Annotated in this window: 210 protein-coding genes, 8 tRNA genes, 1 pseudogene and 1 other annotated feature (2 of these 220 running past the window's edge); of the genes and pseudogenes, 116 read left to right on the top strand and 103 right to left on the bottom strand. The window is 56.6% G+C overall.

What is annotated here, in order from left to right:
• From tolQ to sdhC, 14 genes are all read right to left on the bottom strand, one after another.
• A protein-coding gene (gene tolQ / locus IEX01_RS02415) for a Tol-Pal system protein TolQ (RefSeq protein ID WP_024552435.1) crosses the window boundary here: on the bottom strand, positions 1 to 93 show its beginning. Its footprint begins 600 nt before the window's first position; the window shows 93 of its 693 coding nt (coding positions 1–93); it begins with the start codon at positions 91 to 93; the stop codon falls past the left edge of the window.
• Positions 90 to 494 carry a tol-pal system-associated acyl-CoA thioesterase gene (ybgC, locus tag IEX01_RS02410; protein ID WP_024557131.1) on the bottom strand — a complete coding sequence of 135 codons (405 nt, stop codon included), beginning with the start codon at positions 492 to 494 and terminating at the stop codon, positions 90 to 92. The genes tolQ and ybgC overlap by 4 nt, the downstream gene beginning before the upstream one ends.
• Before the next feature lie 135 nt (positions 495 to 629).
• Positions 630 to 920 carry a cyd operon protein YbgE gene (gene ybgE, locus IEX01_RS02405; RefSeq protein ID WP_073859844.1) on the bottom strand — a complete coding sequence of 97 codons (291 nt, stop codon included), beginning with the start codon at positions 918 to 920 and terminating at the stop codon, positions 630 to 632.
• A gap of 2 nt (positions 921 to 922) precedes the next feature.
• Complete coding sequence (cydX, locus tag IEX01_RS02400; RefSeq protein ID WP_055725542.1) at positions 923 to 1036, bottom strand: cytochrome bd-I oxidase subunit CydX; 114 nt, start codon at positions 1034 to 1036, stop codon at positions 923 to 925.
• 14 nt (positions 1037 to 1050) lie between these two features.
• Complete coding sequence (gene cydB, locus IEX01_RS02395) at positions 1051 to 2190, bottom strand: cytochrome d ubiquinol oxidase subunit II (protein WP_024560335.1); 1140 nt, start codon at positions 2188 to 2190, stop codon at positions 1051 to 1053.
• 15 nt (positions 2191 to 2205) lie between these two features.
• Entirely contained in the window at positions 2206 to 3804 is a 1599-nt protein-coding gene (cydA, locus tag IEX01_RS02390) for a cytochrome ubiquinol oxidase subunit I (protein WP_024557134.1), read from the bottom strand.
• Positions 3805 to 4858: 1054 nt separating this feature from the next.
• Entirely contained in the window at positions 4859 to 5728 is an 870-nt protein-coding gene (gene sucD, locus IEX01_RS02385; protein WP_024552427.1) for a succinate--CoA ligase subunit alpha, read from the bottom strand.
• Positions 5728 to 6894 carry an ADP-forming succinate--CoA ligase subunit beta gene (sucC, locus tag IEX01_RS02380; RefSeq protein WP_024557135.1) on the bottom strand — a complete coding sequence of 389 codons (1167 nt, stop codon included), beginning with the start codon at positions 6892 to 6894 and terminating at the stop codon, positions 5728 to 5730. The genes sucD and sucC overlap by 1 nt, the downstream gene beginning before the upstream one ends.
• 102 nt (positions 6895 to 6996) lie before the next feature.
• Entirely contained in the window at positions 6997 to 8226 is a 1230-nt protein-coding gene (odhB, locus tag IEX01_RS02375) for a 2-oxoglutarate dehydrogenase complex dihydrolipoyllysine-residue succinyltransferase (RefSeq protein ID WP_024557136.1), read from the bottom strand.
• Positions 8227 to 8240: 14 nt separating this feature from the next.
• The gene (gene sucA, locus IEX01_RS02370; RefSeq protein ID WP_024557137.1) at positions 8241 to 11048 is read right to left on the bottom strand and encodes a 2-oxoglutarate dehydrogenase E1 component; all 2808 of its coding nucleotides are present in this window, start codon (positions 11046 to 11048) and stop codon (positions 8241 to 8243) included.
• Between the two features lie 344 nt (positions 11049 to 11392).
• On the bottom strand, positions 11393 to 12109 hold the full coding sequence (locus IEX01_RS02365) for a succinate dehydrogenase iron-sulfur subunit (RefSeq protein WP_024557138.1): 717 nt from the start codon (positions 12107 to 12109) through the stop codon (positions 11393 to 11395).
• Positions 12110 to 12125: 16 nt separating this feature from the next.
• Positions 12126 to 13892, bottom strand: a complete 1767-nt coding sequence (gene sdhA / locus IEX01_RS02360) for a succinate dehydrogenase flavoprotein subunit (RefSeq protein ID WP_024557139.1) — start codon at positions 13890 to 13892, stop codon at positions 12126 to 12128.
• Complete coding sequence (sdhD, locus tag IEX01_RS02355) at positions 13892 to 14239, bottom strand: succinate dehydrogenase membrane anchor subunit (RefSeq protein ID WP_024557140.1); 348 nt, start codon at positions 14237 to 14239, stop codon at positions 13892 to 13894. The genes sdhA and sdhD overlap by 1 nt, the downstream gene beginning before the upstream one ends.
• Positions 14233 to 14637 carry a succinate dehydrogenase cytochrome b556 subunit gene (gene sdhC, locus IEX01_RS02350; RefSeq protein ID WP_024557141.1) on the bottom strand — a complete coding sequence of 135 codons (405 nt, stop codon included), beginning with the start codon at positions 14635 to 14637 and terminating at the stop codon, positions 14233 to 14235. Before sdhC ends, sdhD begins: the two co-directional genes overlap by 7 nt.
• Before the next feature lie 639 nt (positions 14638 to 15276).
• Between sdhC and gltA the strand changes: the two genes are divergently transcribed.
• Entirely contained in the window at positions 15277 to 16563 is a 1287-nt protein-coding gene (gene gltA, locus IEX01_RS02345) for a citrate synthase (protein ID WP_024557142.1), read from the top strand.
• Between the two features lie 65 nt (positions 16564 to 16628).
• Here gltA and nei read toward each other — a convergent pair whose 3' ends face one another.
• The 4 genes from nei to IEX01_RS02325 all read right to left on the bottom strand — a co-directional run bounded on the left by nei (position 16629) and on the right by IEX01_RS02325 (position 20322).
• Positions 16629 to 17420 (bottom strand): endonuclease VIII, encoded by a 792-nt coding sequence (gene nei, locus IEX01_RS02340; protein ID WP_024557143.1) that lies wholly within the window; start codon positions 17418 to 17420, stop codon positions 16629 to 16631.
• 171 nt (positions 17421 to 17591) lie between these two features.
• Positions 17592 to 18587 carry a DUF2891 domain-containing protein gene (locus tag IEX01_RS02335; RefSeq protein WP_188723210.1) on the bottom strand — a complete coding sequence of 332 codons (996 nt, stop codon included), beginning with the start codon at positions 18585 to 18587 and terminating at the stop codon, positions 17592 to 17594.
• Positions 18588 to 18616: 29 nt separating this feature from the next.
• Entirely contained in the window at positions 18617 to 19603 is a 987-nt protein-coding gene (locus tag IEX01_RS02330; RefSeq protein ID WP_024557145.1) for a DUF979 domain-containing protein, read from the bottom strand.
• Entirely contained in the window at positions 19600 to 20322 is a 723-nt protein-coding gene (locus IEX01_RS02325; RefSeq protein WP_024557146.1) for a DUF969 domain-containing protein, read from the bottom strand. Before IEX01_RS02325 ends, IEX01_RS02330 begins: the two co-directional genes overlap by 4 nt.
• Before the next feature lie 268 nt (positions 20323 to 20590).
• Between IEX01_RS02325 and IEX01_RS02320 the strand changes: the two genes are divergently transcribed.
• On the top strand, positions 20591 to 21139 hold the full coding sequence (locus IEX01_RS02320) for a winged helix DNA-binding protein (protein WP_188723209.1): 549 nt from the start codon (positions 20591 to 20593) through the stop codon (positions 21137 to 21139).
• Positions 21140 to 21182: 43 nt separating this feature from the next.
• Here the strand turns inward: IEX01_RS02320 and pxpA are convergent, their stop codons facing one another.
• The 7 genes from pxpA to IEX01_RS02285 form a co-directional block, all read right to left on the bottom strand.
• A complete protein-coding gene (gene pxpA, locus IEX01_RS02315) occupies positions 21183 to 21920 on the bottom strand; it encodes a 5-oxoprolinase subunit PxpA (RefSeq protein ID WP_308423933.1) in 738 nt (245 codons plus the stop codon).
• Positions 21910 to 22842, bottom strand: a complete 933-nt coding sequence (gene pxpC, locus IEX01_RS02310; protein ID WP_188723207.1) for a 5-oxoprolinase subunit PxpC — start codon at positions 22840 to 22842, stop codon at positions 21910 to 21912. The genes pxpA and pxpC overlap by 11 nt, the downstream gene beginning before the upstream one ends.
• The gene (pxpB, locus tag IEX01_RS02305; protein WP_188723206.1) at positions 22836 to 23492 is read right to left on the bottom strand and encodes a 5-oxoprolinase subunit PxpB; all 657 of its coding nucleotides are present in this window, start codon (positions 23490 to 23492) and stop codon (positions 22836 to 22838) included. Before pxpB ends, pxpC begins: the two co-directional genes overlap by 7 nt.
• A gap of 12 nt (positions 23493 to 23504) precedes the next feature.
• Positions 23505 to 24248, bottom strand: coding sequence for a type 2 GTP cyclohydrolase I (locus IEX01_RS02300; protein WP_024557151.1), 744 nt, complete (start codon positions 24246 to 24248; stop codon positions 23505 to 23507).
• 10 nt (positions 24249 to 24258) lie between these two features.
• A complete protein-coding gene (phrB, locus tag IEX01_RS02295; RefSeq protein WP_188723205.1) occupies positions 24259 to 25683 on the bottom strand; it encodes a deoxyribodipyrimidine photo-lyase in 1425 nt (474 codons plus the stop codon).
• A gap of 12 nt (positions 25684 to 25695) precedes the next feature.
• A complete protein-coding gene (locus IEX01_RS02290; RefSeq protein ID WP_188723204.1) occupies positions 25696 to 26652 on the bottom strand; it encodes a YbgA family protein in 957 nt (318 codons plus the stop codon).
• 348 nt (positions 26653 to 27000) lie between these two features.
• Entirely contained in the window at positions 27001 to 27207 is a 207-nt protein-coding gene (locus IEX01_RS02285; RefSeq protein WP_024552040.1) for a YbfA family protein, read from the bottom strand.
• Positions 27208 to 27517: 310 nt separating this feature from the next.
• Here IEX01_RS02285 and kdpF point away from each other — a divergent pair, with 310 nt between their 5' ends.
• The 6 genes from kdpF to kdpE are packed head-to-tail and all read left to right on the top strand — an operon-like array spanning position 27518 to position 35310.
• Positions 27518 to 27607: a K(+)-transporting ATPase subunit F gene (gene kdpF / locus IEX01_RS02280; protein ID WP_071788469.1), complete on the top strand. Its 90-nt coding sequence runs from the start codon at positions 27518 to 27520 to the stop codon at positions 27605 to 27607.
• Complete coding sequence (gene kdpA / locus IEX01_RS02275) at positions 27607 to 29289, top strand: potassium-transporting ATPase subunit KdpA (protein ID WP_024560878.1); 1683 nt, start codon at positions 27607 to 27609, stop codon at positions 29287 to 29289. Before kdpF ends, kdpA begins: the two co-directional genes overlap by 1 nt.
• 20 nt (positions 29290 to 29309) lie before the next feature.
• Positions 29310 to 31358 carry a potassium-transporting ATPase subunit KdpB gene (gene kdpB, locus IEX01_RS02270; RefSeq protein WP_188723203.1) on the top strand — a complete coding sequence of 683 codons (2049 nt, stop codon included), beginning with the start codon at positions 29310 to 29312 and terminating at the stop codon, positions 31356 to 31358.
• Positions 31359 to 31368: 10 nt separating this feature from the next.
• The gene (gene kdpC, locus IEX01_RS02265; RefSeq protein WP_048887183.1) at positions 31369 to 31941 is read left to right on the top strand and encodes a potassium-transporting ATPase subunit KdpC; all 573 of its coding nucleotides are present in this window, start codon (positions 31369 to 31371) and stop codon (positions 31939 to 31941) included.
• Positions 31942 to 31951: 10 nt separating this feature from the next.
• Positions 31952 to 34636, top strand: a complete 2685-nt coding sequence (kdpD, locus tag IEX01_RS02260; protein ID WP_188723202.1) for a two-component system sensor histidine kinase KdpD — start codon at positions 31952 to 31954, stop codon at positions 34634 to 34636.
• Positions 34633 to 35310, top strand: coding sequence for a two-component system response regulator KdpE (kdpE, locus tag IEX01_RS02255; RefSeq protein WP_024559694.1), 678 nt, complete (start codon positions 34633 to 34635; stop codon positions 35308 to 35310). The genes kdpD and kdpE overlap by 4 nt, the downstream gene beginning before the upstream one ends.
• A 51-nt stretch (positions 35311 to 35361) precedes the next feature.
• Here kdpE and pgm read toward each other — a convergent pair whose 3' ends face one another.
• Together pgm and seqA are read right to left on the bottom strand one after the other, a co-directional pair.
• On the bottom strand, positions 35362 to 37002 hold the full coding sequence (gene pgm, locus IEX01_RS02250) for a phosphoglucomutase (alpha-D-glucose-1,6-bisphosphate-dependent) (protein WP_188723201.1): 1641 nt from the start codon (positions 37000 to 37002) through the stop codon (positions 35362 to 35364).
• Positions 37003 to 37026: 24 nt separating this feature from the next.
• Entirely contained in the window at positions 37027 to 37569 is a 543-nt protein-coding gene (seqA, locus tag IEX01_RS02245; protein ID WP_188723200.1) for a replication initiation negative regulator SeqA, read from the bottom strand.
• A gap of 184 nt (positions 37570 to 37753) precedes the next feature.
• Between seqA and ybfF the strand changes: the two genes are divergently transcribed.
• The 5 genes from ybfF to IEX01_RS02220 all read left to right on the top strand — a co-directional run bounded on the left by ybfF (position 37754) and on the right by IEX01_RS02220 (position 41311).
• Positions 37754 to 38521, top strand: a complete 768-nt coding sequence (ybfF, locus tag IEX01_RS02240; protein WP_188723199.1) for an esterase — start codon at positions 37754 to 37756, stop codon at positions 38519 to 38521.
• A 129-nt stretch (positions 38522 to 38650) separates the two neighbouring features.
• Complete coding sequence (gene ybfE / locus IEX01_RS02235) at positions 38651 to 38932, top strand: LexA regulated protein (RefSeq protein WP_024557162.1); 282 nt, start codon at positions 38651 to 38653, stop codon at positions 38930 to 38932.
• Positions 38933 to 39087: 155 nt separating this feature from the next.
• On the top strand, positions 39088 to 39618 hold the full coding sequence (gene fldA / locus IEX01_RS02230; protein WP_024557163.1) for a flavodoxin FldA: 531 nt from the start codon (positions 39088 to 39090) through the stop codon (positions 39616 to 39618).
• A gap of 299 nt (positions 39619 to 39917) precedes the next feature.
• Positions 39918 to 40364, top strand: coding sequence for a ferric iron uptake transcriptional regulator (gene fur, locus IEX01_RS02225; protein WP_024557164.1), 447 nt, complete (start codon positions 39918 to 39920; stop codon positions 40362 to 40364).
• A 335-nt stretch (positions 40365 to 40699) separates the two neighbouring features.
• Positions 40700 to 41311, top strand: a complete 612-nt coding sequence (locus IEX01_RS02220; protein ID WP_024557165.1) for a helix-turn-helix domain-containing protein — start codon at positions 40700 to 40702, stop codon at positions 41309 to 41311.
• 55 nt (positions 41312 to 41366) lie between these two features.
• Here the strand turns inward: IEX01_RS02220 and IEX01_RS02215 are convergent, their stop codons facing one another.
• The 4 genes from IEX01_RS02215 to nagE all read right to left on the bottom strand — a co-directional run bounded on the left by IEX01_RS02215 (position 41367) and on the right by nagE (position 49728).
• The gene (locus IEX01_RS02215) at positions 41367 to 44015 is read right to left on the bottom strand and encodes a beta-N-acetylhexosaminidase (protein WP_188723198.1); all 2649 of its coding nucleotides are present in this window, start codon (positions 44013 to 44015) and stop codon (positions 41367 to 41369) included.
• A 49-nt stretch (positions 44016 to 44064) separates the two neighbouring features.
• On the bottom strand, positions 44065 to 45462 hold the full coding sequence (gene chiP, locus IEX01_RS02210; protein WP_188723197.1) for a chitoporin ChiP: 1398 nt from the start codon (positions 45460 to 45462) through the stop codon (positions 44065 to 44067).
• Between the two features lie 385 nt (positions 45463 to 45847).
• Entirely contained in the window at positions 45848 to 47515 is a 1668-nt protein-coding gene (gene glnS / locus IEX01_RS02205; RefSeq protein ID WP_024557168.1) for a glutamine--tRNA ligase, read from the bottom strand.
• A 176-nt stretch (positions 47516 to 47691) separates the two neighbouring features.
• A complete protein-coding gene (gene nagE, locus IEX01_RS02200) occupies positions 47692 to 49728 on the bottom strand; it encodes an N-acetylglucosamine-specific PTS transporter subunit IIBC (protein ID WP_073859838.1) in 2037 nt (678 codons plus the stop codon).
• A gap of 326 nt (positions 49729 to 50054) precedes the next feature.
• On the opposite strand from nagE, the gene nagB reads away from it, so the two are divergent.
• The 12 genes from nagB (at position 50055) to IEX01_RS02140 (ending at position 56969) form a co-directional block, all read left to right on the top strand.
• Complete coding sequence (nagB, locus tag IEX01_RS02195) at positions 50055 to 50855, top strand: glucosamine-6-phosphate deaminase (protein ID WP_024557170.1); 801 nt, start codon at positions 50055 to 50057, stop codon at positions 50853 to 50855.
• Between the two features lie 23 nt (positions 50856 to 50878).
• Positions 50879 to 52027 (top strand): N-acetylglucosamine-6-phosphate deacetylase, encoded by a 1149-nt coding sequence (gene nagA, locus IEX01_RS02190; RefSeq protein WP_024557171.1) that lies wholly within the window; start codon positions 50879 to 50881, stop codon positions 52025 to 52027.
• 8 nt (positions 52028 to 52035) lie between these two features.
• Positions 52036 to 53256 carry a DNA-binding transcriptional regulator NagC gene (gene nagC / locus IEX01_RS02185; protein WP_024559700.1) on the top strand — a complete coding sequence of 407 codons (1221 nt, stop codon included), beginning with the start codon at positions 52036 to 52038 and terminating at the stop codon, positions 53254 to 53256.
• A gap of 62 nt (positions 53257 to 53318) precedes the next feature.
• Entirely contained in the window at positions 53319 to 54071 is a 753-nt protein-coding gene (locus IEX01_RS02180; RefSeq protein ID WP_024557173.1) for an HAD-IIA family hydrolase, read from the top strand.
• A gap of 307 nt (positions 54072 to 54378) precedes the next feature.
• Positions 54379 to 56043 (top strand): asparagine synthase B, encoded by a 1665-nt coding sequence (gene asnB / locus IEX01_RS02175; RefSeq protein ID WP_188723196.1) that lies wholly within the window; start codon positions 54379 to 54381, stop codon positions 56041 to 56043.
• Between the two features lie 246 nt (positions 56044 to 56289).
• Positions 56290 to 56366, top strand: a tRNA-Met gene (locus tag IEX01_RS02170).
• Positions 56367 to 56374: 8 nt separating this feature from the next.
• Positions 56375 to 56459 (top strand) — tRNA-Leu (locus IEX01_RS02165).
• Positions 56460 to 56481: 22 nt separating this feature from the next.
• Positions 56482 to 56556: transfer RNA gene (locus IEX01_RS02160), tRNA-Gln, on the top strand.
• A 38-nt stretch (positions 56557 to 56594) separates the two neighbouring features.
• A tRNA-Gln gene (locus IEX01_RS02155) sits at positions 56595 to 56669 on the top strand.
• A 31-nt stretch (positions 56670 to 56700) separates the two neighbouring features.
• Positions 56701 to 56777: transfer RNA gene (locus tag IEX01_RS02150), tRNA-Met, on the top strand.
• A gap of 6 nt (positions 56778 to 56783) precedes the next feature.
• Positions 56784 to 56858: transfer RNA gene (locus tag IEX01_RS02145), tRNA-Gln, on the top strand.
• Between the two features lie 36 nt (positions 56859 to 56894).
• Positions 56895 to 56969, top strand: a tRNA-Gln gene (locus IEX01_RS02140).
• Positions 56970 to 57145: 176 nt separating this feature from the next.
• On the opposite strand, the gene ubiF is transcribed toward IEX01_RS02140, so the two are convergent.
• Entirely contained in the window at positions 57146 to 58324 is a 1179-nt protein-coding gene (ubiF, locus tag IEX01_RS02135; RefSeq protein WP_188723195.1) for a 3-demethoxyubiquinol 3-hydroxylase, read from the bottom strand.
• A 145-nt stretch (positions 58325 to 58469) separates the two neighbouring features.
• Between ubiF and miaB the strand changes: the two genes are divergently transcribed.
• From miaB to IEX01_RS02090, 9 genes are all read left to right on the top strand, one after another.
• Complete coding sequence (miaB, locus tag IEX01_RS02130; protein WP_024559138.1) at positions 58470 to 59894, top strand: tRNA (N6-isopentenyl adenosine(37)-C2)-methylthiotransferase MiaB; 1425 nt, start codon at positions 58470 to 58472, stop codon at positions 59892 to 59894.
• Between the two features lie 207 nt (positions 59895 to 60101).
• Entirely contained in the window at positions 60102 to 61163 is a 1062-nt protein-coding gene (locus tag IEX01_RS02125) for a PhoH family protein (protein ID WP_024559137.1), read from the top strand.
• Positions 61160 to 61627: an rRNA maturation RNase YbeY gene (gene ybeY, locus IEX01_RS02120; protein WP_188723194.1), complete on the top strand. Its 468-nt coding sequence runs from the start codon at positions 61160 to 61162 to the stop codon at positions 61625 to 61627. The genes IEX01_RS02125 and ybeY overlap by 4 nt, the downstream gene beginning before the upstream one ends.
• Before the next feature lie 102 nt (positions 61628 to 61729).
• Positions 61730 to 62608: a CNNM family magnesium/cobalt transport protein CorC gene (gene corC / locus IEX01_RS02115; RefSeq protein WP_024559135.1), complete on the top strand. Its 879-nt coding sequence runs from the start codon at positions 61730 to 61732 to the stop codon at positions 62606 to 62608.
• A 4-nt stretch (positions 62609 to 62612) separates the two neighbouring features.
• On the top strand, positions 62613 to 64154 hold the full coding sequence (gene lnt / locus IEX01_RS02110; RefSeq protein ID WP_024559702.1) for an apolipoprotein N-acyltransferase: 1542 nt from the start codon (positions 62613 to 62615) through the stop codon (positions 64152 to 64154).
• Positions 64155 to 64504: 350 nt separating this feature from the next.
• Positions 64505 to 65410, top strand: a complete 906-nt coding sequence (locus IEX01_RS02105) for an amino acid ABC transporter substrate-binding protein (protein ID WP_188723193.1) — start codon at positions 64505 to 64507, stop codon at positions 65408 to 65410.
• A 160-nt stretch (positions 65411 to 65570) separates the two neighbouring features.
• Positions 65571 to 66311, top strand: coding sequence for an amino acid ABC transporter permease (locus tag IEX01_RS02100; RefSeq protein WP_024559132.1), 741 nt, complete (start codon positions 65571 to 65573; stop codon positions 66309 to 66311).
• Positions 66311 to 66985, top strand: a complete 675-nt coding sequence (gene gltK, locus IEX01_RS02095; protein ID WP_188723192.1) for a glutamate/aspartate ABC transporter permease GltK — start codon at positions 66311 to 66313, stop codon at positions 66983 to 66985. The genes IEX01_RS02100 and gltK overlap by 1 nt, the downstream gene beginning before the upstream one ends.
• Positions 66985 to 67710: an amino acid ABC transporter ATP-binding protein gene (locus IEX01_RS02090; protein ID WP_024559130.1), complete on the top strand. Its 726-nt coding sequence runs from the start codon at positions 66985 to 66987 to the stop codon at positions 67708 to 67710. The genes gltK and IEX01_RS02090 overlap by 1 nt, the downstream gene beginning before the upstream one ends.
• Before the next feature lie 39 nt (positions 67711 to 67749).
• Here the strand turns inward: IEX01_RS02090 and IEX01_RS02085 are convergent, their stop codons facing one another.
• Positions 67750 to 68235, bottom strand: coding sequence for a zinc ribbon-containing protein (locus IEX01_RS02085; RefSeq protein ID WP_024559129.1), 486 nt, complete (start codon positions 68233 to 68235; stop codon positions 67750 to 67752).
• 227 nt (positions 68236 to 68462) lie between these two features.
• Here IEX01_RS02085 and leuS point away from each other — a divergent pair, with 227 nt between their 5' ends.
• From leuS to lipA, 15 genes are all read left to right on the top strand, one after another.
• Positions 68463 to 71045 carry a leucine--tRNA ligase gene (gene leuS / locus IEX01_RS02080; protein ID WP_152526311.1) on the top strand — a complete coding sequence of 861 codons (2583 nt, stop codon included), beginning with the start codon at positions 68463 to 68465 and terminating at the stop codon, positions 71043 to 71045.
• Between the two features lie 14 nt (positions 71046 to 71059).
• Complete coding sequence (gene lptE, locus IEX01_RS02075) at positions 71060 to 71653, top strand: LPS assembly lipoprotein LptE (RefSeq protein ID WP_024559127.1); 594 nt, start codon at positions 71060 to 71062, stop codon at positions 71651 to 71653.
• Complete coding sequence (gene holA / locus IEX01_RS02070) at positions 71653 to 72684, top strand: DNA polymerase III subunit delta (protein WP_024559126.1); 1032 nt, start codon at positions 71653 to 71655, stop codon at positions 72682 to 72684. The genes lptE and holA overlap by 1 nt, the downstream gene beginning before the upstream one ends.
• A complete protein-coding gene (gene nadD, locus IEX01_RS02065; RefSeq protein ID WP_188723191.1) occupies positions 72677 to 73330 on the top strand; it encodes a nicotinate-nucleotide adenylyltransferase in 654 nt (217 codons plus the stop codon). Before holA ends, nadD begins: the two co-directional genes overlap by 8 nt.
• A gap of 87 nt (positions 73331 to 73417) precedes the next feature.
• The gene (locus IEX01_RS02060) at positions 73418 to 74041 is read left to right on the top strand and encodes an adenosylcobalamin/alpha-ribazole phosphatase (RefSeq protein WP_188723190.1); all 624 of its coding nucleotides are present in this window, start codon (positions 73418 to 73420) and stop codon (positions 74039 to 74041) included.
• 277 nt (positions 74042 to 74318) lie between these two features.
• Positions 74319 to 74636, top strand: a complete 318-nt coding sequence (gene rsfS / locus IEX01_RS02055) for a ribosome silencing factor (RefSeq protein ID WP_024559123.1) — start codon at positions 74319 to 74321, stop codon at positions 74634 to 74636.
• A 3-nt stretch (positions 74637 to 74639) separates the two neighbouring features.
• Entirely contained in the window at positions 74640 to 75110 is a 471-nt protein-coding gene (gene rlmH / locus IEX01_RS02050; protein ID WP_024559122.1) for a 23S rRNA (pseudouridine(1915)-N(3))-methyltransferase RlmH, read from the top strand.
• A 25-nt stretch (positions 75111 to 75135) separates the two neighbouring features.
• A complete protein-coding gene (gene mrdA, locus IEX01_RS02045; protein ID WP_024559121.1) occupies positions 75136 to 77034 on the top strand; it encodes a peptidoglycan DD-transpeptidase MrdA in 1899 nt (632 codons plus the stop codon).
• Positions 77035 to 77039: 5 nt separating this feature from the next.
• The gene (gene mrdB / locus IEX01_RS02040) at positions 77040 to 78152 is read left to right on the top strand and encodes a peptidoglycan glycosyltransferase MrdB (RefSeq protein WP_048887193.1); all 1113 of its coding nucleotides are present in this window, start codon (positions 77040 to 77042) and stop codon (positions 78150 to 78152) included.
• A 10-nt stretch (positions 78153 to 78162) separates the two neighbouring features.
• Positions 78163 to 79374: an endolytic peptidoglycan transglycosylase RlpA gene (gene rlpA, locus IEX01_RS02035; protein WP_048887194.1), complete on the top strand. Its 1212-nt coding sequence runs from the start codon at positions 78163 to 78165 to the stop codon at positions 79372 to 79374.
• Between the two features lie 145 nt (positions 79375 to 79519).
• Positions 79520 to 80731, top strand: coding sequence for a D-alanyl-D-alanine carboxypeptidase DacA (gene dacA, locus IEX01_RS02030; protein ID WP_024559118.1), 1212 nt, complete (start codon positions 79520 to 79522; stop codon positions 80729 to 80731).
• A gap of 105 nt (positions 80732 to 80836) precedes the next feature.
• Complete coding sequence (ybeD, locus tag IEX01_RS02025) at positions 80837 to 81100, top strand: DUF493 family protein YbeD (RefSeq protein ID WP_007710678.1); 264 nt, start codon at positions 80837 to 80839, stop codon at positions 81098 to 81100.
• 87 nt (positions 81101 to 81187) lie between these two features.
• Positions 81188 to 81829 carry a lipoyl(octanoyl) transferase LipB gene (lipB, locus tag IEX01_RS02020; protein WP_024559117.1) on the top strand — a complete coding sequence of 214 codons (642 nt, stop codon included), beginning with the start codon at positions 81188 to 81190 and terminating at the stop codon, positions 81827 to 81829.
• Positions 81830 to 82146: 317 nt separating this feature from the next.
• Positions 82147 to 83112: a YbeF family transcriptional regulator gene (locus IEX01_RS02015; protein ID WP_024559116.1), complete on the top strand. Its 966-nt coding sequence runs from the start codon at positions 82147 to 82149 to the stop codon at positions 83110 to 83112.
• A 225-nt stretch (positions 83113 to 83337) separates the two neighbouring features.
• Positions 83338 to 84303 carry a lipoyl synthase gene (lipA, locus tag IEX01_RS02010; RefSeq protein WP_024560381.1) on the top strand — a complete coding sequence of 322 codons (966 nt, stop codon included), beginning with the start codon at positions 83338 to 83340 and terminating at the stop codon, positions 84301 to 84303.
• Between the two features lie 94 nt (positions 84304 to 84397).
• On the opposite strand, the gene tatE is transcribed toward lipA, so the two are convergent.
• Both tatE and IEX01_RS02000 read right to left on the bottom strand, forming a co-directional pair.
• Positions 84398 to 84601: a twin-arginine translocase subunit TatE gene (gene tatE / locus IEX01_RS02005; RefSeq protein ID WP_024551844.1), complete on the bottom strand. Its 204-nt coding sequence runs from the start codon at positions 84599 to 84601 to the stop codon at positions 84398 to 84400.
• 127 nt (positions 84602 to 84728) lie between these two features.
• A complete protein-coding gene (locus IEX01_RS02000) occupies positions 84729 to 85517 on the bottom strand; it encodes a deaminated glutathione amidase (protein WP_188723189.1) in 789 nt (262 codons plus the stop codon).
• 104 nt (positions 85518 to 85621) lie between these two features.
• On the opposite strand from IEX01_RS02000, the gene crcB reads away from it, so the two are divergent.
• Positions 85622 to 86005: a fluoride efflux transporter CrcB gene (gene crcB, locus IEX01_RS01995; RefSeq protein WP_024559113.1), complete on the top strand. Its 384-nt coding sequence runs from the start codon at positions 85622 to 85624 to the stop codon at positions 86003 to 86005.
• A gap of 221 nt (positions 86006 to 86226) precedes the next feature.
• On the opposite strand, the gene cspE is transcribed toward crcB, so the two are convergent.
• The 7 genes from cspE to IEX01_RS01960 form a co-directional block, all read right to left on the bottom strand.
• Positions 86227 to 86436, bottom strand: a complete 210-nt coding sequence (gene cspE, locus IEX01_RS01990; RefSeq protein WP_002439184.1) for a transcription antiterminator/RNA stability regulator CspE — start codon at positions 86434 to 86436, stop codon at positions 86227 to 86229.
• Between the two features lie 187 nt (positions 86437 to 86623).
• The gene (pagP, locus tag IEX01_RS01985) at positions 86624 to 87184 is read right to left on the bottom strand and encodes a lipid IV(A) palmitoyltransferase PagP (protein ID WP_051390626.1); all 561 of its coding nucleotides are present in this window, start codon (positions 87182 to 87184) and stop codon (positions 86624 to 86626) included.
• Positions 87185 to 87344: 160 nt separating this feature from the next.
• Positions 87345 to 90464 (bottom strand): efflux RND transporter permease subunit, encoded by a 3120-nt coding sequence (locus tag IEX01_RS01980; RefSeq protein ID WP_188723188.1) that lies wholly within the window; start codon positions 90462 to 90464, stop codon positions 87345 to 87347.
• The gene (locus IEX01_RS01975) at positions 90461 to 91885 is read right to left on the bottom strand and encodes an efflux RND transporter periplasmic adaptor subunit (RefSeq protein ID WP_188723187.1); all 1425 of its coding nucleotides are present in this window, start codon (positions 91883 to 91885) and stop codon (positions 90461 to 90463) included. The genes IEX01_RS01980 and IEX01_RS01975 overlap by 4 nt, the downstream gene beginning before the upstream one ends.
• Positions 91882 to 93138 (bottom strand): TolC family protein, encoded by a 1257-nt coding sequence (locus IEX01_RS01970; RefSeq protein WP_024555456.1) that lies wholly within the window; start codon positions 93136 to 93138, stop codon positions 91882 to 91884. Before IEX01_RS01970 ends, IEX01_RS01975 begins: the two co-directional genes overlap by 4 nt.
• 12 nt (positions 93139 to 93150) lie before the next feature.
• The gene (locus IEX01_RS01965; RefSeq protein WP_188723186.1) at positions 93151 to 93477 is read right to left on the bottom strand and encodes a copper-binding protein; all 327 of its coding nucleotides are present in this window, start codon (positions 93475 to 93477) and stop codon (positions 93151 to 93153) included.
• Between the two features lie 64 nt (positions 93478 to 93541).
• Positions 93542 to 93949 carry a hypothetical protein gene (locus IEX01_RS01960; RefSeq protein ID WP_024561433.1) on the bottom strand — a complete coding sequence of 136 codons (408 nt, stop codon included), beginning with the start codon at positions 93947 to 93949 and terminating at the stop codon, positions 93542 to 93544.
• A 379-nt stretch (positions 93950 to 94328) separates the two neighbouring features.
• Between IEX01_RS01960 and dcuC the strand changes: the two genes are divergently transcribed.
• Positions 94329 to 95705 (top strand): anaerobic C4-dicarboxylate transporter DcuC, encoded by a 1377-nt coding sequence (dcuC, locus tag IEX01_RS01955; protein WP_024555459.1) that lies wholly within the window; start codon positions 94329 to 94331, stop codon positions 95703 to 95705.
• Positions 95706 to 95829: 124 nt separating this feature from the next.
• Positions 95830 to 96627, top strand: coding sequence for a ribonuclease I (gene rna, locus IEX01_RS01950; RefSeq protein WP_373289676.1), 798 nt, complete (start codon positions 95830 to 95832; stop codon positions 96625 to 96627).
• 82 nt (positions 96628 to 96709) lie between these two features.
• Here rna and IEX01_RS01945 read toward each other — a convergent pair whose 3' ends face one another.
• The 7 genes from IEX01_RS01945 to IEX01_RS01915 form a co-directional block, all read right to left on the bottom strand.
• Entirely contained in the window at positions 96710 to 96994 is a 285-nt protein-coding gene (locus IEX01_RS01945; RefSeq protein WP_024555461.1) for a hypothetical protein, read from the bottom strand.
• A 392-nt stretch (positions 96995 to 97386) separates the two neighbouring features.
• Positions 97387 to 99060 carry a glycoside hydrolase family 13 protein gene (locus IEX01_RS01940; RefSeq protein ID WP_024555462.1) on the bottom strand — a complete coding sequence of 558 codons (1674 nt, stop codon included), beginning with the start codon at positions 99058 to 99060 and terminating at the stop codon, positions 97387 to 97389.
• The gene (locus IEX01_RS01935; RefSeq protein ID WP_188723185.1) at positions 99060 to 100718 is read right to left on the bottom strand and encodes a glycoside hydrolase family 13 protein; all 1659 of its coding nucleotides are present in this window, start codon (positions 100716 to 100718) and stop codon (positions 99060 to 99062) included. Before IEX01_RS01935 ends, IEX01_RS01940 begins: the two co-directional genes overlap by 1 nt.
• 14 nt (positions 100719 to 100732) lie before the next feature.
• Positions 100733 to 101848, bottom strand: coding sequence for an ABC transporter ATP-binding protein (locus tag IEX01_RS01930; protein WP_024555464.1), 1116 nt, complete (start codon positions 101846 to 101848; stop codon positions 100733 to 100735).
• Between the two features lie 3 nt (positions 101849 to 101851).
• Positions 101852 to 102697 (bottom strand): carbohydrate ABC transporter permease, encoded by an 846-nt coding sequence (locus tag IEX01_RS01925; protein WP_024561429.1) that lies wholly within the window; start codon positions 102695 to 102697, stop codon positions 101852 to 101854.
• Positions 102697 to 103650, bottom strand: coding sequence for a carbohydrate ABC transporter permease (locus tag IEX01_RS01920; RefSeq protein WP_024561428.1), 954 nt, complete (start codon positions 103648 to 103650; stop codon positions 102697 to 102699). The genes IEX01_RS01925 and IEX01_RS01920 overlap by 1 nt, the downstream gene beginning before the upstream one ends.
• Positions 103651 to 103815: 165 nt before the next feature.
• The gene (locus IEX01_RS01915) at positions 103816 to 105081 is read right to left on the bottom strand and encodes an ABC transporter substrate-binding protein (RefSeq protein WP_188723184.1); all 1266 of its coding nucleotides are present in this window, start codon (positions 105079 to 105081) and stop codon (positions 103816 to 103818) included.
• Between the two features lie 446 nt (positions 105082 to 105527).
• Here IEX01_RS01915 and IEX01_RS01910 point away from each other — a divergent pair, with 446 nt between their 5' ends.
• Positions 105528 to 106904, top strand: coding sequence for a GntP family permease (locus IEX01_RS01910; protein ID WP_024561426.1), 1377 nt, complete (start codon positions 105528 to 105530; stop codon positions 106902 to 106904).
• A 145-nt stretch (positions 106905 to 107049) separates the two neighbouring features.
• Positions 107050 to 107460 carry a nucleoside diphosphate kinase regulator gene (rnk, locus tag IEX01_RS01905; RefSeq protein WP_024555469.1) on the top strand — a complete coding sequence of 137 codons (411 nt, stop codon included), beginning with the start codon at positions 107050 to 107052 and terminating at the stop codon, positions 107458 to 107460.
• A 138-nt stretch (positions 107461 to 107598) separates the two neighbouring features.
• Here rnk and IEX01_RS01900 read toward each other — a convergent pair whose 3' ends face one another.
• The 3 genes from IEX01_RS01900 to ahpC all read right to left on the bottom strand — a co-directional run bounded on the left by IEX01_RS01900 (position 107599) and on the right by ahpC (position 111570).
• Positions 107599 to 108849, bottom strand: a complete 1251-nt coding sequence (locus IEX01_RS01900) for a zinc-dependent alcohol dehydrogenase (RefSeq protein ID WP_024555470.1) — start codon at positions 108847 to 108849, stop codon at positions 107599 to 107601.
• A 340-nt stretch (positions 108850 to 109189) separates the two neighbouring features.
• Positions 109190 to 110755: an alkyl hydroperoxide reductase subunit F gene (gene ahpF / locus IEX01_RS01895; RefSeq protein ID WP_024555471.1), complete on the bottom strand. Its 1566-nt coding sequence runs from the start codon at positions 110753 to 110755 to the stop codon at positions 109190 to 109192.
• A 251-nt stretch (positions 110756 to 111006) separates the two neighbouring features.
• The gene (gene ahpC, locus IEX01_RS01890) at positions 111007 to 111570 is read right to left on the bottom strand and encodes an alkyl hydroperoxide reductase subunit C (protein ID WP_024555472.1); all 564 of its coding nucleotides are present in this window, start codon (positions 111568 to 111570) and stop codon (positions 111007 to 111009) included.
• Between the two features lie 388 nt (positions 111571 to 111958).
• Between ahpC and dsbG the strand changes: the two genes are divergently transcribed.
• Both dsbG and citR read left to right on the top strand, forming a co-directional pair.
• Positions 111959 to 112702: a thiol:disulfide interchange protein DsbG gene (dsbG, locus tag IEX01_RS01885; RefSeq protein WP_188723720.1), complete on the top strand. Its 744-nt coding sequence runs from the start codon at positions 111959 to 111961 to the stop codon at positions 112700 to 112702.
• Positions 112703 to 112827: 125 nt separating this feature from the next.
• Positions 112828 to 113745, top strand: a complete 918-nt coding sequence (gene citR / locus IEX01_RS01880) for a DNA-binding transcriptional repressor CitR (RefSeq protein ID WP_188723183.1) — start codon at positions 112828 to 112830, stop codon at positions 113743 to 113745.
• Between the two features lie 24 nt (positions 113746 to 113769).
• On the opposite strand, the gene IEX01_RS01875 is transcribed toward citR, so the two are convergent.
• Positions 113770 to 114930 carry a pyridoxal phosphate-dependent aminotransferase gene (locus tag IEX01_RS01875; RefSeq protein WP_024555475.1) on the bottom strand — a complete coding sequence of 387 codons (1161 nt, stop codon included), beginning with the start codon at positions 114928 to 114930 and terminating at the stop codon, positions 113770 to 113772.
• A 140-nt stretch (positions 114931 to 115070) separates the two neighbouring features.
• Here IEX01_RS01875 and IEX01_RS01870 point away from each other — a divergent pair, with 140 nt between their 5' ends.
• The 3 genes from IEX01_RS01870 to IEX01_RS01860 are packed head-to-tail and all read left to right on the top strand — an operon-like array spanning position 115071 to position 116910.
• Positions 115071 to 115685, top strand: a complete 615-nt coding sequence (locus IEX01_RS01870) for a methylthioribulose 1-phosphate dehydratase (protein WP_024560898.1) — start codon at positions 115071 to 115073, stop codon at positions 115683 to 115685.
• Positions 115682 to 116371, top strand: coding sequence for an acireductone synthase (gene mtnC / locus IEX01_RS01865; RefSeq protein ID WP_188723182.1), 690 nt, complete (start codon positions 115682 to 115684; stop codon positions 116369 to 116371). Before IEX01_RS01870 ends, mtnC begins: the two co-directional genes overlap by 4 nt.
• On the top strand, positions 116368 to 116910 hold the full coding sequence (locus tag IEX01_RS01860; protein ID WP_024555478.1) for a 1,2-dihydroxy-3-keto-5-methylthiopentene dioxygenase: 543 nt from the start codon (positions 116368 to 116370) through the stop codon (positions 116908 to 116910). The genes mtnC and IEX01_RS01860 overlap by 4 nt, the downstream gene beginning before the upstream one ends.
• A 584-nt stretch (positions 116911 to 117494) precedes the next feature.
• Here IEX01_RS01860 and IEX01_RS01855 read toward each other — a convergent pair.
• From IEX01_RS01855 to fes, 3 genes are read right to left on the bottom strand one after another with little or no spacing between them, the layout of a single operon-like run.
• Positions 117495 to 121412, bottom strand: a complete 3918-nt coding sequence (locus IEX01_RS01855) for an enterobactin synthase subunit F (RefSeq protein WP_188723181.1) — start codon at positions 121410 to 121412, stop codon at positions 117495 to 117497.
• Positions 121413 to 121415: 3 nt separating this feature from the next.
• Positions 121416 to 121631 (bottom strand): MbtH family protein, encoded by a 216-nt coding sequence (locus tag IEX01_RS01850; protein WP_024555480.1) that lies wholly within the window; start codon positions 121629 to 121631, stop codon positions 121416 to 121418.
• Positions 121632 to 121645: 14 nt separating this feature from the next.
• Complete coding sequence (fes, locus tag IEX01_RS01845; protein WP_188723180.1) at positions 121646 to 122875, bottom strand: enterochelin esterase; 1230 nt, start codon at positions 122873 to 122875, stop codon at positions 121646 to 121648.
• 272 nt (positions 122876 to 123147) lie between these two features.
• Here fes and IEX01_RS01840 point away from each other — a divergent pair, with 272 nt between their 5' ends.
• From IEX01_RS01840 to grxB, 10 genes are all read left to right on the top strand, one after another.
• The gene (locus tag IEX01_RS01840) at positions 123148 to 125400 is read left to right on the top strand and encodes a TonB-dependent siderophore receptor (protein ID WP_188723179.1); all 2253 of its coding nucleotides are present in this window, start codon (positions 123148 to 123150) and stop codon (positions 125398 to 125400) included.
• Between the two features lie 99 nt (positions 125401 to 125499).
• Positions 125500 to 126165 carry an enterobactin synthase subunit EntD gene (gene entD, locus IEX01_RS01835; protein ID WP_188723178.1) on the top strand — a complete coding sequence of 222 codons (666 nt, stop codon included), beginning with the start codon at positions 125500 to 125502 and terminating at the stop codon, positions 126163 to 126165.
• A 327-nt stretch (positions 126166 to 126492) separates the two neighbouring features.
• Positions 126493 to 127353: an ATP-binding protein gene (locus IEX01_RS01830; protein WP_229701801.1), complete on the top strand. Its 861-nt coding sequence runs from the start codon at positions 126493 to 126495 to the stop codon at positions 127351 to 127353.
• Between the two features lie 21 nt (positions 127354 to 127374).
• Positions 127375 to 128652 (top strand): hypothetical protein, encoded by a 1278-nt coding sequence (locus IEX01_RS01825; protein ID WP_125454189.1) that lies wholly within the window; start codon positions 127375 to 127377, stop codon positions 128650 to 128652.
• The gene (locus IEX01_RS01820) at positions 128649 to 130412 is read left to right on the top strand and encodes a methyl-accepting chemotaxis protein (RefSeq protein ID WP_188723176.1); all 1764 of its coding nucleotides are present in this window, start codon (positions 128649 to 128651) and stop codon (positions 130410 to 130412) included. Before IEX01_RS01825 ends, IEX01_RS01820 begins: the two co-directional genes overlap by 4 nt.
• Positions 130409 to 131053, top strand: coding sequence for an OmpA/MotB family protein (locus tag IEX01_RS01815; protein WP_024555486.1), 645 nt, complete (start codon positions 130409 to 130411; stop codon positions 131051 to 131053). The genes IEX01_RS01820 and IEX01_RS01815 overlap by 4 nt, the downstream gene beginning before the upstream one ends.
• A gap of 170 nt (positions 131054 to 131223) precedes the next feature.
• Positions 131224 to 131352, top strand: a complete 129-nt coding sequence (locus tag IEX01_RS21680; RefSeq protein ID WP_268237237.1) for a hypothetical protein — start codon at positions 131224 to 131226, stop codon at positions 131350 to 131352.
• A gap of 321 nt (positions 131353 to 131673) precedes the next feature.
• Positions 131674 to 132579 carry an acetamidase/formamidase family protein gene (locus IEX01_RS01810; protein ID WP_188723175.1) on the top strand — a complete coding sequence of 302 codons (906 nt, stop codon included), beginning with the start codon at positions 131674 to 131676 and terminating at the stop codon, positions 132577 to 132579.
• A 3-nt stretch (positions 132580 to 132582) separates the two neighbouring features.
• Positions 132583 to 133926, top strand: coding sequence for an APC family permease (locus IEX01_RS01805; RefSeq protein WP_188723174.1), 1344 nt, complete (start codon positions 132583 to 132585; stop codon positions 133924 to 133926).
• 115 nt (positions 133927 to 134041) lie between these two features.
• Positions 134042 to 134680 (top strand): glutaredoxin 2, encoded by a 639-nt coding sequence (gene grxB / locus IEX01_RS01800; protein WP_024555489.1) that lies wholly within the window; start codon positions 134042 to 134044, stop codon positions 134678 to 134680.
• On the opposite strand, the gene IEX01_RS01795 is transcribed toward grxB, so the two are convergent.
• Entirely contained in the window at positions 134681 to 135355 is a 675-nt protein-coding gene (locus IEX01_RS01795) for a C40 family peptidase (RefSeq protein WP_188723173.1), read from the bottom strand.
• Between the two features lie 412 nt (positions 135356 to 135767).
• Here IEX01_RS01795 and IEX01_RS01790 point away from each other — a divergent pair, with 412 nt between their 5' ends.
• From IEX01_RS01790 to IEX01_RS01770, 5 genes are read left to right on the top strand one after another with little or no spacing between them, the layout of a single operon-like run.
• Positions 135768 to 137009, top strand: a complete 1242-nt coding sequence (locus IEX01_RS01790) for an MFS transporter (RefSeq protein ID WP_048887336.1) — start codon at positions 135768 to 135770, stop codon at positions 137007 to 137009.
• Positions 137010 to 137030: 21 nt separating this feature from the next.
• The gene (locus IEX01_RS01785; RefSeq protein WP_024560886.1) at positions 137031 to 138194 is read left to right on the top strand and encodes a mandelate racemase/muconate lactonizing enzyme family protein; all 1164 of its coding nucleotides are present in this window, start codon (positions 137031 to 137033) and stop codon (positions 138192 to 138194) included.
• Entirely contained in the window at positions 138188 to 139084 is an 897-nt protein-coding gene (locus IEX01_RS01780; RefSeq protein ID WP_024555493.1) for a dihydrodipicolinate synthase family protein, read from the top strand. The genes IEX01_RS01785 and IEX01_RS01780 overlap by 7 nt, the downstream gene beginning before the upstream one ends.
• The gene (locus IEX01_RS01775) at positions 139081 to 139977 is read left to right on the top strand and encodes a 2-dehydro-3-deoxygalactonokinase (protein WP_024555494.1); all 897 of its coding nucleotides are present in this window, start codon (positions 139081 to 139083) and stop codon (positions 139975 to 139977) included. Before IEX01_RS01780 ends, IEX01_RS01775 begins: the two co-directional genes overlap by 4 nt.
• A complete protein-coding gene (locus IEX01_RS01770) occupies positions 139967 to 140554 on the top strand; it encodes a beta/alpha barrel domain-containing protein (protein ID WP_024560885.1) in 588 nt (195 codons plus the stop codon). The genes IEX01_RS01775 and IEX01_RS01770 overlap by 11 nt, the downstream gene beginning before the upstream one ends.
• Here the strand turns inward: IEX01_RS01770 and IEX01_RS01765 are convergent.
• Positions 140551 to 141228: a helix-turn-helix domain-containing protein gene (locus IEX01_RS01765; protein WP_024555496.1), complete on the bottom strand. Its 678-nt coding sequence runs from the start codon at positions 141226 to 141228 to the stop codon at positions 140551 to 140553. The genes IEX01_RS01770 and IEX01_RS01765 overlap by 4 nt on opposite strands.
• Positions 141229 to 141239: 11 nt before the next feature.
• Entirely contained in the window at positions 141240 to 141944 is a 705-nt protein-coding gene (locus IEX01_RS01760) for a GNAT family N-acetyltransferase (RefSeq protein WP_024555497.1), read from the bottom strand.
• Between the two features lie 338 nt (positions 141945 to 142282).
• On the opposite strand from IEX01_RS01760, the gene IEX01_RS01755 reads away from it, so the two are divergent.
• Positions 142283 to 143404, top strand: coding sequence for a YbdK family carboxylate-amine ligase (locus tag IEX01_RS01755; RefSeq protein ID WP_048887213.1), 1122 nt, complete (start codon positions 142283 to 142285; stop codon positions 143402 to 143404).
• A 54-nt stretch (positions 143405 to 143458) separates the two neighbouring features.
• Here IEX01_RS01755 and IEX01_RS01750 read toward each other — a convergent pair whose 3' ends face one another.
• From IEX01_RS01750 to IEX01_RS01740, 3 genes are all read right to left on the bottom strand, one after another.
• The gene (locus tag IEX01_RS01750) at positions 143459 to 143710 is read right to left on the bottom strand and encodes a DUF1158 family protein (protein ID WP_188723172.1); all 252 of its coding nucleotides are present in this window, start codon (positions 143708 to 143710) and stop codon (positions 143459 to 143461) included.
• A 61-nt stretch (positions 143711 to 143771) separates the two neighbouring features.
• Positions 143772 to 144104, bottom strand: coding sequence for a RamA family antibiotic efflux transcriptional regulator (locus IEX01_RS01745; RefSeq protein ID WP_024555500.1), 333 nt, complete (start codon positions 144102 to 144104; stop codon positions 143772 to 143774).
• 30 nt (positions 144105 to 144134) lie between these two features.
• Positions 144135 to 145268 (bottom strand): MBL fold metallo-hydrolase, encoded by a 1134-nt coding sequence (locus tag IEX01_RS01740; protein ID WP_028019848.1) that lies wholly within the window; start codon positions 145266 to 145268, stop codon positions 144135 to 144137.
• A 233-nt stretch (positions 145269 to 145501) separates the two neighbouring features.
• Here IEX01_RS01740 and IEX01_RS01735 point away from each other — a divergent pair, with 233 nt between their 5' ends.
• Positions 145502 to 146074 (top strand): TetR/AcrR family transcriptional regulator, encoded by a 573-nt coding sequence (locus IEX01_RS01735; RefSeq protein WP_024559489.1) that lies wholly within the window; start codon positions 145502 to 145504, stop codon positions 146072 to 146074.
• A gap of 215 nt (positions 146075 to 146289) precedes the next feature.
• Complete coding sequence (locus IEX01_RS01730) at positions 146290 to 146652, top strand: hypothetical protein (protein WP_024559488.1); 363 nt, start codon at positions 146290 to 146292, stop codon at positions 146650 to 146652.
• 105 nt (positions 146653 to 146757) lie between these two features.
• Here IEX01_RS01730 and IEX01_RS01725 read toward each other — a convergent pair whose 3' ends face one another.
• A complete protein-coding gene (locus tag IEX01_RS01725) occupies positions 146758 to 146994 on the bottom strand; it encodes a DUF2171 domain-containing protein (protein WP_024559487.1) in 237 nt (78 codons plus the stop codon).
• A 281-nt stretch (positions 146995 to 147275) separates the two neighbouring features.
• On the opposite strand from IEX01_RS01725, the gene IEX01_RS01720 reads away from it, so the two are divergent.
• Positions 147276 to 148340 carry an AI-2E family transporter gene (locus IEX01_RS01720; RefSeq protein WP_029697070.1) on the top strand — a complete coding sequence of 355 codons (1065 nt, stop codon included), beginning with the start codon at positions 147276 to 147278 and terminating at the stop codon, positions 148338 to 148340.
• Between the two features lie 231 nt (positions 148341 to 148571).
• Here the strand turns inward: IEX01_RS01720 and IEX01_RS01715 are convergent, their stop codons facing one another.
• Both IEX01_RS01715 and IEX01_RS01710 read right to left on the bottom strand, forming a co-directional pair.
• Positions 148572 to 148952 (bottom strand): HumD family translesion DNA polymerase, encoded by a 381-nt coding sequence (locus IEX01_RS01715; protein WP_188723171.1) that lies wholly within the window; start codon positions 148950 to 148952, stop codon positions 148572 to 148574.
• Entirely contained in the window at positions 148953 to 149192 is a 240-nt protein-coding gene (locus tag IEX01_RS01710) for a DNA polymerase V (protein WP_188723170.1), read from the bottom strand. It abuts the gene before it with no gap.
• 526 nt (positions 149193 to 149718) lie between these two features.
• Here IEX01_RS01710 and IEX01_RS01705 point away from each other — a divergent pair.
• Genes IEX01_RS01705 through IEX01_RS01695 form a run of 3 tightly spaced genes read left to right on the top strand, consistent with a single transcriptional unit; the run spans position 149719 to position 152455 of the window.
• A complete protein-coding gene (locus IEX01_RS01705; RefSeq protein WP_188723169.1) occupies positions 149719 to 150081 on the top strand; it encodes a GtrA family protein in 363 nt (120 codons plus the stop codon).
• Positions 150078 to 150998 carry a glycosyltransferase family 2 protein gene (locus IEX01_RS01700; RefSeq protein ID WP_188723168.1) on the top strand — a complete coding sequence of 307 codons (921 nt, stop codon included), beginning with the start codon at positions 150078 to 150080 and terminating at the stop codon, positions 150996 to 150998. Before IEX01_RS01705 ends, IEX01_RS01700 begins: the two co-directional genes overlap by 4 nt.
• The gene (locus tag IEX01_RS01695) at positions 150995 to 152455 is read left to right on the top strand and encodes a glucosyltransferase domain-containing protein (protein WP_188723167.1); all 1461 of its coding nucleotides are present in this window, start codon (positions 150995 to 150997) and stop codon (positions 152453 to 152455) included. The genes IEX01_RS01700 and IEX01_RS01695 overlap by 4 nt, the downstream gene beginning before the upstream one ends.
• Before the next feature lie 302 nt (positions 152456 to 152757).
• Here IEX01_RS01695 and IEX01_RS01690 read toward each other — a convergent pair whose 3' ends face one another.
• The 8 genes from IEX01_RS01690 to IEX01_RS01655 all read right to left on the bottom strand — a co-directional run bounded on the left by IEX01_RS01690 (position 152758) and on the right by IEX01_RS01655 (position 158713).
• On the bottom strand, positions 152758 to 153171 hold the full coding sequence (locus IEX01_RS01690) for a tail fiber assembly protein (RefSeq protein ID WP_188723166.1): 414 nt from the start codon (positions 153169 to 153171) through the stop codon (positions 152758 to 152760).
• Positions 153172 to 153173: 2 nt separating this feature from the next.
• Positions 153174 to 153929: a gp53-like domain-containing protein gene (locus IEX01_RS01685; protein ID WP_188723165.1), complete on the bottom strand. Its 756-nt coding sequence runs from the start codon at positions 153927 to 153929 to the stop codon at positions 153174 to 153176.
• Positions 153930 to 154255: 326 nt separating this feature from the next.
• Positions 154256 to 154960 (bottom strand): hypothetical protein, encoded by a 705-nt coding sequence (locus IEX01_RS01680; RefSeq protein ID WP_188723164.1) that lies wholly within the window; start codon positions 154958 to 154960, stop codon positions 154256 to 154258.
• A gap of 1 nt (position 154961) precedes the next feature.
• Positions 154962 to 156380 carry a ubiquitin-activating E1 FCCH domain-containing protein gene (locus IEX01_RS01675; protein WP_188723163.1) on the bottom strand — a complete coding sequence of 473 codons (1419 nt, stop codon included), beginning with the start codon at positions 156378 to 156380 and terminating at the stop codon, positions 154962 to 154964.
• Positions 156377 to 156709: a hypothetical protein gene (locus IEX01_RS01670; protein ID WP_188723162.1), complete on the bottom strand. Its 333-nt coding sequence runs from the start codon at positions 156707 to 156709 to the stop codon at positions 156377 to 156379. Before IEX01_RS01670 ends, IEX01_RS01675 begins: the two co-directional genes overlap by 4 nt.
• Positions 156706 to 157422 (bottom strand): hypothetical protein, encoded by a 717-nt coding sequence (locus tag IEX01_RS01665; protein WP_188723161.1) that lies wholly within the window; start codon positions 157420 to 157422, stop codon positions 156706 to 156708. The genes IEX01_RS01670 and IEX01_RS01665 overlap by 4 nt, the downstream gene beginning before the upstream one ends.
• Positions 157419 to 158438, bottom strand: a complete 1020-nt coding sequence (locus IEX01_RS01660) for a hypothetical protein (protein WP_188723160.1) — start codon at positions 158436 to 158438, stop codon at positions 157419 to 157421. The genes IEX01_RS01665 and IEX01_RS01660 overlap by 4 nt, the downstream gene beginning before the upstream one ends.
• Positions 158438 to 158713 carry a phage baseplate plug family protein gene (locus IEX01_RS01655; protein ID WP_188723159.1) on the bottom strand — a complete coding sequence of 92 codons (276 nt, stop codon included), beginning with the start codon at positions 158711 to 158713 and terminating at the stop codon, positions 158438 to 158440. Before IEX01_RS01655 ends, IEX01_RS01660 begins: the two co-directional genes overlap by 1 nt.
• Before the next feature lie 117 nt (positions 158714 to 158830).
• Between IEX01_RS01655 and IEX01_RS01650 the strand changes: the two genes are divergently transcribed.
• The 5 genes and pseudogenes from IEX01_RS01650 to IEX01_RS01630 form a co-directional block, all read left to right on the top strand.
• Positions 158831 to 159859, top strand: a complete 1029-nt coding sequence (locus IEX01_RS01650) for a hypothetical protein (protein WP_229701799.1) — start codon at positions 158831 to 158833, stop codon at positions 159857 to 159859.
• A gap of 3 nt (positions 159860 to 159862) precedes the next feature.
• Positions 159863 to 160300 (top strand): hypothetical protein, encoded by a 438-nt coding sequence (locus tag IEX01_RS01645; protein WP_023327272.1) that lies wholly within the window; start codon positions 159863 to 159865, stop codon positions 160298 to 160300.
• 2 nt (positions 160301 to 160302) lie between these two features.
• Positions 160303 to 160887, top strand: a complete 585-nt coding sequence (locus IEX01_RS01640) for a hypothetical protein (RefSeq protein ID WP_188723158.1) — start codon at positions 160303 to 160305, stop codon at positions 160885 to 160887.
• Between the two features lie 123 nt (positions 160888 to 161010).
• On the top strand, positions 161011 to 161397 hold the full coding sequence (locus IEX01_RS01635; protein ID WP_229701798.1) for a hypothetical protein: 387 nt from the start codon (positions 161011 to 161013) through the stop codon (positions 161395 to 161397).
• A pseudogene (locus IEX01_RS01630) lies at positions 161372 to 161701 on the top strand (site-specific integrase); the annotation flags it as partial. The gene IEX01_RS01635 and the pseudogene IEX01_RS01630, both read left to right, overlap by 26 nt.
• Positions 161702 to 161716: 15 nt before the next feature.
• Here the strand turns inward: IEX01_RS01630 and IEX01_RS01625 are convergent.
• Positions 161717 to 161793: transfer RNA gene (locus tag IEX01_RS01625), tRNA-Arg, on the bottom strand.
• A gap of 208 nt (positions 161794 to 162001) precedes the next feature.
• On the opposite strand from IEX01_RS01625, the gene folD reads away from it, so the two are divergent.
• Positions 162002 to 162868 (top strand): bifunctional methylenetetrahydrofolate dehydrogenase/methenyltetrahydrofolate cyclohydrolase FolD, encoded by an 867-nt coding sequence (gene folD / locus IEX01_RS01620; protein ID WP_188723157.1) that lies wholly within the window; start codon positions 162002 to 162004, stop codon positions 162866 to 162868.
• Position 162869: 1 nt separating this feature from the next.
• Entirely contained in the window at positions 162870 to 163082 is a 213-nt protein-coding gene (gene ybcJ / locus IEX01_RS01615) for a ribosome-associated protein YbcJ (protein WP_188723156.1), read from the top strand.
• Between the two features lie 83 nt (positions 163083 to 163165).
• Here ybcJ and budC read toward each other — a convergent pair whose 3' ends face one another.
• The 3 genes from budC to IEX01_RS01600 all read right to left on the bottom strand — a co-directional run bounded on the left by budC (position 163166) and on the right by IEX01_RS01600 (position 167734).
• On the bottom strand, positions 163166 to 163930 hold the full coding sequence (budC, locus tag IEX01_RS01610) for a meso-2,3-butanediol dehydrogenase (RefSeq protein WP_048887215.1): 765 nt from the start codon (positions 163928 to 163930) through the stop codon (positions 163166 to 163168).
• Between the two features lie 224 nt (positions 163931 to 164154).
• A complete protein-coding gene (locus IEX01_RS01605) occupies positions 164155 to 167010 on the bottom strand; it encodes an FKBP-type peptidyl-prolyl cis-trans isomerase (protein WP_188723155.1) in 2856 nt (951 codons plus the stop codon).
• A gap of 169 nt (positions 167011 to 167179) precedes the next feature.
• Positions 167180 to 167734: a YuaE family lipoprotein gene (locus IEX01_RS01600; protein ID WP_125454190.1), complete on the bottom strand. Its 555-nt coding sequence runs from the start codon at positions 167732 to 167734 to the stop codon at positions 167180 to 167182.
• 416 nt (positions 167735 to 168150) lie between these two features.
• Here IEX01_RS01600 and IEX01_RS01595 point away from each other — a divergent pair, with 416 nt between their 5' ends.
• Both IEX01_RS01595 and malI read left to right on the top strand, forming a co-directional pair.
• Positions 168151 to 169650: a PTS transporter subunit EIIC gene (locus tag IEX01_RS01595; protein ID WP_024557353.1), complete on the top strand. Its 1500-nt coding sequence runs from the start codon at positions 168151 to 168153 to the stop codon at positions 169648 to 169650.
• Positions 169651 to 169735: 85 nt separating this feature from the next.
• Positions 169736 to 170752 (top strand): Mal regulon transcriptional regulator MalI, encoded by a 1017-nt coding sequence (gene malI, locus IEX01_RS01590; RefSeq protein ID WP_024557354.1) that lies wholly within the window; start codon positions 169736 to 169738, stop codon positions 170750 to 170752.
• Between the two features lie 142 nt (positions 170753 to 170894).
• Here the strand turns inward: malI and cysS are convergent, their stop codons facing one another.
• Positions 170895 to 172280 (bottom strand): cysteine--tRNA ligase, encoded by a 1386-nt coding sequence (cysS, locus tag IEX01_RS01585; protein ID WP_024560827.1) that lies wholly within the window; start codon positions 172278 to 172280, stop codon positions 170895 to 170897.
• Between the two features lie 176 nt (positions 172281 to 172456).
• Here cysS and ppiB point away from each other — a divergent pair, with 176 nt between their 5' ends.
• From ppiB to purK, 4 genes are all read left to right on the top strand, one after another.
• The gene (gene ppiB, locus IEX01_RS01580) at positions 172457 to 172951 is read left to right on the top strand and encodes a peptidylprolyl isomerase B (protein ID WP_024557356.1); all 495 of its coding nucleotides are present in this window, start codon (positions 172457 to 172459) and stop codon (positions 172949 to 172951) included.
• A 2-nt stretch (positions 172952 to 172953) separates the two neighbouring features.
• On the top strand, positions 172954 to 173676 hold the full coding sequence (gene lpxH / locus IEX01_RS01575; protein WP_188723154.1) for a UDP-2,3-diacylglucosamine diphosphatase: 723 nt from the start codon (positions 172954 to 172956) through the stop codon (positions 173674 to 173676).
• A 133-nt stretch (positions 173677 to 173809) separates the two neighbouring features.
• Positions 173810 to 174319: a 5-(carboxyamino)imidazole ribonucleotide mutase gene (purE, locus tag IEX01_RS01570; RefSeq protein WP_024557358.1), complete on the top strand. Its 510-nt coding sequence runs from the start codon at positions 173810 to 173812 to the stop codon at positions 174317 to 174319.
• On the top strand, positions 174316 to 175383 hold the full coding sequence (gene purK / locus IEX01_RS01565) for a 5-(carboxyamino)imidazole ribonucleotide synthase (RefSeq protein ID WP_188723153.1): 1068 nt from the start codon (positions 174316 to 174318) through the stop codon (positions 175381 to 175383). The genes purE and purK overlap by 4 nt, the downstream gene beginning before the upstream one ends.
• An 81-nt stretch (positions 175384 to 175464) precedes the next feature.
• Here purK and IEX01_RS01560 read toward each other — a convergent pair whose 3' ends face one another.
• Positions 175465 to 176610 carry a trans-sulfuration enzyme family protein gene (locus IEX01_RS01560; RefSeq protein WP_024557360.1) on the bottom strand — a complete coding sequence of 382 codons (1146 nt, stop codon included), beginning with the start codon at positions 176608 to 176610 and terminating at the stop codon, positions 175465 to 175467.
• Positions 176611 to 176621: 11 nt separating this feature from the next.
• A complete protein-coding gene (locus tag IEX01_RS01555) occupies positions 176622 to 177992 on the bottom strand; it encodes a pyridoxal-phosphate dependent enzyme (protein ID WP_188723152.1) in 1371 nt (456 codons plus the stop codon).
• A gap of 353 nt (positions 177993 to 178345) precedes the next feature.
• Here IEX01_RS01555 and mnmH point away from each other — a divergent pair, with 353 nt between their 5' ends.
• The gene (mnmH, locus tag IEX01_RS01550) at positions 178346 to 179470 is read left to right on the top strand and encodes a tRNA 2-selenouridine(34) synthase MnmH (protein WP_024557362.1); all 1125 of its coding nucleotides are present in this window, start codon (positions 178346 to 178348) and stop codon (positions 179468 to 179470) included.
• Between the two features lie 30 nt (positions 179471 to 179500).
• Here the strand turns inward: mnmH and IEX01_RS01545 are convergent, their stop codons facing one another.
• The 6 genes from IEX01_RS01545 to ybbA form a co-directional block, all read right to left on the bottom strand.
• Positions 179501 to 180160, bottom strand: coding sequence for a methionine ABC transporter permease (locus tag IEX01_RS01545; protein ID WP_024557363.1), 660 nt, complete (start codon positions 180158 to 180160; stop codon positions 179501 to 179503).
• Positions 180153 to 181169, bottom strand: coding sequence for a virulence-associated ABC transporter ATP-binding protein SfbB (gene sfbB / locus IEX01_RS01540; RefSeq protein ID WP_188723151.1), 1017 nt, complete (start codon positions 181167 to 181169; stop codon positions 180153 to 180155). The genes IEX01_RS01545 and sfbB overlap by 8 nt, the downstream gene beginning before the upstream one ends.
• A gap of 63 nt (positions 181170 to 181232) precedes the next feature.
• Complete coding sequence (locus IEX01_RS01535; RefSeq protein WP_024560593.1) at positions 181233 to 182069, bottom strand: MetQ/NlpA family ABC transporter substrate-binding protein; 837 nt, start codon at positions 182067 to 182069, stop codon at positions 181233 to 181235.
• Positions 182070 to 182365: 296 nt separating this feature from the next.
• A complete protein-coding gene (locus IEX01_RS01530; protein ID WP_188723150.1) occupies positions 182366 to 183511 on the bottom strand; it encodes a porin in 1146 nt (381 codons plus the stop codon).
• A gap of 175 nt (positions 183512 to 183686) precedes the next feature.
• Positions 183687 to 186101 carry a putative ABC transporter permease subunit YbbP gene (gene ybbP / locus IEX01_RS01525; protein WP_024557367.1) on the bottom strand — a complete coding sequence of 805 codons (2415 nt, stop codon included), beginning with the start codon at positions 186099 to 186101 and terminating at the stop codon, positions 183687 to 183689.
• A complete protein-coding gene (gene ybbA, locus IEX01_RS01520) occupies positions 186098 to 186784 on the bottom strand; it encodes a putative ABC transporter ATP-binding protein YbbA (RefSeq protein ID WP_024560596.1) in 687 nt (228 codons plus the stop codon). Before ybbA ends, ybbP begins: the two co-directional genes overlap by 4 nt.
• On the opposite strand from ybbA, the gene tesA reads away from it, so the two are divergent.
• From tesA to IEX01_RS01495, 5 genes are all read left to right on the top strand, one after another.
• On the top strand, positions 186755 to 187381 hold the full coding sequence (gene tesA / locus IEX01_RS01515; protein ID WP_029592134.1) for a multifunctional acyl-CoA thioesterase I/protease I/lysophospholipase L1: 627 nt from the start codon (positions 186755 to 186757) through the stop codon (positions 187379 to 187381). The genes ybbA and tesA overlap by 30 nt on opposite strands.
• A gap of 28 nt (positions 187382 to 187409) precedes the next feature.
• On the top strand, positions 187410 to 188180 hold the full coding sequence (locus tag IEX01_RS01510) for an SDR family oxidoreductase (protein WP_024560597.1): 771 nt from the start codon (positions 187410 to 187412) through the stop codon (positions 188178 to 188180).
• Between the two features lie 58 nt (positions 188181 to 188238).
• Positions 188239 to 189093, top strand: a complete 855-nt coding sequence (locus tag IEX01_RS01505; RefSeq protein ID WP_024557370.1) for a co-chaperone YbbN — start codon at positions 188239 to 188241, stop codon at positions 189091 to 189093.
• Between the two features lie 97 nt (positions 189094 to 189190).
• Complete coding sequence (locus IEX01_RS01500) at positions 189191 to 190108, top strand: SPFH domain-containing protein (RefSeq protein WP_024557371.1); 918 nt, start codon at positions 189191 to 189193, stop codon at positions 190106 to 190108.
• The gene (locus IEX01_RS01495; RefSeq protein ID WP_048887226.1) at positions 190105 to 190572 is read left to right on the top strand and encodes an NfeD family protein; all 468 of its coding nucleotides are present in this window, start codon (positions 190105 to 190107) and stop codon (positions 190570 to 190572) included. The genes IEX01_RS01500 and IEX01_RS01495 overlap by 4 nt, the downstream gene beginning before the upstream one ends.
• A gap of 72 nt (positions 190573 to 190644) precedes the next feature.
• Here IEX01_RS01495 and IEX01_RS01490 read toward each other — a convergent pair whose 3' ends face one another.
• Positions 190645 to 191136 carry a M15 family metallopeptidase gene (locus tag IEX01_RS01490; RefSeq protein WP_024560599.1) on the bottom strand — a complete coding sequence of 164 codons (492 nt, stop codon included), beginning with the start codon at positions 191134 to 191136 and terminating at the stop codon, positions 190645 to 190647.
• Between the two features lie 376 nt (positions 191137 to 191512).
• Entirely contained in the window at positions 191513 to 191920 is a 408-nt protein-coding gene (gene cueR, locus IEX01_RS01485) for a Cu(I)-responsive transcriptional regulator (protein ID WP_024557374.1), read from the bottom strand.
• A gap of 104 nt (positions 191921 to 192024) precedes the next feature.
• Between cueR and copA the strand changes: the two genes are divergently transcribed.
• The 3 genes from copA (at position 192025) to ybaK (ending at position 196140) form a co-directional block, all read left to right on the top strand.
• Positions 192025 to 194529, top strand: a complete 2505-nt coding sequence (gene copA / locus IEX01_RS01480; RefSeq protein WP_188723149.1) for a copper-exporting P-type ATPase CopA — start codon at positions 192025 to 192027, stop codon at positions 194527 to 194529.
• Positions 194530 to 194782: 253 nt separating this feature from the next.
• Complete coding sequence (locus IEX01_RS01475) at positions 194783 to 195580, top strand: TraB/GumN family protein (RefSeq protein ID WP_188723148.1); 798 nt, start codon at positions 194783 to 194785, stop codon at positions 195578 to 195580.
• An 80-nt stretch (positions 195581 to 195660) separates the two neighbouring features.
• Positions 195661 to 196140, top strand: a complete 480-nt coding sequence (gene ybaK / locus IEX01_RS01470; protein WP_024557377.1) for a Cys-tRNA(Pro)/Cys-tRNA(Cys) deacylase YbaK — start codon at positions 195661 to 195663, stop codon at positions 196138 to 196140.
• Here the strand turns inward: ybaK and ushA are convergent, their stop codons facing one another.
• Positions 196141 to 197790: a bifunctional UDP-sugar hydrolase/5'-nucleotidase UshA gene (gene ushA / locus IEX01_RS01465; protein WP_188723147.1), complete on the bottom strand. Its 1650-nt coding sequence runs from the start codon at positions 197788 to 197790 to the stop codon at positions 196141 to 196143.
• Between the two features lie 552 nt (positions 197791 to 198342).
• On the opposite strand from ushA, the gene ybaL reads away from it, so the two are divergent.
• On the top strand, positions 198343 to 200031 hold the full coding sequence (gene ybaL, locus IEX01_RS01460) for a YbaL family putative K(+) efflux transporter (protein WP_024560604.1): 1689 nt from the start codon (positions 198343 to 198345) through the stop codon (positions 200029 to 200031).
• Positions 200032 to 200139: 108 nt separating this feature from the next.
• Here ybaL and IEX01_RS01455 read toward each other — a convergent pair whose 3' ends face one another.
• The 9 genes from IEX01_RS01455 to IEX01_RS01415 form a co-directional block, all read right to left on the bottom strand.
• Complete coding sequence (locus IEX01_RS01455) at positions 200140 to 201444, bottom strand: inosine/guanosine kinase (RefSeq protein WP_024557380.1); 1305 nt, start codon at positions 201442 to 201444, stop codon at positions 200140 to 200142.
• Positions 201445 to 201507: 63 nt separating this feature from the next.
• Complete coding sequence (gene hemH / locus IEX01_RS01450) at positions 201508 to 202470, bottom strand: ferrochelatase (RefSeq protein WP_024557381.1); 963 nt, start codon at positions 202468 to 202470, stop codon at positions 201508 to 201510.
• A 127-nt stretch (positions 202471 to 202597) separates the two neighbouring features.
• Positions 202598 to 203242, bottom strand: coding sequence for an adenylate kinase (gene adk / locus IEX01_RS01445; RefSeq protein WP_024557382.1), 645 nt, complete (start codon positions 203240 to 203242; stop codon positions 202598 to 202600).
• A 251-nt stretch (positions 203243 to 203493) separates the two neighbouring features.
• Complete coding sequence (gene htpG / locus IEX01_RS01440; protein ID WP_024557383.1) at positions 203494 to 205368, bottom strand: molecular chaperone HtpG; 1875 nt, start codon at positions 205366 to 205368, stop codon at positions 203494 to 203496.
• A gap of 108 nt (positions 205369 to 205476) precedes the next feature.
• Positions 205477 to 206082 (bottom strand): recombination mediator RecR, encoded by a 606-nt coding sequence (gene recR, locus IEX01_RS01435; RefSeq protein ID WP_024557384.1) that lies wholly within the window; start codon positions 206080 to 206082, stop codon positions 205477 to 205479.
• The gene (locus IEX01_RS01430; protein ID WP_002892173.1) at positions 206082 to 206414 is read right to left on the bottom strand and encodes a YbaB/EbfC family nucleoid-associated protein; all 333 of its coding nucleotides are present in this window, start codon (positions 206412 to 206414) and stop codon (positions 206082 to 206084) included. The genes recR and IEX01_RS01430 overlap by 1 nt, the downstream gene beginning before the upstream one ends.
• An 80-nt stretch (positions 206415 to 206494) precedes the next feature.
• The gene (gene dnaX / locus IEX01_RS01425; protein ID WP_024557385.1) at positions 206495 to 208411 is read right to left on the bottom strand and encodes a DNA polymerase III subunit gamma/tau; all 1917 of its coding nucleotides are present in this window, start codon (positions 208409 to 208411) and stop codon (positions 206495 to 206497) included.
• Positions 207092 to 207156 (bottom strand) — a sequence feature (DnaX frameshifting element). (Overlaps the previous gene by 65 nt.)
• 182 nt (positions 208412 to 208593) lie before the next feature.
• Positions 208594 to 209145: an adenine phosphoribosyltransferase gene (gene apt, locus IEX01_RS01420; protein ID WP_024557386.1), complete on the bottom strand. Its 552-nt coding sequence runs from the start codon at positions 209143 to 209145 to the stop codon at positions 208594 to 208596.
• 148 nt (positions 209146 to 209293) lie between these two features.
• Positions 209294 to 209671 (bottom strand): DUF454 family protein, encoded by a 378-nt coding sequence (locus IEX01_RS01415; protein WP_024557387.1) that lies wholly within the window; start codon positions 209669 to 209671, stop codon positions 209294 to 209296.
• A gap of 66 nt (positions 209672 to 209737) precedes the next feature.
• Between IEX01_RS01415 and priC the strand changes: the two genes are divergently transcribed.
• Positions 209738 to 210265: a primosomal replication protein PriC gene (gene priC / locus IEX01_RS01410; RefSeq protein WP_024557388.1), complete on the top strand. Its 528-nt coding sequence runs from the start codon at positions 209738 to 209740 to the stop codon at positions 210263 to 210265.
• A 33-nt stretch (positions 210266 to 210298) separates the two neighbouring features.
• On the top strand, positions 210299 to 210457 hold the full coding sequence (rsmS, locus tag IEX01_RS01405) for a pleiotropic regulatory protein RsmS (protein WP_071788473.1): 159 nt from the start codon (positions 210299 to 210301) through the stop codon (positions 210455 to 210457).
• A gap of 34 nt (positions 210458 to 210491) precedes the next feature.
• Here the strand turns inward: rsmS and mscK are convergent, their stop codons facing one another.
• Both mscK and acrR read right to left on the bottom strand, forming a co-directional pair.
• Complete coding sequence (gene mscK / locus IEX01_RS01400; RefSeq protein ID WP_188723719.1) at positions 210492 to 213851, bottom strand: mechanosensitive channel MscK; 3360 nt, start codon at positions 213849 to 213851, stop codon at positions 210492 to 210494.
• A 124-nt stretch (positions 213852 to 213975) separates the two neighbouring features.
• A complete protein-coding gene (gene acrR / locus IEX01_RS01395) occupies positions 213976 to 214611 on the bottom strand; it encodes a multidrug efflux transporter transcriptional repressor AcrR (protein ID WP_024557390.1) in 636 nt (211 codons plus the stop codon).
• Positions 214612 to 214755: 144 nt separating this feature from the next.
• Between acrR and acrA the strand changes: the two genes are divergently transcribed.
• The 6 genes from acrA to IEX01_RS01365 all read left to right on the top strand — a co-directional run bounded on the left by acrA (position 214756) and on the right by IEX01_RS01365 (position 221686).
• Complete coding sequence (gene acrA / locus IEX01_RS01390) at positions 214756 to 216003, top strand: multidrug efflux RND transporter periplasmic adaptor subunit AcrA (RefSeq protein WP_188723146.1); 1248 nt, start codon at positions 214756 to 214758, stop codon at positions 216001 to 216003.
• A gap of 22 nt (positions 216004 to 216025) precedes the next feature.
• Positions 216026 to 219175 carry a multidrug efflux RND transporter permease subunit AcrB gene (gene acrB, locus IEX01_RS01385; RefSeq protein ID WP_024557392.1) on the top strand — a complete coding sequence of 1050 codons (3150 nt, stop codon included), beginning with the start codon at positions 216026 to 216028 and terminating at the stop codon, positions 219173 to 219175.
• Positions 219176 to 219614: 439 nt separating this feature from the next.
• Positions 219615 to 219989, top strand: coding sequence for an Hha toxicity modulator TomB (gene tomB, locus IEX01_RS01380; protein WP_024557393.1), 375 nt, complete (start codon positions 219615 to 219617; stop codon positions 219987 to 219989).
• A gap of 28 nt (positions 219990 to 220017) precedes the next feature.
• Positions 220018 to 220236: a hemolysin expression-modulating protein Hha gene (gene hha / locus IEX01_RS01375; RefSeq protein ID WP_024557394.1), complete on the top strand. Its 219-nt coding sequence runs from the start codon at positions 220018 to 220020 to the stop codon at positions 220234 to 220236.
• Positions 220237 to 220508: 272 nt separating this feature from the next.
• A complete protein-coding gene (gene maa / locus IEX01_RS01370) occupies positions 220509 to 221060 on the top strand; it encodes a maltose O-acetyltransferase (RefSeq protein ID WP_188723145.1) in 552 nt (183 codons plus the stop codon).
• Between the two features lie 122 nt (positions 221061 to 221182).
• Positions 221183 to 221686 carry a YlaC family protein gene (locus tag IEX01_RS01365; RefSeq protein WP_024557396.1) on the top strand — a complete coding sequence of 168 codons (504 nt, stop codon included), beginning with the start codon at positions 221183 to 221185 and terminating at the stop codon, positions 221684 to 221686.
• A 33-nt stretch (positions 221687 to 221719) separates the two neighbouring features.
• Here the strand turns inward: IEX01_RS01365 and ykgO are convergent, their stop codons facing one another.
• From ykgO to IEX01_RS01350, 3 genes are all read right to left on the bottom strand, one after another.
• Positions 221720 to 221860, bottom strand: coding sequence for a type B 50S ribosomal protein L36 (ykgO, locus tag IEX01_RS01360; protein ID WP_188723144.1), 141 nt, complete (start codon positions 221858 to 221860; stop codon positions 221720 to 221722).
• Positions 221861 to 221863: 3 nt separating this feature from the next.
• Positions 221864 to 222124, bottom strand: a complete 261-nt coding sequence (locus tag IEX01_RS01355) for a type B 50S ribosomal protein L31 (RefSeq protein ID WP_188723143.1) — start codon at positions 222122 to 222124, stop codon at positions 221864 to 221866.
• A gap of 125 nt (positions 222125 to 222249) precedes the next feature.
• On the bottom strand, positions 222250 to 224154 hold the full coding sequence (locus tag IEX01_RS01350; RefSeq protein ID WP_188723142.1) for a methyl-accepting chemotaxis protein: 1905 nt from the start codon (positions 224152 to 224154) through the stop codon (positions 222250 to 222252).
• Between the two features lie 379 nt (positions 224155 to 224533).
• Between IEX01_RS01350 and IEX01_RS01345 the strand changes: the two genes are divergently transcribed.
• The 4 genes in view from IEX01_RS01345 to IEX01_RS01330 are tightly spaced (at most 22 nt apart) and all read left to right on the top strand, a layout consistent with a single transcriptional unit that may run on beyond the window.
• The gene (locus IEX01_RS01345) at positions 224534 to 225571 is read left to right on the top strand and encodes an isopenicillin N synthase family dioxygenase (protein ID WP_024561493.1); all 1038 of its coding nucleotides are present in this window, start codon (positions 224534 to 224536) and stop codon (positions 225569 to 225571) included.
• A gap of 22 nt (positions 225572 to 225593) precedes the next feature.
• Complete coding sequence (locus tag IEX01_RS01340) at positions 225594 to 226400, top strand: MetQ/NlpA family ABC transporter substrate-binding protein (RefSeq protein ID WP_024557401.1); 807 nt, start codon at positions 225594 to 225596, stop codon at positions 226398 to 226400.
• Complete coding sequence (locus tag IEX01_RS01335; RefSeq protein ID WP_188723141.1) at positions 226397 to 227188, top strand: methionine ABC transporter ATP-binding protein; 792 nt, start codon at positions 226397 to 226399, stop codon at positions 227186 to 227188. The genes IEX01_RS01340 and IEX01_RS01335 overlap by 4 nt, the downstream gene beginning before the upstream one ends.
• Positions 227173 to 227252 carry the 5' portion of a methionine ABC transporter permease gene (locus IEX01_RS01330; RefSeq protein ID WP_188723140.1) on the top strand. 592 nt of this gene lie beyond the right edge of the window, so 80 of the gene's 672 nt are visible here — the first part of the coding sequence; its start codon is at positions 227173 to 227175; the stop codon falls past the right edge of the window. Before IEX01_RS01335 ends, IEX01_RS01330 begins: the two co-directional genes overlap by 16 nt.

The following is a 227252-nucleotide window of genomic DNA, read 5'->3' as shown; positions in this document are numbered from 1 at the left end:
GGAAGCGATGGAAAAACCAATTAAAATCAACATGATAAGTTTGACCAGAAGGCTTGCCTTCAGGAACAAATCAAGGATATTCATGTCAGTCACTGCTTGAACTCCGCGACAATAGACTTGGGAAGCGCACGAGGCTTCATTAAGAGTGGATCAACGCAGACAATTTGAACCTCCGCTTCGTTGAGGAGGGTATTATCGGCATTGACTATCCGCTGCGTGAAGATCAGTGAAGTCCCACGCATCGATGTAATTTCAGTCTGGATTTCGAGTAAATCGTCGAGTCGGGCAGGCGCAAAATACTCAAGCGTCATCTTGCGTACGACGAAGGCCACGCGCTCAGCCAGCAGCTCTTGCTGACTAAAGTGGTGATGGCGCAGCATCTCTGTGCGTGCTCTTTCATAAAAAGCGACATAACTGGCGTGATAAACCACACCACCGGCATCGGTATCTTCGTAATAGACCCGGACCGGCCATCGAAACAGCGTTGTGCTCACTCTACATCCCGGTAATGCAATTAAACGCTGCTTACTATACGCAAGAGGGTGTAGGTTTGGAATGGGTTGAAGTAAACGGAGAGTAAATATTTATGGGCCTTCAGCGGCCCATAAATAGCAGTGGCGAGTTGTTGCTCAAAAGAAGAAAAAGAGCAGCCCGGCGAGCAGCACAAGGTCAGCGATGAGCGGGAAAAACAAGGCTTGCCAGTAGGTTGCGCGCAGCCTGAATCCCGTGCCGTGAATCACCCCTGCGCAAACCGCCCAGATAAGCAGCAAGCCATGCCAAATCTCAAGCTCGCTGGTCTTCGCCGCAAAGCGGGTCGGGTCCCAGAATACGCAGCCGGCAAGCGTTAGCGCCATGATTAAGGAAAGAGCCCGCAAGGGGCTCTTATCCATAACTGCATAAAGCTTCGTGATGAAGTTAATCATCAGTGCTCTTCTTTACCCGCTTTGACCGCTTCAACATGCTCAAGCGCAAGCGCAGTAATCACCCCAAAAGCACAGGCAAGAAGCGTGCCTAAAATCCATGCGAAGTACCACATAATCAGCTCCTTACTTAGTACAGAGAGTGGGTATTGCTTTCAATATGCTCTTTGGTGATGCGACCGAACATTTTCCAGTAACACCACGTGGAGTAGAGCAGAATAATCGGTACGAACACGGCGGCCACGTAGGTCATCACAGTCAGCGTCAGCTGGCTTGAGGTGGCGTCCCACATCGTCAGGCTGGCATTCATCATAATGCTGGACGGCATGATGAACGGGAACATCGCAATGCCTGCAGTGAGGATAACGCACGCCAGCGTCAGTGAAGAGAAGACAAACGCCCAGGCCCCTTTCTCCAGACGCGAAGCCAGAATCGTCAGTACCGGCAGCACCACACCCAGCGCAGGCAGCGCCCACAAAACCGGCGTGTTATTGAAGTTCGCAAGCCACGCGCCCGCCTCGCGGGTCACTTCTTTGGTCAGCGGGTTAGACGCCGCATGAACGTCAATAGTGGACGTGACGACATAGCCATCGATACCAAACACAACCCAAACACCCGCCAGCACGAAGCACACCATCATTACCAGCGCAGATAGTTGCGCAGTATTGCGCGAACGAAGGTGCAGTTCGCCAACGGTGCGCATCTGCAGGTAAGTCGCGCCCTGAGTAACGATCATCGCCACGCTGACAATACCCGCCAGCAGACCAAACGGGTTCAGCAACTGAAAGAAATTGCCGGTGTAGGTCAGGCGCAAATACTCATCTACCGTAAACGGCACGCCCTGCAGCAGGTTGCCGAACGCCACGCCGATAACCAGCGGCGGCACGAAGCTGCCTGCGAAGATGCCCCAGTCCCACATATTGCGCCAGCGGGTGTCTTCAATCTTCGAGCGGTAGTCAAAACCAACCGGGCGGAAGAAGAGCGACGCCAGCACCAGGATCATCGCCACATAAAAGCCGGAGAACGCGGCGGCATAGACCATCGGCCAGGCGGCGAACAGCGCGCCCCCCGCCGTGATGAGCCATACCTGGTTGCCGTCCCAGTGCGGCGCAATGGTATTAATCATCACGCGACGTTCGGTATCGGTCCGTCCCAGCACGCGGGTCAGCATGCCGACCCCCATATCAAAACCATCGGTGACCGCAAAACCGATCAGCAGAATGCCGACCAGCAGCCACCAGATAAAGCGCAATACTTGGTAATCGATCATTTTCCCTCTCCTCGCTTAGCGTGCCGGCTGAGAAGCCACGGTGGACTCTTCATATTCCCGAGAACCCGCGTTGGGCTGCTCGTGATGGTAGCGACCGGTTTTCAGGCTGCTCGGTCCCAGGCGGGCAAATTTGAACATCAGGAAGAGTTCAGCCACCAGGAAGAGCGTGTAGAGCCCGCAAATCAGCACCATTGAGAAGATGATGTCACCCGCAGTCAGCGTTGAGTTCGCCACCGCCGTTGGCAATACCTCGCCGATAGCCCACGGTTGACGGCCATACTCTGCGACAAACCAGCCTGCTTCCACTGCGATCCACGGCAGAGGAATGCCGTAAAACGCCGCGCGCAGCAGCCATTTTTTCTCACCGATACGGTTACGAATGACGCTCCAGAAAGCGGCGCCGATGATAAGCAGCATCAGCACGCCGCAGGCGACCATGATGCGGAAGGAGAAGTAAAGCGGCGCCACAGCCGGAATAGAATCCTGGGTTGCCTGCTTAATCTGCTCTTCGGTCGCGTCAGACACGTTCGGGGTGTAGCGCTTAAGCAGCAGACCATAGCCCAAATCTTTCTTCACGCTGTTGAATTGATCGCGAACTGCCTGATCGGTAGAACCGCCGCGAAGTTGCTCCAGCAACTGATAGGCTTTCATGCCGTTACGGATGCGCGCCTCGTGCTGCACCATCAGATCTTTCAGGCCGATAACCGGCGTATCAACGGAGCGGGTCGCGATAATGCCAAGCGCGTAAGGAATTTGAATCGCGAAGTGGTTTTCCTGCCCTTCTTGATCCGGAATACCAAACAGCGTGAACGCCGCTGGCGCCGGCTGGGTTTCCCATTCCGCTTCGATCGCCGCAAGTTTGGTTTTCTGCACGTCGCCCATCTCGTAACCGGATTCGTCGCCCAGCACGATAACGGAAAGCACCGCCGCCATGCCGAAGCTCGCCGCTATCGCGAAAGAGCGTTTAGCAAAGGCGAAGTCGCGGCCTTTCAGCATGTACCACGCGCTGATACCGAGAATAAACATCGCGCCGGTGCAATACCCTGCTGCGACGGTGTGAACGAATTTTACTTGCGCTACCGGGTTCAGCACCAGCTCGGAGAAGCTCACCATCTCCATGCGCATGGTTTCAAAGTTGAAATCGGAAGCAACCGGGTTCTGCATCCAGCCGTTCGCTACCAGAATCCAGAGCGCGGAGAGGTTAGAACCCAGCGCCACCAGCCAGGTCACCGCCATATGCTGCACTTTGCTCAGACGATCCCAGCCAAAAAAGAACAAGCCGACAAAGGTGGATTCAAGGAAAAACGCCATTAACCCTTCAATGGCCAGCGGCGCGCCAAAAATATCGCCCACGTAATGGGAATAATAAGACCAGTTAGTCCCGAACTGGAACTCCATGGTCAAGCCGGTCGCCACGCCCAGCGCAAAGTTGATTGCAAACAACTTGCCCCAGAACTTGGTCATATCTTTATAAATTTGTTTACCAGAGAGGACGTAAACCGTTTCCATAATCGCCAGCAGAAACGCCATACCGAGCGTCAGCGGCACAAACAGAAAGTGGTACATCGCGGTCAAGGCAAACTGTAAGCGCGACAGTTCGACTATATCTAACATCTTGACTCCTTGCTCTTCGCATGAAGACTTTGAATGCGGCTCCCGTTACCGGTTTCCACAACGCATGCCCCAATAGAAATACATTTGCTTCCGGTACGCCAAAGCCGCATCACGGAGGTGATGTAAGAAAACTGTGGCGTTAGGTTACAAATACGTTAAATAAAACAAATTGATTCGACAAATATATTACGCCGCAAAAACCTTACAATAAACAGGTTTTATTAAGCTTATTTGCGTTTCTCGAAGTTGATCAATTTATACCGAATTTCCTATAAAAGCGCCATATTGATTTACCGCAATTAATATAAATTTCACTCATTTCCTTCTGTTCAAAAAATTGATTTAAATCAATTTTCAAAATTAATGTTAATTTTCAAGCCAGTTGGGTTACATCGGTAAAATTGATGTTAATTAAATGTGCATTTCAGTGAAATGGTAAGTTAGCTAATTTAACCTTGTCATGACTTTTCGTTATTTATTAGCGTGCGGCTTTTCTTTAATTAAAAGTTGAGACAATGTTAACCTGGTCACATATTTTCGCCTTCTTTTTATCGCGCCGTGATATAGCAAGTTTATTTCATTAATGCAGCATTTAATTAACAATTAAACGGCGGTGATGATTTGCGTTAATCTCTTTTTTCCTGATAAGCGGCGCTTTTATTTTTTCTACAACCCTTATTTTTTGCCCGTTAAAATTCAACAGCCTGCCTTTTTCGCGCGCTGCTCACCAAAGTTTTACTTAAAACAGCCCTTTTTTTGCCAAAAAGGAACGTTAACGAAACTCATGAATAACGCGGCATACGCCAGCGACTGGCGCGGTACGGCCACAGTAAAACGGCAAAGAACACTCTTCGCCCCTCCCCTGCGTGATCATCAAATCAGGTTATGGAAAAACGCGGCGGCGTAGAGTAAACGCTATTGCGCGCCTGTCGTGGCAGTTCTGCCTGTCACAGCGCGCCCTGGAGTCAGGGCATAAAAAAGGCCACCCGGAGGTGGCCAACCATGTCGAAAGATGGAATCGGACTTTTTGTTTTCTCTGTAACGAGGAAACGGTTTATTTCAGGATAGTGCTCAGCGCGTCGCCGATGTCGGCCAGGCTGCGAACGGTTTTCACGCCAGCCGCTTCCAGAGCAGCGAATTTCTCGTCCGCTGTGCCTTTACCGCCTGCGATGATGGCGCCCGCATGGCCCATACGCTTGCCTTTCGGCGCGGTAACGCCTGCGATGTAGCCCACAACCGGCTTCGTGACGTGATCTTTAATGTACGCCGCCGCTTCTTCTTCCGCGCTGCCGCCGATCTCGCCGATCATCACGATAGCTTCTGTCTGCGGATCCTCCTGGAACAGCTTCAGGATATCGATGAAGTTGGAACCCGGGATCGGGTCGCCGCCGATGCCCACGCAGGTGGACTGGCCGAAGCCGTAATCGGTAGTCTGCTTAACCGCTTCATAGGTCAATGTACCAGAGCGGGAAACAATACCTACTTTACCAGGCTTATGAATGTGGCCCGGCATGATGCCTATCTTGCATTCGCCTGGGGTAATGACGCCCGGGCAGTTCGGACCAATCATGCGCACGCCAGCTTCATCAAGCTTCACTTTCACGGTGAGCATATCCAGCGTCGGGATACCTTCGGTGATGGTGATAATCAGCTTAATGCCTGCATCGATAGCTTCCAGAATGGAGTCTTTACAGAACGGCGCCGGAACGTAGATAACGGAGGCGGTAGCGCCTGTCGCTTCGACGGCTTCACGCACGGTATTGAAAACCGGCAGACCCAGGTGGGTGGTGCCGCCTTTGCCCGGCGTTACGCCGCCGACCATCTGGGTGCCGTACGCAATCGCCTGCTCGGAGTGGAAAGTCCCCTGGCTGCCGGTAAAGCCCTGGCAGATGACTTTGGTGTTTTTATCGATTAAAACAGACATTATTTCCCCTCCACCGCAGCAACGACCTGCTGCGCAGCATCCGTCAGGCTTGTCGCCGCAATAATATTCAGGCCGCTTTCAGCAAGTTTCTGCGCGCCAAGTTCAGCGTTGTTGCCTTCAAGACGCACCACCACCGGCACGTTTACGCCTACTTCTTCCACCGCACCGATGATGCCGTCGGCAATCAGGTCGCAGCGTACGATACCGCCGAAAATGTTTACCAGAACGGCTTTCACCTTGTCGTCAGACAGGATGATTTTAAACGCTTCGGTCACGCGCTCTTTGGTCGCGCCGCCGCCCACGTCAAGGAAGTTCGCCGGCTGGCCGCCATGCAGCTTAACGATGTCCATGGTGCCCATCGCAAGGCCCGCGCCGTTCACCATGCAACCGATGTTGCCATCCAGCGCCACATAGTTCAGCTCCCACTGCGCAGCGTGCGCTTCGCGGGCGTCTTCCTGGCTGTGGTCGCGCATTTCACGCAGATCCGGCTGGCGGAACAGCGCGTTGCCGTCCGCGCCCAGTTTGCCGTCGAGGCAAATCAGGTCGCCCTGTTTGGTGATAACCAGCGGGTTAATTTCTACCAGTGCCAGGTCACGCTCAAGGAACAACGTCGCCAGGCCCATGAAGATTTTAGTGAACTGCTGAACCTGCTTGCCTTCCAGGCCCAGTTTGAACGCCAGCTCGCGGCCCTGGTACGGCATAGGGCCAGTCAGCGGATCAAGCGCCATTTTGTGGATCAGGTGCGGGGTTTCCTCCGCCACTTTTTCAATTTCCACGCCGCCTTCGGTAGAGGCCATAAAGACCACGCGACGCGTGCCGCGGTCGACAACCGCGCCAAGATAAAGCTCTTTATCGATATCGGTTGCGCCTTCTACCAGAATCTGGTTGACCGGCTGGCCGTTAGCGTCTGTCTGGTAGGTCACCAGACGTTTGCCCAGCCACTGCTCAGCGAAAGCGCGGATCTCTTCCTTGCTCTTAACCACTTTCACGCCGCCCGCTTTACCGCGACCGCCTGCGTGAACCTGACATTTAACTACCCACGGACCTGCACCGATTTTAGACGCGGCTTCTTCTGCTTCACGCGGGGTAGTACAGGCATAACCCACCGGCGCCGGTAAGCCATACCGGGCAAACAGTTGTTTCGCCTGATATTCGTGTAAGTTCATGTGTTCTATCCATTAAGACTTAAGAGCCGTTACGCTCGGGTACTGACGCCGCCCCTTCCGGAGCGGCCACAGGGTAAAAGTCGGGAGCGCACTCCCGCGTTGCTACACGTCCAGCAGCAGACGAGTCGGATCTTCCAGCAGCTCTTTGATAGCCACCAGGAAGCCTACCGATTCGCGGCCGTCGATCAGACGATGATCGTAGGAGAGCGCCAGATACATCATAGGCAGGATCTCGACCTTGCCATCTACCGCCATCGGGCGATCTTTAATGGCATGCATGCCGAGGATCGCGCTCTGCGGCGGGTTGATGATAGGCGTGGACATCAGCGAGCCGAAAACGCCGCCGTTGGTGATGGTGAAGTTGCCGCCAGTGAGATCCTCAACGGTCAGCTTGCCGTCACGGCCTTTCACCGCCAGGTCTTTGATGCGTTTTTCAATATCAGCCATGCCCAGCAGATCAACGTCGCGCAGTACCGGCGTTACCAGGCCGCGTGGCGTGGAAACCGCCATGCTGACGTCGAAGTAGTTGTGATAAACCACATCTTCGCCGTCGATAGAGGCGTTAACTTCCGGGTAGCGCTTGAGCGCTTCCACGACCGCCTTAACGTAGAAGGACATAAAGCCCAGGCGGATGCCGTGACGCTTCTCGAAGGCTTCGCCGTACTGCTTGCGCAGATCCATAATCGGCTTCATGTTCACTTCGTTGAAGGTGGTTAGCATGGCGGTGGAGTTTTTCGCCTCCAGCAGACGCTCCGCCACACGCTTGCGCAGGCGGGTCATCGGCACGCGTTTTTCAGAGCGGTTGCCAAGCGCCGGCTGCGCTGCGGCAGGCTGCTGCTCAGGCGCTTTGGCGCTTTGCGCCGGCGCGGATTTCGCTTTCGCCAGATGTTTTTCCACATCTTCACGGGTCAGGCGGCCGCCTACGCCGGTGCCTTTGATGGCGCTGGCGTCAAGGTCATGTTCGCTCAGCAGACGGCGAATAGCCGGGCTCAGCGCGTCATTATTTTGTTCTTCCAGAGAAGCTTGTTGACGCTGCGCAGGCGTCGATTCTTTGGCGTCAGCTTTGGCGCTGCTCTCTTTGCCTGCGCTGTTGCCCTCACGCAGGCGGCCGAGGATCTGGCGAGAGGTCACGGTGGTGCCCTCTTCTTCCAGCACAGCATCCAGAATGCCGTCAGCCGACGCCGGTACTTCCAGTACCACTTTGTCAGTTTCGATTTCTACCAGCACTTCATCGCGTGTGACTGCATCGCCCGGTTTTTTATGCCAGGTGGCGACGGTTGCGTCAGCAACGGATTCAGGCAGGTCGGGAACAAGAATATCTACGCTACTCATTATTTATCCTTTTATTAATCGACGTTCAGCGCGTCATTAACCAGATCTTGTTGCTGTTTCTGGTGAACGGACATATACCCTACCGCCGGAGAGGCGGAGGCCGGGCGGCCTGCATAACGCAGCGCGGACCCAAACGGAATCACTTCACGGAAGTGGTGTTGGCTACAGTACCATGCGCCCTGGTTAAGCGGCTCTTCCTGACACCAGACGAAGTCATGTACGTGAGCGAACGGCTTAAGCGCCTCCTGCACCGCCTGGTGCGGGAACGGATAAAGCTGCTCGATACGGACAATGGCCACATCTTTTTGATCGTTTTTGCGGCGCTGTTCCAGCAGGTCGTAGTAAACCTTACCGGAGCAGAGCACCACACGTTTCACTTCTTTCGGATCCAGCTCATCGATTTCGCCGATAGCCGGCATGAACGTGCCGTTCGCCAGCTCATCAAGGCTTGAAATCGCCAGCGGATGACGCAGCAGGGATTTCGGCGACATTACCACCAGCGGACGACGCATACCGCGCAGCGCCTGACGACGCAGCATGTGGTAAACCTGCGCTGGCGTGGAAGGTACGCAAACCTGCATATTCTGCTCAGCGCACAATTGCAGATAACGTTCCAGGCGTGCGGAGGAGTGCTCCGGCCCCTGGCCTTCATAGCCGTGCGGCAGCAGCATCACCAGGCCGCACATACGGCCCCATTTCTGCTCGCCGGAGCTGATGAACTGGTCAATTACCACCTGCGCGCCGTTGGCGAAGTCGCCAAACTGCGCTTCCCAGATGGTCAGCGTGCGCGGCTCAGCGGTGGCGTAACCATATTCAAACGCCAGCACCGCTTCCTCGGAAAGCACGGAGTCCCAGACTTTGAACTGGCCCTGACCGTTATGCACGTGCTGCAGCGGCGTATAAGTGGAGCCGTTGGTCTGATTGTGTACTACCGCGTGACGGTGGAAGAAGGTGCCGCGACCAGAGTCTTCGCCCGACAGACGCACCGGGATCCCTTCGTCAACAAGCGTAGCGTAAGCCAGCGTTTCCGCCCCGCCCCAATCGAACGGTTTCTCGCCGTTCGCCATCAGCTGACGGTCGGCATAAATTTTTGCCACGCGCGACTGCATTTCGATGCTTTCCGGCACGGTGCTAATGCGCTTAGCCAGCTCCTGTAGCCGCTTCATCTCTACCTTGTTCGGGTAGCTTTCGTCCCACTCATGGTTGAGGTATGGCGACCAGGTAAAGGAGTGCATGTTCATCGGTCGCCACTCTTTCACCACGCATTCGCCGGCATCCAGCGCGTCGCGGTAGAGGTTGACCATTTCGGTTGCGTCTTCCAGCGTCGCCACTTTTTCCTGCTCCAGCTGGTCAGCATAGAGTTTGCGCGGGGTCGGATGCTTTTTGATTTTCTGGTACATCAGCGGCTGGGTTGCGCTCGGCTCATCGGCTTCGTTGTGGCCGTGACGGCGATAGCACACCAGGTCGATGAAAACATCGCGTTTAAAGTTGTTACGGAATTCCAGCGCCAGACGGGTAACAAACGCCACCGCTTCCGGGTCGTCCGCGTTCACGTGGAAAATCGGCGCCTGTACCATCTTGCCGATGTCGGTGCAGTACGGCGTAGAACGCGCATCCAGCGGGTTGGAGGTGGTGAAGCCCACCTGGTTGTTGATAACGATGCGAACGGTGCCGCCCACTTCGTAACCACGCGCTTTCGACATGTTCAGGGTTTCCTGAACCACGCCCTGGCCGGTAACCGCCGCGTCGCCATGGATAGTTATCGGCAGCACTTTGTTGCTGCTCGGTTCGTCCAGACGATCCAGACGCGCGCGCACGGAGCCCATCACTACCGGGCTTACAATTTCGAGGTGCGACGGGTTGAACGCCAGCGCCAGGTGCACCAGGCCGCCTTCGGTTTCGATGTCGGACGAGAAGCCCATGTGGTATTTCACGTCGCCGGTGCCGAGGTGCTCTTTGTGTTTGCCTGCAAACTCGTCGAAGAGATCCTGCGGTTTTTTGCCCAGCACGTTAATAAGCACGTTCAGACGACCGCGGTGCGCCATGCCCAGCACCACTTCACGGGTGCCGCTTTTGCCGGCGTGGCGAATCATCTCTTTGAGCATCGGGATTAACGCATCGCCGCCTTCAAGCGAGAAACGTTTCGCTCCCGGGAACTTGGCGCCCAGGTAACGCTCCAGCCCTTCCGCCGCGGTCAGTTCGCCGAGGAAGCGCTTTTTCTCTTCCACGCTAAAGCTTGCGTGGCCCACCACCGATTCAATGCGCTGCTGGATCCAACGCTTCTCTTCCGTGGAGGTAATGTGCATGTATTCCGCGCCGATGGAGCCGCAGTAGGTCTGCTTGAGCGCTTCGATAAGCTCGCCGAGCTGCATCGCTTCTTTGCCGCCAGCGAAGGAGCCTACGTTAAAGGTTTCCTGGAAATCGGCCTCGGTCAGGTTATGGAATGCCGGGTCGAGATCGGCTACGCGATCCTGTTTCCACAAACCCAGCGGATCCAGATTAGCCTGCTGATGGCCGCGGAAACGGTAGGCGTTAATCAGCTGCAGGACTTTAACCTGCTTAACATCAGCGTCAGGGTCGGTAATCGAGGAAGTGTAACGTGAGGCATCCTTCGCCAGGCGACGAAAATAATCACGCGTTTTGGAATGGAATTGATCCGGTCTGGCTCCGGTGCCAGGCAACTGCTGGAACATGGAGCGCCAGTGGGCGTCCACTGAATCAGGATCGGTTAGGAAGTCTTCATAGAGCTGTTCTATCCAACTCTGGTTCGAGCCAGAGAGATAAGAAGAGTCCAGCCAGGCTTGCATTGCGCCGTTCTGCATCGTGATCCCTTAAGCATCAGTATGCTTATTTCGCCGTGGATAACTACAACGTACGCGGTAAGACGCACGTCCCAGGGTTCACTTGCGAGCTCTTCTTGGTGGGGCCCGCGAAGGAACCTTTAAAAACTGCCATTAATCTTCGGCCTTCAGGCTGCGGCTGCGTTGGCTGCCTGAGCTTACCCCGGTCACATAGTCCACTATGCTCCCGGGGATGCGCTCAGTTGCCGCCTTGCCTCGCGCTGAACGCATCGATTACTGGTGCTACTACAATTAGCGGTTTTTAAAGGTTTCCTGCTTACTCTTTATACTGCCGGGAGCCTACGCTCCCGGCATGTTTCGGTCAGTTACGCACCGCGCTGCAGCAGCATCGATTTGATGTGCCCAATGGCGCGCGTCGGGTTTAAGCCCTTCGGACATACGCTGACGCAGTTCATGATGCTGTGGCAGCGGAATACGCTGAAAGCATCGCTCAGGCCATCGAGGCGATCGTTGGTTTCCGTATCGCGGCTGTCGATAAGGAAACGGTACGCCGCCAGCAGCCCTGCCGGCCCGATGAACTTGTCCGGGTTCCACCAGAACGACGGGCACGAGGTCGAACAGCAGGCGCAAAGAATACACTCATACAGACCGTCGAGTTTTTCACGCTGCTCCGGCGTCTGAAGATGCTCACGCGCCGGCGGATTATGCCCATTATTCAACAGGTAAGGCTTAATCTTCTCATATTGGGCATAGAATTGCCCCATGTCCACCACGAGGTCACGAATAACCGGCAAACCGGGCAGCGGACGGATAACAATTTTCTGCTTGCCGTTGCCGAGGGCGGAGATCGGCGTGATGCACGCCAGACCGTTTTTACCGTTCATGTTCAGGCCGTCGGAACCGCAGACCCCTTCACGGCAGGAGCGGCGAAACGCCAGCGTAGGGTCCTTCTCCTTCAGCAGCATGAGTGCATCCAGCAGCATCATGTCGCGCCCTTCTTCCTGCTCCAGGACGTAATCCTGCATGTGCGGCGCGTCGTCGACATCGGGGTTATAGCGATAGATAGAAAATTCGAGTTTCATCACCGTCTCTCCGCAATTAATAAGTACGCACTTTCGGCGGGAACGCCGGACGCAATTTCGGCTCCATGTTCACCTCGCGGCGGGTCATGGATTCGCTTTGCGGAAGGTACAACGAGTGGCACAGCCAGTTTTCGTCATCGCGATCCGGATAATCGAAGCGGCTATGGGCGCCACGGCTTTCGGTACGGAAGTTCGCAGAAACGGCGGTGGCGTAAGCGGTTTCCATCAGGTTGTCGAGCTCCAGGCACTCTACGCGCTGGGTGTTGAACTCGCTGGAGGTGTCGTCCAGACGAGCGTTTTTCAGGCGCTCGCGGATCGTTTTCAGCTGCTCAAGCCCTTTCGCCATGGCATCGCCTTCGCGGAACACCGAGAAGTTATGCTGCATGCACTCCTGCAGCGCTTTGCGAATTTCCACCGGATCTTCACCGTTGCGGTTGTTGTTCCAGCGGTTGAGACGTTCAAGAGACATTTCCACATCAGAGTCGCTCGCGTCGCGAAGCGGCCCCTGCTCGGCGATGGACTCCTGCAGATGCAGGCCCGCCGCACGGCCAAACACCACCAGGTCGAGCAGCGAGTTGCCGCCGAGGCGGTTGGCGCCGTGCACGGATACGCAGGCGATTTCGCCTACCGCGAACAGGCCAGGAATTACCACATCTTCGCCCTGCGCGTTCACGGTCAGCGCCTGGCCGGTCACTTTGGTCGGAATGCCGCCCATCATATAGTGGCAGGTCGGGATAACCGGAATCGGCTCTTTTACCGGGTCAACGTGGGCGAAGGTGCGGGAAAGCTCCAGAATGCCCGGCAGACGGGACTCCAGCACCTCTTTACCCAGGTGGTCGAGCTTCAGCTTGGCGTGCGGGCCCCACGGACCGTCGCAGCCGCGGCCTTCGCGGATTTCGATCATGATGGAGCGCGCCACTACGTCGCGGCCCGCCAGGTCTTTGGCGTTCGGGGCATAACGCTCCATGAAGCGCTCGCCATGTTTGTTCAGCAGATAGCCGCCTTCGCCGCGGCAGCCTTCCGTCACCAGTACGCCAGCGCCCGCGATGCCTGTCGGGTGGAACTGCCACATTTCCATATCCTGCACCGGTACGCCCGCGCGCAGCGCCATGCCGACGCCGTCGCCGGTATTGATGTGGGCGTTGGTGGTGGACTGGTAAATACGGCCTGCGCCGCCGGTCGCCAGCACGGTGGCGCGGGCTTTGAAGTAAACCACTTCACCGGTTTCGATGCACAGTGCGGTACAGCCAACCACCGCGCCATCCTGGTTTTTCACCAGATCCAGCGCATACCATTCGGAGAAAATCGTGGTGTGGTTTTTCAGGTTCTGCTGATACAGCGTATGCAGCAGAGCGTGGCCGGTACGGTCCGCGGCGGCTGCGGTGCGCGCCGCCTGTTCGCCGCCGAAGTTTTTCGACTGGCCGCCGAACGGACGCTGATAGATGCGGCCATCGTCCAGACGGGAGAACGGCAGCCCCATGTGCTCAAGCTCCAGAATCGCTTCCGGGCCAGTTTTGCACATATATTCGATAGCATCCTGGTCGCCGATGTAGTCGGAACCTTTTACCGTGTCGTACATGTGCCATTCCCAGTTATCTTCATGGGAGTTGCCAAGCGCAACGGTAATGCCGCCCTGGGCGGAAACGGTGTGCGAACGAGTAGGAAACACTTTAGAGAGCAGCGCACAGGTCTGGCCGCTCTGGGAAATTTGCAGCGCCGCGCGCATGCCTGCGCCGCCTGCGCCAATCACTACAGCATCAAATTCTCTGACTGGTAAATTCATTACACACCCCACACCACAACGAATCCATAAATAACGTAAACCGCAAGCGCAACCACGATCGCCAGTTGCAGGAATAGACGAAGCGCGAGCGATTTAACGTAGTCCGTTAACACCTGCCACATGCCAATCCATGTGTGGACCAGAATCGAGATAAGCGTGAGCAGGGTAAAAACTTTGGTGAAGGTGGAGGCGAAGAAACCGCGCCAGATCTCATAGGTCAGCTCGCCGTTCATGGCGAAAAAGCCGATCATATAGATGATGTAGAGCGTAATAACGATAGCAGTAGCGCGAACGAGGATGAAGTCATGTACGCCATTGCGTCCCAATGCGGAGGCGTTGCTTACCATACGAGGACTCCTGCGAGAATTGAAAGCACGACAGTAATAACAAAAGCAACACGCGCGGAGCGTTGGCCCGCGGCGAAAGTCTCTTCCAGGTAGTTAAAGTCCATCAGCATGTGGCGAATGCCTACGACCACGTGGTAAGCCAGCGCAGTGAGGATGCCCCAGAGAATGAACTTAACGAAGAAGCTGTCCATGATGGAGGACGCGGCCAGAAAACCTTCTTGGGAGGAGAGCGAAAGCCCGAGCAACCAGAGCAGAATGCCGACAGCGACAAACGTGATCACGCCGGAAACGCGGTGGAGGATAGAAGCAATCGCGGTGACAGGAAACCGGATCGTTGTGAGATCCAGGTTAACAGGTCTTTGTTTTTTCACCTTTTTTATCATGAATAGCGCCCACATGCTTTTCTTATTGTTTCCTTCCTCCGGTCTGCAGGCGGGTCAGACAGCGTCACTTTTCTATAACTCTGCGTCATGCAAAAACAACTGCTTCCAGTGTTAAACGAAGGGTTACTACGCTGGGTGGCTCGCGGCGGCAGGGTGTTCCGGAGACCTGGCGGCAGTATAGGATGTTCACAATATCATTACAATTAACATACAAATACTTTGGCCGCTTTTGGTCGGAACAGTGACCAGGATCACGATAACAACATAATTTTAATTTTTAATCATCTGATTTGACAAATGTTAAACAAAATTGTTACAAACATCACCAGAAAAGGCATATAATTCGCAAAAGTTATGGCATTACACTTTCTGCTGAGAATAAGTTATGTAACAGTGTAGTGCTATTGACCGAAGTTATTTAGCCCGGTATTAGTGATACACAGATTTAAAGAATCCCGACTGCTAACACGCTGATTTGCGGTAGTTTCACCGGGTTCTGAATAGTTGCCTGCAAGCCGCCCATCGCTCTGTACCCTGGTTTCCTCCTCACACAGAGCTGCGCGCCCTACAACAAACTGGCAATATTCTCCCTGAAAGTGAATGTAAAAAAGTTGTTAGGAGTCTTAAGCAAATAAGGCGCTAAGGAGACCGTAAATGGCTGACAAAAAGGCAAACATCACTTATAACGGTGACGCTGCTATTGAACTGGACGTGCTACAAGGCACGCTCGGTCAGGATGTAATTGATATCCGTAGTCTTGGTTCTAAAGGTGTTTTTACTTTCGACCCGGGTTTTACCTCCACCGCATCCTGCGAATCAAAAATCACCTTTATCGACGGTGACGAAGGTATCCTGCTCCATCGCGGTTTTCCCATCGACCAACTGGCCACCGAATCTAACTATCTCGAAGTTTGCTATATCCTGCTCTACGGCGAAAAACCGACCCAGGAGCAGTATGACGAATTTAAAGTGACAGTAACCCGCCATACCATGATTCATGAGCAGATTACGCGTCTGTTCCATGGCTTCCGTCGCGACTCTCACCCGATGGCGGTGATGTGCGGCGTGACTGGCGCGCTGGCGGCGTTCTACCACGACTCGCTGGATGTGAATAACCCACGTCACCGTGAAATCGCGGCGTTCCGTCTGCTCTCCAAGATGCCGACAATGGCGGCGATGTGTTACAAATATTCTATCGGCCAGCCGTTCGTTTATCCCCGCAACGACCTCTCCTATGCAGGCAACTTCCTGAATATGATGTTCTCCACGCCGTGCGAGCCTTACGAGGTGAACCCGGTGCTGGAACGCGCAATGGATCGTATCCTTATCCTGCATGCTGACCACGAGCAGAACGCGTCTACCTCCACCGTCCGTACCGCAGGCTCTTCCGGCGCTAACCCGTTCGCCTGCATCGCGGCCGGCATCGCCTCCCTGTGGGGACCGGCGCACGGCGGCGCCAACGAAGCGGCGCTCAAAATGCTGGAAGAGATCAGTTCCGTGGAGCACATTCCGGAATTCGTGCGTCGCGCGAAAGACAAAAACGACTCTTTCCGCCTGATGGGCTTTGGTCATCGCGTTTACAAGAACTACGACCCGCGCGCCACCGTCATGCGCGAAACCTGCCATGAAGTGCTGAAAGAGCTGGGCACCAAAGACGACCTGCTGGAAGTGGCGATGGAGCTGGAAAACATCGCCCTGAACGACCCGTACTTCATTGAGAAGAAACTCTACCCGAACGTAGACTTCTACTCCGGCATCATCCTGAAAGCGATGGGCATTCCGTCTTCTATGTTCACCGTGATTTTCGCCATGGCGCGTACCGTAGGCTGGATAGCTCACTGGAACGAAATGCACAGCGAAGGCATGAAAATTGCGCGTCCGCGTCAGCTCTATACCGGCTACACGCAGCGTGATTTCAAATCAGACCTGGAGAAGCACTGATCGCCTGCGGTTAATGCTTATCAAGAAAAACGCGCCTTCGGGCGCGTTTTTTTATGGCCATCATATTAATGCTGGCACGCCGGGCACCAGTAAAAAGGCCGGGAGGAGAGCGTGGTTTTTTCAATGATCCCCCCGCAGCGCCGACACTTTTTCCCTGCCCGATGGAACACCTCGAAGCGAAACAGCGCGCCGTGGTGTTTGTTTTCATCCGCCTGCCCTCGCGTCTGGTAAGAGAGGCGTGGAATGGCGAGACAGGCCTGCGCGAGCGCATCCAGCTGCGCTTCGCTCAGCGCCGCCGCCTTATGACGCGGCGCAAGCTGCGCCTGCCAGAGGATCTCCACCCGTAGATAGTTGCCAAGCCCCGCCAGAAACGCCTGGTCGAGCAGTAAGCCGCTGAACTGGCGACGGCGAAAGCGCGGGCTTAACAGCCGGGCCTTAACCTCTTCCACCGTTAAAGACATATCCAGCACATCTGGCCCCACCCGCTGCAAAAACGCGTGCGCCGCCACGCCTTCGGCATCCAGCATTTCTATCTCCGAGGCGCTGTAAAGCAGCACGGCGGCCTCTTTGGTTTCCAGCCGCACACGCAGGCTGCGCGTGGTCTGCGGCGTTTCACCGGCCTTCACTACCCGCCAGACGCCATACAGCTGGTTATGGCTATAAAGCGTTAACCCATTAGAGAAGTGCGTCAGCAGCGCTTTACCCCGCGTTTCCAGACGCTCCACCCGTTCGCCGACCAGCGAGGTTTCGAACGTTTTCAGCGCGGGAAAGGCAAACCAGACGTGCGTTAACGGCTTGCCTGCTACCGCCTCTTCAAGCTTATCCGCCGCGCGGCGGATTTCCGGTCCTTCCGGCATGCTTCATCCTTTTCGTTTCAGGCTGACGCCGCATAGCGCCGCCCCTCGTTTTACGTTTTATGCTCCTGCATAACCTTAGCCGTAAAACGCCGCGCATGCTTAACGGCCGATGCCGCTTCAGTGTTTATCCCACCAACAAAAACCGCCGTTCGCAGACGGCGGTTCAGGGCGTTACTCCAGCGCCAGCAGCGCGAAGCTTGCGAGCCAGTGTCCGCCGCTGTAGTGGCTTCCCACCACGTGTTCAACGCTCGCCGAAAGATGGCGCGCCACCGCCTCTTTCAACGCGGTCTGCGCCGTATGGTTTTCCGGCAACGCCTTCGCAATGTGCTTCATGCACCAGGCGCGGCTGAGGTTTAGTCCGTCAAGGTGAGCGATTTTCGGATCGGTGCGATCGCTCACCTGCGCCGGGTTCATCAAAGCCGAAACCGAGGCCACCTGCGGCAGGAAAGCATCAAACCACGCCGGGAAATTATCCGCCACCTTGCTCATTAGCAGCGCTTCGGTCAACGCGCCGGAAATATACTCATCGCCGCCCGGCTCGTAGTGCGCCGGATAGTGCTTATCGTGCAGATAATAACGATTAGCCGCGTCCAGTATGGCGCTTTCCAGCGCGTTGTCTTCCAGCGCTCGCGCATAATCCAGCCCCAGCGCCAGCGCAAAAGCGGTGTTGTAATGCGTCCCCACGCGAATCGGGTATGTTAGCTTGCTGAGGTAATCCATAAGCCTCGCGCGAATATCCTGCGTGAGCGGCTCCAGCGTCTGATGCCAGCGTTCGGCCTGCGGCAGCGAAGCGCGCTTCAGCTCCTGGGCCAGCGCCAGCAGCCAGCCATAGCCATAGGGACGCTCAAACGAGGCGCGGAACGGCGCGGTAAAATAGGCCAGCTCCTGCGCCACGTTCTCGTCGGTAACGTGCTCATCAAACAGGGCAATAATCTCCTCGCGGCACGACAGCTGCGGGTAAAGGCGCAAACAGCGCAGCAGCAGCCAGTAACCATGCACCGCCGAGTGCCAGTCAAAGCAGCCATAAAAAATGGGATGCAGTTCGCGGGGCGGCAATACGTCACCATCATCATTGAGCAAATGCATAATGTGGTTCGGGTATTCCTGACGCAAATAGGTTAAAGGCATCCGGGCGAAGGCGTCAGCCTGATGTTGCGTTAATTCCATAACAGCTCCTTAGGTACACCGCGCCGCGCTTAGCGAAACACGAGGAAATACATTAACAACACATTCACCGCCAACAGCGGCAGCGCGGTGGGGATCTGAACTTTAATCACTTGATATTTATCCTTCAGCTCCAGCAGTGCCGCAGGGACGATATTAAAATTCGCCGCCATCGGCGTCATCAACGTGCCGCAATAGCCGGCATACATGCCAATCGCCAGCAGCGGAGCCGGGTCGCCATGGTGGTGATGAATCAAAAACGGCAGGGCGATGCCGGCGCTTAATACCGGGAAAGCGGCGAAGGCGTTGCCCATGATCATGGTGAAGAGCGCCATGCCGATGCAGTAAATCACCACCAGCATGAAGCGGTTTTCCGGGTCGACGAACAGGCTCACCACTTTTTGCACCGAGTCGCCCGTGTTCGCCGCCACAAACACGCCGCCAAGCATAGCGAGCATCTGCGGCAGAATAATCGCCCAACCGATCGTATCCACCAGCCGGCGGGACTGGCGAATCGCATGCAGCGGCGTGCCGCGCGTCAGCCACCAGCCGGTCAGGATGGCCGCTATACATGCCACGCTAAGCGCAGCGAGCGTCAGCTGTTTCTGGTCGAGCAGGAAAACGCCGCCGACCGCAACGCCTTTCAGAAACAGCGTACCCAGCACCGTCACGACAGGGATCATCAGCGCCGGCAAAAAGAGCCAGTTCTTCAGACGCTCAGACGAAGCGACGCGCTCAGGCTCGGTGGACATTTTGTAATGCCCCTTCCCGACCAGCCCAAAACCCGCCAGCAGGGCGATGACGATAACGCCGCCGCCGATAATCCGGTACGCCAGCGATTTACCAAGCTCCTGCACCATCAGGTCGCCAAACAGAAAAATCCCGCCGAACAGAAACCAGAACAGCGCGGTGGTAAAACGTTTCGGGTTGCCGCGATCGCGCAGCGTCATCACCACCAGCAGCATAACGATAAAGCCGATGAGGTAATAAACGCGGTTGATGGTTATCAGCGTACTCATTGCGCTACCTCCTGCTTGCCCTGCTCCGCTTTCCAGGCCATCACGTCGCGACGGATGCTGGCATCCAGACGCAACAGACGAATCATATGGATAATCAGCGCCGAGATAGCGGTAGGGATCGCCCACAGGCCGATGTGCAGCGGCTCAATGCCCGCAATGCCGTTCTCTTTCAGGAAGGCGTCAATCAGCAGCACCGCGCCGAACGCGATAAAAATGTCTTCGCCGAAGAACACGGCGATATTGTCGCAGGCGGCGGCGTGGGCTTTGATTTTATCGCGGATATGCTGCGGCAATTCGCCATATTCGTTAAGCGCCGCCCCTTCCGCCATCGGCGCCAGCAGCGGACGCACGGTTTGCGCGTGTCCGCCGAGCGACATCAAGCCCAGCGCCGCCGTCCCTTCGCGCGCCACAAAATAGAGCATTAAAATACGCGCCGAGGTTGCGCTGGCGATTTTCGCCACCCAGGCCTGAGCGCGCTCTTTGAGTCCGTAATACTCCAGCAGGCCAATGACCGGCAGGATCAGAATGAAAGTCGCCAGCGAGCGGCTGTTAACAAACTTCTCGCCAAACGTTTCCAGCAACATGCCGAAATCCATGCCGACCAGCAACCCCGTCGCCAGACCTGCGACCACCACGACCAACAGCGGGTTGAAGCGCAGCGCAAAACCTATAACCACTATCGGTATCCCGATGAGCGGCAACAGTGTGGAACTGTCCATAAAACGTGACCCTATCTAAAGTGAGCGTTGCACGCCGAAGGCTATTTTTTTAATACTCCCCATCAGGGCGAAGCGTGTGGCATTGCGGCGAACGGTTGTTGTGTATGTACGACAGGTCCTGTGAATGCGCGAAACCTGCGCAGACCCTGAGTCAAAAAGCTATATCCGAACGCCCATAATATGTAAACAATTTATCAATAAAATGTTTTTATTTTATCCGTTCGGTTTTATATTTTTTGCTAATAGTCACATTTATGTAAGGGAAGTTATGACCCGGAAAAATGCTTCTGTATCAACGAATAACGACGACATCAGCGATGGTCGCATCGTCTCTTCCCGCCACCTGGTTTCGGAGCGCTGCGCGGAATTATCGGAGCTGGAATATGCGCTGATCATGACCAGCAACGCGTTTAACAAATGGATGGTGCGCTGTATGACCGCTGCGGGCGAACCCGATATGGGTGCGTTTGACGTCTCGCTCCTGCATCACGTTAACCACCGCAACCGCAAGAAAAAGCTCGCGGATATCTGTTTTGTGCTGAACGTAGAGGACACGCATGTCGTGACTTATGCGCTGAAAAAACTGGTTAAGGCAGGTTATGTGACCAGCGAAAAGGTGGGTAAAGAGCTCTATTTCTCAACTACCGAGGAGGGAAAAGCGTTGTGTATGCGATACCGGGATGTGCGCGAAGCCTGCCTTATCGCTATCCAGGTGGAAAGCGGCATACCGGGCTCTTCTATTGGCGATACGGCCCAGCTGCTGCGCACCATCTCTTCGCTTTATGATACCGCCGCGCGGGCTGCGGCTTCGCTTTGAGCGCATGCCCGCCGCAAGCGACGGGCTATATTGACCGGGCCCTTTAACCCGCGTTGATCGCAATCTGGCGCTGTTCGAAAGCCTCGCGCAGCCGACGCGCAAACGCCAGCGCGTGCGCGCCGTCGCCGTGCAGGCAGACCGTCTGAGCGTTGACTTTCGCAAAGCCGCCTTCCCGGCTCCGTACCCGGCCGTTCAGCACCATATCAAGCGTACGCGCTACCGCCTCGTCGTCATCCTCAATCAGCGCGCCCGGCTCGCTGCGGGGCACCAGCGAACCATCCGCCAGATATCCCCGGTCTGCGAACACCTCCTCCCGGGTCGCCAGGCCATAATGCGCACCGGCGCGAATAAGCTCGCTGCCCGCAAGGCCCACCAGGATTAAATTCGCATCCAGCGCTTTCACCGCGCGGGCGATGGCATCGGCCAGCAGCGGCTCCCTTGCCGCCTGGTTGTAGAGCATGCCATGGGGCTTCACATGCTTCATCACGCCCCCTTCGGCACGGGCGATGGCGGCTAAGGCGCCCGCCTGGTACAGCGTCTGGGCGTAAACCGTTTCCGGCGGCAGCTGCATCGCCGTGCGGCCGAAATTTTCGCGATCGGGAAAGGAAGGATGCGCGCCGATAGCGACATGGTGCGCCAGCGCCAGCCGCACGCTTTCCCGCATCGTCTGCGCATCGCCCGCGTGAAAACCGCAGGCGATATTCGCCGAGGAGATAAGCGGCATCAGCGCACCGTCGTCGCCGCAGCCTTCGCCGAGATCCGCGTTCAGGTCAATCTTCATCATTCAGTCGCCAGGCCAGTTGATCGAAATAACGCTGTTGATCTTCACGCGCCGCCAGCGCCTCCTCCAGCGTGCACTGCACGAAGTGAATCGGCTCGCCCAGGCGCAACTGCGCGAGCTTATAGAGATCCGCTTCAATTACGCACGCGATGCGCGGATAGCCGCCGGTGGTCTGAGCGTCGTTCATCAGTACGATAGGTTGACCGTTGTGCGGCACCTGCACCACGCCCGGCATCAGGCCATGAGAAGCCAGCTCGCGGTCGGTAGTGCGCGCCAGCGGCTGGCCGTTCAGCCGGTAACCCATGCGGTTGCTTTGCGGGCTGAGTTGCCATGGCGCGCGCCAGAACGCTTCCTGCGAAGCGTGTGAAAACTCGTGATACTCCGGCCCCGGCAGCGCACGGATACGGTTACCCCAGAACAGCGGCTTCACACCGCGCGATTCACGAAAATGACGCGCGGAAGGCAGCTGCGCCAGTTCGTCGCCGTCGCGAAGCGGACGTCCGTGAAAACCGCCGAAGCCCGCCTTGAGATCGGTGCTGTAGGAGTTCATCACTTTCGGCACATCCAGGCCGCCCGCCACCGCAAGGTAGCTGCGCATGCGATGCTGTGGGGATTTCAGCGTCAGCGTCTGGCCAGCTTTCGCCGCGATGCGCCAGCTTGTCCATACCGCATGCCCATCCAGCTGCGCCTCACAGCCCGCGCCGGTTAAAGCAAACCAGCAATCTTCTGTAAACTGCACGCGAAATTGGCCGAGCGTTATCTCCAGCGCTGCGGCGTCCGGGTCATTGCCCACCAGCAGGTTGGCGATGCGTAGCGCGGGCGTATCCATGGCGCCGCTGCGGCTTACGCCGAACTGCCGCCAGCCGAAGCGCCCGCTGTCCTGTACCGTCGTATGCATTCCGGCGCGAAGTATGATTAACATACGCCCTCCTTTTGCGGTACGAAGCGCACGGTATCGCCGGGCATCAACAGCCCTGGCGGCTCATGGGTGGGGTCAAACAGCGCCTGCGGCGTGCGCCCGATTATCTGCCACCCGCCGGGCGTGGGCAGCGGATAGACGCCAGTCTGGTTGCCGCCGATGCCGACCGAGCCAGCCGGCACGCTCAGGCGCGGCTCCGCACGCCTGGGCGTAGCGAGCGCGGCAGGCAAGCCGCCAAGGTAAGGAAAACCAGGCTGGAAGCCGACAAAATAGACGATATACTCCCCGGCGGCGTGCTGTTCCACGACCTGCTTCTCGCTTAGCCCCGTGTGGCGCGCCACGTCGGCCAGATCCGGCCCCATGTCGCCGCCGTAAATCACCGGCAGGGTTACCTGCCGTGAAGGTGGGTCCATCGCTTCGCTCTCTTCCCACCAGCGTTGCAGGCGCTCAATGGCGTCCAGCGCCAGCGCTTTTGGCTCCCGCAGCACGACGGTGATGTTATTCATGCCCGGAATGGTTTCCACGACCGAAGGGACATCGGCCAGACGCTGCGTGAGCCACCAGATACGACGCTGGCTTTCCAGCGTGACGGGCGGCTCAAGCTCCAGCACTACCGCGCTTTCACCCAACAGATAACAACGTGCTCTTTGCACTTAAGCTCCCCTTTATGCCGGGTTCGGGATATCGATGAACGTCACATCGAGATCGGTTTCTTCCTGCAGCCACTCGCTCAACGCGCGAATGCCGCCGCGTTCAGTGGCATGGTGGCCTGCCGCATAGAAATGCAGCCCCTGTTCACGGGCGGAGTGAATAGTCTGTTCAGAGACCTCGCCCGTAATAAAAGCGTCCACGCCGAAACGCGCCGCCGCATCGATAAAGCTCTGACCGCCGCCAGTGCACCACGCCACGCGTTTGACCTCTGCCGGGCCGGTATCGCCGCACCAGAGCGGACGACGCCCGAGCCGCGCCTCAAGCCAGGAGGCGAATTCCAGCCCGGGCACCGCCATAGAAAGCTCGCCCCACAGCACCAGCGGCTCGATTTCGCCTTTCACTTCAATACCCAGCAGACGCGCCAGCTGCACGTTATTCCCAAGTTCCGGATGCGCGTCCAGGGGCAGGTGCCAGCCGTAAAGGTTGATGTCATTAGCCAGCAGCGTTTTTAAGCGGTTGCGCTTCATGCCGCGAATGACCGGTGACTCGCCTTTCCAGAAATAGCCATGATGAACAATGACGGCGTCCGCCTGCTGGCGCACCGCCTCATCCAGCAGCGCCTGGCTTGCGGTCACGCCGGTGATGATTTTGCGGATCTCGTCGCGTCCTTCAACCTGCAGGCCGTTTGGCGCGTAGTCGCTGAAGCCTGCGCTGTTGAGCTTCTGATTGATTAGCGTTTCCAGTTCGGTATTTTTCATCATCGTTCTCTTAATGCGTTTTCCGTGCAGCCTCGTAGGCCGCGAGCGTGGCGGCGCGAGCCGCTTTGTGATCGACAATCGGGCGCGGGTAATCAAGCCGCGCGCCCCGTTTTTCCGCCCATGTCCAGGGTTGATGCACCGCTTTGTCGGGGATATGGCGTAATTCCGGCAGCCAGCGGCGAATAAACTCGCCCTGCGCATCGAACTTCTCGCCCTGGGTTGTGGGGTTGAAAATGCGAAAATAAGGCGCGGCGTCCGTACCGGTTGAGGCGGCCCACTGCCAGCCGCCGTTGTTCGCGGCATAATCGCCATCAACAAGTTGCGTCATAAAATAACGCTCGCCCCGCCGCCAGTCGATAAGCAGATCTTTCACCAGAAAGCTGGCGGTTATCATCCGAAGCCGGTTGTGCATCCAGCCCGTTTCATTCATCTGGCGCATGGCGGCATCGACAATCGGGTATCCCGTTTTGCCTTCGCACCAGGCCTGAAAGTGGTCGTCGTTTTGCTGCCAGCGCACCTTGTCCGTCCAGCCGATAAAGGGCTTGTGGCGGCTGAGCGTCGGCCAGGCGGTCAGCAGATGGCGATAGAAATCACGCCAGATAAGCTCGTTGAGCCACACCGCGCCGGGACCGCCTTCCAGCGCGCCGGGCTGTTCGGCCACCAGCCGGTGCAGGCACTGACGCGGCGAGAGCACGCCCAGCGCCAGCCAGGCGGATAACCGACTGGTGCCATCGCGGTCCGGGAAATCGCGCTCGTCGGGATAGCGCGCCACCTTCTGCTGGCAGAAGTGGCGCAGCCGCGCCAGCGCCGCCTGCTCACCTGCCGGAAACAGCGTCTCATCAACCGCGCATTGCGGATAATCAAATGGCTTTAGCGGCGAGACAGGAGTGAGCGCCCCGCCTTCCCGCGCTTTCGGCGCGTGCGCGCACTCCGGCAGGCCTTCCTGCAGGCGACGGATAAACGCCCGGCTGAAAGGGGTGAAGACTTTGTACATCTCGCCGTTGCCAGTCGTGACGCTGCCTGGCGGCAACAGCACGCTGTCATCAAACCCCTGACAGACTACGTTGCCCTCCAGACATCGCTCCACTTCCCGATCGCGGCGATGCTCGTTCAGCTCATACTGGTAGTTATAGAAAAGCGCGTCGACCTGATGCTTCGCGCAAAACTGTTTTATTTCCTCTACAGACTCAGCAAAGGTGGCGACTTCCCGCACGTGCAGCGGAATGCCCCGCTCCGCCAGGGCCGTCTGCAGCGCCTGGAGGTTTTGCCAGAGAAAAGCGGCCTGACGAGGCGCCATCGCGTGGTCTTGCCACTGCTGCGGCGTGGCGATGAACAGGCCGAGCACGGCGGCGTTTTTATCGCGGCAGGCGGCGGCCAGCGCCAGATTGTCGTGGATGCGCAGATCCGCGCGAAACCAGACCAGATGGGTGGTCATAACACTCCTGTTTTAATGGCCGTAACGCAGACGCAACGCTTCCGGATAGGGTTCGAAATAGCGCTGCTGGTCAAGATAGGCATCCGGGTATTCTGCCATATAATGTTTCAGCAATGTTACCGGCGCGAGCAGGGGCTGCGTCCCCTGGCGGTAGCGGTCGATAAGCTCGGCAAGTTCCTGGCGCTGCCGCGCGTTGAGGTGCGGGCGGAAATAGCCCTGCACATGCATCAACACATTGGTGTGGTTGCGGCGGGTCGCCTGATGCGACAGCAAATCCATCAGCCGCTGGCGATACTCAACGAAATACGCCTCCAGGTTTTCCCACTTATCTATCGCGGCGACAAAACGCCCCAGTTCGCGGTATTGCGCCTGCGAATGCGCCAGCAGCAGCAATTTATAGCGACTGTGGAACGCGATAAGTTCGCCGCGGGTCAGCCCGTTTTTATGGAGTTCGTTAAGTTCAAACAGGGTATAGATGCGTTCGACAAAATTTTCCCGAATGAGCGGATCGTGCAGACGCCCATCTTCCTCCACCGGCAGCCAGGGGAATTTACGCATCAGGGCTTCGGTATAAATGCCGCGCCCTGCCTTACGGTTATTTTTTCCCTCTTCGTCATACACGCGTACCCGCTCCATGCCGCAACTGGGGGATTTGGCGCAGACGATATAACCGCAAAGATGTTCAAAACGGGAAATGCGCTCCTCTGCGAAATCCTGCATCGCGGCGGTTAAATCGCCCTCCCGCTTATCGCTAAAGCGTAGCGCGACGCCGCCTGCCGGCTGCTTAACCAGCCGCAGCGCAGGACGAGGCACCGGCAGGCCGATAGCCATTTCCGGGCAGACAGGCTCAAAGCGCACCCACGGCGCCAGTTCATCGACGGCAAAAGTAAGCCGCTTATGCCCACCATCAAATCTTACGTTGTCCCCTAACAAACAGGCGCTGATGCCAACAGGGATTTTTTCACTCATAACCGCTCCTTACGCGCTACATCTTCCAATTGTAGCCAGGCCAAAAAGAAAAAGGCCGCCCGAGGGGGCAGCCTTAACGCTACTTGACCTGCGTGATGACGGAAAGCAAAAATGTATTGCCAGAAACAATAATATTTCCCTCTTCCATCGTCATCACGCCATCAACAACGAGACGTCAAAAGATTTTGCTTCATTGCGCGGTCCCCGCTGTTAACCGTTTCGCCTTCTTACCGACAGTGAAAACGCAGCGAATAGCGGCATGCTAAGCCTGTGTTGTAAAAGACCGCCAGCCCTTCGGCAATAAAAAAACCGCCTTTACGGCGGTTTTTTCGGCTGATATTGACTGGCTTAGTAAAAGTCGCAGGCAGCCTGTTCAGATTGCGCCATCCAGACGGGTTTATCGCTGGTTTTCGCCCAGACGCGGTGCAGATAGCTGTAAAAACGAGCGCGATCTTTCCAGAACAGCATGACCGGCAACGCGAGCACGCCCGCAACAATCACCAGAGCGCGACGCAGGAGGATCCGATGCGCTGGAAATTCTTTATATAAAGACATAGGTTTCTCCCCTTTAAGTGACCCGGCAAAAAAGCGCCGAAAAGTGATAAGTGGTTAGCTGGTTAAAATAGTATCGTTTTGTTTGTAATTTTACTACTCCTCCGACCACTATTTCTGGCGTATAAGCCCGATATTTACACTTCTTCCGTAAATAAGTTACAAAACGGTTAAATAAATACTAAACCTTAGTTAAATAATGGTTTTTGCTTTTTTTATATTTTTTTTACACCCCGCCGCGTTTTTTTTGCGAAATCTTTGCGCGCGAATTTCTAAGCTCACGTCATCCTGAATACCCCACTGGAGGTGGATTGTGAGTGCAGGCGTGATAGCTGGCGTGGTGCTGGTTTTCCTGTTGCTGGGCTACCTGGTGTATGCCCTTGTTAAAGCGGAGGCGTTCTGATGGCGGCTCCCGCTTTTTTACTTATCGCGAGTTTCCTGCTGGTGCTTCTGCTGCTGGCGAAACCGCTCGGCAGCGTGCTTGCGCGGTTCGTTGAAGACGGACCGCTGCCTGTCGTCGGCAAAGTGGAGAAATGGCTGTGGTCCTTTACCGGCGTGGGCAACGAAGAGATGGACTGGAAGCGCTACCTGTTCGCTATCCTTCTGTTTAACGCTCTTGGACTGGCGGTGCTTTTTGCGATTCTGATGCTGCAAGGTTCGCTGCCGTTAAACCCGCAGCAGTTGCCAGGCTTAAGCTGGCATCTGGCGCTCAACACCGCCGTCAGTTTTGTGGCTAACACGAACTGGCAGTCTTATGCGGGCGAAAGCACGGTTAGCTATTTCAGCCAGATGGTCGGGCTGACGGTGCAAAATTTCCTCTCAGCCGCTACCGGCATCGCCGTGGTGTTTGCCCTTATTCGCGCCTTTGCCCGTCATTCTGTGACGACGCTTGGCAACGCGTGGAAAGACCTTACTCGCGTCACGCTCTGGGTATTGCTGCCGATATCGCTGATTATCGCCCTGGTCTTTATCCAGCAAGGCGTCATTCAGAATTTTGCTGACTATCAGCCTTATACCTCGCTGGAAGGGGCGAAACAGCTGCTGCCGATGGGGCCTGTCGCTTCGCAGGAGGCTATCAAGATGCTCGGCACCAACGGCGGCGGTTTCTTCAACGCCAACTCTTCGCACCCTTTTGAAAACCCGACCGCGCTGACCAATTTCGTGCAGATGCTGGCGATTTTCCTTATCCCCGCCGCCTTGTGTTTCACCTTTGGCGAAGCGACCGGCGACGCTCGTCAGGGGCGCGCCATTCTCTGGTCGATGAGCATTATCTTCGTAGTCTGCGTCGCGGTGGTGATGTGGGCCGAAACCCAGGGCAACAGCCACTTCCTCACGCTCGGCGCGGATAGCGCCATCAACATGGAAGGCAAAGAGAGCCGCTTCGGCATTCTGGCGAGCAGCCTCTTTTCCGTGGTCACCACCGCGGCGTCCTGCGGCGCGGTCAATGCGATGCACGACTCCTTCACCGCGCCTGGCGGCATGATCCCGCTGTGGCTGATGCAGATTGGCGAAGTGGTTTTCGGCGGCGTAGGCTCCGGGCTTTACGGCATGCTGCTGTTCGTGCTGCTGGCGGTGTTTATCGCCGGGCTGATGATTGGCCGCACGCCGGAATACCTTGGCAAAAAAATCGACGTGCGCGAAATGAAAATGACCGCGCTGGCTATCCTGGTTACGCCTGCGCTGGTGCTGCTCGGCACCGCGCTCGCCATGATGACCGACGCCGGGCGTGCGGGCATCTATAACCCCGGTATTCACGGCTTTAGCGAAGTGCTCTACGCCGTCTCCTCCGGCGCCAACAATAACGGCAGCGCCTTTGCGGGCCTGAGCGCCAACACGCCGTTCTGGAACCTGCTGCTGGCGGTTTGCATGCTGCTGGGTCGTTTTCTGGTCATCATTCCGGTGATGGCGATAGCGGGCTCGCTGGTCGCGAAAAAAGCGCAGCCGGCGGGCGTCGGCACGTTGCCCACGCACGGCGCGCTCTTTATCGGCCTGTTGATCGGCACGGTTCTGCTGGTTGGCGCCCTGACCTTTATCCCCGCCCTCGCCTTAGGCCCGGTAGCGGAACACCTTTCTCTTGTGAAATGACCATTGCGGAGTCGCTATACATGAGTCGCAAGCAACTGGCGCTGTTTGAAGCATCCCTGCTTCGTCAGGCGCTGATGGATTCGTTCAAGAAATTGAGCCCACGCGTGCAGTGGCGTAACCCGGTGATGTTCATTGTCTGGCTGGGCAGTCTGCTGACCAGCGTGCTCGCTGTCGCCATGGCCACAGGCAGCCTGCCCGGAGAGGCGCTGTTTACCGGCGCCATCAGCCTGTGGCTGTGGTTTACCGTGCTGTTCGCTAACTTCGCCGAAGCGCTGGCGGAAGGCCGCAGTAAAGCGCAGGCCAATAGCCTGAAGGGTGTAAAGAAAACGGCCTTCGCCCGGAAGCTGCGCGCGCCGCAGCATGATGCGCAGGTCGATCACGTGCCCGCCACGGATCTGCGTAAGGGAGATATCGTGCTGGTGGAGGCTGGCGACATTATCCCCTGCGACGGCGAAGTGCTCGAAGGCGGCGCGTCGGTGGATGAAAGCGCCATTACCGGTGAATCCGCGCCGGTGATTCGCGAGTCGGGCGGCGATTTCGCCTCGGTGACCGGCGGTACGCGCATACTTTCCGACTGGCTGGTTATCCAGTGCAGCGTCAACCCGGGCGAAACCTTCCTCGACCGGATGATAGCGATGGTGGAAAACGCAAAGCGCCGCAAAACGCCGAACGAAATCGCGCTGACCATTCTGCTGGTGGCGCTGACGATAGTCTTTCTGCTGGCGACCGCGACGCTTTGGCCATTCTCGCTGTACGGCGGCACGGCCGTCAGCGTGACAGTGCTGGTGGCGCTGTTGGTGTGCCTTATTCCCACGACTATCGGCGGGCTGCTGTCGGCTATCGGCGTCGCCGGGATGAGCCGTATGCTCGGGGCGAATGTTATCGCCACCAGCGGACGCGCAGTGGAAGCGGCGGGCGACGTGGATGTGCTGCTGCTTGATAAAACCGGCACCATTACGCTTGGCAACCGTCAGGCTTCGGCTTTCCTCCCTGCGCCTGGCGTAAATGAACAACAACTGGCCGATGCCGCGCAGCTCGCATCGCTTGCTGACGAAACGCCGGAGGGCCGCAGCATTGTGGTGCTGGCGAAGCAGCGCTTTAATCTGCGCGAACGCGACGTGCAAAACCTGCACGCCACCTTTGTGCCCTTCACCGCCCAGACGCGCATGAGCGGCATTAACGTCGGCGACAGGATGATTCGCAAAGGGTCAGTTGACGCCATTCGCCGTCACGTCGAGGCCAACGGCGGCCACTTTCCGTCGCAGGTGGATACGCTGGTAGAAGAGATTGCCCGCCAGGGCAGCACACCGCTGGTGGTGGCCGAAGGGGCGAACGTGCTCGGGGTGATTGCGCTTAAAGATATCGTAAAAGGCGGCATTAAAGAGCGTTTCGCACAGCTGCGCAAAATGGGCATCAAAACGGTGATGATCACTGGCGATAACCGCCTCACCGCCGCCGCTATCGCCGCCGAGGCGGGCGTGGATGATTTTCTCTCGGAAGCGACGCCGGAAGCGAAGCTCGCGCTTATCCGTCAGTATCAGGCGGAAGGTAGGCTGGTGGCGATGACCGGCGACGGCACCAATGACGCCCCCGCGCTGGCGCAGGCGGATGTGGCGGTGGCGATGAACTCCGGCACCCAGGCGGCGAAGGAGGCGGGCAACATGGTGGACCTCGATTCCAACCCCACCAAACTTATTGAGGTGGTGCATATCGGCAAGCAGATGCTGATGACGCGCGGCTCGCTCACCACGTTCAGCATCGCCAACGACGTAGCGAAATATTTCGCCATTATTCCGGCGGCGTTTGCCGCCACGTATCCGCAGCTTAACGCGCTGAACGTGATGCATCTGCACTCCCCCGCCTCGGCAATCCTGAGCGCGGTCATTTTCAACGCGCTGATCATTATTTTTCTTATCCCGCTGGCGCTGAAGGGCGTGAGCTACAAACCGCTGAGCGCTGCCGCCATGCTGCGCCGCAACCTGTGGATATACGGGCTGGGCGGGTTGGTCGTGCCCTTTATCGGCATCAAGGCCATCGATCTGCTGCTCACCCTTTTTGGTTTAGTCTGAGGAAATAGTTATGACGATGTTACGTCCCGCCATTATGCTGCTGCTGTTGCTGACGCTGATTACCGGCGGCCTCTATCCGCTCGTGACTACCGCCCTCGGGCAGTGGTGGTTTAACGCGCAGGCGAAGGGCTCGCTCATCGAGCAAGCGGGAGAAATCCGCGGCTCGCGGCTTATCGGTCAGGCGTTTAGCGAAGCGAAATATTTCCAGGGCCGCCCCTCTGCCACTGCCGAAGCGCCGTATAATCCCATGGCGTCCGGCGGCAGCAACCTCGCGGGCAGCAATCCGGAACTCGATAAACAGGTGCAGGAGCGAGTGGCGGCATTACGCGCCGCTAACCCGCAGGCGACGCCTACGGTGCCGGTAGAGCTGGTGACCGCCTCCGCAAGCGGCCTGGATTATGGTATTTCGCCGCAGGCCGCCGCCTGGCAGATCCCGCGCGTCGCCCGCGCCCGCCAGCTTTCCGTTGAACAATTAGCGCAACTGGTGGCGCAAAATACGCAAACGCCAATGCCGGGTTTTATCGGCCAGCCGGTAGTGAATGTGGTGCAGCTCAACCTCGCGCTGGATGCGCTGCAAAAATAAAGGAAGGGATATGACCGAAGAACCGACGCGTCCGGACCCGGATCGCCTGTTAAGCCAGGCGAGCGACAGAACGCGGGGCAAACTCAAAATCTTCTTCGGCGCCTGCGCGGGCGTAGGCAAAACCTACGCCATGCTCCAGGAAGCCCAGCGCCTGCGCCAGCAGGGGCTGGACATCCTGGTGGGCGTAGTGGAAACCCATGGCCGCCAGGAAACGGCGGCCCTCCTTGAGGGGCTGGCTATCCAGCCCCTCAAGCGTATCCAGCACCGCAGCCGCACCGTGCAGGAGTTTGATCTCGACGCCGCGCTGGCGCGCCGCCCGGCGTTGATCCTGATGGACGAACTGGCGCACAGCAACGCGCCGGGCTCCCGTCACCCCAAGCGCTGGCAGGATGTGGATGAGTTGCTCAACGCCGGTATCGACGTTTTCACCACCGTTAATGTGCAGCATCTGGAAAGCCTGAACGACGTGGTGGGCGGAGTAACGGGCATTCAGGTGCGCGAAACGGTGCCCGATCCTTTCTTTGACGCCGCCGACGAAGTGGTGCTGGTGGACCTTCCTCCCGATGACCTGCGCCAGCGTCTGCATGAAGGCAAAGTTTACATTGCAGGCCAGGCGGAGCGCGCCATTGAGCACTTCTTTCGCAAAGGCAATCTGATCGCGCTGCGCGAACTGGCGCTGCGGCGCACCGCCGATCGGGTGGACGAGCAGATGCGCGTCTGGCGCGATAACCAGGGGCTGGAAAAGGTCTGGCATACGCGCGACGCTATTTTGCTTTGCATCGGCCACGGCAGCGGCAATGAGAAGCTGGTGCGCACCGCCGCACGCCTTGCCGCTAAGCTCGGCAGCGCCTGGCACGCCGTCTATGTGGAAACGCCGCGGCTGCATCGCCTGCCGGAAAAATCCCGTCGCGCCATCTTAAGCGCGCTGCGCCTTGCCCAGGAGCTGGGCGCGGAAACCGCCACGCTCGCGGAAGCGGAGGAAGAGAAAGCGCTGCTGCGCTACGCGCGGGAACATAACCTTGGCAAAATTATCATCGGCAGGCGCAATCGCCGCCGCTGGTGGAACCGCGAAACCTTCGCCGAACGGCTGGCGCGCCATGCGCCGGACCTCGACTTGCTTATCGTCGCGCTTGATGACAAGCCTCTCGCCAGCGCGCCTAAGGCCCCGGACGCGCGCCCCTTTACAGAAAAGTGGCGCATACAAATTCGCGGCTGCCTCGTCGCACTGCTGCTTTGCGCCTTAATCACGCTGGTGGCGAATCAGTGGCTTTTGGCCTTTGACGCCGCCAACCTGGTGATGGTCTATCTGCTGGGCGTGGTCATGGTCGCCCTCTTTTACGGGCGCTGGCCGTCCGTACTGGCGACGGTGATTAACGTCATCAGCTTCGATCTCTTTTTCATCGCCCCGCGCGGCACGCTGGCGGTCTCCGATGTGCAGTATCTGCTCACCTTTGCGGTGATGCTCACCGTCGGGCTGGTTATCGGCAACCTGACCGCGGGCGTACGCTACCAGGCGCGAATAGCGCGTTATCGGGAGCAGCGCACGCGCCATCTTTATGAAATGTCGAAAGCGCTGGCGGTGGGCCGTTCGGCGCAGGATATCGCCGTGACCAGCGAGCGCTTTATCGACTCCACGTTTCATGCCCGCAGCCTGATGCTGCTGCCCGATGAGCACGGTAAATTGCTGCCACCTGTCGATACCGCCAGCATCAGCGCATGGGATGAGGCCATCGCCCGCTGGAGTTTCGATAATGGTCAGCCAGCGGGCGCCGGCACCGACACGCTGCCCGGCGTGCCGTATCAGATCCTGCCGCTGCGCACCGCGCACAAAACCCACGGCCTGCTGATTGTCGAACCTTCAAGCCTGCGCCAGTTGATGATCCCCGAGCAGCAGCGTTTGCTGGAGACCTTCACCCTGCTTATCGCCAGCGCGCTTGAGCGGCTGTGGCTGACTAAAAGCGAGGAGCAGGCGCGTATGGCGAGCGAGCATGAGCAACTGCGTAACTCGCTGCTGGCGGCCCTTTCTCATGATTTACGCACGCCGCTTACCGTACTTTTCGGCCAGGCGGAGATCCTGACGCTCGACCTCGCCTCCGAAGGCTCAAAACATGCCCTGCAGGCCAGCGCTATTCGCCAGCATGTGCTGAACACCACGCGGCTGGTGAATAACTTGCTGGATATGGCGCGCATTCAGTCCGGCGGCTTTAATCTGCGCAAAGAGTGGTTGACGCTTGAGGAAGTGGTCGGCAGCGCGCTGAAAATGCTGGAGCCAGGCCTTGGCGGGCGGCATATTGAACTCGCGCTGCCGGACCCGCTGATGTTGATTTACGTCGACGGCGCCTTGCTTGAGCGCGTGCTGATTAATTTGCTGGAAAACGCCGTGAAGTATGCGGGCTCGGCGGCGCGCATCGGCGTACGGGCCAGCCGTCGGGACGAGCAACTGGAGCTGGAAGTCTGGGACAGCGGGCCGGGGATCCCACCGGGTCAGGAAGCGGCGATTTTCGCGAAATTTGCGCGCGGCAACAAAGAATCCGCCATTCCCGGCGTCGGGCTCGGTCTCGCTATTTGTCAGGCTATAGTTGAGGTGCACGGCGGCATCATTTACGCTAAAAACCGCCCTGAAGGCGGCGCAAGCTTCCACATCGTGCTGCCCCAGCAGCGCCCCCCTGAGCTGGATATTCACGAGGACATGTGATTAGCGTACTGATTGTCGAAGATGAGAAAGAGATCCGCCGCTTTCTGCGCGCCGCGCTGGAAAGCGAAGGCTTGCGCGTTCATGAAGCGGAAACGTTGCAGCGCGGGCTGATTGAGGCCGCGACCCGCAAACCGGATCTGGTCATACTCGATCTTGGCTTGCCCGACGGCGACGGGCTGGATTTTATCCGCGATTTTCGCCAGTGGAGCCAGCGCCCGGTGATAGTACTGTCAGCACGCAGCGAAGAGGAAGATAAAATCGCCGCGCTGGATGCCGGGGCGGATGATTATCTGAGCAAACCCTTCGGCATCGGCGAGCTGCAGGCGCGCCTGCGCGTGGCGCTGCGTCGTCATGGCAGCTCAACCCCGGACGATCCGGCTTATCACTTTTCCGATATTCATGTCGATCTCGCTACACGGCGCATTCTGCGCGGCGAAGAAGAAATTCACCTGACGCCCATCGAGTTTCGCCTGCTGGCGGTGCTGCTGAATAATCACGGCAAGGTGCTGACGCAGCGGCAGCTTTTAAGCCAGGTCTGGGGGCCGAACGCCGTGGAGCATAGCCACTATTTGCGCATCTATATGGGCCACCTGCGCCAGAAACTGGAAAGCGATCCGGCGCGTCCGCGCCATCTGCTGACAGAAACGGGGATTGGCTACCGCTTTATGCTGTAACGCCGACATAAAAAAGGGAGCGACAAGCGCTCCCTTTTTATATTCAACCCATCAGGCGTTTTTCAACACTTCGCTGACGATCTCCACCGCTTCTTTCTCAATCTGCTTACGGTGTTCCGCGCCGAGGAAGCTTTCACAATAGATTTTGTACGCGTCTTCCGTGCCTGACGGACGCGCGGCGAACCAGCCGTTGTCAGTCATCACTTTCAGCCCACCAATGGAAGCGCCGTTGCCTGGCGCGGCGGTCAGGCGCGCCGTGATGGGGTCGCCCGCCAGCTGGCTTGCGCTGACCATTTCCGGCGACAGCTTAGAAAGCGCCGCTTTTTGCGCGGACGTGGCGGAAGCCTGCAGACGGTTATAGCTCGGCGCGCCGAAGCGTTCAGCCAGCTCATCATAATGCTGCTGCGGGTTTTTGCCGGTGACGGCGGTGATTTCCGCCGCCAGCAGACACATGATGATGCCGTCTTTATCGGTGGACCACGGCGTGCCGTCAAAACGCAGGAAAGAGGCGCCCGCGCTCTCTTCGCCGCCGAAGCCAAAGCTGCCGTCGTAAAGGCCATCAACGAACCATTTGAAGCCTACCGGCACTTCCACCAGCTTACGGCCGAGATCGTTCACCACGCGGTCAATCATCGCGGATGAGACCAGCGTTTTACCGACAGCCACCTCGTTGCCCCACTGCGGACGATGCTGGAACAGATAGTTAATGGCGACCGCCAGATAGTGGTTCGGGTTCATCAGCCCCGCCGGGGTGACAATACCGTGACGGTCGTAATCCGGGTCGTTGGCAAAGGCCAGATCGAACTTATCACGCAGCGCCAGCAGCCCCGCCATCGCAGACTCAGAGGAGCAGTCCATACGGATAACGCCATCTTTATCAAGGTGCATGAAGCGGAAAGTTTGATCGACCTGATCGTTAACAATGGTCAGATCCAGCTTGTAGTGCTCCGCAATACGCTTCCAGTATTCGATACCGGAGCCGCCAAGCGGGTCAACGCCGAGCTTCAGGCCCGCTTTCTGGATAGCCGCCATATCGACGATATCCGCCAATCCTTCGACAAACGGCTGCACCAGGTCTTTTTCCTGAATGCGACCGCTGGCCCAGGCTTCGTCAAGCGGCAGGCGTTTAACCTCTCTCAGGCCGTTCGCCAACAGCGCGTTTGCGCGATCTTCCACCACTTTGGTTACGTTAGTATCCGCCGGGCCGCCGTTCGGCGGATTGTATTTGATGCCGCCATCTTCCGGCGGATTGTGAGAGGGGGTAATGACAATGCCGTCCGCCTGAGCGCCGCCATTTTTGTTGTGAACCAGGATAGCGTTGGAAACCGCAGGCGTTGGGGTGTAACCATTGTTTTCCTGCACGATGATATCGACGCCGTTCGCGGACAGGACTTCCAGCACAGAGATAAAAGCGGGCTCAGAGAGCGCATGGGTATCTTTACCCACATAGCACGGGCCGGTAATGCCGTTTTTAGCGCGCTCTTCGGCAATGGCCTGGGCGATAGCCAGAATGTGCGGCTCGTTAAAGCTGTGACGTCCCGCGCTGCCGCGATGGCCGGAGGTACCGAACTTCACCGCGTGCTCAACGTTGCCGACTTCCGGCTTCAATACGTAGTACTGCGCGGTAAGCTGCGCGACGTTAATCAAATCACTTTGTTGCGCGGGTTGACCCGCACGGTTATGCATTGCCATGGCCTGATCCTTCTGACGCTTGTGTTAGATGGTGCCGCAAACCTTTTCAATTAATTCCGCCGGGAACTGCATGGTCTGCATGATATGTTCGATCATGCTGCATTTGCGGCCCGTATTCGTATTAGTAATAACCCAGTATGGCGTGCCCGGAACATGTTTGGGCTTGGTCTGGTTGCCGCTTTGCAGCAGCGTTTGCTCGTCACCGGCGAAATAGACGCGGGTGCGGCCATGCAGCGACTCGGTGGCTTCGGCAAACGCTTTTGCATCCAGTGAATAGAGTGTAGACAGCACCAGCATGAAACGATTGACCGCTCGCTTCTGTTCTGCGTATTCGTCCGATAAAAGCAGCTCTCGCATAGCGCGAACGCGGTCTTTGGCAGGGTTCGCCGGCTTTTCGGCAACGGCTGCGCTGACAGGCGCGCTCTCTTTCGCCTGAGCGGAAGCGGCTTGCGAGCCGGCGGCAACTTTAAGCATGCGCCGTAAAATGTCGGACGCGCTTTCGCCAATGTGCTGAGTGTGGCTGGCAATGTAGCGATACAGCTCGTCATCAACTTCAATCGTTTTCATCTTAATCCAGTGCAATATCTTTTCTGAATACAAGTCGTTGGGATTATAGAAGTAAAACCCAACAGCGGATAGCGTCACACCTGGAGGGGCGGCAAAAGTCGGAATTAACTGGCTTCTTGCAGCCGGACGGCAGAATGGTCAACATGATACCCTAACCTTTCAGATGCAAAAAAAGAACTTTGCCATGAAATTGAATACCCGAATGCAATCTGCGCAACAACCGAATAACAATTCGCCTGTCGTTTTGATTCACGGCCTGTTTGGCAGTCTGGATAACCTCGGCGTGCTGGCTCGCGATCTGGCGAAAGATCGCGATGTGCTGCAGGTCGATATGCGCAACCACGGTCTTTCGCCGCGTAGCAATGAGATGACGTATCCTGCAATGGCGCAGGATATCGTGGAAACGCTGGATGCCCACCAGCTTGATAACGTGGTGCTTATTGGGCACTCCATGGGCGGCAAAGCGGCAATGGCGGTGACCGCGCTGATACCGGAGCGCATCGTTAAACTGGTGACGATTGATATAGCGCCTGTCGACTATCAGGTACGACGTCACGATGAAATCTTCGCCGCCATTCGCGCGGTAAGCGAAGCGGGCGCCGCGACGCGCCAGCAGGCGGCCGCCATTATGCGCGAGCACCTCTCTGAAGAAGGCGTCGTTCAGTTTCTGCTGAAATCCTTCGCCGACGGTGAATGGCGTTTCAATGTGCCGACGCTCTGGGAGCAGTATGAGCACATTGTTGGCTGGCAGGAGGTGCCCGCCTGGCATGGTCCTTCGCTGTTTATCGCTGGCGGCGCTTCGCCTTACGTACAGGAAAATCACCGCGAGGCCTTGCTTAAGCAGTTCCCTGCGGCGCGAGCGCATGTCATTGCCGGCGCCGGGCACTGGGTGCATGCCGAAAAGCCCGAAGCCGTATTGCGCGCCATTCGTCGCTTCCTGGAAACTGATTAAAAACAAGGCGACTGGCGCTAACATGCCGCTAACGCGTTGGCGCGCCTCGTTCCCTGATGTATGATGGCGCGCTGAATGACACCCGGGCATCCGCTCCGGCAGCCTGTTTCCCCTGTCAGTAGTCAAATCATGGCCAAAGAACAAACGGACCGTACGACATTAGATCTGTTCGCGGACGAGCGTCGCCCGGGTCGCCCGAAAACCAATCCGCTGTCGCGTGACGAACAGTTGCGCATCAACAAACGGAACCAGCTCAAGCGCGACAAAGTTCGCGGGCTTAAACGTGTAGAGTTAAAACTTAACGCGGAAGCGGTTGACGCCCTGACGCAGCTGGCGCAGGCGCGCAACATGAGTCGCAGCGAATTGATTGAAGAAATTTTGTTGGCGCAGCTCAAGGCGCTGAATAGCTAAGGCCTTAAAACCCTTTTTCTTGTATGGAAATGTGTCAGAGTGTGCACCCCACCGTGATAGCTGTTTCCGCCCTCTTCTCTGTTCTGCTATTATTGCCCTATCTGTGGGCATTTCGCCACTACCATATCATTAGGATTCAAGAGGTTATTTTTCTCATGGCAATCGTAGGCATTTTTTTCGGCAGCGACACCGGCAACACCGAAAATATCGCAAAAGTTATTCAGAAACAGCTCGGGAAAGACGTTGCTGAAGTGCACGATATTGCCAAGAGCAGCAAAGAAGATCTGGAAGGTTTCGATATCCTGCTGCTTGGCATCCCGACCTGGTACTACGGCGAAGCGCAGTGCGACTGGGATGATTTCTTCCCGACCCTTGAAGAGATTGACTTCAATGGCAAGCTGGTCGCGCTCTTCGGCTGCGGCGATCAGGAAGACTACGCGGAATACTTCTGCGACGCGCTCGGCACCATTCGCGACATTATTGAACCGCGCGGCGCCACTATTGTGGGTCACTGGCCGACGGAAGGTTATCACTTTGAAGCCTCTAAAGGTCTTGCCGATGACGATCACTTCGTTGGCCTTGCCATTGATGAAGATCGTCAGCCGGAACTGACCGCTGAACGCGTCGAAAAATGGGTTAAGCAAGTTTCTGAAGAGCTGCATCTGCAGGAAATCATTAACGCCTAATCGTGAAACGGCGATAAATGTATTTTTTATCGCCGTTTTAGCTTCATTGATAGATAAAAGCGATAAAAATGATTGCTACAAATTTTTAACTTTCATCCGCATATCTGTACAATACCCTTCTGGATTATCGGGTAACGAGACGGCAAGCGCCGCGCTCGCCACGTTTTGAAAAGCACTATTGCTGGACGCTTGCGGTTTTCATTTGGTCCTGTCAGTTCTATAATGAGTCGCATTCATCTTCAGCGCATCCGATCTTAAGCTCTCCGGAGCACACCGTTTAGCAACAGGACAGATTCCGCATGACTGACAATAACACCGCATTAAAGAAGGCTGGCCTGAAAGTCACGCTTCCTCGACTGAAAATCCTTGAAGTGTTGCAGGAGCCAGTAAACCATCATGTCAGTGCGGAAGACTTATACAAGCGCCTCATTGACATGGGCGAAGAGATTGGTCTCGCGACCGTTTACCGTGTGCTGAATCAGTTTGACGACGCGGGTATCGTTACGCGTCATAACTTTGAAGGCGGCAAATCCGTTTTCGAACTGACTCAACAGCATCATCATGACCACCTGATCTGCCTCGACTGCGGCAAAGTTATCGAGTTTAGCGACGACTCTATCGAAGCGCGTCAGCGTGAAATCGCTTCTCGCCATGGCATTCGTTTGACTAACCATAGCCTCTATCTCTATGGCCACTGTGCCGATGGCGACTGCCGCGAAAACGAGCACGCGCACGACACAAAGTAAGCGAAAATAGCGTTCCGTTTTTGCTTTTTGTTAATAAGCCGACATAGTATGTCGGCTTTTTTTACACCTTTATCAGGCAGGCGCGACGCTAATAATCCATTTTTTTGATGCTTGCTATTTTAATATACTGGTCAAGAACTTATTTTATCTTATCTTTTTCTTACTTTTTATTTTCAGAAAAAGTAAATTATTTTACCATTCAATCAGTTACCCCCCTCAAGCGCCCCATTCAGGCTTACAACGTCATTGGCCTGTCTTGCAGTAAAAAAATCAACTCTATTAGAATAGCCCCTCGTTATTTATTCCAATAATATACTTATACAAAGGTCGCCGTTATGGTAATACCTCAGAAACCCCTTGCCGAAATTTATCGCCTGTCCGATATCTTTAATGGTTATGGCAACTGGTATCGCGCAGAAAAAAATACGTCTATTCCAACGCGTGAAGGCTTTGTTTGCATTATTCGCGGCGGCCTTTTTTCCGTATTGCGTAAAAGTGACAGATTACTGATTGAAAAATGTAGCGCCCCGTCTATTCTGGGCGTTGCGCGTAATCTTAATAATAAAAATTATTTCAGAATTCAGGCCGATGCTGAGTGCCACTATCAGCTCATTCCTTTTGATAAATTTCTGAGTGAAATAGAGAATCATCAGTGCCAACCACAGTTATATAAGGTACTGGCCTGGAACATCGACTTACTCTGCCATCGCGAAGAATTATTGCTTGGGCATAATAGCTACCTCATGATTAAAGGTAATCTGGTCACGCTTGCCGCCATGGATGAATTTATGCGAAATAAGATTAACGTTGCCGATTATATCGTTAAGCGAACCAATCTTTCTCGCAGCATGGTGATGAAAACGTTGTCGCAGTTGCGGCATGATAATTATGTAGAAATAAGTAAAGGAAAATTAACCGCGCTGCGTACGCTGCCAGAAAGCCTGTAAGCTTTTGCTGAAAGATAAAAAAAGCCCGCCATCAGGCGGGCTTTTTTTTACGGGACTATTTAACGCTATCGACACGGCTGTAGCGTTGACCATCCGGGCTTACCGCGCGAATCAGTACTTCGCCCTCAACCTGTGGTCGCGCCTTATTGTCATAGCGTAGCCAGTTTTTACCGTTATCCGTAGAGTATTCTGCCGCCAGCCCCGGCAGGCTGGTGTTTATTTCCAGTATGCCTTTTTCCACTCTGGCGCCCGGCACCGGCAAACGATACTGGATGCCCGCTTTGTCCAGTTTCGCCAGCTCCCGGTGGCCTATAAGGCTTGCAAAGCGAGCCCAGTCTGAGGCGAGGGCTTTTTTATCCACCCACTGCGTTTCCTGGCCCTTATACTCGCGACCCGCCTGATAATCCTGCTCCCAGGCGGCGCGATGCCATGCGCGCTCAGCGACAACAATAAGCCTTGGGTAGATCATGTACTCCATCTGCTTATCGGTACGAACGACTTCGCTCCAGAGCTGAGCGGAAAGGCCCAGCGCACCCGGCCAGGGCTTGTCAGATTTCGCACTGAAGGTATTGCCATCGCGATCGACGGAAGTTTCCGCATTCTGCGGCAGGTTGTCTGGCGCAAAGCTGAAGATTTTACGCTCGTCGCTGAACCGTGTTCCCCAGTAATAGCCGCTCTCCGCCGGGTTGACTTCATAGGGGAAATCCAGATAGAGATAGTCAGGGTTGGAGACGATAACCCTGAAACCTTTATTCGCCCAGTCGTTTGCCGTATCAAAGCCGCCCCAGAACAGCGTGTCCCAGAAGTTAACATTAACCTGACGGGTGCTGAACGCGCTGGCGTCTTTCGCATCTTTCAGCCCATCCTGCCAGGCCTGCATGACGCTGATGCCGTGCGCATTTACCAGCTTGCTGATCTCAATGCCAAAGTAGCTGGAAAGGTGTTCAACGTCCGCGACCTCGCCCCGTTCAAGCAGCTTTTTACACGCAGGTGATTTTTCCCACGGCTTATTTTGTTTACTCAGATCGATAATCCCCTTCCCCTCTTCCGGATGGGACTTGTCGGTATACCCTGTTCCCAGGTAGATATTCTTCGCCTCGTCGCCGCCAGCGTGCCAGACGGTTAAAGGTTGCCCCGCCTCTTTATGCATCAACTGAACCTCAGAGATGACTTTGTCGACGAAGTTGCGTGACGAAGCGAGACAAGGATTCAGATAACCGGTTCGATCGTAATACTGTACGCCTGTCGTGTTTGACGTGTCGGCGGGATCCAGCAGGCGGTAATGGTTTGCTTCCTGCGCTTTTCCCGCTTCCATTAAGCGGGCATAGCGCGCTTCCATTGATACCACCGCCGCCCTCGCATGCGCGGGCATATCAATTTCAGGGATAACCTCGATGTGCCGCGCAGCAGCGTATTTCACAATCTCAATATAATCAGCGCGCGTGAAGTAGCCGCTGCCGTTGTTATTACTCTCGGGCCCCGAACCCAACTGCGGCAGAAGACAGCGTTTTTCAGTGAGGTCATGGCAGCGTTTCGCCCCTGTTTCGGTCAGTTCCGGCAGCCCGGGGATTTCCAGGCGCCAGCCTTCATCATCGCTCAGGTGGAAATGAAACTTGTTGAGTTTATAAGCGGCCATTTGATCCAGCAGACGCAACACTGCCGCTTTTGAATGGAAATTGCGTCCGACGTCCAGATGAATAGCGCGCCAGCTAAAGCGAGGCGCATCGCTCGCCTCAAGCGTAGCGATTTGCGGCTTACCTTGCGCCGGGAGCAGTGAGAGCAGGGATTGTAGACCGTAGAAGACGCCAGCGGCGTCGTATCCCGTCACTATTGTCTCCTGCGGCTTGATTTGTAAACGGTAAGCGCCGGATACCGCCTCCGGTTTCTGAAAGTCGTCTGGCGCAACGAGAGTGTTAACCGGATAGCCCTGACCGGTTTTCACGCCGAGCTGCGCGAAACGCGAAGCCACCGCCTCGCGGGAAGCTGGCGCAAGCGAAGCCAGGTCGAGCACGACCCCGCGGCTTAAGTCCACATTTTCGGCATGCACCGTAACCGTTTTAGGGGTAGGAACAATCTCTCCTCGCAGCGCCGCAGCATCCGGTAAAGCGACATCGCTGTTTTTGTTATAGCGCGCCTCTGCGGTCATCAACACATTTTTATCATCCGGCGTACGCCTCCACTGTTCACCGAGCGGACTGACAAACCGGGCCAGATCTTCTGTGTCGGTGTTGGCGATAATAACGGGACGACTGTCGTCAGAGGTGACATACCAGCGAGGGAGCACGTCGGTAATAAAAAGCTGCCAGTACTCATTAATAATCGGGATAGTGACGGCCTGGTTTGCCGGAAAGCCCGTGAACTTATCGGTGGGTTCAAGCTTATGCAGGTCACCCATGACGTGGGTGACCTTAAACTGTTCATTCTCCACTTTCAGGATTTGCCGGATGCTGTGAAACCAGATAGTCCAGTTTCTGTCGGTTAGCGCATCGCCATGGTTCGTTAAGGTGATAACGGCTTTACTGCAGGCGGCCCAGTCGGCGCCGAGCGCCGCGCAGTCCACGCCGTGTTGCTGTGCGTGGTTATCCTGCACGGCATAATTGAGCGTAAACTGACTCAGTTTATTCGCCAGTTCCTGGTCTGCCCAGGCGCTGCTCATTAGTCCGGCCAGAGCGAGCGCTAAAACACTACGCTGTAATCTCTTCATTTTGTTCCCTCAGAGCGAGATAGCATTAATGAGTATGAAGCGGGAAGCATCAGAACAGGGTGAACGGCGCAATGAACATCAATTTCACGTCGCGTTCGTCCTGAAAAATATTGCCGTAGCCACCGCCGTAACTGGGAATAGCGGAGTGGTTGTCATACTGCGTGAAATGCAGCTTAAACGTGGCGCCTTTAGCGCGCCCTTCTACGAAGGTATAAATTGCATCGAGGCTGTAAGCCGATTCCTTGAGACGATAATCAGGATCGTAATAACCATCGCGGGTCGGCGCGGAGCTGGGCTTAGCATCCCAGGCGTACACGTAAGACGCGCCAAAAGACCATCCCGCCAGCTTCAGGTGGGTAAGGTCATAGATAGCGCCGACGAAAAGCGCCTTTTCACCGTTAGCGTTAAAGTCAGAACGGTTATCCCACCAGATATCCAGCCGACCGTTTGATGAGGCGTAGGTTGGCGTCATGCGTTGCAGAAAATAGCCCTGTTGCCCGTCGGCCTTCACCCAGGTGCCTTCCAGACGTAGATCAACCGGCCCCACCCTGTAGCCAAAGGTCAACGCCTGCAGCCATGCCGTGGCGTCATAAATATCGTTGCCTGAGCCGTCGCTTACTTTGTCGCGGGCGCCGTAGAATTGATAACTGGCGGCGAGCGGGCTTCCCGCAATATCAAATTTATAGCTGGCTTTAGCAAAGTATTGGTCAACGTAACCTTGCGCCTGGCCGAAGGCCGCTTCGAGAATAAAGTTATTTTTGAAGTCATACTTCGCGCCTAAAGAATGGAGATAGTCGACGCGGGTCGCTTTATCGTTCTGGTAAAATTTATCCATTTCAAGATGCCACGGGGCTTTATAAGCGTTGCTCCACATATATGAGAAGCTGAGCAGGCCCGCCTCGCCGTAGTCCGCGCTGGCCCCTGCCTCCGCGCCCTGGTAAGTGCCAGGCATAAAGCTCCAGTGCGGCGCCAGAAGCGTTTGGCCGGTGGGCTGGATATATCCGGCGCGCGCCCATAAAGGACCATATTTAAATTTCGCGGCGGCTTTATAAAGGCTTACTCCGCTTTTATCACCGGACCAGTCTTCATCGTAAGCTTTATTACTGGATGAGAAGGCGATTTCATTTGGATGCGCGCTGTCGCCATTTTCCGCCATTTCAATTGCCGTAAAGAGCGCGAGATCGACGCCGAACAGATCTGCCGCATACCCTGACGAAAAATCAAGATTACCGTTCCAGGTTGCATGAGAAAGGTTAGTTTTGTATTTATCCTCTGCGACATCTTTGCGGTCTCGCTCTCGCTGCCAGTAATAGAGGCCGCCCGTCAGCGTTGAATCATCAATAAAGCCAGTGGAATAAACAGCAGGTGTAAAACTCAAAGTAGATAAAGCGCTTACGCTCGCCAGTAATAATAGCCGCGTCCTGCGCCTTTTTAAAAAAAGAGGCATATCAAATTCCTTCTCAATAATAACTTTATAAAAAGCTTTCATGCAAAATAAATGCATACTTATGATTTTTTTAACGCTATTGAATAGTATTTTTCACGACATTAATTATCAATATCTTGTTTGCACAGCATTGTCAAAATATGACATCAAGCACAAATAAACGCTCTCGTTCTTTTTATTAAAATAAACGCCTTATGCAACAACTTATTTTATTAACGCTTTGTATCGCCACAATTTATATTGATGGTTACTATGAATTTATTTCGATTAATTTATAAGGATTATAATCAGGAAAACTTTCCTCTTCTTTTTTAATAAAAAGTCGAATCAGCGCTGCGGAAATGAAAAACGCCGCATTGCGCGGCGTTTTATTTTGCAGTTCGACTTATTCGCCGATTTTAGCCCAGGTATCGCGAAGCCCTACCGTGCGGTTAAAGACCAGCTTATCGGCTGACGTGTGGCGGCTGTCGAGGCAGAAGTAACCTTCGCGCTCAAACTGGTATGCCTTACCCACTTCAGCCTCTTTCAGACTCGGTTCCGCAAAACCCTGCTTGATAACCAGTGAATCCGGGTTGATGGTCGAGAGAAAATCGTCCGCTCCGCCCGGGTTCGCCACGCTAAATAGGCGGTCGTAAAGACGGATTTCTACCGGCAGCGCGTGCTGTGCGCTAACCCAGTGGATAACGCCTTTCACTTTGCGGCCATCCGCCGGATCTTTACTTAGCGTATCGGCATCGTAAGAGCAGTAGATGGTGGTGATGTTGCCTTCCGCGTCTTTTTCAACACGCTCAGCTTTAATGACGTAGGCGTTGCGCAGGCGTACTTCTTTACCGAGCACCAGGCGCTTGTACTGCTTGTTGGCCTCTTCACGGAAATCGGCGCGATCGATCCAGATTTCGCCAGAGAACGGCACGTCGCGGCTGCCCATTTCCGGTTTGTTCGGATGGTTCGGCATGGCGACCTGTTCAGTCTGGCCCTGCGGGTAGTTCTCAATCACCAGCTTAACGGGATCGATAACGGCCATCGCGCGCGGCGCGTTTTCGTTAAGATCTTCACGGATACAGGCTTCCAGCGCCGCCATCTCGACGGTGTTATCCTGCTTGGTTACGCCGATACGTTTGCAGAACTCGCGAATAGCAGCAGCGGTATAGCCGCGACGGCGCAGGCCAGAAATGGTCGGCATGCGCGGATCGTCCCAGCCTTCCACAATCTTGTCGGTCACCAGCAGATTAAGCTTACGCTTGGACATCACCGCGTATTCAAGGTTAAGACGCGAAAACTCGTACTGGCGCGGGTGCACAGGAATAGTGATGTTATCCAGTACCCAGTCATAGAGACGGCGGTTATCCTGGAATTCCAGCGTACACAGCGAATGGGTAATGCCTTCCAGCGCATCGGAAATGCAGTGGGTAAAGTCGTACATCGGATAGATGCACCACTTGTTGCCGGTTTGATGGTGTTCAGCGAATTTAATGCGGTACAGCACCGGGTCGCGCATGACAATGAACGGCGAAGCCATATCGATTTTCGCACGCAGGCAAGCGGTGCCTTCGGCGAATTCGCCGTTGCGCATTTTCTCAAACAGCGCCAGGTTCTCTTCCACGCTGCGATCGCGGTACGGGCTGTTTTTGCCCGGCTGCGTCAGCGTGCCGCGGTACTCGCGGATCTGCTCCGGCGAAAGCTCATCAACGTAAGCAAGGCCTTTATTAATCAGTTCGATCGCATAGTGGTGCAGCTGATCAAAGTAATCAGAGGAATAGCGCACATCGCCCGACCAGTGAAAGCCCAGCCACTGCACGTCGTTTTTGATGGACTCGACGTATTCGATGTCTTCTTTAACCGGGTTGGTATCGTCGAAACGCAGATTGCACTGCCCCTGGTAATCCTGGGCGATGCCGAAGTTCAGGCAGATAGATTTTGCGTGTCCGATATGCAGATAGCCGTTCGGCTCCGGCGGAAAACGGGTGCAGATGGTAGTGTGCTTACCACTGGCCAAATCTTCATCGATGATCTGGCGGATAAAGTTAGTCGGGCGGGCTTCAGCCTCACTCATCGTAGATTCCTCAAAGCGTAAACATCAGTTAACGCAGCATGATCTTATAAGCAGGGTCGGGAAACAACCTTTAGTTGAAGAAAATAGGCGCCTCCCTGCGGTAGCGTAGATTTTTACAACAAAAAAAGCGGCGAGGAATTTCCCCGCCGCTTGAGGCACCCTAAAACCCAACAGCGTTACTTGCCTTTAATCTCATAAAGCGGCGTCTCGCCTGCAACAACCTGCCCCTGAGCTTTAATGACCAGACCGCCGAAGTCGTCGATATTGCTGCATACGACCGGGCTAATCATTGAACGGGCATGGGTATTGAGGAAATCGAGATCCATTTCCAGCACCGGCTGGCCGGCGGCCACTTCAGCGCCCTCTTCCACCAGACGTTTAAAGCCCTGGCCGTTCAGCGCTACGGTGTCGATGCCCATATGAACAACAATCTCCGCGCCTTTTTCTGTTTCCAGGCAAAACGCGTGGTTGGTATTGAAAATCTTCACGATGGTGCCGGCAGCCGGGGAAACAACGGTTTTCTCCGTCGGCTTCACCGCCACGCCATCCCCTACCGCTTTGCTGGCGAACGCTTCATCCGGCACCTGTTCCAGCGCAACAACCTCGCCAGTCACCGGAGAGAGCAGTTCAGCAACCGTGGCGGCGGTAGCGGCCTGCGGAACAACCTGCGGTTTAACCCCTGCAGCAGGCGCTACAGACGCGCTGGCTGCAGCCGGGGCGGAGGCTGGCACGGCGCCGACCGTTTTCATCGCGTTCGCGATTTTTTCTGCCATAAAGCCCACGATAATCTGCACGCTGGTTTTATTCAGGCGAATCACGCCCGTTGCGCCAAGGCGTTTCGCCAGCACTTCGTTAACCTGAGCGGAGTCTTTTACGGTCAAACGTAAACGCGTAATGCAGGCGTCAATGCCAGTGAGGTTATCAGAGCCGCCGATAGCCGCGACATACTGACGCGCAAGACCGGTGACATCCTGGTCTTTATTGCCGCTGACGTTAACATCTTCGCCGTCTTCTTCGCTTCCGGCTACAGCCAGTTCACGGCCCGGCGTCATCAGATTGAATTTGGTGATGGTAAAGCGGAACACCAGGTAATAAATAACGAAGAACACCAGACCCTGCGGGATCAGCATGTACCAGTGCGTGGCCAGCGGGTTACGTGAAGAAAGCACCATATCCACAAGCCCGGCGCTAAAGCCGAAGCCAGCAATCCAGTGCATGGTCGCCGCGATGAACACGGAGATACCGGTCAGAATGGCGTGCAGCACATAAAGCACCGGCGCTACGAACATGAAGGAGAACTCCAGCGGTTCAGTGATGCCAGTGAAGAAGGCCGCAAACGCGCCCGCCATCATAATACCCAGCACTTTAGCCTTGTTTTCCGGACGTGCGCAGTGGTAAATCGCCAGCGCCGCGCCTGGCAGACCAAACATCATGATCGGGAAGAAGCCCGCCTGATAGCGGCCGGTAATGCCGACAACCGCCTTCCCGGCTTCGATAGACTGCGCGCCGCCAAGGAAATTCGGGATGTCGTTAATACCGGCTACGTCGAACCAGAACACGGAGTTCAGCGCGTGGTGCAGGCCAACCGGGATAAGCAGACGGTTGAAGAAAGCGTAAACGCCTGCGCCAACAGAACCGAGTTTCTGGATATGCTCGCCGAAGTTCACCAGGCCATCAAACACCACCGGCCAGATGTACATCATGATGAAAGCGACCACGATCATCACAAATGAAGTCAGAATCGGCACCAGGCGGCGACCGCTGAAGAACGAAAGCGCTTTGGGCAGTTCGACGGCGCTGAAACGGTTATACAGTTCGGCCGCGATAATGCCGACCATAATGCCAACAAACTGGTTTTTGATTTTGCCAAACGCCGCTGGCACCTGGTCCGCCGGGATTTTCTGGATCATGGCGACAGCCGCAGGCGAGCAGAGCGTAGTTAAAACGAGGAATCCGACAAAGCCGGCCAGCGCAGCCGCGCCGTCTTTATCTTTAGACATGCCATACGCTACACCGACCGCGAACAGCACGCCCATATTGTCGATGATTGCGGAACCGGACTGGATAAAAAACGCGGCCAGCGCGTTGCTTCCACCCCAACCGGTAGGGTCAATCCAGTACCCTACCCCCATCAAAATTGCTGCGGCAGGCAGCGTAGCCACGGGCACCATCAGCGCCCGGCCTACGTTTTGCAAATAACCTAGAATACTCACTTTATTCCCCCTATGAGGCCCCGATGAGGCTCGTCAAAGCAGTGTTTTTATAATACGACCCACCCTGATTAAGCGGCGACGCTTCACTTCACCTGTGGAGTGTGTGAAAAATTAATTCGCCTCGCAAATTAAAAGGGTGCTGTTTGTGATTTTTATCACCAAAATTTGCTTTATCATTTCCCCTTTACTGGCTAACTCGCAAAACTTATTTTATCATTCGAAAAATCAGGACGGATTGATCCCTGAGCCCGATGAATATGGTTTACCCTTACTTTATCCCGGTTTCAATCCGCGCCATTTATGACTTACAACTTACGAGGTGAATGATGAGACTGATCCCCCTGGCTACCGCACAGCAGGTCGGCAAATGGGCAGCACGCCATATTGTTAAGCGCATCAACGCATTTAACCCAACCGCCGATCGCCCGTTCGTGCTGGGCCTGCCGACCGGCGGCACGCCGCTCGAAGCCTATAAAGCGCTGGTAGAGATGCATAAAGCGGGCCAGGTGAGTTTTAAACATGTGGTCACCTTTAACATGGATGAATATGTCGGCCTGCCGAAAGAACATCCGGAAAGCTACCACAGCTTCATGCACCGTAATTTCTTTGATCATGTTGATATTCCTGCTGAAAATATCAACCTTCTTGATGGCAATGCGCCTGATGTTGACGCAGAATGTCGCCGTTATGAAGAGAAAATTCGCGCCTATGGCAAAATTCATCTCTTTATGGGCGGCGTTGGCAACGATGGACACATTGCTTTTAACGAGCCGGCCTCGTCACTCGCGTCCCGTACTCGCATTAAAACCCTGACGCATGACACCCGCGTGGCAAACTCCCGCTTCTTCGGCGGCGATGTAAACCAGGTACCGAAATACGCGCTCACCGTGGGCGTCGGCACGCTGCTGGATGCCGAAGAAGTGATGATCCTGGTGCAGGGGCATGTGAAAGCGCAGGCGCTGCAGGCGGCGGTTGAAGGCAACGTAAACCATATGTGGACGATTAGTTGCCTGCAACTGCATCCGAAAGCGGTCGTGGTTTGCGATGAGCCGTCCACCATGGAGCTGAAGGTGAAGACGCTGAAATACTTCACTGAGCTCGAAGCTGAAAATATTAAAGATCTTTAAGCGCATTTACACCGGGGGTCACTATGTATGCCTTAACCCACGGCCGGATTTTCACCGGCCATGAAATTCTGGACGACCATGCGGTAATTATCGCGAATGGCCTTATCGAGCGCGTTTGCCCGCAGGCGGAATTACCGGCCGGCATTGAGCAACGCGACGCCGGTGGCGCCATCATTGCCCCCGGTTTTATTGATGTGCAGTTAAACGGCTGCGGCGGCGTGCAGTTCAACGATACCGCCGAAGCCGTCAGCGTCGAGACGCTGGAAATTATGCAGAAAGCAAACGAGAAATCGGGCTGCACCAGCTATCTGCCGACGTTGATTACCGCCAGCGACGATCTGATGAAACAGGGCGTGCGCGTAATGCGTGACTATCTGGCGAAAAATAAAAACCAGGCGCTCGGCCTGCATCTGGAAGGTCCATGGCTGAACATCGTCAAAAAAGGCACCCATAACCCAGCTTATGTGCGCAAACCTGACCAGGCGCTGGTTGATTTTCTGTGCGAGAACGCCGATGTCATTACCAAGCTGACGCTCGCGCCGGAAATGGTCGAACCGGAAGTGATTCGCCAGCTTGTCGCGGCGGGCATTGTCGTCTCCGCAGGCCACTCCAACGCCACGCTGAAAGAAGCCAAAGCGGGTTTTCGCGCCGGCATCAGCTTCGCCACGCATCTGTTTAACGCCATGCCTTATATTACCGGTCGCGAGCCGGGCCTGACCGGGGCGATTTTCGATGAGCCTGATTTATACTGCGGCATTATCGTCGACGGATTGCATGTCGATTTCGCCAACGTTCGCACCGCGAAAAAGGTAAAAGGCGACAAGCTTTGTCTGGTGACAGACGCAACCGCACCCGCGGGCGCGAATATTGATGAGTTCATTTTTGCTGGCAAAACCATATACTTCCGTAATGGGCTGTGCGTAGACGAGAACGGGACCCTGAGCGGTTCCGCGCTGACGATGATCGAAGGCGTGCGCAACCTGGTCGAGCATGTCAACATCGCGCTGGATGAAGCGCTGCGCATGGCGACCCTTTACCCGGCCCGCGCTATGGGCGTGGATAAGACGCTAGGGACAATCGAAGCCGGAAAAGTGGCTAACCTGACCGTCTTTACCCGCGATTATAAAATCACCCGGACTCTCGTTAACGGCAACGAGGTCTTTACTGAGTAAGAACAGGCATGACAACTGGCGGACAGGCTCAAATAGGTAACGTTGATCTGGTAAAACAGCTTAACAGCGCGGCGGTTTACCGCCTTATCGATCAACACGGACCTATCTCGCGTATTCAGATAGCGGAACAGAGCCAGCTTGCACCCGCCAGCGTCACCAAAATTACTCGCCAGCTTATTGAGCGCGGCCTTATCAAAGAAGTCGATCAACAGGCTTCCACCGGGGGCCGCCGCGCTATCTCCATTATTACCGAGACGCGCCCCTTTCATGCCATAGGGGTGCGCCTTGGCCGCAACGACACCACCCTGACGCTATACGACCTGAGCAGCAAAGTGGTGGCGGAAGAGCATTATCCTCTGCCTGAACGCACCCAGGAGACGCTGGAGCATGCGTTGCTCAATACCATTGCGCTGTTTATCGAAACGCAGCAGCGTAAAATTCGCGAGCTTATCGCTATCTCCATTATCCTGCCCGGCCTCGTGGATCCGGAAAGCGGCGTAATCCGCTATATGCCTCATATTCCCGTGCAGAACTGGGCGCTGGTAGAGGCGCTGGAAAAGCGGTTTAACGTGACCTGTTTTGTCGGTCACGATATCCGCAGCCTGGCGCTGGCCGAGCACTACTTCGGTGCAAGTCAGGATTGCGAAGATTCCATTTTAGTGCGCGTTCATCGCGGCACAGGCGCAGGCATTATCTCAAATGGCCGCATTTTTATTGGCCGTAACGGCAATGTCGGCGAAATCGGACATATTCAGGTCGATCCGCTCGGCGAGCGCTGCCACTGCGGCAACTTCGGCTGTCTTGAGACGGTGGCGGCAAATGCCGCCATTGAGCAGCGCGTGCGTCATTTGCTGGAGAAAGGCTATCAGAGCCGCGTCACGCTTGATGAATGCACTATCAAAGCCATCTGCAAAGCCGCCAATAAAGGCGATGAACTGGCCTGCGAAGTGATTGAACAGGTAGGCCGCCATCTCGGAAAAACTATCGCTATCGCTATCAATCTGTTCAACCCGCAAAAGATCGTCATCGCGGGTGAGATTGTCGAAGCGGAAAAAATTCTGTTGCCTGCGATTGAAAGCTGCATCAATGCCCAGGCGCTGGCGGCGTTTCGTAAGAATTTGCCGGTAGTGCCTTCCACGCTGGATCACCGTTCGGCCATCGGCGCCTTTGCGCTGGTGAAACGGGCCATGCTTAACGGTATGTTATTGCAGCGTTTGCTTGAAAGTTAACAGGGTTTCAACCTTAACCAGGCTATAGTTACGCCTTTCTTTTCTTTGAGCCAGAGTAGTCAATGACCATCCAGAGCGTAATTTGTGATATTGATGGCGTGCTGATGCACGACAACGTTGCCGTCCCGGGCGCCAGCGAATTCCTCAACCGCATCCTTGAAAAAGGGATGCCGCTGGTGCTGCTGACAAACTACCCTTCCCAGACAGGACAAGACCTGGCTAACCGGTTCGCCTCCGCAGGGATTGATGTGCCGGACAGCGTTTTTTATACCTCTGCGATGGCGACGGCTGATTTTCTGCGTCGTCAGGAAGGGAAAAAAGCCTACGTTGTTGGCGAAGGCGCGCTCATTCACGAGCTTTACAAAGCAGGTTTTACGATAACCGATATCAATCCCGACTTTGTCATCGTTGGCGAGACGCGCTCCTATAACTGGGAGATGATGCACAAAGCCGCTTTCTTCGTGGCTGGCGGCGCGCGTTTTATCGCCACCAACCCGGATACGCACGGGCGGGGGTTTTATCCGGCCTGCGGCGCGCTGTGTGCCGGTATTGAAAAAATCTCCGGTCGTAAGCCTTTTTATGTCGGCAAGCCGAGTCCGTGGATAATTCGCGCCGCGTTGAACAAGATGCAGGCGCACTCAGAGCAGACAGTCATCGTCGGCGATAACCTGCGCACCGATATTCTGGCGGGGTTTCAGGCGGGTCTGGAAACGATTCTGGTGCTTTCCGGCGTTTCAACGCTCAATGATATCGACGCTATGCCGTTCCGCCCCTCCTGGATTTACCCTTCCGTTGCTGAAATCGACATCCTCTAATTTCACCAGCCGCGTGATGCGCGGCTGCCGTTTCATTAACTCCTCCCAATCTTTGAAAAGCGGCGTTCAATAAAAATGCTCTTTAGTTGACGATTCGCTAATTTCGTCGCGTTAAACGTAACCTTTTTTCACTATTCGCTAATCACCACTGCATTATTTCTTTTCGCAGCGCTAAAGCGCTTGCATTGACCTGGGCGTATACGGCATTTTCTTTAGTAAGCAAGGCGCGCCGCGGCGAGAAAGAGAAAAATGACGCAGCGCGCTGACAACAAACGTAACATCACCGCCAGGGTTAACGGAGAAGTCTATGTGTTCTATTTTTGGTGTGCTGGATATTAAAACTGACGCGACAGAACTGCGTAAAAAAGCGCTGGAGCTTTCACGTCTGATGCGCCATCGCGGCCCTGACTGGTCGGGCGTTTATGCCAGCGATAAAGCGATTCTCGCTCATGAACGTCTTTCCATCGTCGACGTTAACGCGGGCGCGCAGCCGCTCTACAACCAGAAAAAAACGCACGCGCTTGCCGTTAACGGTGAAATTTACAACCATCAGGCGCTGCGCGCCGAATATGGCGACCGCTACCCTTTCCAGACCGGTTCTGACTGCGAAGTTATTCTCGCGCTGTACCAGGAAAAAGGGCCGGAATTCCTCGATGAGCTGCAGGGCATGTTCGCCTTCGCCCTTTATGACAGCGAGAAAGACGCTTACCTGATTGGCCGCGACCATATCGGCATCATCCCGCTGTATATGGGTTATGACGAGCACGGCAACCTTTACGTTGCCTCCGAAATGAAGGCGCTGGTGCCGGTATGCCGCACCATCAAAGAGTTTCCGGCGGGCAGCTACCTGTGGAGCCAGGATGGCGAGATTCGCCCTTACTATACCCGCGACTGGTTCGAATACGACGCCGTCAAAGACAACGTGACCGACAAAGCGGAACTGCGCCAGGCACTGGAAGATTCCGTTAAAAGCCATCTGATGTCTGACGTGCCTTACGGCGTACTGCTTTCCGGCGGCCTGGACTCCTCGGTTATTTCCGCCATCACCAAGAAATTCGCCGCGCGTCGCGTGGAAGATCAGGAGCGTTCCGAAGCCTGGTGGCCGCAGCTGCACTCCTTCGCTGTGGGCCTGGAAGGTTCACCGGATCTGAAAGCCGCGCAGGAAGTGGCTAATCACCTCGGTACCGTGCACCATGAAATTCATTTCACCGTGCAGGAAGGCCTGGACGCAATTCGCGACGTGATTTATCACATCGAAACGTATGATGTGACGACCATCCGCGCGTCCACGCCGATGTACCTGATGTCCCGTAAAATCAAAGCCATGGGCATCAAGATGGTGCTTTCCGGCGAAGGGTCGGATGAAGTGTTTGGCGGTTACCTCTATTTCCACAAAGCGCCGAACGCCAAAGAGCTGCATGAAGAGACCGTGCGTAAGCTTCAGGCGCTGCATATGTTTGACTGCGCCCGCGCCAACAAAGCAATGTCCGCCTGGGGCGTGGAAGCCCGCGTGCCCTTCCTCGACAAGAAATTCCTGGATGTGGCGATGCGCATCAACCCGCAGGACAAAATGTGCGGCAACGGCAAAATGGAAAAACATATTCTGCGTGAATGCTTTGAGTCTTATCTGCCGGCGAGCGTGGCGTGGCGTCAGAAAGAGCAATTCTCCGACGGCGTGGGTTACAGCTGGATCGACACCTTAAAAGAGGTCGCGGCGCAGCAGGTTAGCGACCAGCAGATGGAAACGGCGCGATTCCGCTTCCCTTACAACACGCCTTCGTCTAAAGAAGCGTATCTTTACCGTGAAATCTTTGAAGAGCTCTTCCCGGTGCCGAGCGCGGCGGAGTGCGTGCCGGGCGGTCCGTCTGTCGCCTGCTCTTCTGCTAAAGCGATTGAATGGGATGAAGCGTTCAAAACGATGAACGATCCATCAGGCCGCGCGGTAGGCATTCACCAGTCCGCTTATAAGTAAGCGAAAAAACCTTCATAACGGGCCTCTCGAGGGCCCGTTTTTTTCGCATCTTTCGGGCAGCGGCCTTCTCTTTTTTATTCTCTGTACTGATAAATAAACAATAATTGCCGAATATTGCGTCAAGCTGTTCGCAAGCTAGTCAAACAGTCACATTCAGGCTATTTTCACCAAAAAAGGTGTTGACGCTGCCAGGCCCAATACGCATAATGCGCCCCGCAACGCCGATAAGGTAACGCGAAAAAAGATGGCTACGTAGCTCAGCTGGTTAGAGCACATCACTCATAATGATGGGGTCACAGGTTCGATTCCCGTCGTAGCCACCATCTTTTTTGCGGGAGTGGCGAAATTGGTAGACGCACCAGATTTAGGTTCTGGCGCCGCAAGGTGTGCGAGTTCAAGTCTCGCCTCCCGCACCATTTCCGTTAAGCGTTGCACGGATGGGGTATCGCCAAGCGGTAAGGCACCGGTTTTTGATACCGGCATTCCCTGGTTCGAATCCAGGTACCCCAGCCATTTTTCTTCGACTCTTGCGTTTCAAACGCGTTAGTCGTTGGGGTATCGCCAAGCGGTAAGGCACCGGTTTTTGATACCGGCATTCCCTGGTTCGAATCCAGGTACCCCAGCCAGTCGATGCAGGCTGGTAAAGCAACACAATTTGGCTACGTAGCTCAGCTGGTTAGAGCACAGCACTCATAATGCTGGGGTCACAGGTTCGATTCCCGTCGTAGCCACCATTTTCTTGGGGTATCGCCAAGCGGTAAGGCAGTGGATTCTGATTCCACCATTCCGAGGTTCGAATCCTCGTACCCCAGCCATATTAAAAGACGTCCAGGAAACTGAACGCACCCTGTTGGGGTATCGCCAAGCGGTAAGGCAGCGGATTCTGATTCCGCCATTCCGAGGTTCGAATCCTCGTACCCCAGCCACTTATTAAAAAGCCCGCTTTTGCGGGCTTTTTGCTTTTCTGCGTTTGTGGCTGTCACATGGTTAACCCATAACATGGTTAACCCATAAATTCTGTTGTTTCGCTGGCCACTCTCCTCCGCCAACGCGGAGGGAGCACAGCATATAAAAAAGTATGTTGTAACTAAGAGTCGCCAGGTTACGATAACCCCAGCGCATATTTCAGTGCCTGCCGCTTCAGCACGCCGGCACGCTGCGCCGCCATTAGCCCAAGATTTCGCAGCATGCGTACTGGTGGTAAATCATTGCTGAACCCGGCGTAGAAGAGATCCATACCGCTTTGCATAATAAAGTTATCAATCTGTCTACGCCGTTCGAAACGCTTAAGCACCGGCTCCGTTGACCAGGCCTCGCCATTGCCGCGTGCATTGATAACCACGTCCAGCAGCGCTTCAACATCGCGATACCCCAGGTTCACTCCCTGCCCTGCCAGCGGGTGAATGGTATGCGCCGCATCGCCAATCAACGCCAGACCAGGCTGGACATAATGCAGGGCATGGCGACGAGTCAGCGGAAAAGCGCCGCTGGCGACAGGCGTCACTTTACCAAGGCGGGCGGGAAATGATTTTTCGATTTCCCGCTGCAACTGCGCCATACCCAGCGTTTGCAGCTGGCGGATCCGCGCCGGGCGGTCGTACCAGACCAGCGAAGCCCAGTTATCAAATAACGGCAAAAAGGCATGCGGTCCGTCGGGCGTAAACTGCTGCCAGGTGCTCTCTCCCGGCGCTGCTTCGCACTGAACGGTTATCAGCATGCAAGCCTGATGGTAATGCCAGGCATGTAAACCAATGCCTGCCCATTTGCGCACCTGGGAGTTAGCGCCATCGGCGCCGATGACCAGCTTTGCGTCGAGCGCAAGCCCATCTGCCAGCGTCAGTTCATACCCTGCGCTGCGCCGACGCATCTGCGTGAGCTGCGCCGGGCAGTAGAGCGTAACCCCGGGGTGCGCCTCCAGCGCTTCCCAAAGCGCACGCTGCAGCACATTGTTTTCCACCATATACCCCAGCTCGGGCAGCTTCAGCTCATCGGCGTTAAACACGACGTGCGCGCTTTCCCACTCCCAGGTTTCAAGCTGCCGGTAGGGGTGGCTTCGCATGGCTTTAACCGCCTGCCAGACGCCGAGACCTTTGAGCAGGTCGACTGAAGCGCTGCTGATGGAAGAGATGCGGATATCAGGCGCGCCTGCCGCATCAAAAGCGCGAGGCGCGGCATGGTCAATCACGGCAACCTGAAAACCATTTTGCGCCAGTCCCAGCGCCGCCGCCGCGCCGACCATGCCTCCGCCGACAACGACGACTTCAATGGGTTGATTTATCATGGGCTTTTATCCTTAAGGTATATCCCTTAAGTTTACCGGATTTTTCGCCGCTGTAAGCGTTCCTGCGCAATACTGGTCACGAACACGCCAAAGCATTACAATACGCGCCCTGCATTCCTGGCTTTAACTGAGCAATGGCAAGTCGATGACAAAAAAACTGCATATCAAAACCTGGGGCTGTCAGATGAACGAATACGATTCATCGAAGATGGCCGATCTGCTGGATGCCACCCACGGCTATGAGCTGACCGATGTGGCTGAAGAAGCGGATGTTCTGCTGCTGAATACCTGTTCAATCCGTGAAAAGGCACAGGAGAAGGTTTTCCATCAGTTAGGTCGCTGGAAAACATTAAAGGAAAAAAATCCGGATGTGATTATCGGCGTCGGCGGCTGCGTAGCCTCTCAGGAAGGCGACCATATTCGCGACCGCGCCCGCTATGTCGATATTATTTTCGGGCCGCAGACGCTGCACCGCCTGCCGGAAATGATCAATCAGGTGAAAGGCACCCGCAGCCCGGTGGTGGATATTAGCTTCCCGGAAATTGAGAAGTTCGATCGTCTGCCGGAGCCGCGCGCTGAAGGCCCAACCGCTTTCGTCTCCATCATGGAAGGCTGCAACAAATACTGCACCTATTGCGTGGTGCCTTATACCCGCGGTGAAGAGGTGAGCCGGCCGAGCGACGATATCATACTGGAAATCGCTCAACTGGCGGCGCAGGGCGTGCGTGAAGTAAACCTGCTCGGCCAGAACGTTAACGCCTGGCGCGGCGAAAACTACGATGGCACCACCGGCACCTTCGCCGATCTGCTGCGACTGGTCGCAGCTATTGATGGTATCGACAGGATCCGCTTTACCACCAGCCACCCGATCGAGTTTACTGATGACATTATCGAAGTGTATCGCGATACGCCAGAGCTGGTGAGCTTCCTGCATTTGCCGGTCCAGAGCGGCGCCGACCGCGTGCTTAACATGATGGGACGCACCCACACCGCGCTGGAATATAAAGCGATTATTCGCAAGCTGCGCGCTGCGCGTCCTGATATCCAGATAAGTTCCGACTTTATCGTCGGCTTCCCGGGCGAAACCCAGCAGGATTTCGAGCAGACCATGAAGCTGATTGCCGAAGTGAATTTCGACATGAGCTACAGCTTTATCTTCTCGGCGCGCCCAGGCACGCCGGCTGCCGATATGGTTGACGATGTGCCGGAAGAAGAGAAGAAACAGCGTCTTTATATTCTGCAGGAGCGCATTAACCAGCAGGCGATGGCCTGGAGCCGCCGTATGCTCGGCACCACCCAGCGCATTCTGGTTGAAGGCACTTCGCGTAAAAGCATCATGGAGCTTTCAGGCCGTACCGAGAATAACCGCGTGGTGAATTTTGAAGGCACGCCGGATATGGTCGGTAAATTTGTTGATGTGGAAATCACCGAGGTCTTCCCGAACTCGCTGCGCGGCAAAGTCGTGCGTACCGAAGAGGAGATGGGTCTGCGCGTAGCGCAATCTCCCGCCGCCGTTATCGCCCGTACCCGTAAAGAGAACGAGCTCGGCGTCGGTATCTACCAGCCCTGATTTCCCCGCTTTATCAGACCGTATGCGCATATTGTGCGCATACGGTCATTTACATTCGCTACACTTGTATTCTGCATCCCACACCCAAATATCAGTGCTGTCGCTTGCGCCTTTTTCCCTCGCCGTGAATAATTTCGACAGGGCCTGAGAAAATCAGCAGGCATCATTGTTCACCCTAACTGGCCCTGTGTGACCAAGAGGATAAGTTTGAATATCGAAACACGTGAAATTACGCTGGAACCCGCAGACAATGCCCGTCTGCTTAGCCTTTGCGGACCGTTTGATGACAACATCAAACAGCTGGAGCGCCGCCTCGGTATCGAAATCAACCGTCGCGATAATCACTTCAAACTCACCGGACGCGCGATTTGCGTCAGCGCCGCGACGGATATCCTTCGCCATCTCTACGTGGATACCGCGCCTGTGCGTGGGCAAATCAAAGACATCGAGCCGGAACAGATTCATCTGGCCATCAAAGAATCTCGCGTGCTGGAGCAAAGCGCGGAGAGCGTGCCGGAGTATGGCAAAGCGGTCAACATTAAGACCAAACGCGGCGTGATTAAACCGCGTACGCCAAACCAGGCGCAGTACATTGCCAATATTCTCGATCACGATATTACCTTCGGCATCGGCCCGGCGGGTACGGGGAAAACCTACCTTGCGGTTGCCGCCGCCGTGGATGCGCTGGAGCGCCAGGAGATACGCCGTATTCTGCTGACCCGCCCGGCGGTGGAAGCCGGTGAAAAACTCGGCTTCTTGCCAGGCGATCTTAGCCAGAAAGTGGACCCGTATCTGCGTCCGCTCTATGACGCCCTGTTCGAAATGCTTGGCTTTGAGCGCGTGGAAAAGCTCATGGAGCGCAACGTGATTGAGGTCGCCCCGCTCGCCTATATGCGCGGACGCACCCTGAACGACGCCTTCATTATTCTCGATGAGAGCCAGAACACGACCATCGAGCAGATGAAAATGTTCCTGACGCGTATTGGTTTTAACTCCAAAGCGGTTATCACTGGCGACGTTACGCAGATTGACCTGCCGCGCAATATGAAATCGGGCCTGCGTCATGCGATTGAAGTGCTCTCGGAAGTCGAAGAGATCAGTTTCAATTTCTTCCTCAGCGAAGACGTTGTGCGTCATCCGGTTGTCGCGCGCATAGTGAATGCTTATGAAGCCTGGGAAGAGGCCGACCAGAAACGTAAAGCGGAACAGGCCGCCGAACGTAAACGTGAAGCGCAGGCGCTGGCCGCCGGTGCGCAGGAGAATAAATGAGTCAGGTAATGCTTGATTTGCAGGTCGCCTGCGAAGACGCATCCGGTTTGCCGGAAGAAGCGCAGTTTCAGCGCTGGCTGGATGCCGTTATCCCGCAGTTTCAGGAAGAAGCGGAAGTGACGGTCCGTCTCGTGGACGAGGCGGAAAGCCACGATCTCAACCTGACTTATCGCGGCAAGGATAAGCCCACCAACGTGCTCTCTTTCCCGTTCGAAGCGCCGCCTGGCATCGAAATGCCGCTGCTGGGCGACCTTATCATTTGCCGTCAGGTGGTCGAACAGGAGGCGAAAGAGCAGGAGAAAACGCTGGAAGCCCACTGGGCGCACATGGTGGTGCATGGTAGCCTGCATCTGCTGGGCTACGACCATATCGAAGATGACGAAGCCGAAGAGATGGAAGGCATCGAAACCGAGATAATGCTTGCCCTGGGCTTTGACGATCCGTACATTGCCGAGAAAGAGTAATCTGTGCGGCAGTTCGCTGCCGCCAGCGTTTTATGCCGTTGCGGCGCGTTTTGTCCGCCGCTTGCGACACATCCACTAACATGAGAACCTTGAATTAACGCCATGAGCGACGACAATTCACACAGTAGCGACTCACTTAACACTAAAAAGGGATTTTTCTCCCTCCTTCTGAGCCAGCTTTTTCACGGCGAACCGAAAAACCGTGATGAGCTGCTGGCGCTGATCCGTGATTCCGGGCAGAACGAGCTTATCGACGAAGATACGCGCGATATGCTTGAAGGGGTAATGGATATCGCCGACCAACGCGTTCGCGACATCATGATCCCCCGTTCCCAGATGGTTACCCTGAAACGCAACCAGAGCCTGGACGAATGCCTCGATGTTATCATCGAGTCCGCCCACTCGCGCTTCCCGGTGATCAGTGAAGATAAAGATCACATTGAAGGGATCCTGATGGCTAAGGATCTGCTGCCGTTTATGCGCAGCGACGCCGAGCCGTTCAGCATGGAAAAAGTGTTGCGTCCGGCGGTTGTCGTGCCGGAAAGCAAGCGTGTCGACCGCATGCTGAAAGAGTTCCGTTCTCAGCGTTATCACATGGCTATCGTCATCGATGAGTTCGGCGGCGTTTCCGGCCTTGTGACCATCGAAGATATCCTTGAGCTCATCGTCGGTGAAATTGAAGACGAATATGACGACGAAGAGGATATCGATTTCCGTCAACTCAGCCGTCATACCTGGACCGTACGCGCCCTCGCGCCGATTGAAGATTTTAACGACACTTTCGGCACGCAGTTTAGCGACGAAGAAGTCGATACCATCGGCGGTCTGGTGATGCAGGCCTTTGGCCACCTGCCGGCACGTGGCGAGACCATTGAAATTGACGGTTATCAGTTCAAGGTCGCGATGGCTGACAGCCGCCGCATCATTCAGGTTCACGTCAGAATACCGGACGACTCGCCGACGCCAAAACTGGAAGACTAATGGAATGGCCTTTGCCTCATTGATTGAACGCCAGCGTGTGCGTCTGCTGCTGGCGCTGCTTTTGGGCGCCAGCGGAACGCTGGCTTTTTCCCCTTACGATTTCTGGCCCGCCGCCCTGATTTCCCTGATGGGTCTTCAGGGGCTGACGCTTAACCGTCGACCGCTACAGAGCGCCGCCATCGGCTTTTTCTGGGGGTTTGGCCTGTTTGGCACGGGCATTAACTGGGTTTATGTCAGCATCGCGACTTTTGGCGGCATGCCTGGCCCCGTTAACGTCGCGCTGGTTATCCTGCTCGCCGCTTATCTCTCGCTTTATACCGGACTTTTCGCAGGCCTCCTCTCGCGGCTGTGGCCGAAGACAACCTGGTGGCGCGTGGCGATTGCCGCCCCTGTGGTCTGGCAAATCACGGAATTTTTGCGCGGCTGGGTGCTGACGGGCTTCCCATGGCTGCAGTTTGGCTACAGCCAGGTAGACGGACCGTTGAAAGGACTTGCGCCGCTGCTTGGCGTTGAGGCGATTAACCTCCTGCTGATGGCGGTAAGCGGCCTGCTGGTGCTGGCGCTGCATACCCGCCGCTGGCAGCCCGCGCTGGCGGCGTTTATTCTCTTCGCCCTGCCCTTCCCGCTACGCTATATCCAGTGGTTTACGCCGCAGACCGATCGCGCTGTAAACGTTACGCTGGTGCAAGGGAATATCCCGCAGTCGCTCAAGTGGGATGAAAAAGAGCTGCAAAACACGCTTGAGATTTATATGAACGGCTCGCTGCCGCAGATGGGCAAATCGCAGCTGATCATCTGGCCGGAGTCCGCCATTCCCGATCTCGAAATTAACCAGCAGCGTTTCCTGACGTCGCTGGACGAGATGTTGCGGGAACGCAACACTTCGCTTATTACCGGCATTGTGGACGCGCGGCTAAACCCGCATAACCGCTACGATACTTATAACTCCATTATTACGCTTGGCGCAGGTAACGCTTATAGCTATAGCTCTGCCGACCGCTATAACAAAAACCACCTGGTGCCTTTTGGCGAGTTCGTGCCGCTGGAGTCGATTTTGCGTCCGCTGGCGCCGTTCTTTGACCTGCCCATGTCTTCATTCAGCCGTGGCCCTTATCTGCAGCCGCAGCTTCAGGCGCACGGTTTTAATTTAACGGCAGCTATCTGCTATGAAATCATCCTCGGCGAGCAGGTGCGCGATAACTTCCGTCCCGATACCGATTTCCTGCTGACGATTTCTAACGACGCCTGGTTCGGCCACTCCATCGGTCCCTGGCAGCACTTCCAGATGGCGCGGATGCGGGCGCTGGAGCTTGCCCGCCCGCTGCTTCGCAGCACCAATAACGGCGTGACAGCCATTATTACCCCAACCGGTGAAGTGCAGGACATTATCCCGCAGTTCACCCGCGAAGCGCTGACCAGCACCGTTACGCCGACCCGCGGGCTGACCCCTTACGCCCGCTTCGGCAACTGGCCGCTATGGGCGCTTACGCTTATCCTTGGCTTTAGCGCCGTGCTTTATAACCTGCGCAGCCGTAAGCGCGGTTAAGTCCCTCTTCTAAGGCCAGCTATGCTGGCCTTTTTCATTTCTGGCATACGCTTTGCTTATTAACTTCAGACACATTGGCTGATTTGTCCTGCAGCGGGCGCTTGCCCGGGCAACTGCACCAGAGCGGCACAGCCCAGGCACTAAAACAGTGCAAGGCGCTATTTTTGCCTCTGAATGGTGCGGCGCACTTCGCAAAAATAAACAAATAAAGAGCAGATTATTTACATTCAGCCAAGCTAAGTGTTAACAACACAGTTACAACACTGCACGATTTTGTAGCAGAACATAACAACACACCATCACTATTGGGTATCAATGGCGCTTCTGGCGCCACGATAAAGGAGTTGGATATGCAATTACGTAAACTGACCACAGCAATGCTGGTAATGGGGCTCAGCGCAGGCGCTGTGCACGCGCAAGAGGCCGCTACCGGACAGAGCACGCTGGATAAAATCAACGCCAACGGGGTAATTGTGGTCGGCCACCGTGAGTCCTCAGTCCCTTTCTCTTACTACGATAATCAACAGAAAGTGGTGGGATACTCTCAGGACTATTCCAACGCCATCGTTGAAGCGGTTAAAAAACAGCTCAACAAGCCAGACCTGCAGGTCAAGCTCATCCCGATCACCTCGCAGAACCGTATTCCGCTGCTGCAAAACGGCACGTTCGATTTTGAATGCGGCTCCACCACCAATAACCTTGAGCGCCAGAAGCAGGCCGCTTTCTCCGACACCATCTTTGTCGTCGGCACTCGTCTGCTGGTGAAAAAAGGCGGCCCGATTAAAGATTTCCCGAATCTGAAAGGCAAGGCGGTGGTCGTGACTTCCGGCACCACCTCTGAAGTGCTGCTGCACAAGCTCAATGATGAGAAGAAAATGGATATGCGCATCATCAGCGCGAAAGACCACGGCGACTCTTTCCGTACCCTGGAAAGCGGACGTGCGGTAGCGTTCATGATGGACGACGCGCTTCTGGCGGGCGAGCGTGCAAAAGCGAAGAAACCGGATAACTGGGAAATCGTCGGCACGCCGCAGTCAAAAGAGGCTTACGGCTGCATGATGCGTAAAGGCGATGCGTCGTTTAAGAAACTGGTAGACGATACTATCGCTCAGGCCCAGACCTCTGGCGAAGCGGCGAAATGGTTCGACAAATGGTTTAAAAACCCAATTCCGCCGAAGAACCTTAACCTGAACTTCGAGCTGTCTCAGGATATGCAGACGCTCTTTAAAGAACCTAACGATAAAGCGCTTAACTAATTACAACCATTAAGGGGCGGGACACCCTGCCCTCTCGATTGACGAATGAAGCCCGGACAGACTATACGTTGGATGGCCGTTCCCCATCCGGCGCGAAAAGAGAGGCTTCTCATCAATCTTCGGGGGTAGCGCTGCTACCCCTCTTTTTTCGGAGTACGTTATGTCTATAGACTGGAACTGGGGAATTTTTCTGCAGCCCGCCCCGTTCGGCAACACCACCTATCTGGGCTGGCTATGGAGTGGTTTTCAGGTCACCGTCGCCCTGTCGGTTACCGCATGGATCATCGCTTTCCTGGTCGGCTCCCTGTTTGGCATTCTGCGCACCGTGCCTAATCGCTTTTTATCGGGCATCGGCACCTGCTATGTAGAGCTGTTTCGCAACGTTCCGCTGATCGTGCAATTCTTTACGTGGTATCTGGTTGTACCGGAGCTGCTGCCTGAAGATCTGGGCATGTGGTTTAAAGCCGAACTGGATCCGAATGTGCAGTTTTTCCTCTCTTCGATGATCTGCCTGGGACTGTTCACCGCCGCCCGCGTCTGCGAGCAGGTGCGCGCCGCTATTCAGTCGCTGCCGCGCGGCCAGAAAAACGCCGGTCTCGCGATGGGTCTGACGCTGCCGCAGACCTACCGCTATGTGCTGCTGCCCAATGCTTATCGCGTGATAGTGCCGCCGATGACCTCGGAGATGATGAACCTGGTGAAAAACTCCGCCATCGCTTCGACCATCGGTCTTGTTGATATGGCGGCCCAGGCGGGCAAACTGTTGGACTACTCCGCCCACGCGTGGGAATCTTTTACCGCTATTACGCTCGCTTACGTGCTTATCAATACCGTCATTATGCTGGTGATGCATCTGGTTGAACGCAAGGTCCGCCTGCCGGGCAATCTGGGGGGCAAATAATGTACGAGTTTGACTGGAGTTCTATCGGCCCGGCCCTGCCCTATCTGCTTCAGGGCATGCTTATTACGCTGAAAATTACTGTCACCGCTGTGGTTATCGGCATCGTGTGGGGCACGCTGCTGGCGGTAATGCGTTTATCGAGCGTTAAACCCATCGCCTGGTTTGCCAGCAGCTACGTCAACGTCTTCCGTTCCGTCCCGCTGGTGATGGTACTGCTCTGGTTTTATCTGATTGTGCCGGGCTTCCTGCAAAATGTGCTGGGCCTGTCGCCGAAAACCGATATTCGCCTTATCTCAGCGATGGTGGCTTTTTCCATGTTTGAAGCCGCCTACTACTCCGAGATCATTCGCGCCGGCATCCAGAGCATTTCGCGCGGCCAGTCCAGCGCCGCGCTGGCGCTCGGCATGACCCACTGGCAGTCGATGAAACTCATCATCCTGCCGCAAGCTTTCCGCGCCATGGTGCCGCTGCTGCTCACCCAGGGCATCGTACTTTTCCAGGATACCTCTCTGGTTTATGTACTGAGCCTCGCGGACTTTTTCCGCACCGCGTCCACTATTGGTGAACGTGATGGCACACAGGTCGAGATGATCCTCTTCGCGGGTGTGATTTACTTTGTTATTAGCCTGAGCGCTTCGCTCCTGGTCGGCTGGCTGAAGAAAAGGACTGTGTAATGATTTCCCTGAAAAACGTTTCGAAATGGTATGGTCAGTTTCAGGTGCTCACCGACTGCTCCACGGAAGTGAAAAAAGGCGAAGTGGTGGTCGTCTGCGGCCCCTCCGGTTCCGGCAAATCCACGCTCATTAAGACAGTTAACGGCCTTGAGCCGGTGCAGAAAGGCGAAATTGTCGTTAACGGCACCAAAGTCAACGACAAGAAAACCAATCTTGCCCAGTTGCGTTCTCACGTGGGCATGGTGTTCCAGCACTTTGAACTGTTTCCGCATCTGTCGATTATCGAAAACCTGACGCTCGCGCAGGTCAAAGTGCTCAAGCGCGATAAAGAGGCTGCACGCCAGAAAGGGCTGAAGCTGCTGGAGCGCGTAGGCCTTTCCGCTCACGCCAATAAATACCCGGCGCAGCTTTCCGGCGGCCAGCAGCAGCGTGTGGCTATTGCGCGCGCGTTGTGTATGGACCCAGTCGCTATGCTGTTTGACGAACCGACGTCGGCGCTGGACCCGGAGATGATCAACGAAGTGCTGGACGTTATGGTGGAGCTCGCCAACGAAGGCATGACGATGATGGTGGTTACCCATGAAATGGGCTTCGCCCGTAAAGTGGCTAACCGCGTTATCTTTATGGACGAAGGGAAAATTGTCGAAGACTCGCCGAAGGAAGATTTCTTCGCCAATCCCCAGTCGGAGCGTGCGAAAGATTTCCTTGCGAAAATCCTGCACTAAACCGTGCCATGCGCGGGCCTGGGCCCGCGCATGGATTGCTCAGGGCTCGAAAGGACGGCGCTGGAACTGGTTATGGCCGCACTTCGGACAAACGGGTAAAACTTCCGGTGTATAAAACGCCAGATGATGATGGCAATTTTCGCACACCAGATTGCCAAGCCCCACCACTTCGCCACTGTGATAAACGCCATGGTGGTTCAGGTCCTGGAACACTTCGCGCCATTCAAGCTGCGTTTTATCGGTAATGTCCGCCAGCTCCTGCCAGACGCTCTCTTTAATGACCCGCATAAAAACGCTGTCGGTAAAGTCGTCGTCACGGCTTTCGTTATAGCTGCGGGCAAACTCTTCCAAATCGCGCCGCACCGCGCGGGTTACCTCCTCTATTTCCGTACGCGTTAATTCGCCGGTTCGCGCCACCTGTTGCCTGGCGCTGGCCACCAGCGCATCAATATTGCGTTCGCCATTGCGTACGCGTTCGGTGAGCGAGGCCACCAGTTCCCGGTAATATTGAGCAACCTTGTTCATCGCCTTTTGCCTCCTGAGTGGGTAACCTCTTCTAATGATAGACCTTAATCGGTCCGCGCTTTGTTAGCCTGAGCACAGCCGCAGGTAAATTCCTGCAAAGGCCATCCGTTGCCGCCCCGTTGAAAGGCTGTTGCGCTGCGCCCTAATCGGCTATGCTATGCGGATCTGAAACAACACACGTATACGCTACATTTGTAGCGGGTTTGAAAACAGGACTACTGGCTGCCATGCAAGAGCAATATCGCCCGGAAGAGATAGAATCCAAAGTACAGCTTCACTGGGAAGAGAAGCGCACGTTTGAAGTGACCGAAGACGAGAGCAAAGAGAAGTATTACTGCCTGTCGATGCTTCCCTATCCTTCTGGCCGACTACACATGGGCCACGTCCGTAACTACACCATCGGCGACGTTATCGCGCGTTACCAGCGCATGCTGGGTAAAAACGTGCTGCAGCCGATTGGCTGGGACGCCTTTGGTCTGCCGGCTGAAGGCGCCGCGGTAAAAAACAACACCGCGCCGGCGCCGTGGACCTACGACAACATTAATTACATGAAGAACCAGCTCAAGATGCTGGGCTTCGGTTATGACTGGAGCCGCGAGCTGGCGACCTGTACCCCGGAATATTACCGCTGGGAGCAGAAGTTCTTCACCGAGCTTTATAAAAAAGGCCTGGTTTACAAAAAAACCTCAGCGGTGAACTGGTGCCCGAACGACCAGACCGTTCTGGCGAACGAACAGGTTATCGACGGCTGCTGCTGGCGCTGCGACACCAAAGTCGAGCGTAAAGAGATTCCGCAGTGGTTTATCAAAATCACCGCTTACGCCGATGAGCTGCTTAACGATCTGGATAAACTCGACCACTGGCCGGATACCGTTAAAACCATGCAGCGCAACTGGATCGGCCGCTCCGAAGGCGTTGAAATCACTTTCGACGTGCAGGATAGCGACGAGAAGCTGACGGTTTACACCACCCGTCCTGATACTTTCATGGGCGTGACTTACCTTGCGGTCGCCGCGGGCCATCCGCTGGCGCAGCAGGCGGCAGCCTATAATCCGGCGCTGGGTGATTTTATTGCGGAATGCCGCAACACCAAAGTGGCGGAAGCCGACATGGCGACCATGGAGAAGCAAGGGGTCGACACCGGCATTAAAGCGATTCATCCGCTGACTGGCGAAGCCATTCCGGTCTGGGCCGCTAACTTCGTGCTGATGGAATACGGCACCGGCGCCGTGATGGCCGTTCCGGGCCACGATCAGCGCGATTATGAATTCGCCTCTAAATATGGTTTGCCGATCAAGCCGGTTATCCTGGCAGCGGACGGCAGCGAGCCGGATCTCAGCCAGCAGGCGCTGACGGAAAAAGGCGTGCTGTTTAACTCCGGCGAATTTGACGGTCTCGACTTTGAAGCGGCGTTTAACGCCATCGCCGACAAACTGGCCGCGAAAGGCGTTGGCGAGCGCAAAATCAACTACCGTCTGCGCGACTGGGGCGTTTCCCGTCAGCGTTACTGGGGCGCGCCGATCCCGATGGTGACGCTGGAAGATGGCACCGTGATGCCGACCCCGGAAGATCAACTGCCGGTTGTCCTGCCGGAAGATGTGGTCATGGATGGCATCACCAGCCCGATTAAAGCCGATCCAGAATGGGCGAAGACCACCGTTAACGGCCAGCCGGCGCTGCGTGAAACCGATACCTTCGACACCTTTATGGAGTCCTCCTGGTATTATGCGCGCTACACCTGCCCGCAATATCAGGAAGGCATGCTGGATTCCAAAGCCGCCAACTACTGGCTGCCGGTAGATATCTACATTGGCGGTATCGAACACGCCATCATGCACCTGCTCTACTTCCGCTTCTTCCACAAGCTGATGCGCGATGCGGGCATGGTGAACTCTGACGAGCCTGCTAAACAGTTGCTCTGCCAGGGCATGGTGCTGGCGGATGCCTTCTACTACGTGGGCAACAGCGGCGAGCGCATCTGGGTTTCTCCGAAAGACGCCATCGTGGAGCGCGACGAGAAAGGCCGCATTGTGAAAGCGACCGACGCCGCGGGTCATGAGCTGGTATACACCGGCATGAGCAAAATGTCGAAGTCGAAAAACAACGGCATTGACCCGCAGGAGATGGTTGAGCGTTACGGCGCGGACACCGTTCGCCTGTTCATGATGTTCGCCTCCCCGGCAGATATGACGCTTGAGTGGCAAGAATCGGGCGTGGAAGGGGCTAACCGCTTCCTGAAACGCGTCTGGAAGCTGGTTGCGGAACACACCGCGCGGGGCGTTGCGCCGGCGCTGGATGTGGCTGCGCTGAGCGAAGATCAAAAAGCGCTGCGCCGCGACGTTCATAAAACCATCGCTAAAGTGACCGATGATATCGGCCGTCGTCAGACCTTTAACACCGCTATCGCGGCTATTATGGAACTGATGAACAAGCTGGCGAAAGCGCCGCAGGAAGGCGAGCAGGATAGCGCTCTGCTGCAGGAAGCCCTGCTGGCGGTGGTGCGTATGCTGAACCCGTTCACGCCGCATATTTGCTTTACGCTGTGGCAGGAACTGGGCGGCGAAGGCGATATCGACAACGCGCCGTGGCCGCAGGCTGACGAAAGCGCCATGGTGGAAGACACAACGCTCGTGGTCGTGCAGGTCAACGGCAAAGTGCGCGGCAAAATCACCGTTCCGGCAGATGCTACCGAAGAGCAGGTTCGCGAACGCGCCGGCCAGGAGCATCTGGTGGCGAAATACCTTACCGGCGTTACCGTACGTAAAGTGATTTACGTGCCGGGTAAACTGCTGAACCTGGTTGTAGGCTAAGCGCAGGAGGAAGCGTGCGATATTTTATCGCTGTAATGATGAGCCTGGCGGTGCTGGTCACCGCCGGATGTGGCTGGCACCTGCGCAACACGACGTCGGTGCCGACGCAAATGCAGAAACTGATCCTGGACTCTGGCGATCCGAATGGCCCGCTGACGCGTGCGGTTCGCGAACAGCTGCGCCTTAACGGCGTAGAAATTGTCGAGCCGAGCGCGGTACGCAAAGATATTCCGTCGCTGCGTCTTGGCGGCGCGTCGCTGTCGCAGGATACCGCTTCGGTATTCCAGAATGGCCAGACCGCGGAATACCAGATGGTAATGGTGGTCAATGCTTCGGTTCTGATCCCGAATCACGATATTTACCCCATCAGCACCAAAGTGTATCGCTCGTTCTTCGACAACCCGCTGACGGCGCTGGCGAAAACGGCTGAACAGGAGCTGATCATTCAGGAGATGTACGATAAAGCTGCCGAGCAGCTGATTCGTAAACTGCTGGCGGTTCACGCCAAAGATGTTGCCGAAACGCAGGAAGCGCAGAAGCCGGTTACGGTGACTAATCCGCCGACCGCGCCGGTCGCCTCTTCTGGCCGCGTCTCCACTACGCTCTGATGATCAAGCTTTACCCTGAACAACTCCACGCGCAGCTCCATGAGGGGCTGCGCGCGGCGTATCTGTTGCTTGGCAACGACCCGCTGCTGCTGCAGGAGAGCCACGACGCCATCGTCGCTTCAGCGCAGCAACAGGGTTTTGCCGAGCACCATCGCTTTATTCTGGACGCCAGCACCGACTGGCAGTCGATTTTCTCGTTATGCCAGGCGATGAGCCTCTTCGCAAGCCGACAAACGTTACAGCTCACGTTGCCGGAAAATGGCCCGAACGCGGCTATCAACGAACAGCTTTCTACGCTGGTCTCCCTGCTGCATGACGACCTGCTGCTGATTATTCGCGGCAATAAACTCACTAAGGCGCAGGAAAACGCCGCCTGGTTTACCGCGCTGGCGAACCGCGCCGTACAGGTTACCTGCCAGACGCCCGAACAGGCGCAGCTGCCGCGCTGGGTGGCCGCCCGGGCGAAGCAGATGAACCTGCAGCTTGATGATGCGGCGAACCAACTGCTTTGCTACTGCTATGAAGGCAACCTGCTGGCGCTCTCCCAGGCGCTGGAGCGGCTTTCTCTGCTGTGGCCCGACGGCAAGCTGACCCTGCCGCGAGTCGAGCAGGCGGTCAACGACGCCGCGCACTTTACGCCGTTTCACTGGGTTGATGCTCTGCTGGCGGGAAAAAGCAAGCGAGCCCTGCATATTCTGCAACAGTTGCGCCTTGAAGGCGCCGAGCCGGTTATCTTACTGCGCACCATTCAGCGCGAACTGCTGCTGCTCGTTACCCTTAAGCGCCAGTCTGCTGCTACGCCGCTGCGTAATCTGTTCGATCAGCACCGCGTCTGGCAAAACCGCCGTGGGCTTCTGACCGAAGCGTTAACGCGCCTTGGCGACGATCAGCTCTGGCAGGCCGTTCGCCTGTTGACGCAAATCGAATTGACGCTTAAGCAGGATTACGGCCAGTCGGTCTGGGCAGAACTTGACAGCCTCTCTCTGCTACTCTGTCATAAACCCCTGGCGGACATATTTATTGATGGCTAACGCGGCTGGCAAATTACAGGCTTACTACGGCGGCACCTTCGATCCCATTCATTATGGCCACCTGCGTCCAGTAGAAGCGCTGGCGCAGACGGTGGGGCTTGAGCATGTTGTCATCATGCCGAACAATGTCCCGCCGCACCGTCCGCAGCCTCAGGCCAGCAGCGAACAGCGCAGAGCGATGGTGGAGCTGGCGATTGCCGACAATTCGCTCTTTGCGCTGGATAGCCGGGAGTTGCAGCGCGAAACCCCGTCTTATACTGCCGAAACCTTCCGCCAGCTGCGTGAAGAGCAGGGCGAGACCCGTCCGCTGGCCTTTATCATCGGCCAGGACTCTTTACTTTCTTTGCCTTACTGGTATCGCTACGAGCAATTGCTGGAGCGATGCCACCTTTTGGTATGTCGCCGTCCTGGCTATCCGGTGCGCATGCAGAATGACGAACAGCAGCGCTGGTTAGAAGCGCGCCTTACCCGTGATATCGCCCTGCTTCATCAGCGTCCCGCCGGACAAATCTTCCTTGCCGACACGCCGCTTTTTGATATTTCCGCCACCGATATTCGCCACCGCCTGGCGGCAAATCGTCCCTGTGATGAGATAGTCCCTCCCCGCGTCCTTGCCTACATCCGCGAGCATCACCTTTACCGTTAACCGATTCCGCGCACATCTTCAGCCAAAGCCGCCGCCCTGTCGTTTTGCGGTGATAAACTGCATACAGATAAAGCGAGGAGAAGAAGAATGAAACTGTGGCTGGTGCGTCATGGGCAAACCGAAGCTAACGTGGCCGGGCTTTACAGCGGCCATTCGGAAACAATGTTAACCACGAGAGGGATCCAGCAGGCGCAGGCCGTAGGCGAAATGCTAAAAGCGGCGCCATTCGATAAAGTCCTGTGCAGCGCGCTGGGTCGTGCGCAGCATACGGCGAAGCTTATTGTCGCGGGCCGCAGCCTGACGCCGGAAGTCGAACCGTTGCTTAACGAAATGCATTTCGGCGACTGGGAGATGCGTCATCACCGTGATTTACAGCGCGAAGACGCGGCTAATTATGCCGCCTGGTGCGCCGACTGGCAGAATGTCGTTCCCACCAATGGCGAAGGTTTTCAGGCGTTTTCTCTGCGCGTAGAGCAACTTATCACCCGTCTGCACACCATGAACGATGCGCAAAACGTCTTGCTGGTGAGCCATCAGGGCGTGCTGAGCCTGCTCATCGCCCGGTTGATGCAAATGCCCTCCGCTTCGCTGTGGCACTTTCTTATCGAGCAGGGCGCATGGAGCATGCTGGAGCGATTCGATAATTTCGTTACCTTACGCACGCTCAACAATCGCGCGCCGTGGCAAGCAAACCTCCTGCCCGCCGTCTGATTTTACTTACGGGCATGGCGCATCAAGGCGATAGTCGCATACGCCCATTGACACGGCGGGGGATGCTGCTATTCTCCGCTGCCAGACTTTCTCCCGCCGCACGCGCCTTTCTGAAATTGTTTTACAAAAATGGCGATGCAAACTCTTGCCAGCGGTGGGATGATAGCCCACTTCTGTCCGCAGACCGGCCAAATGCGTCCGGTACGGCTACCAGAACAATCAAATCAAAGACGTGGACTCCATGTCTGTTAACTTTTCACTCTCTCAGGGGGAAAACTTGCAGGGTAAAGCACTCCAGGATTTTGTTATCGATAAAATCGACGATCTGAAAGGTCAGGACATTGTCGCCTTAGACGTTCAGGGTAAATCCAGCATCACCGACTGTATGATAATCTGCACCGGCACCTCCAGCCGCCACGTCGTCTCTATCGCTGACCACGTCGTGCAGGAATCCCGCGCCGCCGGCTTGCTGCCGCTGGGCGTGGAAGGCGAAAGCGCCGCAGACTGGGTGGTGGTTGACCTGGGCGATGTCATCGTACATGTCATGCAGGAAGAGAGCCGTCGCCTGTACGAGCTCGAAAAGCTCTGGGGCTGACGGGTGAAGCTGCAGCTGGTTGCCGTCGGCACCAAAATGCCCGACTGGGTGCAAACGGGCTTTATCGAATACCTGCGCCGTTTTCCCAAAGACATGCCGTTCGAACTGGTGGAAATTCCCGCCGGTAAACGAAGTAAAAACGCCGATATCAAGCGCATCCTCGATAAAGAGGGCGAAATGATGCTGGCGGCGGCAGGCAAAGGCAACCGCATCGTCACGCTGGATATTCCAGGGCAGCCCTGGGATACGCCACGCCTTGCCAAAGAGCTGGAGCGCTGGAAACAGGATGGGCGCGACGTCAGCCTGCTGATTGGCGGGCCGGAAGGTCTGGCTCCCGCCTGCAAAGCGGCGGCGGAGCAGAGCTGGTCGCTTTCGACCCTGACCCTCCCCCACCCGCTGGTGCGGGTGCTGGTGGCGGAGAGCCTTTATCGCGCGTGGAGCATTACCACCAATCACCCTTACCATCGTGAGTAACGCTACCAGGTAGACTAAGCAGCGGATGAAATTACAGAATTCTTTTCGCGACTATACGGCTGAGTCCGCGCTTTTTGTGCGCCGGGCGCTTGTCGCCTTTGTGGGGATTTTGCTGCTTACCGGCGTGCTGATCGCCAACCTTTATAACGTGCAGATCGTGCGCTTCAACGACTACCAGACGCGCTCGAACGAAAACCGTATCAAGCTGGTCCCCATTGCGCCAAGTCGCGGCATTATCTATGACCGCAACGGCATTCCTCTGGCGCTAAACCGCACTATTTATCAGGTTGAGATGATGCCGGAGAAGGTCGATAACGTGCAGCAAACGCTTGAAGCGTTACGCAGCGTGGTCGATCTTAACGATGACGATATCGCCAACTTCAAAAAAGAGCGCGCCCGCTCGCACCGCTTCACCTCGATTCCGGTGAAAACCAACCTGACGGAAGTTCAGGTGGCGCGCTTTGCCGTTAACCAGTACCGCTTTCCCGGCGTGGAAGTGAAAGGCTACAAGCGTCGTTACTATCCCTACGGCTCTGCCCTCACCCACGTGATAGGTTATGTCTCAAAAATAAACGACAAAGACGTTGAGCGGCTCGATAAAGACGGCAAGCTCGCTAACTATGCCGCCACGCATGACATCGGCAAGCTTGGCATTGAGCGCTATTACGAAGATATCCTTCACGGCCAGACCGGTTACGAAGAGGTTGAAGTCAACAACCGCGGCCGCGTGATTCGCCAGCTTAAAGAAGTGCCGCCGCAGGCAGGCCACGACATCTATCTGACGCTCGATCTCAAGCTGCAAAGCTATATCGAAACCTTGCTGCAGGGCAGCCGTGCGGCAGTCGTCGTAACCGACCCCCGCACCGGCGGCATTCTGGCGATGGTCTCCACACCAAGCTATAACCCGAACCTGTTTGTTGACGGCATCTCCAGCAAAGATTATTCGGCATTGCTCAACGACCCGAATACGCCGTTGATTAACCGCGCCACGCAGGGGGTTTACCCGCCGGCGTCTACCGTTAAGCCTTACGTGGCGGTTTCCGCGCTGAGCGCGAATGTTATCAACCGTAACACCAGCCTGTTCGACCCGGGCTGGTGGCAGTTGCCGGGCTCTGAAAAACGCTACCGCGACTGGAAAAAGTGGGGCCACGGGCGGCTTAACGTTACCAAATCGCTTGAAGAGTCGGCGGATACCTTCTTTTACCAGGTCGCTTACGACATGGGCATCGACAGGCTTTCCGAGTGGATGAACAAATTTGGTTACGGCCATCTTACCGGCATCGATCTTGCGGAAGAGCGTTCAGGCAACATGCCGACCCGCGAATGGAAAATGAAGCGCTTTAAGAAACCGTGGTATCAGGGCGATACCATTCCGGTGGGTATCGGCCAGGGTTACTGGACCGCCACGCCGGTGCAGATGAACAAAGCGATGATGATTCTGATTAACGACGGCATCGTCAAAGTGCCGCATCTGCTGATGAGCACCAACGTCAACGGCCAGCAGGTGCCCTGGAAGCAGCCGGAACAGCCGCCGGTAGGCGATATCCACTCCGGCTATTGGGAAATCGCGAAAGACGGCATGTATGGCGTGGCGAACCGCGCTAACGGCACAGGCCATAAATATTTCGCCAGCGCGCCTTATAAAATCGCGGCCAAATCTGGTACCGCGCAGGTGTTTGGCCTGAAGGCTAACGAAACCTACAACGCGCATAAAATTTCCGAGCGTTTGCGCGACCATAAGCTGATGACCGCCTTCGCCCCGTATGACCACCCACAAGTGGCTGTGGCGATGATCCTGGAAAACGGCGGCGCCGGTCCGGCGGTAGGCACCATCATGCGTCAAATTCTCGACCATATTATGCTCGGGGATAACAACACCGACCTGCCGAGCGAGAACCCGGCTCAGACGGCGGCTGAGGATTAATTACCATGACCGACAATCCCAATAAAAAGTCGCTGTGGGATAAAATCCACCTCGACCCGACTTTTCTGCTGATTATTTTCGCGCTCTGCTTTTACAGCGCGATGGTTATCTGGAGCGCCAGCGGCCAGGATATCGGCATGATGGAGCGCAAGATTGGCCAGATTGTGATGGGGCTTGTCATCATGATCGTCATGGCGCAAATCCCGCCGCGCGTTTATGAGGGCTGGGCGCCCTATCTCTATATCTTTTGTATTATTTTGCTGGTGGCGGTGGACGCCTTCGGCGCCATCTCAAAAGGCGCGCAGCGCTGGCTTGACCTGGGTGTCGTGCGCTTTCAGCCCTCGGAGATAGCGAAAATCGCGGTGCCGCTGATGGTGGCGCGCTTTATTAACCGCGACGTCTGCCCGCCTTCGCTTAAAAATACAGGCATCGCGCTGGTGCTGATTTTTATGCCGACGCTGCTGGTAGCGGCGCAGCCGGACCTCGGCACCGCCATTCTTATCGCCGCTTCCGGGTTATTCGTGCTCTTTCTCTCCGGCCTGAGCTGGCGTTTAATCGGCATCGCGGTGCTGCTGCTGGCGGCTTTTATCCCGATTCTGTGGTTCTTCCTGATGCACGACTACCAGCGTCAGCGCGTTATGATGCTGCTTGACCCGGAAAGCGATCCGCTCGGCGCGGGCTATCATATTATCCAGTCTAAAATTGCTATAGGCTCAGGCGGCCTGCGCGGTAAAGGCTGGCTGCACGGCACCCAGTCGCAGCTGGAGTTTTTGCCTGAGCGTCATACCGACTTTATCTTCGCCGTGCTGGCGGAAGAGCTGGGGCTGGTGGGCGTACTGATACTGCTTGCGCTCTATCTGCTGCTGATTATGCGCGGCCTGTGGATAGCCGCTCGCGCGCAGACCACCTTCGGGCGCGTAATGGCAGGCGGCCTGATGCTGATTTTGTTTGTTTATGTCTTTGTAAATATTGGTATGGTGAGCGGTATCTTGCCGGTGGTAGGCGTACCGCTGCCGCTGGTGAGTTACGGGGGCTCGGCCCTTATCGTGCTCATGGCCGGGTTTGGCATCGTGATGTCGATCCATACCCACAGAAAAATGTTGTCGAAAAGCGTATAAGAGGTGCGCAATGCGTAAGCAGTGGCTTGGCGTCTGTATCGCCGCAGGATTACTGGCGGCTTGTACTACCAGTGACGAGGGACAACAGCAGGCGCCTGTTGCGCCGCAACCGGCGGTCTGTAACGGGCCTGTTGTGGAAATCAGCGGCGCGGAGCCGCGCTATGAGCCGCTGAACCCCTCGGTTAACCAGGATTACGAGCGCGACGGTAAGCGCTATAAAATCGTGCAGGATCTCTCCCGCTTCAGCCAGGCAGGCCTTGCGGCCATTTATGACGCGGAGCCTGGCAGCAACCAGACCGCATCCGGCGAACCTTTTGATCCCATGCAACTGACCGCCGCGCACCCTACGCTGCCGATCCCAAGCTATGCGCGCGTCACGAACCTGGCGAATGGCCGTATGATTGTGGTGCGCATTAACGACCGCGGGCCGTATGGCAACGATCGGATTATTTCGCTTTCTCGCGCCTCGGCAGACCGCCTGAACACCTCTAATAACACCAAAGTGCGGGTCGATCCGATTATCGTCGCGCCGGACGGTTCGCTCTCTGGTCCTGGCATGGCGTGTACCACGGTCGCCAAACAGACTTACGCCCTGCCCGCTCGTCCGGACTTAAGCGGCGGCATGGGCAGCGCTTCGTCAGCGCCAGCGCCTCAACAGCCGCAGGGCGACGTACGCGCCATCAGCAACGATACACTGCAAAGCGATGATGCGACCGGTGCGCCCGTCAAAAGCAGCGGTTTTCTCGGCGCGCCTACCACGCTAAACAGCGGCGTGCTGGAAAGCGACGCGCCGACGCAGCCGGTTGTCGCCCCCGCTGGCGCTGTCGCCGCTCCGACAACCCAGCCGACAGCGGCGCAGCCTGTCGTTGCCGCGCCGCAGCAAACCGCCCCTGCGCAGCCTGTTGGTCAGCCTGCCGCACCGGTTACCGCCCCCGGCTCCGTTCAGGGCAGCGTGCCGGGCGCCGCAGCGAGTGCTGCCGGAACGGTAGCCGCAGGCTATGTGGTGCAGGTGGGCGCCGTCAGCGATGCGGGCCGCGCCAGCCAGTGGCAACAAAAACTGAGCCAGCAATTTTCGGTGCCGGGCCGGGTCAACCAAAACGGCGCGGTTTATCGCGTTCAGCTTGGTCCTTTCGCCAGTAAAGCCGAAGCCAGCGCGCTGCAACAGCGGCTGCTAAGCGAGGCCCAGTTGCAATCTTTCGTCACTAACGCCGCCGCACAATAAAACGTGAAGGGCTGGCTTGCCGCTTTGTCAGTTAAGGTAAAGGCCATTAACAAACTCATGAGCAAAGTCGGATGCCAGCCCAAAACGCATTTGTTATAGTAAGGCACTTTTTTTCATTTTCATCACGGATGTCGTTGTTCTGACCATGAAGACCACTCTCTCCGTTCGTTTTATGCAGCGCGTTGCGCTCGCGACCGCGTTTTCTGTCGCGGCACTTTCTACCGCTCACGCTGACGATCTCAACATCAAAACCATGATCCCGGGCGTGCCGCAGATTGATGCCGAGGCGTACATCCTGATCGACTACAACTCAGGCAAAGTGCTGGCCGAGCAGAACGCCGACGCGCGTCGCGACCCGGCGAGCCTGACCAAAATGATGACCAGCTATGTCATCGGCCAGGCGATGAAAGCCAATAAATTCAAAGAGTCGGATCTGGTCACTATCGGCAATGATGCATGGGCCACCGGCAACCCGGTGTTCAAAGGTTCGTCTCTGATGTTCCTGAAGCCCGGCATGCAAGTGCCGGTTTCACAGCTGATCCGCGGCATCAACCTGCAATCGGGCAACGATGCTTGCGTAGCGATGGCGGATTATGTCGCAGGTAGCCAGGATGCTTTCGTCGGGCTGATGAATAACTACGTGAACGCCCTGGGCCTGAAAAACACCCATTTCCAGACGGTGCATGGCCTTGATGCTGATGGTCAGTACAGCTCCGCCCGCGACATGGCGCTGATTGGCCAGGCGCTTATTCGCGACGTGCCGAACGAATACTCCATTTATAAAGAAAAAGAGTTCACCTTTAACGGCATCCGCCAGACCAACCGTAACGGTCTGCTATGGGATAACAGCCTTAACGTGGACGGCATTAAAACCGGGCATACCGATAAAGCAGGCTATAACCTGGTGGCATCAGCGACTGAAGGCCAGATGCGCCTGATTTCCGCTGTGATGGGCGGCCGTACCTTTAAAGGGCGTGAAGCGGAAAGTAAAAAACTGCTGACCTGGGGCTTTCGCTTCTTCGAAACCGTGAATCCGCTGAAAGCGGGTAAAGAGTTCGCCTCTGAACCGGCGTGGTTTGGCGACAGCGATCGCGCTTCGCTTGGCGTGGATAAAGACATTTATCTGACCATTCCCCGTGGCCGCATGAAAGATCTGAAAGCAAGCTATGTGCTGAACACGTCTGAACTGCACGCGCCGCTTGCTAAAAACCAGGTGGTGGGCACCATTAACTTCCAGCTCGACGGCAAAACTATCGACCAGCGCCCGCTGGTGGTGCTGGAAGAAATTCAGGAAGGCAATTTCTTTGGCAAAATCATTGATTACATCAAACTGATGTTCCATCACTGGTTCGGCTAAAAAATGACCACTTGAAAGCCTCAGATTTGTCCCCATATACTAGGCATCAAACCAACTCCCGCTACGGCGGGAGTTATTATTTTCTGACGTAACGCTGGAGCTGACATGAAAACCAAACTTAACGAACTGCTTGAGTTCCCTACCCCCTTTACTTACAAAGTGATGGGTCTGGCGAAGCCTGAGTTGGTTGATCTGGTCGTTGAGGTTGTGCAGCGCCACGCCCCTGGCGACTACACGCCGCAGGTTAAACCGAGCAGCAAAGGGAACTACCACTCGGTTTCTATCACCATTAACGCAACGCATATCGAGCAGGTAGAAACGCTCTATGAAGAGCTGGGCAATATCGAAATTGTCCGCATGGTGCTGTAATCGCGTCGCCCGGCCATAGCCGGGCAATCTCCCTCCCCACTCGCTGTGATATACTCCCCGCACCTTATTCCTTCCGGAGACGCTGTTTTGTTTCAGGATACCCTTCTGATACGCCAGCTCGGCCTGCAGCCTTATGAGCCCATATCGCAGGCGATGCATGAGTTTACCGATACCCGCGACGAGACTACCCCAGACGAAATCTGGCTGGTTGAGCATCAGCCTGTTTTTACTCAGGGGCAGGCGGGCAAAGCGGAACATGTTTTAATGCCGGGCGATATTCCAGTTGTTCAAAGCGATCGCGGCGGGCAGGTTACCTATCACGGCCCCGGGCAGCAGGTGATGTATGTCTTGCTTAATCTTAAACGCCGCAAGCTTGGCGTACGCGAGCTGGTCACGCTACTGGAGCAAACCGTCGTGAATACCCTGGCTGAGCTTAATATTGAAGCCCATCCTCGTGCGGATGCGCCTGGCGTCTATGTAGGCGAGAAAAAGATCTGTTCGCTGGGGCTGCGCATCCGTAAAGGCTGCTCTTTTCACGGTCTGGCATTGAACATTGATATGGATCTTACGCCTTTTTTGCGCATCAACCCATGCGGATACGCCGGCATGGAGATGACGCAAATCAGCGCGCTACGCCCGGGCGCGAGCGTCGAAAAAATCCAGCCGCGCCTGGTCCATCACTTTTTAGCACTGCTTAACAATCCCGCCGCGGAATATATTTCTGCTTAAATTTCTATTCAGGCCGCAATGCGCTATTGCGGCCATTCGTGCCGTTTATTTGTCGCTTTACAATCTGTGATGGATTATATATTTTCTTTTCGCCTGAACGAGTAATTATTAATTCAGGCAATAAATAATGACAGGGCGGTCAATGCGAGAATAATCTGAAAAATCGTTTTTCCTGCTTGCCGTTAGCGGAAAGTCCTATTCACTTAAATAGTGAAACGACACGTCAACGGCTTTATTGTCTGCTTAATCGCCAATTCATAGATTTAATAAATATAATCAATTTATTATATGTTTTATCACTGTATTTGGAGCGTAGCGTGGAATTCAACCATCCCCCGGAGCACCCCGGCGCCAGAAAAAACGATGCGAACAAACCGCAAATATTCCAGACGCTGCGAAATATCGATCTCAACCTGCTGACCATTTTTGAAGCGGTTTACGTTCATAAAGGGATAGTGAACGCGGCCAGAATATTGAACCTGACGCCTTCAGCGATTAGCCAGTCGATTCAAAAATTACGGCTGATATTTCCTGACCCGCTCTTTATCCGTAAAGGCCAGGGCGTTACGCCGACCGCATATGCTACTCATTTGCACGAGTATATCAGCCAGGGGCTTGAGTCGATTCTCGGCGCGCTCGACTTCCACGGCGAGCATGACAAACAGCGCACGCTCAGTATCGCCACTTCGCCTTCGGTGGGCGCGTTGGTTATCCCTCAAATTTACCAACTGATTCAGCAAGTCAATCCTAACCTGCAAATCCGCAACATCCCGCTTACCGATACCGAAGCCCAGCTCAGCCAGTTTCAGACCGACCTGGTCATTGACGCCAGCTCCTGGTCCTCACGCACCCTGAGCAGCCACGTGTTGTTTAAAGACCGTGTCGTTATGGTATGCCGTCGCGGCCATCCCTGCAGCGAAGCGCCTGTTTCTATGGAACAGCTGCAGCGCTACGGTCAAACCCTTATCATGATGCCAAACGAAGCGCTCAGCAGCCTGCGCAAACAAATTAATGCCCTGCTGCCAAACCGCAACGTCACCTTTAGCAGCTACAACATGGTGACCATCGCCGCAATCATCGGCAGCAGCGATCTGATAGGCTTTATGCCCGGCAGGCTGTATGAAATGTTTAAAGAGAGCTGCCAGTTAAGCGAAGTGAAAAGTGAAATTTTGATTGATGAAGGCGTGGATATTTCTCTGCATTACAACAAGTTCAGCCTGCGCGACCCGGTGGTGCAAAGCGTCATAGAAACGCTAGTGGAAGGCTTCGGCAAGCACGAATAAGCGCTCATGCATATCAGACGCCTGCGTACAGGCGTTTAACCCACATAAGGGCACGAAATAACAACTATTTTACAATTCTTTCTCTATTTCCCGTGCCCGCAGGCTGATTTCTGCCTGTTACTAATGATATACTGCGTGCCGTTAATTCAAAAATAGTTGATAAATACAACGTTTGCTTGAATTGAGACGCTTTCCTTCGTTATCCGCAACTGGAACACGCACGCTATGAGTAAACCCATTGTGATGGAACGCGGTGTGAAATACCGCGATGCCGATAAAATGGCCCTTATCCCGGTTAAAAACGTGGTTACAGAGCGCGAGGCACTGCTCAGAAAGCCGGAGTGGATGAAAATCAAACTCCCTGCCGACTCTACCCGTATTCAGGGAATTAAGGCGGCGATGCGCAAAAACGGCCTCCATTCCGTCTGCGAAGAGGCCTCTTGTCCGAACCTTGCGGAATGCTTTAACCACGGCACCGCCACCTTTATGATTCTGGGCGCTATCTGCACCCGTCGCTGCCCGTTCTGCGATGTGGCTCACGGCCGACCGGTCGCGCCAGATGCTAACGAGCCGCAGAAGCTGGCGCAAACTATCGCCGACATGGGCCTGCGTTATGTTGTTGTCACCTCTGTTGACCGCGATGACCTGCGCGACGGCGGCGCCCAACACTTTGCGGACTGCATCAGCGCGATTCGTGAAAAAAACCCGAGCATCAAAATCGAAACGCTGGTGCCCGATTTCCGCGGCCGCATGGACAAAGCGCTGGACATCCTCACCGCTACGCCGCCGGATGTGTTTAACCACAACCTGGAAAACGTGCCGCGTCTTTATCGTCAGGTACGCCCGGGCGCCGATTACGCCTGGTCGCTGAAGCTGCTGGAACGCTTTAAAGAAGCGCACCCGGATATCCCGACGAAATCGGGTTTGATGGTGGGTCTTGGCGAAACAAATGAAGAGATCGTTGCGGTAATGCGCGACCTGCGCGCCCACGGCGTGACGATGTTGACCCTGGGCCAGTATCTGCAGCCGAGCCGTCATCACCTGCCGGTACAGCGTTACGTAAGTCCGCAAGAGTTTGAAGAGATGAAAGCGGAAGCGCTGGCGATGGGCTTTACCCACGCAGCCTGCGGCCCGTTTGTGCGCTCCTCTTACCATGCTGATTTGCAGGCGAAAGGGATGGAAGTCAAATAACAGCGTAACATCCTGTTACTCTCGGGCTTTCCCCCACAAAAAAACCGGCCGCTTAGCGCCGGTTTTTTTATACCCTTAAACGGGCAGTACGCAGTTACTCTTTGTGAGAGAGACGCTCTGCGGACGCGTCAGCCGCCGGGGCGTTTTTCGCGCTGGCGTCGTCGTCGTTCATCGCTTTCTTAAAGCCTTTGATTGCAGCGCCAAGGTCACCGCCCAGCGTGCGCAACTTTTTGGTACCAAACAGCAGGATCACCAGCGCGGCGATCACCAGAAGCTTAGTAATACTAATTTCACCCATACATACCTTCTTTAAAAAACTGGCGCTTAAATGGCCACCCGAAAGCCCGCACTTATTAACGGACATTTGAGCCCGACACACAATAGCAATCTGTAACAAGGTGAATCAAGCGTTGCGTAAAAAAACATCACAACAGACTCGGTGGAGCGAAGCGCCGGTTTTTTAGCACCGGTAATCTTTCCCGCACCTGCGCAACCCGCTGCGAAGAAATCTCAGCAAAAATCATCTCCGGCTCCTCGGCGGCGGCGGCGATGGTAATGCCGAAGGGGTCTATTATCCGGCTATGGCCAATATTCTTATTGCCGCACTCGCCCGCCGCCGCCAGATAACAGGTTGTATCAAGCGCCCTGGCGGCAAGCAGCGTCGCCCAGTGATGCTCTTTATGCGGGCCGCGTACCCAGGCGGCGGGCAACGCCAACACCTCAGCGCCAGCTAACGCCAGGCTTAGCGCCAACTCAGGAAAGCGCAGGTCATAACATGTCATTAATCCGACTTTCATGCCCGCGACTTCAATCAGCGGAGGAACGGTTTCACCGGCGTCGACACATCGCGACTCTTGTACCGAAAACGCATCGTACAAATGGAGCTTTTCGTACCGTGCGATAATTTTGCCGCACTTAAGCGCCAGCAGCGTGTTTGCCGCTCTTCCGCTGGTCGTGGGTACATGCACCGTCAAAAGCGTCGTGAGCGCGTTCTTACGGCTCTCCTCGCGCAATATGCGTATGTACTCGCCATCCAGCGTCTGCGCTGATTTCACGGATAAATCCGGGTCGCTGTCTTCACGCGCCAGCAACGCCTCCGGCAAGACCAGCAAATCGGCGCCCTGTTTTGCCGCTTTAGCCATCATCTCCACACAGGTCAGCGCGTTTTTCTGCCAGTGCGGCGTAACGGCGAACTGCCCAACAGCGATTTTCATTATTTTCTCCCGTGCGCTTTTTTAACGAGTATATCGGGGATAGCCAGGCTGTGCGGAGCGGCGGTAGACTTTAGTTTCTGAAATTTCTGCTGATGGATCTTAACGTGGTAAATATTTTACTGGCCGTTTTTATCGGCGGCGGCACGGGCAGCGTACTGCGCTGGTGGCTAAGCCTGCGCCTTAATCCGCTGCATCATGCCATTCCGCTTGGCACGCTGACGGCAAACCTGGCTGGCGCATTCATTATCGGCGCGGGGCTTGCCTGGTTTAACCGCCTGACGCATATCGATCCTGTGTGGAAGCTGCTTATCACCACTGGCTTTTGCGGCGGCTTAACCACCTTTTCCACCTTCTCCGCGGAAGTGGTGTTTTTATTGCAGCAAGGACGTTTTGGCTGGGCCGCCTTGAACGTGGCGGTAAACCTGGCGGGTTCGTTTATGATGACGGCGATCGCATTCTGGATCTTTTCCGCCGCCAGCGCCCATTAACGCCGCCTTCTTAATCCAGCCTTAATCTTTCTCTGCCACCATGGCGGCATCGTCATTTTGAGGTGTCGCCATGAAAGAGAATTTGCAAAGCCTGGGGGCCGTACTGCTAAGCGTACTGGTCGTCGCCGCCTTCTTAAAAACGTTTTTGTTTTATTGATGGCTGCCAAAAAGAGGCATAAAAAAACCCGCCAGTGGGCGGGTTTTGAAATTCTTGCTGACGCTTACAGAGCGATTACGTTAGCAGCAGAAGGGCCTTTGGCACCGTTAGTGATTTCGAACTCAACGCGCTGACCTTCAGCCAGAGTTTTGAAACCATTGCTCTGGATTGCAGAGAAGTGTACGAACACATCTTTGCTGCCATCTTCCGGAGTGATGAAACCAAAGCCTTTGGATTCATTAAACCACTTAACGTTACCTTTAATCTTAGACATCAAAATTACCTTTACATGAAAAAACGACACAAATGCTGTGTCGGGTATCAGTACATCAATTGTGATGGCTTTTGTCCAGTCGAACTTTGCTAAAAAGTGATAAAAGTCGCCAACTTTTTTTCCACCCCGCTTTTAACCCTTGTTTTTTCAGGGTTTAAAGTGTGACGAAGGCCAAATTTTTTTTAGGTTACTGAAACGTAAGCCGCAACCAGGCAAAGTAGACGTTGCCGTTGTTATAGGTTCCGGGAATGTAAGTCATCTGAAACGTCGCCGGTCCGTATCCTACCGACGCCAGGGGCAATGCCAATGGAATCGGGATGTAATTCCAGTTTTCGCGCATCGTGACGCCCACGGTGTAGCCAAGCCCAAGACGGAAATTATCATCCGCAAGCGGGCGCCACGTGGCTTCCCAGCCATAGCCGGCGATGGGTTCCCAGTGGTTAAAAGAATCTTTAAACGCCATCGCGTACAGCCCATGCCAGTTGCCTTTTTCATCCCAGCGCGACTGGCCGAAACCGGCGCCCCAGGGACGCTCATTGTACCTGTCGGTTTTCTCTTTATCGTATGCGAAGCGCGCATGCCAGGTGATAACGGGCAGATAGCCGTCATAGTGCGCAGGCTCACCCCACGTTTGCGCAATATTTTTCTTGAGCGTGGTAAAAGGCTTAGGCAGGCGTTTGTTTTCCGCTGCGCTGGCGTTATCAAATGAAAACAAGAGAGGAATAAGAAGGGTTACTGCTTTTTTCATCAATTAAGTTCTTACTTATAAAATATGTTTCAGGCTAACCTTACCAAAGGCTAACTAAATAATGCCTTAACCGCAGCAAGCTTAATCCGAAACCAGGTTAGCATAGCGCTCCCGCTTTCCCTGAGACGCTAAAAACCGCCCCTTGCGGAGCGGTCAAAAACTATTTATTTCGATGGAGAAGAAAATAGAGCGCGGGAATAACCAGCATGGAAAGCAGCGGCGCGGTTACCATGCCGCCTATCATCGGCGCAGCGATGCGGCGCATCACCTCTGCACCGCTTCCTTCGCCCCACATGATGGGCAATAGCCCCGCCATTATGGTGGCGACCGTCATCGCCTTGGGCCGCACCCGTAGCACCGCGCCTTCATGAATTGCGGCTTTAATATGTTCCTTATTTTCAGACGCCTGCGAGGTACGTTGTTTCTGCATCGCCTGATTAAGGTAAAGCACCATAATAACGCCAAATTCCGCCGCAACGCCTGCCAGCGCGATAAAACCCACCGCCCCGGCAACGGAAAGATTATATCCGAGCAGCCAGAGCAGCCAGATGCCGCCAATAAGCGAAAATGGCAGCGTTCCCATAATTATCAGGGCATCGCTCAGTCGTCCAAAAGTAATATAAAGCAGAATAAAAATAATCAGTAAGGTGAACGGCAGGACGATTTTCAGCTTTTCCGCGGCGCGCTCCAGATATTCAAATTGCCCCGACCAGGCAAGCGTCACCCCCTGCGGCAGTTTCACCTGCTGCGCAACGGCCTGCTGCATGGCGACGACGGCAGAGCGCAAATCACGCCCGCGCAGGTCAACGAACACCCAACTGGAAAGACGCGCATTTTCGCTTCTTAGCATCGGCGGCCCTTCAACAAGGGCTACCTCCGCCAACTCGCCCAGCGTCACCTGCGCGCCGCCTGCGGTCACTACAGGCAACTCGCGCAGCTTCTGCACATTGTCGCGCCATTCGCGCGGATAGCGAACGTTAATGGGGTAGCGCTCCCGCCCCTCCACCGTTTGCGCAATATTGTCACCGCCGACCAGGCTCTCCACCATCGATTGCAACTCTTTTACCGAAACGCCATAGCGCGCGGCTTTGCGCCTGTCGATGGAAATATCAACGTAGCGTCCGCCCGTCAGCCGTTCCGCCAGGGCCGAGGTTACCCCTGGCACACTTTTCACCGCCTGTTCTATCTGCTGCGCCACCCGTTCAATATCCGCAAGCGAATTGCCATTGACCTTAATGCCCACCGGGCTTTTAATCCCCGTCGCCAGCATATCGAGGCGGTTGCGGATAGGCGGCACCCAAACGTTAGCGATGCCGGGCACCTGCACCACGCGGTCCAGCTCCTCAACCAGCCTGTCCATGGTCATACCAGCACGCCACTGCGCGCGCGGCTTAAAGCGAATGGTGGTTTCAAGCATCGTGAGCGGCGCCGGGTCGGTCGCCGTCTCCGCCCGCCCCGCCTTGCCGAATACGCTTTCCACTTCCGGCACCGTTTTAATAAGCCGGTCGGTCTGCTGAAGCAGTCGGGCCGCTTCGCGGGCCGAGATCCCGGGCAGCGTGGAGGGCATGTAGAGCAAATCGCCTTCATCCAGCGGCGGCAGAAACTCGCTGCCGAGACGGCTGAGCGGCCACAGCGTAACCAGCAGCAGGGCCAATGCCAGCGCCAGCGTCGCTTTCGGCCAGGCAAGCGCTTTATTGAGCAACGGCTCGTAGGCGGCGATAAGCCAGCGGTTAAGCGGGTTTTCTTTTTCTGTACGAATGCGCCCGCGAATAAACGCGCCCATCAGCACAGGCACGAGCGTAATCGCAAGCCCGGCAGCGACGGCCATCGACCAGGTTTTGGTAAAGGCGAGCGGCGAAAACATACGCCCCTCCTGCGCTTCCAGCGAAAAGACCGGAATAAACGAGAGCGTAATAATCAGCAGGCTGCAGAACAGCGCAGGCCCGACTTCTGCCGACGCCTCAGCGGCGATACGCCAGTAGTCGCCGCCGCGCGGCTCCTGCTCCGGATGCTCCCGCCGCCAGTGCTCAAGCACTTTATGCATGTTTTCAATCATCACGATGGCGCCGTCGACCATCGCGCCAATAGCGATAGCGATGCCGCCAAGCGACATGATGTTGGCGTTAATGCCCTGGTAATGCATCACCACGAAAGCGCCCAGGATCCCGAGCGGCAGTGAAACCATGGCCACCAGCGCCGAGCGAAAATGAAACAGAAACAGGGTGCAGACCAGCGCGACCACAATAAACTCTTCGATAAGTTTATGGGTGAGCGTGTCGATAGCGTGTCCGATAAGCGTCGAGCGGTCATATACCGGCACAATCTCCACGCCTTGCGGCAGCGTACGCTGAATATCAGCAAGCTTCGCCTTCACAGCGTGAATCGTCTCCAGCGCGTTTTTACCGTAACGCATGACGATGATGCCGCCCGTCGCCTCCCCTTCGCCATTCAGCTCCGCCACGCCGCGGCGTATCTCCGGACCATGACGCAGGGTGGCGACATCGCCAAGCATCACCGGCACGCCGTTGCGGTTTACCACTACCGTGTCGCGCAAATCATCAAGGCTCTGAATATAGCCCGTGGAGCGCACCATATATTCCGCTTCCCCCATCTCCACTACCGCGCCGCCGCTCGCCTGGTTGCCGCTTTGTATGGCGTCGATAACTTGCTGATGCGTAATGCTTAACGCGCGCAACTTCTCGGGCAGCAGAACGACCTGATACTGGCGCACCATCCCGCCCACGCTCGCCACTTCAGCCACATTGGGAACGGTTTTGAGTTCATACCTCAGTGTCCACTCCTGCAACGAGCGCAGATCGGCAAGGCTATGTGTGCCGCTGCGATCCACCAGCGCGTATTCGTAAACCCAGCCTACCCCGGTGGCATCCGGTCCGAGCGAGGCTTTCGCCTGGGCGGGCAATTGCGACTGCACCTGGCTTAAATACTCAAGCACCCGCGATCGCGCCCAGTAGAGATCGGTGCCGTCTTCAAACAGGATGTAAATGTAGGCGTCGCCAAACATCGAAAAGCCGCGCACGGTCTTCGCGCCCGGCACTGAGAGCATGGTGGTGGTAAGCGGATAGGTCACCTGATCTTCTACAATCTGCGGCGCTTTTCCCGGGTAACTCACCCGCACAATGACCTGCACATCCGAGAGATCGGGCAAGGCGTCCAGCGGCGCCCGCATGAGAGACCAGATACCCCAGATGGCCAGCCCCAGCGTCGCCAGCAGCACCAGCAGACGGTTTTTCAGCGACCAGCGAATAACAAGCGCGATCATGGCTTCGCCTCCCCGGCAGGCATGAGGTGGGTAATCACGGCTCCCGCTTTCTCATCAACGGTAAAATGAAACGTCACTTTGTCCCCTACCCGTATTCCCGTAACGGGGCGCGCAAGCGCGAAATCCATGGTCATCGCCCCCCAGTTAAGCGCCGCAATGGGGCCATGTGCGAGGGTGACGCTGTCAGCTTCCAGCGCTTTCACTACGCCCTCGCCGGCATAGCTTGCGCTCACGGCCGCCTCTTGCGGCAGCGCGCTGCGCAAACTCGCTTCGGAATCGATAAGGAACTGACCGGAAGTGACCACTCGCTCTCCTTCCTTGAGTCCGGCAAGCACTTCCACAAAACCGTCGCTATGCACGCCAGTCGTCACGTTAACCGGCGCAAAGCGTCCCCCCTCCTGCGCCACCAGCACCCGACCGCCGTTGCTGGTCTCGATGAGCGCCTCTTCGGGAATAGCCAGCCGGGAGGGAACCGCCGTTTCCTTAGCGCGTTGCACAGTGAGATACATGCCGGGCCGCAGCTTTTGCTGCGGGTTATCCAACACCACCCGCGCTTTTCGCGTGCGCGTTCCGCTCTCAAGCGTCGGCAACAGTTCGCTTACGCGACCGGTAAACCACTCGCCCGGCCAGCTTTCACTGCGGGCGACCACTTCGCTCGCGGGCTCCAGCGTTTGCGAGGCGGGGTAATCTACCACCAGCCAGACAGAGTCCAGGCCTGCTAGCTCAAACAGCGGCGCGGTCGCCGCTACCTGCGCCCCTTCCCGCGTTTCAAGTTTTGTGACATACCCATTCCGGCTGGCCCGCAGGGTCACGCGCGGTTGCGGTTTGCCGCTGCGCTCAACGAGCGCGATCACCTCCTGAGGCATAAACTGCAGCGCCAACCGTTCGCGAGCGGCATTGCTCAGCGCAGAGTCGCCAAGCTGCCGCACCGCCAGATAAGCCTGCTGGGCCGCCGTCCACTGCGGGATCCAGAGTCTTGCCAACGGCTCTCCCGCTTTAACCTGTTGCCCCGTCGCGCGAACAAAAAGTTTTTCCACCACGCCGGTCGCCGTAGCGGGCACCACCTCCACGCTGCGCTCATCCTGCTCCACGGTCGCGAAAGCGGAGAAAGGCGACGCCAGCGCGCGCCGCTCGACTGGCGCGGTGCGCATGCCAAGGTTTTGCTGCTGGCGGGCGTCCACTGTCACACCGCCCTGCTGCGTCTCTTCATCGGCGTAGCGCGGCACCAAATCCATTTCCATAAAAGGCGACTTGCCTGGCTTATCGAAACGCTGGCCTGGCACCATGGGGTCATACCAGTAGAGCACCTGGCGCTCCGGCTTCTGGCTTGCGCCTTCAGACGCTTGCTCACGACCAGCCCAGTAGCCCGCCGCCGCCATAAACAGAGAGAGCGCTAACGCGCTTAAGGTTAATTTTTTCATTGTGCTAACGCCTCGGGAGTGAGGTAACGAAGGGCAACCCAGCGGCTGGCGAGTGTCTTTTCGGCGCTGATGGCGCTGGTTTCGCTGTTCAGCACGTCGCGCCGCGCCGCCAGCACGGCGGCAATATCGCTTTCCCCTGCGCGATATTGCGCCTCCAGCAAAGCGAGCCGCTGGCGCTGCAGCGGAACTATCTCCTGCCGCTGACGAGTCCAGAGCGTCTGTGCAGCCTGATACTCCGCAAGCAGCGTGCGCACCCGGGCTATCTCATCCCTCGTCACCTGCGCCAGCTTGTCGTTCGCCTCATAGGCGCGGGAGAGATCGGCGGCGTAATCCTTTTGCTGGCGGTGCCCCTGGAACAGCGGCAGATCGACGGTCACCATAATGCCCGCCATATCCTCTTCCCGTTGTGCACGTTTGCCATACCACACCTCCACGCCCACATCCGGTTTTGCCGCCACCGCAGACTGGGCGGAGCGGGCTTTCGCAACCTCCGCTTCCCGTGCGGCGAGCGCAAGCTCCGGGTGCTGCGCGACCGCCTGTTCAAGCGCGGCAGGGTCGGCGGGCAACCGCTGATAGCGCGGCAGCGGACCGCGCGCGTCAGTAATCTCCTCGCCCGTTAATTGCAGCAGCCGCGTTCTGGCAAGCGTAACGTCGCGCTCAGCAAGGGTGACATTATCGCGAAGCGCCGCCAGCGCCATCTGCAGCTCCACCACGGAAGCGGCGGACGTTTCCCCGGCGCCGACCCCCGCTTTTTGTGCGGGCAGCTGGCGTTCGGTTTCCACGACCAGCCGTTGCGCCGCCTGCAGCGCTTTTTGCGACAGGGCGAGATCAAGCCAGGCCTGCGCCGCATCGCGTTGCAGGGCGGCGAGAATGACATCCGCTTTGGCCCGAACGCTGGCAGATTCGGCGATAAGGGTCTGGGCTTTACGTTCGCGCTTTTCGCCGCTGACATACTCCTGCATTACGCCGATACGCTGCATGGTCATGCCGTCGCGGGTGAAGCGACGGGCATTGCCGCCCTCCACCGGGACGTTTTCAATACCCACTTTCAGTTTCGGGTCCGGCAGTTCGCGCGCCGAGTCCGCCATGGCGCGCCAGGCGCGCTCTTCGTTGCGGCTGGCGGAAAGCCCGGCGGAGTAGCGCTGTGCGGCGCTCAGGGTTTGCTCCAGCGTCCACGGCGCCGCCTCTGCGGCGAAACAGACGCAGGCGAGCACGCCCCCTGCGAGCCAGAGGCTCAGGGTTGTTGATTTCATTACGCCTCCGTTTTACTTCGCAGGCGTTGCGGAAAGGAGCTGATATCCCCCGGCCGTCTGGCGGAAGGTGAACGCCACGGCATCGCCCGGTTTTAGCGCCACCGGCGTGGCGGGCTGAGCGAACGTCATGGTCATCGGCGGCCAGTTAAGCGCGGGAATAGCCTGATGGGCGATAGCGACGCCTTGCGCGTCCGCCTTCTTCACAATGCCCTGAGAGGCGTATACGGACGCGTCAACTGACGCCATCTGATGCATATCATGATGCGGTGCGGTAAACGCGGAAAAGGAAGTCAACGCGGCAACGGCCGCCAGTAAAACGCAAAGCAGTAAGCGAGACATAATTTTCTCCAGAATTCAGTCGGTAAAAGGGCCTGAGCCCGGTAAAGGCACGACAGTTCTGGATCTATTCGCGAAACCGGCAAAAACGAAGCGTTGCCGGCGGCCCTGCTGCGGGAGGGGTAAGCGACCAGTGAGAAGCGATAACGGGCGGGCAAGGCGGCTGCGCCACAGCCAGCGTATCGGCAACCGGCAGCGCCGTAAGAGAGAGATGCACGGTCTCTTTTTGCGCGAGATCCGGCACGCAGTGTTTTTCACAGGCGGGGGATTTGGCATGAGCGTCGGGCATCGCCGGGCTTTGCAGATGCCCGATGTGCTGCGCCATGACCGTATCGCCGCTAATCGCCAGCCCACAATCATGGGAGGCGAGAGCAAGCTGGCTGCCGATAAACAAAAAGCCCAGCGCCAGCAGCAGCCTTAACAGGTGCTGGCGGAGCGCGCGCAGACTTTTGATTCTGGCAAACAGCGTCGGCATAAATTCACTTTATGAATAGAAATTATCGGGAGTATAACGAGGCGAGATTCACTTAGACACGCCTTTTTAAGGCTTTTGCATACGGCCCGCTAAAAAACACCTTTAATTAACATTCAGGCCATTTTCCCCACGACATTATTTACCTGTCCGCTAACAATTGACGTACGCTAATAACCTCCCTTAGGTGAAACTGGCCCGTATAATTATTTACTTACCTTTTCAGCTACGGTACAAAATTGCACGCAACCACGCTTTTCGTTGATTTTTATCAGCTAAACGCGTTGAAGATTTAGGCACATTCGTTGCGTTTCTTCCCCCTTTCTTATTATGACTTGTTATTCGGGCGCCCTGTCGCGGGCCGCGATTAGCAGAGGAATTTATGCAAATACTTCTGGAGCTTTTTATCGGCGTCATCGTCATTGCCGGTGTGGCGCGTTATATCATTAAAGGCTATTCCGCCACCGGCGTGTTATTTGTCGGCGGCCTGCTTTTGTTAATCATCAGCGCGCTGATGGGTCATCAGGTTTTACCGGCCAGCAGCGAGTCCACCGGTTATACCGCCACCGATATCGTCGAATATGTCAAAATCTTGCTGATGAGCCGCGGCGGCGATCTCGGCATGATGATTATGATGCTGTGCGGGTTTGCCGCTTACATGACCCACATCGGCGCGAACGATATGGTGGTTAAGCTCGCGTCAAAGCCGCTGCGCTACATCAACTCCCCTTATCTGCTGATGATTGCCGCCTATTTCGTTGCCTGCCTGATGTCGCTCGCCGTCTCTTCAGCAACCGGCCTTGGCGTGTTGCTTATGGCCACGCTCTTTCCGGTGATGGTGAACGTCGGCATCAGCCGCGGCGCTGCCGCCGCCATTTGCGCCTCGCCTGCGGCGATCATTCTTTCGCCCACCTCCGGCGACGTGGTGCTGGCCGCTAAAGCCGCCGAAATGCCGCTTATCGATTTCGCGTTTAAAACCACATTGCCGATTTCCATCGCCGCGATTATCGCCATGGCGATTGCTCACTTTTTCTGGCAGCGCTATCTCGATAAAAAAGAGCAGGTAAGCCACGAGATGCTGGACGTTAGCGACATCGAAACCACGGCGCCGTCGTTTTACGCCATCCTGCCCTTTACGCCTATCCTCGGGGTGCTGATTTTCGACGGCAAATGGGGGCCGCAACTGCATATCATCACGATTCTGGTGCTGTGCATTTTGCTGAGCGCGGTGATCGAATTTTTTCGCGGCTTCAATACGCAAAAGGTCTTTTCCGGGCTTGAGGTCGCCTATCGCGGCATGGCGGACGCGTTTGCAGGCGTGGTGATCCTGCTGGTCGCCGCCGGCGTTTTCGCTCAGGGGTTAAGCGCCATCGGCTTTATCGAAAGCCTTATCTCTATCGCCACCTCGTTTGGCTCCGCCAGCATTATTCTGATGCTGGTGCTGGTGACGCTGACCATGCTCGCCGCCATGACGACCGGCTCCGGCAACGCGCCGTTTTATGCCTTCGTGGAGATGATCCCGAAACTTGCCCACAGCTCCGGCATCAACCCCGCCTACCTGTCGATTCCTATGCTGCAGGCCTCAAACCTTGGCCGCACCATTTCACCGGTTTCAGGCGTCGTGGTCGCAGTGGCCGGGATGGCAAAAATCTCGCCTTTTGAAGTGGTGAAGCGCACGTCAGTCCCGGTTGTCGTAGGCCTGCTCGTGGTGATTATCGCCACCCAGCTGCTGGTGCCTTCCGCCGCGCTTGCGCAGTAACGCCTGTCGTGATGAAAAGCGCCTGCGGGCGCTTTTTGTGTTTAAATAAATAGTAATAATTAAACGCTTTCAAATATTGAGAAACAGAATGTTCAGGATGCGAAACGTAGCCCTTTGCGGGCTGATGTTGTCAGGATGGCATATCGCCCAGGCGGCGGAAACGAAACCGCTGATAGCGGAAGCGAAGCCGCTGGTGGCGCAAAAATATCAGGATTTTGACCGCTACGTGCTGGCGCTCTCCTGGCAAACCGGCTTTTGCCAGAGCATGCATGACCGCAAGCGGGACGAACCTCAGGAGTGCAGCACGCAAAAAGAGCAGGACGATAAGCGCACTTACCTGACCGCGCACGGCCTGTGGCCCGGCCTGCCGAAGTCTATCGCCGCGCGGGGCGTCGATGAACGACGCTGGATGCGCTATGGCTGCGCCACTCGCCCGATCCCGGATATGCCGATGGCAAGCCCTGCCAGAAAATGCGCCGCCGCGGAAACCGGGCTGTCGCTGGAATCCGCCGCACGCCTGAGCGAAGTGATGCCCGGCGCCGGAGGCGACTCCTGTCTTGAGCGTTACGAATACGCCAAGCACGGCGTCTGCTTCGGCTTCGACCCGGACGCCTATTTCGGCGCCATGGTGCGCCTGAATGGCGAAATTAAGCAGAGCGCGCTCGGTGCTTTCCTTGCCGACAACTACGGTAAAACCATTCGCCGGGCGGATTTTGATAAAGCGCTGGCCAGAGCCTGGGGCAACGGCAGCGTGAAAGCGGTGAAACTCACCTGCAACGGCAACCCTGCCTACCTGACCGAAATGCAGATTTCCCTTAACGCGGCGAGCATCAATGCCCCGCTCTCGCCCGCCTCTTTTGCCCCGCAGCCGCATCCGGGCAACTGCGGCAAGCAGTTTGTGCTGGATGAAGTGGGCTATTAAGACAAGACGCGCTTTGGCAAGAGGTTAAGCCGAAGACGTTTGCAGGGCGGCACGGCGCAACGCCGCCCTGGCGTTTGCGTTTTTATCCCTCGTTGGCCTCGCGCCAGGCTTTCACCATTGCTGGCGTAATGTCCTCTTTATAGCACAGCGGCGATTCGCCGCCCGGTCGGCTCCAGGCGCTGCGCCCGCCACAGCTGCGGCCGTTGCGCATGCTGTTATAAGGGCACGGGCAGTTGCCGGAATAATCCGCTATCGATTCCTTAATCATTTGGGCTTTGACCTGGTCGTCACTAAGCCGCGCCTCGGCAGGCAACGTCCACAAGGCGGCGGCAGCGAACGTCGCCGCGATTAGCACAACAAGACGCATGGGTAACTCCTTAAACCGTCATTTCGCCTTTCCGCCGTGATGATATAGCGGAAACCTGTTTTTATCTGCGCCTGGAAAAGGGGGGCCCGGCGATAAAGCTAATAAGCTCGGGCTGCATCGCCGCGGCTGTCCCTGCAAGGGCTTATTAATTGCAGGCAGTGTCGCGAAATATAACGCTGGCGGTATTAACATCGGTCACGAAAGGGAAAATCGAGGGAATAATTCTTTAGAGGTAGATCAAACTCAGCGCAAATAATGACTTTGCGCAGCAGATTAATCAAAGCAATATAATTACTGAATGTGATTATTTAATTAATGCGATGGTGAGGGTGTTTACAGCCATCAGAAATAAAAACGCGGCAACCTTTGGCTGCCGCTGAATATCCGGAAAATCAGCTGAATTTATAAACCCGCGCTTCCCAGGCGCGCAGGCGGTAGCCCTCTTCCCACTCGGCGACGTTCGCCAGCACGCATTGCGCGCCCTCAAGCGTTAACGCCTCTTCATCCCAGACTGCCGCCTTGCCCGACATATTGCACAGCACCACGAAGCGCTCGTCGCCGTAGAGACGGCTGTAAGCGTAAATCTGCTCGTGATCGTCCAGCAGCAGGTCGTAGCGGCCGTAAACCAGCGCTTTTTCCCGCTTGCGCAGGTGGATCATCTGGCGATAGAAGTTGAGCACCGACTGCGGATCGTGCAGCTGGTTCTCTACGTTAATCATTTCAAAATTCGGGTTTACCTTAAGCCAGGGCTGGTGGGTGCTGAAGCCCGCGTGCGGCGAGCTGTCCCACTGCATCGGCGTGCGCGAGTTATCACGCCCGGTGCGGGTAAGAAACGCAATAATTTCCGCATCGCTCATCCCCATCCGCTTAAGGTCTTTGGCTTTGTTTTTCGCCGACACGTCGTCGAAATCGGCAAGACTCGCAAAGCGGGTATTGGTCATGCCGATTTCCTGCCCCTGGTAGATAAAAGGGGTGCCCTGCATCAGAAAGTACATCGCCGCGATGCAGGTAGCGCTTTCGCGCCAGTGATGCTCGGTATCGCCCCAGCGCGAGGTAATGCGCGTTACGTCGTGGTTCTCCACGTAGAGCGCGTTCCAGCCTTTGCCCTCCAGCGCCTCCTGCCAGCTGGTGAAGATTTTTTTCAGCACGGCGGGCGTTGGCCGCAGCCCCGCCTGCGGCTCCCACAGGCGCACATGTTCAAACTGAAACACCATATTGAGCCGCCCGCGGTTTTCTCCCACCCACTCTTCAGCATGCACCGCGTCCAGGCCGTTCATTTCACCCACGGTCACGATGTCATAGTGGTTAAAAACGTTGCCGCAGATATCGTCCACATAGTCGAGCAGGCCGTCATAGTTCAGATGGCTGACCATCGAGGGCGCATAGGGCAAATTCTCCGGGTTCGGCACGTCGGCAAGCGTCGGCTCTTTTTTCAGGTGCGAAATGGCGTCGATGCGAAAGCCGTCGATGCCTTTGTCGAGCCACCAGCGCATCATCTCGTAGACCGCCGTGCGCATCTCGCGGTTTTCCCAGTTGAGATCGGGCTGTTTGCGGCTAAAGAGGTGCATGAAATACTGGTTGGTCGTCTCGTCATACTCCCAGGCGGAGCCGCTGAAGATGGATTCCCAGTTATTCGGCTCCGCGCCGTTTTTGCCGTCGCGCCAGATATACCAGTCGCGCTTCGGGTTATCTTTCGATGCGCGTGATTCAAGAAACCACGGGTGTTCATCGGAGGTGTGGTTCACCACCAGGTCAAGGATAAGCCGCATGCCGCGCGCGTGCGTCTCTTCCAGCAGACGGTCGAAATCAGCCATGGTGCCGAACTCTTCCATAATGGCGTGATAATCGCTGATGTCGTAGCCATTATCGTCGTTCGGCGAGCGATACATCGGACAGATCCAGATGAGATCGATGCCAAGATCTTTTAAGTAATCCAGCTTTTCGGTCACGCCGTTTAAATCGCCGATGCCGTCGCCGTTGCTGTCCTTAAAGCTGCGCGGATAGACCTGATAAGCCACCGCTTCTTTCCACCAGCGCTCGCGCACCGGCGTGATTGCCTCACCCATTAAGCCTCCCCATTACGAATAAGCAGCGCAAAAGATTCATACGGCTGTAACTCCAGGCTCACGGCCAGCTGATCACGGGGCGCGTAGTTGCTGATTAAACAGTCGCCGTGCCAGCTTTGCATCTGCTCAGGAATGGGCAGCGTGAGGTGGTTGCCGAAAAAGTTGTTAATGACCAACAGCAGTTCGCCCTCGTAGCGGCGCACCCAGGCAAACACTTCCGGGTGGTCGGCAAAGAGCATTTGATAATCGCCATAGACCAGTATCGGATACTGCTTACGCAGCGCCACCAGCTTCTGGTAGTGCCAGAGAATGGAGTCCGGCTCGCTGAGCGCCTGGGCGACGTTGATGGTTTCATAGTTGGGGTTCACCCCGAGCCACGGCGTGCCGGTGGTGAAGCCCGCGTTGGGGCTGGCATCCCACTGCATCGGCGTGCGGGCGTTGTCGCGCCCGTTGGCGTAGATGCCGGTCATCATTTCATCGTGAGTCACCCCGCTTGCCACGCGCTCGCGGTAAAGGTTCAGGCTTTCGATGTCGCGGTACTCTTCAAGAGTCGAGAAGCGCACGTTGGTCATGCCTATCTCTTCGCCCTGATAGATATAGGGCGTCCCCTTCAGACAGTGCAGCGCGGTGGCGAGCATTTTGGCGGACACTTCGCGGTATTCGCCATCATTGCCGAATTTCGACACCGCGCGCGGCAGGTCGTGGTTGCTCCAGAAAAGCGAGTTCCAGCCGCGGTCGGCGAGCGCCGTCTGCCAGGTGTCAATGCTCTGCTTGAAACGCGAAAGCTCAAACGGCCGGCTGCGCCATTTGCCGTGCACTTCATCCCAGGTTTGCTTGATATGGTCGAACTGAAAGACCATGGAAAGCTCTTCCCGCGCCGGGTCGCTGTAGAGCAGCGCATCCTCCGGCGTGGCGCTCCAGGTTTCCCCGACGGTAATGGAATCGCGCGGGCCGAACGTGGCGCGGTTCATCTGGCGGATCAACAGGTGCAGGTTTTTGCCGTTGGCCATGATCTGCTTATCGACCTCTTTGCCGATAAGATCGATAACGTCCATGCGAAAGCCGCCGATGCCGCGATCGAGCCAGCGGTTCATCATGGCATGCACCTCTTCATGCACGCGGGGGTTGTCCCAGTTGAGATCGGGCTGACGCACTGAAAACTGATGCAGATAATATTCGCCGCTCGCCTCGTCATACGCCCAACCGCTGCCGCCAAAATAGGAGCGGAAGTCATTGGGCGGCCCGCCGTCCGGCGCCGGTTTACGCCAGATGTAAAAATCGCGGTAAGGGTTATCCGTGCCCTTTTTCGCTTCAATAAACCAGGGATGTTCGTCCGAGGTATGGTTCACCACGAGATCCATCAGAATATGGATATCGCGCCTCTTCGCTTCCTGAATCAGCCGCTCCATCTCCTCCAGAGTGCCGAACTCGTCGGCGATATCGTCGTAATCAGAGATGTCATATCCGTTGTCATCCATCGGCGATTTGTAAACCGGGGAGAGCCAGATAAGGTTAATGCCAAGCTGCTGGAGATAGTCGAGTTTGCTGATGATGCCTGCCAGATCGCCCACGCCGTCGCCATTGGCGTCCATAAAACTGCGCGGGTAAATCTGGTAGACCACCGCGTTGTGCCACCATTTCTTGTCGATTGCTTTCATCGCGCTCCCTTCAGTCAGTGCCGTTGTTGCGGGATCTTCAGCCGTGGAAACGCCACGCCCGAACTATCAAATAAATAGCAATGCTCGGGTGAAAGCCTTAGCCCTACGTGCTGTTCGGGCTGCACTTCCAGCCTTTCAGTATGGCGCATCACCAGCGGTTCTGCGCCGTAGCCGCCGTTAACGTACAACAGCGTCTCGTTGCCCATATGTTCGACAAACAACACTTCCCCTTCCACATCGGCCCCGGCGAGATCCACTATCTCCAGATGTTCCGGGCGAATGCCAAGCCGCACCGCCTCGCCGTCGCCCGCCCGGCGCGCATCCACCGGCAGCCGGATGCGCTGACGATTCTCAAGCTCCACCTCGCAGTCAAACTCGCCGCCGCGCAAGAGCTTGCCATGGATAAGATTCATTTTAGGCGAGCCGATAAACTGGGCGACGAAGACGTTTTGCGGCGCGTCGTACAACTCAAGCGGCGTGCCGACCTGCTCGATTCGCCCCTGGTTGAGCACCACGATGCGATCGGCAAGCGTCATCGCTTCAACCTGATCGTGAGTGACGTAGAGAATAGTGGCGTTAATGCGCTTATGCAGCGCCGCAATCTCCATGCGCATCTGCACGCGCAGCGAGGCGTCGAGGTTAGAGAGCGGCTCGTCGAAGAGAAACAGGCTTGGCTCGCGGACAATCGCCCGCCCTATCGCCACGCGCTGGCGCTGGCCGCCAGAGAGATCCTTCGGCCGCCGGTCCAGCAGGTGCTCCAGTTGCAGAATGCGCGCGCTCTCCTGCACCCGCTCGTCTATCTCTTTTTGTGAAAGCTTCGCCATCTCCAGCGCGAAGGCCATATTCTGGTAAACCGTCATATGCGGGTAGAGCGCGTAAGACTGAAAAACCATGCCGATGCCGCGCTCGGAAGGCGAATCATCGTTGACCCGCGCGTTATCGATAAACATGTCGCCGTCGGTTATCTCTTCAAGCCCCGCCACCAGGCGCAGCAGCGTTGACTTTCCGCAGCCTGACGGCCCCACCACCACCACGAACTCGCCGCTGTTGATCTGCAAATCGAGCGGTTTGATCACCTCCGCATGGGAGCCGTAGCGTTTTTGTATCTTCTCTAAGCGTAATTGCGCCATGGTTTACCCCTTAATCGCGCCGCTGGTCAGGCCGCTGACGATGCGTTTCTGGAACACCAGCACCAGGATGATGATAGGCAGCGTCACCACCACCGAGGCCGCCATAATGCTGCCCCACGGCAGTTCAAAGCTCGACGCGCCGCTAAACAGACTGATGGCGACCGGCACGGTGCGCTTGTCGCCGGAGATAATAAACGTGAGCGCGAACATGAATTCGTTCCACGCGCCGATAAACGCCAGCAGGCCGGTAGTGACCAGCGCTGGCGCCAGTATCGGCGCGAAAACGCGGCGAATAATGGTGCCGGTTTTCGCGCCGTCGACGATGGCCGCCTCTTCAAGCTCCACCGGAATCGACTTCATAAAGGTGGTCAGCACCCAGACGGTAAAGGGCAGCGAAAAGGTGGTGTAAGAGAGCACCAGCGCGCCGAGCGAGTCATAAAGCCCGAGAAAGCGCACCAGTTCGAACATGCCGGTGAGCACCGCCACCTGCGGGAACATCGATACGCAAAGAATGGTGAACAGCAGCACCTTGCGCCCGCGAAACGGCACCCGGGCCAGGGCGAACGAGGCGGTAATGGAGACCAGCAAACAGAGCCCCACCGTCACCGTCGCCACCAGCACCGAGTTAAGCAGGCTGCGGGCGATGCCGTTATCCACCAGCGCCACCACGTAGTTATCCCAGTGCCAGCCAGTGGGCAGATAGGAAGGCAGGAAGAGTTCCTGGCCGGTGCGCAGCGAGGTAAGAATGGCGTAGTAAAACGGAAAAACGCAGAACAAGCAGGCAAGTAGCGCGCCAAAGAAAATCAGCGCCTTAAACGCCGCCTTGCGCTGCCAGCGGGTGGTCTTCATCAGCGTTTCTCCTTCTCGTTAAGCCGTGAAACGCGGATAAAACAGGCGGCAATGCCCGCCACCATCATAAAGACCAGCACCGACGCCGCCGAGCCGACGCCCATATCCTGATACGAGACGATCTGTTCACGGGCATAGCCGGAAATAGACATCGTCGCCTCACTGTTGGAGGTCAGCACGTAGATAAGGTCGAAGACGCGCATGGCGTCCATGATGCGAAAAATCAGCGCCACCACCAGAGCGGGCATAATGAGCGGCAGCGTGATGCGCTTAAAGCGCTGCCACGGGCTCGCGCCATCCACCTTCGCCGCTTCATAGAGATCCGCCGGAATAAGCTGCAGCGCGGCAAGCAGCATCAGCGCCATAAACGGCGTCGTTTTCCAGACATCGGCGATTACCACCGCCCACATGGAGAGCGAAGGTTCGGCAATCCAGGCGAGATGGGAAGGCAGACCAATGGCGCCAAGCAGGTCGTTCACCACGCCGTACTGATCGTGGAACATCCAGCCCCACATCTTGGCGCTGACGATGGTAGGGATCGCCCAGGGCACCAGAATGGCGGTGCGCACCAACCCCTGGCCGCGGAATTTTTCATTCATCAGCAGCGCCAGCAGCATGCCGAGCAGCAGCTCCAGCGCCACTGAGGTGAAGGTAAACCACAGGGTGTTGCCTACCGCCTGCCACCAGAGCGGGTCACTCAGCACGCCAATGGCGGTGTCGTCGCGCATCGCATAATAGTTGGCGAGGCCGACCATTTCATACTCGCCGGGGTTATCCAGCATGGCGTTGGTAAAGCTAAACCAGATGGTGCGAAAGAGCGGCCAGCCCGCCGCCAGCGCCAGCAACAGCAGCGCCGGCAGGATAAGCCCCCACGCCACGCGACGGCGGCGCTGATGCCAGGTGAGCTTGCGGGCAGGCGCAGTAACAGGTTGCGTAAGGCTATCGGATTTCATAAGCGCTCCGTAGTCAGAGAAACAACGGCTATCTTGTCCGGGCAGGCCCCTCGCCCCGGCCCTCTCCCCAGGTGCGAAAGCCCAGAAAAACGGGCCTCGCTTACCTGCTGGTTACCTCGTTCCGTTGGAGAGAGGGGCATGGCGAGGGGCTATTGCGGCAAAACCTTACCGCCAGCCGGCGCCTTTCACCCGGTTAAGCCGCCGCTCCAGGTCCGCCGCCGCCTTCTTGCCATCCTCTTTGCCGTTCAGCACGCTGAAGGTCACGTTGAAAATGGCGTTGGAAACGCGCGGATACTGGGCTTTGGTCACCGTCGCCGGGCGCGGCGCGGCTTTGGCGAAAATATCGCGGAACATGGTGAGCTGCGGCGCCATGGCCAGCACCTCTTTATCTTCATAAAGCGCGACGCGGGTAGGCGCATGGCCGATGATTTTCAGTCGCGTTTTCTGCGAATCGTCATCGGTGAGGATTTTCAGCAGTTCAATTGCCGCCTGCGGGTTTTTGGTGTTGGCGTTAACCGACCACTGCCAGCCGCCCAGCGCCGTGGCGCTCTGTCCCCCTTCGCCTGCTGGCAGCGGCGCGACGCCGACTTTGCCTTTCAGCGGGCTGTCTTGCGCCTGCGAGAGCTGCCAGACGTAAGGCCAGTTGCGCATAAAGAGCGCGTCGCCATTCTGGAAGACGGTGCGCGACTCCTCCTCTTTGTAGCCCAGCACCCCTTTCGGCGAGATGGTGCCGATCCAGCTTTTCGCCATATCAAACGCCCGGGCCGCCTTCTCGTTATTGATGGTCACGTTCCCTTTTTCATCAATAAAAGAACCGCCGCCGTAAGACTGCACCCACTCCAGCGCGTTGCAGGTCAGCCCCTCGTAAGATTTGCCCTGGAAAATGTATCCCCAGAAGTTCTTGCGGCCCGCCTTGCGCTCTTCGGCCTGAATTTTGGTCGCGATGCGCGTCATCTCTTCCCAGGTTTTGGGCGGCTGCTCGTTATATTTCTCCAGCAAATCTTTGCGGTAAAAGAGCACGCCGGTGTCGATGTAGTTAGGGATAGCCTTCAGGCGGCCGTTAACCGTGTCGTTTTGCCACGGCCCTTCGAAGAACTGATCTTTCTGGTTGCCCATCGCGTCGGTGAGGTCGAGCGTTTGCTTATCGAGCAGCCCCACCCAGATAGTGTCGGATTCAAACACGTCGACCGCTTTTTCATCTTTCGCGGCGAAAAGCTGCTGGAGCAACGCCAGCTTTTCATCCGAAGCGGCCGGGAATTCGATAAATTCAAGCTGGTTGCCGGTCTGCTTTTCAAACCGCTCTTTGATGTACTGGCAATATTGTTTGCCGCCGGGTGAAACAGGACATTCCATGCGCAGGGTATCGGCAAAAGCGAAATGGCTGGTTCCCGCCAGCGCCACGGTTATGACACTTAACGTCAGCTTTTTCATCATTTCCTCTTATGAGCTGTAGTCAGACAGAGGTGGCGTTGCGCCGCCGTAATCGGAAAGGTGTACAGAAAATCACCTATAAAAAAGCTAGTTAATGAAAGCGTTAAGCGGCAAAGATCATGAATATTCGCTGCTTAAAAGCTGGATATGGCCGACATTTCTGCGCATTTCATAAAAAAAAGCTGCGCAAAAAACGGCGAGATGGACTATGAGACGTTTGCAGTGCCGCGGCGAGAGGCAGAGAGCGGTTTTACGACTACTATTTACCCTTTCCGGACCGGTTACGGGATAAAAGACGGAGTTTGAAGTCTGTCGCAAATTGTTAATAAACATGTCGAGGGTTATTTACATTACCTTGCATGTTACCGATATCATGTTACCGGTATCAGAGAAGGCAACGCTCCGGCACTCCGCCTCTCTACTCTACTTCTGAGGAAATAATAAAGATGACGGAAATAACTGCTGTTTACGGCGCGGGGACCCTGCTCGGTATCGCCGCCGCCGCAGTGGCCCTTCTGCTGGTGCTCATCATGCGCTTTAAGGTGCATGCTTTTCTGGCCCTGACGCTGGTGAGCATCGTGGTGGCGCTGGTCACCAAAGTGCCGTTCGATAAAATCGTGCCGACCATTCTGACCGGCTTTGGCAGCACGCTTGCAGGCGTGGCGCTGCTGGTGGGCCTTGGCGCGATGATTGGCCGTCTGCTGGAAGTTTCTGGCGGCGCGAAAGTGCTCGCCGATACGCTGATTAATAAATTTGGCGAACATCGCGCGCCGTTCGCCCTCGGCATCGCCTCGCTGCTGTTTGGCTTCCCTATCTTCTTCGACGCAGGCCTGGTCGTGATGCTGCCGATTATCTTCAGCGTGGCGAAACAGTTCGGCGGCTCAACGCTGAAATACGCTTTCCCGGCGGCAGGCGCGTTTGCCGTTATGCATGCGCTGGTACCGCCACATCCGGGCCCGGTCGCCGCAAGCGAGCTGCTCGGCGCCAACATCGGCCTGCTGGTGATTCTGGGGCTTATCGTCGCCCTGCCTACGTGGTACATCGGCGGCTACCTGTTCGGTCTCTATGCCGGTAAAAAATTTAATGTGAAGCTGCCCACCTCATTCCTGGGCGACGTGGAAATGGATAAAGACCACCGTCCGCCCTCTTTCGGCATGGTGCTCACTATCCTGCTGCTGCCGCTGGCGCTGATTTTCCTTGATACCGGCCTGAACACTGCCAAAGTGCTCGGCTGGGTAAGCGCCGACAATACGGTGGTCAACTTCCTGCGCATGCTCGGGAAAACCCCGGTGGCGCTGCTTATCACCGTTTTCTTTGCGCTGATGGTCTTTAGCCGCAACCACAGCCGCCAGCATCTGGAGAAAATTTGCGACGGTGCGCTCGGCCCCATCTGCGGCATTATTCTGGTGACGGGCGCGGGCGGCATGTTCGGCGGCGTGCTGCGCGCAAGCGGCATTGGCGACGCGCTGGCGGGCGTGCTCTCCGATACCGGCATGCCCGTTATTCTCGCGGCGTTTGTTATCTCTACCGCGCTTCGCGTAGCGCAGGGCTCCGCAACGGTCGCGCTGACCACCACCGCCGCGCTGGTCGCGCCGATGGTGCAGGCCACACCTGGCTTAAGCCAGTTCGACCTTTGCTTTATCGTTATCGCCATCGCAGGCGGCGCGACCGTGCTGTCGCACGTGAATGACTCCGGCTTCTGGCTGGTGGGCCGCTTCCTGGAGATGGACGAGAAAACCACGCTGAAAACCTGGACTGTTATGGAAACCCTGCTCGGCTCCATCGCCTTTGTCCTGGCCGCTATTGGCAGCGTGCTGCTGTAAGGCGCGTTCTGTGAGCTGAGTCACTTTAAACGGCGGGCGCGGCTCAGTATCATCCCCTCAAGGAGACCCTCATCGTTTTGGCGGTGGGGGTTTTTCTTTGGACACCTTTTAGCGGCCTGGCCGTAAGTATCGACATGGAGTAAATATGTCCCGACCTGCCATTATCATTAACGAACTCGACGCAGAGCGTCTCGATATGCTGCTTGAGAAGCCCGCCTTCGCCGGTTTGCCTGTCGCTCAGGCGTTAAACGAGGAACTTGACCGCGCGCAGATCTGCCGCCCGCAAGCGCTGCCCGCCGATGTGGTGAGCATGAACAGCCAGGTCAAGTTTCGCGACCTGACCAGCGGAGAGGTCTATCTGCGCACCCTGGCTTACCCGGCGCAGGTGACCGACAGCACGTCACAGCTCTCCGTTATGGCGCCAGTGGGCGCGGCGCTGCTGGGGCTGCGCGTGGGCGACGCCATCCGCTGGCCGCTGCCGGACGGCAGCGAAACCCATCTTGAAGTGCTTGAGCTGCTCTACCAGCCTGAAGCGGCGGGCGAGTACCACCGCTAAGCCTGTTCAGAGGATGCCCCGCATCCTCTTTCCGTTTTTATCGAGCGTTTACGACGCTGCGCGCCCTTCAGCGAACCTTCAGCGCTTTTGCTTTGGACAGGCAAAAAAACGCCGCTGGCGATGCAGCGGCGCGACGGGTTACGGCTGTACCGGGTTTAGCGGCTCCAGCGGCGTATTGCTAAGCGCGCTTGCGCGTTCGCGGGCGGCTTCCGGCGTGGCGGCGCCCGGCACAAGAATGACCTTGCGGCACTCCTCTTCTTTCTTCTCGAAAACCTTGTAGCCGTGCACCGCATCTTCCAGCGGTAAATAGTGGGTGACGATTTCTTCGGGCGTCAGCAGCCGTTTTTCAACTAACGGCAGCAGCTCCGGCAACCATGCCTGAACGTGCGTCTGGCCCATTTTGAACGTCAGCCCTTTGTCGAAGGCGTCGCCAAACAGAAAGCCGTGGATAAAGCCCGCATACACGCCAGGCACGCTGACTACCCCGCCGCGGCGCACCGCCGCGATGCACTGGCGCAGCGCTTTACCGCTGCTGCCTTCAATTTTCAGGTTGCTCAGCACGGTTTCGGTCAGGCTGCCTTTAGCCTCAAACCCGACGGCGTCAATGACGGCGTCAACGCCGCGGTTGCCCGTTGTGTTTTCGATGATAAACGCGGCCGGGTCGTCGTTATCGTCAAAGTTGATAGGAATAGCGCCGTAGCGTTCTTTGGCGAATGCCAGGCGGTAATTATTGTGGTCGATACTAAAGATCTGCTCCGCCCCCAACAGGCGGGCGCAGGCGGCGCAGAGCAAGCCCACCGGACCGGCGCCGAAGATAGCAACGCTGGAGCCTTTTCCAACCTGCGCATTTTTTACCGCCTGCCAGGCTGTAGGCAGAATGTCGGAGAGAAACAGCACTTTGTCATCCGAAAGCACCGGCGGCACTTTGAGCGGGCCGACGTTGCCTTTCGGCACGCGTACATATTCCGCCTGGCCGCCCGGCACGCCGCCATACAGGCCGCTGAAGCCGAAGAGTGCGGCGGGCGACGTTATCTCTTTTTTGTTAAGGATGGCGCCACGCCCGGGGTTGGTGGTTTCACAAGCGGAGTATTGGTGGAGCTTACAGAAAAAACATTCGCCGCAGGCGATAACAAAAGGGATCACCACGCGGTCGCCTTTGCGCAGGTCTTTCACGTCGCGACCGGTCTCTACCACCTCCCCCATAAATTCATGGCCGAAGATATCGCCGTGGCTCACCTGAGGGATTTTGCCGCGATAAAGGTGCAAATCGGAGCCGCAAATCGCAGTGGCGGTGACGCGTAAAATCACATCATCCTGCGCTTCGATAATGGGATCCGGGACGTTTTCAACTTTGACATTATGAGGGCCGTGGTACGTCAGCGCTTTCATGTCGACCTCCTGGCGGATAAGTGAATGGTGTCGCAAGGCGATGAGCCCGGCAATTATTCAAGGGTAGACGGGGTAGCCGCGAGCTTGCACTGTTACCTACGCTGGGGTATTGGCGGTTTAAGAATAATCCTGGTGAGAAGCGCAGCGCTGAAATACAGGACTAAGCGAGCCTGCGTAAGGCCAGTAAAACGTCATATTCGCTGCATTGCGGGCAGCCTGCGCCCTCCTGGCGGATAGCGCTGCGACGCAAGCATGATGGAATAATCAAACCTCTGCGTTAAAAATAAAAAAGCCGCCCCGGAGGGCGGCTTTATCAGCGCAGGCTGTCTTACTTTTTTGATTATGCCGTCTTAGTGCGGATCAAATAATCAAAGGCGCTGAGCGAGGCTTTCGCCCCTTCGCCGGTGGCGATGATTATCTGCTTGTACGGTACGGTGGTGCAGTCGCCCGCCGCGAACACGCCTTTCACGCTGGTTTCGCATTTGGCGTCGATAATGATTTCGCCCATGCGGTTGCGCTCAACGGCGCCTTCCAGCCAGGTGGTGTTCGGCAGCAGACCAATCTGTACGAAGATGCCCGCCAGCTCCAGGTTATGGATAGAGCCGCTCACGCGATCCTGGTACTCAAGACCCGTCAGTTTGGTGCCGTCGCCTTTCACTTCGGTGGTCATGGCGTTCAGAATGATGTCGACGTTTTTCAGGCTGCGCACTTTATCCTGCAGCACCTGGTCGGCTTTCATTTCCGGCGCGAATTCCAGCAGGGTAACGTGTTCAACGATGCCCGCGAGATCAATCGCCGCTTCCACGCCGGAGTTGCCGCCGCCGATAACCGCTACGCGCTTACCTTTAAACAGCGGGCCGTCGCAGTGCGGGCAGTACGTTACGCCGCGGGTGCGATACTGCTCTTCGCCCGGCACGCCCATGTTGCGCCATTTCGCGCCGGTCGCAATGATGATGCTGCGCGCTTTCAGCACGGCGCCAGAAGCGGTTTCAATCTGGTGCAGGCCGCCTTCAGTCGCCGCCGGAATCAGCTTCGTGGCGCTCTGGGTGTCGATAACGTCGACTTCATAGTCGTTGACGTGCGCTTTCAGCGCGCCAGCCAGCTTCTGGCCTTCAGTTTTCGGCACGGAGATATAGTTTTCGATATCCACCGTGTCCAGCACCTGGCCGCCGAAACGCTCGCCCATCAAACCAGTACGGATGCCTTTACGAGCAGAGTAAACCGCCGCCGCCGCGCCCGCCGGGCCGGAGCCGACAATCAGCACGTCAAACGCGTCGCGTTTGTTCAGCGCTTCTGCCGCGCGTTTTTCCGCGCCGGTATCGACTTTAGAAACGATTTCCGCAAGCGTCATGCGCCCGGAACCGAACTCAACGCCGTTCAGGAACACCGCCGGAACGCCCATCACGTTGCGATCGGTGATTTCATTCTGGAACGCGCCGCCGTCAATCGCCGTGTGCTTGATGCGCGGGTTCAGCACCGACATCAGGTTCAGCGCCTGCACCACGTCCGGGCAGTTGTGGCAAGAGAGCGAGTAGTAGGTTTCGAACTCAAAGTCGCCATCCAGCGCAGCTATCTGCTCCAGCATCTCTTTCGCTTCTTTCGACGGGTGTCCGCCGGTCCACAGCAGCGCGAGAACCAGAGAGGTAAATTCGTGACCCAACGGGGAACCGGCGAAACGCGGGCCCTGGGTTGAACCTGGGTTAGTAATCAGGAATGAAGGTTTGCGCACGGCCAGCGTGTTGTCTTCTTTGAAAGAGACTTTATCTGACAGTTCCGCGATTTCAGCCAACAGTTCCTTGATCTCTGCCGATTTTGCGCTGTCATCCAGCGTGGCAATCAACTCAACAGGCTTTGTCAGTCGCTCAAGATAGGCTTTGAGCTGGGTTTTCATGTTTGTGTCGAGCATTGTTAATCTCCTGGGCTTAAAACATCATCATGCAAGCTGCCTTTTGCGGCTGCCTGAATGCAACTTGAATCATGGTGTGCGGGATAAAAATCGGGTGCAAAACTGCACCCGATATAAAGCATCTATTTTTCAAAGGATTTTCGCTTCAGAGCAAGGCGGCGAGCGCTCAAGTCCCCGGGAGCTTACTAAAGTAAGTGACCGGGGCGCGAACGTGAAGCCAACACAGCTATGACGCGAAAGCCGAAGAAAAATTAGATTTTGCCGACCAGGTCGAGGGAAGGAGCCAGAGTCGCTTCGCCTTCTTTCCATTTAGCCGGGCAAACTTCGCCTGGGTGAGCGGCAACGTACTGCGCTGCTTTGATTTTACGCAGCAGGTCAGACGCGTCGCGGCCGATGCCTTCAGCGGTAACTTCAATGGCCTGAATGATACCCTGCGGGTCAACGATGAAGGTGCCACGGTCAGCCAGACCTTCGTCTTCACGCATGTTTTCGAAGTTACGGGTCAGGGCGCCAGTCGGGTCGCCGATCATCGCGTATTTGATTTTAGCGATGGTTTCGGAGCTGCTGTGCCATGCTTTGTGGGTGAAGTGGGTGTCGGTAGAAACGGAGTAAACGTCTACGCCCAGCTTCTGCAGTTCTTCGTAGTGGTCTGCAACGTCGCCCAGTTCAGTCGGGCAAACGAAGGTAAAGTCAGCCGGATAGAAGAAGAATACGCTCCAGCGGCCTTCAGTGTCTTTCTCGGTAACTTCGATGAATTCACCGTTTTTGAACGCCATGTTTTTGAAAGGTTTGATTTTGGTATTAATCAAGGACATCTATACTTCCTCCGTGTTTTCGATGTGTGTAAGTTATCGAAGTTTATTGATTGGTGCCAATGCGTTTGCATTATCAAATCAATAAGTGATAGCTAACAACCCACCGCTAACCGATTTGTGAACTAAACCAGGCCAACGCCCGCCATGTGCTGCCTTTTACGCAAGCGTAACGCGAAAAACAAAAAAGCCGCCCGCAGGGCAGCCTTCTGAGCGGTAAACCCCGCAACGAAATTCAGCGCAACGCGAGCCTACCAAAAGGCACCGGCAGCGCCAGCGATTAAAACACTCCCTTTTTCAAAGGGCAATCGGGACGATGAAAACTCCTGCCTATGACTGTGACAGGAATCGCTTATCAATATCCTGCGCCCGCTTTAACGTTAAGGATTTTATTATGAAACGCCTGCTACTGCTTTCGACCCTGCCCTTCTGCGCCAGCGCGCTGGAGCTGCCCGCCCCGGTGAAAGCTATAGAAAAACAAGGTGTTACCATTATCAAAACCTTTCCAGGCCCTAACGGCATGACGGGGTATCTGGGTAAATACCAGGAGATGGGCGTGACCATTTACGTGACGCCGGACGGCAAGCACGCTATTTCCGGGTACCTCTACGATGATAAAGGCGTCAACCTGAGCGAAAAACGCATTGAGCAAGAGCTCTACGTGCCCGCCGGGCGCGAAATGTGGCAGCGGCTGGAAAAAGCGAAATGGATAAGCGACGGTAAAGCCGACGCGCCGCGCAAAATCTACGTTTTCGCCGACCCTTTCTGCCCATATTGCCGCCAGTTCTGGCAGCAGGCGCGCCCCTGGGTTGAGTCTGGCAAAGTGGAGCTGCGCACGCTTTTAGTCGGCGTGATAAAACCGGAAAGCCCCGCTTACGCCGCCGCCATTCTGCGCGCCAAAGATCCAGCGCAAGCCTGGCGGGCGTTCGAGCAATCCGGCGGTAAAACGGCTCCGGCGCTGCCGACGCGCGTACCCGAGGAGCAGGCGAAGGCGGTCAACATGAATCAGAAATTAATGGATGAACTTGGCGCTAACGCCACTCCTGCTATCTATTACATGAATGAAGAGAATGTGCTGCAACAGGTGGTAGGCCTGCCGGATGCAGAGAAGTTTGCCGCCATGATGGGAAAATAAATCTATGTATTATTGATAAAAAACAAAGCGGGGCGCATTGCCAGCGCACTTTTTATAAACTCAGCTATGCTCTTAAAATAAATTAACGAAGCGCGAAACGCTTTTTGTAATTGCTGAGGCTGGCAATGGCTAATCTTCAGGATTTAAAAAAGTTTGACCTCAATCTGCTGGTCATCTTCGAATGTATTTACCTGCATCGCAGCGTCAGCAAAGCGGCTGAAGCGCTGTTTCTTACCCCTTCGGCGGTCAGCCAGTCGTTACAACGCCTGCGCAATCAGCTCAACGATCCGCTGTTTATCCGCTCCGGCAAAGGCATTAGCCCTACCACCGTAGGCACAAATTTGCATATTTATCTTGAGGATAACCTTAATCAGCTGGAGCAGACGATCAACATCATGCAGGGCGCGCCGCTGCGCAAAAGTTTCGTTATTTATTGCGCCCAGTCGCTCGCTATCGATTTTTTCCCGACGCTTGCGGAAAAGTTTTTTCAGCAAAGCGATTACGAGCTGATTCATTACGATTCAGCGCTTAAAAATGAGACAGCGGAAGACCTGCTTATTTATCGCAAAGCGGATGTGATTATTGGACTGACGCCTATTCTCAGCCATTCCATTATTTGCAAATCCTGTTATAGCGAAGAGACGGTGCTGGTGTGCGGCATGGAACATCCGCGCCTGAAGGAAAAAACCGATGCCGTGATGCTGGCGCAGGAGAAATTCACCCTGTTTCAGGGCACAGGCCAGGGGCAAAAAGATTTCCATGTGAAAACCGACGAGGCGCTGCCGGAGCGCAGGATAGCCTTTCGCAGCAATTCCGCCATGTCGATTCTCGCAATGATAAGCAAAAGCGAACTGGTGGGGATCCTGCCGCGCTCCACTTACGAACGTTACAAATCGCTGTTCCCGATTAAGCGCCTGGAGACCGCCTTTACGCTGCCGAAAGTGGAATATTACATGGCCTGGAACCGCGCCGCGCTGGCTAACCCCGCCGTTACGCAGCTTATCGCCGATATCGAAGGCTATTTCGCAACGCGAAACGCGTAACCCCGGCCTGCGCCGGGGAGCGCGTTAAATGGCGGCGAGTTTTTCCGCCGCAGCGAGCAACGTCGCTTCCTGCTTGGCGAAGCAGAGGCGAATAAGCTTATGCGGGAACGGATCGGCGCAGAAGACCGAAAGCGGAATAGCCGCTACCCCTACCTCTGTTGTCAGCCACTGGCAAAAGCTGACATCGTCCATGTCAGAGATAGCGCTGTAGTCCGCCAGCAGGAAATAGGTTCCCTCGCAGGGCAAAATCTCAAAACGGCTGTTCGCCAGCGCCTGGACAAAGCGGTCGCGACGGGCCTGATAGAACGCCGGCAATTCGCGATAATGCGCCGGCTGGCTGCGCAGCATATCGGCAATCGCCAGTTGGGCGGGCGTATTCACCGCGAACGTTAAATACTGATGTACCTTGCGCAGCTCAGCGCTGATCGCCGCAGGCGCCACGCAATAGCCCACTTTCCAGCCGGTCATATGAAAAGTTTTGCCGAACGAGGAGACGGCGATGGCGCGCTCGCGTAGCTGCGGATGCGCCAGCACGCTGGCGTGCCCTTCTTTCGCAAAGCAGATGTGCTCATACACTTCATCACTTAATACATAAATTTCACGCTCCGCGATGGCCTGCCACAGCGCGGCGAAATCCTCTTTTTGCCAGACGGTAGCGGAAGGGTTGTGCGGCGTGTTCAGGATAACCAACCGCGTACGCTCGCTCAGCAGCGAAGCGAAATGCGCCCAGTCGACGCGAAAATGCGGCGGTTGCAACGCCTGGCGCTTCAGCACGCCGCCTGCAAGCTGCACCGCCGGGGCGTAGCTGTCGTAGCTTGGGTCGAAGCAGATAACCTCATCGCCCGGGCGCACCAGCGCGGTAATGGCGGCATAAAGCGCTTCTGTCGCGCCTGCCGTTACGGTGATATCGCTTGTCGGGTCGGGATAATGGCCGTAAAGCGCTGCGGTCTTGTCGGCAATCGCTTCGCGAAGCGGTTGCACGCCGGTCATCGGCGCATACTGGTTAGCGCCCTGCGCCACATGGTAAGCGAGCCGCTCCTGCAGGTAACGCGGGCCGTCAAAATCGGGGAACCCCTGGGAAAGGTTAATCGCGTTATGCTGCTGCGCAAGTGCGCTCATCCGGGTGAAAATCGTGGTGCCGAGAGAAGGCAGTTTGCTCTCGGGAATCAAAGGTTTAATGCTCATTATTGGTTAACCTTTTGCGCCTGTTTCTGTTTACCCTGTGTTGCCGCCACTATAACACGATGTTAAGCTTTGGCAATCAAGACGCTTAGACGTCTAAACCATAACATTATTCCTGCCGCCACCACGCCACAAGGAAAGCTATGACACAACACCTGCAACTGGCCGCGCTTGTTGAAGCGTGCCACTGGATAGGCGCCAAAGGCTGGGCTCCGGCCACCGGCGGCAATATGTCGGTGCGCGAAGACGCCCGCTGGTGCTGGCTCAGCGAGTCTGGCAAAGATAAAGGCAGCCTGACGACGGCGGATTTCCTGCAAGTGGAGATAGCCACTAACAAGGCGCCGTCCGGGCGCAAGCCCTCCGCCGAAACCGGTCTGCACACCCTTATTTACCGCCTTTTTCCTGACGCCGCCGCCGTGCTGCACGTGCATACCGTTAACGCGACGGTGCTTTCACGCGTGGAAAAAAGCGGCGAACTGCGCCTGAGCGGCTATGAAATGCAGAAATCGCTCAGCGGGCAGACGACCCATCTTGATACTCTGCCCATCGCCCTTTTTGATAATGACCAGGATATCGACGCGCTGGCCGGGCGCATTGAGGCTTACAGCCGCGAAAACCCGCTGCGCTACGGCTTTTTGCTGCGCGGCCACGGGCTAACCTGCTGGGGACGCAGCGTGGAAGAAGCGAAGCGCCATCTGGAAGGGCTGGAATTTTTATTTGAATGCGAAATGCAGCGCAGGCTGCTGGAGAGAAGATGATCCGCGCCATTGTTACCGATATAGAAGGCACAACCAGCGACATTCGTTTCGTGCATAACGTGCTGTTCCCGTACGCTCGCGAGCGGCTGGCAAGCTTTGTTCAGGCGGGCGTTGATAGCGACCCCGTGCGCGCAATCCTGGATGATTTACGGGCGGAAATTTCACAGCCGCAGGCGACCCCGGACGCGCTGATTGCCGTGCTGCTCGGCTTTATGGAGGAAGATCGCAAATCCACCGCCCTGAAAGCGCTGCAGGGACACATCTGGCGCGACGGCTACGTCAACGGCGATTTTACCGGCCACCTTTACCCGGACGTGCTGCCCGCATTGCGGCAATGGAAATCGCAAGGGATTGATCTCTATGTTTATTCCTCTGGTTCCGTCGCCGCGCAGAAACTGTTATTTGGCTACAGCGACGAAGGTGATATTACTGGGCTTTTCAGCGGTTATTTTGACACGCACGTTGGCGCGAAGCGGGAAACGCAGTCCTACCGCAACATAGCGGAGCAGATTGGTTTGCCGCCGGATCAGTTGCTGTTCCTATCCGATATCCGCCAGGAGCTGGACGCCGCGCGCGAAGCGGGCTGGCAGACGATACAGCTGATTCGCGGCGAGGCTGACCATGAAAGCCGCCATCGCCAGGTTTCCCGTTTTGATGACATTCACCCGGAGCAAACTTCTCTATGAGCGCACTGACAATTTTTACCGATAAGGAGGCCGGTGAGCCGCTGTTCCACAGCCGCGACGCCGAGGCCATTCGCGAAAAACTTAACGCGCAGGGCGTGCGTTTCGAACGCTGGCAGGCAGACCGTGACCTGGGCGCCAACCCGGATGCGGAAACGGTGATTAAGGCGTATCAGCACGCCATCGACCGTCTGGTGGCGGAGAAAGGGTATCAGAGCTGGGATGTGATCAGCATGCGCGCCGACAACCCGCAAAAAGCGGTGATGCGCGAGAAATTTTTAAACGAGCACACCCACGGCGAAGACGAAGTACGCTTTTTCGTGGAAGGCGCGGGGCTGTTTTGTCTGCATCTCGACGGCCACGTCTACCAGGTGTTGTGCGAGAAAAACGATCTGATCTCGGTGCCCGCCGGCACGCCGCACTGGTTCGATATGGGCTCCGAGCCGCACTTTACCGCCATCCGCATTTTCGATAACCCCGAAGGCTGGATAGCGCAGTTTACCGGCGACGATATCGCGCAAGGCTATCCACGGCTGGCGTGACGGGGCCGTAGGGGGATTCGCGCTTTTCCCCCTCACCCCAACCCTTTCCCCAAAGAGGCGAGGGAGAAAACCCGCGAGTGGCGCGGCGCTTACCCGCCCTCCTGACCAACAACACGCAGTCTGCCCTATAGCGACACCACCTCAACTGTTTTAATCAACCTGTCAGCGATGACGTTTATCCGGCCTCAAAATCGCCTTCCGGGCGGGCAGATGGCCGGGGCACGCCGGTCGGACAAAAACGCCGGGAGCGTTTTTGAACAACGCAAAGCGTTGGCCCCGAAGGGGCGAGGCCCATGGATGGGCCGAGTAACTGCCGTCAGGACCGACCCGAAGCCAGATGACAGACCGGAAGGTTTGCCCCGAAGGGGTCGATTTTGCGAGCCGGGAGCCGGGATGGTTAAGGGGGCGGCGGCGAGCCCCCTTAACACGTTCGCGTGAAGGAAGGGTACATATTCAACCTCCGCTCCGGCGAACGTAACCTTTCACTGTCCATGCTGATATCCCGAGGGAGTAAGGCCCAGCGCCTGTGCCCCTCTCCCCACAAGCGCGAGAGAAAAAACAGCGCCCCGCTGAACGGCGTCGTCTTACCCCAGAATGCCCTTCAACACCGGCCCTATCGCCTCAAACGCCTGCGGGCTGATGATATCCACGTGCGCGCAGTCTACCGGGTGAATTGCCGTTTCGCGCGTCCATGGCGCCCAGATCTGGCGCGGATCCATGCCCGGCGTGACGGTGCGCTGCGCCACAAACAGCGTCGCTTTACCGTCAAAACGCACGCTTTCCGCTGTCGCCAGCAGGCGCACCGCGTCGGCGTAGTTGCCTTCGATAGCCTCAAACAGACGCGCGGGGCCTTGCCCCTGTTGAGCGGCGATAAACGCTTCACGCTCGCGCTCAATTTCCGCCAGCACCGCCGGGTCGAGCTCATTCGCCCCCTTCTGCGCCCAGTTTTGCGACTCCGGCGGCCAGGTGTCGAGCAGCCCAAGGAAGGCCACCTCTTCACCCGCCGCCTTCAGGCGCGCCGCGATGCCGTGCGCCAGCGTGCCGCCAAGGGAATAACCGAAGAGATAATAAGGACCGCGGGGTTGCAGTTCGCGCAGCGTGGCGAGGTGCGCGTCGCAGACCTCAGCGACCGACGCCGCCTGCTGCATCGGGCCTTGCGGTCGCGGCGACTGGATGCCGGTGATGGACCAACGCGGGTCGAGCCAGCGCTGCAGCACGCTGAACTGCCAGGCGAAGCCGGAAGCGGGATGGAAACAGAAAAGCGTCGGGCCGCTCCCCTGGCGAAGCGGCAGCACGGCCTCAAACCCGGCCTGCTCCGCCTGCGCCTCGCTCTGGCCGCTTGCGAGCAGCGCCGCCAGTTTTTCCACGGTCGATGCGGTCATCACCTGGCCTACCGTTACCGGCAAACGCAGCGTGCGTTTAAGCTCGGCGGCCAGCCGCATGGCGAGCAGCGAATGGCCGCCAAGGGCGAAGAAATCGGCCTGCACGTCGTCAATGTCGATACCGAGCAGTGCAGAAAACGCTTTCGCCACCGTCGTCTCAAGACCCGGCGCTGGGCTGCGCCCCGTCGCGCAGGCCTGCGCCTTCGGCAGCGGCAGTGCTTTGCGGTCAAGCTTGCCGTTAGCGCTGAGCGGCAACGAAGGCAGCTGAATCAGCAACACCGGCACCATATGCGCAGGCAATAGCTCGCTTAAGCGTTCGCGCAGCGCAGCCGCATCCAGCGGCAGGCCGGAAGCGGAAACCAGATAGCCCACCAGCTGGCGCGCATCGCCGCCGTTCGCCGCGTTTTCATTCAGCACGCAGGCGTGGGTCACCGCCTGCGCCACGTCCGGCAGTCCCTGCATTATTTTGTCGATTTCACCCAGCTCGATGCGCTGACCGCGAATTTTCAGCTGGTCGTCGCTGCGGCCCAGGTATTCCACCGCGCCGTTCGCCAGCCACCGTGCCACGTCGCCGGTGCGGTACATCCGCGCGCCAGGGGCGAACGGGTCGGCAATAAAGCGGCTGGCGGTGAGGTCCGGTCGCGAAAGGTAACCCTGCGCCAGTTGAATGCCGGTGAGGTAGAGATCGCCGGCAATGCCCGGCGGCACCGGGCGCATCGCCGCATCCAGAATGCGAAGGCCGGTATTCCAGACCGGGAAGCCGATCGGCACGCTGGCGCCCGTGACGTTCGCCAGCGCGTCGCCGAAAGCGGGATACCAGCTCACGTCCACCGCCGCTTCCGTCGGCCCGTAAAGGTTATGCAGCGGCGCGGCGGTCAGTTGCTCCCACTGGCGACAAAGCCCGGCAGGCAACGCCTCTCCGCTGCAGAAAACCTGGCGCAGCGTCGCGCAGGCAGCCACGGCTTCTGGCGTTGTCAGCGAGGCGACAAACGCGGCGAGCATAGAGGGCACAAAGTGCGTGGTGGTCACTCGCCAGCGGGCGAACAGCGCCTGCAACGCCTGCGGATCGCGATGCGCCTGCGGCGGCGCCATCACGAGGCGTGCGCCCACCAGCAGCGGCCAGAAGAACTCCCATACCGAAACGTCGAAGCTGCACGGCGTTTTTTGCAGCACCACGTCATCCGCGCCAAGCGGATAGTGGTTCTGCATCCACAGCAGGCGGTTGACGATAGCCGTCTGGCCTACCATCACCCCTTTCGGCCTGCCGGTGGAGCCGGAGGTAAAAATCACATAAGCCGTGTGCTCCGGGCGTGAAAGCTGAAGCTCCTGCGGCGCGTTGACGTCAAGCGGCTCGGTGTAGCAGATGCTTTTCAGCCCCGGCAACGCGCTAAAGCGCGGCTGCTCTTGCGGCGTAGTGATAAGCAACCGCGGCGCGGCGTCTTCCAGCATCATGCGCAGACGATCGTCCGGGTAGCCGGTATCAAGCGGCAGCCAGGCGGCGCCCGCTTCGACAATCGCCTGCAAGGCGAGAGAAAGAAAGACCGAGCGCGGCAGCGCCACCGCCACCACGTCGCCGGGACGTACGCCCTGCGCTATCAGTTCAGCCGCGAGCGTCAGCACTTGCTCGCGCATTTCACGGTAGCTGAATTGATAGTATTCATCCGCCAGCGCTGGCGCCTGCGGCGTGGCGCTCGCCTGACGCGCCAGCAGGCTGCTTAAGGTCTCAACCGGCAGCGTCATGGCGGTGTCGTTGACCTGCCGAAGCTGCTCTGTCTCCGCAGGCAGCAGCAAGTCCGCGTCGATACAGCGACGCTGCGCATCGGCGGCAAACTGCGCAAGTAAAAGCGGCAGGCGCGCCAGATGCCCTTCCAGCGTCGTTTCGTCATAGCGTTCAGCGTTGGCCAGCAGTTCCATGGCGACCGCGCCCTGCTCGTCCACATAAAGCGCAATCTCGATATCTTTCACCGGACCGGAGGCAAGCTGATGGGTAATGCCCTCAATGCCGTCGAAATCCAGCCGGTAGTCGAACATCTTCAGGTTCAGCACCGGGCCATAGAGCGGCGCCTCCTGAGTGACGCGCCCGGCGTCACGCAGCACCTGCTCCGCGTCGTAACGCTGATGACGGCGCAGCCGCTTTAACTGCTTCGCCAGGCTTTCGGCAAAAGCGGGCAGCGTTTGCTGCGGCGCAACGCGCACCGCGAAAGGCAGCACGTTAAGCACCGGGCCGGTCGCAGTCAGCGCCGCGGAGCCGATGCGGCGCATAAAGATAAAGCCTGCGCTGTAATCGCGCCGCCCGCTCAGCCTCCCTAACCACAGCGTAACCAGCGCCAGCGCCATATCGGCCGGGGAAAGCGCGCCTGCCTGGCGCATCAGCTGGCTGAATGCGCGCGGGTCAAAGCGCACCGTGCGGCGGATAAGCGCCGTGGTGGCACTCTGCCCGGTGAGCGGGTGCGAAGAGAGCGTGGCGGGCGGCGGCAGCTCGCTCAGCTGCTGCGCCCAGAAAGCGGCGTCTCGGGTAAAGGCGTCGGAGCGCTGGTAACGGGCATACTCCTCCACTACCTCGGCGAAAGGCGTGAAGGGCGAAGGCGACGGCGTTTCGCCTTTGCGCCAGGCGCGATAAATATCGGCGATCCGGCGGGTAATGGCGGTAAAACTAAAGCCATCCACCACCATATGATGATAGCGCTGATACCAGAACCAGCGGCTGTCGGCTAAGCGCAGCAGGGTGTGATGATAAAGCGGCTTGCCGCTCTCCACGCGTAGATCCTGGTCGAGGTCGTCGCGCATGTGCGCCAGCGCGGTTTGCTCCGGCGCGGCGTCGTTTCGCAGGTCGATAATTTCGGGCGAGCGGAAAATAAAGTGCGGGTCGATGCGCTGGCTGACCACGCCGTCGCGCTCTTCAAAGCGCATCCGCAGCGTGTCGGCTTCCGCCATGCCCGTGACGATGGCGCGGGCAAGCAGCGCGGCGTCAAGTTCGCCATTAAGCTCAACATAGTGCGCCACGCTCCAGGCGTTGCGCTGGTCGGAAAGCTGCTCCGCCATCCAGATGCCGGGCTGCGCCGCCGCCAGCGGCAGTTCGCGTTGCTGTTCCGTCACCGGGGAAAGGATTGTATCGGTCATGGTTTACTCGCTCGCGACGGGGACAAAATGGCCTGGCTGAAGGGTCTGCCAACGCGCGGCGAGCCAGCGCTGGCACTCTTCCTGCGACTGAGGTTCGCACACAACGCGCCAGCCTTGCGGCAGCTGGCAATGTTCCGGCCAGAGGCTGAACTGCCGGTCGCTGTTTTCGAGCAGGTAAAATCGCCCCTGCGGGTCATCGAAGGGATTTGCAAATTCCATACATACTCCTGTCTTTAAGTACGCGCCTGCGGTTCGGTAAGCGGGCGCCAGAGCGCGCAAAGCCCTTCCGTCAACCCGCCCCGCCAGCAAAGCGCGTCGTGTCCGCCGTCAACCTGACGCCAGAAAAGCGGCTGCTGGGTGTGTAGTAAGGAATAAAGGCGCTGGTTGGCCTTATGAATAAGCGGCTCGTGAATGCCCGCTTCAAGAAAAATACGCAGCGGCCGCGCGTCGAGCCGGCCTTCGAGCAATTGCTCCACCAGCCAGCCGTCTTGCTCGCCGCCGCGGTTCGGCCACCAGAAGGAGCCGGACTGGCTCAGCACGTTGCCAAAGCGCTGCGGCCAGTTGAGCCCGGCGTAAAGCGCGGCGAGGCCGCCAAAGCTCTGCCCCGCCACCACTGTGGTCGCCGCTTCATCGCGCCAGGGCGCGATGGCCTGCACCTGCGGCAACAGCTCCTCCTGCACCGCCAGCCAGAAATCGGCATTGCAGGGCAACTCGTGGCTACGGTGAACGGTGTCGATGACATCAATAAGCAGGTAAACCGCAGGCGGCAGTGTTTTGTCGTTAGTCAGCGCCTGCAACGCGGGAAAGATGGGCTGGCTCTCGGCCCAGAACTGGCCGTCGAGCAAAATCGCCAGCGGGCGCAGCTCAGGCTGCGCTTCACCGGTGGTGAAAACCCATATGCGGCGGCTGTTAGCAAGGCGATGGCTGTGCCATTGAATACAGCGCGGCGGGTGATGAGGCGCCTGCGGCTTATCCCATCCGGGCTGCGGCGGCGCGCCGGGGAGATGCAGCGCCGAAACCGGGTGGCCGCGTCCGCCGCGCCAGTGGGCCGGGTTGAAGGGGTCGGCGATAGCGCCTGGCAAGAGTTTGCCCCAGCCTGCGCGCAGCGCCGCGCGGTCTGGCGCCTCGCCGGTAAAGACCTCGGGGGCGAAGTCATCCGTCCGCTCAGAGGGGATCAGGCAGTAGCTGCCGCGCCAGCGGGCGTTGAGGGTGATTTGCCAGCGCCAGGCGTCGGTGCCGGGCACGCGCGTCAGACTTTGCGGCCGGGAAGGCTTATGGTGATCGGTCAGGCCGGTGATATAGAGCCAGACGCGCTGTATGCGCGAGCGTTCCTCGTTCCCCGCCGGATCTCGCCACCAGAAGGTCACTTTACACTCGCCATTCGCCCCGCAGACGATGTCAGGGATACCCTGCGCCTGTTTCGCCTGCCACCAGGCTTCACTTCCCGTTGTGTGCGCCGTCACTTTATTAACCCCTTGTTAATCATGGCAAAAGCCCTTACCGCCAAGAAATTCATGATAATATTATTGATAATTATTTGCATTTGCAATAGCGTATGGGCGCGCTGTGGGAAGCGCATAAGGTATTCAGAAAATGACGAAAACCGCCTGATGTTTTGGCCTCATCGCTCCAGGATGAGTGACGCATTGCAGGCCGCACCGGGCATTATCCACGCTGCGCCACGCCCTTTGGGTACGGAACATATGGTCGGCAGCGCAGAAAAGCAGGACATAAAATGAATAAGAAGATCCACTATTCCCTCGCGATGTTAATCAACATGGGAATCTATGGCGTTGCGCTGTCGGCAAATGCCGCGCAGACCGCTGCTGTTGATAGCGAAGCAGCTCCCGCCGCCGGTGATGACACCATTGTGGTTACCGCCGCCCAGCAAAACCTGCAGGCGCCTGGCGTTTCCACCATTACCGCAGATGAAATCCGTAAAAACCCGCCTGCGCGCGACGTTTCTGAACTCATCCGCACCATGCCTGGCGTTAACCTGACCGGCAACTCCACCAGCGGCCAGCGCGGAAACAACCGCCAGATTGATATTCGCGGCATGGGACCGGAAAACACCCTGATCCTGATTGACGGCAAACCGGTGACCAGCCGCAACTCGGTGCGTCTGGGCTGGCGCGGCGAGCGCGATACCCGCGGCGACACCGCCTGGGTACCGCCGGAAATGATTGAGCGCATCGAAGTGATCCGCGGCCCGGCGGCGGCGCGCTACGGCAACGGCGCGGCGGGCGGCGTAGTGAATATCATCACCAAACGCAGCAGCGACGAATGGCATGGCTCGTGGAATACCTATCTCGACGCGCCGGAGCACAAAGACGAAGGCGCCACCAAACGCACCAACTTCAACCTGACCGGCCCGCTCGGCGGCGATTTTAGCTTCCGCCTGTACGGCAACCTGGATAAAACCCAGGCCGACGCCTGGGACATCAACAAAGGGCATGAGTCTGAACGTACCGGCAGCTACGCCAACACCGTGCCTGCCGGGCGTGAAGGTGTGATTAACAAGGATATTAACGGCCAGCTGCGCTGGGATTTCGCACCGCTTAACTCGCTGGAGCTGGAGGCGGGATACAGCCGTCAGGGCAACCTGTATGCGGGTGATACGCAAAACACCAACACCAACGCGCTGGTGAAAAAGAATTACGGTAAAGAGACCAACCGGCTTTATCGCCAGAATTACTCGCTGACCTGGAACGGCGGCTGGGACAACGGCATCACCACCAATACTTATGCGCAGTACGAACACACCCGCAACTCGCGCAAAAACGAAGGTCTGGCGGGCGGCACCGAAGGGATTTTCTCCAACGAGAATTTCTCCAATATCGATCTGAGCGACGTGCTGCTGCACAGCGAAGTTAACCTGCCGCTCGATCTGCTCGTTAACCAGAACCTGACGCTCGGCACCGAGTGGAACCAGCAGCGCATGAAGGACCTGGCCTCCAACACCCAGTCGCTGACCGAAGGCGGCACCATTGGCGGCGTTGACGCCACCAACCGCAGCCCCTACTCCAAAGCGGAAATCTTCTCGCTCTTCGCCGAAGACAATATGGAGCTGACCGACAGCACCATGCTGACGCCGGGCTTGCGCTTTGACCATCACACTATCGTCGGCGATAACTGGAGCCCGTCGCTGAACCTGTCCCAGGGGCTGACGGACGATATTACGCTGAAGATGGGCATCGCCCGCGCCTACAAAGCGCCGAGCCTGTATCAGACCAACCCGAACTACATTCTCTACAGCCGCGGCCAGGGCTGCTATGCCAGCGCCGGCGCCTGTTACCTGATGGGCAACGACGACCTGAAAGCGGAAACCAGCATCAATAAAGAAGTGGGCCTGGAGTACAAACGCGACGGCTGGCTGGCAGGGGTAACCTGGTTCCGTAACGACTATCGCGACAAGATTGAAGCGGGCTACTCGCCTGTCGGCAAAGCGTCGAAAGCGACAACGGACGTTTACCAGTGGGAAAACGTGCCGAAGGCGGTGGTGGAAGGCCTGGAAGGCAGCCTCAACGTGCCGGTCAGCGACACGGTGAACTGGACCAACAACTTCACCTACATGCTGCAAAGCAAGAACAAAACCACCGGCGACCGACTGTCGATTATCCCGGAATATACGCTGAACTCGACGCTGAGCTGGCAGATTCGCCAGGATATCTCCGTGCAGTCCACGTTCACCTGGTACGGCAAACAGCAGCCGAAGATCTATAACTACAAAGGCGCGCGCGCGACCGGCAGCGAAACCAACGAAGTGAGCCCTTACAGCATCGTTGGCCTGAGTGGCACCTGGGATGCGACCAAAAATGTCAGCCTGACGGCGGGCGTGGATAACCTCTTCGACAAGCGCCACTGGCGCGCAGGCAACGCGCAGACCACCGGTAACGACACAACGAAATCGTATATGTACGGCGCAGGCGCGGAAACGTACAACGAGTCAGGCCGCACCTGGTTTGTTAGCGTTAACACGCATTTCTGATAGCCTGGCGTGAAAAATAAAAGGCGGGGGGCGACTCCCGCCTTTTTGTTGTGTGTTGTTACACTACGCCCACGTTCTCCCCTCGCGCACTTTACCGTTATGCAAACCCAGCTCCGCCCGTTTACGTTCGCCGGCCACACGCTGTTTCGCGTTGATTTCGACCCGGCGACGCTGCACCCCGCCGACCTGTTCTGGCTGGCGCACCACGCGCAGATAACGCGCTTCGCGCCGCGCAGGCAGGCCGAGCACCTGGCCGGGCGGATAGCGGCGGCGGCGGCGCTGCGCCACGCCGGAAGCGACAGCCCTGCGCCTGGCATTGGCGCGCACCGGGAACCGCTCTGGCCACAGGGGTTTTGCGGCAGCATTACCCATACCGCAGGCGTGGCGATAGCGGTGGCGGTAAAGCGCGACAGCGCAACACAGGGCATCGGCATCGACCGGGAAACGCTGCTGGATGAACGCAGCGCGCCGGATATCGCCGAAGGCGCGCTTCAGGCTGGCGAGCGCCTGCGCCTGCATCAGACTTCCCTTCCTTACCCGGTCGCCGTCACGCTGGCGTTTTCCGCCAAAGAGAGTCTTTTTAAGGCGCTTTTCCCGCAGGTAAAAACCCGGTTTGGCTTTGAGTGCGCAGAGTTGCTCTCTGTCACTGAGGGCAGGCTTGAGTTGCGTCTCACACAACCTCTCGGGCCATTTGGCGTAAACGAACGGTTCATTGTTCACTGGCTTCAGAATCAAAGTACGCTCATGACGCTAGCCCACTATTAACGCGCTTTCTCCAGCATCCACCCTGAGATCCCCAATTCCAGGGGGAAGGGGTATTAAACACGTTATTTTATTCAAGGCGATCCTTAGCATGCCGATAAACCCTTAACCTAAAAAACATTTTATACCGCGCTGATTACGTCAACAGACCGGCAAGAGGGCGTATTTCGTCTGGCGAAACGCCGTCTGAGGAAGGGAGTGTGACGTCATTCAGCGCTCAGGGATAAGCCTGAGATGACCCGCCCTACCAGAGATACGGCTGCTGAAAGAGACGCCCTTGCGCCTCCATATCGGGCTGATACAGAGAAACGCTTCGCTGTTGAAAGCGCCGTGCAAACGCCACGGTTTACGTTAAATAAAGACGTCATTTTATCAGCCGCTACCCGCACTTCGCTCGACGAATGCCTCGCCCGCTTGCGTTTTCACCACACCATTTATCAACAATGGAATTTTGCAAGCGTGGATCCGATGGGCATGACCGCCATTCTCAACTTTTACGGGCCGCCGGGAACGGGCAAAACCCTTTGCGCCGAAGCGCTGGCAGGTCAGCTTGGCCTGCCCTTTCTCTCGCTTGGCATTGCAGAGCTTGAGAGCAAATTTATGGGGGAAACGGCGAAAAACATTCAGGCAGCCTTTGCCTGCGCCCGCAAAACCGGCGCGCTGCTTTTTTTCGATGAGGCCGATACCTTACTGGGCAAACGTCTCTCTTCCGTTACGCAAGGTGTCGATAACGAAGTGAATGCTATGCGCTCTACCCTGCTTATCGAACTGGAACGTTTTGAAGGCATCGCCGTGTTCGCTACCAATTTCGCGGGCAATTATGATGAAGCGTTTCGTAGCCGTATCGGCTATCACGTTGAATTTACGCTGCCCGACCAGCCCGCCCGCCAGCAGCTCTGGAGTAAATTTCTGGTGGCCGATATTCCCCTGGCCGACACGCGCGACACCTTGCTGGAAGCCGCAAGCGGGCTTTCTGAAGGTCTTGCCGGGCGTGAAATACGCACCTGCATGCGCCTTGCTCTGCCAAAAGCGTTGCTGGAAGCCGAGCGCGACGGCGTTTCACCACGCCTCGCAACACGTCATTTACAGGCAGCGATCGAACAGGTTCTCGCCTCGCGTCAGGCTGTCGCCAGCCGTGCGGGCCACCTGCCAGACGATGTCAACACAGCAAAAAAACTACTGGGCGTTTAAGAATAATAAAGGAGAGTGGAAATGGGTTTTTGGTCAAGCATGGGGAGTAGGTTAAGCAGTTTCGTCAGTTCTGCGGTTAGCGTAGCCAGCCGGGCGTGGGATAGCGTAAAAGAGACCGCTGCCAGAACCGTTTCATGGATGGCTGATAAAGCGGAAACCTTTGTCGGCAGCGTAAAAAAGGTCTGGGATAAAGTAAAACCCATTATCAACAACGTCATTCGTCCGATTGTGCAGACGGCGGCGAAGCTTGCCACCAAAGTGCTGCCGCAGTTTCCCTGGATTGGCGGCGCGTTGAATGCGCTGGATCGCGCCCTTGGTTTGCTGGTTGAGTGGGATAAGAGCGATCTTGCTAAACGCATCAGTAAAGCCATTGAATGGGCGATTAAAAAAGCGAAGGCGCTGAAAGATATCTTCCTTACGCCCGAAGAGATGGAAGAGGCCCGCCGGCATGAAGAGGCGCTGCGCGAAGCGCGCAGCCAGATGCGCGGTGAGGCGGCCCTTGCCATCGACTTAGCCAGCCTGATAACCCACTACGCCCAGCTCTCAACCCGTATTCAGGATGTGCTGGAAAACATTCAAATTAACGATTTTGACCATTACCTGCGCCTGCGCGCCGCGCAGAAACTGCTGAAAGAAACCGAACAACGCCTGACCCGCGCACAGGATATCAATGTCATTACCAATGACGACCTGTTCCTGATTGAAACGGGCAGCGAACTGCTTAAGCCCAACCCTCAACTCAGCGATAGCGCGACGCAGCGTCTGAATGATGTCGTGATGGCGCGTTTCGGCCAGAAACTGCTGCCGTTTGTTTTTGAAGAGATGATCATGGCCTGGGGCTACAACCTCCAGGCGATGGAAAACGAGTGGAAATCGCTTAGCGAAGCGCTCTCTAAAGAAGAAGTGCTGCTGCGTCGCCTGAAAATTGGCGAGCGCTTGGGCGATCTGTCGCCGGAAGAGGCGCAGATGTTAAGCGCCCTTGAGGCTCGCCTTCCGGCTCAGCAGAGCGAAATGGAAAACAAACGCAAACGCACCAACGAGATGCGTAATTACGTCTTCGCCGCTGAGGGCTTCCTGCAACTGCTGGAGAAAGAGCCGGGCGACTTTATCGCTGAAGGCCGCGACTACCTGCTGGAAGACAGCAACGCCGCCGGGATGATCATTATCGATTGCGCCCAGTATGGCAAAACCTGGGAACAGCTCACCTTCGACGAGCAAAGCCTGATTATCGATTTCGCCAATATTTTCGAAGAGGCGAGCCGCGCGCGCGCGCAAAAACTGGTTGAGGTGGCCGCATGACGCCCCAGGAGTTCTTCGCCTTTTTACTGCCGCGCATGGAGGTTATTCAGCTGGGGTTTGGCGGCCTCATGCTGATAATGGTGTTGGTCACCATAGGCTTGCTTTGCACCCGCGCCAACGCTACGCAATGGGAAAAAAAATGGCACGCCGGCACGCCGGATAACACGGCGGACGATCTTGACGTTGAGCATGGATCGGTTCATGAGATTAGCGCAGCCGTCGCCACCACCGGGGAAAAAATGGCCGACATCATGCCGGGCGTTTTACTGATAATTGGTCTTCTCGGCACCTTTCTTGGCCTGGGCATTGCGCTGAACAAAGCCTCCGACATTCTTATCGACGCTAACTCGGCCGGTATGGACAGCGCCATGACCAACCTGATGGGCATGATGGAAGGTCTCGGAACGAAATTTAAAACCTCCACCTGGGGCATTATCGCGTTTCTGTTTCTGAAAACCTGGGCGGCAATCGGCAAATATGACGAGAAGCGCCTGCGCTGGTGCGCGCAGAAGATGAAAGCCGTCTTCGAGCAGAAGCGTCAGGCTGCGCATCTTAAGCAGTCGCGCACAGAAGAGCGTTTTATTCTGGCTCTTGAAACGATTGACGCCAGCATCAGCCGTCAGGGTGACGCTACGCAAAGCGCCCTGCTCGCGCTTCAGACTGGCATCGAGCCGCTGCTTAAGACGCTGACCGCGCAGGGAGCCGACGCCCTGCAGGCAAGCCATGCGTATGGCGAACGGCTCACGCAGATGGGCGACACGCTTGAGGGGATTCGCCAGGATGCCGCCGGGCAAATGCAGGCGCAGGCTGAACGCCAGGATAAACAGCTGGCGCAAGCTATCGCCACCCGGGAATCATTGCAGCGCTTTATAGAAGCCAACGGTGAAAACCTTGCCGCCATTCAACACTCCGCGCAACAGATGGCCAATGCCGCACAGGGAATGGGCGACTCGGCGAAGAATTTGCAGTCGGCCATCGATGGCTTCCGTACAGGCGTGACCGACGTGCTGGCAACGCTTAAAACCGATCTGGGTTCCACCATCGACCAGATGGGCGACAGCTTCAGCCAGAATATGGAATCCATTTCCGCCAATATGGCTAACGCCACGAACGGTATCTCCCATGCGGTGACCGATCTTTCGCAAAATGTGGGCGCGACCATGAATGAGGTGCGCGGATCGATCGAAAAATCGATGGATTTGCAGAGCAAAACGCAGCGCGACTTTATTATCACCAGCGAAACGCTGAACGAAAAAGTTATCGCCATGACCCGGCTGGTTGACGACCTGCGCGAGCAGATTGTCAGCGGCCTGCGCGCGGTTTCTGAAAACGGCCGCCGCGTCGCCAGCCTGAATACCCGTTATGAAGCGCTTACGGATGCAGGCGTGCAGAGCGCCGAAGCCATCGCTGCGCTGGTAGAAGAACTCAGGACGATGCAGCAGCGCAGCCCGCTTCAGCCCGCGCTGGAAAAGATTGACGCTGGTATCGGTCAACTCGTTCGTAGTGTTGAAAAAGCCCATAACGACGCCCTGAGCGGCAGCGAAGCATCCAGCGCGCTCGCTTCGCTGGATAACCGATTAACCGATACGCTAACAACGCTGAACGCCATCCAGCGCGAACTGGCTGCCACCCACCAGGCGTCGGGCAACGCGCAGTTGGCGCAAACGCTCAAACCTCTGTCAGCGACGTTGCAAAGCCTTGAACGCAAGCTTTCGGCTCCGGACACGCTTAACCCCGCCGCCTGGGGAGTGGTGTCGTGAAAGATAAACCGAATGAATGGGTTTCCGTCTCAGACCTGATGTCGGGCGTCATGGCGGTGGTCATGCTGCTGCTGGTTATGTCTGTGCTGCAAAAAACCTGGTCGGACGTTAAGCATAAGCAGGAAATGGAACAGGGCATTGGCGCCCAGCGCGCTAAGGTCGGCAAAATGCTGGAGGAGATAAAAACCTCGCTGGACGGCATGCAAAACGAGGGCCTCGTAGCCCTCGACAGCGGCTCGCAAAAAATTACGCTGCGTGACGGCGTCTTTAATCGGGGGAGCGCCTGTATCGCCCCGGCGGCGCGGCAAGCGCTGGCCACCATCGAAACGCAGGTAGTGAAGTTTTTAAACGAATTTAGCGCAGGCCAGGTGTATATCGAAGGTTATACCGACAATCTCCCGGTTGCTCGTCCCGTCACTAACTTTGATAGCTTCTGCACCGTTTATGACGATAACTTTACCCTTTCAGCCGCCCGCGCCAGGGAAGCGCGTAAGTTTATTGTGGGCGATCTGAAAACAGCCATCGCGCGAAGAGTGATCGTTGCGGGTTATGGTGATTCGCAGCCTATTCCAGGGGTACCGCCAGAAGATGCCCGGCAGCGACGGATAGAAGTTCGTTTTGTGTTAGCGGATAAGCAGTAACTTCTCCGGCGGACGACGGGCCGTTCGCCGCGCCGCCTATCCCGAGCGGAATGCTCTGATAACGCGGGTGCGCCTGTGACTTCAGATTCTCCCGATACCGCGGCCCGGCCGCGCAGGCGAAGGTAAGCGCGCCAGATTGTTGTTTATCTGGCGTTTATCAGGAGAAAAAAATGAAAAAAATCGCCCTTGTGAGCCTGCTGTTATCGCTCGCCAGCTTAAGCGGCTGCGTTTACCACCATCATCATCACGACGGCCACCGTCATCATCATGGCGATCGTCACCACGACTACCGCCGCTAGTCTCTTTTTCGCCCCCGCCTGTTTGCGCTGAACCGGCGGGGCTTGCCCGTTTCTCCTGCCGCCTTGCCTGTTCCTGTCGCGCGGCAAAACGTTGCACAAAACGCATCGTTATGTTGCAAATATTTCAATGGCTAATAATTGCCTCCGTCACGTATTGCCGATACAAAGAATAACGGCGTGATGCAGCCTTTAGCGCTGCTTCCCCAGGTTTTATCGCACCAGCAACGAAACCCCCGCCCGTTCCTCTTCCCCGTTTAACCGGCCCACCAGAAAGCCGGACGGGAGCAGAAATAAACACAACATCTATCTTCAGGAGCAAGCATGACGGTAATTTCCCGTACAGAGGTGGTCTATGCGATGTCGCGCGACAATGCCCCGGTGGCGACAGTCGCAAGCGGCAGTGAAGTCACATTCCAGACCTGTGACTGTTTTTCCGACCAGATAGCGAGCGCCGATGCGGCGTTCACTGAACTGGACTGGCAGCGCATTAACCCGGCGACCGGCCCGGTCTATGTCGAAGGCGCTAAAGCAGGCGACGTGCTGCGCGTCGATATCAAACGCATCGCCCTTACCCACCCTCAGGCGGTGATGGTGACCGCGCCGCAGCTTGGCGTGGTGGGCGATGAGCTGGAAAAGCCGCAAATCACTATCGTCCCGATTGAAAACAACGAAGCGCTGCTGCCGGGCGGCGTGCGCGTGCCGCTTAACCCGATGATCGGCGTGATTGGCGTGGCGCCCGCAGGCGAACCTATCTCCTGCGGTACGCCGGACAGCCACGGCGGCAACATGGACTGTAAAGTGATTGCCGAAGGGGCCACGCTTTATCTGCCGGTGAACGTCGATGGCGCGCTGTTCGCGCTTGGCGACCTGCACGCCGCTATGGGCGATGGCGAAGTTTCCGTTTGCGGCCTGGAAATTCCCGGTGAGGTGACGGTAACCCTGAGCGTGGTGAAAAACCGCCCGCTGCCGACGCCGATGCTGGAAAACGCCGACGCCCTTTATACGCTCGGCTCCGCCAAAACGCTGGATGAGGCCGCCTCGCTCGCCACGCGCAATATGGCGCACTTTGTTGCTGATAATGCCGGTATGACGCTCGACCAGGCGATCACGCTGCTGAGCATCGCGGGGGACCTGCAAATCTGCCAGGTGGTGGACCCGCTGAAAACGTGCCGCTACGCGCTGCCGAAAGCCGTTGCCGCACAGCTGAATTTGCGTATTGAGGGTTGATGGATGTCCGTTGAACAATTTGGCTATAAGCAGGAGCTGCACCGGGCGCTGACGCTCAAGGACCTGCTGATTTACGGCATGATTTTTATGGTGCCTATCGCGCCGTTCGGCGTGTTTGGTTATGTCTGGGACGGCGCGCAGGGCATGGTGGCGCTGGCCTATCTCATCGGCATGGTGGCGATGTTTTTCACCGCCATGAGCTACTGGTCGATGTCGCGGGCGTTTCCGGTCTCCGGCTCGGTCTACGCTTACGCCCAGCGCGGCATACATCCCACGGTGGGCTTCTTCGCCGGCTGGCTTATCCTGCTGGATTACATTCTGGTGCCTTCGCTGCTTTATATCGTCAGCGCCGCCGCGCTGTCGCCCATTTTGCCGGGCGTGCCTGCCTGGGTTTGGATTGTGGGCTTTATTGCGGTAAACAGCGTTATTAACCTGCTCGGCATTTCGTTTACCGCGAAGGCCAATAAATACATTCTGGTGGCGGAAATTATCGTGCTGGCGGTATTTGTCGTACTCGGTCTGATAGCCCTTTACGCCGGCCAGGGCGCAGGGCACCTGACCTTAAACCCGCTCTACAACGCCGACCATTTTAACCTGCCGCTGGTCATGGGCGCGGTCTCCATCGCCGTGCTCTCCTTCCTCGGCTTTGACGGCATCTCCACCCTTTCGGAAGAGACCAAAGGCGGTGTGGATACGGTGGGGAAAGCCTCGCTCGGCGCGCTGATGCTGGTGGGCGTGTTGTTTATACTGCAAACCTGGATTGCGGCTGACCTCGCGCAGGGCATGAACTTCTCAAGCCTCGATACGGCGTTTTACGACACGGCAAACCTGGCGGGCGGCGCCTGGCTAAAACAGCTGACCATCTGGTCGACGGCGCTCTCCTGGGGCATCGCCAACGCGCTGGTGGCGCAGGCGGCGGTGTCGCGCATTCTATTCGCCATGGCGCGCGATAAACAGCTGCCGAAGCTGCTCGCTAAAGTACACCCGCGCTTTAAAACGCCGTACGTCAGCACGCTGATCGTGGCGGTGATCTCCATTGCATCCGGCCTTTATTTCAACGGCAATATCGATAACCTGAGCCGGCTGGTGAACTTCGGCGCGCTGATGGGCTTTTTGCTGCTGCATATCTCGGTAATTAACCACTACATGCTGCGCAGTAAGTCGCGCAACCTGCTGCTGCATCTTATCTTCCCGCTGATTGGCTTTTTCATTATCGGCTTTGTGATTTACGAGATGGACAGCCAGGCGAAAATCCTTGGCCTGAGCTGGCTTGCCATCGGCGTGGTTTACTACCTGGTGATGCGCTTTACCCTTAAGCGCGACGTGGTGCTGGACCTCGACAACTGACCTTCCCTTCCGGCTCCGCCATCCGGCGGGGCCCTTCTCACCGCTATACTTTCTCTTATTCACGGGATAACGCGCGCTTATCCTGCCCCGCTATGCTGCCTGAGATGGAGTCGCCATGAAACTTTACGCTTACGACCACTGCCCCTTCTGCACCCGCGTGCGCTTTATCACCGGCATCAAAAATATTCCCATCGACGTGCGTTACCTGCTCTGGGACGATGAGCAGACGCCCACGCGGCTGGTGGGGGAAAAAGTGGTGCCGATTTTCGATGATGGCGAAGGCACGGTGCTGGCCGACAGCCTGGCGATCGTCGCCTGGCTCGATAACCACTGCGGCGAGCCCATTCTGCAAGCGGAAAACCGCCCGGAGGTAGACGCCTGGCTAAGCGACGCGATGCTGCCGCTGCAAAAAATCGGCTATCCACGCTGGCCGACCCTGCTGCTGCCGGAGTTTCAGGCCGCCAGCGCCCGCGATGCCTGGAAAGCGGCGAAGCAGAGCGAAATTAACGGTTTTGACGAAGCGCTGGCCGAAACGCCCGCGCTGGTGGAGCCGATTTTTACGCTTTTCGAGCGCGCGCAAGCGCTGCTTGGCGACGCCATCGATGCGCAGCATCCGGTGAGCTACACCGAAATCAAGCTCTTTACTGTGCTGAGGGGCTTTACCTGCGAGCCGTCGCTGCGCTGGCCGCAGGCGTTGCGTACATGGCTGGACTTGCGCTCGCGCCACAGCGCCGTGCCGCTGTTCTGGTCATAATCAGGCGACGGTGCGCGGAGTAATCACGCGTCGCGCGCCGAGCCAGTGATCCTGCCAGAAGGGATTGTTAAGGGAGCTGATGCGGATCGTCTCGCCGGTGCGCGGCGCCTGAATAAACTGCCCGTCGCCCAGGTAGACGCCAACGTGATCCGCTTTTTTGCCGTGGTGGATATGGAAAAAGACCAGGTCGCCCGGTTTTAACTCTGATGCTGTCACCGGGTTGCCGCGCCGGTCGTGATACATCGCATTGGCCGTGCGCGGCAGCGACGCGGACAGGTGTGCGTTATAGGCGTAAAACACCAGCCCGCTGCAATCAAAACCTTCACGCGGACTCTCCCCGCCCCAGACGTAGGGCTTGCCGAGCTGCGCCTTCAGCCGGGCGAGGATTTTCTCCCGCGTCTCATGCAGCGCATCGGTTTCCGCAAGCCCCGTCCCATCCTGTAAATGGAAATAGCGTTTGCTCGCTTTCGTATCGTAAGAGGCGTTCAGCAGCGAACTATTTACGTCGAAAGCGTCGTAGTGAAAAGATGTCCTTGCGCTTAAAGTACGGCTTCCCTGCTGATGATGCGTATGTGAAACCGCTTTTTTCGCATGATGATGCGGTTTTGCCCACAGAGGCATGCTGACGGAAACCGCCATCAGCAGAGTGATGAGTCGTATTTTAGTCTTGAACATAGCGATGAATTACTTACCCGTCGGCGGTTTATCACATCCGCGCCTGATGATGAAAAAAGAGAAAGCGCACCGGGAGCGCTCAGAAAACAGACTACCATCGACGCGGCGCCGGCGGGTTTAGCGCTTCCTGAAAGTGACGTTAGTTTTATTTCATCTGCGGGCATTGCTTCACTATGTGAAGCAAATCAGCGGCCTGTTTTATGACCCTCTTCACGCAACCTTCTCCTGCGATAGCGTCACAGCCCCGGCTCCTTAACACTGCATAACAACCCGGCGGTACGGGACTTCACCCGCTAACCCCCAGCGCGCGATGCGTTGCTCAGGAGAAAACATGAACACGACCGACACCCGTTACGTTGCAGGCTACCCGGCGGCCAGCCCGCAGGAAGGACGGCAAAGCACCTTTAAAATCATGACCTCGGCCGGCGTCGGCCATTTTATTGAATGGTTTGATTTCGGCCTTTACGGCACGCTGGCGGCCATCATCGCCAGCAACTTTTTCGCCAGCAGCGACCCGACGGTCGCCCTGCTGAAATCGTTTGCCGTATTTGGCTCCGGCTTTTTAATGCGCCCGCTGGGCGGCCTTTTTTTCGGCTCGATGGGCGACAGGCTGGGACGGCGTAAAGTGCTGGTGACGGTCATTACGATTACCTCGGTCTCCACCTTCGTAATGGGCATTCTTCCTACTTACCAGCAGGCGGGGATAATCGCTCCGCTCTTACTGGTGCTGACCCGGCTGGTGCAGGGCTTCGCGGCGGGCGGCGAGAGTTCGGGGGTAATTACTTACCTTGCCGAAAGCGCTAAGCCGCACCGCCGCGCCACGCTGACCTGCTGGAGCGAGAATTTCAGCTTTATGGCCTTTGTCTGCGGGTCCGGGCTGGTGCTGGCGCTGACCCACTGGCTTGGCGAGCCCGCCATGAACGACTGGGGCTGGCGCATCCCTTTCCTACTGGCCGCGCCGCTGGGGCTGGGCGGATTCTATATGCGCCGCAATATGGAGGATTCCGCCGCGTTTCATAAGCTGCAAAAGAGCGGCAAACTTGAACATTCGCCGCTGCGCACCACACTGAAAACGTCTACCCGGGCGCTGCTGTTTTGCGTCGGCTTTGTGGTGGTAAAAGCGGTAAGCAGTTGGGTGTTGCAATCGTTTATGCCCGGCTATCTCTCCACCTACCTCAATTACAGCCGCACCGACGCCTATCTCATTACGACGCTTGGCCTTCTGAGCGTGGCGATAGCGATGCCCATTACCGGTTATCTCTCCGACAGGCTGGGCCGCCGCCCGCTGATGCTGATGGGCTGCGGCGGTTTTATTTTGCTGACCTGGCCTGCGATGCTGCTGATGGCGCAAGGCTCCGTACTCGCATCCGTAGGCGCGATGAGCATGCTCGGCATTTTCGTCGCGCTGTTTAACGGCGGCTGCGGCGCGGCGATGGTCGAGCTTTTTCCCACCGCTATCCGCTATGGCAGCATCGCTGTTTCTTACAACATGACGGTGGCGCTGTTCGGTGGCGTCACACCGCTCGCTTCGGCAAGCCTGATTACCTTCACCGGTAACCCGCTTTCCCCCGCGTTTTATGTAATGGCGACGGCGCTCATCTCTTTTATCGCCGTTCTGCTCGCGAAAGAGACGGCAGGCAAGACGCTGGATTAATTCCCACAACTGGAGTGCGTAATGAAGATTGTTGACGTGCAGTGCTTCCCGCTAAAAATCAGGCCGCAGGAGATTTACCTTGGCGGCAGGCCGGATGACGAAGCTGCAGACTATTACTACCGCCCGGAATACCGCTGCGTCTATTCCCGCAAGATGGAGACTTGCCTGGTGAAAATCACCAGCGATGACGGGCAGGTCGGCTGGGGGGAGGCACTCGCCCCGGTGGTGCCGCAGGTTATCGCCCAGCTGATAACGCATCTGTTTAAGCCGCTGCTGCTTGGCGCCAGTCCATTCGACAGCGCAGTGCTGAACGCCAGAATGTACGACTCGATGCGCGATCGCGGGCATGTCGCCGGATATCACATCGACGCGCTGGCGGCAGTGGATATCGCGCTGTGGGACCTTAAAGGCCGCCTGTTGGATCTGCCCGTCCACCAGCTGCTGGGCGGCAAGTTTCGCGAAAAGGTGCCCTGTTATGTTTCAGGCCTGCCGCGTCCAACGCTTGAAGAGCGCTGCGAGCTGGCCCGCGAGTGGCAGGCGAAAGGCTTTAACGCCATCAAGCTGGCGCTGGGCTACGGCGTGAGCGAAGACCTGAAAAACGTGCGGGCTATCCGCGACGCGCTCGGACCGCAGGCAACGCTTTTCGTGGACGCCCACTGGAACTACAGCGTCAGTGAAGCGGCGCAGCTTTCGGCGGGGCTGAATGCGCTTAACGTCAGCTTCCTTGAAGCGCCTTTGCTGCCGGAGGATGTGGCCGGGCACGCTGAACTGCGCCGTAAAAGCGCCGTGCCCATCGCCCTTGGCGAAACCGAGCGCACCTGTTACCAGTTCCGGCCTTTTATTGAGCAGCGCGCCGTCGACATTCTTCAGCCCGATGTGGGCCGCACCGGCATTACCGAGCTGATGCGCATCGCGACCCTTGCGCAGACCTGGCATCTGCAGGTGGCGCCGCACTTAAGCGTTGGGCTTGGCCCCTGTATCGCCGCGTCCATCCACGTGGCCGCCGCCCTGCCGCATCTCTTTATGCTGGAATATCAACCGCCTGTGCTGGAGGTGGCTAACAGCCTGTTGCGCCAGCCGCTGCGCTGCGAAGCGGGCCACTATGCGCTGGCGCAAGGCGCCGGGCTGGGTATTGAAATTGATGAACAACGCGTACGCGAATCTGTCTGGAGTGACGTATGTTAAAAGGTAACGTTCCTATTCTCGCCACCGCGTTCGACGACCAGGGCGCGGTAGACCTGGCCTCTATTGAAAGGCTGGTGGGCTTTCTGCTTGAGCAGGGCATCGACGGGCTGGCGCTGTTCGGCAACGCGTCGGAAGGCTATGCGCTGACAGGGAAAGAAAAAGCGGCGATCTTCCGCACGGTAAAAGCGCTGACCGGCCATCTGCCGCTGGTCGCGGCGGCTGGCGGCGGATCGTCACAGGCGGCGGTTGAAGATATTCAGCGCATCCAGTCGTGGGGCGCGGATGTGGCGATGGTAAACCCGCCTGCCGTGGTGAAACCGGGGCCGGAAGAGATTTACCGTTTCTACAGCGACATCTGCCGCCAGTGCGATATCGACATCATGATCCAGGACGCGCCGCTGATGACCGGTGTGAATATCCCCGTGGCGACGCTGGTCCGCCTGTGCGAAACGCACCCACAAATACGCTATATCAAAGTCGAACAGCCGCCCACGACGCTGAAGATAACCGAGCTTAAAACGGCGCTGCGCGATCGCGTGGGCCTGTTTGGCGGCCTGAACGCCGGTTTTCTCTATGAGGAGCTGGCGCGCGGCATTATTGGCACCATGCCGGCCTGCGAATTTCCGGAGGTGATTAACGCCATTTTGCAGGCCTGGCCGCGCGACCGCGAGGAGGCGCGCGCGCATTTTTATCGTTATCTGCCGTTTCTGCGTTATGGCGTGCAGCCGGGCATCGGCGTAGCGGTGCATAAAGAGATCCTCTACCGCTCCGGCCTCTTTGCCACCCGCACCGTGCGAGACCCGGCTAAAACGCTGGATGAGACCACGCGCGAGGAGCTTTGCGACATCACCGACCATCTGCCGCTGGCGATTCTGGAGCGTGCGCGATGAGCGACTATATCGCCGTTGACTGGGGCAGCAGCAATTTTCGCGCTATGCGCATAAGGCATGGAGAGGTGGTGCGCAGCGTGGCGTCGCCAAAAGGGGTAGCCCGCGCGCCGCGCGAAGCGCTGGGAGAGATTTTGCGTGAAGAGCTGGCGCGCCTTGGCGACGAATACGACACCCGCACGCCGGTTATCCTGTGCGGCATGATCGGCAGCAACATCGGTATTATCGACGCGGGTTATCAGTCGCTGCCGCTGAGTTTCAAGGCGTTGACCGCACGCGGCGTTGTGCTGGAAGGGGTGTTGCCCAACCCGTTGACCGTCAGGCCCGGCATTTGCAGCCGGGCGGAGCATGAGATCTGCCGCGGCGAAGAGATGCAGCTGGCGGGGGCGCTGACGCTATGCGACGCCCGCGTTTTCGCCGCCGTCGGCACCCACAGCAAATGGATAACGGTCGATCGCGCCCTGCAAAACGTGGTCAGCCTGCGCACGATAATGACCGGCGAGCTTTATGACCTGGTGTTGAATCATTCCGTGGTGGGACGCGGGCTGCCCGAACAGCGCCCGGATGACGGCCGCTTTCAGGACGGCGTGGAAACGGCCATCGCCATTGCACGGGGCAGCGCCGAACTGGTTAGCGAGCTGTTCCGCTGCCGGGGCCGCTATATCTTAGGCGAGATTGACGCCGCCTGCGCGAGCAGCTGGCTTTCCGGCCTGCTCATCGGTCATGAAATCCTGAGCGGCCATCCCCGCGGGGAAGCGGTCTGTTTTATTGGCGCTGCGCCGCTGCTGCGCCACTATCAGCAGGCGTGCAAACTGCTCGACCTGCCCTGCCTGACGCTTGAAGCCGAAGCGGCGCTGCTGGCCGGACTGAATAAGGTGTTTAACGATGCTGTTTAACGGACGCATTATCGCTATCTTACGCGGCGTAACGCCGGATGACTGCGTGGCGCAGGTCGAGGCGCTGGTGGACCATAATATTGTGGATGTGGAGATCCCGGCCAATTCGCCCGACTGGACGCAAAGCATCCGGCTGATTAAGCGCCATTTCGCCCGGCGGGTGAATCTTGGCGGCGGCACCATTATCACCCCTGCGCAGGCGGCGGCATGCGCGCAAGCGGGCGCCGATTACGCGCTAACGCCGAATCTGGATGAAAACGTGGTGGAGACATGCAGAGCGCAGGGGCTGAAAATCTGCGCGGGCGTCTATACCAGCACGGAGATTTTCGCCGCCTGCGCGCTGGGGGTGGACGCGCTGAAAATTTTTCCAGCGGTGACGCTGCCCGCCAGCTGGCCTCAACTGATTAAAGGGCCGCTGTCGCAGGCGGTGCCGTTTTGCGCGGTCGGGGGGATTGATGAGAATAATATGGCCGCCTTTTTGCAGCATTACGACAGTGTAGGCATCGGCTCCGCACTCTATCGCCCGGGCCAGGCGGCCAGCGTCACCCGGCAACGGGCCGCTTCGCTTGTCCGCTAGCCGCCGCTGATTTTTTGCGCCGCCGAAACCAGAAACGCTTTAAGCGCCTCCAGCTCGAGCTTTTCTCCGCTCAGGTTGGAAAGCGCAATCGCCGCCTGCATGCCGGGAATGATGCAGGCCATGCGATACTCGCCGTCCGGCCAGGCTTTCACCAGCACCTGATGACGCCGCGCCGCATCGATGTCCGCCCTGATAAGCTGAAAATCGTGTATGCCGATAAGATCGATAATTTCTTCATCGCTGCGCGCCGCCAGCAGTTTAATACCGATAACCGAGTCGACAACCGGGTAAGAATCGTAGTTGCCGATAGCCCTGGCCACGCTTTTTCCCTGCCGCGTGTGGATGAGGTAGACCACCTCTTTGCCGCTCAGTATGCCAACCACAATTGAAACGGGCTGGTTGCCTACCTCTTCCAGCGTCTCCAGTACCGCTTTGTAAAAGGCGGAGTTATGGATAACCTGGGCGGAAAAGCGGTGTATGCCTGGGCCGAGCGAATATTTCCGCTTTTCGTTGCGCTGCACCATCTCCAGCGCCAGCAAGGTTTGCATTAGCCGCGTGACTTTGGCGGAATCCAGCGCCAACTGACGGCCTATTTCGCGAATGCCGGCAGGCGCGCCGAGGCTCGCCAGCAGGTTAAGACAGCGAAACGCGTCATGAACCGAACGCAGCAGCATTCCGCCCCCGCTCAGCGTGCGTGAAACGCCGAGAGCGGCTGTTTTTGCCGTCCCTGCGCATCGAAGTTTTCCGGCGCCAGCCAGCGGCTCAGCGCGGCGTTTCGCTGCGGCCATTCGCCGTCGATAATGGAAAACCACTCGCTGTCGCGATTGCGGCCTTTGCGCACCATCATCTGCCGCAGGCGCCCTTCAAAGGTAAAGCCGAGCCGCAGCGCCGCATTATGCGATGCGGTGTTCAGCGAATCGCACTTCCATTCCACCCGGCGATAACCTTGCTCAAACGCCGCGCTTAACAGCAGCCAGACGGCTTCGGTGCCAAGTACGCTGTTTTTCATGCGCGGCGACCAGGTGACGTGGCCAATTTCCACCGTGCCGTTGCTGGTATCAATGCGCATAAAGCACACCAGCCCTACCGCTTCACCGCGCTTTTGTTCTACCACGGCGTAAGGTACCAGCGTCGGGTCCGCCGCTTTCCCTTGCACCCAGTGCCAGGCCGCCTGCGGCGTATCGGGGCGCGAAGAGGCGAGCCATGTCCAGTCCCGCTCGTCGGGCGCAAGCTGGTACGCCTCGAAAAGCTGCTGTGAATGGCTCTGCGCATCCAGCGGCTCAAGACGGCAATAACGACCGACCAGCGTCGCACGCGAAAGCGGACGTGCGCCCTGCCATTCCGGCACTGGCGCGCCGACGACCTGGTGGTAATGGTTTAGCTCTGTCACGGGGAGTCCTTGCGGGTGTGGTTGTTAATGAATTGTTGTATCAGGTAACGCATTGGGAGGAAAGCGATTGTCGTTCACATGAGCCAGCTAAACGCGTCGCTGCCAGCGCGGCGTGAGCATTTGCCCCCTCTTTTCGCTCAAAAACTGAGGCGGCATCCACTCGCTGTTTTGCTGTTATTTCTGAAGGAGTTCCCCTCGCCTGCGCGCTTTTTGCCGGGCAGACAACTCGGTTTTATCCGAGCCGCTTAAGCGCAACCAGATGATTTCACGTGACTATACTTGCAGAAAGACTTTACCCCGCAGCCGCGGTTCTGGCTGTTATAAAATGAGAAACGCCTATGCCTCTGAAACCTTTTAACGCCTCCGATCCTTTCACCCTCGGCATTGAGCTGGAGCTGCAGGTAGCCAGCCCGCCGGGCTACAACTTAAGCCAGGACTCCTCCACGCTTATCAGCGAGCTGGAAGGGAAAATCAGCGCCGGGGAAGTGAAACACGACATCACGGAAAGCATGCTGGAGATAGCGACGGGCGTGTGCAAGGACATCAACCAGGCCAGCGCCCAGTTCGCCGCGCTGCAGCGCGAGATCCTCACCTGCGCCCAGCGGCATCATCTGGTGATTAGCGGCGGCGGCACGCACCCGTTTCAGAAGTGGCAGCGTCAGGAGGTGTGCTCAAGCGAACGCTATGCCCGCACCCTTGAGCTGTTCGGTTACCTCATTAAACAGGCGACGGTGTTCGGCCAGCATGTCCACGTAGGCTGCCGCACCGGCGAGGAGGCTATTTATTTGCTGCACGGGCTGTCGCGCTTCGTGCCGCATTTCGTCGCCCTTTCCGCCTCGTCGCCTTATATGCAGGGGTCAGACACCGGTTTCGCCTCGTCAAGGCTCAATATCTTCTCCGCTTTCCCGGATAACGGCCCGGCGCCTTTTGTGGAGAACTGGACGCAGTTTGAAAAAATGTACGCCCGGCTGGAAGGCACCGGCGTGGTGGAGTCGATTAAAGATCTGCACTGGGATATCCGGCCAAGCCCCGGTTTCGGCACGGTTGAAGTGCGGGTGATGGATACGCCGCTCTCTCTGTCGCGCGCCATCAATATTGCCGGTTTTATTCAGGCTATCGCGCACTGGCTGCTGGAAGAGCGCCCGTTTAAACCGAAGGCGGAAGACTACCTAATCTACCGCTTCAACCGCTTCAGCGCCTGCCGATATGGGCTGGAGGGCACGCTGACGGATGTCGGCACCGGTGAACAGCGCACCATCGGTGAGGATATCCTGCGCATGCTGGACAAGGTTGAGCGCTACGCCGCAACGCTGAACGGCCAGAGCGCACTGGAAGGCATTCACCGCTACGTAAGAAATAACGACAGCGACGCGCGCAGCATGCGCGAGTTTATGTCTGACGGGATGTCGCTTTCAGAGCTGGTGCGCCATAACGGCGAAATCTGGGCGGCGGAGCTTTAATTGCAGACGGGTTCTCCGGCGCAGCGGGCGGTTTCCGTCGCCGGAGAAAAATCTCTAACTGCGCTCAATCGAAAACCAGCGCCGCCAGAAAAAGCGGATAACCAGATATTCAAGCGCGCCAAGGAAGAGAAACCAGGCGCAGAAGATAATGGTGTAAAGCTGACCAAGATCCTGCAAATGGAAGGTGGCGATAATGTTCTGCGCGAGCGACAGCGCCAGCACGGGCGCAGGCAGCAGCAGACAAGAGAGAAAGGCCAGCAGCAGAATGCCGCCGGCCACCATCAGAGATTCAAGCGGATGCGTCATGGGGGATTACAGCCTGAGTTTAAAAGGCGCATTGTCGGGGAATTCGCCCGACCTTGCAAACTCAGCCGTTCGCCTGCCGCCGGTAGCTGCCCGGCGACAGACGAAAATGGCGGGTAAAGAGCCGCGTAAATGTCTGCTGTGATTCAAAACCATACTTAAGCGAAATATCGAGCACTCTCTCGTCGGTGGCACGCAAATCGCGCGCGGCGAGGTTGAGCTTTTTCTCGCGAATATAGCGCCCTAAACTTTCCCCTTTGTGATGGTGAAACAGGCGCTGCAAATGCCATTTAGAATAACCGGCGTGGCGTGCGACATCGTCAATGCGCAGCGGCTTATGCAGATTGTCATCGATCCAGCCGGTGAGGGTTTCTATAACCTGAGCGGGCAGTTCCATACAAGCGTCCCTCTGTTTTTAGGTTGAGTGTTAACGTGGCTCGACGGTTTCGTCGTCTTCCCACCACGCGCGAAAACGCTGCTGCGTGTCCATCAGGCGAACCGGCTCGCCGGGGCGCGGCGTCAGCAGCTGCCAGGGCTTATCCTGGCTTGCGGCCGCCAGCCGTTTTAACGGGTCGTTCCAGGCGTGCTTCGCCATCGCGAAACGTCCGTTATGGCCCGGCAGTACGCGCTTAGCGCCGAGATCCTGCGCGGCCTGCGCCGTCTCTTCAGGCATCATATGGATCTGCTTCCAGTCGCGGTCATACTGACCGTTTTCCATGATTGCCAGATCCACGCCGCCAAACCGTTCGCCGATGGCTTTAAAGTGCGGGCCGTAGCCGCTGTCGCCGCTGTAGTAGAGCTTTTGCTGCGGCGTTTCAAACAGAAAGCTTGCCCACAGCGTCTGGTTGCCTTTCAGCCCGCGACCGGAGAAATGACGCGCAGGCAACGCGTAGAGCGTCAGGTCATCAGCGATGCTGACCGACTGTTGCCAGTCCAGCTCGCTGATGCGCGAAGGAGAGACGCCCCAGGCTTCAAGATGCGAGCCCACGCCGAGCGGCGTTACCACCTGACGGATTTTCGGGCGCAGCGCCCGAATGGTGGCGTAATCCAGATGATCGTAGTGATCGTGCGATATCACCAGCAGATCGATTTCCGGCATGTCATTAGCCGACCACGGATAATCGCCGGTGAAAGCACGATTGAAGAGCGCGAACGGCGAAGCGTAGCCGCTGAAAACCGGGTCGATGAGAATGCGTTTTCCCGCGAGTTGTATATACCAGGAGGAGTGGCCGAGCCACAGCGCCACCGCTTCGTTTTTGTCGAGCGAGGCGATGTCGGTGTGCACCAGCGGAAGCGGACGCGCGGGCTTGAGGTTATCGATGCGCTTAAAGAGAAACTCGCCCCACGCAGCCCACTGGTTGCCTTCGCCGGTAAACACGCGGGTAGGTTCCTGATTCTGAAACTGGCCGTCGCGATAGTGCGGCGAGCGCGCAATCAACGCTTTTCGCTCGCCTTGCGGCGCGGCGCCGAAACCGGGCGCGAGATAAAGCGCCAGGGCGCCTGTTGCTGCAGCTAACATAATGATGACTCCAGTGACCCAGAAACGTAGCGGTTTTCTCATCGCGGCCCTGCTTTTCCCGAAAGCGTCACAGCCCGGCGCAAGCCGATATAATCCCTTTTAAAACAGGGTTATTTACCTACAACAGCGCAGCGCGCCTTGATAATGAGTGAGTAAACACTCATTATAGAAAGCAAACCTGACCCGTCAAGACGTTTTTACAATGTGACTTATCGCCTTGCGACAGGCCGGAGAGTCTGGTTCAATTCGCGTTTTCGAAAAAAGAGGTAGAAGCAGTGGCTCGTCCCCGTAGTGAAGATAAAAAGCTGGCGTTACTGGAAGCGGCCGCCGAAGCGATTGCCGAAGCGGGCATTGGCGCCTCCACCGCGCTCGTGGCGCGTAAAGCTGGCGTGGCGGAAGGCACGCTTTTCCGCTACTTCCCGACGAAAGACGATCTTTACAACGCGCTCTATCTGCATCTTAAACACGGCTTTTGCCAGCCGCTGACCGCCAACCTTGACCGCAGCGGAGAGCCGAAGGCCATCACCCGCTATATCTGGGAAAGTTATATTGAATGGGGCCTGCGCAACCCGCTCGCTAACCAGGCGATGCGTCAGCTCGCGGTGAGCGAAAAAATAACCGAAGCAACTCGCCAGACGGTCAACGAGATGTATCCGGAGCTGCGCAACCTGTGCGAGCAGTCCATCGCCCCTGTGTTTCTCTCTACCCCCTGGCGCGCTTTTGGCGACGCCCTTTTCTTTACGCTTGCGCAGACCACTATCGATTTCGCGTCCCGTGAACCGGCACGTGCTAAGGAGTTGATCGCCGTAGGTTTCGACGCCATGTGGCGCGCCCTTGGCGTAAATTAATCGCGCCCGCGGGCGCGGCTTCCTCTCTTTTTCTGACTTGTGACACAACCTGTCGCATTCCCGCCGTTTACTCTATTTAAAGCTTCATTTCTTAAACCAGCGCGCCGTTTGCTAAATAAGCACGGGAATGTTGCGCTTGTCACTGTAAGCATCCGCAAAGGAATGAGATTTATCTTAAGCTGGTTAGGCAGGATTAACCTGACAGGAGAAATAAGATGGAACTGAGTAAGGAAGCCATCCGGCGGTTACTGGCGGCGGACATTGAAGTAAGCATTATGGGCGGCTGCTACCAGCGCGCCACGGTACGCGCGGTGTTCTATCACCATACTATTGAGCTAACGGTCGAGGTAACGCATCCGCTTCTTGTCTGGCAGTGCGGCAACCGCGACAGCGTGCATCTGGTGAAACATGAGAAAAATGGCCGCAGCGTAACCATGACGCTGGTTAAAACATTACAGGATAAAGTGACGCAGATGCGGCTTGCCGCCACGATGAGCGATGAGATGGCAAGGGATCTTAGCGAGCGCAACCGTCAACAAATCGACGCGCTGGAACGCCAGTTAAACGTGAAAAGATAAGCTTAATAATGCAAAAAAGCGTGTGCAAGGCAGTATGGCTTCGTCATAGCTGACACAAGCGCGAGGTTTGGGTTCAGGCGCAACGCCTGAACCCTTCGGCAAACGTCAGGCGGTCTGCCAGGAAGCGGTGACCTCATCCTTGTTTTTGTTCAGCAGGATTTTGTTATTCTCAATTTTATCAACCCAGCTCAGCGGGATGTAATGGTGAACGCCGCCCGCTTTCGGGTCGCTTTTGGCCAGCTTGATTTTATCTTCGCCTTCGAGATGGTCGACAATACCGACATGGCTACCACAGCTGGCGATAACTTCGGCGTGTTCGCGAATTTCGTTTTTATTTACCATATGTCCTCCTGTCGATTAGGTAATAGTCAGTATAGACAGCTTAATGGCAATAAAAGGCGTTATTAATATTCTGTAATACTTCCAAATTCCTTTAAGATTATTCTCTTGCCTTTCACACGAAGCGTTATCCTCCCTGGAAAGCGTCAACAGGCTGAAACACGCCCGCGCCAAAAGCAGACTTCCCCTCTTCTGCCATAATAAACAGGGCGATAGCACTGACGCTCAGGGACGACGCGCTTTCGCCGCTGACGCTTTATTGAAATGACTAAAAAGGAATATCCATGTTGCCAAGAGGCTTTTCTAAGTTTTTCTTTCTGCTCATCCTTGCTGTCGTCACGCTGGCCTTTATGACGATTTTGCGGCCCTACGCTTCGGCAGTGCTGTGGGCGGCTATCCTGGCCGTTATCTTTTATAAAACCAAAGAGTGGATTCGCCGGGCGACAGGCGGGCGGAACAATCTGGCTTCGCTGCTGACGCTGCTGCTTATCTGCCTTATCGTTTTTACCCCGCTGGCCATTATTTTCTCTTCGCTGGCGACTGAATTTAACGTGGTTTACCGCAACCTGCAGGAAGACAACACCTCAATGTCTGTTGTCTTCGCCGATGTTATCCGCCATCTCCCCGCCTGGGGCCAACATCTGCTCGCCGAATATGATCTTGACGATGTAGGCGAGATACAGCGGAAACTTTCCGCCGCCGTGATGCGGGGCAGCCAGTTCCTGGCGGGCAGCGCGCTGGCCATCAGCAAGAACACCTTCGGTCTGGCGATAGGTTTCGGCGTGATGCTTTATCTGCTCTTTTTCTTACTTAAAGATGGCGCGCATCTGGTGGCGCTGATCCTGCGCGCAATCCCGCTGGAAAACCGGGTGAAGTATCGTCTGATTTCCCGCTTCGCCACCGTTGCCCGCGCCACGGTAAAAGGCACGGTGGTGGTTGCGGTGATACAGGGCTTCCTTGGCGGCCTCGCCTTCTGGTTTCTGGGCATTCAGGGGAGCCTGTTGTGGGGGGCGCTAATGGCCTTCTTCTCGCTGGTGCCTGCGGTTGGCACCGCGCTGGTGTGGATACCCGCCGCCATTTACCTCTTTGCCGTGGGCGCGCTCTGGAAAGCGATTATTCTCGTCGCCTGGTTTGTGGTCGTGGTCGGGCTGGTCGACAATATCCTGCGGCCTATTCTGGTAGGTAAAGACATTAAAATGCCTGATTATTTAATTCTGGTCGCCACCCTCGGCGGGCTGACGGTTTACGGCATTAACGGCTTTGTGATTGGGCCGCTGATTGCCGCGCTGTTTGTCACCTGCTGGCAATATCTGGCGGAACCGGACCGGGAAGAAAAGGTCAGTAAATAACGCAGAGCCTGGGTCCGCAGGCTCCCGTAAACGGTTTGTTGCATAACGGGGGATAAGCATAGATGGCGCGCCCTGCAGGACTCGAACCTGCGACCCACGGCTTAGAAGTTCTTAGGACTACCTTTTAACACAGTAACTTACAGCGTCATCCCTGCGCTCACACGTCCCATGATGACAAAGGTTGGCAAGCCATGAAAAACGATTAAAAGGCCTGGCAGTCTCATTTCTGTCTCACATCACCGGCGAATCGTCGAACTCCCCTCCCCGCGCATCATTAATGACATACGTCACCACGCCATAAACCTGACGCGTGTCGTCATCCTCGACCGGAAGCGGCCATGAAAAGTTTGGGTGGTCTATATCCTGCAGGCAGCGGCGAGAGATTAGCTTAAGCCGACGAAGCACCAGCTCCCCTTCATAAGCACATACAACGATTGAGCCATCACATGGGGTAACGCTCATATCGACGACCAGCAGAGCACCGTTAAGGATGCCAGCCTTCCAGTAGGTATTGCTGGCGCGAAGGAAGTAAGTGGATGCCGGACTCCTGACGCAGAGCGCGTCGAGCGATATCTTTGGCTCAAGATAATCTGTAGCGGGGCTGGCGAACATTCACAGCCCTCCGTTCGGGTTGTAAAGCGCGAACGTACGGTTCTCGCCCTCTTCCGTCGAGACGTCTTTGAACGTGCTGACGCTTAACTCTATCCATCGATTGGCCTCACGCATCGTCCACATCCAGTTAACAGCGTGAAGCTCTTCAACGAATCGACTGGTCGTTACAACCCGGCGCCCACTCTTATCTATCTCCATAGCGTTACGAAACGCGAACTCAATATCTTCTCTGCGCGGCATATCCCCTCCCAATAAAATTATACTGTTTGGATATACAGTAGTTTTATCGAGATGGGAGATCAAGACGGAGCGGCCTATTGATCTATCGCGCTGATATTGATTAAGCGCTCAAGTGACTGTACCCTTTGGTCTTCATAAGAGGTCATATCCCATGAATACATTTACTAGATTTGGACACTGGTTTATCAGGGCGATGGGGGTTGCATGCCTGTTAATGCTAATAACAGGCATTTCCTCCGCGAAAGGTTTTGTTGGTATTGATATCGCTATGATAGCGATATGGTTGTGGGATGAGTATTCGCTATGGAAGCACAAGCAATAGCTATTTACTGGAAAATAAATCCTCAAGCCTGCTAATTCTGGCTTCCAGTTTCTGCCGTTCTCGCTTGTGAAAGAAATCCCTTCGAAGTGGGCTGCCTACAGACAGCAAAAAAAAGCCGGAACGGGTGTCTTATTTTTGGTTGTGTCGATCAATATCCGTTGTAATGCTACACTTCTGTCCTTTCCGAATTCACTGATTTCAATAATGTTAAAGTCATTCGCCAAGTACACGTCTATAGGCGTTATTAACACGCTCATTCATTGGGTGGTATTCGCTGTTTGCATCTATGTATTCCACACAGGACAGGCTCTCGGTAACTTCGCCGGGTTCGTTGTGGCAGTTAGTTTCAGTTTCTTCGCTAATGCTCGATTCACCTTTAACAGATCTACCACGACTACGCGCTACATGCTTTACGTGGGCTTCATGGGGTCGCTTAGCGCAGCTGTTGGATGGGCTGCTGATAAATGCTCTCTCCCGCCAGTTGTGACACTGGTCGTGTTCTCAGCTATAAGCCTGGTGTGCGGGTTTATCTATTCGAAATACATCGTCTTCAGGGAAGCGAAATGAAGATTTCACTTGTGGTTCCTGTCTTCAATGAAGAAGACACTATCCCTATTTTCTATAAAACCGTCAGGGAATATGAGCTTCTTAAATCGTTTGAGGTGGAAATCGTATTCATCAATGACGGAAGTAAGGACGCTACAGAGTCAATTATCAACGCGCTGGCTGTGTCAGATCCGTTAGTCGTGCCTTTGTCCTTTACTCGCAACTTCGGGAAAGAACCAGCCCTTTTCGCAGGCCTAGACCACGCAACCGGCGACGCGGTTATTCCAATTGATGTAGATTTGCAGGACCCGATTGAGGTCATCCCGCAGCTGATAGAACGCTGGCGGGCTGGCGCAGATGTCGTTTTAGCTAAACGCACTGACAGATCGACAGATGGGCGACTGAAGCGCAAGAGCGCCGAAATGTTCTATAAGCTGCACAACAAAATCAGCAATCCACAGATTGAAGAGAATGTTGGTGATTTCCGGCTCATGACGCGTGAAGTTGTAGAAAATATAAAGGTTATGCCAGAAAGAAATCTTTTCATGAAAGGCATATTGAGTTGGGTTGGCGGTCGTACAGATGTTGTCGAATATGTAAGAGCCGAGCGTGTTGCAGGAGACTCGAAGTTTAATGGCTGGAAACTGTGGAATCTTGCTCTTGAAGGGATCACTAGTTTCTCAACATTTCCTCTACGTATATGGACGTACATAGGTTTATTTGTTGCCGGGATTTCTTTTTTATATGGCTCATGGATGATTATGGACACCCTTGCTTTCGGTAACCCGGTTAGAGGCTATCCATCACTGCTAGTTTCCATACTTTTCCTTGGTGGCGTACAACTTATTGGCATAGGTGTTCTTGGGGAGTACATAGGAAGGATTTATATCGAAACCAAAAAAAGACCTAAATATATAATTAAAGGGACGAGAAAATGAAAAAGAACATAAAAATATATTTATTTTTTACATTAATCATGGCGCTGCCTATCATCATTGCAAACGTTTACTACAGTGATGATTTGAGCCGAGCAATGAGCGGTGTTACTTATTGGGGTATTGATGGCAGACCATTATCTGACAGACTGATGGTTATTTTGAACTTTAATAGTCACCTATCTGATTTGGCACCACTCCCTCTAATTCTTGGTTGTATTTTGCTATCATCCTCTTTTTATATGCTGCATGAGAAATTATTCAATGGAGATAACCATTTCGTATTGCTTCCATTGGCATTCTTCATAAGCCCATTTCTTATAGAGCCATTGTCGTACAGATTTGACAGCCTTACCATCTGCGCTTCCATTTTTATGGCTTTCGCTTACATATCCATAAGTCATAAAATTGGTGTCATCCATTACATAATGAGTTCGGCCTTTGTAGTGATGTTGTTCAGCCTGTATCAGCCGACAATTAACATTGCACTTATTTTAATTTCAATAGAGCTGTTCCGTAAAGTTCAACAAAAGGAATTGCCATTTAAGATATTAAAAACAATTCTATTTAGGCTATGCACTGTCGCTACCGGCGCTATTTTTTACATGAAGGTGGTGTTACCTGTAACGCATGTTAATGATAACTCACTAAACCACCCAGGAATTGCATCAGATATGATGCACATCATAAGCGTTAATATTTCTACATATTATGATTTCTTTACTGAAAATGTAACGCCTGCCTATGGCGATGTTTTCGTAATTCTGTCATTTGCGGTATCTTTGCTGTTATCCGTAGCCCTCTCATTTTTTTACCAAATGCAATACAGAACAAGAATATCTGCATTGGTTTGTGCGGTATCTATACTGGCAGTGCCATTATCTTTTGTTGCATCAATGGTATCACTTTTATTATTGGAGAATCCTTTACCATACTTCGCAAGAGTATATATAGGAATAAATGCATTAACTCTATTTGTTTTTGCACTAATATATTTATGCATTAAAAACACCAAGATCACTAATGTGTTGTTAATGGTGTGCCTTTCTTACATTATTACGTTTTATTATTCATACGGTAACGCATTAAAGGCACAGGATGAAAAAAACAAGCAGATTGCTAATGTCATAGGGTTTGCACTCAAGGATATTAACCAAAACACAGTTAATGTAATGTTCGATGGGGTCTCTACAAAATCACCAGTTCTATTAAACTCTATTCAAAACTATCCTTTGTTTAAAAGAATAGTCTTGGATTATTTTTATAACTGGTATGGCTCCCATGTTTATCTAAAAACATTGGGCATAAACCAAAATTACCCCAACTTCAATAGCAAAGAGGTCATGTCATTTATGGAATCATATTGCTCCTTGCCAAAAATATACACATCAAATGAGATGAATATATACCAAAAAGGAGAGAATGTGATGGTTAGCTTTAAAGGTTCTCAGTGCCATTAAAGAAAGAAACGCCCATTGCTCCGTGCGATGGGCGTTTTGTTTGCATTAGGTTAATTCCTCACCTGCATTATTTGTGAAAATTAAATATATAAACATATTTTTCCATTTGTTTAATACTTTACTTTTCATACCGGCTCGTCAAAATCGCATTCAGGGCAGATCCAGCACAGAAAACCATACCTCATACCCTGATACATTTGCGACCCACAGATAGGGCAAAATCTTACAGCGACAGACTCCGTTGATGTCTGCGATTCGTTTGGCTGTAACGCTTCATTATCTGACATGTCTTTCTCCATTAATTACGGGTATTGAGCGATAATCGCCGCTCTGTCGCTGGAATACTGTGCTTTTCTGGTGTTGATTTGAGCCAGGACTACATCCTTTTTCGCTGTTTCATTTATGCCGTCATTAACGGCAGCCGCAAGCCATGCTCTGTTAAGCTTCTCAATATCATCCTGATAAGTGACGCTTAAAGATGCCAGTGCCGCCTTGCGTAATTCCGAGTTTGGAATTGGGGGAGTATCAACCCATGATGGATTACCTTCACTATCTGCGACTCTCACTTTGCCAGGAGGTGGGTTTTGAAATGCTGCAAAAGTCGCTTCATCAACTTCAACTCCATTTGCTGGCCACATTCCTGCAGCTACATAATCGTCCCTCAATGCAAATGGATAAAATGCATTAGTTACTGCGTCATATAGATACGAATTCATTTTTATTTTCCTATTGCAATCCAGTTAGCACCAGCCCCTGCACCGCTTGTACGCGAGCTCATTAAATAAAAAGCCAGAAGCCCCCCACCTGCAGGTGTTGTTGCGAATGCTGGACAATCTGCAGCCCCTGTAGCTGCGGTATCAAATGACGTCGCAATGCGATAACTAACAGTAAATGGAATTGGGAAGGTTATGGTGGTTGGGAACCCAACAGGCCCTGAAATGCTCGTTCCTGTTTGAATTATTGTTCCATCAGGAAACTTAATCCAGCCCGACCCTGAGGTAAAGTTTGCCATGGTTGGAATTTGGCCTGCGCCATTACCTGTGTTTTTTGTTGCTGCATTACCTAGGCCCAAGTTGGATTGAGCCGCAGATACCGCTGCTGATCCAGCAGCAGCTATCTCTGACAGATTATTTGCGATCTGGAGAGATAACGCTGTTTGTGCCAGCAAAGACAGGGTACCTGCGGTCATCATATTTGCTGCTATGTCGTTTGCAGACCATGCTCGTGCAGTTGTGCCTTCCTGCCCGCGACTTATAGTCATCGTGTCGCCAGTTCTGGCTGTCACGTGAACAATTTCAGTTAATTGCCCGGTAGCGGCATCTACGAGCGTGAGTTTAAAATAACTAACGCCAGAAGAAGGAGATGGAAATAACGCACCGGTACCTGTGTTAACCGTCATTGTTGTTGCTGAAGCGCTGATTCCTGCTGCCAGTACAGTTTGAGCATTGTTGGCGGCTAAAAGTGTGAGTGCCATTTATCCTCCGGGATTCGGGCAGAAATAACCCTCTGTTAGGGTTATTGATGTTATGATTAACTTAAATTAATTTCATATGAGGTATAAAATGAAAAGCTATACAGTATCTATCCTGAAGATTCTGTTATCTTCGGTCAGCACATTAACAATCATACTATCTGCATTTATGATATATCTTATTTTCGATATGTGGGTTCATGAAGGAATTCCACCATTCGAAAATTTAAAGTTCAGTGTCGCTTTGTTTTTTACAATAATATTATTGCTTGTAATGTGTCAGTGCATTAAATTCTACACCGACATAGCAATAGATTCACGTAATAATTCTAGCCGATAATTGTCACCGTTACCGGTAGGTAAAATGGCATATGAAGCAGGCCACTATCAAAGGCCTGCTTGAACAACGCAGCATATTCATAGTCAGTGCTTTTTATTAGCACACTGTTTCTCTGGTTGAACGATCTTGTGTTATACGCGAAGCCATTGAACATTGCTGTAGAAGTAAGTTTTCTATACCCCTTGATAATAGAAATGCTGGCCCCGCCACCAGAGAACAAAACAGAAATACTCCACCGCTGGTCATTCACAACATCCACCCCATCAACACCGGTCAAAAACCGCATTATCCGGCGCTTCAGCCACGGGATAGTGAAGTAGTACCCATCACCCTTGTAGAAGTTCCATGTCATGATTCGCTTGAACAGATCATCGGAGACAACAACCTGCTCGGACTGATTCACCACCTTCCGACCATTGAATGGCAACTGGTTAAACAGCATGGCATTGTACGGGCCGTAAACGGTTCGCTTCCCACTGATAAGCACCGGCGGCTTAACGCCATAAATCCCTCTGGCTATCCATTTCAGCTGGTCTCCAGCATTGTATCCTCCAACAAATATCGGCAGGTTGGCGTTAATCAACCATGAATAAATTTCCTGAGCCATGGTGTTGTATGCAGTGACGAACGCCTGAAGATCATCATCGTCGTTATACTGCGTATAGAGGTATGATTTAATGATATCTTCCAGCATGTTATATCCCGTCGACAATCACCCCACCTGAGGCAATGTACCAGTAACTGTATGGGTCGCCGCTGATGATGCTCGTACCGGCGTCCACGCCTGTGATAACGCCGTTCACAGTCACAATAACATTCAGGGTTGAGATAAGGCTCATATCCAGAGTTCCATTAATGGACTGAAGGAATACATCCTTAACGTTATTGATGTTCATCGGGTTACCGGCAAATATTCCGTTCACATAGTTAATCACCGGCTGCGACACAAGGGAGGCTATCGTGGCATCCGTCAGATAATTTGCGCTCTCTGTCGCCCATTCAAACTTGATAGTCACCAACTGCTGGAGCGGCACAACAAACGGGATCCGGTAGTTATCTGGCCAGTCGTTTATTGTTACGACGTTATTTCTCAGATTAGGCGTAACGACTCCGCCACCGGTCCAGGTTCCTGAGGAAGTGGTGTTAATGCCTATAGAGAAGGTGTGGGGGCTCAACACGGTGACGGTCAGAGGCACGTTATTGATGCCGCTCATTCCGGTAACGCCGGTTATATTAATAACCTGTCCAGAACTGAATCCGTGGGTGATATCAGTCGTTACAACGCCAGGGTTAGCATTGGTAATGCCCGTTACATTCAGGTCTGTACCTTTAAGTCTGCTGATGTCGCCAGCTGACTTATAGATAGCCCCGGCCATTTCATAGATATCTCCGCCACCGCACATCACAATCCATGCATTGCCGCTCTGAACCACGGAAACCAGCCGGGCCTGAACATTGCTCAGGTCGGTTAGCTTCTGACGGATAAAGCCCGGGTAACCCTGAACTGTTGACATCTGACCTTCCCAGACACGCTCGCGAAACTCGTAGTTAGTTTCTGGCGTCCCGCCTGGCGTGCCGGCAACAGGGTTGGTACAGGTCAGGGTAATATCTGACGGCAGACTGGTAAGTATCTGGTTAACAGATCCTGCGGGTACAGCCCATGACCCGGTGTTTGTCGCAGCACCGGTTACCATTGAGCTGACACCTGATGACAAAATTATTGTCGCGTCGGCAATCTGATAGGTATAGGTGCCATCACTAACCAGAAACCCCTGGGGTATTACGAATCCTGCAGGACCGGAAAAAACAACTGGTACTGTCGTTGAACCTTGCGTTTTTTGCGGGCTGATACCTGACTGCTGCGCCAGTAGGTTCAGCATGTACATATTCGCTTTCAGCGGTCCAACAGAGTTTATGAGGTCTACGCGGATCTGATCGGCAATGAGCAGCGCGCCAACGTCGGTACCGACTATATCCTCAATCAGCGATCCAGGGAGGTCCGTAGTAATACCGGGTGATAACTCAGTGGCTCTGGAAACCAAATCTGCGCGCAGTTCTTCGGATGTTTTCGGCACTGGCCCGGCTGCGCCATAGCTGACGGACAAATCACTCATACGTTCACCGTTGTGATAATTTTAGAACCGGCGTTCGTTATCGCCGAAATGTTGTATACTGGCGGGTCATCACTCACTAGGGCGATCTGCAGCGATGAGAAATACTGACTAAATTGCCGTTGAAGCCTGTCAACATAGTAGGTTGGCAGCACCTGCTGAATGACCGAGCCCTGCGCCGGAATGCCATTATTTGCAAAAAATGGTGACTCCTGCGGCGCCAGCTTCAGATTCTGGATCAGCGTCGTAAGATAGATGGAGTCGTTGAAGCCATTTTCATCCGGCACCACTAGCACCCACTTGCCATTTGCATCTCTCCCGTAGGTTCTCATTGCGTGATATTCCCGTTGAAAATGGTGGTTGGGACGCCGGTGTTTGAACCGCCATTACCGTTTGAATGATGATGAGAATTCAGCCATGCAACCAGGGCGGCCCAACCGGTATGCATAATCGCCGGGCTGGTGCTGGCGGTTGAGTCCTGCAACTTCCCGCTCTGTCCTGTGATGCTCCACATTCCCTGCGTAAGTGTTAGCACCGTATTGCCGACTGTTACCTTAAACAAATCGACGGCCGCAATCGTCACGCTGTCAGGCGTTAACAGAAACGTCGTGTTGCTTCCCTGGTCACGGATAGTCACACCCTCAGGACCGTAGATAGTGACAACGTTCCCGTCGACGACTTCCCATTCGGTGTTACTGATCGGCAGATATACCAGAGCGCTCAGGTTGGCCGGAGGGGTTAGGTCAGCGACACCGCCGCCCTGGCCGCTAACGCCGCCAAGATAGGTATCAGCTGGAATAACAATGCCTTTATCGCCGGACTGCATCGGATATCGAATGTACTGCGGGCCGAAGAGCGGGATCGTTACATTAGGGAAAGCGTATGGCGTGTCATGCAGCTCGAAGGCCACCGTTACCATATTGCCTTTCTGCTCAACAATGCTGGCGGGAAGTATTTTCCCGGCAGCCTGAAACGCCTCATTAAACTTTTGCTCGGCAAACCTGTTCATGTTCCGGCCGAAATTAAGCTTCTGGTCGACACTCATTTTGTCTTAACCGCCTCCGCCGGGTATGCCTCAATCACAGTAATCCACGCTTCAGCTGTTGGTTGCCTGCTGTTACCCAGCAACCTAACCGATTGCACGACGAACTCACCGTTAAAGGCTGAGTCATCGCGAAACTGGGAGTAAGAAGACGCCTGAATCATCGGCCTGGCCTTTTCCGGCATCAGGATATGGTCGCCAGTCTGCAGGTCTGCGCGCATGACGCAGACGACGCTGACAACGCCAAAGCTGATCCACGTTGGCTGGCCGATAAGGTCATTGAAATTTATCTGGACAGGATTTTTACTCCTTTCCGTCGCGCTGGTTTTCGAGCCCTGATCTGGATGGTTAGCGTAATCGTTATCCCACACCCGGATTTCGTTACCGTTGACCACGGCAATTTCGACGCCTGTATAGCCTGAGTCTTTGATGCGGGACAGCGAAAACGCCCGCAGGTTTTTTGCCAACTCAGCGAGGGAGCCGCAGAACATCGGGCGATCGTAATTTAGCGTCAGTCTGTCGCTGATGCTTATGTTCGGCGTAAAGCCGCCCATCGTCATGACACATTGTGTCAGTGCAACGGAGAGTTTCTGCCCCATAGACCATGGCATGGTGATTTGGAGAGGAACCATTTGCCCGCGGGTCGTGGTGTTAACCGGTCCTGCGACAATGATGAAGTCCAGCCGCAACTCTGTACCCTGCCAGTTGCCGAAAACCTGAAAAATGGTCCCCTCAATGGCAAGCTTTTTATCCCACACTCCCGCCAGCGGCAGTCCTTTCGACATCCCGGCAAAGATCTGAATTCGCTTCCCGTAAAGGTTCTGTCTGGCCTGCTGCATGTCTTTTGGGCCTATACCCCATACAGTCAGGTGCGTTTCCCCTGCTGGCGTGGATTCGCCAAATCGCATGATGTCGAACTCGACCATCAGCGCACCAGGGTTATAGACTCCATTCTTCAGGCTGGAATATTGCTGGATTAAGGTGTCGCCATCAAAAATATTAATTTCGTAATAGCGCATCAGCTCGTTACCTCAATCTGCCCTTTCTTTTCACGCCAGATCATGGTCGTCGATGTGAACACCCCATTCAGAAGGTTTATTCCCCCGGAGGATGTCGAGCCCACAACAGCAGTATTCAGCACCGGATTTCCGGCGCTGTTAGTGATCAGCAAATACCAGCGCTGCGCGGCGATGTTCCACTTCATCTGACAGGTGTACACCGTACCGTCGAGAACCGGCGCGAACGTCATGCTCTTCCTTTCAAGCCCGGTAAACGGGTAATTGACAGTGCTCATATGCCAAATACCCCCTGCAGCTTGCCGATCACGCCTGTCACCGCTTCAGTGACCGAGCCACCGAGTGATGTGTTGCCCAGAGCGCTGACGGTAACAGACCCTGGCACGGCAACAGTTATGGGTGCAGTGAAAACCGTAGCAGCAAACGAAATCATCGAGATGAACACCACGTTCTGGGCGCAGGGCACAACCCGTGCGGTCTACGTGCTGGAGCTGGGTGATGTGTCCGTCTCTGCCGCTGTGGCTGCACTGGCCGACTTCATCGATGAAGACATTTCTCTGGGTAACACCTACCAGAAATTCTTCTCGTATCTGGTGCCGCGCGAGTGGGACGGTGAGACGACGTTTAAAACCCTGACTGGCCTGTATACCAGCCCGGCGTCACTGGTGTATTTCTTCATCACCACTACGACAGCCACTTATCCGGACTGGGTCGCAACCAAGAACAAATCTGTGTGTGCAGGCGTGGAATCGCCAAACATCCCAGCAGGCGAGTTTTCCATGGCGTTCCCGTTCCAGTCCTCTCTGGCAAACGACCCTGGCTCGTCAAACATGGTGCCGCCGATGGCGTACCGATTTGGTTACGGGGTTACAGAGTATCCGGTAGAAGGTAATGGCACGCTGCTTAAACAGCTCCAGGACAACAGCATCAACTACGTCGGCACTGCCGCGGAAGGTGGGCTGAGCAACAAAATGCTGGTGGCAGGCCACATGCTGGACGGCAATCCGTTCAACTACTGGTATTCAGTGGCGTGGACTGCAATCAACCTCGAACTCGATCTGGCAAACGAAATCATCAACGGGTCAAACACCACTGTTAACCCGCTGTACTACGAGCAGAACGGTATCGACCGCCTGCAGCGCCGCGCGCTGAAGACTCTGCGCAACGGCATCAGTTACGGCCTGATCCTCGGGCGCGTGATTGGTACCGGCCTGACGCAGCAGGACTTCAACACCGAATACGAGAAAGGCACGTATGCCGGTAACGCGGTGATCAACGCCGTGCCGTTCGCGAATTACACCAGCCTGAATCCGTCCGATTACGCCGCTGGAAAATACGCTGGCCTGAGCGCCGTAATGACGCCGCGCCGCGGCTTCGAATCCATCACGTTTAACGTGAACGTAACCAACTTTGTAGGGGCGTAAAAAATGGCAAACCCATTAGTACCGCAGGGATTCCTCAATCGTGTACGCGGCGCGGTGTCAGTAACTGACGTTCCGGCGCTGAACATCACCGCCTCTTACCTTGGCAAGGACGCCATCAGCATGCGTCCTGATGGCCCGGCGACGGACATTATCCCGACACTGACCGGCACCGTAGGCAGCCAGGCGCCATATCAGCAGGTGACCGTCACTGTACATCTGCTGCGCACGCAAGGCCTCAGCGACAGCTACAAAAACCGCTTCGCCACCGATACAGCGCTGGGCGAGGTGGTGATCACCCCGGATGCGAACACGCTCAGCAACTTCACCGTGCTTAACGCTTACCTGGTGAACTTCAACGAGCTGCCTTTTACCGGTATGGATGCCGGGTACGTGGTGACCATCAGCGGTTATATCCTGGCTAACGACAATATGTGGGTCTGATTGTGAAAATAGACAAAAAGCTCAACCTGGTAACAAACATCACCCGGGAAGACGGGTCAGTCGTGTACCTGCATGTGACTCCGTTCCCGTATGAGGTGGTTGAAGAGCATTGTCTGCTGCTGGGCAACCTGTTCACAAACTTCATCTCACAGGTCGGCGGCTTGGGCGCGGCGCGCGTTGCCGCGATGATGCTCCGTAAAAAGCTACAGCGCGAGCAGGAGCTGAGAGACGAAGCTAACCAGCAGGCCCCAACCATCGTTGACGAGATCCAACGCCTTACATCTGTGGTCTGGAATGACGGCGGAACCTGGAAAACAACATCATTCGACGCCGCTATGAAGCAGGGGATCATCTCCTCTGACGAATACCGCGAAGTTGAAGGTGAGGTGGTTTTTTTTATGGTTTCCTCTGCCATTCAGAAAGCACACCTGATCGCCCCGACGGTGGGCTCAGTGATCGGCATGTTCGGTGGGCAACTCGTATCATTGAGCGTTACGGCGTTCCGCGATTCCTTGCAGACGTCGAATCCGCCTACCGATACCCAGACCCAGAATGCCCAGCCGGAAACGTCGCATATACCCTCCTAGACTGGGCGTCGAATGAGGGTTTCTGGCGGGTGATCAGGGAAGTCACAGGCGAAGAGTTCGCCAGCCCGGCGCAGTACCGCCAGCGTTACATCATTTCCGCGTTAAAAGACAGGGGTTCCTTCAATGGTGGCTAAGTCTATTGTCGATATTGACGTAAATGACGACAAGTTTGTCGCATTTATGGAGAGGTTTAAAGAATATCAGGCTGCACTTGAGGATCTTCCTGAAGCATGGCGCGGGCTGGCGCATGGCGCCACGGATGCTACCAAAGAGACGGTGAAAGCAAAAACAGAAGGTGACCTTCTGGCTAAAGCTTTTTCTGAGGGAGCAAGCGCGATTCTGTCGATAAATAGCGGACTTGAGCGGCTTACCGACAGCCTGGACCGGGCGAATAAAAGTCAGGAAGACTTCAACAAGAAAACCCGCTCATCAAAGGGTTTTTTGAGTGATGCAACGAAGGATGCTAAGTCTCTGGCCGGGCAACAGAGCAGACGGGACGCTGACTCCTGAAGTCAGGAAAATGAGACTGGACAGCTCAAGGTCGTGGGACTCTGCATGCAAACGAGCTGGCATAGAGGATTTCCGCTTTCATGACCTGAGACACACATGGGCATCATGGCTGATTCAGTCCGGCGTTCCCCTTTCTGTGCTGCAGGAAATGGGCGGGTGGGAGTCGATCGAAATGGTGCGGCGATATGCTCATCTGGCGCCAAACCATTTAACCGAGCATGCGAAGCAAATTGACTCAATTTTTGGCGTTTGTGTCCCAAATATGTCCCAACGGGAAAATATGGAGGCTGGAGGTAATGGGTAAGTGCTTGATTTAATATGGCGCGCCCTGCAGGACTCGAACCTGCGACCCACGGCTTAGAAGGCCGTTGCTCTATCCAGCTGAGCTAAGGGCGCATCGGGAAGATGCTTTCACGGTAAGAAGATGTTCAGCGCCGTGAAACGCGTGGAATTATACGGTGAGCGCCTTGTGAGTCAATGGCTTTCCGACTGCCCGCCTGCCTTTTAAGCATAAAGGCGCTTTCGGGACTGACAGCGCGGCCCGCTTCTGACAAAATATCAACATCCCCTCCCTTTTATCATTACAGATGGAATCCTCTCTCTGATGGCAGCAAAGATTATTGACGGTAAAACGATTGCGCAGCAGGTACGACACGAGGTTGCGGAAAAAGTACAGGCGCGCCTGGCGGCCGGAAAGCGTGCGCCTGGTCTCGCCGTTGTGCTGGTAGGCGCGAACCCCGCTTCGCAGATTTATGTCGCCAGCAAACGCAAGGCGTGCGAAGAGGTCGGTTTTCTCTCCCGCTCTTACGATCTGCCGGAAACCACCACCGAAGCGGAGCTTCTTACGCTTATTGATGAACTGAACGCCGATGCCGCTATTGACGGCATTCTGGTCCAGCTGCCGTTGCCGGCGGGCATTGACAATGTGAAAGTGCTGGAGCGCATCGCGCCTGATAAAGACGTGGATGGTTTTCATCCTTACAACGTGGGCCGTCTGTGCCAGCGCGCGCCGCGCCTGCGCCCCTGCACGCCGCGCGGCATCGTTACGCTGCTGGAACGCTACAACATTGATACTTACGGGCTGAACGCCGTGGTCATCGGCGCTTCCAACATTGTCGGCCGCCCGATGAGCATGGAACTGCTGCTGGCAGGCTGCACCACCACCGTCACCCATCGCTTTACCAAAAACCTGCGCCACCATGTAGAGAATGCGGACCTGCTGATCGTTGCGGTAGGCAAACCCGGCTTTATCCCTGGCGAGTGGATTAAAGAGGGCGCTATCGTTATCGATGTGGGCATCAACCGTCTTGAAAACGGCAAAGTGGTTGGCGACGTGGTGTTCGAAGATGCCGCCGCACGCGCTTCCTACATTACTCCGGTCCCGGGCGGCGTGGGTCCGATGACCGTCGCTACGCTCATTCAGAATACGCTACAGGCGTGTGTTGAGTACCACGACGTGGAAGGAGTATAAGATGACAACGTTCTCTCTTGGAAAACACCCGCACGTTGAACTGTGCGATTTGCTGAAGCTGGAAGGCTGGAGCGAAAGCGGCGCGCAGGCGAAAATCGTTATCAGCGAAGGCCTGGTGAAAGTGGACGGCACGGTGGAAACCCGCAAGCGCTGCAAAATCGTCGCCGGACAGACGGTCACGTTCGAAGGACAAAGCGTCACGGTTGTCGCCTGAGTTTAGCTTAAAGAAAAACCCGCCGGATGGCGGGTTTTTTACAGGGCGCGCAACGGCCTTCTTAGCCGCGGGTCCATACGGGGTTACGCCTGCGGCGGCTGGCCGTTAGAGGCCGTAAGGCCGCCATCCACCGGCAGATTAACGCCTGTGATATAGCGTGCGTCATCGCTTGCGATAAACGCGATAGCGTCGGCGATATCTTCCGGTTCGCCTGCGCGTTTAAGCGGGATCCGCTCGTAAAATTTTTGCAGCAGTTGCTCGTTCTGCTTCATCTCTTCAGTCAATTCGGTAAAAGTAAAGCCCGGACAGATAGCGTTAACGCGCACGCCGTCAGCGCCATAGTCCATCGCCAGCGCGCGGGTAAAGTTGGTAACAGCGCCTTTCGCCGCGTTATAGACGCTCATGCCCCAGTCGCCGCCAAGCCCGGAAACCGAAGAAATATTCACCACATTGCCTTTGGTTTTAAGCAGTTCTGGCATGAAGTAATGCGTGCAGTAGAAGACGCCGTTGAGATCGGTCCCCATCAGCGTCGCCCAGTCATCCAGCTTGATTTCATGAATGCGCCCCTGGACAATCACGCCAGCATTGTTCACCAGCACATCCACGCGGCCATACTCTTCCATCACGCGCTGCGCCAGGTTTTGTACCTCATCAGCATTCGAGACGTCGCAAGGTACGACCAGGTGTTTACCCTGCGAAAGCGTAGCCGCCACCTTCTCAAGTTTTTCTGGGGTGCGCCCCACCAGCACGACGCTTGCGCCTTCGCTGGCAAAGCGCTTCGCCGCGCCTGCGCCGATACCTGAACCTGCGCCCGTAATGACCACCACTTTCTGCTGAAAACGTGCCATATAACCTCCTGTTTGTTCTGCGATGATGCGTTTAATAACTTTATTAAGACTGGCATCCGGCGAGCGCATCGCAAGGCAGCAAACAGAATTTGCCGTTAACTTCTTGAATTGTTGTAGAAAGAAAAATTTAAAAAAATGTGACCGACGGCACAAATACGACAGTCGCTTCGTCTTTGGCAAGCGTCAAGGGTAGGTAAAATAACCCGGCCGAAGCCGGGTTAAGGTTATTTCGCCGCGGGTGTTGGCTGAACGATGCCAGCGGTTACGTCGACAATTTTAATGTCATAAACCATCGTTGAGTCAGGCGGAATATCCGGCAACCTGCCCTCTTCACCATACGCGAGCTGGGGCGGCACCACGATGCGCACTTCGCCATGGTTGTTAAGCACCGACAAAGCGGATTTAAAAAGCGGCGGGTAGTTATTAAGCGGTAGCGCCAGAACCGTGCCTTTTTGTGACATGTCGTTGATGACTTTGCCATTTGTCAGGCTTTCTCGGATAACTACGCCGACCGTGTCGCTATTTTTAATTTTGCCGCGTCCTTTATCGGCGATCAGATAGTAATAACCCATTGAGGCCTTTTTCACGCCCGGCTGTTTACTGAATTGGGTCATGAACCGATCGCCTTCGCTGTTAGCCGCTTTTTTAACCTTCGCCTCTTTCGCTCCGGACGTTTTGTCCAGTTCCTGAAGCACCTTAATAAGCTTATCCTGCGGGACTTTCAGCTGGCCGTTGATCATATCCGTCGCGCCGCTCAACACCTGCTGACGGCCGATGTGGTAGCCATAGCCCTCTTTGCTTTTCATCATGCCAATCATTTCCTGCGCCCAGAAGGCGCCAAGAGCATAATCGCGTATTTCATCATTGCTTTGTGGTTTGGCGGCAACCGTAGCGGCTGGCTTCGCTTTTTCCAGCGCAGCCAGCTGTTTGTTTTTCTCTTCAAGCTGCTTACTGGCATCCTGCCATTTGGCTTCCAGTTCATCCGCTTTTTTCTGGCTTACATTTAGATTCTGCTCGAGCGTGGTGTAGGCTTTTGTTTTGGCATCCTGTGCGGCGGTCAATTGGGTTACTTGTTTATTCAACTCATCCGTTCTTTTCTGGCTCTCCGCCAGTTGCTGCTGTAATTTTTCGGTCGCCTGCGTGCCTGCCGATTGCGCGGTAGTAAGGGCAGCAATCTCTTTTTCCAGCGCCAGCGACTTCTTCTGGCTTTCGAGTAGCCGCGCCTGCAGCTTGTTGCTCTCCTCGGCTTTGGCATTTTGTGCAGTAGTCAGTTCAGTAACTTGTCCTTTTAATTTCTGCGTCTCTTTCTGACTCTCAGCCAGCGACTGCTGTGCGGTAGTCAAGGCCTGGGCTTTGGCGGCCTGGCCTGCCGTTAGCTCTGCAATTTGTTGTTTAAGCGTCAGGATATCCTTGCCGCTGGCAGTAAGAGCCTGCTGAAGTCTGGCTAACTCCTGCGCGTTCGTTCCTTTTGAGGAGGCGAGGTCTTTCATCTGCGCTTTCAGCGTCTGCGCCTCTTGCTGGCTGGCGGCCAGCTGCTGCTGAAGACTGCCGCTTTCGTCAGATTTCATTCTCTGCGTTTCGGTGAGCGTGGCTACCTGTTTTGCCAGCGCCTGCGCTTTCTGTTCGCTTGCCGTCAGCGCCTGTTGCAGCCTGTCGCCTTCCTGCGCCCGGGCGTCCCTGGCGTTAGTGAGAGCAGTAATCTGCGCTTTCAGCGTCTGCGCCTCTTTCTGGCTGGCGGCCAGCTGCTGCTGAAGACTGCCGCTTTCGTCAGATTTCGTTTTTTGCGTTTCGGTGAGCGTGGCTACCTGTTTTGCCAGCGCCTGCGCTTTCTGCTCGCTTGCCGACAGCGCCTGTTGCAACCTGTCGCCTTCCTGCGCCCGGGCGTCCCGGGCGTTAGTGAGAGCAGTAATCTGCGCTTTCAGCGCCTGCGCCTCTTTCTGGCTGGCGGCTAAGGTTTGCTGGAGCTGCGCTAATACCTGCGCGCTGCCGCTTTTCGCCGCCGCCAGTTCCGACAGCTGTTTTTCCAACATCTGCGCCCGGGTTTCGCTTTGCTTCAGCTGCTGCTGAAGATTGCCGCTTTCGTCAGATTTCATTTTCTGCGTTTCGGTGAGCGTGGCGATTTGTTTTGCCAGCGCCTGCGCTTTCTGCTCGCTTGCCGCCAGCGCCTGTTGCAGCCTGTCGCTTTCCTGCGCCCGGGCGTCACGGGCGTTAGTCAGAGCAGTGATCTGCGCTTTCAGCGCCTGCGCCTCTTTCTGGCTGGCGGCTAAGGTTTGCTGGAGCTGCGCTAATACCTGCGCGCTGCCGCTTTTCGCCGCTGCCAGTTCCGACAGCTGTTTTTCCAACATCTGCGCCCGGGTTTCGCTTTGCTTCAGCTGGTTTTGAACCTGCTTAACCTGTTGCTCTTTATCGGTCTGCTTCTGAGCCTGCTGTGCGATTTGCGTTTCCAGCGATTGGTTTTTCTTCTGGCTTTCGTTCAGGGACTGCTGGAGACGGGTTATCTGCCCCGCTTTTTCATCCTGCCCGGAAACGGTAGCGGCAAGCTGCGCTTTCAGCGCCTGCAACGCTTTCTCATTTGCCTGCAGATCCCGGCGCGCCTTATCAAGCGCCTCTGCCCGGGCATTACGCGAAACGCGCAGTTCAGCAATTTGTCTTTGCAGCTCGGTGCTGAATTGCTGGCTTTCAGCCAGTTTCTTTTGAAGCTGCCCATGCTCTTGCGCTTTAGCATCGCGTGAGCCGGCAAGCTCAGCGAGTTGTTGCTGCAATTGTTTGTTTTGCTGCTGACTTTCGGCTAAAGCCTGCTGCAGACGCATCGAAGACTGCGCATCGTTATTCTTCCCCTGAGTCAGGGCGCTAAGCTGCTGTTGCAAAGCGGCAACCTGCTTTTCGCTTTCCGCTGCAGCCTGTTGCAGAGCGGCTTTCTCCGTCTGCCAGGTGCCTTTCGCGCTGGCAAGCTCCGCGCGCAGGCTCTCTATTATCGCCTGCTGGTCGCTTGTCGCGGTTGAAGCAGCAGCCTGCGCCGGCTTTTTAGGGCGAGGTTTCTTTGTGGATTTGCCGGAAGGATGTACTGTCGGTTCCGGCAAAGGGATCGGTTTGACCAGCAATAAATCGGGTATACCGCTCGATTGCGCGGTAATGGCATCCAGAGATTTCAGTGTTTTTTCGTTATTGCTGGCCTGAGCATAAGGCGCGACTGAGGCGCTAATCGTCAGAGGTAATACAAAAAAAAAATGGGTTTTAACTTAAACCGTTTCATCTCACGCTTTCTCCACGGCTAATTAAGCCTTGCTGGATAGCTTGCTCTATGTCGTTACATAATTTTTGCGTTTTATATTTATATAACGCGTCGAGTGTATCTCTTGTCTGGCCATTGATATCGCCGCGGACAGCGCTATAGGTTGAAGCATTATTCAAAAGTGTTTCGAAGGCTGCTTTTTTTGCGGCATAGGTTGAGGGATTGATTTTTGCGAGCGCGGCAAGCTCACGCTGACATATCGTCGCTGAACCTTCGCCAGCGCCCGGCGCTTCTGCTGCAGAAGGCGTGATTTGCGGCGTTGGCAGCGAGACGGATTGTGACGGCGCTGGCGCAACCTTTTCTGCAACGTGATCAGGCTCCTGCGGCTCGCCAGACTGACAGCCGCTTATGAGCAATACGCTTGTCATGGCCAGCACGTTTATTATTTGCGCCACAAAGCATTTTTTGAATTTATATATAATGTGCAAAGCATTACTCCATTGAATATTGTGGACCCGTGTAGCGATGGAATTCCTTTCGCCGACTAAAAAGAGATAAACAAGATTATCCACTAAAAATCAGCGTAAAAACAATCCTGGAAATTATAGGAATTCATGGGCAATATTCACGTTAATTATTTTTAAATATTAATTAATTATTAATAATTATATCTTCCTGAATATATTCTTATTTATTGATTTCCATTACTATAAAAACGCTAGCCAATCCGTTTTTACCAGACTCTCAGATAAGCGTCGCAGAGCGCTCTGCCGCTTCTCTGCCGCCCTTCGCTCGCCTTTCCCCTCTTCCAGACCGCATTTTCTGATCGACTTCAAAGAATCGGAATTTCTTCTGACCGGGCGTTAAATTTCTGTTGCGCAGTTTGCGTGCACTGTAACAGCATAAGTAGAACGTTCTAGTAAAACGTTCTACTTAGATAAAACAGGGTCAAAAAGCCCGTATAAATCGTCTGTCGGGGGAAATCAGCATGAGTCTGATGTCAGGGTTGGTTAAATCGCTTTCCAGGCTTTCTATGATTGGCCGCGCGTTGATGCTGCCAATTTCGCTATTGCCAGCGGCAGGTCTGCTGCTGGCGTTCGGTGATAAGTTTCACTTGCCGCTGATGATGAACGCAGGCGGGGTTATTTTCGATAACCTGCCGGTGCTGTTCGCCATTGGTTCAGCCGTAGGTCTGGCGGCGGAATCTGGCATCGCTGCGCTTTCGGCGGCGGTTTCGGTGTTAATTGTTAACGTCACCATCGGCACCATGCTCGGCATTACGCCGGAAATGGCGGCCAACGGCGGCAAATATGCGTTGGTCATTGGCATCCCGACCTTGCAGATGGGGGTGTTTGGCGGACTTATTTGCGGCATTCTCGCCGCGTGGTGTTATAACCGTTTCCACACGCTGCAATTGCCGGAGTTTCTGGGCTTCTTTTCCGGCAAGCGCTTTGTCGCTATCGCCACCGCCCTGCTCTCCTTCCTGCTCGGACTGGTGCTGCCCTACATCTGGCAGCACATTCAGGCGGGCATCGACGCGCTTTCCATTGTGGTTAACGGTGACAACCAGGCGGCTTCGACCTTTATTTTTGGTCTGGTTGAACGTGCGCTTATTCCGCTTGGCCTTCACCATATCTGGTACCCGTCGTTCTGGTACTCCTTTGGCGATTACACCACCCAGTCGGGCCAGTTGATCCATGGCGATCAGACCATCTGGTTCAAAATGCTGGAAGAAGGCGTGAAAAGCTTCAGCAGCGACAGTTACCAGAACGCCGGTAAATTCCTGCAGGGCGAGTACCCGCTGATGCTGTTCGCGCTGCCTGCGGCTTGCCTCGCCATGTACCACGAAGCGAACACTAAAAATAAAAAGATCGCCTCCGGCATTCTTTTCTCCGCCGCGCTTACCTGTTTCCTGACCGGGATCACAGAGCCGGTTGAATTTACCTTTATCTTTGTGGCGCCTGTGCTGTATGTCTTTAACGCCATCATGGCCGGGCTTTCCTATATGTGCATGTACCTGCTGCACGCGCATATTGTGAAATCCTTCTCCGCCGGGCTTATTGACTATATCTCGTTTGGGATCCTGCCTTCGTTCAACGGTTACGAGACTAACTACCTGAACGCGGTCATCGTCGGCATCCCGATGGCGATTATTTATTACTTCACTTTCCGCTTCGTGATCCGCCGTTTTGATGTGAAAACGCCAGGGCGTGCGGATGTGGCGGCAAATGCGGATGATAAAACCGACGCGGAACTGGCGAACGACATTATCGGTCTGCTGGGCGGCGCTGAGAATATTTCAAGCGTTGGCTCCTGCATCACCCGCCTGCGTCTTGAAGTGGCGAAGCCGGAACGTGTGGATCGCGACGGCCTGAACAGCGTAGGCGCGCGCGGCGTGGTGTTCGTTGGCGACAGCGGTATCCAGGTTATCTTCGGCGCCCGGGCGCAATTTATCGCCCAGACCATGTCAGGCATGCTTGGCCGTTAAGGACGCGCCGTGCCTTTGCAAGCCTCCCGTATCGCTACGGGGGGCTTTGTGGTATCTAACGGATTAAAAAAGCAGAAGGGATCAGATGAAAAAAGTCAGCATCATCGATGTCGCTAAACGGGCGGAGGTTTCGGTTTCTACTGTCTCGTTAGTGCTGCGCCAGAAAGGCAAAATCTCAGAGGCGACGATCGCCCGCGTGCAGGCCGCCATTGAGGAGCTCGGTTACGTGCACAACGTAGCGGCGGCGAACCTGCGCGCCAGCACCTCGAATCTGATTGGCCTGATTGTGCATGACTTTAATGATGCTTTTTCGACTCGCGTGACGGCAAGCGTGGTGCAGGCGCTGGAAGCGCAAGGCTTTATGGTTTTTCTTACGCAGCCCTCAGACAACCCGCAGCGGCTTGAACAGTGCCTGCTCTCTTTTACGCGGCAGGGCGTGGCGGGCGTTATCTATCTGGCGGCGAACGCCACCCGCGACACCCTGCCTGAAGTGATTGAAAACTGCCCGCTGCCGCTGGTGGCGATTTCCCAGTCGCCGCTGCAAAGCGCGCGCGACCTGGTCATGCGGGATAATCGCCAGGCGGGCAGTCTCGTTACCCGCTATCTGATTGAGCGCGGCCATCGCAATATCGCTTATATCGGCGGCGGTAAAGATTGCCTGATACGCCAGCAGCGGCTGCTCGGCTACCAGGCGGCGTTGAAGCAGTACGGTATGCCGTGGCGTGAAGAGTTTACCCCAGCCTGCGCCGATGAAACCCATGCCGCAAGCCTCGCCACGCGTGAATTGCTGGAAGCGAACAATAAAATCACCGCCCTGCTCTGCCACTCGCCGAACGCCATTATCGGCTGCATCGACGGGATCCAGCAGGTCGGGCGCACCGTTGGCAAAGATGTGTTCCTGACCCAGCAGGTGTCGCTGGCGGGATTTGAAGACATGATGCACGTAAACCTCACCTCGCCCTCTTTCACCTATGTCTCTTCCGCAAGCGATGAAACCGGACGCCAGGCAGCCTCGCTGATGGTTCGCAAGATACGTGAACCGGAGCTGGCGGCGCAGCGCATTACGCTCTCGGGTCAGTTGGTGGTGCGCGGCTCCGCCTGAATGAAGACGCAGAAGCCGTCAGAATGGCATATAGAAAAGCGCTAAACGAACAGACGAGGCCTGCCAGAACGAGTACGCACCCGGTAAACCTAGTATGACTTTTTACGCCGCGCATAAAAAAAGCGGCTTTCGCCGCTCTTTCTTATTTACGTCGCCAGGTGGTGCCCTGCGGCCCGTCTTCCAGCACAATGCCCATCTCGTTTAAGCGGTCACGCGCCGCGTCCGCCGCCGCCCAGTCTTTCGACTTACGCGCTTCCAGACGCTTGTGGATCAACGCTTCAATTTCCGCCACTTCTGCGTCGTCCGCCTGCGCGCCGCTTTGCAGGAACTGCTCCGGCTCCTGCCCCAGCAGGCCCAGCACGGCGGAAAGTTTACGCAAATGCGCCGCAAGATGATTCGCCGCCGTCTTGTCTTCCGTTTTCAGGCGGTTCACTTCGCGCGCCATGTCGAACAGCACCGAGTAGGCTTCCGGGGTATTGAAATCGTCATCCATCGCTTCACGAAAGCGCGCTTCAAAGGCCTCGCCGCCTGCAGCGTCCACGCGGCTGTCAGTGCCGCGCAACGCGGTGTAGAGCCGCTCCAGCGAGGCGCGCGCCTGCTTTAAGTTCTCTTCGCTGTAGTTCAGCTGGCTGCGGTAGTGGCCGGACATCAGAAAATAGCGGATGGTTTCAGCGTCGTAATACTTCAGCACGTCGCGCACGGTAAAGAAATTGCCGAGGGATTTCGACATTTTCTCGCGATCCACCATCACCATGCCGGAGTGCATCCAGTAGTTCACATACTCGCCGTCATGGGCGCAGGTGGACTGCGCGATTTCGTTTTCATGGTGCGGGAACATCAGGTCTGAACCGCCGCCGTGAATATCGAAATGGCTGCCGAGCTGCTTGCAGTTCATGGCGGAGCACTCAATATGCCAGCCCGGACGCCCTGCGCCCCAGGGCGACGGCCAGCTCGGCTCGCCTGGCTTGGACATCTTCCACAGCACGAAGTCCATCGGGTTGCGCTTCACGTCCGCCACCTCAACGCGCGCGCCCGCCTGCAACTGCTCCAGATCCTGACGAGAAAGCGCGCCGTAGTTCGGGTCGGTCGGCACGGAGAACATGACGTCGCCGTTTTCCGCCACATAAGCGTGATCGCGGGCGATCAACTGCTCCACAAGCTCGATAATTTCATGGATATGCTGCGTGGCGCGCGGCTCGCTGTCCGGGCGCAGGATATTCAGCGCATCGAAATCTTTGTGCATCTCGGCGACCATGCGGTCCACCAGCGCGACAAAATTTTCGCCATTTTCATTCGCTCGTTTGATGATTTTATCGTCGATATCGGTAATGTTACGCACGTACTTCAGCTTATAGCCGAGGAAACGCAGGTAGCGCGCCACGACGTCGAAAGCGACAAACGTACGGCCATGGCCGATATGACAGAGATCGTAAACGGTAATGCCACACACATACATGCCGACTTCTCCGGCATGGATAGGTTTGAATTCCTCTTTTTGGCGACTCATTGTGTTGAAGATTTTTAACATCAGGAGATTCCGTATCAGTGTGTGGTAAAGACGAAAAGCGTTATGTTACCTCATAATTCAAACCGGAAGGAGCACACTTTGCAAGGTGATCGCTACCTGCAAGTTATGCTATAACAACAGCCTGACGTTGCCTGCGCAGCAGGCTTCAGCACTACTACACAGAACAGGATGCAAGCATGGTTACTTTTCACACCAATCACGGCGATATCGTTATCAAAACTTTTGACGATAAGGCGCCGGAAACTGTTAAGAACTTCCTGGACTACTGCCGCGAAGGTTTTTACGACAACACCATTTTCCACCGTGTGATTAATGGCTTTATGATCCAGGGCGGCGGTTTTGAGCCGGGCATGAAGCAGAAAGCGACCAAAGACGCTATCAAAAACGAAGCGAACAACGGTCTGAAAAATACCCGTGGTACGCTGGCGATGGCCCGTACTCAGGCGCCGCACTCCGCTACCGCGCAGTTCTTCATCAACGTAGTGGATAACGACTTCCTGAACTTCAGCGGCGAAAGCCTGCAGGGTTGGGGCTACTGCGTATTCGCCGAAGTGGTGGAAGGCATGGACGTGGTCGACAAAATCAAAGGCGTGGCGACCGGCCGCAGCGGCATGCACCAGGACGTACCGAAAGAAGACGTGGTAATCGAGCGCGTGACCGTCAGCGAGTAATCGTGGCCACACTCTTTATCGCAGATCTTCATCTGTGCGCAGAAGAACCGGCGATAACCGCCGGTTTTCTGCGTTTTCTGGCAGGTGAAGCGCGGCAGGCCGATGCGCTTTACATTCTCGGCGACCTGTTTGAAGCCTGGATTGGCGACGACGACCCGAACCCGCTGCACGCGCAAATCGCCGCCGCCATTCGCACACTGGTTGAAAGCGGCGTCGCCTGTTATTTCATTCACGGCAACCGGGATTTCCTGCTGGGCAAGCGCTTCGCCAGGGAAAGCGGCATGCAGCTTCTGCCGGAAGAAAAAGTGCTTAACCTGTACGGCAAACGCGTGCTTATTATGCATGGCGACACCCTCTGCACCGACGATGTGGGCTATCAGGCATTTCGCGCCAAAGTGCATCAGCCCTGGCTGCAAACCCTGTTTCTCGCCCTGCCGCTGTTTATTCGTAAACGCATCGCCGCAAAAATGCGCGCCGGCAGTCAATCCGCTAACCGCGTTAAAGATATGGCTATCATGGATGTGAACCCGCAAGCGGTAGCCGAAACGCTTGAGCGCCACCGCGTGCAGCACCTGATACACGGCCACACGCACCGCCCCGCCGTTCACGGGCTGAAGGCTAACGGCGAGCCCGCTTTTCGCTACGTTTTAGGCGCCTGGCATACGCAAGGCTCCATGATCAAAGTCACCGCCGAAAGCATCGAACTTATCGCCTTTGCGTTTTAACTTCTGCATGCCATTTTTGCCGCCGCGGCGGCCGCGCAACCGTTTTCCTTGCCGTAAAACCATGCTATTCTCGCACTCCTCGTAACGACGACTCGTTGTTTTGTCCGCACACCCCACAGGAGTTTTTAGACGTATGTCTTCAGGCAACCATCCGGCGCGTATCGCTATTGTCATGGGTTCGAAAAGTGACTGGGCCACCATGCAGTTCGCCGCTGAAATTCTTGATGCCCTCGACGTTCCCCACCATGTAGAAGTGGTTTCCGCCCACCGCACGCCGGATAAGCTGTTCAGCTTCGCCGAAGCGGCTCAGGCGAACGGCTTTCAGGTGATTATCGCGGGCGCGGGGGGTGCTGCGCATCTGCCTGGCATGATTGCGGCGAAAACGCTGGTGCCGGTACTGGGCGTGCCGGTGCAGAGCGCGGCCCTGAGCGGCGTCGACAGCCTCTACTCCATCGTGCAGATGCCGCGCGGCATTCCGGTGGGTACGCTCGCCATTGGTAAAGCGGGCGCGGCCAATGCCGCCTTGCTGGCGGCGCAAATTCTGGCGCAGCACGACGCGGCGCTGTTAAACCGCCTCAGCGCCTGGCGCCAGCAGCAGACGGATGAAGTGCTGGAAAACCCGGATCCGCGGGGTGCGGCATGAAACAGGTTTGCGTTCTCGGCAACGGTCAGCTTGGCCGTATGCTGCGCCAGGCGGGCGAGCCGCTGGGCATTCCGGTCTGGCCCGTGGGGCTGGACGCTGAACCGCAGGCGGTGCCTTTCAGCCAGAGCGTGATCACCGCGGAAATTGAGCGCTGGCCGGAAACCGCCCTTACCCGCGAGCTGGCGCGTCATCCGGCGTTTGTTAACCGCGACGTCTTCCCGATTATTGCCGACCGCCTGACGCAGAAACAGCTTTTCGACAAGCTGAACCTGGCCACCGCGCCCTGGCAGTTGCTGTCGCAGAAAAGCGAATGGCCCGCGGTGTTTGACCGTCTTGGCGAACTGGCGATAGTTAAGCGCCGCGTCGGCGGCTATGACGGGCGCGGCCAGTGGCGCTTGCGCGCTGATGAAACCGGGCAACTGCCAGACGACTGCTACGGCGAATGCATCGTCGAACAAGGCATTAACTTTACGGGCGAAGTATCGCTGGTTGGCGCCCGCGGCCACAATGGCGACACGGTCTTTTATCCGCTGACCCATAACCTGCATCAGGACGGCATTCTGCGCACCAGCGTCGCCTTCCCGCAGGCAAGCGTAGAGCAGCAGGCGCAGGCGGAAACGATGCTTTGCGCCATTATGCAGGAGCTGAACTATGTGGGCGTGATGGCGATGGAGTGCTTCGTGACGCCTGCCGGCCTGCTGATTAACGAGCTGGCGCCGCGTGTTCACAACAGCGGCCACTGGACGCAGAACGGCGCCTCCATCAGCCAGTTTGAACTGCACCTGCGCGCCGTGGTGGATTTACCGCTGCCGCAGCCGGTGGTCAACAGCCCTTCGGTGATGGTGAACCTGATCGGCACCGACCTTAACTACGACTGGCTTAAGCTGCCGCTGGTTCACCTGCACTGGTACGACAAAGAGGTGCGCCCGGGCCGTAAAGTGGGCCACCTGAACCTGAACGACAGCGACACGGCGCGGCTCTGCGCCACCCTGGAAGCGCTGGTGCCGTTGCTGCCGCCGGAATACGCCAGCGGCATCGCCTGGGCGCAGATGAAGCTGGGTTGAATAAAAGCGGGCCGCAAAGCCCGCTTTTTTTAACCCCGACGCCTGAAGGCGCTGCGCTTACCCACATTTTGCGAAAGCCGCTTATTCTCCCAGCGCCTGCGCTAAATCCGCAATCAAATCATCGGCATCTTCAATGCCCACTGAAAGGCGGATCAGCTGCGGCGTAATGTTGTTGGCGAGCCGTTGCTCAAGAGGAATGGACGCGTGCGTCATAAAAAACGGCTGGCTGACCAGGCTTTCCACGCCGCCTAAACTTTCCGCAAGCGTAAAAAGGCGCAGCTTTTTGATGACCTTCGCCGCCTGGCCTTCATCGCCTTTCACCACTACCGAAATCATGCCGCCCGGCCCGCGCATTTGCTGCTGTGCAAGCGGATGCTGCGGGTGCGTCTCAAGCCACGGAAAGAACACCGTTTCTACCTGTGGCTGCTGTTCAAGCCAGCGGGCGATTTTCAGCGCGTTGGCGCTGTGCTTTTCCATCCTCAGCGCCAGCGTGCGGATGCCGCGCAGGGTCAGGAAGCTGCTGAACGGGTCGAGCACGCCGCCCACCGCATTTTGCAGGTAAGCGAGCCTTTCGCGCAGTTCAGCGTTATCGCCCACCACCGCCAGCCCGGCGACCACGTCGGAATGCCCGTTCAGGTATTTCGTGGCGGAATGCACCACGATGTCGAAGCCCAGCGACAGCGGGCGTTGCAGGGCGGGGGAAGCAAAGGTGTTATCCGCCACGCTGATAACGCCATGGCGTCGGGCGATGGCCGCGATAGCCGCAAGGTCAGCCAGCTTGAGCAGCGGATTGGTCGGCGTCTCCACCCAGACCATTTTCGTTTCCGGGCGAATAGCCGCCTCCAGGGCTGCCAGGTCATCCGGCTTCACCCAGCTCACCGTCAGCCCGGCGGTGCGCTTGCGCACATTTTCCAGCAGGCGATAAGTGCCGCCGTATACATCGTCAATCGCCACAATATGGCTCTCTTTATCCAGCAGCTCCAGCACCGTGGAAATGGCCGCAAGACCGGAGGCGAAAGCGTAGCCCTGCGCGCCGCCTTCCAGCTCTGCGATAGCGCGCTCCAGCGCATGGCGGGTTGGGTTGCCGCTGCGCGAGTATTCATAGCCGGTATGCTCGCCCGGCGCGGGTTGGGCGTACGTGGAGGTGGCGTAAATAGGCGGCATCACCGCGCCGTGCTGGTCGTCGTGAGTGCCGCTGTGCACGCTCAGGGTGGCGAAATTATCCATGATAAAGCTCCTTATGATTCAAGCCGGTTGCGCCAGACGTTCAGCACGTCGGTGCGGGTAATAAGCCCGAGGAAACGGTCAGCGTCGGTCACGACCGCCACCAGCCCACGGGAGAAAACATCAAACAGCTCGCTCTCGCTGGCGCCCTTGTCGAGCGTTTCGACGCGCGGATTCATGGCGCCGGAGACCGGTTCAAGAAAGCGCGCGCTGTCGCCGCGCACCGCGTTAAGCAAATCCCACTCATCGACGATGCCGACCACGACGCCGCCTTCCAGCACCGGCAGTTGAGAAATATCGTAAAGCCGCATGCGCGCCAGCACCGTCGCCAGCGTGTCGTCAGGCGCGGCGGTCACTGTCGCCCCTTCGTCATGGCGAAAAGCGATGAAATCGCGCAGGTCGCCGGTTGAGGGCCGCTGAAGCAGTCCCTGCTGGCGCAGCCAGTCATCATTAAACATTTTGGAGAGGTATTTATTGCCGCTGTCGCAGGCGAAAGTGACCACCCGCTTCGGCGTAGTCTGGGTGCGGCAGTAGCGCAGCGCGGCAGCGAGCAGCGTGCCGGTAGAGGAGCCCGCCAGGATACCTTCGGTTTTTAATAGCTGGCGGGCGGTATCAAACGCCTGCGCATCGGAAATGCGGTAAGCGCGGCGCACGCCGTCAAGACGCGCGAGCGGCGGTATAAAGTCTTCGCCAATCCCCTCCACGCGCCAGGAGCCCGCCTCGCCGTGGCTTCCCTGCTCCACTTCATCCGCAAGGATCGAGCCCGCCGGGTCGGCGAGAATAAATTCCGTTTCGGGAGAATGCTGGCGAAACCAGGCCTGCAACCCGCCGAGCGTACCGCCAGAACCGACGCCCACCACAATCGCGTCGATTTTCCCTTCCGCCTGGGCATAAAGCTCCGGGGCGGTAGTGGTTTCATGCGCCAGCGGGTTGGCGGGGTTATTAAACTGGTCGATATAAAACGCCCCGGGCGTCTCCTGCGCCAGGCGCTTCGCATAATCCTGATAATAGGCGGGATGGCCTTTGTTCACGTCTGAACGGGTAAGCCGCACCTGTGCGCCCAGCGCCCGCAGGTGATAAATCTTCTCGCGGCTCATTTTGTCCGGCACCACCAGAATCAGCTGATACCCTTTTTGCGCGGCGATAAGCGCCAGCCCCAGGCCGGTGTTGCCCGCGGTGGCTTCAATGATGGTGCCGCCGGGGGCGAGCCGCCCCTGGCGCTCCGCCTCGTTTATCATCGACAGCGCTACGCGATCTTTAATAGATCCGCCGGGGTTCTGGTTCTCAAGCTTAAGCAGCAGCTCGCAGGGGCCGGTGTCGAGCTTTTGCAGCCGCAACAGCGGCGTGTTGCCAATCAGCTCGCTTACGGTATGGGCTATGGTCATTGCGGTTATCCAGTCACAACGGTATTGCGCAGATAATAGGACCGCCTTTTTTCGCCGTTAAAGAACCTTTACCCCCTGTTTAGAACCAAACGGAATATTCTGTGCTGTTTAGACATCGGGAAGGAAAGCGGTAAAGTCGTCCGGAAATATCGACGGCTAAAAAACCGTTAAACCGGCGCTTTTTGTGGTGAAATCGCCGCTTTTTCGCCGTTCTATTGCCAGTCTGCGTATGTCATTTACTGAAATTTAGCTAAGCGCTTAATGGCGCCGTTCAACCGGACGGGTGCAAAGTTTCTCCCTCCCGGCGTTCTGCGGGCGTAGAATGGCGCGGTTATGACGTTCAGGGGAGTTAAATGGAACAGAAGTTAACGGCGCGGCCCGACACCAGCGACTACCGCGCCCTGCTTGCGCAGGCGACGCCGCTTATCGACGTGCGCGCGCCGGTCGAGTTCACCCAGGGGGCGCTGCCGGCGGCCCTTAACCTGCCGTTGATGAATAACGAAGAGCGCGCCGCCGTCGGCACCTGTTATAAGCAACAGGGTCAGCAGGCGGCACTCGCGCTCGGCCACCGTCTGGTGCAGGGCGAAACGCGCGAGCAGCGCCTGGCGGCCTGGAAAGCCGCCTGCCTGCGCCATCCGCAAGGTTATCTCTACTGCGCCCGGGGTGGGCTGCGCTCGCACATCGTCCAGCAATGGCTGAAAGAGAGCGGCGTGGACTATCCGCTGGTTATTGGTGGTTACAAAGCGCTGCGCCAGGCGGCAGTCGACGCCATTGATGCGCTGGCGCGCCGTCCGCTGGTGCTGGTGGGCGGCTGCACCGGCAGCGGCAAAACCCTGCTGGTGCGCGAGATGGCGACGGGGGTCGACCTGGAAGCGCTGGCGCGCCATCGCGGCTCGTCGTTTGGCCGCACGCTTACCGCCCAGCTTTCACAGGCGAGTTTTGAAAACTGCCTTGCAGGCGACCTGCTGGCGCGTGAGGCGGTGTGGCAAACGCTGCCCTCGCCTTTCTGGGTGCTGGAAGACGAAGGGCGCACGATCGGCGCAAACCACCTCCCCGCCGCGCTTCGCGAGCAAATGGCGTGCTCGCCGGTCGCCGTGGTGGAAGAGCCGTTTGAACGCCGCCTTGAAAGGCTCGGGCAGGAGTATTTTGTCGCTATGCAGCAGGCCTGGTGCGAGGCTTATGGCGAAGAGGCGGGCTGGCGCGAATTTGGCGATTACCTGCATCAGGGTCTGTATGCCATTCGTCGTCGGCTGGGGTTGCAGCGCTTCGCCGCGCTTGCCGACATACAGGCGCAGGCGCTTTCGCGCCACCAGCAGACGGGCCGTCACGAGGCCCATTTTGACTGGCTGATCCCGCTGCTGAAAGAGTATTACGACCCGATGTACCGCTATCAGCTGGAGAAGAAATCAGCGAATATCGTCTTTCGCGGCGACTATGCGCAGGTGAAGGCGTGGCTTGAGGAGCGCTACGGCGGATAAAACAAGGGGCAGATTTCCTGCCCCCAGGCATCAATGCCGGTCTCGCTTGTCGGCGCGTTTCGCCAGCCAGTCGCCCAGCATTTGCACAACCTGCACCAGAACGATCAGCGCCACTACGGTGACGATCATCACCTGCGTCTCATAGCGGTAATAGCCGTAGCGAATCGCCAAATCCCCCACCCCGCCGCCGCCAACGATGCCCGCCATCGCCGAGTAGCCTATCAGGCTCACCAGCGTGATGGTCAGGCCGCGCAGCAATCCGGCGCTCGCCTCCGGCAGCAGTACGGTGCAGATAATGCGCATCGGGCTTGCGCCAAACGCTTCGGCCGCTTCGATAATCCCCCGGTCCACCTCGCGCAGCGCCCCGTCCACCAGGCGCGCGTAAAAGGCGATGGCGGCGACAGAAAGCGGCACCGAAGCGGCTATCGGCCCGATGGTGTTGCCAAGCAGAAACTGCGTCAGCGGCAGCAGCAGCACCAGCAAAATAACGAACGGCACCGAACGAATGATATTCACCAGCACGGAACTCACCACATTCACGACGCGGTTTTGCCAGAAGAGGTGCCGGTCGGTCACGAAAATAAGAAAACCAAGCGGCAGCCCGCCGACGATAGCCAGCAGCGTGGAGATGCCCAGCATCTGGAAGGTTTCGTTAAACGCGAGGCCCAGGTCGGCCAGTAAATCATCCATTAATCACCTCCACCTGCGCCGTACGCGCGCGAATGTGCTCCACCGCCGCCGCTACCGCTGCCGGGTTATCCTTCGCGGTGAGCTGCACCACTAAAATGCCGAGCGCCTGCTCGCCGATATACTCGATTTTGCCATGCAGGATATTCACCGCCACGCCGAAGTTTACCGCCGCTTCGCAGAGCACCGGCTGCTCGGCGGAGTCGCCCACAAACAGCACCTTCAGCAGCGACCCTTGCAGGTGCTGACGCACGCTAGCTGGCAGCGTCAGGTTGAGCGTGTGGGAGACTAACTGTTGGGTAAAGGGATGCTGCGGATGGGCGAAGATATTAAACACCTCGCCCTCTTCCACCACTTTGCCGCCGGACATCACCGCCACGCGGTCACAGATCGTTTTGACAACGTTCATCTCGTGCGTGATCAGCACAATCGTGATGCCAAGCTGCTCGTTGATCCGCTTCAGCAGCGCGAGGATCGTGGCGGACGTCTCCAGATCGAGCGCGGAAGTGGGCTCGTCGCACAGCAACACATCCGGGTGGTTGGCGATAGCGCGGGCGATGCCGACGCGCTGTTTCTGCCCGCCGGAAAGCTGCGCCGGGTAGCGGTTCGCTTTGTCGCTAAGCCCCACCAGCTCCAGGATTTCCGCCACGCGCGGGGCGATTTTCGCCCGCTCCCATCCCGCCGCCTTCAGGCTGAACGCCACGTTTTGGGCCACGGTACGGGTATGCATCAGGTTGAAATGCTGAAAGATCATGCCGATACGCTGGCGCGCCTGGCGCAGCGCCGCGCCGCGTAGCGCGGAAATTTCGGTGCCATTGACGGTTATGCTGCCTTCGCTCGGACGCGTTAAGGCGTTCAGCGTGCGCAGCAGCGTGCTTTTCCCGGCGCCGCTGGTGCCGACGATGCCAAAGATTTCGCCGGGGGCGATGCGTAAGCTGACGTTATCAACCGCGCGCGTGGCAGGCCCGCGCCGCGAAGCGAAATCGACGCAGACGTTGTTAATTTCAATCATGCGGAACCTCAATAAACAAAACGCGGGCAGGCCCCAAAGCCTGCCCGCGCAAAAGCGATGCGCTTACTGTTTTTTCGCCGCCGTCATCCAGTCCGGCTGCTGAAACGCGTTATAGATGTTTTTCGGATCGTTGATCACCGCGGCGTAAGCCGGGGATTTCACGACCGTAACAATATCTTTCGCGAAAGGTTTGTCCGCATCTTCCGTGCGCACCGCGATAATATTTTTCAGGTTCTCATCCAGCTGTTCCTGCTTCAGGGCAGTAGAGAGCTTAAGGCCCGCGGCGATAGCGAAGTTGCCATTTACCAGCGAAGCGGTTACGCCATCCAGCGTGCGGGGCAACTGCGCGGCTTCCAGCGGCTTAAAGACCAGCCCCTTCGGGTTGCTGGCGATATCGCGCTCGGAAGCTTTCGTCGGGTCAATATTCTCTTTGATGGTGATAAGCCCGAGCGACTGCAAAAAGCGCAGGCCGCGCGCCAGGTTGGTTGGGTCGTTGGAAAGCGTAATGATGTCGCCTTTTTTCAGCTCGTCGACGCTTTTGATTTTGCGCGAATAGAGCCCCATCCCTGCCGTGGGCACGGTAATCAGCTTCGTGAGCTTCAGCCCTTTGTCGGCGGTAAATTTTTCAAAATAGAGCGAGTGCTGGAAGAGATTGGCGTCGATGCTGCCGTTGGCGAGCGCCATGTTCGGCTGCACATAGTCGCTGAACTCGCGCACCACGACTTTATAGCCTTTCTCTTTAAGCGAAGGGGCGATGGCCTGCTTTACCATGTCGCCATACGGTCCCGGCGCCACGCCGAAAACGATAGTGTGCGGGTCGCTGCCGGCATGCGCGAGCTGTAGCCCGCAGGCCAGCAAAAGCGCGCCGGTTGCGGCGCGAAACGAGTGACGCAATCCCATAACTTCTCCATTTAAAACGTTGCGTTGCTGTGTGGTGCGCCGTGCTATGCGGCGCAATCCTTTCTTGCCCTGTGGATAAAGGCTTCGCTTAACATGGCACAGATCGCAAGCCGCTGTCCTTGAAATTATTTCAAGATGTAGCCGGATATGTCGTTGAATAGAGAGCAATAAGCTTATGCATTTTACGAATTTGCATAGCAGGAGAGCGGGAAAGCGCCGGACGGGCGGATGCCTGCCCGGCGTTGGGGTTAAACGCGTTGTCGCTCCGGCAGATAAAAGCGCGCCGGGCGCGCGGTTTAGAAGTCGTAACGCAGACGCACCAGGTTCATATCGCCCAGGTTGTCGGTACTGGAGGTAAACACGTGTTCGTAATCGACACGGAAGCCGTAATCCAGCTGGACGCTGACGCCTACGCCATTGTCGATGCGCTGGTAGTTGCGGCCGTTAACATATTCAATACGGTCGCCCATAAAGTAAGGCTGAATGGATTTTACCGCATACTGCCCCACCGGGAACTTATAACCGGCGAAGTATTCAATGCCCCAGGCGTCGCCCGCGAAATAATCATTCACCGAGACTTTTTTGGTGGTCATGAAGTTTTGGTACCAGCCGCCGCCTGCGGAGAGTGTCCAGTTATCCGGCGTCCAGCTCAGCGCGGTGCCTACGATATTCTGATCGTACGTTTTGCTGTCGTGGTTGTCCGGGTTACGCATATCCGCGCGGGTATAGTTCCACGCCGCGCCCCAGGCGAGATCGCCGGTCAGATGGTAATCAATACCTAAAGAACCGCCGCCTTTACGCTTGTAGCGCAGGCCGTTGCCCGGCAGAAATTCGCTGTCTTCAAACAGGTAGGAGGCAAAAATATCGGCATCGCCTACGGTTTTTCTGTACTTCAGCATCTTGCGCGAACGGTAAGAGCCATCGTAATCGCCGTTGATGCCGTTGCCCGGGGCCTGACCAATCATGTCATAGTCCCAGATATCGGTTTTCACGCCGACCACATCGTAATAAACGCTGTTCTGCTGGCCAAAGGTCAGCAAACCCCAGGTATCGCTCTTTAGCCCGGTATAGAGCATGCGGCGCGACGTGTCGCGAGCGCCGTCAGCATAGTGGTGGTCCCAGTTAAACTGCGCCGGAATATTGACGCCCAGCTCGTAGTAGCTCACCCAGCTAATGTCATCAAACAGATAGTAATCGGCAGCAAAGCGGAAGCGGGTGCCGCCGTCAAAGCCGTTACGCTTGTAGCTGTTTTTACCGTCGTCCCCGGTCATATTCTGGAACTGCGGACGAATACTGCCGCCAACGGTGAAGTTAAGACGGCTCAGCGGATTGCCCGCCTGCGGGTCTTGTTTAAGAACGGTGATTTCCGCCTGAGCGGCGCAAGAAAGCAGTGCCACCGCCGCGCCGACGGATGCCGCCAGCGCTTTCATTTTTATAGTCATTCTATTCCCTTGATAAATTGCCGTATAACATTTAGCAAGCGAATAATAACCAGGATTAATCCGGGCGTGTTGGCGGTTTTTTACTAAATCGTGCTACTAAATATCAGATTTTTATTATCTGATGCTGTTAAAACACGCCGAACCGGCAGAAAAACCGGCGCGGCATATCCAAACGTTAACCAGCGAACTGGCGGAACAGCGCCCGCCCTTTCAGCAATCGTACGCCAAGCCAGCCGCCGCAGAGCGAAAGCAGCAGCGCGCCGCAAAGCGGCAGGATGCCCCACAGCCGCCAGTCCGGCTCCCACGGGAAATCAAACACCCGGGTTTGCAATATCCCGAGCGCCGTTTCCGCGCCGATGGCCGCCACCAGCCCCGCTACCAGGCCAAGCACGGCGAATTCGCACCACAGCGTGGCGCGCAGCAGCTTTTTGCCTGCGCCCAGCGTACGGTAAACCACCAGTTCCTGATGGCGCTGACGCATCCCCACCTGAACCTGGGCGAGCAGCAGCAGAATGCCGCAGATGGTGACCAGCACCACCATCACTTCCAGCGCCCGGCTCACCTGCTCCAGCACCTGGCCGACCTGGCGCAGAATGGCACCGATATCCAGCAGGCCCACCGTCGGGAACTGACGGTTAAGCTGCGCCAGCATGGCGTTGCCGTTTTCCCAGCGGAAGCTGGTAAGCCAGGTTTGCGGCTGGCCGTCGAGCGCGCCCGGCGGGAAGATAAAATAGAAGTTGGGCCGCAGGCTCTCCCAGTCCACTTTACGCAGGCTGGTAACTTTCGCGGTGAAATCCTGCGTATCGCCGGTGAAGGTGACGCTGTCGCCGATATGAATATCAAGGCGCGCCGCCAGCCCCTCCTCCATCGACACTTCGCCCGCTTTCGGCGGCCAGCGGCCAGCGGTGATGGGGTTGTGTTCCGGCTTCCGGCTCTGCCAGGTGAGATTAAGCTCGCGGTTGAGCGCCTCATCCTGGTTGCCTGCGGTGGCGGCGCCGTTAATCTGCGTCAGCCGCGCCCGCACGATGGGATAAAACGATTCGGGAACAATTTGCCGTTCGGCAAGAAACGCCTTCATTGGCTCAAGCTGTTCCGGCGCGATATTAATCAGAAAATAGTTCGGGCTTTCCGGCGGCAGTTGCTGCTGCCAGCGGTCGAGCAGGTCGCCCCTGAGCACCAGCAGCAAAGCCAGCAGCATGAAGGAGAGCGAGAACGCGGCGAGCTGGCTGAGCGTCTGCCAGGGCTGACGCAGCAGGCGATTAACCGCAAGGCGCAGCGGCAACGCCTTGATGGTCAGCCCCTTCAGCACCCGCAGCAGCCCCCACCCCACCAGGCCACAAAGCAGCGCCAGCACCACGGCCCCTGCCAGCACCGACCAGAGCAGCATATTGCCGCCCATCAGCCAGGCGAGCAGCGCCACGACCACCAGCGTAATGACGGGCAGATAAACCTTCAGCGGCCAGACGTTGGCCACCGCATCTCGTCTTAATACCCGCAGCGGTTGGGTGGCCAGCAGCAACCGGTACGGGCGCAGCCCTACCAGCAGCGATATCACCACCATTGACCCCACCGCCCACAGCCACGGCCAGAAGCTCGCCGCAGGCAGGTCGGCGGGCAACACCGGTTTGAGCAGATGCATCAGCACCGCCTCAAACACTTTTCCCGCCAGCCCCCCGGCTACGGCGGAGAGCGTGAGCACCAGCAGCCACTGCCCGACGATAAGCTTGCGCAGCGCGGCGCTGTCCGCGCCGAGGGTCTTGAGAATAGCCACCAGATCGTAACGGCTGCGGCAGTAGTGCCCCATCGCCACCGCCACGGCGGCCACCGCCAGCAACAGCGTCAAGAGCGCCGAGAGCAGCAGGAATTTTTGCGACCGCTCAACGGATTTGCCCAGCGCTCCGTCATCTTCTTCCATGCCGTACCAGCGATGCTCGGGTTTAAGCTTCGGCAGCAGAAAGTCTTCGTAACGCTTAATCTGCGCAGGCGTGCCGGCGAATTTATAGCGCCACATCAGGCGGCTGCCGGGCTGCACCGCGCCGGTTTTTTCCACGTCATCAAAATGCATCAACAGCCGCGGCGCCATCTGAAAAGGGTTAAAGCCCGCGTCCGGCTCCTGGATAACCGCTCCCGCCACGGTAAGCGTGGCGTCGCCCACGTCTATCCTGTCGCCTGCTTTCACCCCGAGCAGCGCCATCAGCCGGGGCGCCAGCAACACCCGGCCCGGCTGCGGCTTCAGATTCGGCGGGTCGGTTTGCAGCGCGCCGTAGAGCGGATAAACGCTGTCCACGGCCTTCACGCTGGCGAGCTGCGGCGCTTCGGCGCCGAACGTCATGGTGGTGAAAGAGAGCTGTTTGTCCGCCTGCAAGCCATCGCGCTTAGCCTCCAGAAGCCAGTCCTCCGGCACCGCGCGCGAGCTTCTCAACGCCCGGTCGCCTGCAAGAAATTCCCGGCTCTGCTGACTTAAGCCTTTTTCCATGCGGTCGCTGATGGTGCCGAGCGCCAGCACGCAGGCCACCGCGAGGCTGAGCGCCAGCCAGACTATCAGCAGCGAGGGGGAGCGCCATTCGCGCCAGAACCAGCGGGCTATCATGCTTCCTCCCATAATTTGCCGTCTCGCAGGCGCAGGCGCCTGTCGCAGCGCGCCGCCAGCTCCGGATCGTGCGTGACCAGAATCAGCGTGGTGGCGTAATCGCGGTTTAAGGAAAAAAGCAGATCGGCGATGCGATCGCCGGTGTGGCGGTCGAGGTTGCCGGTGGGCTCGTCGGCGAAGAGCACCGACGGGCGGCCGTTGAAGGCGCGGGCCAGCGCCACGCGCTGCTGCTCGCCGCCGGAAAGCTGCGCGGGCAGATGGTCGAGCCGCTTGCCAAGGCCGAGCTGCTCAAGCAACCGCTTCGCCTGCTCGCGGCTCGCCTTGTCGTTTTCGCCCCGCAGCAGCGCGGGCAGCTCGACGTTTTCCAGCGCATTAAGCGTTGGGATCAGCATAAACGACTGAAATACAAAGCCGACATGCTTCGCCCGCAGACGGGCGCGCGCCTCTTCGTCCATGTTATGCAGCGGTTCGCCGAGCAAGCGCACCTCCCCGCTGCTGCCGTCGTCGAGCCCGGCCAGGATTGCGAGCAGCGTTGATTTGCCTGAGCCCGACTCGCCAATCAGGGCGATGGTTTCGGCTGGTTTGACAACCAGCTCAACTCCGGTGAGGATGGAGAGCGCGTGTTCCCCCTGACCGACGGATTTAAAAAGATGATGAACTTCAAGGCTGTTTTCCGCTGGCATCTCGCTTTCCTGTTGTTTGTTTTTGTAAGTTTTCGCGCCGCGGCGGCGGACACGCTGCTGGTTCTTGGCGACAGCCTGAGCGCGGGCTATCGCATGGCGGCCAACGCCGCCTGGCCTGCGCTGCTTAACGACAAGTGGCAGCAGCGCGACACGCGCGTGGTGAACGCCAGCATCAGCGGCGACACCGCGCAGCAGGGGCTCGCCCGTTTGCCTTCCCTGCTTGAACAGCATAAACCACGTTGGGTATTGATAGAGCTTGGCGGCAACGACGGGCTGCGCGGTTTTGCACCGGACGCCATCGCCGCAACCCTGCGCCAGATTATCGAGCAGGTAAAAGCGGCGGGCGCTGAACCGCTGCTGATGCAGATTCGCCTGCCGCCCAACTATGGCCGTCGCTATACCGAAAGCTTCAGCGCCATCTACCCCGAACTTGCGAAAGAGTACTCCGCTCCGCTGCTGCCTTTTTTTATGGAGGAGATCTACCTTAAACCGCAGTGGATGCAGGATGACGGCATTCATCCCAATCGCGACGCTCAGCCTTATATCGCAGACTGGATGGCGACGCGGCTGGCCCCTTTAGTTAAACACGACTCCTGACCCTGAGGGGCCGGGAGCGGGTAAAGTTATGCAAAAATCACTCTTAATTACAGGATGTTCCAGCGGCATTGGCCTGGCCAGCGCCATCGAATTACAGCGCATGGGTTTTCGCGTGCTTGCCGCCTGCCGCAAGCCGGAAGATGTCGAGCGCATGAACGCGCAAGGATTTACCGGCGTACTGCTCGATCTCGATTCGCCCGCGAGCGTCGAGGCTGCGGCAGCTGAGGTTATCCGCCTTACCGATAACCGTTTGTACGGCATTTTTAATAACGGCGGCTTTGGCGTTTACGGGCCGCTCACCACTATCAGCCGCGAGCAGATGGAGCAGCAATTCGCCACGAATTTTTTCGGCGCGCACCAGCTCACCATGCTGCTTTTGCCCGCCATGCTGCCGCACCAGGAAGGGCGTATTGTCAATACCAGTTCGGTGATGGGACTTATCTCCACGCCAGGGCGCGGCGCTTACGCCGCCAGTAAATATGCGCTTGAGGCCTGGTCCGACGCCCTTCGCATGGAGCTTCGCCACAGCGGCATTAAGGTGAGCCTGATTGAGCCGGGCCCTATCCGCACGCGATTCACGGATAACGTTAACCAGACGCAGACGGACAAACCGGTGGAAAACCCGGGCATCGCCGCACGCTTTACGCTGGGACCGGAGGCAGTAGTGGCAAAGGTGCGCCATGCTTTTGAAAGCCCGCGGCCCAAAATTCGTTATCCGGTCACGATGGTGACGCACGCCGTCAGCCTGCTTAAGCGCCTGCTGCCCGCCCGCGCGATGGACAAAATTTTACAGGGCTAAGTTGAAGGCGACGCGCTCGCCCCCATGTAAAAAAGAAATCGACAACAGAGAGTGACTCATGTCCGTACAGAATATTGTCAACATTACCGAAGCGAACCTGCACCAGACGCTGGAGCAATCCGTCTCCGTGCCGGTGCTGTTCTATTTCTGGTCCGATCGTAGCCAGCACTGCCAGCAGTTGACGCCGGTGCTGGAGAAGCTGGCCGCGCAGTACAACGGTCAGTTTATCCTCGCGAAAGTGGATTGCGACGCCGAGCAGATGGTCGCCGCGCAGTTCGGCCTGCGCGCCATTCCTACCGTTTATCTTTTCCAGAACGGCCAGCCGGTAGACGGCTTCCAGGGGCCGCAGCCGGAAGAGGCTATCCGCGCGCTGCTGGAAAAAGTGCTGCCGCGCGAAGAGGAGCTGAAAGCCCAGCAGGCGATGCAGCTGATTGAGCAAGGCGACCACGCCGCCGCGCTGCCGCTGCTGAAAGAAGCCTGGCAGATGTCGAACCAGGATAGCGAAATCGGTCTGCTGCTCGCCCAGACGCAGCTGGCCTTAAGCCGCGCCGATGAGGCCGAAGCGGTGCTGAAAACCATTCCGCTGCAGGATCAGGATACCCGCTATCAGGGTCTGGTGGCGCAAATCGACCTGCTGCGTCAGGCGGCGGATACGCCGGAGATTCAACAGCTTCAACAGCAGGTGCAGCAAAACCCGCAGGATGCGCAGCTCGCTGCACAGCTGGCGTTGCAGTTTCACCAGGTGGGCCGCAACGAAGAGGCGCTGGAGTTGCTGTTCAGCCATTTGAAAAAAGATCTGGCGGCAGGCGACGGCCAGGTGCGTAAAACGTTCCAGGAGATCCTGGCCGCGCTCGGCACCGGCGACCAGTTGGCTTCTAAATATCGCCGTCAGCTCTACTCCCTGCTGTATTAATACCTCTCGTCAATACCTGGATTCGGATGACGATGGGCGCTGCGCCCGTCGTCTTCCGGCGCTACAATAAGCAGCAAAATGACAGGAGGTTTTTTTAATGCTTATCGTGATCCCGGTTCTTATCTTCGTCGCACTGGTGATTGTCGCCGCCGGCGTCAAAATTGTGCCGCAGGGCTACCAGTGGACGGTAGAACGCTTCGGCCGCTACACCAAAACCCTGCAGCCCGGTCTTAGCCTTGTTGTCCCCTTCATGGATCGTATAGGCCGCAAAATCAACATGATGGAGCAGGTGCTGGATATCCCCTCTCAGGAGGTGATTTCAAAAGACAACGCCAACGTTACCATTGACGCAGTCTGCTTCATTCAGGTTATCGATGCGCCGAAAGCGGCTTATGAGGTGAGCAACCTTGAGCTTGCCATTATCAACCTGACCATGACCAACATTCGTACGGTGCTCGGCTCGATGGAGCTGGACGAAATGCTCTCGCAGCGCGACAGCATTAACACGCGCCTGCTGCACATTGTGGATGAAGCGACAAACCCCTGGGGCATTAAAGTCACGCGTATTGAAATTCGCGACGTGCGGCCGCCCGCAGAGCTTATCGCCTCGATGAACGCGCAGATGAAGGCTGAGCGTACCAAGCGCGCCTATATTCTGGAAGCGGAAGGGGTGCGCCAGGCGGAAATCCTGAAAGCCGAGGGGGAGAAGCAGTCGCAGATCCTGCGCGCCGAAGGCGACAGGCAGTCCGCCTTTTTGCAGGCGGAAGCGCGGGAACGCTCCGCGGAAGCGGAAGCGCGCGCCACGCAGATGGTGTCCGAAGCTATCGCCGCAGGCGATATTCAGGCGGTAAACTATTTTGTGGCGCAGAAATATACCGAGGCGCTGCAGCAGATTGGCGCGGCTAACAACAGCAAAGTGGTGCTGATGCCGCTGGATGCCTCCAGCCTGATGGGGTCTATCGCCGGTATTAGCGAGCTGATTAAAGAAAGCGGCAACGAGCGGAAACGGCCATGATCGCGCTTTTCTTCGAGCATCCTTACGCTTTCTGGCTAAGCCTCGGCGGCCTGCTGCTCGCCGCTGAAATGCTCGGCGCAAGCGGCTACCTGCTGTGGAGCGGCGTGGCGGCGGTGGTTACCGGGCTGCTGGTCTGGCTGCTGCCGTTTAGCTGGGAGTGGCAGGGCCTCTGCTTTGCCGTGCTGACCGTACTCGCCGCCCTGCTCTGGTGGCGCTGGCTCGCACGGCGCCCGCAACCCCGGGCTAACGCCGCGCTCAACCAGCGCGGCCAGCAGCTTATCGGCCAGCGCCTGCAACTGGACGCCCCGCTTAGCAACGGTCACGGTCATGTCCGCGTGGGCGACAGCAGCTGGCCGGTTATCGCGAACGAAGATATGCCGGCAGGCGCGCTGGTGGAAGTCATTGCCGTTGAGGGCATCCGCCTGCGCGTACGTCGCCTTACTCAAACTCCCCCAGCGGCATAAAAAAATGGGCAGCCGGTTACTGCGCTGCCCCAATATGCTGCACTCAACATCTTGTGACTTCCCTGCCTTTTTTCAGAGAAATTTTTTAATTTCGAAATGGGTGGCATCCGGCGCCATGCTGAACGTTTTTCCCCATGTAAAACCGTAATACTGAAAAACCGGCGCCAGCGGCGCGCAGGAAATCCCATCCATACCGTCGTTCTGATTGATATCCAGCGCCAATCCAAAAGCGTGATTAGAAGGCAGCGAACTAAAATAGCCGCTGGTTGGTCGTCTTAAGCGCATTTTAAATGCTGTGTTGCACTGGGTAATAATATCCAGCAGCCCCTGCTTTTCTATTTCCGTAAAAACCGTCAGTAATTGTTTATGGGCTTTTTTATGAAAAAAGAGATCGCTGTCAGCATTATCCCGGCCTTCAAGCTGCGGAATGTGCACAAAGCCAAGCTGCGAAGAGGGCTCAAACCCCTTGATAAAACTAATGGTATCACCGTATAACGGCGGGTTATGGTCGGTAACATAGGTAACCTTGCCTATTAAGGGATGCTCGTAGGAATATACGGACATAATTGCTCCAGACGCTTTTTATAGTCACTCATCGCGATGAAATATCTCCGGCATAGAGCGCGCTGCCCGTCAGACCGCAGGATATTTTTATTTTTTTAGAATATGAGTAGTGTTCCCGCACAACTAAACCAAAACCTGCACAGGAGAATAAAGGCGTTTAATAAGGCTCACTATTTATTATTAATCTAAAGCATGATTAGTCATTTTCAATCATACTTTCTTCGCGTTTTTTGCACGTAACAGGCTGTCGCGCTGATTTATTTTACCGCGTAGTTTTCTGCTGACCCGATGGGCGCAAAGGATATATTTCACCAGCGCGATGAACTAAAAAAGCAGCGCTAGCATGTGGTGACGTTACCACTCGCTTTTTTACCGCTTACTTTGCGCTGCGATGGCAGCAGCCGGAAAGCGTATCAATGATTGGACAGTCAGCGCTGTCGTCGCCGGGACAGGCCTTTGCCAGCGACAGCAGATGCAGGCGCATCGACTGAAGCTCCTCAATATGGCGCTCAATCTCCGCCACTTTTTGCAGCGTGCGGGCTTTAACATCCGCGCTGTGGCGGGCCGGGTCATTAAACAGGTGCACCAGCTCCCGGCACTCTTCCAGGTTAAACCCTACCTGGCGGGCCTGGCGCAGCAGCGTTAACTCATCCAGATGCCGTTGGCTGTAGGTGCGATAGCCGTTATCGCCACGCAGCGGCGGCGTCACCAGCCCTTTTTCTTCGTAAAAACGAATCGCTTTGCTGGTTAAACCGGTTTTTTTCGCCACATCGCTAATATTCATTATCCCCCCTTGACCTTCCCCTTGATGGAAGGTTTACGCTTTATCACAGTTAAGCAAAACCTTTTTATGGTCAAGCTCATTCTGAGCAACAGAGGAGAGTTACTATGTCAAACACCATTGAACTGGCCCTGGACGGCCTTTCCTGCGGCCACTGCGTGAAACGCGTAAAAGAGAGTCTGGAGCAGCGCCCGGACGTTGAGCAGGCCGAAGTGACTCTCGATCGCGCGAAAGTCACCACCAGCGCCAGCGCCGATGCGCTTATCGACACCGTTAAACAGGCCGGGTACGACGCAACCCTCGCGCGCCCAAAGGCTGAGCCGCTGGCAGAGTCAACGCTCCCGCCGGAAGCACTGACAGCGGCCCCCTCCACGCTTCCGGCAGAGGCGCAGCCTGACGACGACAGCCAGCAGTTGCTGATTAACGGCATGAGCTGCGCCAGTTGCGTCAGCCGTGTGCAAAACGCCCTGCAGGCGGTGCCGGGCGTCCGGCAGGCGCGGGTAAACCTGGCGGAGCGCACGGCCCTGGTAATGGGCAGCGCCTCCGCCGCTGAGTTAGTCGGCGCGGTAGAAAAAGCGGGTTACGGCGCTGAAGCGATAGAAGATGACCAGGAGCGCCGCGAGCGCCAGCAGCAGACGGCGGTCGCCGCCATGAAGCGCTTTCGCTGGCAGGCGGTCGTCGCGCTCGCGCTCGGCATTCCGGTGATGGGCTGGGGCATGCTCGGCGACAACATGATGGTCACCGACGCAAACCGCAGCCTGTGGCTGGTTATCGGCCTGCTGACGCTCGCGGTGATGATCTTCGCAGGCGGCCATTTCTACCGCAGCGCATGGAAAAGCCTGAAAAACGGCGCGGCGACCATGGACACCCTGGTGGCGCTCGGTACAGGCGCCGCCTGGCTCTACTCCATCAGCGTCAACCTCTGGCCGGAATTTTTCCCGATGGAAGCGCGCCATCTCTATTACGAGGCGAGCGCCATGATTATCGGCCTGATTAACCTCGGCCATATGCTGGAACAGCGCGCCCGCCAGCGCTCATCCAAAGCGCTGGAACGGCTGCTTGATCTCACGCCTCCTACCGCGCGCGTCGTCACCGAAAACGGCGAGAACAGCGTGCCGCTGGCTGAGGTGCAGTCAGGCATGACGCTGCGGCTTACGACCGGCGACCGCGTGCCGGTGGACGGCGAAATTACTCAGGGCGAAGGCTGGTTCGACGAAGCCATGCTGACCGGCGAACCGGTGCCGCAGCAGAAAGGCAGCGGCGATGCCATTCATGCCGGAACGGTCGTGCAGGACGGCAGCGTGCTGTTTCGCGCCAGCGCCGTGGGCAGCCGCACCACCCTTTCGCGCATTATCCGCATGGTGCGCCAGGCGCAAAGCAGCAAGCCGCAGATAGGCCAGCTGGCGGATAAAATCTCCGCCGTGTTCGTGCCGGTGGTGGTGTTGATTGCCCTGCTCAGCGGCGCTATCTGGTATTTCGCCGGGCCAGCGCCGCAGATTGTTTATACGCTGGTGATTGTCACCACGGTGCTGATTATCGCCTGCCCCTGCGCGCTGGGCCTCGCCACGCCGATGTCTATCATTGCGGGCGTGGGGCGCGCGGCGGAGTCCGGCGTGCTGGTGCGTGACGCCGACGCCCTGCAACGCGCCAGCGAAGTCGACACGCTGGTGTTTGATAAAACCGGGACGCTGACGGAAGGCAAACCGCAGGTGACGAAGACGTTCACCGCTGAAGGTTTTAGCGAAGCGGACGCGCTGCGCCTCGCCGCCGCGCTGGAGCAAGGCTCAAACCACCCGCTGGCCCATGCCATCCTTGAGAAAGCGCAGGGTATGACGCTGCCTTCCGTTAACGGCTTTCGCACCCTGCGAGGGCTGGGGGTAAGCGGCGAAGCGGAAGGCCGTCAGCTGCTGCTCGGCAACCGCGCGCTGCTGGAAGAACAGCATGTTGATGCCTCTGCGCTTGCGCAGACGATTGAGCAGCAGGCGGGCTTTGGCGCTACGCCGGTGCTGCTTGCCGTCGACGGTAAGCTGGCGGCGCTGTTCGCTATTCGCGATCCGCTGCGCGGCGACAGCGTGGACGCGCTGGCCCGGCTGCATCGTGAAGGCTACCGGCTGGTAATGCTCACAGGCGATAACCCGGTCACCGCTCACGCTATCGCGAAAGAAGCGGGTATCGACGACGTGATTGCGGGTGTCCTGCCCGACGGCAAGGCGCAAGCGATTATTCGCCTGCAAAGCGAGGGGCGCAAAGTGGCCATGGTGGGCGACGGCATTAACGACGCCCCGGCGCTGGCGCAGGCGGATGTCGGCATCGCCATGGGCGGCGGCAGCGATGTGGCGATTGAAACCGCCGCCGTTACGCTGATGCGCCACAGCCTGCTCGGCGTGGCCGACGCGCTGGCTATCTCCCGCGCTACGCTGCGCAACATGAAGCAGAACCTGCTGGGCGCGTTTATTTACAACTCGCTGGGCATTCCCGTCGCCGCCGGGATCCTCTGGCCGTTTACCGGCACGCTGCTTAACCCGGTGGTGGCAGGGGCCGCCATGGCGCTGTCGTCCATTACGGTGGTCAGCAACGCCAACCGGCTGTTGCGCTTCAGGGTGAAGGCGTAAGCCGTTAACCTGATTGCACGTTGACGCCGGGCGGTGCGGCTTATCTGCCCTCAGACAGGCGCTTTGTCTGCTGTTTGCCCGCCCTGCCCCTCTCTGCGTTGGCAAGAGAGGGGCAGTTCCCTCTGTAACCCTCTCTTCTCCGTAACGTCGCTCCCCGGGCTGCGAAGCGATTTTCCCGCTTTCAGGCGACGACGGCGATTTGCACCCTCCCCCGCCGCGCGCTAGCATGGTTTTCTTTTGTCAGGGAACGCTTATGGGTCTGTTAAGCCGTCTGATTGCCTTCTTTTCTCCGCTTCGCCCCGCTTATCCCTGGCCCGCGCTGGATGTAACGCTGCCTGGTGGCCGCTATCTGCATCTGGTCGGCAGCATCCATATGGGCACGCCCGATATGGCGCCGCTCTCGGCCCGCCTGCTGGAAAAGCTCAAGCGTGCCGACGCGCTGATTGTGGAAGCGGATATTCGCGGCGATGTCTCGCCTTTTGGCAACGAAGCGGTTACGCAGCCGCTGCGCGAAAGGCTGCAAGGCGAGACGCTCGCGCAGCTGGAAAAATTTGCCGGCGAATTTGGCCTCTCGCTCTCCCGGCTGGATGAACAACCCGCCTGGCAAGTGGCGCTGGCGCTGCAGGCGCATCAGGCGCAGCGCCTGGGTTTGCGGCCTGATTTCGGCATCGACTATCAGCTATTGCAGGCGGCGCAGCAATTTTCCGTTCCGGTGATGGAGCTTGAAGGGGCGCAAAGCCAGATAAACCTCCTGCGACAGCTGCCGCAGGAAGGCCTTTCGCTGCTGGAGGATACGCTGACCCACTGGCACACCAACGCCCGGCTGCTGCAGTTGATGATAAGCTGGTGGCTGGAAACGCCGCCTAAAAATACGGACGTTACGCTGCCCACCACGTTCAGCTCCGATCTTTACGACGTGCTGATGCACCAGCGCAACCTGCAATGGCGCGATTATCTCAGCGCCCTGCCACCCGGGCGCTATGTGGTGGCGGTCGGCGCGCTGCACCTTTACGGCGAAGGCAACCTGCCCGGGCTGCTCAAATCGTCCTGAATCCGCTGAGCAAGCTGGTACTATTTTTATCCGCAGCAGCCCGTTACGCTGAGGGCAGACGAAGACAAAGGAAGGATGTTATGACTCCCGCCATAAAATTACTCGAAAAACAGAAAGTGGCGTTTACGCTTCACGCTTACGACCATGATCCGCACGAAACCAACTTTGGCGACGAGGTGGTGCGCAAGCTTGGGCTGAACGCCGAACAGGTCTATAAAACGCTGCTGGTGGCTCTCAACGGCGATATGAAACAGCTCGCCGTGGCGGTAACGCCTGTCTCCGGCCAGCTCGACCTCAAGAAGGTGGCGAAAGCGTTAGGGGCGAAAAAAGTGGATATGGCGGACCCGATGGTGGCGCAGCGCATCACCGGTTATCTGGTGGGCGGCATCAGCCCGCTGGGGCAGAAAAAGCGCCTTCCGACGCTGATTGACGCGCCAGCCCGCGAGTTCGCCACCATTTATATCTCTGGCGGGAAACGCGGGCTGGATATTGAGCTCGCAGCAGCCGATCTGGCGAAGCTGCTGGACGCGCAGTTCGCCGATATCGCCCGTCGCGATTGACTACTGCCAGTTCACCTCGCCCTGCGGTTCAAACGCGCTCGCATCCAGCGGCGAATGTTGTTCAATGAACTGCTTCAGCACTTCCGCATCCACAAAGCCGGTGTTTACGTAACCCGGCTTTTTGTCGATGGCGGGATAGCCGTCGCCGCCGGTGGCGTTGAAGCTGAGCGTCGCCATACGGTAAGTTTTCGCCAGGTCCAGCGGCTCGCCTTTGATCTTGATATCGCTGAGCGCGCCGCCTGAAGCCGTAAAGCTAACACTGGCGAACTGCGGGTAGGCGCCGGAATCGGGCTTCATCTGCGCGACCGCCTTCAGGTAATCCGCAACCTCCTGGCCTGTCATATCCACATAAACCAGCGTGTTGCCAAACGGCTGCACCTTCAGCACATCTTTATAGGTGATATCCCCCGCTTCGATGGAGTCGCGTATGCCGCCGCCGCTCATAACGGCGAAATCCGCGCTAGTGCGCGCCATCTGGGCGCTGAGGATAAGGTGCCCCATATTGGTCTGCACGAAGCGTACTTTGCTGCGGTCCCCTTCCAGACGAGCATTCACGCTGCCGATTTTCACGCCCAGCTGCGCCTGTCCCTTGTGCTGGAAAGGTGAAAGCAGCGAAAGCATCTGCGGGTTCTCCGGAATTTGCGGGGCATAAAGCACGCGCTCGCTCTGGCCGTTATCCCAGGTGATTTTCTTCTTCAGGTTGATGGGGATGAGCTGGTAGTTCACCAGTTTCATTTCGCCGTTGCGAAACTCAAAATCGGCGCGACCGACATATTTTCCCCACTCATGAGCCTGCACTATCCAGATGCCATTCTGCTGGTCCGGCGCGCAGGGGGTGCCCGGCACATAATCAGCCTGCTTTTTGTTTTCCGAAGCCATGCAAACCGGATCCTGCGAGTGGCCGCCCACTATCATGGTCAGCGCCCCCGCAGGCAGGCTGCGGGCCAGCTCCACATCGCCTGGCGCGTTAGAGCCATGCTCGCCGTTGTCGTAGTGGCCCATATGGGTGGCGGCGATGATCACATCCGGCTTCTCGGTCTGTTGCAGCTCCTGGATAACCAGCTTCGCCTCATCGGCAGGCTTGCGAAACTCAATATCGGTGAAGAATTCCGGGTTGCCGATTTTCGCCGTATCGTCGGTAGTCAGGCCGATGACGGCGATTTTAATATCCTGGCGGTTGAAAAGCGCCCAGGGCTTAAAGAGCCGCTGGTTAGTGCTCTTCTGGTAGATATTGGCGGAAAGGAAAGGAAACTTCGCCCACTTTTCCTGCTGGCGCAGGACGCTTAGCGGATTGTCGAATTCATGGTTACCGACCGCCATCGCATCGTAGCCTATCAGGTTCATGCCGCGAAAATCGGGTTCGGCGTCCTGCAAATCAGATTCCGGGACGCCGGTATTGATATCGCCCCCGGAGAGCACCAGCACGCTGCCGCCTTTCGCCGCAACCTCTTTACGCACGTTATCCACCACCGTTTTTTGCGCCGCCAGGCCATATTCGCCGTAGTCGTTGCGCCAGAAATGGCCGTGATGGTCGTTCGTATGCAGGATGGTGATGTTGTAGGTTTTATCTCGCTCCCAGGCGAATGCGGAACTGCTCGCCAGCCCGGCGAAGATCAGCGCCGCCGCCATAACCCTGTTGGTACTTTTCATAACAACTCTCCCTGGCACAAAGTAAACGCTGAAATTACAGCGCCATGAAAGCATAGACAACAGGGTTTTCAGGCTAATGACGCGGCGGGGAGAAAAAACCGACCATTAGCAGCAATGGCGAAGAAGAAGATTTTTGAGCGACGGGTGAAAATAAACGCACAGAAAAACCGACGCGGATACCGCTGTGAGCGCGGCAGACTCCGGCATTGAACTGAGCGTCAGGGAAAAACAGAAGCCACATCATGCAAAAAGCTCCGCTTAGCAGTGGTTTTTAAACTTTAAGGTCATATTTGTGCATGATAAGCGAAATTTATCCCCGCCAGAACCGGGTAAAGTTGTTAACGCTTCGTGCGGTTATCAGCGATTATCCAAAGCCTTTTTGCCATAAGCTATGAATATGCCGTGTCGGCATTTTTTTTCAGTTTTGTTTAAAGTTTTATGAGGTATTCACCGATTATTCACAAACACTGACAGAAAAAGTGTCATAAACTAAAAAACGGAGTTTTGGCTTTTCGCCAAAGCGTGGATTTTTTGCTAACGAAAGGAGACGGAATGCATCACGCCACCCCGCTTATCACCACCATTGTCGGCGGTCTTGTGCTCGCCTTTTTACTCGGCATGCTCGCTAACCGGCTGCGCATCTCTCCTCTGGTGGGCTATTTGCTGGCAGGGGTATTGGCCGGCCCTTTCACGCCAGGCTTTGTCGCGGATACCAAACTTGCCCCGGAGCTGGCGGAGCTTGGGGTTATCCTGCTGATGTTCGGCGTGGGTCTGCATTTTTCTATCAAGGATTTGATGGCGGTAAAGTCCATCGCCATACCCGGCGCCGTGGCGCAGATTGTGGTCGCGACGCTGCTTGGGGTGGCGCTTTCAACGTTAATGGACTGGTCGCTGATGACCGGCATCGTGTTTGGCCTGTGTCTTTCCACCGCCAGCACCGTGGTGCTGCTGCGCGCCCTTGAAGAGCGACAGCTTATCGACAGCCAGCGTGGGCAAATCGCCATCGGCTGGCTGATTGTCGAAGATTTAGTGATGGTGCTGACGCTGGTGTTGCTGCCGGCGGTGGCCGGAATGCTTGAAAAAGGCAACCTCGGCTTTGCCTCACTCGCCGTCGATATGGGCTTCACCATCGGCAAAGTAGCGGCGTTTATCGCCCTGATGATGCTGGTCGGGCGTCGACTGGTGCCCTGGATCCTCGCCCGCAGCGCCTCCACCGGCTCGCGCGAGCTATTCACCCTCGCCGTACTGGCGCTGGCGCTCGGCATCGCTTTCGGCGCGGTGGAGCTGTTTGATGTCTCCTTCGCCCTCGGCGCCTTCTTTGCCGGCATGGTGCTTAATGAATCAGAGTTAAGCCATCGCGCGGCGCACGACACGCTGCCGCTGCGCGACGCGTTCGCGGTGCTCTTTTTCGTCTCCGTCGGTATGCTCTTTGACCCGATGATCCTGATTGACGAGCCGCTGGCGGTGCTGGGCACGCTGGCGATTATCGTTTTTGGCAAATCGCTGGCGGCGTTTTTGCTGGTGAAACTGTTCGGTCACTCACAGCGCACGGCGCTGACCATCGCCACCAGCCTTGCGCAGATTGGCGAGTTCGCTTTTATTCTGGCCGGTCTTGGCATGGCGCTCGACCTGCTGCCGCAGAACGGGCAAAACCTGGTGCTGGCGGGCGCGATCCTCTCCATCATGCTTAACCCTATTCTCTTCGCGCTGCTGGAACGCTTCCTGCAAAAAACAGAAACGCTGGAAGAGCAGACGCTGGAAGAGGCCATCGAAGAAGAGCAGCAGAACCCGGTGGATATTTGCAACCACGCCCTGCTGGTAGGTTACGGGCGCGTGGGCAGCCTGCTGGGCGAACGGTTGCTGGCGCAGGAGATCCCGCTGGTGGTGGTGGAAACATCCCGCAGCCGGGTGGACGATTTGCGCGAGCGCGGCATCCGGGCCGTGCTCGGCAACGCTGCGAACGAAGAGATTATGTCGCTGGCGCATCTCGATTGCGCGCGCTGGCTGCTGGTGACGATTCCTAATGGCTATGAAGCGGGCGAAATTGTCGCCGCCGCACGCGCAAAACGCCCTGATATCGAGATTATCGCCCGGGCGCATTATGACGACGAGGTGGATTATATCGCCGAGCGCGGCGCAAACGAGGTAGTGATGGGCGAGCGGGAGATTGCTAACACGATGCTTTCGTTGCTGGAGCAGGCGCCCGGGCCGATTACCGCGCCGGAAAAAGCGGCGAGTTAAGCATCTGCGCAGGGCGAGCGCGCTTCGCGTACTCGCCCTGCGAAAGAGACCAAAGCCGCAATCACTGTAAGGTGGTAAGCGAAGCGCCGCCCACCTTACCCCCCCGAATTACCGCTCCCAGTACGCCTCTTCGAGGCTGTCTTCGCGCTCCGGCAGACCGCGGGTCAGTCGCGGCGAGTGCTGGTTCAGCACCTGATAACTCACGCGGTTCGCGTATTTGCACACTTGCGCCAGCGATGAATAGGTAAGCCAGGTAAACTGATGCTTGCTGGAGTTCGGCACGTTAGTGCGGTGGTAGTTATTAGCGGTAATGTCGTGCAGCAGCGCCGCCAGCGCGCCGTCGCCCGCGCCGTTCGTGTTCATGATTTTCTCTGGCCCGCCCATGTAAGGGGCGATGTGGGAGAAAATGCGCAGCGGTTGCTGACAATCTTTAAAGCGCATGGCGCGGCTGAATTCATACTGGTTAAATTCGGCAATGGCGCCTGGCAGCAGCGGGTGCTGGGTTTTGCGTTTCGCTTCGTTTTCGGTGAAGCCCGCCATGTAAAGCCCTACCGGCCCGGCGGTGCACAGCACCAGGTCCACCCAGTCCAGCGCCTTATCGGAGGCGAGCAGCGGGTCGCTTTCCCCGGTTAACGCTTCCGCTTCTTCTTCATTCATTGCCAGAATGGAAACATGTTCTTTGAGGAAATCTCGCCACCACTGCGGGTTATCGGCAATCACATATTTTGTGCCGAGGGTTAACACCACCGGCACGTTATGCTTTTTGGCATAAGCGATAGCCTGCATCGTGGCGTCCGGCATCGGCTCGCCGGGCTTGCAGCGCACCAGATAAGAGGTGAGCACCAGCGCGGAAGCACCTGCTATAACCGCTTCCGGAATGCTTTCAGGACGCAGTTGGTTCATGTGGCCGGGGCTGATGGCGAAGGTGCGCTCGCCGTTTTCGCTAATCAGCGTAAAGCAGCGGCCAATCGCGCCGTCTACCCCCTGCAGATAGTTCAGGTCGGTACGGCTGGAGGTGTTGCAGAGGTAACGGTAGGCGTAGCTGCCAATCTGCACGTTATTACACATCACGCCCAGCAGCACCGAGCGGTCATCCGCCAGCACCGAGTAGTTGTGCATGGTGTTGCCGATAGTGCCGCCAGCAAACTGATGGGTGATAAGGTTTTCCCGAACCAGCTCCTGATACAGAGCTTCCGCTACTTCATCGTCGATAACCAGCGAGTGGCCGAGACTCAGGCCATAACGATGGACGAAATCGTCATCTACGCGGGCTTCAATATCCACCAGCGTCTGATCGATACCCACCACCCAGGAGGCGCTGGTTTCGCTTTCAGGCTGGATTTGCTGCAGCAGCGGGTCGCGAGCGTTAACGGGGAAGTAGTGTTTGGACTTGCGTTTACCGGGAAATTTCATGGTTCGGGATAGTGATAGCTAATGAGGCGGGGAATGGTAGCACACTCCCCCGCCCAGGCGCGATCAGCGATAGCGCCCGATTAACTCCGCCATCATGGCGATATGAGAAGGCTCATCATTAAGCGCCGGAATATATTCATACTTCTCGCCGCCCGCGTGCATAAAGATCTCTTTGTTTTGCACGGCTATCTCTTCAAGCGTCTCCAGACAATCCGCCGCAAAGCCCGGACACATCACCTGAATATGCTTCACCCCTTTCTCGCCGAGCATTTTCAACGTTTCGTCGGTGTACGGCGTAAGCCAGGGTTCGCGGCCAAAGCGCGACTGGAAGGTCATCATCACTTTTTCCGGCGGCAGACCCAGCGCGGAGACTAGCTCGCGGGTCGTGTCGCGGCAGCGCTGCGGGTAGTCATCCCCTTCGTTAGCGTAGCGTTGCGGAATGCCGTGATAAGAGAGCAGCAGCAGATCCGGCTCGCCGTGAACGGCGAAGGAGCGACGCGCCGTTTCCGCCAGCGCATTGATATACGCGCTGTTATCGGCGTAATCGCGAATAAAATTCAGCGAAGGCAGCTTGCGGTAGCGGGCAAAAATGCGCGAAAGCTCATCCCATACCGCCGCCACCGTCGAGCAGGAATATTGCGGATAGAGCGCCAGCACCACAATGCGATCGACGTTCTGATCGAGCAGCTTTTTCACTGCGCTTTCCAGCGACGGCTGCCCATAGCTCATGCCGAGGGCCACCGGCACGTCCGGCAGGGCTTCGGCCAGCGCCTGCTCCTGACGACGGCTATAGACCATCAGCGGCGAGCCCCCTTCCATCCAGATGGAATTATAGAGTTTCGCCACGCGCGGCGAGCGCAGCGGCAGGATAACCCCGCGCAGCAGCGGCCACCAGAGTATACGCGGCGTATCCACCACGCGTTTGTCGCTCAGAAACTGTCGCAGATAGCGTTTCACGGCGGCGGGCGTGGGAGCATCAGGGGTCCCCAGGTTCGCCAGCAGTACGCCTGTTTTTTCCAGACTCATTACCACACCTTAATCATTCTAACTGGCTGATAATTGTAGCTGATAAGCGCTTAAGATGAACCAATTGCAGCAAGAGGGGAAATGAGAAATTTTCTCACCCGACAGGACGCCGGGTGAGGCAGCGCGATTAGCCGAGGATCTTTTCCAGCTCTGCGCGTACTTCGCTGACCGCTTTGGTGCCGTCAACTTTCGCGTATTTGGTGTGACCCGCCTGCGCTTCTTTCTGGTAGTAACCGATAAGCGGCGCGGTCATCGCATGGTATTCCACCAGACGCTTACGCACGGTGTCTTCCTGGTCGTCTTTACGGGTGCTCAGCTCTTCGCCGGTCACGTCGTCTTTGCCTTCCACCTTCGGCGGATTAAATTTGATGTGGTAAACGCGCCCGGAAGCGGCGTGTACGCGACGACCGATGATGCGCTCGACAATCAGCTCGTCCGGTACATCAAACTCCAGCACATAATCAACGTTGATGCCCGCGTCTTTCATGGCGTCTGCCTGCGGAATGGTGCGCGGGAAGCCGTCCAGCAGGAAGCCGTTGCGGCAGTCATCCTGAGCAATGCGCTCTTTTACCAGGGCGATAACCAGTTCGTCAGTGACGAGCTTGCCGGCGTCCATAATGTCTTTTGCCTGTTTGCCGAGCTCAGAGCCAGATTTTACCGCGGCGCGCAGCATGTCACCGGTGGAGATTTGCGGAATGCCGTATTTCTCCATGATGAATTGTGCCTGAGTCCCCTTACCTGCGCCCGGAGCGCCGAGCAGAATAATACGCATTGCGTAATTCTCCATACGTTTGGATTTTTACAACGTTATTTGAAGCGAAAACCATACCATTAAAGGCCGTATCACGACAAGGAAGGCGGGCGTGGTGAATGGTTTCATCGCCCGTGCGGATGAGAAAAAAAGCGGCTTTGCAATCATGCGATAAAAAAAGCGGGCAAGGCTGACGCTTGTCCGCTTTCACTGTTATCAATCATGAACGCTTATCGGGCGGGTAAACGCAGCGCCACCCGCCCCAGGCGCTATCAGGAAACCAGCAGCTGGTTCATGCGGCGGATAAACTGGTTGGGATCTTCCAGCGTACCGCGCTCGGCAAACAGCGCCTGGTCGAGCAGCAGCTCTACCCACTCTTTAAACTGCGCTTCATCCTGGGTGTCGGCTGTGCGTTTCACCAGCGGGTGATCCGGGTTCAGCTCAAAGAGATATTTCACTTCCGGCACCGCCTGTCCCGCCGCCGCGAAAAGCTTCGCCATCTGCGTGCTCATCTCGTCGTTTTCCGTGGTGACAATGGCCGGCGTATCGGTCAGTCGATGGGTCAGACGGACCTCTTTCACGCGGTCGCCCAGCAGCGTTTTCACGCGCTCAACAAACGGCTCCAGCGCTTTTTCCGCCTCTTTGGCTTTCTCGTCCACTTCGTCCGCCAGCTTATCCAGCGACTCATCCGCCTTAGCGACAGACTGGAACGCTTTGCCGTCAAACTCGGTGAGATAGCTCATCATCCACTCGTCGATGCGGTCGGAAAGCAGCAGCACTTCGATGCCTTTCTTACGCAGCAACTCAAGGTGCGGGCTGCTCTTCGCCGCCGCGTAGCTGTCAGCGGTGATGTAGTAAATCTTCTCCTGCCCTTCTTTCATGCGGGAGACATACTCTTCAAGCGACACGGTCTGCGCAGCGGAATCGGTATGGGTGGACGCAAAGCGCAGCAGTTTCGCAATGGCCTGCTGGTTAGCGTTATCTTCCGCCGGGCCCTCTTTCAGCACCAGGCCGAACTGTTTCCAGAAAGTCTGGTATTTTTCAGCGTCGTCCTTCGCCAGTTTTTCCAGCATCTGCAATACGCGTTTGGTGAGCGCGGTGCGCAGGTTGCGGGTGACGCTGCTGTCCTGGAGAATTTCACGGGAGACGTTCAGCGGCAGATCGTTAGAATCAATCAGGCCGCGCACGAAGCGCAGGTAGTTCGGCATGAACTGCTCGGCGTCGTCCATGATAAAGACGCGCTGCACGTAGAGCTTCAGGCCATGTTTATGGTCGCGGTTCCACATATCCCATGGCGCCTGAGCCGGGATATAAAGCAGGCTGGTGTACTCCTGCTTGCCTTCCACGCGGTTGTGGCTCCAGGTCAGCGGGTCGGTGAAATCGTGGGCGATGTGTTTGTAAAACTCGTTGTACTCTTCGTCCTTGATTTCGCCTTTGCTGCGGGTCCACAGGGCCTGCGCCTTGTTGATTTTTTCCCAGGAGACGACTGTTTCGCCATCTTTCTCCTCGCGGGTTTCAATCTCTACCGGCAGCGCGATATGGTCGGAGTATTTGCTGATAATCGAGCGCACGCGCCAGTCGTTGAGGAACTCATCTTCCCCTTCGCGCAGGTGCAGCGTAATTTCGGTGCCGCGGTCGGCTTTGTTGATATCGGCGACGGTGTATTCGCCTTCGCCCTGAGACTCCCAGAACACCGCTTCATCGGCCCCTGCGCCCGCCGCGCGGGTGCGCACGGTGACTTTATCCGCCACGATAAAGGCGGAGTAGAAGCCCACGCCGAACTGCCCGATAAGCTGGCTGTCTTTCGCCTGGTCGGAGCCCATCGACTCCAGGAACGCTTTGGTGCCGGACTTGGCGATGGTACCCAGGTGATCAATCACCTCGTCGCGGGTCATGCCGATGCCGTTGTCGGCGATAGTCAGGGTGCGCTGGTCCTTATCGAAAGAGACGCGCACGCGCAGTTCACCGTCGCCCTCGTACAGATCCGGGTTCGACAACGCGCGGAAGCGCAGCTTGTCGGCGGCGTCCGAGGCGTTGGAGATGAGCTCACGCAGGAAAATCTCTTTGTTTGAATAGAGAGAATGGATCATCAGGTGCAGAAGCTGCTTTACCTCTGACTGAAAGCCACGGGTCTCTTGTCCTTTCATGGGTGTCATACCTCAACAATACAGACAACATGTCAACGAATGGTGAGGCAGAGATGGGGATGCGTAACGGAGATTTCAAGCGGGGGAACGCAACGCTCCCCCGTTTGTTTAAAAATGAATCTTGTGACGGCCCGCCAGCGAGTGCGAAAGCGTGGTGCCGTCGACCATTTCCAGCTCGCCGCCAACCGGCACGCCATGGGCGATACGGCTGGCTTCTACGCCGTACTGAGCGCAAAGCTCGGCGATGTAGTTGGCGGTCGCCTCCCCTTCCACCGTGGGGTTGGTGGCGAGGATCACCTCTTTGAGCGGCTCGTGTTCCAGACGCTGCTCAAGGCGGTCAAGACCGATATCCTCCGGGCCGATGCCGTCTAGCGGCGAAAGATGGCCCATCAGCACAAAGTAGCGGCCGGAGAACTGTCCGGTCTGCTCGATGGCGTGAATATCCGCCGGGCTCTCCACCACACAAATCTGGCCGTTTTCCTGACGACGCGGGTTCGAGCAGATGTTGCAGACCTCCTGCTCGGTGAAGGTGCGGCAGTCGGCGCAGTGGCCGATCTCCGACATCGCGCGGGTCAGCGCCTGCGCAAGACGCATGCCGCCGCTGCGGTCGCGCTGCAGGAGCGCGAACGCCATACGCTGCGCCGATTTCGGGCCCACGCCCGGCAGGCAGCGCAGCGCTTCCATCAGCTGTGTCAGCAGAGGACTGGTTTGCATCAGAACGGCATCTTGAAGCCCGGCGGCAGCTGCATGCCGGCGGAGACGGAAGCCATTTTCTCTTTCTGCGTCTCTTCAATGCGGCGCGCGGCGTCATTGAAAGCGGCAGCAACCAGATCTTCGAGCATCTCTTTGTCATCTTCGAGCAGGCTCGGATCGATCTCCACGCGACGGCAGTTATGCGCGCCGTTGATGGTGACCTTCACCAGACCCGCGCCAGATTCGCCAGTGACTTCCAGCTGCGCGATCTCTTCCTGCATCTTCTGCATTTTTTCCTGCATCTGCTGGGCCTGTTTCATCAGGTTGCCCAGACCGCCTTTACCACCAAACATAAGCTTCTCTCTTTGCTTCAGGTCGCTATCGGTGACCGATACGCGAGGCCAGGGGTTACAACAGGCGACAGCGCCGCCCGTCAAAGGGGACGAATGCTCTCTTCATCCAGATCTGCGTCGAAAAAGCGCCGCAGCGTCTGGATATTGGCATCCGCGATTATCGATTCCCGCGCCTGCGCCAGCTTCTCTTCATAGATAGCCTGCCGCCACTCCAGCGGCGTGCGCTGCGCGAGATTATCATCTTCAATAATAGTCAGTTCAACCGGCGCACCGTATAACACGCCCAGCGCCTCGGCCAGCGTTTTCTGCGCCGAAGCGGAGTTCAGATGACGCTGGCTCGGGCGCAAATGCAGCGTAATGGTTGCGCCGTCCTGCTCTTTCCAGGCGTTGAGCGCCACCTGCTCAACCAGCTTCGGCACCTGCAGGCGGCTCACTTCCGCCGCCCAGGCGTCGCGCTCAATCGCCTCTTCAGCAAGCTTCGCGGCAAGCTCTGGTGTTTTCTCATGCTCCAGCGCTTGCTTAAGGGCTTTCGGCGTCGCGACCGGCTCGACAATTTTTTCTGTAGGGTTTTGCGCTTTCCAGCGGTACGCCTCTTTCTTCGCCGGTTTTGCCTCTTCAGCCGCCGGGCGCGCCTGAGCGCGCTCGGTCACGGCCGCCAGACGTTCCAGCGCGGAAGTTTTTACCGGCCGCGCGTCGCCTGGCGCTGCCGGTTCACTCTTTTTTAGTTTGGTCGCTCCCTGCGCGCGCTGTAGCTGGCTACGCGCCTGAAGCACCTGGCTTGTGGTGTCCGGCAGCGGGGTCGCCGCCTCTCGCGGCGGCGGCGCAGGCTTCGGTTCCGGCGTGGCGTTGACTATCGGCAAGTCAACCATTTGCCGCGGCGCAGCCTCCGGCTGCGGTTCCGCCAACGGCGCGCGCGGGTGGAACGCCAGCGCCCGCAGCATGGTCATCTCTACACCCATGCGTCTGTCCGGCGCCCAGGGCAGCTCTTTGCGGCCAATCAGCAGGGTCTGGTAATAGAGCTGCACATCGGCAGGCGGCACAGTGCGGGCCAGTTCGCGCAAGCGCTGCTCAAGGGCCGCGACATCATTGCCGAGCGCCGAGGGCGACAGCTGCGCCATCGCCACCCGGTGCAGCAGGCCGAGCATCTCCACCAGCAGCGACTCCCACTCCACGCCGCGCGCGGCGGCGTCGTTAAGCAATGCCATCACGCGGTCGCCGTTAGCCGCCACCAGCGCCTCAATCAGCGACAGCGCCTGGTCGTCGTCCAGCGTGCCGAGCATCGCGCTCACCGCCTGGGTAGAGACTTCGCCGTCGCCGCTGGCGATGGCCTGGTCGGTCAGACTCAGCGCGTCGCGCAGGCTGCCGTCGGCGGCGCGCGCCAGCAGTTGCAGGGCGCGCGGCTCGTGAGCTACCTGCTCCTGGGTGAGGATCCTGTCGAGCTGATTGCGGATCTGCTCAACATCCAGCGCACGCAGATGGAATTGCAGGCAGCGTGAAAGAATCGTCACCGGCAACTTTTGCGGGTCGGTGGTGGCAAGCAGGAATTTAACGTGCGAAGGCGGCTCTTCCAGCGTTTTCAACAGCGCGTTGAAGCTGTGACGCGAGAGCATATGCACTTCGTCAATAAGATAGACTTTAAACCGGCCGCGGGCTGGCGCGTACTGCACGTTATCCAGCAAGTCACGGGTATCTTCCACTTTGGTGCGCGAGGCGGCGTCGATTTCGATTAAGTCGACAAAGCGGCCCTGTTCGATTTCGCGGCAGTTTTCACACACGCCGCAGGGCGTGGCGGTGATGCCGGTTTCACAGTTCAGCCCCTTCGCCAGCAGGCGGGCAATGGAAGTTTTCCCTACGCCGCGCGTGCCGGAAAACAGGTAAGCGTGGTGAATGCGGCCCAGCGACAACCCGTTCGCCAGAGCCGTCAACACGTGCTCCTGGCCGACGACGTCAGCAAAGGTTTGGGGGCGCCATTTACGGGCTAAGACCTGATAACTCATGGGCAGGCTCTGAAACGCTGAAAGGTGAATTCTGAAGGGGTAATGCTAACATAGCCCCACCCGATGGGCGAGGCTGATATACACGTCCTGTTTTATGCTTTTGCTTTAATGAAGCAGGATAACGCAATGCGCCGACGTTATCCTGGCGCAGGCCTTATCCTGCCTCAACAAAGCGTCGCCGATCAGTGGCCGGGGAACGGCACGAGGCTGTAGCAGGTGATGCCCTGCTTGTTCAGACGCGCTTCGCCGCCGATATCAAACAGGTTGATAATAAAGGCTGCGTCGGACACGTCGCCGCCCAGGCGGCGGATGAGCTTCACGGTCGCTTCGATGGTGCCGCCGGTCGCCAGCAGGTCATCGACCACCAGCACTTTATCGCCCGGCTTAATGGCGTCGACGTGAATTTCCAGCTGATCGGTGCCGTACTCCAGCTCGTAGCTCTCAGCGATGGTTTCACGCGGCAATTTACGCGGCTTGCGCACCGGAACGAAACCTACGCCAAGGGCCAGCGCGACAGGCGCGCCAAAGAGAAAACCGCGCGCTTCGGTGCCCACCACTTTGGTGATGCCGGCGTTTTTATAACGCTCCACCAGCAATTCAATGCTCAGGGCGTAGGCTTTCGGGTCTTCCAGCAGGCTGGTTACGTCACGAAACAGGATGCCCGGTTTTGGGTAATCCTGAATGCTTTTAATGCTGTTCTTAAGGTATTCAAGCTGCTGCGCAGTCGCGGTCATGGATAGTTGCCTGATAAAAACGGTATTACTCACAGGGCGAACGAAGGGAAAAAGTGAAGTTGTTCAGCCTTTAACCGATCGCGCCTGTACTCGAAAACGCTCGAATTTACTGGCTGCGCGCCGCAATTGCAACTACTGCAACTGCGCTTCAGGGCTTTTGTTGCTTTTCATCAACAACCGGAATGCGCCACATAAAAATCAGCAGCCCGCAAAGGATAACCAGCAACAACATGCGCACCCAAAGAATATTCACCACCCAAAGCGAAATGGCAAAGGTAATGAGGATAAAGGCGACAGCGCGCGGCTTCGCGCCGGGCGGCATGGCGCGATGTTGTTGCCAGAAGCGCAGATAGCCGCCAAACCACGAACGATAAAGCAGCCAGTCATGAAAACGTGGGGATGAGCGGGCGAAGCACCAGGCGGCCAGCAGTAAAAAAGGCGTTGTGGGCAGCAAAGGCAGCACCACGCCGAGAGTGGCCAGGGCTACCGCCAGCCAGCCGATGATGAGTAAAATGGTCCTTTGCATAAGTCTTCCCACATCAAGAAGAGCGTTACTGTAGCACAGCTCGCCCAGGGCTTTGCGGAGATGAGAATGAAAACGGCCCTATTATTGCAATCGTTACAGGCACATGTGGCGGACCTCGCCGCCCTTCTCGCGCCGCTTGCGCCTCACCAGACGCTCAGCCCCCGTTTTGACCGTCAGCTTTTCCGCGCCCGCGGCACCCGCATCGGCGATTATCTGGCGGAAATTAAGGCTCATCTTACTCAGCTGGAAGCCTTTGTCGCGCAAAATAAAACCGAGCAGGTCGCCTGGCTTGCGCCGCATCTTGCCGGACAGATAGCCGCTTTACAGCGCGAAGCCGCCACCTGGCCGCTGCGCCGCTATGACAGCGCTCACCTCGCGGCTGGCAGAATGAACGCACGGCTGTTGCAGCATCAGGACTATGAGCGCAGGCTGCTGGCGATGAAAAGCGAGCGCGAGCAGCTGCTGGCAACAGAATCAACGCTCAGCGGGCAACAGCGTTTGCAGCGCGAGCTGGAGGCGCTGGACGGTCGTCTTGCACGCTGCCGCGCCGCGCTAATGAGAATTGAGCAGGCGCTTTCGCGTATGACGCGCTAATGCTTTAAAGAAAGATTTTATAAGGAGAGTGCGATGTCGCTCGATCACGCCCCGGACGAGGTGAAGCTCGCCGTCGACTTAATCATGCTGCTGGAAAACCACCAGATCCCGCCGCAAACCGTACTGGCGGCGCTGGATATTGTGCGTCAGGACTATTTACGTAAAGCGCAGGAAGCTCGCGAGAGCGATTAACTAACAAGGGCGGCCTGAGCCGCCCTTGTGGTGCTTAACCGGCAAGGCGCTTGTCTTCGCCTGCCTCTTTACCCAAATCGCGTTTCACTTCGGTATGCTGTTCGCCTTTTTTATTGTGCAGGTGAACCTCAAGCTGGTTAAAAGCGATGTTAATGCCGTTTTCACGACACAGCCGGTCAATGGTGCGGTTAAGTTCATCCACCGTATAGCTGCGATCGCGCAGTTCACGCACGTAGAGGCGCAATTCGTGATCCAGCGTGCTTGGTCCGAAGGTGGTAAAGAAAACCGCCGGTTCCGGATCGTGCATCACTTTCGGGTGCTCCATCGCCGCCTGCAGCAGGATGGCTTTCACTTTATCCAGATCCGATCCATACGCCACGCCCAGGCGGATCACCACGCGCGTTATCGTATCGGTCAGCGACCAGTTAATCAGGCGCTCGGTCACAAACGCTTTGTTGGGGATAATGACCTCTTTGCGGTCAAAGTCGGTAATGGTCGTGGCGCGGATACGGATTTTGCTGACCGTTCCCGAGAAGGTGCCGATGGTCACCGTATCGCCAATGCGCACCGGGCGCTCAAACAGGATTATCAGACCGGAGACGAAGTTACCGAAAATCTCCTGTAGACCAAAGCCCAGACCAACCGACAGCGCCGCCGCCAGCCACTGTAACTTGTCCCACGAAACGCCGAGCGAGCCGAAGACCGTCATGGCGCCTGCGGCGATAATCACATAGTTGAGGATAGTGGTGATGGCGTACGAGGCGCCCTGGCGCATTTTCAGGCGCGAGAGCACCAGCACTTCCAGTAAACCCGGCAGGTTGCGGATCAGCGCCCAGGCGACGGTGAAGGCCACCAGCGCGAACAGGATGCTGCCCATGGTGACATTTTTCGTGACTGCCGCCCCGGCCTCGGTGCCGTTGTAATGCCACAGCACGATGCTGTCGAGATAGGCGAACACGGTGATTAAATCAGACCAGATAGCCCAGAAGACCAGGCCGAACAGCGCAAACATCACCAGCATGGTAATACGCAGCGTCTGTTGGTTAACCTGATCCAGCGCCAGCGTCGCCTCTTCTACCGGCTCCGCCCCTTCGGCGCCCTCTTTCACCATGTTCTGCCGACGCGCCAGCGCGCGGCGGTAGGCGATGCGACGCGCCGCCACGCTCAGACCGCGCAGCACGGTCTGATAGAGCAGGTTCCAGATAATCACCAGATAAACGGTCTCAATCCAGCGGCCGGCCAGACGCAGCGTGGTGTAGAAGTAACCGGTAACGGTCAGCACCAGCAGCGCCACCGGCACAATAGAGAGCACGGTTACGGTGACCAGGCGCATGGTATGCGACTCTTTATCGCGCCAGCTTTCCCGGCACATTGGCCACACCAGCGCGGCGATAAGCAGCAGGTTGAGGAAAATCATAAACTGGCCGAGCACATCATCCATCAGATGCAGCGGCGACAGTTCCGCCACGACCGACCAGAAGAGCAGCGGCAGCAGCGCAAGGCTCACGCGTACAATCTGACGACGCCAGTGGCTGGTGAGCGTGGAAGGCATCGCGAAATGGCTTACTGCCATGCCCTCTTTCTCCAGCACGCGCCAGCAGAGGCCGAACACCAGCCAGAACAGCGCCAGCTCTTTGCTGAAGGCCCACAGCAGGTCGCTGATGTTCAACTGCATCATGTAGAGGATCAACCCTACCGCAAGAATGATAAGACAAACCGGCAAAGCGCGGATGAGGTTGATAAGAATGGCTTTCGGCGTATGGAGCTGGCTGTCGTTACGCAGTTGCCCTACTTCGCCTGCGAGCTTCGCAAGGTATTGACGCAGCCAGCCGAAGCGCCAGCGGATGAGCCCGGCGATAAGCAGCAGCGGCAGCCCGGCGAGAAACGCTTTCACCATCGACGGCCAGGCTTTTTCCCAGTTGAACGTCAGCTTCATGCCTTTGATCTGGTCATGCAGCCCTTTCGGGAACGATTTAATCCACTCCCAGTCCATCGGGCGGTTACTGTTTACCCAGAAGATCTGCTGGGTCAGTATTTCCTGCAGGTTCGTGCTGACGCTCATCAACTGCTGCTGGTTGATTTGCAGATTGATGGCCATCATCAGCTGGTTGCCAAGCTGCTTATTGAGCTGGTCGAGCAGTTCGCGGCGCATATCCACAACCTGCAACAGCGCGTCGTGAACGTCCTCATTCACCTCAGCGGTATGCCCCTCTTCCAGCTTCGCGACAAAAGCATCGTTCTGGAACAGCGCGTCGCGCTGCTGGTTGACCTCGAACTGTTCAAGACGCAAATCCGCGATGCGGTTGGTCATATCCTCCAGCTCATCGGCCGAAGGCAGAGTCTGCTGTTGCTGGTAAAGAATGCGCGAAAGCAGCAGGCTGCCCTTGAGCACCGAGATCTGCTCTTTAAGCGTGCGCTCCGACTGCAACGCCCGGTCGAGCCAGTTTTTCACCCGGATATTCTGCTGCACCAGCTCGTTGCCGCTCTGGGTGGCGGTAATAAGCCGCTGGCTCAGCTGATGGTTAACATCCAGCTCCTGCTTAACCAACGGGTTGTTCTGAATGCGGCTGGCGTCTTCCGGCGTGACCGCTTCCTGGGCCGTCTTCTCCGTGATGGTCAGACGTTTGCTGTTTACCGCTTCCTGCAACAGCTGAAGCTGGTGCTCAAGGCGGTTAATATGCGCGGTCGTGTAGTCGCGCTGTTTCTGCAGCGAATCCTGAAGCGTGGTATTGCCTTCAAGGCTTTTACGCTGCTGATCTATCTGCGCGTTAAGCAGCGCCTGCTGGGCCAGCAGCAGCGTTTGCTGCGAGGGACGCAATGTCTCTTCGCCCGGCGCGGTGCCGTTCAGGCGGTTGCGAAGCTGCTGAAGCTGCTGGGAAGCGGCGTACATGGCGTTCTGAACCCGCTCCGGCTGGGTTTGCAGCGACACCAGCTGGCTGTTGAAGGTAGAGAGATCCGCCTGCGCAGCCTGTAAATCGTCCAGCACGGAAGTCACTCGCGTTTCCAGCCCGCGCAGCGAAAGCGCGTTCAGCATCTGGCGCGTGGCGTCGTCGCTTTCCTGGTTGTTCAGCGCGTTCAGGTTCTCCGTCGCCTGACGCATTTTTTCCGGCGCCTGGGTTACCTGCTGGCGAAGCTGGACGGTCTCCTGCTTCACGCGCTCGATTTTGTCGAGCGTTTCCAGCGTTTGCGTCAAATCCTGCTGAACGAGCTTATCCTGCGGCGAAAGGTTTTTTTGCTTGCCGAGCGCGTCTAACTGCGACTGGACTTCGGCACGCGTGGGCGTCTCGCTGACCGTCTGCGCAAAGGAGGCGGCGGGCAGCAAGGTGCCAAACGCCAGGACGAAGGCGAAAAAAATAACGGAAATAAGGTTCCGCAAAGGGATGTTGAGCTGCATAGTCGTTGAATGTGTCATTACGGGCTGCGAAAGGGTTTCGCGGCCGCCTGCGTGGCGCAGAGAATACCATGCCTTCCGTCCCTGGAATAGCGAAGCGCCAACCCTCCAGGAGAAATCCGACCTGCTAATTGGCGCGCAGCGTCGGGCAGAATTGATACATTTCGAGAAGAATCGCGACGTAGGTTCGCGCTTCGCTTTGTAAATCAAACATCTCCGGCGCGAAGAGCCAGTTTTCCATCAGCCCGGAAATATAACTACGCATCAAAATAGCGGCGCGACGTACCAGTAAAGTCTGCGGCAATAACCCCGCCTGCATGCATAGCTGAAGGCTCTGCTCAATACGTTCATTGCTTGCCAGGCAGAGATTGCGATGCGCCTGTTGCGCTACCGCCATTTCGCCGACAAACTCACATTTATGGTAAATAATTTCCATCATCAAACGACGCCGCTCCTCGGCGGCTGTCGCTTCGAGTATATAGACCAGAATTTCCCTTAAAACTGAGAGTGGATCGTCAGGAAATTTTGCCCGATACTCAATTTCAAGATCGGCAATGCTTGCCTCTGATAATTCCCAGATCTCGCTAAATAAATCAGACTTATTTTTGAAGTGCCAGTAAATAGCGCCACGCGTAACCCCCGCGGCTTGCGCGATATCGGCAAGGGAAGTGGCCGAAACACCCCGTTGCGAAAACAACTTTAAAGCCACATCCAGAATATGTTGTCGCGTCGCCAGCGCCTGCTGTTTGGTTTTTCGTGCCATAGGTCGATGAAAACAGGGGAGTCAGATTTACATACATTTATGAATGTATGTACCATAGCATGACGATAATATAAACGCAGCAATGGGTTTATAGACTTTTGATCCATTGATCAATTTTTGGAATCGGACACTCGAGGTTTTGATATGAACAAAAACAGAGGGCTTACGCCTCTGGCGATCGTTCTGATGCTCTCAGGCGGCTTAGCGCTTACAGGATGTGACGATAAACAGGAACAGCAACAAGCGCCGCAAGCGCCCGAGGTCGGTGTTGTAACGCTGAAAAGCGAACCTCTACAAATAACCACTGACCTGCCGGGCCGCACCAGCGCGTACCGCGTAGCGGAAGTTCGGCCTCAGGTAAGCGGCATTATCCTGAAGCGTAACTTCACGGAAGGCAGTGATATTGAAGCGGGTGTCTCGCTTTATCAGATTGATCCGGCGACCTATCAGGCGACTTATGAGAGCGCTAAAGGGGATCTGGCGCGAGCGCAGGCGGCAGCGAATATCGCTCAGGTGACGTTAAAGCGTTACCAGCGCCTGATTGGCACCAAGTACATCAGCCAGCAGGATTTTGACAACGCGCAGGCGGAAGCCCAGCAGGCTAACGCCGCCGTCGTCGCAGCCAAAGCGGCCGTAGAAACCGCGCGAATCAACCTCGCCTACACCAAAGTCACCTCCCCTATCAGCGGCCGCATTGGTAAATCCAACGTGACCGAAGGGGCGCTGGTGCAGAACGGCCAGACTACGGCGCTGGCGACTGTTCAGCAGCTGGACCCGATTTATGTCGACGTGACGCAGTCGAGCAACGATTTCCTGCGCCTGAAACAAGAGCTGGCGAACGGCAGTCTGCAACAGGAAAACGGTAAGGCGAAAGTCGAGCTGCTGACGCAGGATGGACAGAAATTCCCGCAACAAGGCACCCTCGAGTTCTCTGACGTGACAGTGGATCAAACCACCGGCTCCATTACGCTGCGCGCTATTTTCCCGAACCCCGATCGCACGCTGCTGCCGGGCATGTTTGTTCGCGCCCGTCTGGAAGAAGGGGTTAACCCGAACGCCATTCTGGTGCCGCAGCAGGGCGTAGCCCGTACGCCGCGCGGGGACGCGACAGTAATGGTGGTTGGCGCAGGGGATAAAGTCGAAGTGCGTCCGGTTACCACCGCCCAGGCTATCGGCGATAAGTGGCTGGTAACCGACGGGGTGAAAGCGGGCGACCGCGTGATTATCACTGGCCTGCAAAAAGTGCGCCCTGGCGCGCAGGTAAAAGCGCAGGAAGTGGCAGCAAACCAGGAAAACCAGCAACAACAGCAGAATCCGCAACAGAATCAGCAACAAGCTGGCTCAGGCGAAGCCGCCAACGCAGGCGGTCAGTCAGAGCAACCGAAGTCTTAACTTAAACAGGAGCCGTTAAGACATGGCTAAGTTTTTTATCGATCGCCCCATTTTTGCGTGGGTGATCGCCATCATCATCATGCTGGCGGGGGCATTGTCCATTATGAACCTGCCCATCGCGCAATATCCTTCCATTGCGCCGCCAGCCGTGACGATTAACGCCACTTACCCGGGCGCTGACGCAAAAACGGTGCAGGATACCGTAACGCAGGTTATCGAACAGAACATGAACGGTATCGATGGCCTGATGTACATGTCCTCCACCAGCGACTCTTCGGGTACCGTCCAGATAACCCTGACGTTTGAATCCGGCACCGATGCGGATATCGCCCAGGTGCAGGTGCAGAACAAGCTGCAGCTCGCGATGCCGCTGTTGCCGCAGGAAGTGCAGCAACAGGGCGTAAGCGTTGAGAAATCTTCCAGCAGCTTCCTGATGGTGCTTGGCATGATAAGCACCAATGGGTCGATGACGCAGGAAGATATCGCTGACTACGTGGGCGCCACCATTAAAGACCCGATTAGCCGTACCAGCGGCGTGGGCGACGTGCAGCTGTTCGGCTCGCAGTACGCGATGCGTATCTGGCTTGACCCGAACAAGCTGAACAACTTCCAGCTCACTCCGGTTGACGTTATCAACGCCATCAAAGCGCAGAACGCCCAGGTGGCGGCAGGCCAGCTTGGCGGCGCGCCGCCGGTAAAAGGCCAGCAGCTTAACGCCTCGATAATCGCGCAAACCCGCCTGACCTCTGCTGATGAGTTCAGCAAAATCCTGCTGAAGGTGAATCAGGATGGTTCGCAGGTTCGCCTGCGCGACGTGGCGAAAGTGGAGCTTGGCGGCGAAAACTACGACGTTATCGCGAAGTTCAACGGCCAGCCTGCTGCGGGTCTCGGGATTAAGCTTGCTACCGGCGCGAACGCGCTCGATACCGCAGAAGCGGTTCGCGCGACCATCGCCGAGCTTGAACCTTACTTCCCGGCCGGTCTGAAAGTGGTTTACCCGTACGACACGACGCCGTTCGTGAAAATTTCAATCAACGAAGTAGTAAAAACGCTGGTTGAAGCTATCGTGCTGGTATTCCTGGTGATGTACCTGTTCTTGCAGAACTTCCGCGCGACGCTGATCCCGACCATCGCCGTACCGGTCGTACTGCTGGGCACCTTCGCCATCCTCGCGGCGTTTGGCTACTCGATAAACACCCTTACCATGTTCGGTATGGTGCTCGCCATCGGTCTGCTGGTGGATGACGCCATCGTGGTGGTGGAAAACGTCGAACGCGTCATGGTGGAAGACGGGTTGCCGCCTAAAGAGGCGACGCGCAAATCCATGGGGCAGATCCAGGGCGCGCTGGTGGGTATCGCCCTGGTGCTCTCGGCGGTGTTTATTCCGATGGCCTTCTTCGGCGGTTCGACCGGCGCTATCTATCGTCAGTTCTCGATAACTATCGTTTCCGCGATGGTGCTGTCGGTGCTGGTGGCGTTGATTCTGACCCCTGCGCTTTGCGCCACTCTGCTTAAGCCTGTGGCGAAAGGCGACCACGGCGAAGGCAAAAAAGGCTTCTTCGGCTGGTTTAACCGCATGTTCGATAAGAGCGCGCACCATTACACCGACAGCGTAGGCAACATCCTGCGCAGCACCGGTCGTTATCTGCTGCTTTATTTGATCATCGTGGTGGGCATGGCGTACCTGTTTGTTCGACTGCCAAGCTCCTTCCTGCCGGATGAAGACCAGGGCGTATTCCTGACCATGGCGCAGCTGCCGGCGGGCGCGACGCAAGAGCGCACCCAGAAAGTGCTCGACGAGGTAACCGACTACTACCTGACCAAAGAGAAAGCGAACGTTAACTCTGTCTTTACCGTTAACGGCTTTGGTTTCTCCGGTCGCGGCCAGAACACCGGTATCGCGTTCGTTTCGCTGAAAAACTGGGATGAGCGTCCTGGCGCGGAAAACAAAGTCGAGGCGATTACCGGTCGTGCGATGGGCCGCTTCTCACAGATTAAAGATGCGATGGTCTTCGCCTTTAACCTGCCGGCTATCGTCGAACTGGGCACCGCGACAGGCTTTGACTTCGAGCTTATCGACCAGGCGAACCTGGGGCATGAGAAGCTGACTCAAGCGCGTAACCAGCTGCTTGGCGAAGCGGCGCAGCACCCTGACCTGCTCTCTCAGGTCCGTCCAAACGGCCTGGAAGATACGCCGCAGTTCAAGATTGATATTGACCAGGAGAAAGCGCAGGCGCTGGGCGTCTCCATCAGCGATATCAATACTACGCTGGGCGCAGCGTGGGGTGGCAGCTACGTTAACGACTTCATCGACCGTGGTCGCGTGAAGAAAGTGTACGTGATGTCCGAAGCGCAGTACCGCATGCTGCCAAACGATATCAACAGCTGGTTCGTACGCGGCGCTGACGGCCAGATGGTGCCTTTCTCCGCCTTCTCAACCACGCGCTGGGAGTATGGTTCGCCACGACTGGAGCGCTATAACGGTCTGCCTGCGATGGAAATCCAGGGTCAGGCGGTTGCGGGCAAGAGTACGGGTGAGGCGATGGCGATGATGGAAGAGCTGGCGTCTAAACTGCCGACCGGGATTGGCTATGACTGGACCGGCATGTCCTATCAGGAACGCCTCTCCGGCAACCAGGCCCCTGCCCTGTACGCCATCTCGCTTATCGTGGTGTTCTTGTGTCTCGCCGCGCTGTATGAGAGCTGGTCGATTCCGTTCTCGGTCATGCTGGTGGTGCCGCTCGGCGTTATCGGCGCGCTGCTGGCGGCCTCGCTGCGCGGCCTGAACAACGACGTTTACTTCCAGGTGGGCCTGTTGACCACCATCGGTCTGTCGGCGAAGAACGCCATTTTGATTGTGGAATTCGCCAAGGATCTGATGGAGAAAGAAGGCAAAGGCCTGATAGAAGCGACGCTGGACGCGGTGCGTATGCGTCTGCGTCCGATTCTGATGACCTCACTGGCGTTTATCCTCGGGGTAATGCCGCTGGTTATCAGCTCCGGCGCAGGCTCCGGCGCGCAGAACGCCGTGGGCACCGGCGTAATGGGCGGCATGGTGACCGCAACCGTACTGGCTATCTTCTTCGTACCGGTCTTCTTTGTGGTGGTGCGCCGCCGCTTCAGTCGTAAGAACGAAGATATTGAGCACAGCCATCCGGTTGAGCATCATTAATCTAAAAGGCCGCGCAAGCGGCCTTTTCTTTTTAGCCTAATTATCCCTCGCGTTATTCCCGGTTTATTCTTTCTGACTCGCCCATTAACATCAGGGTTATTAATATTCGTCATCAATAAATACTAAGATTATTCTCATAAATAAGCCGTCAGTATTAGAGACTATTCCACAGAAAAGAAGGTTCGGGTTATTTATAGTTAAAAGCTGGATAGCCGAACCGTAAAGGTGCGCGCTCTTAACGTGGATATTCAGTTTTGCCTATATGATCGAGAGGCTTAACCGATTAATTGTAATTTTTCGTAATAGCGCGAGGAAAAATCCAAAAGCCTGTTTTATAGTTAAAGCAGATTGAAAATGGAGACCGAAGCCTTCATATAAGTGAAGTATCTGCCCCTCAGCCGTCACGTGGTAAAAATTTTCGCTAAAAAGGGGGTTGCGTATGGACGAATACTCACCAAAACGGCATGATATAGCCCAGCTAAAATTCCTCTGTGAAAGCCTGTATCATGACTGTCTCGCTAATCTGGGTGAGAGTAATCATGGGTGGGTTAACGACCCGACCTCAGCGGTCAACCTGCAGTTGAATGAACTGATTGAGCATATCGCCAGCTTCGCACTTAATTACAAAATTAAGTATGAGGAAGACAATGTGCTGATTGAACAAATTGATGAATATCTGGATGATACTTTTATGTTGTTCAGCAATTACGGCATTAATGCGCAGGATTTGCAGAAATGGCGTAAATCCGGGAATCGCCTGTTTCGCTGCTTCGTCAACGCCAGCCGCGCCAATCCGGTGAGTCTCTCTTTTTAAAACTATTACAAGCAGTTAAGGTGCAACGATGTCTACCAAACCACTCACTAAAATTGATTATTTAATGCGACTGCGACGCTGTCAGACGATCGATACTCTTGAGCGCGTTATTGAAAAAAACAAATACGAATTATCTGACAATGAACTGGCGGTTTTTTATTCCGCTGCCGATCATCGTCTCGCAGAGCTGACCATGAATAAGCTCTACGACAAAATCCCTACTTCAGTGTGGAAATTTGTACGTTAATTTTTTGTAAGTCCTTTAATTTTGAGCACCCTTTAATAAGTCGTGCGTTTTCCGCGTCTCGGGTTGACGTTACGCGTTGCTGTCGACGCCATGTTAGTGTTGAGCCATCTGGCTGATTTACCGCGCCGGGTTTGCCGCTCCATTAACATGGCTCCGTAACTGTTTCTGATATAGCGCCAGCGGTTCCGCTCCTCATATTTTTTCTCACTATTTTGTATTACCTTACAGACACCGATAACGGCCCTGGGCAGATACCGTCAGGTAGACAAAATATGAGTGAAGAAAAACGCAAAATGATCGCCGGCGAGCTTTATCGCCCGGAAGACCCGACGCTTAAAGCGGACCGCCTGCGCGCGCGACAACGCCTGCACGCCTTTAATCACAGCGAGCCGGAAGAGAAAGCGTTGCGCAACCAGCTTCTTAACGAACTGCTGGGCGCAGGGAAAAACGCTTATTTTGAGCCGCCATTTCGCTGCGATTATGGCTATAACATTTTCGTCGGCAACGATTTTTACGCCAATTTTGATTGCGTGATTCTGGATGTTTGCCCGGTGCGTATAGGCAATAACTGCATGCTCGCGCCAGGCGTACATATTTATACCGCCACGCACCCGCTGGACCCGGCGGCGCGCAACAGCGGCGCGGAATATGGCAAACCGGTGACGATTGGCGATAACGTCTGGATTGGCGGACGGGCTATTATTAATCCGGGCGTCACTATCGGCCATAATGTCGTCATTGGTTCCGGGGCCGTCGTCACGCAGGATATCCCTGACAACAGCGTCGCCGTAGGCAATCCGGCGCGCGTAATAAAAACGCTTTAACCAGCACAGGCGCCAAACTGTTATAGCTATTTCGGCGCCTTCTGTTACTTTTTAACGCCTCTGCGCGCCAGTAAAATGGTTTCGTCACCCCGTCCTTGCGCAACGCAACAGAAAGGTTTTGCATGACAGAAATACAGCGCCTGCTTATCGCCACTATCGACGAGCTTAATCGCAAAGAAAAGCGCGACAATCGTCCACGCTTCAGCATTAGCTTTATTCGCAACCACCCCTGGCTTTTCATCGCCATGTATGTCGGCTGGCTTGCCACGCTGGCGGTGATGTTGCAGTCCGAAACGCTCGCGGGCTCCGTCTGGCTGCTGGTGGTGCTTTTCGTTCTGCTGAACGGCTTTTTCTTTTTTGATGTGAATCCGCGCTACCGCTACGAAGATATCGACGTGCTGGACTTGCGGGTTTGCTACAACGGGGAGTGGTATAACACGCGCTTCGTGCCGCCTTCCCTGATTGACGAGATCCAGCACTCGCCGCGCATCAGCGAAGAGCAAAAAGCGATGTTGAATAAAATGCTCGCCCGAAAAGGCGAACTCTCGTTCTACGATATCTATTCGCTGGATAAAGGCGTAGCGCCGCTCCCGGCGTCAATGTCCGCGCCTGTCCCTGCCCGTTAAAATAAAACCCCCGCCTGCAAGCGGGGGTTTTGCTTAACGTCGTTTTTTTCTGCCCTGCACCGCCTTAAAGCGCGGGTTAGATTTACAAATCACATACAGTCTCCCTTTACGCTTCACAATCTGGCAGTCCGAATGGCGCGCCTTCGCGTTACGTAATGAATTCAGCACCTGCATGGTTTAGCCCCGTTTTACATTGATAAAGCCCGCATAGCGCTGGCGGAAACGGGCGGCGCTGCCTTCGTTAGCGAAGGTTTTCTGGCGACCGGTGTAATAAGGGTGCGAAGCCGAAGAGACATCAATGGTGACATAGGGATAGGTCACGCCGTCTAGCTCAATCTCGCGATCGGTTTTCATGGTCGAACCCACTTTGAAGTACTCATTCGCGCTGGTGTCATGAAACACCACGGTGCGGTAATGGGGATGAATGTTCTCTTTCATATCCGCCTCATTTGATATGTTATAACGTATCAATATCGTAAGGGCGTTGACAGACAATTGCAAGGGACAGAGAGAAAAAGCGAAGAAGAAAGGATAAGCGCGCCGGTAAACCGACGCGCCAGGGGTCAGAGACGGAAGCCAGCAACCACCAGATCGAGCTGCTGCGTCTGTTCGGTCATTGAGTGGGAAGCCGCTGAGACTTCCTGCACCAGCGCGGCGTTCTGCTGAGTGGTGCTGTCGAGCTGGTTAATGGCGATATTTACCTGCTCAATGCCCGCGCTTTGCTCACGGCTGGAGGACATGATTTCGCCCATCAGCGTGGTGACATTGCGCACGCCCTGCAACAGCTCTTCCATCGTGGCGCCCGCTTCAGTCACCAGTTCTGTTGCCACGTCGATATTGCTGACAGAGGTTTCAATAAGCTGCTTAATCTCACGGGCGGATTGCGCCGAGCGTTGCGCAAGGTTGCGTACTTCCTGCGCCACTACCGCGAAGCCCCTGCCCTGCTCGCCTGCGCGCGCCGCTTCCACCGCCGCGTTAAGCGCCAGGATATTGGTCTGGAAGGCGATGGAGTCGATGACGCTAATAATATCCACCACCTTGCCGGACGAAGCCTGAATGCTGCTCATGGTCGTCACGACCTGCTTCACTACCTCGCCGCCCCGCTCCGCGACCTGCGAAGCTTCATGCGCCAGCTTATTGGCATGCGCGGCGTTGTCCGCGTTCTGGCGAACGGTACTGGTCAGCTCCTCCATTGAGGCGGCGGTTTCTTCAATAGAGCTCGCCTGGTCTTCAGTTCGCGCCGAGAGATCCTGGTTGCCGGTAGAGATTTGCTGCGACGCGGAAGAGATAGCCCGCGCGCTGTCGCCGACCTGACGCAGCATGGTTTGCAGGTAAGCAATCACGCCGTTGAAGCTGTCGATAATGGCGTTGAACTCCGGGCTGCTGGTCGGCTCAAGACGTTGGGTCAAATCTGCGCCGCCCGCGGAGAGGCGGCTGATGTTGTGATTCAAATCCGCCAGACGGCGCATCAGCGAGCGAATGAACAGCACCAGCACGCCGAGCAGCAGCAGCGCCATCGGGATCTGCACCATGCTCAGGCGTCCCATGATGGTGCTGGTTTGCTGCGTCAGCAGCGAAGTCGGCAGGTCAACGGCGATAATCCACGGGCTGCCTTTAATCGCCTGCAGCATCACCGTATGCGATTCGCCGTCGTTGTCATACTCCTGCTCGCCGCTTTGTCCCGCCTGATAACCGTTCAGCATCGCCTTCACGGTCTGCGCCATCGGGTTTGCGCCCATCTCTGAGAGGTTTTTCAGGCTGGCGGTTTTACCAATCTGATCGGCGTTGCCGACGATTTTGCCATCCGCTTCCACAATCAGCACGCGTCCCTGGATAGCTTCATCCATCTGCTTCGCCAGCTGGTTGAAAAAGCCGAGCGTGACGTCGATGGTGGCAACGCCCCACGGCTCCCCGTCTTTGGTGATGGCCATCGCGCAGTTGGTGCGCGGCTGCGGGCTGGCGTCATCCTGATAGGCGTTAGCCCAGGCGCACTGTCCGGCAGGCGAAGCGAGGCCCGCTTTGTACCACACCTGCTCGTAATAGTTCGGCGCCGCTTCCGAGTTCCAGTAGGTATTCACCTCCAGCTGATTGCTGCTGGGGTTGCGGGCAAAGAAGGTGCTGAACTTATTGCGTCCCGCCTCCCGTTTCTCCGGCAACGGCCAGATGCCGCCGCCAAACACATTCACATCTTTATATTGATCGACAAGCGCGGGCAGCAGGCGGTCAATCTCTTCACTCTGCATCGCCGCAGCGGTCTGGGTGACGGTGCGCATCTGCGCCTGCACGCGGTTCATCTGTTCAACAATGCTGACGGCCACATTGCCGACCTCATAGCGAATCAGCTGAGTTTCACTGCGTTTAATTTGTGGCGTGACGAAAAAATGAATGACCAACATGGTCACCCCCGTCAACACGGCGAAAAAGAGACACAGAGCCACAATAAAACGGGATTGGGTCGTTCTTAACATAATCAGATACCTGCTGGCTGTCTGGCGGTGCGCCTTTGGTGGACAACGGCAGGTGGCGGGTAAACTTGAATGAAAAATAGATCTGCGTAAAAACTAATGGTTTCAGGCCGAAACTAACTTGCTGATCTGACACAAACCTTTCCGGTTTAATGAAACATTTTGAAATACTTTCGCTTATGCAACCGCTGCAAATGCTTCGAACCCTGCTCGTACATAACTTAGAAATTAAGGGTATTGGTCGGCAGAAAAACCTTCTGGCAGGGTAGAAGCCACTGCCGAACCAGACCAGAAAGGAAAACCGACATGATGCCGAGCCGCTGTTGTGCCCAACCGTTCACTGTTAACCGCACTGACCCTGTTTATGCTTACGGAGAACATTATGAGCACCGCTTCCCTCACCGCCCTGCCCCTTCTCGATCTCGCAAGGCTTAACGCCGGCCCCGCTGATAAAGCGGACTTTTTAGCGCAACTGCGTCAGGCGGCCCGCGACATCGGCTTTTTCTATATTACCAACCATGGGATTGACGCCGCGCTTTCGCAACGCGTGCAGCAGGAAGCGCGCCGCTTCTTCGCCCTGCCGGATGCGCAAAAGCAGCAGGTGGCGATGATCCACTCTCCTCATTTTCGCGGCTATAACCGCGCCGCCGCTGAGATAACCCGCGGCAAACCAGACTGGCGCGAGCAGTTTGATATCGGCGCCGAGCGCCCTGCGCTGTTGCTGGCGGAGAGCGACCCGCGCTGGCGTCGCCTGCAGGGGCCGAACCTGTGGCCGGAAAGCCAGCCTTCGCTCAAACCGGTGCTGCTGCGCTGGCAGAGCGAAATGACCCGGATGGCGCTGACGCTGCTGCGCGCCTTCGCCGAGGCGCTGGCGCTGGCGCACAACGCCTTCGACCCGCTTTATGGCGATAAGCCCAATGAGCACATCAAACTTATCCGCTATCCCGGCAAGCTGCCTTCGCAAAGCAACCAGGGCGTCGGCGCGCATAAAGACTCCGGCTTCTTGAGTTTCCTGCTGCAGGATGAGCAAAAAGGCTTGCAGGTGGAGGTGTCGCCGGGCCGCTGGATTGACGCCGCGCCGCTGCCAGGCACTTTTGTGGTGAATATCGGCGAGCTGCTGGAGTTGGCCACTAACGGTTACCTGCGCGCCACGGTACACCGCGTGGAATCGCCGCCTGCAGGCCAGGAACGCCTTTCCATCGCGTTTTTCCTTGGCGCGCAGTTGGACGCGACTGTACCGGTCTACGCTCTGCCCGAGCGGCTTGCCCGTGAAGCGCACGGACCGGAGAGCGATCCGCTCAACCCGCTGCTGCGTGATGTGGGCTGGAACTACCTGAAAGGCCGCCTTCGCTCGCACCCTGACGTGGCTGAGCGCTATTACCGTGACGTACTGCGCCAGAGCGCGGAAATTATCGCCTGATTAACAATAAGGAAAACGACCTATGAAACATGCCGCATTTAAACTGGCAGGGGCCGCGTTGTCCCTCTCTCTGGCGCTCTCCGCTTACGCCGCCGAGCCGCTGCGCGTTGCGGCGGACCCGGTGCCGCACGCGGAAATCCTCAATTTCATTAAGAAACTCGACCCGAAGCTCGATTTAAAAGTGGTCGAACTCACAAGCGGCGTTAATGCCAACGAGCTGCTGGCGAACGGCGACGTAGACGCTAACTATTTCCAGCATGTGCCTTACCTGAAAGACCAGGAAAAAGCACTCGGCAAAACCTTCGCCGTGGCGGCCACGGTGCACATAGAGCCGCTTGGCATCTACTCGCACAAGTATAAAGATCTTAAATCGGTGCCGGAAAACGCCACTGTCGCGGTACCGAATAACGTCACCAATTTAAGCCGCGCGCTGTTCCTGCTGCAAAGCCAGGGCTTGATTAAGTTAAAGCCGGGGTTCAACGATCCGGCGAATAATCTCGCCACGCCGAAATCGATCGCGGAAAATCCGAAAAAGCTGAAGATCCTGGAAGTGGAATCGCCGCAGATCCCGCGCTCGCTGGATGATGTGGATCTGGCAGTCATCAACGGCAACTACGCGCTGGAGGCGGGGCTGACGCCAGCGAAAGATGCGCTGGGCCTTGAGAGCGCGGAGCATAACCCCTACGCCAATATTCTGGTGACCAACCCCAATCTGGCAAGCGATCCGCGCATCAAAGAACTGGCGAAAGATCTCCAGTCGCCGCAGGTGGCGGAATTTATTCGCAAGCAGTACAACGGTTCGGTGATCCCGGTGGCGCCGCAGTCATGATAGCTATTGAGCGGCTGAGCAAAGTGTACGCCGGAGAAGGCCGACCGGCGCTGAACGAGGTCTCCTTAACCGTGCCGGACGGCGCGATTTACGGCATCCTGGGCCGCAGCGGCGCCGGAAAAAGCACGCTTATTCGCTGTCTCAATCTGCTGGAGCGGCCCACGTCGGGCCGCATCCTGATGAACGGGCGGGATATCACGCAGCTCACGTCGCGCGAGCTGCGTCAGCATCGCCAGCGCACCGGCATGATCTTCCAGCATTTCAATTTACTGCATGCCCGTACGGTGGCAGACAACGTGGCGGTGCCGCTGGAGATAGCAGGCCAGCCGCGCGCGCAGCGGGAAGCCCGGGTGGCGGAGCTGCTTGCGCTGGTCGGGCTTCACGACAAAGCCCACGCCTTTCCCTCACAGCTCTCCGGCGGACAGAAGCAGCGGGTCGGCATCGCCCGGGCGCTGGCCGCCCGTCCCGACGTTCTGCTGTGCGACGAAGCCACCAGCGCGCTCGACCCGGAGACCACCGCTTCCGTGCTGGCGCTGCTCGCCGATATCAATCGCCAGCTTGGGCTGACTATCGTGCTGATAACCCACGAACTGGAAGTGGTAAAAGCGATTTGCGACCACGCCGCGCTGCTGGAACAGGGGCAACTGATTGAAAGCGGGAGCCTGAGCGAACTGCTGCAGGCGCCTTGGTCGAGGCTGCGCCAGACGCTGGTGCGCGACAGCGTCGCACAGCAGGCCTTTTTGCGCCGGCATGGCGTTGACGGGAGGATGTTATGGGAAGTCGCATGAGCTGGGAGGAGGTCTGGCCGATACTGCTTAACGGCACGCTGGAAACGCTCTATATGGTGGGACT

The sequence above is a fragment of the Franconibacter daqui genome (assembly GCF_014644275.1).
Taxonomy (GTDB): Bacteria; Pseudomonadota; Gammaproteobacteria; order Enterobacterales; family Enterobacteriaceae; genus Franconibacter; species Franconibacter pulveris.
This window is presented reverse-complemented; position numbering and strand designations above follow the sequence as displayed.

What these genes read in the sequence shown, in the direction of transcription:
- cydX (WP_055725542.1), bottom strand. Translation starts at nt 1,036, where the DNA reads ATGTGGTACTTCGCATGGATTTTAGGCACGCTTCTTGCCTGTGCTTTT.
- cydB (WP_024560335.1), bottom strand. Translation starts at nt 2,190, where the DNA reads ATGATCGATTACCAAGTATTGCGCTTTATCTGGTGGCTGCTGGTCGGC.
- cydA (WP_024557134.1), bottom strand. Translation starts at nt 3,804, where the DNA reads ATGTTAGATATAGTCGAACTGTCGCGCTTACAGTTTGCCTTGACCGCG.
- sucD (WP_024552427.1), bottom strand. Translation starts at nt 5,728, where the DNA reads ATGTCTGTTTTAATCGATAAAAACACCAAAGTCATCTGCCAGGGCTTT.
- sucC (WP_024557135.1), bottom strand. Translation starts at nt 6,894, where the DNA reads ATGAACTTACACGAATATCAGGCGAAACAACTGTTTGCCCGGTATGGC.
- odhB (WP_024557136.1), bottom strand. Translation starts at nt 8,226, where the DNA reads ATGAGTAGCGTAGATATTCTTGTTCCCGACCTGCCTGAATCCGTTGCT.
- sucA (WP_024557137.1), bottom strand. Translation starts at nt 11,048, where the DNA reads ATGCAGAACGGCGCAATGCAAGCCTGGCTGGACTCTTCTTATCTCTCT.
- IEX01_RS02365 (WP_024557138.1), bottom strand. Translation starts at nt 12,109, where the DNA reads ATGAAACTCGAATTTTCTATCTATCGCTATAACCCCGATGTCGACGAC.
- sdhA (WP_024557139.1), bottom strand. Translation starts at nt 13,892, where the DNA reads ATGAATTTACCAGTCAGAGAATTTGATGCTGTAGTGATTGGCGCAGGC.
- sdhD (WP_024557140.1), bottom strand. Translation starts at nt 14,239, where the DNA reads ATGGTAAGCAACGCCTCCGCATTGGGACGCAATGGCGTACATGACTTC.
- sdhC (WP_024557141.1), bottom strand. Translation starts at nt 14,637, where the DNA reads ATGTGGGCGCTATTCATGATAAAAAAGGTGAAAAAACAAAGACCTGTT.
- gltA (WP_024557142.1), top strand. Translation starts at nt 15,277, where the DNA reads ATGGCTGACAAAAAGGCAAACATCACTTATAACGGTGACGCTGCTATT.
- nei (WP_024557143.1), bottom strand. Translation starts at nt 17,420, where the DNA reads ATGCCGGAAGGACCGGAAATCCGCCGCGCGGCGGATAAGCTTGAAGAG.
- IEX01_RS02335 (WP_188723210.1), bottom strand. Translation starts at nt 18,587, where the DNA reads ATGGAATTAACGCAACATCAGGCTGACGCCTTCGCCCGGATGCCTTTA.
- IEX01_RS02330 (WP_024557145.1), bottom strand. Translation starts at nt 19,603, where the DNA reads ATGAGTACGCTGATAACCATCAACCGCGTTTATTACCTCATCGGCTTT.
- IEX01_RS02325 (WP_024557146.1), bottom strand. Translation starts at nt 20,322, where the DNA reads ATGGACAGTTCCACACTGTTGCCGCTCATCGGGATACCGATAGTGGTT.
- IEX01_RS02320 (WP_188723209.1), top strand. Translation starts at nt 20,591, where the DNA reads ATGACCCGGAAAAATGCTTCTGTATCAACGAATAACGACGACATCAGC.
- pxpA (WP_308423933.1), bottom strand. Translation starts at nt 21,920, where the DNA reads ATGAAGATTGACCTGAACGCGGATCTCGGCGAAGGCTGCGGCGACGAC.
- pxpC (WP_188723207.1), bottom strand. Translation starts at nt 22,842, where the DNA reads ATGTTAATCATACTTCGCGCCGGAATGCATACGACGGTACAGGACAGC.
- IEX01_RS02300 (WP_024557151.1), bottom strand. Translation starts at nt 24,248, where the DNA reads ATGAAAAATACCGAACTGGAAACGCTAATCAATCAGAAGCTCAACAGC.
- phrB (WP_188723205.1), bottom strand. Translation starts at nt 25,683, where the DNA reads ATGACCACCCATCTGGTCTGGTTTCGCGCGGATCTGCGCATCCACGAC.
- IEX01_RS02290 (WP_188723204.1), bottom strand. Translation starts at nt 26,652, where the DNA reads ATGAGTGAAAAAATCCCTGTTGGCATCAGCGCCTGTTTGTTAGGGGAC.
- IEX01_RS02285 (WP_024552040.1), bottom strand. Translation starts at nt 27,207, where the DNA reads ATGTCTTTATATAAAGAATTTCCAGCGCATCGGATCCTCCTGCGTCGC.
- kdpA (WP_024560878.1), top strand. Translation starts at nt 27,607, where the DNA reads ATGGCGGCTCCCGCTTTTTTACTTATCGCGAGTTTCCTGCTGGTGCTT.
- kdpB (WP_188723203.1), top strand. Translation starts at nt 29,310, where the DNA reads ATGAGTCGCAAGCAACTGGCGCTGTTTGAAGCATCCCTGCTTCGTCAG.
- kdpC (WP_048887183.1), top strand. Translation starts at nt 31,369, where the DNA reads ATGACGATGTTACGTCCCGCCATTATGCTGCTGCTGTTGCTGACGCTG.
- kdpD (WP_188723202.1), top strand. Translation starts at nt 31,952, where the DNA reads ATGACCGAAGAACCGACGCGTCCGGACCCGGATCGCCTGTTAAGCCAG.
- pgm (WP_188723201.1), bottom strand. Translation starts at nt 37,002, where the DNA reads ATGGCAATGCATAACCGTGCGGGTCAACCCGCGCAACAAAGTGATTTG.
- seqA (WP_188723200.1), bottom strand. Translation starts at nt 37,569, where the DNA reads ATGAAAACGATTGAAGTTGATGACGAGCTGTATCGCTACATTGCCAGC.
- ybfF (WP_188723199.1), top strand. Translation starts at nt 37,754, where the DNA reads ATGAAATTGAATACCCGAATGCAATCTGCGCAACAACCGAATAACAAT.
- ybfE (WP_024557162.1), top strand. Translation starts at nt 38,651, where the DNA reads ATGGCCAAAGAACAAACGGACCGTACGACATTAGATCTGTTCGCGGAC.
- fldA (WP_024557163.1), top strand. Translation starts at nt 39,088, where the DNA reads ATGGCAATCGTAGGCATTTTTTTCGGCAGCGACACCGGCAACACCGAA.
- fur (WP_024557164.1), top strand. Translation starts at nt 39,918, where the DNA reads ATGACTGACAATAACACCGCATTAAAGAAGGCTGGCCTGAAAGTCACG.
- IEX01_RS02220 (WP_024557165.1), top strand. Translation starts at nt 40,700, where the DNA reads ATGGTAATACCTCAGAAACCCCTTGCCGAAATTTATCGCCTGTCCGAT.
- IEX01_RS02215 (WP_188723198.1), bottom strand. Translation starts at nt 44,015, where the DNA reads ATGAAGAGATTACAGCGTAGTGTTTTAGCGCTCGCTCTGGCCGGACTA.
- chiP (WP_188723197.1), bottom strand. Translation starts at nt 45,462, where the DNA reads ATGCCTCTTTTTTTAAAAAGGCGCAGGACGCGGCTATTATTACTGGCG.
- glnS (WP_024557168.1), bottom strand. Translation starts at nt 47,515, where the DNA reads ATGAGTGAGGCTGAAGCCCGCCCGACTAACTTTATCCGCCAGATCATC.
- nagB (WP_024557170.1), top strand. Translation starts at nt 50,055, where the DNA reads ATGAGACTGATCCCCCTGGCTACCGCACAGCAGGTCGGCAAATGGGCA.
- nagA (WP_024557171.1), top strand. Translation starts at nt 50,879, where the DNA reads ATGTATGCCTTAACCCACGGCCGGATTTTCACCGGCCATGAAATTCTG.
- nagC (WP_024559700.1), top strand. Translation starts at nt 52,036, where the DNA reads ATGACAACTGGCGGACAGGCTCAAATAGGTAACGTTGATCTGGTAAAA.
- IEX01_RS02180 (WP_024557173.1), top strand. Translation starts at nt 53,319, where the DNA reads ATGACCATCCAGAGCGTAATTTGTGATATTGATGGCGTGCTGATGCAC.
- asnB (WP_188723196.1), top strand. Translation starts at nt 54,379, where the DNA reads ATGTGTTCTATTTTTGGTGTGCTGGATATTAAAACTGACGCGACAGAA.
- ubiF (WP_188723195.1), bottom strand. Translation starts at nt 58,324, where the DNA reads ATGATAAATCAACCCATTGAAGTCGTCGTTGTCGGCGGAGGCATGGTC.
- miaB (WP_024559138.1), top strand. Translation starts at nt 58,470, where the DNA reads ATGACAAAAAAACTGCATATCAAAACCTGGGGCTGTCAGATGAACGAA.
- ybeY (WP_188723194.1), top strand. Translation starts at nt 61,160, where the DNA reads ATGAGTCAGGTAATGCTTGATTTGCAGGTCGCCTGCGAAGACGCATCC.
- corC (WP_024559135.1), top strand. Translation starts at nt 61,730, where the DNA reads ATGAGCGACGACAATTCACACAGTAGCGACTCACTTAACACTAAAAAG.
- lnt (WP_024559702.1), top strand. Translation starts at nt 62,613, where the DNA reads ATGGCCTTTGCCTCATTGATTGAACGCCAGCGTGTGCGTCTGCTGCTG.
- IEX01_RS02105 (WP_188723193.1), top strand. Translation starts at nt 64,505, where the DNA reads ATGCAATTACGTAAACTGACCACAGCAATGCTGGTAATGGGGCTCAGC.
- IEX01_RS02100 (WP_024559132.1), top strand. Translation starts at nt 65,571, where the DNA reads ATGTCTATAGACTGGAACTGGGGAATTTTTCTGCAGCCCGCCCCGTTC.
- gltK (WP_188723192.1), top strand. Translation starts at nt 66,311, where the DNA reads ATGTACGAGTTTGACTGGAGTTCTATCGGCCCGGCCCTGCCCTATCTG.
- IEX01_RS02090 (WP_024559130.1), top strand. Translation starts at nt 66,985, where the DNA reads ATGATTTCCCTGAAAAACGTTTCGAAATGGTATGGTCAGTTTCAGGTG.
- IEX01_RS02085 (WP_024559129.1), bottom strand. Translation starts at nt 68,235, where the DNA reads ATGAACAAGGTTGCTCAATATTACCGGGAACTGGTGGCCTCGCTCACC.
- leuS (WP_152526311.1), top strand. Translation starts at nt 68,463, where the DNA reads ATGCAAGAGCAATATCGCCCGGAAGAGATAGAATCCAAAGTACAGCTT.
- holA (WP_024559126.1), top strand. Translation starts at nt 71,653, where the DNA reads ATGATCAAGCTTTACCCTGAACAACTCCACGCGCAGCTCCATGAGGGG.
- nadD (WP_188723191.1), top strand. Translation starts at nt 72,677, where the DNA reads ATGGCTAACGCGGCTGGCAAATTACAGGCTTACTACGGCGGCACCTTC.
- IEX01_RS02060 (WP_188723190.1), top strand. Translation starts at nt 73,418, where the DNA reads ATGAAACTGTGGCTGGTGCGTCATGGGCAAACCGAAGCTAACGTGGCC.
- mrdA (WP_024559121.1), top strand. Translation starts at nt 75,136, where the DNA reads ATGAAATTACAGAATTCTTTTCGCGACTATACGGCTGAGTCCGCGCTT.
- mrdB (WP_048887193.1), top strand. Translation starts at nt 77,040, where the DNA reads ATGACCGACAATCCCAATAAAAAGTCGCTGTGGGATAAAATCCACCTC.
- rlpA (WP_048887194.1), top strand. Translation starts at nt 78,163, where the DNA reads ATGCGTAAGCAGTGGCTTGGCGTCTGTATCGCCGCAGGATTACTGGCG.
- dacA (WP_024559118.1), top strand. Translation starts at nt 79,520, where the DNA reads ATGAAGACCACTCTCTCCGTTCGTTTTATGCAGCGCGTTGCGCTCGCG.
- ybeD (WP_007710678.1), top strand. Translation starts at nt 80,837, where the DNA reads ATGAAAACCAAACTTAACGAACTGCTTGAGTTCCCTACCCCCTTTACT.
- lipA (WP_024560381.1), top strand. Translation starts at nt 83,338, where the DNA reads ATGAGTAAACCCATTGTGATGGAACGCGGTGTGAAATACCGCGATGCC.
- tatE (WP_024551844.1), bottom strand. Translation starts at nt 84,601, where the DNA reads ATGGGTGAAATTAGTATTACTAAGCTTCTGGTGATCGCCGCGCTGGTG.
- IEX01_RS02000 (WP_188723189.1), bottom strand. Translation starts at nt 85,517, where the DNA reads ATGAAAATCGCTGTTGGGCAGTTCGCCGTTACGCCGCACTGGCAGAAA.
- cspE (WP_002439184.1), bottom strand. Translation starts at nt 86,436, where the DNA reads ATGTCTAAGATTAAAGGTAACGTTAAGTGGTTTAATGAATCCAAAGGC.
- pagP (WP_051390626.1), bottom strand. Translation starts at nt 87,184, where the DNA reads ATGAAAAAAGCAGTAACCCTTCTTATTCCTCTCTTGTTTTCATTTGAT.
- IEX01_RS01980 (WP_188723188.1), bottom strand. Translation starts at nt 90,464, where the DNA reads ATGATCGCGCTTGTTATTCGCTGGTCGCTGAAAAACCGTCTGCTGGTG.
- IEX01_RS01975 (WP_188723187.1), bottom strand. Translation starts at nt 91,885, where the DNA reads ATGAAAAAATTAACCTTAAGCGCGTTAGCGCTCTCTCTGTTTATGGCG.
- IEX01_RS01970 (WP_024555456.1), bottom strand. Translation starts at nt 93,138, where the DNA reads ATGAAATCAACAACCCTGAGCCTCTGGCTCGCAGGGGGCGTGCTCGCC.
- IEX01_RS01965 (WP_188723186.1), bottom strand. Translation starts at nt 93,477, where the DNA reads ATGTCTCGCTTACTGCTTTGCGTTTTACTGGCGGCCGTTGCCGCGTTG.
- IEX01_RS01960 (WP_024561433.1), bottom strand. Translation starts at nt 93,949, where the DNA reads ATGCCGACGCTGTTTGCCAGAATCAAAAGTCTGCGCGCGCTCCGCCAG.
- dcuC (WP_024555459.1), top strand. Translation starts at nt 94,329, where the DNA reads ATGCAAATACTTCTGGAGCTTTTTATCGGCGTCATCGTCATTGCCGGT.
- rna (WP_373289676.1), top strand. Translation starts at nt 95,830, where the DNA reads ATGTTGTCAGGATGGCATATCGCCCAGGCGGCGGAAACGAAACCGCTG.
- IEX01_RS01945 (WP_024555461.1), bottom strand. Translation starts at nt 96,994, where the DNA reads ATGCGTCTTGTTGTGCTAATCGCGGCGACGTTCGCTGCCGCCGCCTTG.
- IEX01_RS01940 (WP_024555462.1), bottom strand. Translation starts at nt 99,060, where the DNA reads ATGGGTGAGGCAATCACGCCGGTGCGCGAGCGCTGGTGGAAAGAAGCG.
- IEX01_RS01935 (WP_188723185.1), bottom strand. Translation starts at nt 100,718, where the DNA reads ATGAAAGCAATCGACAAGAAATGGTGGCACAACGCGGTGGTCTACCAG.
- IEX01_RS01930 (WP_024555464.1), bottom strand. Translation starts at nt 101,848, where the DNA reads ATGGCGCAATTACGCTTAGAGAAGATACAAAAACGCTACGGCTCCCAT.
- IEX01_RS01925 (WP_024561429.1), bottom strand. Translation starts at nt 102,697, where the DNA reads ATGAAGACCACCCGCTGGCAGCGCAAGGCGGCGTTTAAGGCGCTGATT.
- IEX01_RS01920 (WP_024561428.1), bottom strand. Translation starts at nt 103,650, where the DNA reads ATGAAATCCGATAGCCTTACGCAACCTGTTACTGCGCCTGCCCGCAAG.
- IEX01_RS01915 (WP_188723184.1), bottom strand. Translation starts at nt 105,081, where the DNA reads ATGAAAAAGCTGACGTTAAGTGTCATAACCGTGGCGCTGGCGGGAACC.
- IEX01_RS01910 (WP_024561426.1), top strand. Translation starts at nt 105,528, where the DNA reads ATGACGGAAATAACTGCTGTTTACGGCGCGGGGACCCTGCTCGGTATC.
- rnk (WP_024555469.1), top strand. Translation starts at nt 107,050, where the DNA reads ATGTCCCGACCTGCCATTATCATTAACGAACTCGACGCAGAGCGTCTC.
- IEX01_RS01900 (WP_024555470.1), bottom strand. Translation starts at nt 108,849, where the DNA reads ATGAAAGCGCTGACGTACCACGGCCCTCATAATGTCAAAGTTGAAAAC.
- ahpF (WP_024555471.1), bottom strand. Translation starts at nt 110,755, where the DNA reads ATGCTCGACACAAACATGAAAACCCAGCTCAAAGCCTATCTTGAGCGA.
- ahpC (WP_024555472.1), bottom strand. Translation starts at nt 111,570, where the DNA reads ATGTCCTTGATTAATACCAAAATCAAACCTTTCAAAAACATGGCGTTC.
- citR (WP_188723183.1), top strand. Translation starts at nt 112,828, where the DNA reads ATGGCTAATCTTCAGGATTTAAAAAAGTTTGACCTCAATCTGCTGGTC.
- IEX01_RS01875 (WP_024555475.1), bottom strand. Translation starts at nt 114,930, where the DNA reads ATGAGCATTAAACCTTTGATTCCCGAGAGCAAACTGCCTTCTCTCGGC.
- IEX01_RS01870 (WP_024560898.1), top strand. Translation starts at nt 115,071, where the DNA reads ATGACACAACACCTGCAACTGGCCGCGCTTGTTGAAGCGTGCCACTGG.
- mtnC (WP_188723182.1), top strand. Translation starts at nt 115,682, where the DNA reads ATGATCCGCGCCATTGTTACCGATATAGAAGGCACAACCAGCGACATT.
- IEX01_RS01860 (WP_024555478.1), top strand. Translation starts at nt 116,368, where the DNA reads ATGAGCGCACTGACAATTTTTACCGATAAGGAGGCCGGTGAGCCGCTG.
- IEX01_RS01855 (WP_188723181.1), bottom strand. Translation starts at nt 121,412, where the DNA reads ATGACCGATACAATCCTTTCCCCGGTGACGGAACAGCAACGCGAACTG.
- IEX01_RS01850 (WP_024555480.1), bottom strand. Translation starts at nt 121,631, where the DNA reads ATGGAATTTGCAAATCCCTTCGATGACCCGCAGGGGCGATTTTACCTG.
- IEX01_RS01840 (WP_188723179.1), top strand. Translation starts at nt 123,148, where the DNA reads ATGAATAAGAAGATCCACTATTCCCTCGCGATGTTAATCAACATGGGA.
- entD (WP_188723178.1), top strand. Translation starts at nt 125,500, where the DNA reads ATGCAAACCCAGCTCCGCCCGTTTACGTTCGCCGGCCACACGCTGTTT.
- IEX01_RS01825 (WP_125454189.1), top strand. Translation starts at nt 127,375, where the DNA reads ATGGGTTTTTGGTCAAGCATGGGGAGTAGGTTAAGCAGTTTCGTCAGT.
- IEX01_RS01820 (WP_188723176.1), top strand. Translation starts at nt 128,649, where the DNA reads ATGACGCCCCAGGAGTTCTTCGCCTTTTTACTGCCGCGCATGGAGGTT.
- IEX01_RS21680 (WP_268237237.1), top strand. Translation starts at nt 131,224, where the DNA reads ATGAAAAAAATCGCCCTTGTGAGCCTGCTGTTATCGCTCGCCAGCTTA.
- IEX01_RS01810 (WP_188723175.1), top strand. Translation starts at nt 131,674, where the DNA reads ATGACGGTAATTTCCCGTACAGAGGTGGTCTATGCGATGTCGCGCGAC.
- IEX01_RS01805 (WP_188723174.1), top strand. Translation starts at nt 132,583, where the DNA reads ATGTCCGTTGAACAATTTGGCTATAAGCAGGAGCTGCACCGGGCGCTG.
- grxB (WP_024555489.1), top strand. Translation starts at nt 134,042, where the DNA reads ATGAAACTTTACGCTTACGACCACTGCCCCTTCTGCACCCGCGTGCGC.
- IEX01_RS01795 (WP_188723173.1), bottom strand. Translation starts at nt 135,355, where the DNA reads ATGTTCAAGACTAAAATACGACTCATCACTCTGCTGATGGCGGTTTCC.
- IEX01_RS01790 (WP_048887336.1), top strand. Translation starts at nt 135,768, where the DNA reads ATGACCTCGGCCGGCGTCGGCCATTTTATTGAATGGTTTGATTTCGGC.
- IEX01_RS01785 (WP_024560886.1), top strand. Translation starts at nt 137,031, where the DNA reads ATGAAGATTGTTGACGTGCAGTGCTTCCCGCTAAAAATCAGGCCGCAG.
- IEX01_RS01780 (WP_024555493.1), top strand. Translation starts at nt 138,188, where the DNA reads ATGTTAAAAGGTAACGTTCCTATTCTCGCCACCGCGTTCGACGACCAG.
- IEX01_RS01775 (WP_024555494.1), top strand. Translation starts at nt 139,081, where the DNA reads ATGAGCGACTATATCGCCGTTGACTGGGGCAGCAGCAATTTTCGCGCT.
- IEX01_RS01770 (WP_024560885.1), top strand. Translation starts at nt 139,967, where the DNA reads ATGCTGTTTAACGGACGCATTATCGCTATCTTACGCGGCGTAACGCCG.
- IEX01_RS01765 (WP_024555496.1), bottom strand. Translation starts at nt 141,228, where the DNA reads ATGCTGCTGCGTTCGGTTCATGACGCGTTTCGCTGTCTTAACCTGCTG.
- IEX01_RS01755 (WP_048887213.1), top strand. Translation starts at nt 142,283, where the DNA reads ATGCCTCTGAAACCTTTTAACGCCTCCGATCCTTTCACCCTCGGCATT.
- IEX01_RS01750 (WP_188723172.1), bottom strand. Translation starts at nt 143,710, where the DNA reads ATGACGCATCCGCTTGAATCTCTGATGGTGGCCGGCGGCATTCTGCTG.
- IEX01_RS01745 (WP_024555500.1), bottom strand. Translation starts at nt 144,104, where the DNA reads ATGGAACTGCCCGCTCAGGTTATAGAAACCCTCACCGGCTGGATCGAT.
- IEX01_RS01740 (WP_028019848.1), bottom strand. Translation starts at nt 145,268, where the DNA reads ATGAGAAAACCGCTACGTTTCTGGGTCACTGGAGTCATCATTATGTTA.
- IEX01_RS01730 (WP_024559488.1), top strand. Translation starts at nt 146,290, where the DNA reads ATGGAACTGAGTAAGGAAGCCATCCGGCGGTTACTGGCGGCGGACATT.
- IEX01_RS01725 (WP_024559487.1), bottom strand. Translation starts at nt 146,994, where the DNA reads ATGGTAAATAAAAACGAAATTCGCGAACACGCCGAAGTTATCGCCAGC.
- IEX01_RS01720 (WP_029697070.1), top strand. Translation starts at nt 147,276, where the DNA reads ATGTTGCCAAGAGGCTTTTCTAAGTTTTTCTTTCTGCTCATCCTTGCT.
- IEX01_RS01715 (WP_188723171.1), bottom strand. Translation starts at nt 148,952, where the DNA reads ATGTTCGCCAGCCCCGCTACAGATTATCTTGAGCCAAAGATATCGCTC.
- IEX01_RS01710 (WP_188723170.1), bottom strand. Translation starts at nt 149,192, where the DNA reads ATGCCGCGCAGAGAAGATATTGAGTTCGCGTTTCGTAACGCTATGGAG.
- IEX01_RS01705 (WP_188723169.1), top strand. Translation starts at nt 149,719, where the DNA reads ATGTTAAAGTCATTCGCCAAGTACACGTCTATAGGCGTTATTAACACG.
- IEX01_RS01700 (WP_188723168.1), top strand. Translation starts at nt 150,078, where the DNA reads ATGAAGATTTCACTTGTGGTTCCTGTCTTCAATGAAGAAGACACTATC.
- IEX01_RS01695 (WP_188723167.1), top strand. Translation starts at nt 150,995, where the DNA reads ATGAAAAAGAACATAAAAATATATTTATTTTTTACATTAATCATGGCG.
- IEX01_RS01690 (WP_188723166.1), bottom strand. Translation starts at nt 153,171, where the DNA reads ATGAATTCGTATCTATATGACGCAGTAACTAATGCATTTTATCCATTT.
- IEX01_RS01685 (WP_188723165.1), bottom strand. Translation starts at nt 153,929, where the DNA reads ATGGCACTCACACTTTTAGCCGCCAACAATGCTCAAACTGTACTGGCA.
- IEX01_RS01680 (WP_188723164.1), bottom strand. Translation starts at nt 154,960, where the DNA reads ATGCTGGAAGATATCATTAAATCATACCTCTATACGCAGTATAACGAC.
- IEX01_RS01675 (WP_188723163.1), bottom strand. Translation starts at nt 156,380, where the DNA reads ATGAGTGATTTGTCCGTCAGCTATGGCGCAGCCGGGCCAGTGCCGAAA.
- IEX01_RS01670 (WP_188723162.1), bottom strand. Translation starts at nt 156,709, where the DNA reads ATGAGAACCTACGGGAGAGATGCAAATGGCAAGTGGGTGCTAGTGGTG.
- IEX01_RS01665 (WP_188723161.1), bottom strand. Translation starts at nt 157,422, where the DNA reads ATGAGTGTCGACCAGAAGCTTAATTTCGGCCGGAACATGAACAGGTTT.
- IEX01_RS01660 (WP_188723160.1), bottom strand. Translation starts at nt 158,438, where the DNA reads ATGCGCTATTACGAAATTAATATTTTTGATGGCGACACCTTAATCCAG.
- IEX01_RS01655 (WP_188723159.1), bottom strand. Translation starts at nt 158,713, where the DNA reads ATGAGCACTGTCAATTACCCGTTTACCGGGCTTGAAAGGAAGAGCATG.
- IEX01_RS01650 (WP_229701799.1), top strand. Translation starts at nt 158,831, where the DNA reads ATGGGTGCAGTGAAAACCGTAGCAGCAAACGAAATCATCGAGATGAAC.
- IEX01_RS01645 (WP_023327272.1), top strand. Translation starts at nt 159,863, where the DNA reads ATGGCAAACCCATTAGTACCGCAGGGATTCCTCAATCGTGTACGCGGC.
- IEX01_RS01635 (WP_229701798.1), top strand. Translation starts at nt 161,011, where the DNA reads ATGGTGGCTAAGTCTATTGTCGATATTGACGTAAATGACGACAAGTTT.
- folD (WP_188723157.1), top strand. Translation starts at nt 162,002, where the DNA reads ATGGCAGCAAAGATTATTGACGGTAAAACGATTGCGCAGCAGGTACGA.
- ybcJ (WP_188723156.1), top strand. Translation starts at nt 162,870, where the DNA reads ATGACAACGTTCTCTCTTGGAAAACACCCGCACGTTGAACTGTGCGAT.
- budC (WP_048887215.1), bottom strand. Translation starts at nt 163,930, where the DNA reads ATGGCACGTTTTCAGCAGAAAGTGGTGGTCATTACGGGCGCAGGTTCA.
- IEX01_RS01595 (WP_024557353.1), top strand. Translation starts at nt 168,151, where the DNA reads ATGAGTCTGATGTCAGGGTTGGTTAAATCGCTTTCCAGGCTTTCTATG.
- malI (WP_024557354.1), top strand. Translation starts at nt 169,736, where the DNA reads ATGAAAAAAGTCAGCATCATCGATGTCGCTAAACGGGCGGAGGTTTCG.
- cysS (WP_024560827.1), bottom strand. Translation starts at nt 172,280, where the DNA reads ATGTTAAAAATCTTCAACACAATGAGTCGCCAAAAAGAGGAATTCAAA.
- ppiB (WP_024557356.1), top strand. Translation starts at nt 172,457, where the DNA reads ATGGTTACTTTTCACACCAATCACGGCGATATCGTTATCAAAACTTTT.
- purE (WP_024557358.1), top strand. Translation starts at nt 173,810, where the DNA reads ATGTCTTCAGGCAACCATCCGGCGCGTATCGCTATTGTCATGGGTTCG.
- purK (WP_188723153.1), top strand. Translation starts at nt 174,316, where the DNA reads ATGAAACAGGTTTGCGTTCTCGGCAACGGTCAGCTTGGCCGTATGCTG.
- IEX01_RS01560 (WP_024557360.1), bottom strand. Translation starts at nt 176,610, where the DNA reads ATGGATAATTTCGCCACCCTGAGCGTGCACAGCGGCACTCACGACGAC.
- IEX01_RS01555 (WP_188723152.1), bottom strand. Translation starts at nt 177,992, where the DNA reads ATGACCATAGCCCATACCGTAAGCGAGCTGATTGGCAACACGCCGCTG.
- mnmH (WP_024557362.1), top strand. Translation starts at nt 178,346, where the DNA reads ATGGAACAGAAGTTAACGGCGCGGCCCGACACCAGCGACTACCGCGCC.
- IEX01_RS01545 (WP_024557363.1), bottom strand. Translation starts at nt 180,160, where the DNA reads ATGGATGATTTACTGGCCGACCTGGGCCTCGCGTTTAACGAAACCTTC.
- sfbB (WP_188723151.1), bottom strand. Translation starts at nt 181,169, where the DNA reads ATGATTGAAATTAACAACGTCTGCGTCGATTTCGCTTCGCGGCGCGGG.
- IEX01_RS01535 (WP_024560593.1), bottom strand. Translation starts at nt 182,069, where the DNA reads ATGGGATTGCGTCACTCGTTTCGCGCCGCAACCGGCGCGCTTTTGCTG.
- IEX01_RS01530 (WP_188723150.1), bottom strand. Translation starts at nt 183,511, where the DNA reads ATGACTATAAAAATGAAAGCGCTGGCGGCATCCGTCGGCGCGGCGGTG.
- ybbP (WP_024557367.1), bottom strand. Translation starts at nt 186,101, where the DNA reads ATGATAGCCCGCTGGTTCTGGCGCGAATGGCGCTCCCCCTCGCTGCTG.
- tesA (WP_029592134.1), top strand. Translation starts at nt 186,755, where the DNA reads ATGAACTTCAAGGCTGTTTTCCGCTGGCATCTCGCTTTCCTGTTGTTT.
- ybbA (WP_024560596.1), bottom strand. Translation starts at nt 186,784, where the DNA reads ATGCCAGCGGAAAACAGCCTTGAAGTTCATCATCTTTTTAAATCCGTC.
- IEX01_RS01510 (WP_024560597.1), top strand. Translation starts at nt 187,410, where the DNA reads ATGCAAAAATCACTCTTAATTACAGGATGTTCCAGCGGCATTGGCCTG.
- IEX01_RS01505 (WP_024557370.1), top strand. Translation starts at nt 188,239, where the DNA reads ATGTCCGTACAGAATATTGTCAACATTACCGAAGCGAACCTGCACCAG.
- IEX01_RS01500 (WP_024557371.1), top strand. Translation starts at nt 189,191, where the DNA reads ATGCTTATCGTGATCCCGGTTCTTATCTTCGTCGCACTGGTGATTGTC.
- IEX01_RS01495 (WP_048887226.1), top strand. Translation starts at nt 190,105, where the DNA reads ATGATCGCGCTTTTCTTCGAGCATCCTTACGCTTTCTGGCTAAGCCTC.
- IEX01_RS01490 (WP_024560599.1), bottom strand. Translation starts at nt 191,136, where the DNA reads ATGTCCGTATATTCCTACGAGCATCCCTTAATAGGCAAGGTTACCTAT.
- cueR (WP_024557374.1), bottom strand. Translation starts at nt 191,920, where the DNA reads ATGAATATTAGCGATGTGGCGAAAAAAACCGGTTTAACCAGCAAAGCG.
- copA (WP_188723149.1), top strand. Translation starts at nt 192,025, where the DNA reads ATGTCAAACACCATTGAACTGGCCCTGGACGGCCTTTCCTGCGGCCAC.
- IEX01_RS01475 (WP_188723148.1), top strand. Translation starts at nt 194,783, where the DNA reads ATGGGTCTGTTAAGCCGTCTGATTGCCTTCTTTTCTCCGCTTCGCCCC.
- ybaK (WP_024557377.1), top strand. Translation starts at nt 195,661, where the DNA reads ATGACTCCCGCCATAAAATTACTCGAAAAACAGAAAGTGGCGTTTACG.
- ushA (WP_188723147.1), bottom strand. Translation starts at nt 197,790, where the DNA reads ATGAAAAGTACCAACAGGGTTATGGCGGCGGCGCTGATCTTCGCCGGG.
- ybaL (WP_024560604.1), top strand. Translation starts at nt 198,343, where the DNA reads ATGCATCACGCCACCCCGCTTATCACCACCATTGTCGGCGGTCTTGTG.
- IEX01_RS01455 (WP_024557380.1), bottom strand. Translation starts at nt 201,444, where the DNA reads ATGAAATTTCCCGGTAAACGCAAGTCCAAACACTACTTCCCCGTTAAC.
- hemH (WP_024557381.1), bottom strand. Translation starts at nt 202,470, where the DNA reads ATGAGTCTGGAAAAAACAGGCGTACTGCTGGCGAACCTGGGGACCCCT.
- adk (WP_024557382.1), bottom strand. Translation starts at nt 203,242, where the DNA reads ATGCGTATTATTCTGCTCGGCGCTCCGGGCGCAGGTAAGGGGACTCAG.
- htpG (WP_024557383.1), bottom strand. Translation starts at nt 205,368, where the DNA reads ATGAAAGGACAAGAGACCCGTGGCTTTCAGTCAGAGGTAAAGCAGCTT.
- recR (WP_024557384.1), bottom strand. Translation starts at nt 206,082, where the DNA reads ATGCAAACCAGTCCTCTGCTGACACAGCTGATGGAAGCGCTGCGCTGC.
- IEX01_RS01430 (WP_002892173.1), bottom strand. Translation starts at nt 206,414, where the DNA reads ATGTTTGGTGGTAAAGGCGGTCTGGGCAACCTGATGAAACAGGCCCAG.
- dnaX (WP_024557385.1), bottom strand. Translation starts at nt 208,411, where the DNA reads ATGAGTTATCAGGTCTTAGCCCGTAAATGGCGCCCCCAAACCTTTGCT.
- apt (WP_024557386.1), bottom strand. Translation starts at nt 209,145, where the DNA reads ATGACCGCGACTGCGCAGCAGCTTGAATACCTTAAGAACAGCATTAAA.
- IEX01_RS01415 (WP_024557387.1), bottom strand. Translation starts at nt 209,671, where the DNA reads ATGCAAAGGACCATTTTACTCATCATCGGCTGGCTGGCGGTAGCCCTG.
- priC (WP_024557388.1), top strand. Translation starts at nt 209,738, where the DNA reads ATGAAAACGGCCCTATTATTGCAATCGTTACAGGCACATGTGGCGGAC.
- rsmS (WP_071788473.1), top strand. Translation starts at nt 210,299, where the DNA reads ATGTCGCTCGATCACGCCCCGGACGAGGTGAAGCTCGCCGTCGACTTA.
- mscK (WP_188723719.1), bottom strand. Translation starts at nt 213,851, where the DNA reads ATGCAGCTCAACATCCCTTTGCGGAACCTTATTTCCGTTATTTTTTTC.
- acrR (WP_024557390.1), bottom strand. Translation starts at nt 214,611, where the DNA reads ATGGCACGAAAAACCAAACAGCAGGCGCTGGCGACGCGACAACATATT.
- acrA (WP_188723146.1), top strand. Translation starts at nt 214,756, where the DNA reads ATGAACAAAAACAGAGGGCTTACGCCTCTGGCGATCGTTCTGATGCTC.
- acrB (WP_024557392.1), top strand. Translation starts at nt 216,026, where the DNA reads ATGGCTAAGTTTTTTATCGATCGCCCCATTTTTGCGTGGGTGATCGCC.
- tomB (WP_024557393.1), top strand. Translation starts at nt 219,615, where the DNA reads ATGGACGAATACTCACCAAAACGGCATGATATAGCCCAGCTAAAATTC.
- hha (WP_024557394.1), top strand. Translation starts at nt 220,018, where the DNA reads ATGTCTACCAAACCACTCACTAAAATTGATTATTTAATGCGACTGCGA.
- maa (WP_188723145.1), top strand. Translation starts at nt 220,509, where the DNA reads ATGAGTGAAGAAAAACGCAAAATGATCGCCGGCGAGCTTTATCGCCCG.
- IEX01_RS01365 (WP_024557396.1), top strand. Translation starts at nt 221,183, where the DNA reads ATGACAGAAATACAGCGCCTGCTTATCGCCACTATCGACGAGCTTAAT.
- ykgO (WP_188723144.1), bottom strand. Translation starts at nt 221,860, where the DNA reads ATGCAGGTGCTGAATTCATTACGTAACGCGAAGGCGCGCCATTCGGAC.
- IEX01_RS01355 (WP_188723143.1), bottom strand. Translation starts at nt 222,124, where the DNA reads ATGAAAGAGAACATTCATCCCCATTACCGCACCGTGGTGTTTCATGAC.
- IEX01_RS01350 (WP_188723142.1), bottom strand. Translation starts at nt 224,154, where the DNA reads ATGTTAAGAACGACCCAATCCCGTTTTATTGTGGCTCTGTGTCTCTTT.
- IEX01_RS01345 (WP_024561493.1), top strand. Translation starts at nt 224,534, where the DNA reads ATGAGCACCGCTTCCCTCACCGCCCTGCCCCTTCTCGATCTCGCAAGG.
- IEX01_RS01340 (WP_024557401.1), top strand. Translation starts at nt 225,594, where the DNA reads ATGAAACATGCCGCATTTAAACTGGCAGGGGCCGCGTTGTCCCTCTCT.
- IEX01_RS01335 (WP_188723141.1), top strand. Translation starts at nt 226,397, where the DNA reads ATGATAGCTATTGAGCGGCTGAGCAAAGTGTACGCCGGAGAAGGCCGA.